At 35.2% G+C, this 183,385-nt stretch carries 172 protein-coding genes, 5 tRNA genes and 2 pseudogenes (1 of these 179 running past the window's edge); 66 read left to right on the top strand and 113 right to left on the bottom strand.

Going from position 1 to position 183,385, the window contains the following annotated elements; all coding sequences use genetic code 11:
- Positions 1–114 precede the first annotated feature (114 nt).
- Complete coding sequence (locus EKL97_RS03830; protein WP_126561643.1) at positions 115–1,155, bottom strand: N-acetylneuraminate synthase family protein; 1,041 nt, start codon at positions 1,153–1,155, stop codon at positions 115–117.
- 236 nt (positions 1,156–1,391) lie between these two features.
- Entirely contained in the window at positions 1,392–2,069 is a 678-nt protein-coding gene (locus tag EKL97_RS03825) for a cytidylyltransferase domain-containing protein (protein WP_126568145.1), read from the bottom strand.
- A gap of 547 nt (positions 2,070–2,616) precedes the next feature.
- Between EKL97_RS03825 and EKL97_RS03820 the strand changes: the two genes are divergently transcribed.
- Positions 2,617–3,000 carry an HU family DNA-binding protein gene (locus EKL97_RS03820; RefSeq protein WP_126554492.1) on the top strand — a complete coding sequence of 128 codons (384 nt, stop codon included), beginning with the start codon at positions 2,617–2,619 and terminating at the stop codon, positions 2,998–3,000.
- Positions 3,001–3,559: 559 nt separating this feature from the next.
- On the opposite strand, the gene EKL97_RS03815 is transcribed toward EKL97_RS03820, so the two are convergent.
- From EKL97_RS03815 to recR, 17 genes are all read right to left on the bottom strand, one after another.
- Positions 3,560–4,477, bottom strand: coding sequence for a glycosyltransferase family 2 protein (locus tag EKL97_RS03815; RefSeq protein WP_126554494.1), 918 nt, complete (start codon positions 4,475–4,477; stop codon positions 3,560–3,562).
- Positions 4,478–4,479: 2 nt separating this feature from the next.
- Positions 4,480–5,724 carry a UDP-glycosyltransferase gene (locus EKL97_RS03810; RefSeq protein WP_233588545.1) on the bottom strand — a complete coding sequence of 415 codons (1,245 nt, stop codon included), beginning with the start codon at positions 5,722–5,724 and terminating at the stop codon, positions 4,480–4,482.
- A 1-nt stretch (position 5,725) separates the two neighbouring features.
- Positions 5,726–6,832 carry a non-hydrolyzing UDP-N-acetylglucosamine 2-epimerase gene (wecB, locus tag EKL97_RS03805; RefSeq protein WP_126568144.1) on the bottom strand — a complete coding sequence of 369 codons (1,107 nt, stop codon included), beginning with the start codon at positions 6,830–6,832 and terminating at the stop codon, positions 5,726–5,728.
- The gene (locus EKL97_RS03800; RefSeq protein ID WP_126568142.1) at positions 6,829–7,761 is read right to left on the bottom strand and encodes a glycosyltransferase family 2 protein; all 933 of its coding nucleotides are present in this window, start codon (positions 7,759–7,761) and stop codon (positions 6,829–6,831) included. The genes wecB and EKL97_RS03800 overlap by 4 nt, the downstream gene beginning before the upstream one ends.
- Positions 7,762–7,766: 5 nt before the next feature.
- Positions 7,767–8,603, bottom strand: coding sequence for a glycosyltransferase (locus tag EKL97_RS03795; RefSeq protein ID WP_126554503.1), 837 nt, complete (start codon positions 8,601–8,603; stop codon positions 7,767–7,769).
- Complete coding sequence (locus tag EKL97_RS03790; protein WP_126568141.1) at positions 8,604–9,749, bottom strand: glycosyltransferase; 1,146 nt, start codon at positions 9,747–9,749, stop codon at positions 8,604–8,606. It abuts the gene before it with no gap.
- A complete protein-coding gene (locus EKL97_RS03785) occupies positions 9,742–10,656 on the bottom strand; it encodes a glycosyltransferase family 2 protein (protein ID WP_126554507.1) in 915 nt (304 codons plus the stop codon). Before EKL97_RS03785 ends, EKL97_RS03790 begins: the two co-directional genes overlap by 8 nt.
- The gene (locus EKL97_RS03780; protein ID WP_126568139.1) at positions 10,657–11,496 is read right to left on the bottom strand and encodes a glycosyltransferase; all 840 of its coding nucleotides are present in this window, start codon (positions 11,494–11,496) and stop codon (positions 10,657–10,659) included.
- Complete coding sequence (locus tag EKL97_RS03775) at positions 11,493–12,287, bottom strand: methyltransferase domain-containing protein (protein ID WP_158614911.1); 795 nt, start codon at positions 12,285–12,287, stop codon at positions 11,493–11,495. The genes EKL97_RS03780 and EKL97_RS03775 overlap by 4 nt, the downstream gene beginning before the upstream one ends.
- A gap of 25 nt (positions 12,288–12,312) precedes the next feature.
- Positions 12,313–13,101 (bottom strand): FkbM family methyltransferase, encoded by a 789-nt coding sequence (locus EKL97_RS03770; protein ID WP_126458955.1) that lies wholly within the window; start codon positions 13,099–13,101, stop codon positions 12,313–12,315.
- Between the two features lie 63 nt (positions 13,102–13,164).
- On the bottom strand, positions 13,165–14,421 hold the full coding sequence (locus EKL97_RS03765) for a polysaccharide ABC transporter ATP-binding protein (protein ID WP_126568138.1): 1,257 nt from the start codon (positions 14,419–14,421) through the stop codon (positions 13,165–13,167).
- Positions 14,422–14,720: 299 nt separating this feature from the next.
- Complete coding sequence (locus EKL97_RS03760; RefSeq protein ID WP_126554515.1) at positions 14,721–15,182, bottom strand: UpxY family transcription antiterminator; 462 nt, start codon at positions 15,180–15,182, stop codon at positions 14,721–14,723.
- Positions 15,183–15,441: 259 nt separating this feature from the next.
- Positions 15,442–16,833, bottom strand: a complete 1,392-nt coding sequence (locus tag EKL97_RS03755) for a nucleotide sugar dehydrogenase (RefSeq protein ID WP_126554517.1) — start codon at positions 16,831–16,833, stop codon at positions 15,442–15,444.
- A 118-nt stretch (positions 16,834–16,951) separates the two neighbouring features.
- Positions 16,952–17,935 (bottom strand): SDR family oxidoreductase, encoded by a 984-nt coding sequence (locus EKL97_RS03750; RefSeq protein ID WP_126554519.1) that lies wholly within the window; start codon positions 17,933–17,935, stop codon positions 16,952–16,954.
- Between the two features lie 228 nt (positions 17,936–18,163).
- Complete coding sequence (locus EKL97_RS03745; RefSeq protein WP_126554521.1) at positions 18,164–20,620, bottom strand: polysaccharide biosynthesis tyrosine autokinase; 2,457 nt, start codon at positions 20,618–20,620, stop codon at positions 18,164–18,166.
- A gap of 15 nt (positions 20,621–20,635) precedes the next feature.
- Positions 20,636–21,427: a polysaccharide biosynthesis/export family protein gene (locus EKL97_RS03740; protein ID WP_126458934.1), complete on the bottom strand. Its 792-nt coding sequence runs from the start codon at positions 21,425–21,427 to the stop codon at positions 20,636–20,638.
- Between the two features lie 72 nt (positions 21,428–21,499).
- Positions 21,500–22,120, bottom strand: a complete 621-nt coding sequence (gene recR, locus EKL97_RS03735) for a recombination mediator RecR (RefSeq protein ID WP_126451855.1) — start codon at positions 22,118–22,120, stop codon at positions 21,500–21,502.
- Positions 22,121–22,548: 428 nt separating this feature from the next.
- On the opposite strand from recR, the gene EKL97_RS03730 reads away from it, so the two are divergent.
- A complete protein-coding gene (locus EKL97_RS03730; protein WP_126458931.1) occupies positions 22,549–24,057 on the top strand; it encodes a sodium:solute symporter in 1,509 nt (502 codons plus the stop codon).
- Positions 24,058–24,156: 99 nt separating this feature from the next.
- On the opposite strand, the gene EKL97_RS03725 is transcribed toward EKL97_RS03730, so the two are convergent.
- Positions 24,157–24,525 (bottom strand): CoA-binding protein, encoded by a 369-nt coding sequence (locus EKL97_RS03725; RefSeq protein ID WP_126458928.1) that lies wholly within the window; start codon positions 24,523–24,525, stop codon positions 24,157–24,159.
- 142 nt (positions 24,526–24,667) lie between these two features.
- Between EKL97_RS03725 and EKL97_RS03720 the strand changes: the two genes are divergently transcribed.
- Positions 24,668–25,297, top strand: coding sequence for a MarC family NAAT transporter (locus EKL97_RS03720; RefSeq protein ID WP_126451852.1), 630 nt, complete (start codon positions 24,668–24,670; stop codon positions 25,295–25,297).
- Positions 25,298–25,342: 45 nt separating this feature from the next.
- Here EKL97_RS03720 and ctlX read toward each other — a convergent pair whose 3' ends face one another.
- From ctlX to rpsL, 37 genes are all read right to left on the bottom strand, one after another.
- Entirely contained in the window at positions 25,343–26,278 is a 936-nt protein-coding gene (gene ctlX / locus EKL97_RS03715) for a citrulline utilization hydrolase CtlX (protein ID WP_126458924.1), read from the bottom strand.
- A gap of 88 nt (positions 26,279–26,366) precedes the next feature.
- Positions 26,367–27,281: a dimethylarginine dimethylaminohydrolase family protein gene (locus tag EKL97_RS03710; protein WP_126568136.1), complete on the bottom strand. Its 915-nt coding sequence runs from the start codon at positions 27,279–27,281 to the stop codon at positions 26,367–26,369.
- Between the two features lie 61 nt (positions 27,282–27,342).
- The gene (locus EKL97_RS03705; RefSeq protein WP_126458918.1) at positions 27,343–28,626 is read right to left on the bottom strand and encodes a citrate synthase; all 1,284 of its coding nucleotides are present in this window, start codon (positions 28,624–28,626) and stop codon (positions 27,343–27,345) included.
- Between the two features lie 154 nt (positions 28,627–28,780).
- Positions 28,781–30,073, bottom strand: a complete 1,293-nt coding sequence (eno, locus tag EKL97_RS03700; RefSeq protein ID WP_126458915.1) for a phosphopyruvate hydratase — start codon at positions 30,071–30,073, stop codon at positions 28,781–28,783.
- Between the two features lie 378 nt (positions 30,074–30,451).
- Positions 30,452–31,552 (bottom strand): glutamine-hydrolyzing carbamoyl-phosphate synthase small subunit, encoded by a 1,101-nt coding sequence (gene carA, locus EKL97_RS03695; protein ID WP_126458912.1) that lies wholly within the window; start codon positions 31,550–31,552, stop codon positions 30,452–30,454.
- A 329-nt stretch (positions 31,553–31,881) separates the two neighbouring features.
- Positions 31,882–32,373 carry a 50S ribosomal protein L17 gene (gene rplQ, locus EKL97_RS03690; RefSeq protein WP_126458909.1) on the bottom strand — a complete coding sequence of 164 codons (492 nt, stop codon included), beginning with the start codon at positions 32,371–32,373 and terminating at the stop codon, positions 31,882–31,884.
- A gap of 63 nt (positions 32,374–32,436) precedes the next feature.
- The gene (locus EKL97_RS03685; RefSeq protein WP_126451845.1) at positions 32,437–33,429 is read right to left on the bottom strand and encodes a DNA-directed RNA polymerase subunit alpha; all 993 of its coding nucleotides are present in this window, start codon (positions 33,427–33,429) and stop codon (positions 32,437–32,439) included.
- Between the two features lie 21 nt (positions 33,430–33,450).
- Positions 33,451–34,056 (bottom strand): 30S ribosomal protein S4, encoded by a 606-nt coding sequence (rpsD, locus tag EKL97_RS03680; RefSeq protein WP_073210389.1) that lies wholly within the window; start codon positions 34,054–34,056, stop codon positions 33,451–33,453.
- 87 nt (positions 34,057–34,143) lie between these two features.
- Positions 34,144–34,527, bottom strand: coding sequence for a 30S ribosomal protein S11 (gene rpsK, locus EKL97_RS03675; protein ID WP_024981527.1), 384 nt, complete (start codon positions 34,525–34,527; stop codon positions 34,144–34,146).
- An 8-nt stretch (positions 34,528–34,535) separates the two neighbouring features.
- Positions 34,536–34,910, bottom strand: a complete 375-nt coding sequence (gene rpsM / locus EKL97_RS03670; RefSeq protein ID WP_091173715.1) for a 30S ribosomal protein S13 — start codon at positions 34,908–34,910, stop codon at positions 34,536–34,538.
- 2 nt (positions 34,911–34,912) lie between these two features.
- Positions 34,913–35,029, bottom strand: a complete 117-nt coding sequence (ykgO, locus tag EKL97_RS03665; protein ID WP_008992256.1) for a type B 50S ribosomal protein L36 — start codon at positions 35,027–35,029, stop codon at positions 34,913–34,915.
- A 12-nt stretch (positions 35,030–35,041) separates the two neighbouring features.
- Positions 35,042–35,257, bottom strand: coding sequence for a translation initiation factor IF-1 (gene infA / locus EKL97_RS03660; RefSeq protein ID WP_007136545.1), 216 nt, complete (start codon positions 35,255–35,257; stop codon positions 35,042–35,044).
- 4 nt (positions 35,258–35,261) lie between these two features.
- The gene (secY, locus tag EKL97_RS03655; protein WP_126451844.1) at positions 35,262–36,608 is read right to left on the bottom strand and encodes a preprotein translocase subunit SecY; all 1,347 of its coding nucleotides are present in this window, start codon (positions 36,606–36,608) and stop codon (positions 35,262–35,264) included.
- Positions 36,609–36,621: 13 nt separating this feature from the next.
- Positions 36,622–37,074 carry a 50S ribosomal protein L15 gene (gene rplO / locus EKL97_RS03650; protein WP_126451843.1) on the bottom strand — a complete coding sequence of 151 codons (453 nt, stop codon included), beginning with the start codon at positions 37,072–37,074 and terminating at the stop codon, positions 36,622–36,624.
- Positions 37,075–37,085: 11 nt separating this feature from the next.
- Complete coding sequence (gene rpmD / locus EKL97_RS03645; protein ID WP_027310825.1) at positions 37,086–37,268, bottom strand: 50S ribosomal protein L30; 183 nt, start codon at positions 37,266–37,268, stop codon at positions 37,086–37,088.
- Positions 37,269–37,280: 12 nt separating this feature from the next.
- Positions 37,281–37,808 carry a 30S ribosomal protein S5 gene (gene rpsE / locus EKL97_RS03640; protein WP_035668102.1) on the bottom strand — a complete coding sequence of 176 codons (528 nt, stop codon included), beginning with the start codon at positions 37,806–37,808 and terminating at the stop codon, positions 37,281–37,283.
- Between the two features lie 6 nt (positions 37,809–37,814).
- Positions 37,815–38,165, bottom strand: a complete 351-nt coding sequence (gene rplR, locus EKL97_RS03635; RefSeq protein WP_113636694.1) for a 50S ribosomal protein L18 — start codon at positions 38,163–38,165, stop codon at positions 37,815–37,817.
- An 11-nt stretch (positions 38,166–38,176) separates the two neighbouring features.
- Positions 38,177–38,719 (bottom strand): 50S ribosomal protein L6, encoded by a 543-nt coding sequence (gene rplF / locus EKL97_RS03630; protein WP_126451841.1) that lies wholly within the window; start codon positions 38,717–38,719, stop codon positions 38,177–38,179.
- Positions 38,720–38,737: 18 nt separating this feature from the next.
- Positions 38,738–39,136, bottom strand: a complete 399-nt coding sequence (rpsH, locus tag EKL97_RS03625; RefSeq protein ID WP_066081018.1) for a 30S ribosomal protein S8 — start codon at positions 39,134–39,136, stop codon at positions 38,738–38,740.
- Between the two features lie 140 nt (positions 39,137–39,276).
- Positions 39,277–39,546, bottom strand: a complete 270-nt coding sequence (gene rpsN, locus EKL97_RS03620; protein WP_007136553.1) for a 30S ribosomal protein S14 — start codon at positions 39,544–39,546, stop codon at positions 39,277–39,279.
- A gap of 3 nt (positions 39,547–39,549) precedes the next feature.
- Positions 39,550–40,101 (bottom strand): 50S ribosomal protein L5, encoded by a 552-nt coding sequence (gene rplE, locus EKL97_RS03615; protein WP_126451840.1) that lies wholly within the window; start codon positions 40,099–40,101, stop codon positions 39,550–39,552.
- 2 nt (positions 40,102–40,103) lie between these two features.
- A complete protein-coding gene (gene rplX / locus EKL97_RS03610; RefSeq protein WP_035668111.1) occupies positions 40,104–40,418 on the bottom strand; it encodes a 50S ribosomal protein L24 in 315 nt (104 codons plus the stop codon).
- A gap of 11 nt (positions 40,419–40,429) precedes the next feature.
- Entirely contained in the window at positions 40,430–40,798 is a 369-nt protein-coding gene (rplN, locus tag EKL97_RS03605) for a 50S ribosomal protein L14 (protein WP_026717863.1), read from the bottom strand.
- A gap of 2 nt (positions 40,799–40,800) precedes the next feature.
- On the bottom strand, positions 40,801–41,061 hold the full coding sequence (gene rpsQ / locus EKL97_RS03600; protein ID WP_066081027.1) for a 30S ribosomal protein S17: 261 nt from the start codon (positions 41,059–41,061) through the stop codon (positions 40,801–40,803).
- A 17-nt stretch (positions 41,062–41,078) separates the two neighbouring features.
- Positions 41,079–41,264 carry a 50S ribosomal protein L29 gene (gene rpmC / locus EKL97_RS03595; protein WP_091203666.1) on the bottom strand — a complete coding sequence of 62 codons (186 nt, stop codon included), beginning with the start codon at positions 41,262–41,264 and terminating at the stop codon, positions 41,079–41,081.
- Positions 41,265–41,277: 13 nt separating this feature from the next.
- Positions 41,278–41,703, bottom strand: coding sequence for a 50S ribosomal protein L16 (rplP, locus tag EKL97_RS03590; RefSeq protein ID WP_007803637.1), 426 nt, complete (start codon positions 41,701–41,703; stop codon positions 41,278–41,280).
- A gap of 19 nt (positions 41,704–41,722) precedes the next feature.
- A complete protein-coding gene (gene rpsC / locus EKL97_RS03585; protein ID WP_126451838.1) occupies positions 41,723–42,481 on the bottom strand; it encodes a 30S ribosomal protein S3 in 759 nt (252 codons plus the stop codon).
- A gap of 5 nt (positions 42,482–42,486) precedes the next feature.
- Positions 42,487–42,897: a 50S ribosomal protein L22 gene (rplV, locus tag EKL97_RS03580; RefSeq protein WP_007136561.1), complete on the bottom strand. Its 411-nt coding sequence runs from the start codon at positions 42,895–42,897 to the stop codon at positions 42,487–42,489.
- Positions 42,898–42,903: 6 nt separating this feature from the next.
- Positions 42,904–43,182 (bottom strand): 30S ribosomal protein S19, encoded by a 279-nt coding sequence (rpsS, locus tag EKL97_RS03575; RefSeq protein WP_007136562.1) that lies wholly within the window; start codon positions 43,180–43,182, stop codon positions 42,904–42,906.
- A gap of 6 nt (positions 43,183–43,188) precedes the next feature.
- On the bottom strand, positions 43,189–44,013 hold the full coding sequence (gene rplB / locus EKL97_RS03570) for a 50S ribosomal protein L2 (protein ID WP_059114053.1): 825 nt from the start codon (positions 44,011–44,013) through the stop codon (positions 43,189–43,191).
- 9 nt (positions 44,014–44,022) lie between these two features.
- A complete protein-coding gene (gene rplW / locus EKL97_RS03565; protein WP_126451837.1) occupies positions 44,023–44,313 on the bottom strand; it encodes a 50S ribosomal protein L23 in 291 nt (96 codons plus the stop codon).
- A 6-nt stretch (positions 44,314–44,319) separates the two neighbouring features.
- On the bottom strand, positions 44,320–44,949 hold the full coding sequence (gene rplD / locus EKL97_RS03560) for a 50S ribosomal protein L4 (protein ID WP_126568135.1): 630 nt from the start codon (positions 44,947–44,949) through the stop codon (positions 44,320–44,322).
- Positions 44,949–45,566 (bottom strand): 50S ribosomal protein L3, encoded by a 618-nt coding sequence (gene rplC / locus EKL97_RS03555; RefSeq protein ID WP_126451836.1) that lies wholly within the window; start codon positions 45,564–45,566, stop codon positions 44,949–44,951. Before rplC ends, rplD begins: the two co-directional genes overlap by 1 nt.
- Before the next feature lie 155 nt (positions 45,567–45,721).
- Positions 45,722–46,027 carry a 30S ribosomal protein S10 gene (rpsJ, locus tag EKL97_RS03550; RefSeq protein ID WP_011963470.1) on the bottom strand — a complete coding sequence of 102 codons (306 nt, stop codon included), beginning with the start codon at positions 46,025–46,027 and terminating at the stop codon, positions 45,722–45,724.
- Positions 46,028–46,038: 11 nt separating this feature from the next.
- A complete protein-coding gene (fusA, locus tag EKL97_RS03545; RefSeq protein WP_126451835.1) occupies positions 46,039–48,195 on the bottom strand; it encodes an elongation factor G in 2,157 nt (718 codons plus the stop codon).
- A 10-nt stretch (positions 48,196–48,205) separates the two neighbouring features.
- Positions 48,206–48,682 (bottom strand): 30S ribosomal protein S7, encoded by a 477-nt coding sequence (rpsG, locus tag EKL97_RS03540; RefSeq protein WP_035668130.1) that lies wholly within the window; start codon positions 48,680–48,682, stop codon positions 48,206–48,208.
- A 73-nt stretch (positions 48,683–48,755) separates the two neighbouring features.
- The gene (gene rpsL / locus EKL97_RS03535) at positions 48,756–49,139 is read right to left on the bottom strand and encodes a 30S ribosomal protein S12 (protein WP_007136570.1); all 384 of its coding nucleotides are present in this window, start codon (positions 49,137–49,139) and stop codon (positions 48,756–48,758) included.
- Positions 49,140–49,411: 272 nt separating this feature from the next.
- Here rpsL and EKL97_RS03530 point away from each other — a divergent pair, with 272 nt between their 5' ends.
- The 4 genes and pseudogenes from EKL97_RS03530 (at position 49,412) to rlmB (EKL97_RS03515) (ending at position 57,004) form a co-directional block, all read left to right on the top strand.
- Positions 49,412–51,028, top strand: coding sequence for a hypothetical protein (locus EKL97_RS03530; RefSeq protein ID WP_233588544.1), 1,617 nt, complete (start codon positions 49,412–49,414; stop codon positions 51,026–51,028).
- Positions 51,029–51,495: 467 nt separating this feature from the next.
- The gene (locus EKL97_RS03525; RefSeq protein ID WP_126568132.1) at positions 51,496–54,753 is read left to right on the top strand and encodes a SusC/RagA family TonB-linked outer membrane protein; all 3,258 of its coding nucleotides are present in this window, start codon (positions 51,496–51,498) and stop codon (positions 54,751–54,753) included.
- Between the two features lie 11 nt (positions 54,754–54,764).
- Complete coding sequence (locus EKL97_RS03520; protein ID WP_126458899.1) at positions 54,765–56,204, top strand: SusD/RagB family nutrient-binding outer membrane lipoprotein; 1,440 nt, start codon at positions 54,765–54,767, stop codon at positions 56,202–56,204.
- 69 nt (positions 56,205–56,273) lie between these two features.
- Positions 56,274–57,004, top strand: a pseudogene (gene rlmB, locus EKL97_RS03515) (23S rRNA (guanosine(2251)-2'-O)-methyltransferase RlmB).
- A gap of 129 nt (positions 57,005–57,133) precedes the next feature.
- On the opposite strand, the gene EKL97_RS03510 reads toward rlmB (EKL97_RS03515), so the two are convergent.
- The gene (locus EKL97_RS03510) at positions 57,134–57,919 is read right to left on the bottom strand and encodes a response regulator (RefSeq protein ID WP_126568130.1); all 786 of its coding nucleotides are present in this window, start codon (positions 57,917–57,919) and stop codon (positions 57,134–57,136) included.
- 307 nt (positions 57,920–58,226) lie between these two features.
- On the opposite strand from EKL97_RS03510, the gene EKL97_RS03505 reads away from it, so the two are divergent.
- The 4 genes from EKL97_RS03505 (at position 58,227) to EKL97_RS03490 (ending at position 66,590) form a co-directional block, all read left to right on the top strand.
- On the top strand, positions 58,227–60,224 hold the full coding sequence (locus tag EKL97_RS03505) for a PAS domain-containing sensor histidine kinase (protein WP_126568128.1): 1,998 nt from the start codon (positions 58,227–58,229) through the stop codon (positions 60,222–60,224).
- Positions 60,211–61,293, top strand: coding sequence for a response regulator (locus EKL97_RS03500; RefSeq protein ID WP_126554533.1), 1,083 nt, complete (start codon positions 60,211–60,213; stop codon positions 61,291–61,293). Before EKL97_RS03505 ends, EKL97_RS03500 begins: the two co-directional genes overlap by 14 nt.
- A gap of 595 nt (positions 61,294–61,888) precedes the next feature.
- On the top strand, positions 61,889–65,008 hold the full coding sequence (locus EKL97_RS03495) for a SusC/RagA family TonB-linked outer membrane protein (protein WP_126458887.1): 3,120 nt from the start codon (positions 61,889–61,891) through the stop codon (positions 65,006–65,008).
- A 10-nt stretch (positions 65,009–65,018) separates the two neighbouring features.
- Positions 65,019–66,590 (top strand): SusD/RagB family nutrient-binding outer membrane lipoprotein, encoded by a 1,572-nt coding sequence (locus EKL97_RS03490; protein ID WP_126568127.1) that lies wholly within the window; start codon positions 65,019–65,021, stop codon positions 66,588–66,590.
- A 335-nt stretch (positions 66,591–66,925) separates the two neighbouring features.
- Here EKL97_RS03490 and EKL97_RS03485 read toward each other — a convergent pair whose 3' ends face one another.
- Both EKL97_RS03485 and rlmN read right to left on the bottom strand, forming a co-directional pair.
- Positions 66,926–67,903 carry a polyprenyl synthetase family protein gene (locus EKL97_RS03485; RefSeq protein WP_126458881.1) on the bottom strand — a complete coding sequence of 326 codons (978 nt, stop codon included), beginning with the start codon at positions 67,901–67,903 and terminating at the stop codon, positions 66,926–66,928.
- A gap of 64 nt (positions 67,904–67,967) precedes the next feature.
- Complete coding sequence (gene rlmN, locus EKL97_RS03480) at positions 67,968–69,011, bottom strand: 23S rRNA (adenine(2503)-C(2))-methyltransferase RlmN (protein ID WP_126554535.1); 1,044 nt, start codon at positions 69,009–69,011, stop codon at positions 67,968–67,970.
- Between the two features lie 80 nt (positions 69,012–69,091).
- Here rlmN and EKL97_RS03475 point away from each other — a divergent pair, with 80 nt between their 5' ends.
- The gene (locus EKL97_RS03475) at positions 69,092–69,733 is read left to right on the top strand and encodes an O-methyltransferase (RefSeq protein WP_126568125.1); all 642 of its coding nucleotides are present in this window, start codon (positions 69,092–69,094) and stop codon (positions 69,731–69,733) included.
- A gap of 128 nt (positions 69,734–69,861) precedes the next feature.
- Here the strand turns inward: EKL97_RS03475 and EKL97_RS03470 are convergent, their stop codons facing one another.
- The 8 genes from EKL97_RS03470 to EKL97_RS03435 all read right to left on the bottom strand — a co-directional run bounded on the left by EKL97_RS03470 (position 69,862) and on the right by EKL97_RS03435 (position 76,720).
- Positions 69,862–70,437, bottom strand: coding sequence for a phosphatase PAP2 family protein (locus tag EKL97_RS03470; protein ID WP_126554537.1), 576 nt, complete (start codon positions 70,435–70,437; stop codon positions 69,862–69,864).
- Positions 70,437–70,838, bottom strand: coding sequence for a twin-arginine translocase TatA/TatE family subunit (locus EKL97_RS03465; protein ID WP_126451902.1), 402 nt, complete (start codon positions 70,836–70,838; stop codon positions 70,437–70,439). Before EKL97_RS03465 ends, EKL97_RS03470 begins: the two co-directional genes overlap by 1 nt.
- Before the next feature lie 108 nt (positions 70,839–70,946).
- Positions 70,947–73,190 (bottom strand): M1 family metallopeptidase, encoded by a 2,244-nt coding sequence (locus tag EKL97_RS03460; protein ID WP_126458869.1) that lies wholly within the window; start codon positions 73,188–73,190, stop codon positions 70,947–70,949.
- Between the two features lie 59 nt (positions 73,191–73,249).
- Positions 73,250–73,756: a DUF6702 family protein gene (locus EKL97_RS03455; RefSeq protein ID WP_126458867.1), complete on the bottom strand. Its 507-nt coding sequence runs from the start codon at positions 73,754–73,756 to the stop codon at positions 73,250–73,252.
- On the bottom strand, positions 73,753–74,508 hold the full coding sequence (locus EKL97_RS03450) for a hypothetical protein (protein WP_233588543.1): 756 nt from the start codon (positions 74,506–74,508) through the stop codon (positions 73,753–73,755). The genes EKL97_RS03455 and EKL97_RS03450 overlap by 4 nt, the downstream gene beginning before the upstream one ends.
- A 17-nt stretch (positions 74,509–74,525) precedes the next feature.
- Complete coding sequence (locus EKL97_RS03445; protein ID WP_126568123.1) at positions 74,526–75,308, bottom strand: hypothetical protein; 783 nt, start codon at positions 75,306–75,308, stop codon at positions 74,526–74,528.
- Positions 75,295–76,023 (bottom strand): carboxypeptidase-like regulatory domain-containing protein, encoded by a 729-nt coding sequence (locus tag EKL97_RS03440; protein WP_233588542.1) that lies wholly within the window; start codon positions 76,021–76,023, stop codon positions 75,295–75,297. Before EKL97_RS03440 ends, EKL97_RS03445 begins: the two co-directional genes overlap by 14 nt.
- A complete protein-coding gene (locus EKL97_RS03435) occupies positions 76,013–76,720 on the bottom strand; it encodes a hypothetical protein (protein ID WP_126568122.1) in 708 nt (235 codons plus the stop codon). The genes EKL97_RS03440 and EKL97_RS03435 overlap by 11 nt, the downstream gene beginning before the upstream one ends.
- A 196-nt stretch (positions 76,721–76,916) precedes the next feature.
- Between EKL97_RS03435 and pepE the strand changes: the two genes are divergently transcribed.
- The gene (gene pepE / locus EKL97_RS03430; protein ID WP_126563347.1) at positions 76,917–77,624 is read left to right on the top strand and encodes a dipeptidase PepE; all 708 of its coding nucleotides are present in this window, start codon (positions 76,917–76,919) and stop codon (positions 77,622–77,624) included.
- A 54-nt stretch (positions 77,625–77,678) separates the two neighbouring features.
- Here the strand turns inward: pepE and EKL97_RS03425 are convergent.
- From EKL97_RS03425 to EKL97_RS03415, 3 genes are all read right to left on the bottom strand, one after another.
- Positions 77,679–77,751, bottom strand: a tRNA-Gly gene (locus EKL97_RS03425).
- Positions 77,752–77,796: 45 nt separating this feature from the next.
- Positions 77,797–77,869 (bottom strand) — tRNA-Gly (locus EKL97_RS03420).
- Positions 77,870–78,626: 757 nt separating this feature from the next.
- Positions 78,627–79,349, bottom strand: a complete 723-nt coding sequence (locus EKL97_RS03415; protein WP_126554545.1) for a murein L,D-transpeptidase catalytic domain family protein — start codon at positions 79,347–79,349, stop codon at positions 78,627–78,629.
- Positions 79,350–79,538: 189 nt separating this feature from the next.
- On the opposite strand from EKL97_RS03415, the gene EKL97_RS03410 reads away from it, so the two are divergent.
- The 18 genes from EKL97_RS03410 (at position 79,539) to rlmB (EKL97_RS03325) (ending at position 105,645) form a co-directional block, all read left to right on the top strand.
- A complete protein-coding gene (locus tag EKL97_RS03410) occupies positions 79,539–81,932 on the top strand; it encodes a DUF5916 domain-containing protein (protein WP_126568120.1) in 2,394 nt (797 codons plus the stop codon).
- Positions 81,933–82,064: 132 nt separating this feature from the next.
- The gene (locus EKL97_RS03405) at positions 82,065–84,470 is read left to right on the top strand and encodes a DUF5916 domain-containing protein (RefSeq protein WP_126568118.1); all 2,406 of its coding nucleotides are present in this window, start codon (positions 82,065–82,067) and stop codon (positions 84,468–84,470) included.
- A 141-nt stretch (positions 84,471–84,611) separates the two neighbouring features.
- The gene (gene gpmI / locus EKL97_RS03400) at positions 84,612–86,129 is read left to right on the top strand and encodes a 2,3-bisphosphoglycerate-independent phosphoglycerate mutase (protein WP_126568117.1); all 1,518 of its coding nucleotides are present in this window, start codon (positions 84,612–84,614) and stop codon (positions 86,127–86,129) included.
- A 344-nt stretch (positions 86,130–86,473) separates the two neighbouring features.
- On the top strand, positions 86,474–87,112 hold the full coding sequence (locus EKL97_RS03395) for a leucine-rich repeat domain-containing protein (RefSeq protein WP_126458839.1): 639 nt from the start codon (positions 86,474–86,476) through the stop codon (positions 87,110–87,112).
- Positions 87,113–87,463: 351 nt separating this feature from the next.
- Positions 87,464–88,135 (top strand): TetR/AcrR family transcriptional regulator, encoded by a 672-nt coding sequence (locus EKL97_RS03390; RefSeq protein ID WP_126458836.1) that lies wholly within the window; start codon positions 87,464–87,466, stop codon positions 88,133–88,135.
- Between the two features lie 26 nt (positions 88,136–88,161).
- Complete coding sequence (locus EKL97_RS03385) at positions 88,162–89,820, top strand: peptidase domain-containing ABC transporter (protein WP_126458833.1); 1,659 nt, start codon at positions 88,162–88,164, stop codon at positions 89,818–89,820.
- 6 nt (positions 89,821–89,826) lie between these two features.
- Complete coding sequence (locus EKL97_RS03380) at positions 89,827–91,173, top strand: HlyD family secretion protein (protein WP_126458830.1); 1,347 nt, start codon at positions 89,827–89,829, stop codon at positions 91,171–91,173.
- Positions 91,173–92,561 (top strand): TolC family protein, encoded by a 1,389-nt coding sequence (locus EKL97_RS03375; protein ID WP_126458827.1) that lies wholly within the window; start codon positions 91,173–91,175, stop codon positions 92,559–92,561. The genes EKL97_RS03380 and EKL97_RS03375 overlap by 1 nt, the downstream gene beginning before the upstream one ends.
- A 43-nt stretch (positions 92,562–92,604) precedes the next feature.
- Positions 92,605–93,423, top strand: a complete 819-nt coding sequence (map, locus tag EKL97_RS03370; protein ID WP_126568115.1) for a type I methionyl aminopeptidase — start codon at positions 92,605–92,607, stop codon at positions 93,421–93,423.
- Positions 93,424–93,500: 77 nt separating this feature from the next.
- Positions 93,501–93,875 carry a GxxExxY protein gene (locus EKL97_RS03365; protein WP_126568113.1) on the top strand — a complete coding sequence of 125 codons (375 nt, stop codon included), beginning with the start codon at positions 93,501–93,503 and terminating at the stop codon, positions 93,873–93,875.
- 84 nt (positions 93,876–93,959) lie between these two features.
- Positions 93,960–94,724: a class I SAM-dependent methyltransferase gene (locus EKL97_RS03360; protein WP_126568112.1), complete on the top strand. Its 765-nt coding sequence runs from the start codon at positions 93,960–93,962 to the stop codon at positions 94,722–94,724.
- A 251-nt stretch (positions 94,725–94,975) separates the two neighbouring features.
- Positions 94,976–96,241 carry a DUF5103 domain-containing protein gene (locus EKL97_RS03355; protein WP_410503676.1) on the top strand — a complete coding sequence of 422 codons (1,266 nt, stop codon included), beginning with the start codon at positions 94,976–94,978 and terminating at the stop codon, positions 96,239–96,241.
- Between the two features lie 81 nt (positions 96,242–96,322).
- Positions 96,323–96,709, top strand: coding sequence for a Co2+/Mg2+ efflux protein ApaG (apaG, locus tag EKL97_RS03350; RefSeq protein WP_126451805.1), 387 nt, complete (start codon positions 96,323–96,325; stop codon positions 96,707–96,709).
- A gap of 164 nt (positions 96,710–96,873) precedes the next feature.
- Positions 96,874–98,502, top strand: coding sequence for an L-glutamate gamma-semialdehyde dehydrogenase (gene pruA, locus EKL97_RS03345; protein ID WP_126568110.1), 1,629 nt, complete (start codon positions 96,874–96,876; stop codon positions 98,500–98,502).
- Positions 98,503–99,036: 534 nt separating this feature from the next.
- On the top strand, positions 99,037–102,243 hold the full coding sequence (locus tag EKL97_RS03340) for a SusC/RagA family TonB-linked outer membrane protein (protein WP_126554566.1): 3,207 nt from the start codon (positions 99,037–99,039) through the stop codon (positions 102,241–102,243).
- Between the two features lie 17 nt (positions 102,244–102,260).
- Positions 102,261–103,913 (top strand): SusD/RagB family nutrient-binding outer membrane lipoprotein, encoded by a 1,653-nt coding sequence (locus EKL97_RS03335; protein WP_126458816.1) that lies wholly within the window; start codon positions 102,261–102,263, stop codon positions 103,911–103,913.
- 60 nt (positions 103,914–103,973) lie between these two features.
- Entirely contained in the window at positions 103,974–104,840 is an 867-nt protein-coding gene (locus tag EKL97_RS03330) for a hypothetical protein (protein ID WP_126458813.1), read from the top strand.
- Between the two features lie 70 nt (positions 104,841–104,910).
- Positions 104,911–105,645, top strand: a complete 735-nt coding sequence (gene rlmB, locus EKL97_RS03325) for a 23S rRNA (guanosine(2251)-2'-O)-methyltransferase RlmB (protein ID WP_126458809.1) — start codon at positions 104,911–104,913, stop codon at positions 105,643–105,645.
- 144 nt (positions 105,646–105,789) lie between these two features.
- Here the strand turns inward: rlmB (EKL97_RS03325) and EKL97_RS03320 are convergent, their stop codons facing one another.
- Positions 105,790–106,497 carry a rhomboid family intramembrane serine protease gene (locus EKL97_RS03320; RefSeq protein WP_126568108.1) on the bottom strand — a complete coding sequence of 236 codons (708 nt, stop codon included), beginning with the start codon at positions 106,495–106,497 and terminating at the stop codon, positions 105,790–105,792.
- A 236-nt stretch (positions 106,498–106,733) separates the two neighbouring features.
- Here EKL97_RS03320 and EKL97_RS03315 point away from each other — a divergent pair, with 236 nt between their 5' ends.
- On the top strand, positions 106,734–108,011 hold the full coding sequence (locus tag EKL97_RS03315) for a replication-associated recombination protein A (protein ID WP_126458803.1): 1,278 nt from the start codon (positions 106,734–106,736) through the stop codon (positions 108,009–108,011).
- A 62-nt stretch (positions 108,012–108,073) separates the two neighbouring features.
- Here the strand turns inward: EKL97_RS03315 and EKL97_RS03310 are convergent, their stop codons facing one another.
- Genes EKL97_RS03310 through EKL97_RS03285 form a run of 6 tightly spaced genes read right to left on the bottom strand, consistent with a single transcriptional unit; the run spans position 108,074 to position 112,793 of the window.
- The gene (locus EKL97_RS03310; protein ID WP_126568107.1) at positions 108,074–108,817 is read right to left on the bottom strand and encodes a hypothetical protein; all 744 of its coding nucleotides are present in this window, start codon (positions 108,815–108,817) and stop codon (positions 108,074–108,076) included.
- Between the two features lie 2 nt (positions 108,818–108,819).
- Positions 108,820–109,509, bottom strand: coding sequence for a YjjG family noncanonical pyrimidine nucleotidase (locus tag EKL97_RS03305; protein WP_126458796.1), 690 nt, complete (start codon positions 109,507–109,509; stop codon positions 108,820–108,822).
- Between the two features lie 9 nt (positions 109,510–109,518).
- On the bottom strand, positions 109,519–110,214 hold the full coding sequence (gene radC / locus EKL97_RS03300; protein WP_126568105.1) for a RadC family protein: 696 nt from the start codon (positions 110,212–110,214) through the stop codon (positions 109,519–109,521).
- Positions 110,215–110,225: 11 nt separating this feature from the next.
- Positions 110,226–110,684, bottom strand: a complete 459-nt coding sequence (locus EKL97_RS03295; RefSeq protein WP_126458793.1) for a GNAT family N-acetyltransferase — start codon at positions 110,682–110,684, stop codon at positions 110,226–110,228.
- A gap of 8 nt (positions 110,685–110,692) precedes the next feature.
- Positions 110,693–112,048: a UDP-N-acetylmuramate--L-alanine ligase gene (locus EKL97_RS03290; protein WP_126568104.1), complete on the bottom strand. Its 1,356-nt coding sequence runs from the start codon at positions 112,046–112,048 to the stop codon at positions 110,693–110,695.
- A 37-nt stretch (positions 112,049–112,085) separates the two neighbouring features.
- Positions 112,086–112,793, bottom strand: coding sequence for a tetratricopeptide repeat protein (locus EKL97_RS03285; RefSeq protein WP_126458787.1), 708 nt, complete (start codon positions 112,791–112,793; stop codon positions 112,086–112,088).
- A 143-nt stretch (positions 112,794–112,936) separates the two neighbouring features.
- On the opposite strand from EKL97_RS03285, the gene EKL97_RS03280 reads away from it, so the two are divergent.
- Both EKL97_RS03280 and EKL97_RS03275 read left to right on the top strand, forming a co-directional pair.
- The gene (locus EKL97_RS03280; RefSeq protein ID WP_126458781.1) at positions 112,937–113,752 is read left to right on the top strand and encodes a UDP-2,3-diacylglucosamine diphosphatase; all 816 of its coding nucleotides are present in this window, start codon (positions 112,937–112,939) and stop codon (positions 113,750–113,752) included.
- Between the two features lie 80 nt (positions 113,753–113,832).
- On the top strand, positions 113,833–114,825 hold the full coding sequence (locus tag EKL97_RS03275; protein ID WP_126458778.1) for a glycosyltransferase family protein: 993 nt from the start codon (positions 113,833–113,835) through the stop codon (positions 114,823–114,825).
- 65 nt (positions 114,826–114,890) lie between these two features.
- Here EKL97_RS03275 and obgE read toward each other — a convergent pair whose 3' ends face one another.
- From obgE to hpt, 4 genes are all read right to left on the bottom strand, one after another.
- Positions 114,891–115,892, bottom strand: a complete 1,002-nt coding sequence (gene obgE / locus EKL97_RS03270; RefSeq protein WP_126451789.1) for a GTPase ObgE — start codon at positions 115,890–115,892, stop codon at positions 114,891–114,893.
- A gap of 82 nt (positions 115,893–115,974) precedes the next feature.
- Positions 115,975–117,249 carry a hemolysin family protein gene (locus EKL97_RS03265; protein ID WP_126568102.1) on the bottom strand — a complete coding sequence of 425 codons (1,275 nt, stop codon included), beginning with the start codon at positions 117,247–117,249 and terminating at the stop codon, positions 115,975–115,977.
- A 214-nt stretch (positions 117,250–117,463) separates the two neighbouring features.
- Positions 117,464–118,036 (bottom strand): adenylate kinase, encoded by a 573-nt coding sequence (locus EKL97_RS03260; RefSeq protein WP_126568101.1) that lies wholly within the window; start codon positions 118,034–118,036, stop codon positions 117,464–117,466.
- Between the two features lie 13 nt (positions 118,037–118,049).
- Positions 118,050–118,580, bottom strand: a complete 531-nt coding sequence (hpt, locus tag EKL97_RS03255; protein WP_126458767.1) for a hypoxanthine phosphoribosyltransferase — start codon at positions 118,578–118,580, stop codon at positions 118,050–118,052.
- A gap of 216 nt (positions 118,581–118,796) precedes the next feature.
- Here hpt and EKL97_RS03250 point away from each other — a divergent pair, with 216 nt between their 5' ends.
- Positions 118,797–119,951 carry a 5-(carboxyamino)imidazole ribonucleotide synthase gene (locus EKL97_RS03250; protein WP_126568099.1) on the top strand — a complete coding sequence of 385 codons (1,155 nt, stop codon included), beginning with the start codon at positions 118,797–118,799 and terminating at the stop codon, positions 119,949–119,951.
- Positions 119,952–120,007: 56 nt separating this feature from the next.
- A complete protein-coding gene (gene purE / locus EKL97_RS03245) occupies positions 120,008–120,490 on the top strand; it encodes a 5-(carboxyamino)imidazole ribonucleotide mutase (RefSeq protein ID WP_126458759.1) in 483 nt (160 codons plus the stop codon).
- A 51-nt stretch (positions 120,491–120,541) separates the two neighbouring features.
- Here the strand turns inward: purE and EKL97_RS03240 are convergent, their stop codons facing one another.
- Complete coding sequence (locus EKL97_RS03240; protein WP_231507387.1) at positions 120,542–121,249, bottom strand: hypothetical protein; 708 nt, start codon at positions 121,247–121,249, stop codon at positions 120,542–120,544.
- A 190-nt stretch (positions 121,250–121,439) separates the two neighbouring features.
- On the opposite strand from EKL97_RS03240, the gene EKL97_RS03235 reads away from it, so the two are divergent.
- The 3 genes from EKL97_RS03235 to EKL97_RS03225 all read left to right on the top strand — a co-directional run bounded on the left by EKL97_RS03235 (position 121,440) and on the right by EKL97_RS03225 (position 124,724).
- On the top strand, positions 121,440–123,467 hold the full coding sequence (locus EKL97_RS03235) for a M3 family metallopeptidase (RefSeq protein WP_126568097.1): 2,028 nt from the start codon (positions 121,440–121,442) through the stop codon (positions 123,465–123,467).
- Between the two features lie 88 nt (positions 123,468–123,555).
- Entirely contained in the window at positions 123,556–124,269 is a 714-nt protein-coding gene (locus tag EKL97_RS03230) for a YqjF family protein (RefSeq protein ID WP_126568096.1), read from the top strand.
- Positions 124,269–124,724 carry an SRPBCC family protein gene (locus EKL97_RS03225; RefSeq protein ID WP_126568094.1) on the top strand — a complete coding sequence of 152 codons (456 nt, stop codon included), beginning with the start codon at positions 124,269–124,271 and terminating at the stop codon, positions 124,722–124,724. The genes EKL97_RS03230 and EKL97_RS03225 overlap by 1 nt, the downstream gene beginning before the upstream one ends.
- A 131-nt stretch (positions 124,725–124,855) precedes the next feature.
- Here EKL97_RS03225 and EKL97_RS03220 read toward each other — a convergent pair whose 3' ends face one another.
- The gene (locus EKL97_RS03220; RefSeq protein ID WP_317125227.1) at positions 124,856–125,575 is read right to left on the bottom strand and encodes a hypothetical protein; all 720 of its coding nucleotides are present in this window, start codon (positions 125,573–125,575) and stop codon (positions 124,856–124,858) included.
- A 240-nt stretch (positions 125,576–125,815) separates the two neighbouring features.
- Here EKL97_RS03220 and gcvP point away from each other — a divergent pair, with 240 nt between their 5' ends.
- From gcvP to EKL97_RS03190, 6 genes are all read left to right on the top strand, one after another.
- Positions 125,816–128,665, top strand: a complete 2,850-nt coding sequence (gcvP, locus tag EKL97_RS03215) for an aminomethyl-transferring glycine dehydrogenase (RefSeq protein ID WP_126568091.1) — start codon at positions 125,816–125,818, stop codon at positions 128,663–128,665.
- A 278-nt stretch (positions 128,666–128,943) separates the two neighbouring features.
- Positions 128,944–130,002, top strand: a complete 1,059-nt coding sequence (locus EKL97_RS03210) for a 3-oxoacyl-ACP synthase III family protein (RefSeq protein WP_126451777.1) — start codon at positions 128,944–128,946, stop codon at positions 130,000–130,002.
- A gap of 235 nt (positions 130,003–130,237) precedes the next feature.
- Entirely contained in the window at positions 130,238–130,762 is a 525-nt protein-coding gene (locus EKL97_RS03205; protein WP_126568089.1) for a methyltransferase, read from the top strand.
- A 90-nt stretch (positions 130,763–130,852) separates the two neighbouring features.
- Positions 130,853–131,701, top strand: a complete 849-nt coding sequence (locus EKL97_RS03200; protein WP_126568088.1) for a glycosyltransferase — start codon at positions 130,853–130,855, stop codon at positions 131,699–131,701.
- A 79-nt stretch (positions 131,702–131,780) separates the two neighbouring features.
- Positions 131,781–132,530, top strand: a complete 750-nt coding sequence (locus EKL97_RS03195; protein ID WP_126451774.1) for an MlaE family ABC transporter permease — start codon at positions 131,781–131,783, stop codon at positions 132,528–132,530.
- Positions 132,527–133,288, top strand: a complete 762-nt coding sequence (locus EKL97_RS03190) for an ABC transporter ATP-binding protein (protein ID WP_126451773.1) — start codon at positions 132,527–132,529, stop codon at positions 133,286–133,288. The genes EKL97_RS03195 and EKL97_RS03190 overlap by 4 nt, the downstream gene beginning before the upstream one ends.
- A gap of 4 nt (positions 133,289–133,292) precedes the next feature.
- On the opposite strand, the gene EKL97_RS03185 is transcribed toward EKL97_RS03190, so the two are convergent.
- Together EKL97_RS03185 and EKL97_RS03180 are read right to left on the bottom strand one after the other, a co-directional pair.
- Entirely contained in the window at positions 133,293–133,895 is a 603-nt protein-coding gene (locus EKL97_RS03185; protein WP_126568086.1) for a SprT-like domain-containing protein, read from the bottom strand.
- A 19-nt stretch (positions 133,896–133,914) separates the two neighbouring features.
- Positions 133,915–134,592: an SDR family NAD(P)-dependent oxidoreductase gene (locus EKL97_RS03180; RefSeq protein WP_126568085.1), complete on the bottom strand. Its 678-nt coding sequence runs from the start codon at positions 134,590–134,592 to the stop codon at positions 133,915–133,917.
- Between the two features lie 131 nt (positions 134,593–134,723).
- On the opposite strand from EKL97_RS03180, the gene EKL97_RS03175 reads away from it, so the two are divergent.
- Entirely contained in the window at positions 134,724–135,302 is a 579-nt protein-coding gene (locus tag EKL97_RS03175) for a GNAT family acetyltransferase (RefSeq protein ID WP_126568083.1), read from the top strand.
- On the opposite strand, the gene EKL97_RS03170 is transcribed toward EKL97_RS03175, so the two are convergent.
- The 10 genes from EKL97_RS03170 to EKL97_RS03125 form a co-directional block, all read right to left on the bottom strand.
- Positions 135,295–136,275 carry a M28 family peptidase gene (locus EKL97_RS03170; protein ID WP_126568081.1) on the bottom strand — a complete coding sequence of 327 codons (981 nt, stop codon included), beginning with the start codon at positions 136,273–136,275 and terminating at the stop codon, positions 135,295–135,297. The genes EKL97_RS03175 and EKL97_RS03170 overlap by 8 nt on opposite strands.
- Before the next feature lie 18 nt (positions 136,276–136,293).
- The gene (locus tag EKL97_RS03165; protein ID WP_126568080.1) at positions 136,294–136,947 is read right to left on the bottom strand and encodes a hypothetical protein; all 654 of its coding nucleotides are present in this window, start codon (positions 136,945–136,947) and stop codon (positions 136,294–136,296) included.
- Between the two features lie 4 nt (positions 136,948–136,951).
- Positions 136,952–138,001: an ATP-grasp domain-containing protein gene (locus EKL97_RS03160; protein ID WP_126458720.1), complete on the bottom strand. Its 1,050-nt coding sequence runs from the start codon at positions 137,999–138,001 to the stop codon at positions 136,952–136,954.
- A gap of 22 nt (positions 138,002–138,023) precedes the next feature.
- Positions 138,024–138,734, bottom strand: coding sequence for an NRDE family protein (locus EKL97_RS03155; protein WP_126568078.1), 711 nt, complete (start codon positions 138,732–138,734; stop codon positions 138,024–138,026).
- Positions 138,722–139,210 carry a DinB family protein gene (locus EKL97_RS03150; RefSeq protein ID WP_126568077.1) on the bottom strand — a complete coding sequence of 163 codons (489 nt, stop codon included), beginning with the start codon at positions 139,208–139,210 and terminating at the stop codon, positions 138,722–138,724. The genes EKL97_RS03155 and EKL97_RS03150 overlap by 13 nt, the downstream gene beginning before the upstream one ends.
- Before the next feature lie 9 nt (positions 139,211–139,219).
- Positions 139,220–139,426, bottom strand: coding sequence for a hypothetical protein (locus tag EKL97_RS15770; RefSeq protein ID WP_231507385.1), 207 nt, complete (start codon positions 139,424–139,426; stop codon positions 139,220–139,222).
- A gap of 186 nt (positions 139,427–139,612) precedes the next feature.
- Positions 139,613–140,071 carry a YHS domain-containing (seleno)protein gene (locus tag EKL97_RS03140; RefSeq protein WP_126568075.1) on the bottom strand — a complete coding sequence of 153 codons (459 nt, stop codon included), beginning with the start codon at positions 140,069–140,071 and terminating at the stop codon, positions 139,613–139,615.
- Positions 140,072–140,073: 2 nt separating this feature from the next.
- Positions 140,074–140,673: a peroxiredoxin-like family protein gene (locus EKL97_RS03135; RefSeq protein ID WP_126563371.1), complete on the bottom strand. Its 600-nt coding sequence runs from the start codon at positions 140,671–140,673 to the stop codon at positions 140,074–140,076.
- An 80-nt stretch (positions 140,674–140,753) separates the two neighbouring features.
- A complete protein-coding gene (locus EKL97_RS03130) occupies positions 140,754–141,431 on the bottom strand; it encodes a Crp/Fnr family transcriptional regulator (RefSeq protein WP_126458705.1) in 678 nt (225 codons plus the stop codon).
- A gap of 99 nt (positions 141,432–141,530) precedes the next feature.
- On the bottom strand, positions 141,531–142,670 hold the full coding sequence (locus tag EKL97_RS03125) for an acyl-CoA dehydrogenase family protein (RefSeq protein WP_126458702.1): 1,140 nt from the start codon (positions 142,668–142,670) through the stop codon (positions 141,531–141,533).
- A gap of 88 nt (positions 142,671–142,758) precedes the next feature.
- Here EKL97_RS03125 and EKL97_RS03120 point away from each other — a divergent pair, with 88 nt between their 5' ends.
- From EKL97_RS03120 to EKL97_RS03110, 3 genes are all read left to right on the top strand, one after another.
- Positions 142,759–143,829: an anhydro-N-acetylmuramic acid kinase gene (locus EKL97_RS03120; protein ID WP_126568073.1), complete on the top strand. Its 1,071-nt coding sequence runs from the start codon at positions 142,759–142,761 to the stop codon at positions 143,827–143,829.
- Between the two features lie 67 nt (positions 143,830–143,896).
- On the top strand, positions 143,897–145,123 hold the full coding sequence (locus EKL97_RS03115; protein WP_126451759.1) for a Glu/Leu/Phe/Val dehydrogenase dimerization domain-containing protein: 1,227 nt from the start codon (positions 143,897–143,899) through the stop codon (positions 145,121–145,123).
- A 406-nt stretch (positions 145,124–145,529) separates the two neighbouring features.
- A complete protein-coding gene (locus EKL97_RS03110; RefSeq protein ID WP_126458693.1) occupies positions 145,530–146,429 on the top strand; it encodes an energy transducer TonB in 900 nt (299 codons plus the stop codon).
- Between the two features lie 216 nt (positions 146,430–146,645).
- Here the strand turns inward: EKL97_RS03110 and EKL97_RS03105 are convergent, their stop codons facing one another.
- Both EKL97_RS03105 and EKL97_RS03100 read right to left on the bottom strand, forming a co-directional pair.
- A complete protein-coding gene (locus EKL97_RS03105) occupies positions 146,646–147,041 on the bottom strand; it encodes an ExbD/TolR family protein (RefSeq protein ID WP_126458690.1) in 396 nt (131 codons plus the stop codon).
- Position 147,042: 1 nt separating this feature from the next.
- Positions 147,043–147,738 (bottom strand): MotA/TolQ/ExbB proton channel family protein, encoded by a 696-nt coding sequence (locus EKL97_RS03100; RefSeq protein ID WP_126568071.1) that lies wholly within the window; start codon positions 147,736–147,738, stop codon positions 147,043–147,045.
- Between the two features lie 129 nt (positions 147,739–147,867).
- On the opposite strand from EKL97_RS03100, the gene EKL97_RS03095 reads away from it, so the two are divergent.
- Both EKL97_RS03095 and EKL97_RS03090 read left to right on the top strand, forming a co-directional pair.
- Positions 147,868–149,088 (top strand): bifunctional folylpolyglutamate synthase/dihydrofolate synthase, encoded by a 1,221-nt coding sequence (locus EKL97_RS03095; RefSeq protein WP_126568069.1) that lies wholly within the window; start codon positions 147,868–147,870, stop codon positions 149,086–149,088.
- An 85-nt stretch (positions 149,089–149,173) separates the two neighbouring features.
- Positions 149,174–149,248, top strand: a tRNA-Val gene (locus EKL97_RS03090).
- A gap of 89 nt (positions 149,249–149,337) precedes the next feature.
- Here the strand turns inward: EKL97_RS03090 and EKL97_RS03085 are convergent.
- The 4 genes from EKL97_RS03085 to EKL97_RS03075 all read right to left on the bottom strand — a co-directional run bounded on the left by EKL97_RS03085 (position 149,338) and on the right by EKL97_RS03075 (position 153,374).
- Complete coding sequence (locus EKL97_RS03085; protein ID WP_126568068.1) at positions 149,338–150,792, bottom strand: FAD-dependent oxidoreductase; 1,455 nt, start codon at positions 150,790–150,792, stop codon at positions 149,338–149,340.
- A gap of 232 nt (positions 150,793–151,024) precedes the next feature.
- Positions 151,025–151,150 carry a hypothetical protein gene (locus EKL97_RS15965; protein ID WP_255416324.1) on the bottom strand — a complete coding sequence of 42 codons (126 nt, stop codon included), beginning with the start codon at positions 151,148–151,150 and terminating at the stop codon, positions 151,025–151,027.
- The gene (galE, locus tag EKL97_RS03080; RefSeq protein WP_126458678.1) at positions 151,147–152,160 is read right to left on the bottom strand and encodes a UDP-glucose 4-epimerase GalE; all 1,014 of its coding nucleotides are present in this window, start codon (positions 152,158–152,160) and stop codon (positions 151,147–151,149) included. The genes EKL97_RS15965 and galE overlap by 4 nt, the downstream gene beginning before the upstream one ends.
- 83 nt (positions 152,161–152,243) lie before the next feature.
- Complete coding sequence (locus EKL97_RS03075) at positions 152,244–153,374, bottom strand: DegT/DnrJ/EryC1/StrS family aminotransferase (RefSeq protein ID WP_126451752.1); 1,131 nt, start codon at positions 153,372–153,374, stop codon at positions 152,244–152,246.
- A 229-nt stretch (positions 153,375–153,603) separates the two neighbouring features.
- Between EKL97_RS03075 and EKL97_RS03070 the strand changes: the two genes are divergently transcribed.
- The 4 genes from EKL97_RS03070 (at position 153,604) to EKL97_RS03055 (ending at position 157,904) form a co-directional block, all read left to right on the top strand.
- Positions 153,604–154,857 carry a 3-deoxy-D-manno-octulosonic acid transferase gene (locus EKL97_RS03070; RefSeq protein WP_126568066.1) on the top strand — a complete coding sequence of 418 codons (1,254 nt, stop codon included), beginning with the start codon at positions 153,604–153,606 and terminating at the stop codon, positions 154,855–154,857.
- Positions 154,850–155,296: a GNAT family N-acetyltransferase gene (locus EKL97_RS03065; RefSeq protein WP_126458669.1), complete on the top strand. Its 447-nt coding sequence runs from the start codon at positions 154,850–154,852 to the stop codon at positions 155,294–155,296. The genes EKL97_RS03070 and EKL97_RS03065 overlap by 8 nt, the downstream gene beginning before the upstream one ends.
- Positions 155,297–155,319: 23 nt before the next feature.
- Positions 155,320–157,488: a S46 family peptidase gene (locus EKL97_RS03060; protein WP_126568064.1), complete on the top strand. Its 2,169-nt coding sequence runs from the start codon at positions 155,320–155,322 to the stop codon at positions 157,486–157,488.
- A gap of 200 nt (positions 157,489–157,688) precedes the next feature.
- A complete protein-coding gene (locus EKL97_RS03055; protein WP_126458662.1) occupies positions 157,689–157,904 on the top strand; it encodes a hypothetical protein in 216 nt (71 codons plus the stop codon).
- A 159-nt stretch (positions 157,905–158,063) separates the two neighbouring features.
- Here EKL97_RS03055 and EKL97_RS03050 read toward each other — a convergent pair whose 3' ends face one another.
- The 4 genes from EKL97_RS03050 to mutS all read right to left on the bottom strand — a co-directional run bounded on the left by EKL97_RS03050 (position 158,064) and on the right by mutS (position 161,498).
- Positions 158,064–158,411, bottom strand: coding sequence for a DUF1508 domain-containing protein (locus tag EKL97_RS03050; RefSeq protein WP_126568062.1), 348 nt, complete (start codon positions 158,409–158,411; stop codon positions 158,064–158,066).
- A gap of 129 nt (positions 158,412–158,540) precedes the next feature.
- Positions 158,541–158,626: transfer RNA gene (locus EKL97_RS03045), tRNA-Leu, on the bottom strand.
- Between the two features lie 14 nt (positions 158,627–158,640).
- Positions 158,641–158,713 (bottom strand) — tRNA-Gly (locus EKL97_RS03040).
- 148 nt (positions 158,714–158,861) lie between these two features.
- The gene (gene mutS, locus EKL97_RS03035; RefSeq protein WP_199741548.1) at positions 158,862–161,498 is read right to left on the bottom strand and encodes a DNA mismatch repair protein MutS; all 2,637 of its coding nucleotides are present in this window, start codon (positions 161,496–161,498) and stop codon (positions 158,862–158,864) included.
- A gap of 158 nt (positions 161,499–161,656) precedes the next feature.
- On the opposite strand from mutS, the gene EKL97_RS03030 reads away from it, so the two are divergent.
- From EKL97_RS03030 to EKL97_RS03020, 3 genes are all read left to right on the top strand, one after another.
- A complete protein-coding gene (locus EKL97_RS03030) occupies positions 161,657–162,100 on the top strand; it encodes a DUF1573 domain-containing protein (protein ID WP_126568061.1) in 444 nt (147 codons plus the stop codon).
- 68 nt (positions 162,101–162,168) lie between these two features.
- Positions 162,169–162,705 (top strand): RNA methyltransferase, encoded by a 537-nt coding sequence (locus EKL97_RS03025; RefSeq protein WP_126451746.1) that lies wholly within the window; start codon positions 162,169–162,171, stop codon positions 162,703–162,705.
- A gap of 20 nt (positions 162,706–162,725) precedes the next feature.
- Positions 162,726–166,445 (top strand): T9SS type B sorting domain-containing protein, encoded by a 3,720-nt coding sequence (locus EKL97_RS03020; protein WP_126568059.1) that lies wholly within the window; start codon positions 162,726–162,728, stop codon positions 166,443–166,445.
- A gap of 10 nt (positions 166,446–166,455) precedes the next feature.
- Here the strand turns inward: EKL97_RS03020 and folK are convergent, their stop codons facing one another.
- Positions 166,456–167,592, bottom strand: coding sequence for a 2-amino-4-hydroxy-6-hydroxymethyldihydropteridine diphosphokinase (folK, locus tag EKL97_RS03015; protein WP_126568057.1), 1,137 nt, complete (start codon positions 167,590–167,592; stop codon positions 166,456–166,458).
- Between the two features lie 136 nt (positions 167,593–167,728).
- Between folK and sppA the strand changes: the two genes are divergently transcribed.
- Complete coding sequence (sppA, locus tag EKL97_RS03010) at positions 167,729–169,489, top strand: signal peptide peptidase SppA (RefSeq protein WP_126554855.1); 1,761 nt, start codon at positions 167,729–167,731, stop codon at positions 169,487–169,489.
- 186 nt (positions 169,490–169,675) lie between these two features.
- Entirely contained in the window at positions 169,676–172,288 is a 2,613-nt protein-coding gene (locus EKL97_RS03005) for an AsmA-like C-terminal region-containing protein (RefSeq protein ID WP_126568056.1), read from the top strand.
- 235 nt (positions 172,289–172,523) lie between these two features.
- Here the strand turns inward: EKL97_RS03005 and EKL97_RS03000 are convergent, their stop codons facing one another.
- Positions 172,524–173,318 (bottom strand): DUF2797 domain-containing protein, encoded by a 795-nt coding sequence (locus EKL97_RS03000; protein WP_126568054.1) that lies wholly within the window; start codon positions 173,316–173,318, stop codon positions 172,524–172,526.
- Positions 173,319–173,413: 95 nt separating this feature from the next.
- Here EKL97_RS03000 and EKL97_RS02995 point away from each other — a divergent pair, with 95 nt between their 5' ends.
- Positions 173,414–174,937: a GH3 auxin-responsive promoter family protein gene (locus EKL97_RS02995; RefSeq protein WP_126568053.1), complete on the top strand. Its 1,524-nt coding sequence runs from the start codon at positions 173,414–173,416 to the stop codon at positions 174,935–174,937.
- Between the two features lie 10 nt (positions 174,938–174,947).
- On the top strand, positions 174,948–175,097 hold the full coding sequence (locus EKL97_RS15535) for a hypothetical protein (RefSeq protein ID WP_158614910.1): 150 nt from the start codon (positions 174,948–174,950) through the stop codon (positions 175,095–175,097).
- Between the two features lie 58 nt (positions 175,098–175,155).
- Here the strand turns inward: EKL97_RS15535 and serB are convergent, their stop codons facing one another.
- The 4 genes from serB to EKL97_RS02975 all read right to left on the bottom strand — a co-directional run bounded on the left by serB (position 175,156) and on the right by EKL97_RS02975 (position 180,281).
- Positions 175,156–176,391: a phosphoserine phosphatase SerB gene (gene serB / locus EKL97_RS02990; protein ID WP_126562749.1), complete on the bottom strand. Its 1,236-nt coding sequence runs from the start codon at positions 176,389–176,391 to the stop codon at positions 175,156–175,158.
- Between the two features lie 162 nt (positions 176,392–176,553).
- Positions 176,554–177,786 (bottom strand): ATP-dependent Clp protease ATP-binding subunit ClpX, encoded by a 1,233-nt coding sequence (gene clpX, locus EKL97_RS02985; RefSeq protein WP_126515929.1) that lies wholly within the window; start codon positions 177,784–177,786, stop codon positions 176,554–176,556.
- A gap of 86 nt (positions 177,787–177,872) precedes the next feature.
- Positions 177,873–178,547: an ATP-dependent Clp endopeptidase proteolytic subunit ClpP gene (clpP, locus tag EKL97_RS02980; RefSeq protein ID WP_073351820.1), complete on the bottom strand. Its 675-nt coding sequence runs from the start codon at positions 178,545–178,547 to the stop codon at positions 177,873–177,875.
- A 408-nt stretch (positions 178,548–178,955) separates the two neighbouring features.
- Positions 178,956–180,281, bottom strand: coding sequence for a trigger factor (locus tag EKL97_RS02975; protein ID WP_126562747.1), 1,326 nt, complete (start codon positions 180,279–180,281; stop codon positions 178,956–178,958).
- Between the two features lie 495 nt (positions 180,282–180,776).
- On the opposite strand from EKL97_RS02975, the gene EKL97_RS02970 reads away from it, so the two are divergent.
- On the top strand, positions 180,777–181,343 hold the full coding sequence (locus tag EKL97_RS02970; RefSeq protein WP_126568051.1) for a hypothetical protein: 567 nt from the start codon (positions 180,777–180,779) through the stop codon (positions 181,341–181,343).
- 262 nt (positions 181,344–181,605) lie between these two features.
- Here EKL97_RS02970 and EKL97_RS02965 read toward each other — a convergent pair.
- Positions 181,606–182,139: pseudogene (locus EKL97_RS02965) on the bottom strand (transposase); the annotation flags it as partial.
- 272 nt (positions 182,140–182,411) lie between these two features.
- On the opposite strand from EKL97_RS02965, the gene EKL97_RS02960 reads away from it, so the two are divergent.
- The 3 genes from EKL97_RS02960 to EKL97_RS02950 all read left to right on the top strand — a co-directional run.
- Positions 182,412–182,642, top strand: a complete 231-nt coding sequence (locus tag EKL97_RS02960; protein WP_126568050.1) for a hypothetical protein — start codon at positions 182,412–182,414, stop codon at positions 182,640–182,642.
- The gene (locus EKL97_RS02955) at positions 182,632–182,979 is read left to right on the top strand and encodes a type II toxin-antitoxin system PemK/MazF family toxin (protein ID WP_126455663.1); all 348 of its coding nucleotides are present in this window, start codon (positions 182,632–182,634) and stop codon (positions 182,977–182,979) included. Before EKL97_RS02960 ends, EKL97_RS02955 begins: the two co-directional genes overlap by 11 nt.
- Before the next feature lie 204 nt (positions 182,980–183,183).
- Positions 183,184–183,385: the 5' end (the start) of a hypothetical protein gene (locus EKL97_RS02950; RefSeq protein ID WP_126455665.1), read on the top strand. The gene runs 737 nt beyond the window's last position; only the first 202 of its 939 coding nucleotides appear in the window; the start codon lies at positions 183,184–183,186; the stop codon falls past the right edge of the window.

Genomic DNA, 183,385 nt, shown 5'->3' with positions numbered 1-183,385 from the left:
TAAAATACTTTCTCCTGTAAATTTTTCCATACTTTAAATATACATAAAAATCATAAGTATTTATCGGAACACCTCAATAATTATTTAACCTTTAGAATTAATTACATAATGCCTTTATTCACAATCGGCACAAGTTAACTGTCTATCATTCCCAATATCTCGAGTAGCGATTTTCCCAATCAAATCATTAAAATGTTCAGCCAATATAGCTCCAGTTCCCGGACGTTTTACCCATATATTATCCGTAGTAAATAACGCTCCTTTTTTTATTGGAGCAATCGTACAAACCGTTGCAAATGCAAAATCAATAGTTATTTGTTCTTCTTTAGTTGGCTCTTTTTTTCCACCACGCATGTGCCACATTTCATGAGAAGAAACGATAAGTTCCCCACATGTCTGCTCATCCATGCTGCACACAATATCTGGACCGGTACGATGTGTATGATCCGTAAAATGACGTTCCAAAATACTGGCTCCTAAAGCTACAGCTCCTAAACACGCATTGTTATTCAAAGTATGATCGGACAAGCCGAAAACTTTATCCGGAAAAGCTTGATGCATTTCCATCATTGCGCCGAAACGCACGAGATGAATTGGAGTTGGATATAAATTTGTAGTATGCAATAGCGCTACGGGTACGTTGTACTTATCAAAAATTGCCACCGCTTTAGTAATGCTTTCAATAGTATTCATTCCGGTACTCAAAATAACGGGCTTACCAAAAGCTGCAATATGCTCCAGCAAAGGATAATTATTACATTCTCCAGATCCTATTTTATAGGCGGACACATTGAATTTCTCCAACCGATCAGCAGCAGCACGAGAAAAAGGGGTAGAAATGAAAATCATTCCTTTGCTTTCTACATAATTTTTTAGTTCTAATTCATCGACTTCGTTCAAAGAACAACGTTCCATAATTTCATAAATCGAAACTGTAGCATTGCCCGGAATTACTTTTTTGGCTGCCCCACTCATCTCGTCTTCCACAATATGCGTTTGATGCTTGACCACCTCAGCACCGGCTCTGTGAGCAGCATCTACCATCTCTTTGGCTATTTGCAAAGAACCTTCATGATTAATACCGATTTCAGCAATAACCAAAGGGGGATAATCAAGACCTATTTTTCTTCCTGCAATTTCAATATATGGGTTCATTTTTTAATGAATGGTTACAAATTAAATTTTATAATAACTCCAAGACTCAATCTCGACCGAGCCTGCGTTGAGCGAGAGTCAATGAAGACAATCTCGACTGCGCTCGATTTGACAATAAAATCCTGAAGTCACTACAACTGTCACGTCGAAAGTTTGTACTGAGCGCAGTCGGAGTAAAGCCGAGACGATTTATTTCAAATTCATAGTACAACTAAATAATCAAATCATTACAACTGTCACTTCGAGCGCAGTCGAGACGCTTTATTGATTAAATACTCCGCATAATCAAAATCATCCAGCGTATCGATATCAACATTGGCAAAAATATGATTTACTTCATAAGGAATACTATTTTCAGAAACTATTTTACCCTCCAGTATCACTTTAGCTTTGGTAATGTACAACAACCCATTTTCAAAATAAAGAGGCTCTAAATCCTGACTGCGTTGCCCTATTGTGTAATTATAAGGTTCAAAACTGTTGTTGATTATTTTTCCCAATTTTTGATGATTCCTGGTTACGGTGACAAGACTGTCAGCATCATTCATGCAAAACCGTACATAAGCTTCCTGAAGCAAATTTTCTGGTCGCAACGGATTAGTGGGTTGTAACAAAACAACCGTGTCAACTGCATGAGTAATAGTCTCTAAAACATGTTGGACACTACTAATCGTTGGTTCCAAGTCTCCTGAAAAGGCATCTGGTCTGTCAATTACTGTAACTCCATACTGCAGCGCAATGTTTTTTATGGCTGCGTTATCGGTCGTTACATAGATTTCATCAATAATAGATGGATTTTTTTGGGCAAATAAAATACTGTGCACCAATAAAGGAATTCCTCCTAAAAGTAATAAATTCTTATTTGGCAACCGTTTAGAGTTTCCACGAGCAGGAATAATAGCAATCGTTTTCATTAGTAAAATTATATCCTTGTAAAAATACTTATTTTTTTGAATTTCAAATGCGCTCTGAGATTTATTACTCTTGTAGATATAAAGTCTTATCAATTTGCTTTTTAGCGTTAAACAATTAAAACAGACCTCAATTTCGAATATACAGGACACTCAAAAGGGCATATAATCCTTTAAATCTTATAAAATAGTGTTTCAAATTCAATTGATAATGGTAAAAAAATAGGCTACAATACTCCTTTCTCAACTAAAATCTAATGACTAAATAACACTATACAATTACTTGTGTATTTCTCTATTTTTTACTTGTAAAAATCCTATATTTTACGGCATTTAACGTTGCTCAAGAAACATAATTTACTGACTATAAGCACATTATTTAATGTAAGAAAAAAGTCTTAATTTTTTTATTTGTTAAAAACCATAACCGATTGTGAATAACTTTGGCTTTTATTACACGGAAGACTACTGTATCTTTGAAATGTCAGTTAGATACAATTAACAAGTATACTAAGACCAATTTTTTTTATTCATTTAATACCAATAAACAATGGCTATTAAATACAAAGTTCTTCCTAGAAAGAACCCTCGGGACCTAATGGCTCCTGAAAAATTTTATGCCGCTGCAGTTGCAGATGGCGATGTAGATTTAGACCGACTCGCTGAGTTGATCTCTTACCAATGTACGGTTACGGCTACGGACTGTTATGCGGTCTTGTTGTCCTTAGAACACAACATCATTGGGGAACTCGGGCAAGGCCGAATTGTAAAACTGGGCCGACTGGGTAATTTCCAGGTGGGTATCAGTTCCGAAGGCAAGGAAATGGCTGCCGATGTGTCCGCTGCCGCGATTAAAAAAAGTCGCATTCTTTTCCGACCCGGAAAAAAATTACGCAGCATGCTGAATGAGTTATCATTTAGAAAAGCCGGCTAGAACCCCGTAATCAGAAGCATCTGATTATTGTAAGACCTCGAGTATTCCAGTACTCGAGGTTTTTTTTGGCCTATAATCAACGAAAATTAGAGCCGTTTCGTCTTGATTGGACTTTTGTTTCGTCAAGATCGGGCAAAAAAAGCGTCCGCACGAGATCAATATTCGGTCTTGCTTGAATTGTACATCCCCAAATTGCCTTAAAAGCTTGACTTTGGGTCACGATTTAAACCTCCAATAAAATAAAATAAGAATTATTTATGCCAAAAGAAGTTTTTTTTTGGTCTAAAAAGTACTTTTCAGTCCCTTTTTGATATAAAAAAAGCTCAAAAATACTGGCTAGAACCCCGTTTTTTTGAGCAAAATGATTAGTGTAAGACCTCGAATAATTCCAGTTATTCGTCGTATTACAGTTCAAAAGTAGTGAAATGTTTCAATATGTGGTGTAATAATTAATAAAAAATTTCCGCACGAATTCAAATTTCAGCCCTATTAGCTACATCTATTTAATTAATTCTAAAAAAATAAGAGCGAACTAGTTGGACCAATTAAAAGCTAAAAACTAATGCGATTCATTTTCAGGCCTCCAATAAAGCTTAGTTTTCTCTAATTTTTGATAGGCAGAATATTCTTTACGAGTCAATCGATTGCTGTTTTTTATAATTTTCGGAATGGCCAATACTAAATCCAACATGGCCCATAAAATCGCTTTTAATGCTTTCCAATCCCCTTTAAAAACTTTTGATTTCAGTTGCATCCAAATTGAATAGGCCATTTTTTTAGGAATGTATTGTAAAGGAAAAAACAAAAAATACAAATACCAACCCGAGCGTAACGATCGTCTTAAACGAAGACTGTAATCTGTATTGTTTCTTCTTGACCTCACATCAACCCTATGATGCACCAGAACTTCCGGTAAATAATGAATCTCTATGTTTTTTTTGAAAAGCTGATACGCGGCAAAATCCTCCTCCCCATAAAAAATAAACCAAGCAGGATAATCAGGAATAGAATTCCAAGCCGACATTCTCCATACATGGCCACAGCCTACAAATCCCTGGACTCGAGCGGAGCTTTCAGAAGTAGTAGTCGAATCAGGCTCTACTAATCCCCAAAAAATGCGTAAAGCCAATACCCCGCAATTGGGGTTGGCAGCAAAGTAGTCTGCAATAACTGACAACGCATTTACTGTAATAAAATGAGCATCATCATCCAATGAAATAGCAAATTCAGTATTCACGAGACCTAACAATCTATTTCGGCTGTAGATAAGTCCTTTACTCTCTTTATTTTTAATCAGTTGGATTTCAGGATATTGCGCTTGAACAAAAACAGCTGTATCATCTGTAGAACCATCATCACAAACAATACGTTCTACCCCGTCACAAGAGAATAAATGCTGGATTTTAGCTAAAGTAACAGCCAAATCGGTTTTACGGTTTTTGGTAGTTAGCAGTATAGTAAAAGTGGCGTGCGTCATCGCTAATTATTTTTTTCCAAATTATCAATAGTCTTTTTTAAATACGAAACCGAAAGATATTCCGCTAAATCACTTCTGTTTAAAAGCAGTTGCTTTGGATTTTGTTTCCACAAGCAATACAATTCTCCCACTAATACAGCTATTCGTGGCACATCATCCACTTCCGCCCAATACGCATAGTCATTGCCTAACAACCGCTTTGTTTCACTGTAATAAGGCGCTAAAGCTAAGATAGGTTTACTAGCTGCAACGCAATGCGGGAATTTAGCGGGTAAAAACGGACTAATTTCCGCTTTTGACTCCAAAATAACATTAACCGATACACTTTGTTGAAGCAAATAAACCGTATCAAAAGGAATCATACCATTATGAATGTAGAGTTCAGGAGTTTTTTTTTGGTGTTTTTCAAATAATTGGGCGTGATCAGAAGCTGGTCCGAGCAACAGCAATCGCGACTCTTTTTCAGCTTCCGGATAGTGTTGTAAAAACAGTTGAAAACCAGCTATCAAACCCTCAGGCGAACGTTGCTTCATCAAATTACCGGCATGGAGTACATTGAATTTTGAAACATCAAAATAGGATGGAAAAGAAGTGTCCTGAACGACGTACTTTGCATTTTGATGCGGAATAACAACTCCTGTTTGGGCAAAATTAGGGAAATAACTCGACATCCATTCGTGCAACAACAAGCTCGGAAAGGCACTATATCTGGCTTTTGTAGAAACTGCCCTAAAAAAGGCTTCTCTGGCTTTATGACTGGATTCTACCCAATTGTATGGTCTTGGATAATAATGCGCAGGATACGGATCATGCACATACGCCATCCATTTGTCATGTAATTCCGGAAATTGAAGAACGGAATAATGAGGCCTAAAACTACCACCCTTACTCAAAGTTATTACTAAATCGGGCTGAAATTTTTGATGCTGCAATGCGGCAGTAATACTGCGGGTATCATTATAAAAAGTAAAAGAAAACCCAAATAATTGTTCTAAAAAAGGAGCTGGATTGACCTTTAAATTCCGACTCAACACCCTTTGTATCCGACTTAAAAAATACAAGGGACTGAATTTTATTTCAGGTATCGCATAACACCTCACACCCGCTAAATGTATGTTTCGCAACGTATAATGATAGACTAAAACGTCAAAACCCGCCTCGGCTAAGTTCTTAATCAAAGCGACATTGGCTTTTGAACCACTACTGTCTTCAATATTGATGGAGTCTACTACAACAAGAATTTTCATTTTAATAGTGTTTTAATAAATATGCTGCTATTTTTTGGCAGGCATCACCGGCTCCATAAGGATTGATGGAATGCCCAAATCCCGTGAATCCGTCTAAAAAAGAACAAATAGTAGTGCTGATTTTTTGTTGATCGGTACCTACTAAAATAGAAAATCCGGCAGTAACCCCTTCAGGTCTTTCTGAAACATCACGAGTAACCAAAACAGGTTTACCTAAGGAAGGGGCTTCTTCCTGAATACCACCGGAATCTGTGACAATCAACAAAGATTGTTGCATCAACCACACAAAAACGGGATAGGAAACCGGTGGTATCAAATAAATATTTTTAGTGTTGGACAATTTCTCATATACAACATCTTTCACTTTGGGATTTAAATGTACAGGATAAACTAACACTACATCGTCTCGTTTCGAAACAGATAAAAGCGCATCACACAGGTTCTCAAAACCTGCTCCAAAATTTTCTCTGCGATGCCCTGTGACCAGAACCATTTTTTTATCGGTAGGAAGCAAACGTTTCAATCGTTCAATTTCAGGATTGATATAATCTTCTGCTCCAATTTTTTCAACGGTCCACAATAGCGCATCAATAACGGTATTTCCAGTTTCGACGATAGCAGTTGGCAGAATGCCTTCATTCAGTAAATTCTGTGTGGCTGCAGCGCTAGGGGTAAAATGAATATCGGCTATTCTGCTGGTCAACTGCCGGTTCACTTCCTCCGGAAAGGGCGCCTTTTTATTATACGTACGTAAACCAGCTTCTATATGTCCTACGGTTATGCCATTATGAAAGGCGGCCAACGCCACCATCGATGAAGTTGTTGTGTCTCCATGGACCAAAACCAAATCTGGTTTTGCATCAGTAAATACGCCATCCATCTTTAACAAAATACTAGCACTTAATCCGTTCAAACTTTGATTGGGTTGCATCAAATCTAAATCATAATCGGGAGCAATAGCAAAAAATTCCAACACTTGATCCAGCATCTCTCGATGTTGTGCCGTGACACAGACTTTTACATCAAAATTATTTTTTTTTAATTCGTGATATAGCGGTGCCATTTTAATCGCTTCAGGTCGAGTGCCAAAACAAAGTAGAATTTTCATGAATTATATTTTCCGGATTTTTTTTTTAATTTATAGACAGACAACCGCAAAGGGAATGTACTATAAAAAAACTGCCATTTTATTTTTTCAAAGATAGACAATTCAAGTAAAGCGATGATTTGAGTAAACAAATTGTACTCCTTAAAGTCGGTTGCCATGGTTACAAAATAACGAAGGAGCGAAGAAGACAGCAACTGTTTCTCCTTTAAATTTTCGAGAACCAACAAAATAGCGTCTTTTTTAGAGGCCCTGCGTATGGGGTTATTGCTATAAAATTCTCCGGTATTGGAGTCCGCATGTTTACGTCCAAAGAACAAACATTTTTCAATAGAAATTCCTTTAATATCAGAAGACAAAATTCTGGAATACAACTCCCATTCTTCTGCATACATCAAATGTTCCACAAATCGATTGCCATCAAAACAGGTTCTATGCCACATCACTGCACAAGAATTAAATGGAAGTTCGTTTATTAATAGTTTCTCAACATCTGATTTAGTTACAAAAAAAGAAGCATAGTCTTTTGAAAATTCAAAATTATAGTCAAAATCATCAAAGAAAACATTTCGAAGATACCTGCAAAAAGAAACATTTTGTTTGCTTAATTCTTTTACACATAATTCCAAATTTTGGGGATGGACAATATCATCATCATCAAAAAAAATAACATAGTCTCCCTGAGCTAAATCCAGACCATAATTCCTACTTCCCGGCAATCCCTTTTGATATTTAGAAGTCCGTATAAAATATTTAAACCGGATATTCTGTTTTAAAATAGGAGCTAAAATTTCCGCTGTATTATCGGTTCCTCCATCATCAATAATAATACACTCCCAATCCTTGAATGTTTGAGCCTGGATTGATTGCAAAGATTCTAGTATATATTCGGCCCTGTTATAGGTCGCCATAATTATACTTACTTTGGGCATACAGCTCATCTTACTATTGAATTAATCCATCGAAAAGGCTTTAAAAGTGCTTTACCAATTTTAAATTCTAACCGCTGTGTATTTTTTATTTTTTCAAATTCTTCTTTTTCTATTTTAAATAATAAATAAGTCACATAATCGTCTAAATATGTCTTATACAATTCCCTATGTTTCTGAAATAGGTGAAGCAATAATTGGTACTTTACAGCATTTGCTCTTTGGGTTGTTGTGTTATTTCTCTTTCTATAATGGTATAAAGGCTCTTCTACAACTTTTGCCAGACCCCCTTTTTGAAGTAACCGAATATAAAACTCCCAATCTTCAAATCCTTGTCGCATATTCTCATCATAACCCCCTGACATTTGCCAATCCTCTTTTTTAAACATGGCACTTCCTAAAGCATTGTTCGAATACAAAAAAGAGGCTACATCTCCTCCATTAGGTTTATAGATAAAAGATTTTTCTTTTTCAAAGATTAGATTGGCATAGCATGTAACTATCTTTGTATTTTGATGTTCTAAAAATACAGCAAATGCTTTTTCAGCAAAAGAGGGTTCAAAAAAATCATCACTATCTAACACTAAAATATATTCTCCGGCAGCTTCTCTAATACCGTTATTTCTTGCCGTACTTTGTCCTTTGTTTTCTTGCGTAATCAATTTTGTGACTTTTGGCCCTATTTTCCTTAATACCGCTTTAGTTTCTATATTAGAACCATCATCTACAATAATTACTTCTATGTTAGTATACGTTTGATTTAATGCAGAAAGTACTGATTGTTCAACATATTGCGAATCATTATAACAGGGGATAACAATCGATATTAAAGTATTATAATGCATTTATTTAAAAAGTAGATTTAATTTACATGCTTTAATTGAGTTACTTAATTTTAAGATATAAAATTGTCTAAACTCGTTTAAGATAGTATTTTTATCAAAAATACTCAAATTTAATAAAGCTAAAGCAGAATCACACAATGATTTGTAATTTTGATTAACCATATTAGGAATTTGCCCAAAACGATCTTGCATTGCTCCAATTTTATACCCCATTACAAAACAACCAGCAGCGGCAGCTTCCAGCGCGGTCATTGGTCCGCCTTCGCTTTTTGAAGTAACTAGAAAAACATCAATATATTGATAAAAAGTATGAGTTTGTAGCGGACTAATAAATTCTTTTTTAAAAGTCACGAAATTGAATAGGTTACATTTTACAACCAATAATTCAAGCTCCTGTAGATATAGTAAATCTCCTTTTCCTTGAATGACTAATTTACATTTTTTTTGATTTTTGTTATTTAAAAAATCGAGTAAAAGTATCATGTCTTCGAGATTTTTTTCTCTTGATATTCTTCCCAAATAGCCAAAAACAAGAACATCCTGTTCATAAGTTCTTTGTGACAAACTAAGAAGATTAGTCTCGTTTAAGATTGCAATATCTAAAGCTACTGTATTTTTTAAAAAATTATTTCGTTCCCAAAACATTTTTTGTTCTTCATTAAAAACTATAATATTAGTAAACTTATTGTAAACAATTTGATGAAGCTTTGATAACAAATTAAAATGCCACATGGTAATCTTGGCAATATATTTTTTGTTTTGAAATTGAAATTGAAATACTGAAAAAAAATAAGTACATCCTGGATAAGTTAATATAAAAAAACTAGTGTATTGTAAAGAAATTAAAAACCAATATGCAGATTCTAATATTGGTTTTTCTAAACCAAACTTCTTAAGTATTTTATTAAGAAAAAGGATAGTCTTGAAATCAAAAAAAGTAGGATAATGTACAAAGCTGATATTTCGTTCTTCAATTATTTCTTTAAAAAAACTGGAACTACTTTTTCTAGGAGAAAAAATCGCAACTCTTTTATATTGATTCGAATCATAAAAATGTATTGCCGTTAATACAGCTTCAATTTCTGTCCCTCCAATATTATCTAAAAACGGGGTACATACAATAATATTCTTACTTTTCTTAATCAATTGATTGTCCTAAAATTATCTTGATAAACTTCTTATTTATCTTCATAAAAAAATTAAAATCTAAAAACAATACACTCTTCAAATACAAATTTAAAAACAGAAACACATTTTGCTTTTTATGTTGGTAGGTATAACTTAAGAACCTCTCAACAATAATTTTTCTTGTATAAACATCAAATAAATAATACTTTATTTTTATTAAATATTCGAAAAATTCAAACCGTGCTAAAAACAAATCATTTTTATGTATCTCAGCTTTACCGGATAAACTTTCAGATGAAATTCTAACAAATACAACAGCGGAATTTGTACTGAAAATATTTTTCACTTTTGTTAAGTCTAAAACTATTTTATCATCACTATAAAAAGCGGATGGATAATTTGTAAATTTATGTTTTAAAAATTCATTTTTGTTAAAAACAAATTCTGACAAAGAGCCTCTTGCTTTACCTTTAATTTTTCTTGAAATGTATTGAATTCCTGTTTCAAATAATAGATTTGTACATAACTTAGACTCTTCACCATTAATCTGATCAATTACCCTAGTAGAATACCTCAGAACATTACAGTTTTCGTGAAATAAATTATAGTTCTCATAAAATTCAAATACAACATTTTTACTCAAATAATCATCGTCCCCCAATATCATAATCCATTCCTCTTTATTAGACAAAGCAATGCAGCGTTCCCATTGAAGAACCAATGATGTTCCTCCAAGATTACGTTCAAATCGATGATAAACAAATTCAAATTTACCTTTGTACTTTTCTAATAAATCACCTGGATTTTCAGTACTGGCATCATCACCAATATAAACTTTGAATCGTTTGTCTGTTTGATCGGCTAAAGACTCAATGGTTGCCTCAAAAAAAGTAATTTTATAATATGGAATGACTATTGCTAGCATTTATTTTAGCATTTGTTTCAAAAATTTAAAATGGTATCCTGTAATAGGCTTTAAAATAATTAATTGTATCCAAAGTAAGAAGGCTTGTTTTTTTAACCTGTAGTAAAGCAAACCTTTTATGAAATTTGTTCCGTTTTTAAACTCAAAATCCTTGCAGACTATTCCTTCTTCAACTTTTAAAGGGAGCAAATTCGAGTATATTTTGTGCATTATTATAGAGGTCAAATACCAATTTTTATCTAACTTTCCCAAAGAAAAATGTTCCACTACTATTGAATTAACCACTATAATACTATAACCCAGCTTGATGTACTCGAATGATATGTTCAAATCATAACAATGAAAACCCTTGGTAGATTCCTGAAAACGAAACTGTTTCTCTCTTCGAGCAATCATAAAAAATCCATCTATTGCAACCACTTTTTCTATATTTTTATTCTTAAAACCTTGGTCCCAATCTTCAACATTGCCATTTCTTAAATGTTGTTTTAAATAAAGAAATTTATCCTCTTCTGGACAATCCCACCAAGCCGATGGCATCTTTGTTTTGGATTTAGCACCGGCAACCCCCAGCAACCCAAATTCTTCATTTTGGTCGAATAAATTCTTCACTAGTAGACCCCAATTTTGAGTATGCAATAAGACATCATCATGCATAAAACACAAATAATCATTCCTACTTTTTTCTATCCCTAAATTATAGGCCTCAAAAATAGAATATTTATTGTTTGAATTATCAATGACAATTAATTCATAATCACAACCAATCGTGTTTTTTATATTCTCAGATAAATTAAAAGAAATGTTTTGGGTTCGAGAACAAATAATTATTGAAATCATCGCTTAATACCTAAAATTATTTGATGATAAGGTTTTACAAAAGTCAAATTAACTACCTTAATATCAAAATACTTATAGACATTTTGCAGTAATTTGAAGTCAAAAACATGATGGTGCAAGCATCTATTTTCGTGATTAGCAAAAGACCTTTTTTTAAATTGTTCTTTAGTTCCGGCAGCTAAATCCATATTCAAATCATGTAACTCTAAAATTTCGGTTAGGTGTGTCAAATCGGTTTCATTAATCCCATTATTTAAATCATTTTCAAAATGACCAAAAGTAGAGATAGGACGATTATGATCAAATGTATATCTTTTATCCGGTAAAATAAGTAAAATAGCACCGCCTTTTTTAATAACTCTCACCCATTCTTTAACTGTTTTTAACGTGTTGGCACAATGTTCTAAACAATGGCTTGCAATAAGGAAATCATATTTGTTATCAGGTATTTCTTTAAGGTTACTCGCTTCACAAATGTATTGGTGTCCTTTTTTACTTCCTAAATAATTAAAATTTTGGCCTTCAACAATAGTACCTTCCCAAATGGTTTGAGAACTGAAATTACATCCGTCTAAACTATCTATAACCTGATAAATTGGAATTTCTTTTGAAAAAATAGCACTAGGCCCTCCTATTTCTATCCCTATTTTTCCATTAAAATATTTTAAAAAAAGATCCATTCTTTTAATAGTCCTCCCTTTGTATGGAAAAAATTTATCTTTAACAAGACACTTTATACCATAATACCCAGTTGTTACATATGTTTTCAGTAATGTTTGAATTTTTGACATTATAATAGTATACATTGAATTGCAATTATTTTGTTTTGTAGCAAAAAATATTTAGTTGTAAATCCATACCATAATTTAAATTTCTTTTGATGAAAGGATATTTAGTCGTGTAAGCTTCTTTAATATGATAACTAAATCCTGCTTTCTGAACTATTTCCAAAATTTTATGCAAATTTTGCTCTCGATCTGGCATGCTGTGGTATTCAATAAAGAGATAATCAATATTTTTCAATTCATCCTCACAGTCTTTTATCACTTCGAATTCCGCTCCTTCTATGTCAATTTTTAAAAAATCAACCTTTCGTCCTGTCAAATATTTTTTTAAACTGGTACAAACTACTTTTTTGTATTTCCCTTTTGAAGTTTCTTCTTCTATTCTTCCTCCTGCTCCTCCTTCAACAATAAATGACAAGGTATCATCGCAATTCCAAACTGCCTTATTGATTAACTCTACATCATTATATCCAAATGATTCAACGTTTTTTTCCAAAAAACCAAAAATATGCTCATCTGCTTCAAAAGCAATTATAGAAGCATTGGGATATAATTGCTTAAAATAAATGATACTCATCCCTAAATTTGCCCCACAATCTATTATACAAGGATTAGGACGACTAGCCTTAAACTTATACATTTCAAGTTGAAATAATTCCTCGTTACACAAATTAAATGATGCGATATCATGGATATATAATTTTTTTCCTAAAAATTCTTTTTCAGTAGGCACAAATCGCGCTATTGCATTTGTACCCTGTTTTTTTCCAATTAAGAAATAATAAGGTGGTTTAAAATATTTTTTTAAAATTTTAATCATTTATCTAATATTACTAAATGTTTATTACAAAAAATACAATTACAATTTATAAAAATTTTTCATCTAAAAAATAGAATCCCATTTCCCTTTTCCAAATACTTGTCCGTAATTGTATAATCCATGAATGCTCAAACTAGATTTTTCATCTAAAATCTCAAACAGACAAACTTCATTTACTTCATCAATTCTTAATTGTTGAGGGACATGTATAAACGCATTTAAAAAATACTCACCTCTTACCAAAAATTCTGCTTCAATAGTTAATCGTATTTTTTCAGATTTAATCAGATTGGTTTCATATGAACATACTCTTTGACCATTCTTGCTGACAATTGTACAAAACATTTTGTAACGATTATTATCTTTTATTTCAAATTTTGAATTCAATTTAAAATCAATTACAATATTTTGATCATAATAAAAACGGCTTTCTAAGTTTCCTCCCTCATTATTGATATTTATTTCATCTATTACAATTTCGCTAAAGTCTTTCGAAATATCTCTTTTATAAAAAGATTCAAAATTTGAAGAAGCATTATGATATAAATCAACACTCTCCTCAATCCCCCCATCAAACACTACCTTCCCATTCTCCAACACAATCCCCCTAGTACACAAGCTCTTCACTGCCGCCATATTATGACTCACAAACAAAACCGTTCTGCCTCCAGTTCTGGAAATATCCTGCATCTTGCCAATCGCTTTCTTTTGGAACTCGGCATCGCCTACGGCCAAAACCTCATCTACAATCAAAATTTCAGGCTCCAGAAATGCGGCTACGGCAAAAGCCAGTCGCACATACATTCCGCTGCTATAGCGTTTTACGGGGGTATCAATGTATCGTTCGCAACCGGAGAAATCAATAATTTCATCAATCTTGGAGGTTATTTCTTTTTTGGTCATCCCTAAAATAGCCCCATTGAGATAAATGTTTTCCCTGCCGGTCATTTCGCCATTAAATCCGGTTCCTACTTCGAGCAAGGAAGCCACACGGCCTCCAAACTTAATGCTTCCTGTTGTAGGTGCTGTAACACGGGATAATATTTTGAGCAAAGTAGACTTTCCTGCGCCATTCTTGCCAATAATCCCAAGAATCTCACCGCGTTCTACTTCAAAATTAATATCCTGCAATGCCCAGACATAATCACTCGTACCTTTGGTACTGCGGTCATTGGTGTCGCCAATTTTGAGATACGGATTTTCTTTGCCACGCACTTGATGCCACCAGCGGTTCAAATCATGCGTCATAGTACCCGTTCCTACCTGACCCAGTCGGTATTGCTTGGAGATGTTTTCGGCTTTTAATATAATGTCTTTCATTTTTTGGAATCTTTTTTTTAAATGGGCCTTTTAATGAGCATTAGGTTGTACTATAAACGAACTTCACTACTCACTAATTGCCGCAATTAATTACTATAAAGATTCGTCAGTTCGAGTGGAGCAGCAATTTGCGATAGAAAATTGCGGCGAAGTATCGAGAACCCTTGTGTTATGAAGGCTTCTCGATACAATTTAGAATAGTAAAGCATTCGCATTACTCTTCTAAATTACTCGAAGTGACGGTTGAAACAGCTTATTCTTTTCTCTATTTTCTTCTCCTCACTTCGCACACTAAAAACTCATCGTTTCATTTTCAACACACATCCTAAAGATTCCAAAACCAGCACATAATGGGTATTGGTCATTTCCTGAACTGTGGCTTTTTGGTCGGCAAAAGGTCCCGATTCTAATTGTATCGTTTCCCCAATTTGATATGAGGCCACAGTGAGATCAACACAATCCGAAGTGTTGAGCCATTTCTTGATGACTTCAATTTCTTCATCACGCACAATTGCTGGTTTTCCTAACCAATACAAATAGCGGACTGCGCCAACGGATTGAAACACCAAATTCCGTTTCAAATCTTCTAATTGTACAAAAACATAGGAATTAAAAAGAGGTACTTCCACTTTTTTCTTGCGGTCAGACCATTGTCGCATTTGGGTTACCAAAGGACAGTAGCATTCCACACCTATCTTTTGTAATTGTTCTGCCACTTTTTTTTCCCATTTGGGTTTTGTATACACTACATACCAATTCATCTTTTATCTTGTATTGCCATAAAATTAATTCTCCCTATCCGAATTCAGAATACACTTTTTGAATTATTTATTTAAAAACGGTTCTCAATACACGACACTTCGAGTGCGAAGCGTAGCGAGACGTTTTGTTCTATTTCATTACTTGAAAACTACTAGCAACCCGCTGAGCACAATCAGCTTTTAAATGTTTAACCGTTTAATCGTTTAACCATCTAACCTTTAATTTTTTAACCCCTTAACCATTTAATCGTTTAACCGCTTACGAACCTATCGCCTGATACACAAAACCAATCGCTTTTAATTCCGGGCCGTTCAGCAAATTTCTACCATCAAAAATAAAAGCGGGTTTTTGCATCGAATCATATATTTTTTGCCAGTCGTAGTGGATAAATTCATCCCACTCTGTCAGTATCGCAATAGCGTGTGCCTGCTGACAGGCTTCGTACGGGTCCAAAAAGGAACGCACACTGTTCGCATTCGCCTCTGCATTTCTGGTTTCCAAATAATTTAAATCCCCCAAGATCTTCTTGTTAGAAACTTTAGGATCATACACCGCAATTTTTGCGTGTTCATTGATCAAATCATCAGCTACATAAATTGCTGCTGATTCTCTGGTATCATTCGTATCTTTCTTGAATGCCCAACCCAAAAAAGTAATTTTCTTATCGGAAACCGTATTGTAAAGCGTTTGAACAATAGAATTGGAGAAACGTCTTTTTTGATGGTCATTCATGATAATAACTTGCTCCCAATAATCTGCAACGGCATTCAAACCATAGGATTTTGCAATGTACACTAAATTTAAAATGTCCTTTTGAAAGCAAGAACCTCCAAAACCAACGGAGGCTTTTAGAAATTTAGATCCAATCCTGCTGTCCATTCCAATCGCTTTAGCGACTTCATTGACATCGGCTCCCGTTTTTTCACACAGTTCTGACATGGCATTGATGGAAGAAATACGTTGTGCCAAAAAAGCATTGGCGGTAAGCTTAGACAATTCAGAAGACCAAACATTAGTGGTCAATATTTTAGCGGCAGGCACCCAATTCGAATAGACATCGACTAAGGCCTGAATCGCTTTTTTACCTTCCTCCGAAGGATCGCCTCCAATAAGAATCCGATCCGGATGCAACAAATCAGCAACAGCTGTTCCCTCTGCTAAAAACTCAGGATTTGACAGGATTTGAAACTGTACTCCATTCCCGGTATTATCAAGTATACTCTTAATTGCTTCTGCAGTTCGCACCGGTAGTGTCGATTTCTCAACTACTATTTTATTATCTTTGGCTACACGTGCAATTTGTCTGGCACAAAGCTCTATGTATTTTAAATCAGCCGCCATACCTTTTCCCTTACCATACGTTTTAGTGGGGGTATTCACGGAGATAAATATAATCTGGGCTTCGTCTATGGCTTTATCAACATTCGTAGAAAAAAACAAATTCCTTCCCCGAGCCTCGGCAACAATAACGTCCAATCCGGGTTCATATATAGGAATATTGGCCGTGTCGGTATCATTCCAAGCCGCAATGCGCTCTTCGTTCAAATCGACTACTGTAACTTGTATCTCCGGACATTTTTGAGCAATAACCGCCATCGTCGGACCACCAACATACCCGGCTCCAATGCAACAAATTTTTGTGATTTTCATCTATATATTTTTTTATTTTTTTTTAATCCCAGTACAGACGCGATTTATCGCATCTCTACATTTCGCAATGTATCAAATCCGCAATGTAGACCCGATTTATCGCATCTCTACGACGGTATTACGATAAATTATCCCAATACCAGTGCACCGCCTCTTTCAATCCTTCTTGCATGCCAAATTTTGGATTGTATCCCAGCAGGGCTTTTGCTTTATCAATACTAGCCAGGGAATGTGGAATATCACCCGCTCTGTTAGGACCATACAATACAGTAACGTTTGCAATTTCAGAATCGTATTTTGTTAAAAAATCTTTCAAATAGCCCACTAAATCATTCAACGTATTCCTATCGCCACACGCCGTGTTATAAACCGTATTGATCGCTTCTGGATTTTGAGTTAACATCGCCAACTCATTCATTTGAATAACATTGTCAATATAAGTAAAATCGCGGGAATAATTCCCGTCACCATTTATTTTTGGGCTTTCGTGTTGCATGAATTGCATCACAAATTTCGGGATAACGGCTGCATAAGCGCCATTGGGATCTTGCTTCCGTCCAAAAACATTGAAATAACGCAGTCCTATGGTCTCTAAACCATAGGTTGTGCTAAAAATTTCGGCATACAATTCATTTACATATTTTGTTATTGCATACGGAGAAAGCGGCTTCCCAATAGTATTTTCTACTTTGGGCAACGCTTCTGAATCGCCGTAGGTAGAGGAACTTGCCGCATACACAAATCGCTTCACTTTTTCGTCTCTTGCTGCCACCAGCATATTCAAAAATCCGGATACATTCACGTCATTCGTGGTCACCGGATCATTGATAGAACGGGGAACAGATCCCAAAGCCGCCTGGTGCAGCACATAATCTGCGCCTTTGACTGCTTTTTGACACTCTTCCGGATTCCGAATATCGCCTTCTATCAAACGAAAATCAGGATGGTTTATGCAGTCTTTCAAATTATGCAGGTGCCCGGTGGCAAAATTATCCAGGCAAACCACCTTATAGCCTTTAGACAAAAAATGGGCACACAGATTAGAGCCTATAAATCCCGCTCCTCCAGTGATTAACACTGTTTTTTTTATATCTTCTTTCATTTGATTTTTCTGTATTAAAAAAAATAAACCACTATAAACTAAAAGTTCATAGTTTTTGTTGGCAGACTTAAAGTCTACACGGTGGTATCCCTTATTTATTTACCACGAATTTCACAAATTATCACGAATTAATTTGTGAAAATTTGTGAAATTCGTGGTAAAAGTTTTTGAATCTAAAAAGTAAATGCCCTAAAATGCATCGTTTTAATTATATCTGTAATCAATAAATTACTTTCTGGGTCTATTAAGTATTTTCTGAGCCACTCTTTCATACATACTTTTGGGTTTGTCTTCTTCGTAATAGTCATTAGTATAGGTACCATATCCGTAGCCATACCCATACCCCGTTCCGTATTTAGCTTTATTCTCCAGACCATTCAAAATTATACTGGCATTATTTAATTCCCCTCGTTTTATACGATTATTCAACAAGGTAATCATGTCTTTTTTAGTGAAATTCTGCCTCACAATATAAAGGGTAACATCACAATATTGTGCTAATTCTAGTGCATCTGACACTAACCCTACCGGAGGTGTATCTAATATTATATAATCGTATTTTTTCTTTAATTCTTCAATCAGCTCTCCCATTCCGTCACTCATGATCATCTCCGATGGATTGGGAGGAACCGGTCCGGAGAGAATCACATCCAGAAAAGGAATGTGGGTGTGATTTATAATTTCGTCAACCGTTTTTTGCTTGATCAGGTAATTTACAATCCCGGCTTCATTAGATAAATTAAATTCAGTAGCCAGTTTTGGTTTTCTTAAATCAAGGCCAATAACAACTGTTTTTTTCTCGCTCAGGGCAAATACGGTAGCGATATTTATGGAACAAAATGTTTTTCCCTCACCACTAACGGAGGAGGTTATCATCAGTGTTTTGGCACCGTCTACATTTTGTTGTTTGTACAAAAACTGGAGCGAGGACCGAATAGCTCTAAAAGATTCCGACAACGATGATTTAGGCCTGTCAAACACTGCTAAATTTGTATTTTCTTTATTGACACCGACTACGCCTATCAAAGGAATTTTTGTCAACTTACTGATGTCCTCCGTATTTTGAATCGAATTATTGACAAAAAAAATGCCAAATACAAAAATCAACGGAACAAGTATTCCCAGAAATAAGGCCAATATATAATTGACGGATGTTTTAGGGCCTATTAATCCGCCGCCAATATCCTTTGCGGGATCTATAAACTGAACATCCGATAGATTCGCTGCTTTGACAATATCCGCTTCACTTCTTTTTTGAAGAAAGGTGCTGTAAATATTATCACTCAAATCATATTTTCTTTTGATTTTAACGAGCTCTTGCTGGTCTTCCGGGAGTTGTTTTATGGTACTTTCGGTTTCATTAATTTTACTGCTCACCATCGCTAAATCATATTGCAGCGAAGCTTTTGCAGTAGCTATATTTTCTAACAGTACATTTTTGACCGCCTCCATTTGATTGTCAAAATCCTTAAATATCTTCTCGCTTTTTACGGCATAGGCCATTTCGGATCTTTGGGTAGACAAGGCGATCAATTTTGAAACATTAACTACAATATTAGGATCTTCTATTCCCGCTACAGATGGCGCTGGAAGTTTTGCATAGTTGGTGCTGTTTTTCAAATAAGTCTTTAACGAATTATAATAGGACAGTTTACGGGTCACTTCATCTTTGGCTACATCAAATTCCAGAATCTTATCCGAGAATTTAGTACCACCCGCTTCAATATCATAAATATTTTTATCTTTCCTAAATATTTTTAGCTCATTCTCGGTTTCTTTGAGTTGGGATTCCATGGCAATCAGTGTACTGTCTATAAAAGCAATCGTATTGATAGCAAACTGGTTTTTACTATCTAACTGTCTTTTGATCAGCATTTCAACAGTCGAATTCAAATATTCGACCATTCTGGCTTTATTAGTACCCTGCATTCCCAGGGTAATTATAGAACCGCCTTTATCATCTGAGCGCAAACTGATCCCTTTATATCCGGCTACTGTTCCGTCAAAATCATTAAAACGCACAAAATATTCATTTCCTTTGTAAAAACCGGGATTGTCTTTTATTTGTAATTTCCAATTCAAAAAGGGTAATGAAACAGACTCTCCTACTTTGTATCTTTTTACAAAATCACCAATTTCGACTGCTGTATTGCCATAGGAATTATTGGAGTACGTGACGACCGAGACGTTTTGATTCCCAAATGAAATTCTGATTTCATATTCATTTTCGCTTAGAAACGTAATTCCAATTAAATTTCCTGCTAACTGCCCTTTCGATTTATCAATATTTACATAGAATGGAACTGCTCCGTAGGCATCTACCATATTGTATTCGCCCTGAACTAAGTAATCAATATAATACTGCAGTTTATCTACCACTAACTCATTGTGTGATCTGGATTGCAGTGTTGTAGAGATGGATTGAACCTGATCAGAGGTACCGCCCCAATTAAAAACCAAACTGGTATTAGAAGTAAAAAGAGGGTTACTTTCCTCCTTTATGGCAATGAGGGTCTCCATGCCATATATTTTTTCTTTACGGATGTTGACCTGATAGGCAATAGTAAAAGTGATTATTAAACTCAGTAAAAACCACTTCCAATAACTTCCGATTTTCATTAAAAATCCCTTAAAATCAAAACTGACTTGATTTTCAAAAATCGAAAAATCTTTTATATCTAACATTTTCTGAATGCTGTTTTAATTTCTTAATAGTAGAAAGGTCGTTGTGGCCAAAGACAGCAACGTAATAATAGTTCCTAAGGATTCAATTCCTGTTTTCCCGGTTCCCCAGGTTTTTTGCTTGAGCGGTTTGATATAAACATAATCATTAGGTTGTAAGTAATAATAAGGCGATTGCATCACATTGATGTCCGTCAAGTCCAGATCATGCATTTGAACTCCTGTTGGTGTTTTTCGCATGATGGTAACTGCTTTTCGGTCTCCTGTTATAGAGATATCTCCGGCATTTGCTATGGCTTCCATTATATTTACCTGCTCTTGAAATAATGTTTTTGTTCCCGTACTGCCAATTTCCCCGTTGATCGTATATCTAAACCCCGATAATTTTACGGTTACAAAAATATTAGCTTCGGCATTAAAATACTCCGCTAACAATTGCTTTTCGATTCTCACTCTGATTTCATCCAGCGTGTAACCAATAACATTTAATTCTCCTAAGACCGGAACCCTTATGTTTCCATGATCGTCTACTGTAAATCCATCAAAATACAATGCGGATTCTGATTTTCCTACCGAACCGACTTCGCTTGTAGGACTAAAAATAGCAACTAATTTAGGATCTATCGCTTTTATAGTAATACTCAACACATCATTTGTTTGCAACCGATAAGGCTTAGATCCTACCACAGCAATAGTAGATTCTTGTGCTGAGGTATCCTTTTTCTGAAGATAAATTAAATCTTTAGTAGGGATGCAGGAAAAAAGCAACACACTTATAACTAACAACAAACAGAGTACCGACTTGCTCATTTACAATATTTTTAAGCGACAAATATAACTTTTCATTTACGATTTAAAAAGCAACATTATTCATTAAACAAATTAATTATTTTTAAAAGTCTTTTCAAAAGGAACTCTTTGCAAAATACTCCTGCCCAGGGTAACTTCATCCGCATATTCCAGCTCATCACCTACTGAAATTCCTCTGGCGATTGTTGATATAATAATCCCGCAATCCCCAATTTGTTTGTAAATATAAAAATTGGTAGTATCTCCCTCCATTGTGGAGCTTAACGCAAATATAATCTCATTGACACTACCGGATTTTACTTTTTCAACTACAGTATTGATGTTCAACTGACTGGGGCCCACGCCGTCAATAGGTGAAATTTTACCGCCCAAAACATGATAAATTCCTCTGAATTGTCCTGTATTCTCGATCGCCATAACATCACGGATATCCTCCACAATACAAACAATTTGATGATTTCTGTTTTTGTTGGCACAAATTTCACACAACGCACTGTCCGATATATTATGGCAACTCGCACAATACTTTATATCCTCCCGCATTGCCACCAAGGCTTGCGCTAGAAATCCTGTTTGCTCTTTGGGCTGTTTTAATAAATGCAACACCAGTCGCAGTGCAGTTCGCTTACCAATTCCTGGCAACTGAGACATTTCATTGACTGCCCGTTCTATTAATTTTGAAGAAAATTCCATAACTGCAAATGTAGCAATTTGTTTATTTGTTTAATCGGTTATTTCTTGAATCGATTGTATACTTTAGTTATTCGCCTGCAGTCCGCCGTTTTTTCTACTATTGGGTGTAATGTCAATAAGACTGCGCTGTTTCTGCCCTAATTTCGAGTACTTTTGAATAGTAATGCGAAAGTGTTACTATTCAAAATTGTGTCGAGAAGCCATTATATAAAAAAGAATCCTTTTTCAACGGAAGTACTTAGGAGGTAAAGCAATACTTTTAGTAGGCGGTATTAAAATAAAATCGGCTATAATGTTGCATACAAACCAATTAAGCAGTAGCTATTCGTGATGTAATAAGGATAGAAGTTCAAGGCCAAAGGGAATCCGGATCCAGAAATGACTCATTAAACAAAAAATCGTATTTTGCTGCCTGTAAACTCAAAAAAATGACACCATTCACCATTCTATCGTTAATTGTAATCTACTTCGGGATTTTATTTTTGATTTCCCATTTTGTAAGTAGAAAAGACAGTGGCAATGAGGCTTTTTTCAAAGCCAATAAAAACTCAAAATGGTATTTAGTGGCTTTCGGGATGATTGGGACTGCGCTTTCCGGGGTAACTTTTATTTCGGTGCCGGGAGAAGTGGGTGCGCCAAACGGAGAACAATTCAAGTATTTTCAGTTTGTTCTGGGAAATGCCATTGGCTTTATAGTTATTGCAAAAGTGCTGTTGCCTCTGTACTACCGGATGAATCTGACTTCGATTTACGGCTATATCGAGCAGCGATTGGGGTTGTATTCCTATAAAACTGCCGCAACAATTTTCCTGATCAGCCGAACAATAGGCTCTGCGTTTCGATTGTATCTTGTGGTGATCGTTTTACAGCGCTATGTTTTTGACTTTTACAACATTCCCTTTGCCTTTACCGTGCTGATTTCGCTGGCTTTAATTTTTGCATATACCTATCGTGGCGGACTCAAAACCATTATCATTACGGATACCTTACAAACTTTTTTCTTAGTGACCTCTGTTTTTATGACTCTTTTCTTTATTTGCAGAAGCTTGAATTTAAATGCTTTTGAAGCTTTTGAAACCGTAAAAAACAGTAACTATTCGAAAGTATTTTTCTTTGAGGATTTCGTGTCGAGTAAGTTCCATTTTATCAAACAAATTCTGGGAGGGATTTTTGTAACCATTGCCATGGTAGGTCTGGATCAGGATTTAATGCAAAAAAACCTGAGTTGTGCCACCATTGGTGAAGCTCAAAAAAACATGTTCACATTTACCGGAATATTTGTACTTATCAATATATTTTTCCTGAGCGTAGGTGCGCTACTGTATGTTTATGCCGCTAAAAACGGGGTTGAAATCCCCACCGATTTAAACACCGGAAAGCCCAGAACCGATTTGCTTTTCCCGGAAATTGCTTTTAATCACCTGGCTCTGATACCTTCAGTTATATTCTTATTGGGATTGACGGCCGCAACTTTTGCTACGACTGACTCTGCATTAACAGCGCTTACGACTTCGTTTTGTGTGGATTTTTTAGGAATGGACAAAGCGGAGAATCTGAACAAACCTAATGTAGTCCGAGACAGACATCTGGTTCATGTTGCGTTTTCCTTTTTGATGTTTCTGGTCATTATTTTCTTTAATTCCATAAATGACAGTTCCGTAGTAGGAATGATTTTCAGGGTGGCCTCCTACACGTATGGACCACTTTTAGGATTGTATTGTTTCGGGCTGTTTGCACAGTCAAAAACGGTCAAAGACAAACTGGTCCCGATAATTTGTTTGTTGTCTCCTGCACTCACATACCTTATCAGCGAACATTCAAAAACATTGTTTTTTGGATACGTCTTTGACAATGAGCTGATCATTGTAAACGGGCTTATTACTTTTCTTGGATTGTGGTTGATTAGCAAAAAAGCGGCTTCAGAAACACGATTTTAGTTTTAGCCCAGATGGCAGCGGCATCCTTTTCTTGTCCCGTTTTAAAAACGGGACAAGAAAAGATATAGCGAACAGCTGGAGGTAGCTCCAAAAAAAATATTAATACTGGTTAGTAGTCAATAATACTAAGGTACAGGCTATTTCTACTTTGATATCATTCAGCTTCAGCAATTGGTACAATTCTGGATTTTCAGTTCCCGGATTAAAAATAACACGTTTAGGTTTAGCCTCGACGATATAATTGTAATAATCGCGCTGACGTGCAGGGTTCAAATAAAGGGTAACGGTATCTATATTTTTTATGGGAATGGCTTTGGTCTGGATTTTCACACCGGCCACTTCACCAGCATTTTGTCCTAAAGCAAGCACCGAATGTCCTTTGTCTACCAACATAGTGATCGCTTTGAAGGCGTATTTCTCTGGTTTAGTAGTTGCTCCCAGAACTAGTGTTTTTTTATTCTTTGTCATTTTCTATAAGTATATGCAGCAAAAGTAATCAAAAAGGTTTGTCCGTTTAGGAATTTTCAAGTTTAGTTATCACTGCAATAAAAACATTTCCCTAACATTAAAAAGTAAAAAAAGAGTATTTTTACACCCTTAAATATAAAATATGGATCTTTTTATTTATCTGTTTGTCGCACTTTTCTCCGTGTTGAACCCTATTGGTACTGTTCCTATTTTTGTAGGACTTACACAACATGACACAAAAAAAGAACGTTCCAGGATTTCATTGTGGACAGCGATAAATGTGTTTATCATCTTAATTGTCTCTTTTTTTATTGGGCAATATATGCTGATTTTTTTTGGCATTAGCATCGATGCGCTTCGAATTGCCGGAGGACTTATCATAGTAAACTCGGGATTTTCATTGCTCTCGGGACAATTTAACAAAAAGAGGGGTATCACCAAAAAAGCAGAAAACGATGCTCAAAAAAGAAATGACATCGCTCTGACTCCACTAGCTATCCCTATGCTAGCCGGACCTGGATCTATTTCGCTGCTGATTGCTTTTTATCAGGAACACAATACAACTAGCGAAATTATCATTTCATCCTTTGCCATTCTTGCTATCGCAGTTGCTATTTTCATCATCTTGAAAAGTGCTCATTATTTAGCAAAAATACTTGGAGAATCCGGAATTGTAGCGATCTCCAGAATCATTGGTTTTATTGTAATTGCTATAGGAATCCAATATATTGTAAGTGCGATTATCAATATTATTAAAGGCAATTTGATCTAAGATTAAATTCAGGCAAAACGCAGTGTATTTGCCTGAATTGTACAATTATTTTCTTGGCAAAAAGATCTCAGCCATCATACATCTGGCACTGCCACCCCCACATGCTTCAATAGTATCCAGGCTCGAACTCAAAATTTCAGCATGTCGTTCCAGTTGTTCTATTTGTTTTGAAGTTAAACTCTGATGTGCAGCAGCACTCATCACTAAATATCGTTTGTCCTTTGCCCCACGAATTTCAAGCATGTTTCCTGCAAAAGTATTCATTTGGGCTTCCGTAATTAAAATGATTTCTTTCCCGTTTTCTTTTAGGCTATCCAGGACCATTTTACGTTCTTTTTTATCATCAATACACTCCGAACAAATCACAGCAAAAGTGTCCCCCAGACACATCATCACATTGGTATGGTAGATCAATTTTCGTTCCGAACCGACGGTTTGAAATGCTTCAAAAATAACTGGAGCATAGTCAAAATCCTCACAGAATTCGATAAACAACTCTTCATCAGCCCTTGGTGACAAAGCGCAATATGCTTTAGCATTAGTTCTATCCAAAAGCAAACTTCCTGTTCCTTCCAAATAGAATCCATCTTCCTCTGCCGATGTATAATCAACAATATTATGAATCACAAACCCTTTGTCTTCCAGAACATCTAAAATATCTTCGCGGCGCTCGTGACGGCGATTTTCAGCAAACATAGGATATAAAGCCACATCTCCATTCTCGTGAAAAGAAATCCAGTTGTTTGGAAAAACACTATCTGGTGTATCTGGATTCAGGGTATCATCAACAACCGTAACATCAACCCCGACTGCTGTTAGTTTTTCTACAAAAGCATCAAATTCTTGTTGTGCTTTAGCGTTTACCGTTGCAGGCAAAAGACCGTCTACTACTTTTTGGTAATAATTATTTACTGCCGTTTGTTCGTTCATTCTAAACGCTACTGGGCGAATCATCAATATCGAATTTGTTGTTTGTTTCATGGGTTTTTGTGTTTTATTTTTGTGGTAGAGACGCACTGCAGTGCGTCTCTATCGTGCGTCTCTACCACAATACGTTTTTAAAATTGAATTAATCTCGAATCAAAGGCAAGGTCGAACAGCGCAATAGCCCTTCTTGTTTTGCAATTTCGGCATAAGGAATTTCTTCTACCAGAAAACCGTTTGCTCGCAACCAATTGTTCAGTCGGGTGAAATTTCTTTCGGAAACCACAACAGTGGTATCGATAGAAAAAATATTAGAATTCATGTGATACATTTCGTCTCTAGTGACGTGAAATAAATTTTCTTTCCCAAAAAGATTAACCAAGAATAAATAATCGGCTTCTTCTCGAAATCCATTTTTGTATATAATCCCTTTATTAATTCCAACAGGCTGAAAACAACAGTCTAAATGCAAGGCATTATCCCTTGCTTCAATTTTAGACTTTACTAGGTCAAATCCCTTTACAATTTTAGTAGGAAACAGGTCTTTGATGTACTGCACACCCTGAAGATTCGTCCGTGCTGTAATATAATCCTGGTAATCACTTCCTTTATATGTACCAACGAAGATATAGTCATTCCACAACATCACATCCCCTCCTTCTATGTGTACTTCTTCTGGGGGGCGCACTACTTTTTGAGGATCAATTTGGTCTATTACGTACTGAATCGCGTCTAATTCCCGCTCGCGATCCGGCAATATATTCGATTTTACAAAAACATCTCCAATTACAAAGCCAATATCTCTGGTAAATATTTGATTGTAATTTTCAATCATTTCAGGACGAAACACCGTTACATCATATTTTTCAAAAACCCGATTGAAGGCTTCCATTTCTCGAACCATATCTATCTCGATCGGATAAGTCCCTGCCAATATATGCTCTAACGATTTTGGATCATAGGCCTCTTCTCGTTTTGGCGTTGGCCCGTTATGTACTGCAGAACCCAAAACAACTGCCCTTAGTCTTGAAGTTTCATTATTTACATTTAATTCTAACATGTATCTTTAACTTTTAGCAAATATAAAAAAAGCTTCACAAATTTGTGAAGCTTTTTATCTTTTATCTTTTATCAGAGGTCTTGAATTCTCGCAAAGGATGTCCTGTGTAAATTTGTCTTGGTCTTCCGATAGGCTCTTTATTTTCTCGCATTTCTTTCCATTGTGCAATCCAACCCGGCAAACGCCCTATGGCAAACATAACCGTAAACATATCGGTAGGAATTCCTAGCGCTCTGTAAATAATTCCAGAGTAGAAGTCTACATTAGGATATAAATTTCTTGATTTGAAATACTCATCTTCCAAAGCCGCTGCTTCTAACTTTTTAGCAATAGCAAGAATTGGGTCTTCAACTCCTAAAGTTGCTAAAACTTCATTTGCTGCTTTTTTGATGATTTTTGCTCTTGGATCAAAGTTTTTATAGACTCTATGTCCAAAACCCATCAATCTAAAAGGATCATTTTTATCTTTGGCTTTAGCCATATATTTATCTGCATCACCGCCATTTCTATGGATTTCTTCCAGCATTTCAAGAACTGCCTGATTGGCACCTCCGTGCAAAGGACCCCAAAGAGCTGAAACTCCGGCAGATATTGATGCAAACAATCCCGCATGTGAGGAACCCACCATTCTAACGGTAGAAGTGGAACAGTTTTGCTCATGATCGCCATGAAGTATAAACAACTTGTCTAATGCATCTACTACCACAGGGTTTGGCGTATACGGCTCTGTAGGCAATTCAAACATCAAATGCATGAAATTCTCCACATACCCTTTAGTGTTATCATAATAATTCAAAGGATAACCCATACTTTTTCTGTAGGTCCAAGTGGCAATAACCAGGAATTTCCCCATGGTTTTACAAACTGCTTCATACATTTCTTTTTCATTCTCTACATTAACCGATTTAGGGTTGAACGCAGTCAATGCACTCGTCAAAGCAGCTAAAACACCCATTGGATGGGCTGTTTTTGGAAAACCATCAATGATGTTTTTCATTTCTTCATTGACCAGCGTGTATTTTCTGATATCCGTTTCAAATTGCGCCAACTGTTTAGTAGTAGGCAATTCTCCAAAAATTAAAAGATAAGACACTTCAAGAAAATCAGCTTTTTCTGCCAAATCTTCAATAGCGTATCCTCTGTAGCGAAGAATTCCTAATTCTCCGTCCAGAAAAGTAATATCACTCTTACAAGAACCTGAATTTTTATAGCCCGGATCAAGAGTAATTATACCGGATAAATCACGTAATTTGTTAATATCGATGGCAACTTCATTTTCGCTACCTACTACTATAGGCAGTTCAATTTTTTTTCCGTCGATTTCTAATGTTGCTGTTTTTGACATAATATATTTGAAAATAAACTTTTAAAATAATAATTTATCAAATCTAGGGAATTAAACACTAATTAAAAAGAGAATAATACAATGAAAATGTTAAATATTACCAAAAAAAAGCCATTCACACGAAGTGAATGGCTAAAAAAGATAGTATTAGAACTTATTTTATTTTAAAAGCGTTTTTTCCCGGAAAATAAGCGGTATCGCCTAATTCTTCTTCAATTCGCAATAATTGATTGTATTTAGCCATACGGTCTGAACGAGAAGCAGAACCGGTCTTGATTTGTCCACAATTTAATGCTACTGCTAGATCTGCAATAGTATTATCCTCCGTCTCTCCGGAACGGTGTGACATTACCGAGGTAAAGCCTGCGTTTTTAGCCATATTGACCGCTGCAATAGTTTCAGTCAAAGTACCTATTTGGTTTACTTTAACCAAAATTGAATTTGCAATTCCTTTTTCGATTCCTGTTGACAATCGTTCCACATTAGTAACAAATAAATCATCCCCTACTAATTGTACTTTATTACCAATTTTATCCGTCAGGTATTTCCAACCATCCCAGTCATTTTCATCCATTCCGTCTTCGATAGAGATAATAGGGTAATTAGCTGCTAATTCAGCTAAATAATCAGCTTGCTCCTCTGAAGTTCTAATTTTACCCGTTTCGCCTTCAAATTTCGTATAATCGTATTTTCCGTTTACAAAAAATTCAGAAGCCGCACAGTCTAAAGCCACCATGATTTCGTCTCCAAAAGTATAACCAGCAGCCTCAACTGCTTTTTTGATCGTGTCCAATGCATCCTCTGTACCACCGGCAAGGTTTGGTGCAAAACCACCTTCATCACCTACAGCGGTACTTAAACCTCTATCATGTAATACTTTTTTAAGGCTATGAAAAATCTCAGTCCCCATTTGCATTGCATGCGTAAAAGAAGTTGCTTTAACTGGTATGATCATGAATTCCTGAAACGAAATTGGCGCATCAGAATGTGAACCTCCATTGATGATATTCATCATAGGAACGGGCAATGTATTCGCAGAAACGCCGCCTACATATCGATACAAAGGCAATCCTAATTCATTTGCTGCCGCTTTGGCAACAGCCAAAGACACACCCAAAATTGCATTTGCTCCCAAGTTTGATTTATTAGGCGTGCCATCTAAATCAATCATCATTTGATCAATAACATTTTGTTCAAAAACGGAAACTCCAAGAAGTTCTTCCGAAATAAGTGTATTCACATTTTTCACCGCATTCAAAACTCCTTTACCAAGAAAAGCTTTTCCTCCGTCACGTAACTCCACTGCTTCATGTTTACCGGTAGAAGCTCCAGATGGAACTGCTGCTCTTCCTAAAACACCATTGTCTGTAATTACATCTACTTCAATTGTAGGATTTCCTCTTGAATCAAAAATTTGTCTTGCGTGAATTTTGATAATTATACTCATATTTTCTAATTTTTATTTAGTAATACAAATATATTCTATCTTTTGTAATGACATTATGAAAATAATGAATGTTATTAACGAAAACGTTATAATTATTTTAGAAATAACACTTTTCTACTTTATTAAAATTTTATTTTGCAGTATCAAATTAATTTTACTTTTTTCATTATATATTCGTGAAATTATATTCACTTTTGAAAGTGCTTTTTTTCTTTAAAATTTACAGTCAAGATGCGTATTGCATCGAGACAGCGCAAAATAGGACTAAAATATCATAGATAGTAGTATAAAAATTATTTTTCGCATAAAAAAAGGCCTGACTTTATGATTAAAGTCAAACCCTTCTGTTTTAAAATTTTGACAATTAAATAACTGTCTTTATCCTTTAATATTTTCAATAAACTGATCAAATAAATACGACGAATCATGGGGCCCAGGACTTGCTTCAGGGTGGTATTGAACAGAAAAACAATTTTTGTTTTTCATGCGCATCCCTGCAACAGTTCCATCATTAAGATGAAGATGCGTAATTTCAAGATTTGGATGATTGTCCAATTCCTCTTTATTAACCGCAAAACCATGATTTTGAGAAGTTATTTCCCCTTTTCCAGTGATGATATTTTTTACAGGATGATTTATTCCTCTGTGCCCATTAAACATTTTATAAGTAGAAATTCCATTAGCAAGACCAATTATTTGGTGTCCAAGACAGATTCCAAATAAAGGTTTATCATTGTCAAGAATTTCTTTAGCCACTTGAATCGCACCCGAAAGAGGCTCAGGATCCCCGGGACCATTAGATAAGAAGTATCCATCTGGATTAAATGCAGCTAAATCCTGATACGAAGAATCAAAAGGAAATACTTTGATATAACAATCTCTTTTAGCCAGATTACGAAGGATATTCATTTTTATTCCTAAATCAAGTGCTGCGATTTTATACGTTGCCTTCTCCTCACCAAAAAAATAAGGTTCCGTAGTAGAAACTTTAGATGCTAATTCTAAACCCTTCATATCAGGGACTTTTGATAAAGCAATTTTTAGTTCTTCTACTGAGGTATCATCTGTACAAATTACAGCATTCATAGCACCGTTCTCCCGAATATAACTAACCAGGGCACGCGTATCTACATCAGATATACAGATCAAGTTTTGTTTAATAAAATAATCTTCTAGGCTCCCTGAAGCATCGGAACGAGAATAATTAAAGCTAAAATTTTTACAAACCAACCCGGCAATTTTGACACTACCTGATTCTATTTCTGAATCGTTTACTCCATAATTTCCAATATGAGCGTTCGTGGCAACCATTAATTGTCCAAAATAAGAAGGGTCAGTGAATATTTCCTGATAACCTGTCATTCCGGTGTTAAAACAAACTTCCCCAAAGGTAGTTCCGCTGATTCCAATAGATTTACCATGGAATATTGTTCCGTCACTCAATAAAAGAATGGCACTTTGTCTTGTTGTATATTTCATTCGTTGCTATCTAATGTTATTTTTAATAGTCTCATGGAACTCGCAAAGCGGGTTTCATATATAGTTAAATATTGTGCAAATTTAATTGTTTAAAGCAATGGATGCAAGTTTTTGAAATTTATTGTATAATAAAAATTCTACCCTAGAGCCCTGATGACCTTGGAGCGTCTGGAGGCATCTTTTTGATTTTTTTTTAAAAGCAAAAGATACAGTGAACAGCAAGACAATTCACTATTAAATAATACGTTTTTTGTTCCGAAAAAATCAAAAAAAAAGGATAAACTATAAATAGCTTATCCTTAATTTTTATTGAATGATTATTTTCATAATTACTCAGCAGCTGTCTCTGCAGTTGGTTCACTTTCAGCAGCTGGAGCTTCAGTAGCCTCATCTGCTTTTTTAGCTTTCCCACCACGACGGCTTTTTGCTTTTTTAACTTCTTTTTTACCACCATTGTAAAGTTCATTGAAATCTACTAACTCGATCATTGCCATATCAGCATTATCTCCTAAACGATTCCCAACTTTAATGATACGTGTGTATCCACCTGGACGGTCTCCTACTTTAGCAGCTACGTCTCTGAACAAGTCAGTTACCGCATATTTGCTACGTAGGTAAGCAAAAACGATACGACGATTGTGAGTCGTATCTTGTTTTGATTTTGTTATTAAAGGCTCAACGAATTGTTTAAGCGCTTTTGCTTTAGCAACAGTAGTGTTAATACGTTTGTGCTCTATAAGAGAACAAGCCATATTAGCTAACATAGATTTTCTATGTGCAGTCTGTCTGCTTAAGTGATTGAATTTTTTTCCGTGTCTCATGACGTGTTTTTTTATACTTTCATCTTGATGCTATCCATTTTGGAGATCAAAATATGAAGTAATTTATTCTTTATCTAGTTTGTATTTTGCTAAATCCATACCAAAGTTCAAATTTTTAACTGCAACAAGTTCATCAAGTTCAGTTAAAGATTTTTTACCAAAATTACGGAATTTCATTAGGTCATTTTTGTTGAACGATACTAAATCACCAAGTGTATCAACTTCAGCCGCTTTCAAACAATTTAATGCTCTTACAGAAAGATCCATATCAACAAGCTTAGTTTTAAGCAATTGTCTCATGTGTAATGATTCTTCATCATACGATTCTGTTTGTGCAATTTCGTCAGCCTCGAGTGTAATTCTTTCGTCAGAGAACAACATGAAATGGTGAATCAAAACTTTAGCAGCTTCAGTAAGGGCATCTTTTGGATTGATAGAACCATCAGTTTTAATTTCAAAAACTAATTTTTCATAATCTGTTTTTTGCTCTACACGGAAGTTTTCAATTGCATACTTTACATTTTTTACCGGAGTAAAAATTGAATCTGTAAAAATAGTTCCAATTGCAGCATTCTGTTTTTTGTTCTCTTCAGCAGGAACATATCCTCTACCTTTTTCGATCGTTAAATCGAAATTAAGTTTAATTTTAGGATCTAAATTACAGATAACTAGTTCTGGATTCAAAACTTGGAAACCTGAAATAAATTTTTGAAAATCACCAGCTGTTAATTGATCTTTACCGGAAACAGAAATAGTAACTGATTCATTATCAATATCTTCAATTTGTCGTTTGAAACGTACTTGTTTAAGATTAAGGATAATTTCGGTAACGTCCTCAACAACTCCTGAAATAGTAGAAAACTCATGATCTACACCTTCAATACGAACAGATGTAATAGCATAACCTTCTAATGCTGAAAGCAAAACTCTTCTAAGTGCATTACCAACGGTCAATCCGTAACCCGGTTCTAAAGGTCTAAATTCAAATTTACCTTCAAAATCGGTTGAATCGATCATGATAACTTTATCGGGCTTCTGAAAATTAAATATTGCCATAAATTTCGACTAAGTCAATTATTATTTGTTGTACAACTCTACGATTAATTGTTCTTTAATGTTTTCTGGGATTTGAAGTCTAGCTGGTACAGAAACGAAAGTACCTTCTTTGATATCATTATTCCAAGTAATCCATTCATAAACATGACTTGAATTAGACAAAGAACGTTCGATTGCTTCTAAAGATTTAGATTTTTCACGAACTGCAACTTTATCACCAGGTTTAAGGTGGTAAGAAGCTATATTTACAACGTCACCATTAACAGTGACATGTCTATGAGAAACAAGTTGTCTAGCTCCTCTTCTTGAAGGGGCAATACCCATTCTAAAAACAACGTTATCTAATCGTGCTTCACATAATTGTAAAAGAACTTCACCAGTAACACCTTTAGTTGCTGATGCTTTTTTGAATAAACCTCTGAATTGTTTTTCTAAAATTCCGTAAGAATATTTAGCTTTTTGTTTTTCCATTAACTGGATAGCAAATTCAGATTTTTTCCCTCTTTTTTTAGCCATCCCGTGTTGTCCGGGTGGATAATTTCTTTTTTCGAACGCTTTATCGTCTCCGAAAATTGCTTCGCCGAATTTACGGGCGATTCTTGTACTTGGACCAGTATATCTTGCCATTTTAAATTGTTTAAGATAGAGATTATGAATTCAGGTCTTATCCTTCGATAATCGGTATTCTATCTAGGTTATACTAAAAAAATATTATTAAACTCTACGTCTTTTTGGAGGACGACATCCGTTGTGAGGCATTGGAGTAACATCGATAATCTCAGTCACTTCAATTCCACCGTTATGCAAAGAACGGATCGCAGACTCACGTCCGTTTCCTGGTCCTTTAACATACACCTTAACTTTTTTAAGTCCTGCTTCAAGAGCTACTTTACTACAATCTTCTGCTGCCATTTGGGCTGCGTATGGAGTATTTTTTTTAGAACCTCTAAAACCCATTTTACCAGCTGAAGACCAAGAAATAACTTCACCTTTTTTGTTTGTCAAAGAAATGATGATATTATTGAAGGTAGCAGAAATATGAGCTTCTCCCGTTGATTCAACGATAACTTTACGTTTTTTTGCAGTTGCTTTAGCCATATTACTTATTATTTAGTTGCTTTTTTCTTGTTGGCAACAGTTTTTCTTTTACCTTTTCTTGTTCTGGAGTTATTCTTAGTTCTTTGTCCTCTTAATGGAAGACCAGTTCTGTGACGAATACCTCTGTAACACCCAATATCCATTAGACGTTTGATGTTTAAAGAAACTTCTGAACGCAATTCTCCTTCAATTTTGAAAGTGGACACTGCTTCACGAATCGCTCCGATCTCATCATCATTCCAGTCTTGAACCTTTTTATCTTGGCTTACTTGAGCTTTTTCTAAAATCTCAATAGCTCTACTATTTCCTAATCCGAAGATGTAGGTAAGTGCTATAACACCTCTCTTATTTTTTGGGATATCTACCCCTGCTATTCTTGCCATAATTATCCTTGTCTTTGTTTAAATCTAGGATTCTTTTTGTTTATTACGTACAATCTCCCTTTTCTTCGCACAATTTTGCACTCGGGACTTCTCTTTTTTACTGAAGCTCTAACTTTCATTTTGAATATCCTTTAATATCTATAAGTAATTCTTGCTTTTGACAAATCGTAAGGGCTCATTTCTAGTTTCACTTTATCACCAGGTAATAATTTGATATAATGCATACGCATTTTTCCAGATATATGTGCGATTACTATATGTCCATTCTCTAACTCTACACGAAACATTGCATTTGATAATGCTTCAATGATCGATCCGTCTTGTTCTATTGCTGATTGTTTTGCCATAAAGTTAAGCTACTGCTTTTCTATTTTTACCACTTTTCATTAAACCATCATAATGCTTATTTAGCAAATATGAATTGATTTGCTGCATTGTGTCAATGGCAACACCTACCATAATTATCAATGAAGTACCTCCGAAAAACATTGCCCAGGATTGTTGAACATCCATAACACTTACAATTATCGCCGGGAACACGGCAATCAAAGCAAGAAATAAAGATCCTGGAAAAGTTATTAAAGACATCACCTTATCAAGATAATCAGAAGTTTCAACTCCTGGTCTGATACCCGGTATAAAACCACCGCTTCTCTTTAAATCATCAGACATCTTGTTAGTAGGAACTGTGATTGCAGTATAAAAGAAAGTAAATACAATTATTAACGTTGCAAAAACTAAATTATACCAGAAACCAAACATATTACTAAAAGCGCCAACGATTGACTGCGAAGCATCTGATTTAGACAGCCCTGCCAAAGCAGCTGGAATGAACATAATTGCTTGAGCAAAAATAATTGGCATCACCCCAGAAGCATTAAGCTTTAAAGGGATCCACTGTCTATTTCCACCTAACATGTCTTGTTCAAAATCCCCTGAAGTAGTACGTCTGGCATATTGAACAGGAATTCTCCTAATCGCCATAACCAACAATACACAACAAACAATAACCAATAACCAAATGATAATTTCGATAACTAACAACATCGGACCACCGTTATTATTAGTCACTCTCGTGGTAAATTCTTGGATGAATGCCTGAGGCAATCTTGCCAAAATACCCACCATAATCAACAAAGATATACCATTTCCTATTCCCTTATCTGTAATTTTTTCTCCTAACCACATCGCAAAAATTGTACCTGTGACTAAAATAATTACTGACGAAAACAAGAATTCAAATGAATTGAATCCCAATAAAAATGCATTACTAGGTAACGTTCTATATAAATTGTAGATGTAAGTAGGACCTTGAACCAAGGTGATACCAATAGTCAACCAACGTGTAATTTGATTAATTTTTTTTCTACCGCTTTCTCCATCGCTTTGAAGTTTTTGCAAGTATGGAACCGCAATTCCCATCAACTGAACAACAATTGAAGCAGAAATGTAAGGCATTATTCCTAAGGCAAAAACAGAAGCCTGTGAAAAAGCTCCTCCAGTAAACATATCAAGAATTGAACCAATTCCTTCTTTAGTTTGCCCGGCTAAATTACCCAACTGTGTAGCATCAATACCTGGTAAGGTTACTTGAGCCCCAAAACGATACACTAAAAGCAAACCCAATGTAATTAGGATTCTATTTTTCAGTTCTTCGATTTTCCAAACATTACTAATTGACTCAATAAATTTCTTCATATTAATTGAAAAATTACATTGTTACAGCTTCTCCACCAGCAGCTTCAATAGCAGCTTTTGCAGTAGCAGTAAATTTGTGAGCGGTTACTTTTAATTTTGCTGTCAATTCACCTCTACCTAAAATCTTAACGATTTCATTTTTAGTAGCTAAACGATTAGCAACATAAACTGTCATATCAACAGTATCTTTAATAACACCATTATCAACTAATAGTTGAAGTGTATCAAGATTTACACCTTCGTAATCTTTACGATTGATGTTTGTAAAACCAAACTTAGGTACACGTCTTTGAAGCGGCATTTGTCCCCCTTCAAAACCAATCTTTTTAGAATAACCAGAACGAGATTTGGCTCCTTTGTGACCTCTTGCAGAAGTACCACCTTTTCCAGAACCTTCTCCTCTACCTAACCTTTTATTTTGATTGTGTGTAGCACCTTCAGCAGGTTGTAAGTTACTTAAATTCATAACAGTATTTGTTATTTAGCTTCTTCAACAGAAACTAAGTGTTTAACTTTATTTATCATCCCAAGGATTGTAGGGTTTGAATCATGCTCTACAACTTGTCCCATTTTACGTAGACCTAAAGCTTCCAAACCTCTCTTTTGAGTAAGAGGACAGTTGATTTTGCTTCTAACTTGTTTTACTAATAATTTAGCCATAATTTCCTTGAATTAACCTTTAAAAACTTTTTCTAAAGAAACGCCTCTTTGTTTTGCAACAGTATAAGCACTTCTCATTTGTAATAAAGCATCAAAAGTTGCTTTTACCACGTTGTGAGGATTTGAAGATCCTTGAGATTTAGATAATACATCATGAATTCCTACTGATTCAAGAACTGAACGAACAGCTCCACCAGCAATAACTCCTGTACCATGAGAGGCAGGAATTAAGAATACACGTGCACCACCAAATTTACCTTTTTGTTCGTGAGGAACTGACTGACCATTCAAAGGAATTTTTACTAAATTTTTCTTAGCATCTTCTACTGCTTTCGCAATTGCTTCAGAAACATCTTTAGATTTTCCTAATCCGTGTCCAACCACTCCGTTTTCATCACCTACAACTACAATAGCAGAAAAACCAAAAGCTCTACCACCCTTTGTAACCTTAGTAACACGATTTACACTTACCAAACGATCTTTTAATTCAAGACCACTTGGTTTTACTAACTCTACATTCTTGTATTTACTATTAGACATACTATATTAGAATTTAAGTCCAGCCGCTCTTGCGCCTTCCGCTAATGATTTAATACGTCCGTGATATAAATAACCTCCTCTATCGAAAGTTACTACGTCTATCCCAGCTTTTAAAGCTTTTTCAGCAACTAGTTTTCCAACTGCTGTAGCAACTTCAATGTTCGTACCGTTACCTATTTCTTTTTCTCTTGAAGAAGCCGCCAATATAGTAACTCCGTTTACGTCATCAATAAGTTGCGCGTAAATTTCTTTGTTACTTCTAAATACAGATAGTCTTGGATTAGTAGCAGTACCACTAATTGTTTTTCTAATTCTGAATCTAATTCGTTGTCTTCTTTCAGGTTTTGTTAATGACATAATCTTATTTTTTAAGCTGATTTACCTGCTTTTCTTCTTAATACTTCCCCTACAAACTTAACACCTTTTCCTTTATACGGCTCAGGCTTACGGAAACCTCTGATTTTCGCAGCTACTTGCCCTAAAAGTTGTTTGTCAAATGATGTTAATTTCACGATAGGGTTTTTACCTTTTTCAGATATTGTTTCTAAAGTCACTTCTGGAGCAATTTCTAAAACAATATTGTGAGAATAACCAAGTGCTAAATCTAATTTTTGTCCTTGATTTGAAGCTCTGTAACCAACTCCTACCAATTCTAATGACTTAGTAAAACCATCTGTTACACCGATAATCATGTTATTGATCAAAGATCTATACAAACCGTGTTTTGCTCTTTGGTCTTTGTGATCAGAAGATCTTTCTACTTGAACTAGATCCCCTTCAACTGTAACAGTAACGTCCGAAAACTCCTGAGTTAGTTGACCATTTTTTCCTTTTACTGTAATAATACCATTTGCAACTTCAACAGTTACACCAGCAGGGATTACAACCGGACTTTTACCTATTCTTGACATCTTATTATAGTCTTTAAATTAGTATACGTAACAAATTACTTCACCACCTACATTCAATTGCTTCGCTTTTTTTCCTGTCATCAACCCTTTAGAAGTAGATACAATAGCGATGCCTAATCCATTAAGGATTCTAGGAATGGTAGAAGAACTTGAATATTTACGTAAACCTGGTTTACTAATTCTTTGGATATCTTTAATTACGGACTCTTTAGTATCTTTATCATACTTCAAAGCAATTTTGATTGAACCCTGAACAGCGTTGTCTTCAAATTTGTAACTCAAGATATAACCTTGATCAAATAAGATCTTAGTTATTTCTTTTTTTAGATTAGATGCAGGAATCTCAACGACTTTGTGGTTTGCAGCCACAGCGTTTCTAACTCTCGTCAAATAATCTGCAATAGGATCTGTATACATGTGTATTGATTTGCGGCAACGGTTTTCGACAAAGTATTTGTCGAACCTGAAACCAATTTATAAATTTCTATAATCACAAATTTCAAATTATGAATTACTTTTTAAAAGGTAATTCATAATTTGAAATTCATAATTGAATTTTACCAAGATGCTTTTTTAACACCTGGTATCAATCCGTTATTTGCCATTTCACGAAATGTAACACGTGAAAGACCGAATTGACGCATATACCCTCTTGGTCTACCTGTTAATTTACAACGATTGTGCAAACGAACTGGTGAAGCATTTTTTGGCAACTTTTGCAAACCTACGAAATCTCCAGCTTCTAACAAAGCTTTTCTTTTCTCAGCATACTTAGCAACTGTTTTTTCTCTCTTAACCTCGCGGGCTTTCATTGATTCTTTAGCCATGTCTTAATTCTTTTTAAAAGGTAAACCTAGTTCAGCCAATAATGATTTTGCTTCCTTGTCTGTTTTTGCAGTAGTTACAAAAGAAATATCCATACCTGAAATTTTGTTAACTTTATCAATATCAATTTCCGGGAAAATGATTTGCTCCAAAACTCCAAGGTTATAATTTCCTCTTCCATCAAAACCAGTAGCTTTAATACCACTGAAATCCCTTACACGTGGTAAAGCTGAAGTAATAAGTCTATCTAAAAACTCATACATTCTTTCTCCACGCAAAGTAACTTTTGCTCCAATAGGCATCCCTTTTCTCAATTTGAATGACGCAACGTCTTTCTTTGAAATAGTAGATATTGCTTTCTGTCCAGTAATCTTTGTCAACTCATCAACCGCGTAGTCGATTAGTTTTTTATCAGATACAGCTGCACCAACTCCTTTACTTAAAACGATTTTTTCCAATTTTGGAACTTGCATTACGTTTACGTATCCGAATTCCTCTTTAAGAGCAGCAATTACTCTGCTCTTATATTCTTCTTTTAGTCTAGGTATATACTCCATTACTATAGTACTTGATTAGATTTTTTTGAAAATCTTACTTTCTTATCTCCTTCTACTCTAATACCAACTCTTGTTGTTTCCTTAGTTTTAGGATCAATTAAAGAAATATTAGATATTTGTATAGAAGCTTCCTTCTTTACGATACCACCTTGAGGGCTTTTTGCACTTGGTTTCGTATGTTTCGATACCATGTTAACACCTTCAACAATCGCTTTGTTTTTCTCACGGTAAACACGTAATACTTTACCTTCAGCACCTTTATGGTCTCCAGCAATTACTCTTACTATATCACCTGATTTTATTTTTAGCTTTATCATCTTAAAACGAATTAAAGCACTTCTGGTGCTAATGATACAATTTTCATGAATTGTTTTTCACGAAGTTCTCTTGCTACCGGACCAAAAACACGAGTTCCTCTCATTTCACCAGCAGCATTCAATAACACACATGCGTTGTCATCAAACCTAATGTATGAACCATCGGCTCTTCTTACTTCTTTTTTGGTACGTACAACAACTGCAGTTGAAACAGCTCCTTTTTTAACGCTTCCGTTGGGAGCAGTATCTTTGATAGAAACTACAATCTTGTCACCAACAGAGGCATACCTTCTTTTGGTACCTCCTAAAACACGGATAGTTAAAACTTCCTTTGCTCCAGTATTATCTGCTACTTTTAGTCTTGATTCTTGTTGTACCATAATTATTTAGCTCTTTCTAAGATTTCAACTAACCTCCAACATTTGGTTTTACTTAAAGGACGCGTTTCGCTAATCCTTACCGTATCTCCAATGTTACAGTCGTTCATTTCGTCGTGTGCGTGATACTTTTTAGTTTTCAACACGAACTTACCGTATAATGGGTGTTTTACTTTACGCACTTCTGCAACAACAATAGATTTATCCATTTTGTCCGAAGTTACAACACCAACTCTTTCTTTTCTTAAATTTCTTTTTTCTTCCATCTTTCAGCAGACTACAGTTATTGTCTTTTAGTAAGTTCAGTAGCTAATCTTGCAACTGTTCTTCTTACACTTCTAATTTGAAGTGGGTTCTCAATTGGTGAAATAGCGTGAGCCATTTTTAGATCAGCGTATGTTTTCTTAGTTTGGCTAAGCTTTTCTTGCAACTCTGCTGCAGAAAGATCTTTTATTTCTGATTGTTTCATAATATAATATAGATTATGCTTCGAAATCTCTAGCAACGACGAATTTAGTTTTTACTGGAAGCTTTTGAGCTGCAAGACGTAACGCCTCTTTAGCAACTGACAAAGGAACTCCTCCAACTTCAAACATAATCCTTCCGGGTTTAACAACGGCAGCCCAATACTCAACTGCTCCTTTACCTTTACCCATACGTACCTCAAGAGGCTTCTTAGTAATTGGTTTGTCTGGAAATATTTTGATCCATAACTGCCCTTCTCTTTTCATAAAACGAGTTGCAGCGATACGTGCAGCTTCTATTTGACGAGAAGTTAAGAACATTCCATCTTCATGTACAGATTTAATACCAAACATTCCATTAGAAAGTTCATGTCCTCTTTGAGAATTCCCTTTCATTTTACCTTTTTGTACCTTACGGTATTTTGTTCTTTTAGGCTGTAACATTTTTCTTTAATTTAAAAATTTACTTTCGTTTACGAGCGTCTGGTTTACCACCTTTATTAAAAGGCTTTCTGTCTCCTCTAGGAGAATCGCCACCTTTACCACCGGCACCAGATTGTTTTTTGTCCATTCCGGCAAGTGGAGAAAGATCTCTCTTTCCATAAACTTCACCTTTCATGATCCACACTTTGATCCCCATTCTACCATAAGTAGTATGAGCTTCTGCCAAAGCATAATCAATATCAGCTCTGAAAGTTGATAGAGGAATTCTACCTTCTTTGAAACCTTCTGAACGAGCCATCTCAGCACCATTCAAACGACCAGAAATCAAAACTTTGATACCTTCTGCGTTCATACGCATAGAGGCGGCAATTGCCATTTTGATTGCACGTCTGTAAGAAATTCTGCTTTCGATTTGACGACAGATGCTGGTAGCAACTAGATACGCGTCAAGCTCAGGTCTTTTGATTTCAAAGATGTTGATTTGAACCTCTTTGTCAGTAACTTTCTTAAGTTCTTCTTTCAACTTGTCTACCTCTTGCCCACCTTTCCCGATAATAATACCCGGTCTGGCTGTAGTGATAGTAACGGTTACAAGTTTCAAAGTTCTCTCGATGATTACTTTTGATACACTAGCTTTTGATAAACGAGCATGGATGTACTTTCTGATTTTATAATCTTCGGCAAGTTTATCACCGTAATCATTTCCACCATACCAGTTTGAGTCCCATCCTCTGATGATACCAAGTCTATTTCCAATTGGATTTGTCTTTTGTCCCATCTTTATTAAATTGCTTGTGTGTTATTAATAGATCCAAGCACGATTGTAACGTGATTAGAACGTTTTCTTATTCTGTGTGCACGACCTTGTGGAGCTGGACGAAGTCTTTTCAACATCATTCCACCATCTACTGTAATCGTTTTTACAAATAAACCTGCTTCTTCCATATTAGCGTCAGGGTTTTTTGCTTGCCAGTTGGCAATTACAGACAAAACCAATTTTTCTAATTTTCTTGAAGCTTCTTTAGAACTAAATCTTAAGATGTTCAATGCTCTTTCTACCTTCTGACCTCTTACCAAGTCCGCTACTAAGCGCATTTTTCTAGGTGAAGTGGGGCAGTTATTCAATTTTGCGAAAGCAATAGACTTATTAGCCTCTTTTCTCGCATCTGCTGTTTCTCTTTTACGAACTCCCATTGCTTCTTATTTTTTACCTTTATTTTTTGCTCCAGCATGACCTCTAAAAGATCTAGTTGGTGAAAATTCTCCTAATTTGTGACCTACCATGTTTTCTGTTACGTAAACTGGTACAAATTGACGACCGTTATGAACTGCGATAGTTTGCCCAACAAAGTCCGGAGTAATCATAGAAGCTCTAGACCATGTCTTAACAACTCCTTTGTTTCCACCTGCAATGTTTTCTTGAACTTTCTTGTCTAACTTATAATGAACGAAAGGTCCTTTTTTTAATGAACGTGCCATATCTTATTATTTCTTTCTACGTTCTACGATATACTTGTTACTCGGGTTTTTCTTAGAACGAGTTCTATAACCTTTTGCTGGTATTCCATTTCTTGAACGTGGATGTCCACCAGAAGAACGACCTTCACCACCACCCATTGGGTGATCGACAGGGTTCATCGCTACAGGTCTTGTTCTAGGTCTTCTACCTAACCATCTTGTTCTACCAGCTTTTCCTGATACAACTAATTGATGGTCTGAATTAGAAACCGCTCCAATTGTAGCCGAACAAGTCAACAAGATCAATCTTGTCTCACCAGAAGGCATTTTGATTGTTGCGTATTTTCCATCTCTTGCCATTAATTGAGCAAATGTTCCAGCAGAACGAGCTATTACAGCTCCTTGACCTGGTCTCAATTCGATACAAGAAATAACAGTTCCTAAAGGAATTCTGCTCAACGGTAATGTATTCCCAATTTCGGGTTGAGATTCAGGACCAGAAACTAATTTCTGACCAACTTTCAATCCGTTTTGAGCAATAACATACGTTTTCTCTCCATCAGCATACGCTAACAAAGCGATAAATGCAGTACGATTCGGATCATACTCAATTGATTTTACCGTAGCAGGAATTCCTTCTTTAGTACGTTTAAAATCAATGATACGATATCTCTGCTTGTGACCACCACCCGTATAACGCATGGTCATCTTTCCTTGACTATTTCTACCACCAGAGTTTTTTATCGGCGCTATCAAAGAGCGTTCCGGCTTATCAGTTGTAATGGCGTCATAACCATTCACAACTCTAAATCGCTGACCTGGGGTAATAGGTTTTAATTTTCTTACTGACATTTTTCTATCTTAGATATTGTTGTAAAAATCAATTGTTTCTCCTTTTTGTACTTGAACAATTGCTTTTTTAGTTGCATTCGTCTTTCCACTTATTAAACCACTTTTAGTGTATTTAGTAGTTCTATCTGGCCTAACATTCATCGTATTGACACTTAAAACAGTTACTCCATAAGCAGCCTCAACAGCTTTCTTAATTTGCACTTTGTTTGCTTTTTTATCAACAACGAATCCGAAGCGGTTTAAAACTTCACTTTCTTTGGTTACTTTTTCCGTTACTATAGGCTTAATTATGATGCTCATATCCTATTATTTACTTAAATTTTCTTCAATTATCTCCAAAGAACTCTCTAAAAGCACTAAATTATTAGCATTTAATATAGCATAAGTACTTAATTCTAAGCTACTTACTACGCTAGAGCCTTTTAAATTGCGTGACGACAAATATACATTTTTATTTACATCACCCAACACAAACAGGGATTTTTTATTTTCTAACTCTAAAGCTTTCAAAACGTTGATGAAATTTTTAGTGTTTGGTGTTTCAAAACTAAAGTCTTCAAGAACGATAATATTCGATTCTTTAGCTTTAATAGAGAAAGCAGATTTTCTAGCCAAACGTTTCAAGCTTTTATTCAATTTAAATGAATAGCTTCTTGGTCTTGGTCCAAAAACTGTTCCACCACCTTTAAACAATGGATTCTTTGCACTACCCGCACGAGCAGTACCAGTTCCTTTTTGTTTTTTAATCTTACGCGTACTTCCCGCTACTTCAGCTCTTTCTTTAGCTTTGTGCGTTCCCTGTCTTTGATTAGCAAGATATTGCTTAACATCAAGGTATACTGCGTGATTGTTTGGTTCTATACCAAATACTGAATCAGAAAGTTGCACTTTTCTTCCAGTATCTTTTCCGTTGAAATCTAATACTTTTGCTTCCATTACTTCTGAATGATTACATAAGAGTTGTTACATCCAGGAATACATCCTTTAATAACAAGTAGGTTCTTTTCAGCCACTACTTTTAAAACTCTAAGGTTTTGAACTTTTACATTGTCTCCTCCCATACGTCCAGCCATACGCATTCCTTTGAATACTCTGGATGGATAAGAAGACGCTCCTACAGAACCCGGCGCTCTTAAACGGTTGTGTTGACCGTGAGTTGCTTGACCAACACCACCAAAACCGTGACGTTTAACAACCCCTTGAAAACCTTTACCTTTAGATACACCCTGCACATCTACAAATTCTCCTTCAGCAAAAATAGAAACATCAATAAGATCTCCTAATTTTTGTTCTGTTGCGAAATCTTGGAATTCAACGACTTTTTTCTTAGCTACAGTTCCCGCTTTTGCAAAGTGACCTAAAGCCGCTTTTGTGGAATGTTTCTCGTTTTTGTCATCGAAACCAAGTTGCAACGCTTCATACCCGTCAACACCTTTGGTTCTGACTTGGGTAACAACACATGGTCCAGCTTCGATTACTGTACAAGGAATATTCTTCCCGTTTTCGTCGAAAATGCTAGTCATGCCGATTTTTCTACCAATTAACCCAGACATAATTATTAATTATTAATTATTAAATATAAATATAGAACGCAGCTTTTAACCAAATCCTATTTTTTAAGTGGGTGCAAATGTATAACTTATTTACACACAAACCAAAAAAATAATTTTCGATTAAAAACAGCGTCCTTTTCTTACTAGTAAGCTACTTAAACTTTGATCTCTACTTCAACACCGCTAGGCAATTCCAGTTTCATCAAGGCATCAATAGTTTTTGATGAAGAGGAATAAATATCAATCAATCTCTTGTATGACATTACTTCAAATTGCTCTCTTGCTTTTTTGTTAACGTGTGGAGAACGTAATACTGTGAAAAGTTTTTTGTGAGTTGGTAATGGTATTGGACCTGTAACAACTGCTCCTGTACTTTTAACTGTTTTTACAATCTTTTCAGCAGACTTGTCTACTAACATGTGATCGTAAGATTTTAGTTTTATTCTGATTTTTTGACTCATTTTCTTAAAGATTAAGCGTTTCCTTTTGCTTTTTTGATAACTGCTTCCGAAATATTCGAAGGAGTTTCAGCGTAATGTGAAAATTCCATTGTTGATGTTGCACGACCTGAAGATAAAGTTCTTAAAGTAGTAACATAACCAAACATTTCTGATAATGGCACATCGGCTTTAATGGTTTTAGCACCCGCTCTATCACCCATATCATTTACCTGACCTCTACGACGGTTGATATCACCTACGATATCTCCCATGTTTTCTTCAGGTGTAATCACTTCCATTTTCATGATTGGCTCTAATATAACAGCACCAGCTGCTTTAGCTACCTCTCTATACCCCATTCTTGCTGCAAGCTCAAAAGAAAGTGCATCAGAATCCACAGGGTGGAAAGACCCATCCAATAAAGTTACTTTCAAACTATCTACTTGATATCCTGCTAAAGGACCAGTTTTCATAGCTTCTCTAAAACCTTTTTCTACAGATGGTATATATTCTTTAGGAACGTTACCACCTTTGACAGCATTAACGAACTGCAATCCAACAGGAGCTTTACCATCAACTTCATCAGCTGGCTCTAATCTAAATACGATATCACCGAATTTACCACGACCACCAGATTGTTTTTTGTACGTTTCTCTGTGTTGAGCAGACTTTGTAAATGCTTCTTTGTATTCAACTTGAGGCTCACCTTGGTTTACTTCAACTTTGAATTCACGTCTCATTCTATCAACTAAGATGTCCAAGTGAAGCTCACCCATACCTGAGATAATAGTTTGCCCAGAAGCTTCATCTGTTCTAACCGTAAATGTAGGATCCTCTTCAGCTAATTTAGCCAAAGCCATACCCATTTTATCTACGTCAGCCTTAGTTTTAGGTTCAATTGCAATACCAATAACCGGTGCTGGAAATTTCATAGACTCAAGAATAATTGGGTGTTTTTCATCACACAACGTATCTCCAGTTTTGATATCTTTAAATCCAACTGCCGCTCCAATATCACCCGCTTCGATATAATCGATTGGGTTTTGTTTGTTTGCATGCATTTGGTAAATACGAGAAATTCTTTCTTTATTTCCTGAACGTGTGTTCAAAACGTAAGAACCCGCATCTAAACGTCCTGAGTAAGCACGGAAGAAAGCTAAACGACCTACGAATGGGTCAGTAGCAATTTTGAAAGCTAAAGCAGCAAATGGCTCTTTAACATCGGGCTTACGCAATATTTTAGTTTGATCTTCTTCTAACAATTCAGCATCATCAGGATGAATTCCTTCAATACCATCTTTATCCATTGGAGATGGCAAATATTTACATACTGCATCTAACATGAATTGAACTCCTTTATTTTTAAAAGAAGAACCAGCAATCATAGGAATGATAGCCATATCCATTACAGCAGCTCTCAATGCAATATTGATTTCTTCCTCTGTAATAGAGTTTTCATCTTCCATGAATTTTTCAAGTAAAGTCTCATCATAATCAGCTACTGCCTCAATAAGAATCGATCTGTACTCCTTCACTTCTTCAAGCATATCCTCTGGAATAGGCACAATATCATACGTTGCTCCTAAACCTTCTTCATGCCATACTATAGCTTGATTTTTAACTAAATCCACAACACCTCTGAAATCATTTTCTTCACCAATAGGCAAAGTGATTGCAACTGCGTTTGATTTCAACATATCTCTTACTTGTTGACAAACCATCAAAAAGTTAGATCCTTGTCTATCCATTTTATTAACGAATCCAATACGTGGAACTCTGTATTGATCTGCCAATCTCCAGTTCGTTTCTGATTGTGGCTCAACACCATCAACAGCACTAAATAAGAAAACCAAACCATCAAGAACACGCAAAGAACGGTTTACTTCAACTGTAAAGTCAACGTGTCCCGGTGTATCGATAATATTGAAGTGATAAGGAGCTGTTTCAGATAAAACTTTACCTTGTTCAGTTGGAAAATTCCATTCACAAGTTGTAGCTGCAGAAGTAATTGTAATACCTCTTTCTTGCTCTTGTGCCATCCAGTCCATTGTTGCAGCACCATCGTGCACTTCACCAATTTTGTGTGATTTTCCAGTGTAGAATAATATACGCTCTGTTGTTGTTGTTTTACCAGCATCAATGTGAGCAGCAATTCCTATGTTTCTTGTATATTTTAGATCTCTAGCCATTTCTTAAGAATTAAAATCTAAAGTGAGAGAATGCTTTATTAGCTTCTGCCATTTTGTGAGTATCCATTCTTTTCTTAACAGCAGCTCCTTCTTCTTTAGCCGCAGCTAAACATTCTGAAGCTAACCTCTGAGCCATCGATTTTTCGTTTCTTCTTCTAGAATAAAGAATTAACCATTTCATCGCCATAGAAATTTTTCTGTCTGGACGAATTTGCATCGGAATTTGGAATGTAGCTCCACCTACTCTACGACTACGTACTTCTACGTGAGGCATAACATTGGTTAAGGCATCTTTCCAAATTTCTAATGATGGTTTCTCCGCATCTTGTTTTTTAGACTCAATGATGTCAATTGCATCATAAAATACTTTAAACGCTGTCGATTTTTTTCCATCCCACATTAAGTTGTTCACAAAACGTGTTACCAGTTGGTCATTAAACCTAGGATCTGGTAAAAGTGGTCTCTTCTTTGCCGCTCTTTTTCTCATGTCTTTTTTTTAATAAAACGTCATACTAATATAGTCGCGACGAATCGCGGCTTTACAAGAATAACTTTTTAAATTACTTTTTTGCTTCTTTTGGGCGTTTTGCTCCGTACTTAGATCTTCTTTGCGTCCTTCCTGCTACTCCTGACGTATCAAGGGCACCACGAACGATGTGATATCTAACTCCTGGCAAATCTTTTACCCTTCCACCCCTAACTAATACTATCGAGTGCTCTTGTAGATTGTGTCCTTCACCAGGGATGTAGGCATTTACTTCATTACCATTTGTCAAACGTACACGCGCTACTTTACGCATTGCAGAGTTTGGTTTTTTTGGTGTTGTAGTGTAAACACGCGTACAAACCCCTCTTCTTTGAGGACAAGAATCTAAAGCAACCGATTTACTCTTCTTAGTTATCTGAGTTCTTCCTGTTCTTACTAATTGTTGAATTGTTGGCATAATTAATACTAAAAATTTCTTATTATATTAAATTCCCGCTTTTTACGGGGTTGCAAATGTAGAAAATATTTTTTATTCTACAAACGTTAATCCACTAATTTTCAATAAGATTATTTTATCATTCGATTTTAATCGCAAAAAGCAGATATTTACATTCTATTTAATAAAACAAAATTCACTTGAAGCACTTCCTTATTTATATTCTCCTTTTTAATTTGGGCTTACACTGCTCTGCTCAAAGCTTTCGGGTACTCATTACAGGAAAATCAATATTGGAAACAAAGACAATCGACTCTTTAAAATATAACCCAAAACACACTAACACAAAATCAATTGAAATTGAATTAAACAGGCTGTCCGAAGATCTTTCAAGAATTGGATACATTGACAACATTACCGGACCACCAATCCAAATAAATGACTCCAGTTATCTTGCTAAAATACATTTAGGAGAAAAAATAAAAGCGATACATATATATATAGGTAGCAACAAAAAACCAAACCTTCCTATACTTTTAAAAGAAGAAGAAGATACTATTATACTACCTTACCCAGAAATAGATTTTTACTTGCGTAAAAAAATACAAGAACTAGAACAAAATGGGTTTGCATTAGCTAAACTAAAGCTGACAAACATCAAAAGAATAAATGCCGTTTTGTATGCCAATTTAAAAATAGAAACTGACAAAAAAAGAATCTTAAATGCGATAACCATAAATTATGAAGACACAAATTCAACTACAAAATTCCCATCCGGACATTTTGCTCAACTAAACAGAAAATACAAAACAAGCATTTTTAACCAAAAAGTACTCGATCAGATTTACACTGATTTTGAAAATTTTGGATTCATCAGTCAAATAAAATATCCGGAAATTTTATTTACAAAAGATACCACAAAAGTATACGTATATCTTCAAAAAAGAAAATCAAACACATTTGACGGTTTCATTGGATTTACTAACAATGAAAATCAAAAAATCACATTGAATGGATATTTAGATGTACAACTCCAAAATATTTTAGGTACCGGCGAACAACTTTCAGTATATTGGAAAAGCGATGGCAATGACCAAAAAACATTTAAAGCAAGTGTAGAATTGCCCTATTTACTAAAAACTCCAATAGGCCTAAAAGCACAGATTCAGCTATTCCGACAAGACACAACCTTTCAAAACACTAAAACCGCAATAGACCTGAGCTACTTCATTAATTACAACACCCGGTTTTATTTAGGATACCAAAAAACAGAATCCAGCGCTATCCAAAATTTAAACAATAATCCAATTAGCGATTTCAATAATTCGTTCCTAACGTCAAGTTTTAATTATATCAAATTAAACACAGCCAATTCTGTTTTTTCAATAAAATCAAGTCTCACACTACAATCCGGAATAGGAAGCAGAGTTCTTTATACCCTATCCGAAAATACAACAAAAAGCAACCAGTTTTTTATAAACATTCAAGGTGTACACAACTTTAACCTGAATAAAAAAAATTCCATCTATGTAAATAGTCTAAATTATTATCTACAAAGCAATAATTATGTCACAAACGAATTATATCGTTTTGGGGGATTCAACAGCGTAAGAGGTTTTGCTGAAAATAGCCTGCAAGCCTACCTCATGACTTCACTACTCACGGAGTATCGCTATATTGTATCTCCCAATCTTTACGTTCATTCAATTTTAGATTACAGTATTTACAAAGATAAATCCGCAATAGACCAACAAGACAAAAAAGAAAACTTAATAGGCATTGGAATGGGATTGGGATTACTAACAAAAAATGGATTATTCAAATTAGCACTTGCCAGTGGGAGCACCACAAATCAACCAATAGAAATCAACAATACAATTGTACACATCAGCTATAATGTCACTTTTTAAAACATTAGAAACCGATTACACGACTTTTGTTCTATTAAAAATAGTCAAAATTTAAATATCAAAAAACATTGCGAACAGCATCTTAAATTAATTTCTAATTTACTTCAAAACTTAAATAAAAGAATTAGAAAACATTTTTTGACATGGCAAACAGTTTTCGTCTCTATTTCTTTGCATCCAGTAAGGCACAATATCCAGCCCATACTTTTTTTAACAGAACATTTACACTACAGACAAACATAGCAGTAAAAAAAATCTAGATATCCGCAAACAATTATCATCCTATTTAAACAATATTATGTTTTCATGAGATATCTCCTGATTTTTGTTTAAAAAAAACAAAAATATTGACTAATTAATAGTATTTATTGAAAATATTAAATTATTGTTAAATTTTAACGATAAATAATTAGGAATATTAACAAATTATTAAGAGATTTGCTAAACTAATTCAAAATATTTATAAAATGAAACTAAAGTTCAATGGATTCTTTGTACTACTTGTAGTACTTATGGCGCAGCTTACTTTTGCGCAAGAAAGATCTGTTTCAGGTGTTGTTTCTGATAATGCAGGATTGCCAATACCAGGCGTGAGTGTATTAGTGAAAGGAACAAATACTGGAACACAAACTGATTTTGATGGGAAATATTCCATCAGAGCAACACCAAGCCAAGTCTTGGTATTTAGCTACATTGGGATGAAAACCAAAGAAGTAGCAGCTAGTTCGTCGATTGTAAGTGTCAAATTAGCAGGTGACGCATTAGAACTTGAAGGTGTTGTTGTAACAGCTTTAGGGATTAAAAGAGAGAAAAAATCTCTAGGTTATGCTACTCAGGAAGTTAAAGGTGACGCTGTAGCCCTAGTAAAAAGTTCAAACTTTGTAAACTCGCTATCTGGTAAAGTTGCAGGTTTAGAAATTAAAACTTCAGGAAACTTAGGTGGGTCCACACAAGTAGTTATCAGAGGAAATAACTCAATACAAGGAAATAATCAAGCATTATTTGTAGTTGATGGTGTTCCAATAGATAACAGCAACTCAAACACAAGGGATCAACAAGCTGGTAGAGGTGGATATGACTACGGTAATGCTGCATCCGATATCAACCCTGATGATATTGAATCTATTAATGTTTTAAAAGGAGCTGCTGCAACTGCACTTTATGGTTCTCGTGCCTCTAATGGTGTTGTAATGATCACTACTAAAAAAGGGAAGAGTCAAAACGGTATTGGAATCACTATTAGTTCGAGTTTAACTTTAGGGAGAGCAGACAAAGAAACTTTGCCTAGATATCAAAATAAATACGGAGCTGGATATGGTCCTTATTATGACTCCGCTGATGGATATTTTGGATTGGCTGACGTTAACGGAGACGGTGTTGATGATTTAACAACTCCTTTTACTGAAGATGCTTCTTATGGAGCAGCATTTAACCCATCGTTATTAATTTACCAATGGAATTCTATTTATCCTCAATTAACTGAAACTTTCGGAAAAGCGACTCCTTGGGTTGCTGGTAAAGCAACTCCAAATTCTGTATGGGGTACTGGAAGTACTGCTGTAAACTCTGTTTCATTAGATGGCGGGGATGATAAAAGTTCTTTTAGATTAGGTTTTACCAACTTATTACAAGAAGGCAACTTACCAAACAGTGGTATTAAAAGAAATACAATCTCTTTCTCAGGAACTCATAATTTAACTGAAAAATTAAAAGCTTCTGCAAGTTTTAATTTTATCAAAACTGATGGAAAAGGGAGAAATGGTACAGGTTATTCTTCTACAAACGTAATGCAACAGTTTAGACAATGGAATCAAATGAACGTTGATTTCGACGAACAAAAAGCTGCTTATTTACTTACAAGAGAGAACATCACTTGGAATCCAAACTCTTCTACTAATTTAAAACCCATTTATTCAGATAATCCATATTGGACATTCTATGAAAATTATCAAACAGATACAAGATCAAGATACTTTGGTAATATAGCATTAGATGATAAATTAACTAATTGGTTGAGCATAATGGGTAGATTCTCTTTTGACACCTACAGTGAATTACAAGAGGAAAGAACAAATGTTGGAAGTGCAGACGTATCTAAATATTCAAGAAACAATAATAATGTATCAGAATACAACTACGATTTAATGTTAAACTTCAATAAAGATTTAACTGAAAAATTAAATTTAGAAGGCAACATAGGTTATAATGTTAGAAACAACATTAGAAACAGTATTTTTGCAACTACTAACGGAGGTTTAAACAAATCGCGTCTTTATTCACTTTCAAACAGTGTTAGTCCAATTCTTGCACCGCAAGAATATGAAGCAAGTAGTATGGTTGACGGTGCTTACATAAGAGCTAGTTTAGGTTATGATAATTTTGCTTACTTAGAAGGAAGTTACAGAAGTGACCGTTCATCAAATTTACCAAAACAAGATAACAGATACGGCTATTACTCCGTTTCTGGAAGTTTAGTTTTCTCTAAATATATTAATGTAGACTGGTTATCCTTTGGTAAATTAAGAGCTAATTACGCTGAAGTAGGTAACGACACGACACCATACAGTGTGTTCAACACATTCGATATTGGAACTCCATTTAACGGAACTGGTATTGCTTCAAATCCTGGTGCTCAAAATAATTTGGACCTTTTACCAGAGAGACAAAAAAGTTATGAATTTGGTTTAGAAATGACTTTCTTTAAAAGACGTCTTGGATTTGATGTGTCTTATTACAATGACTTAAATATCAATCAAATTACAAGTATTCCATTATCAACGGCTACAGGATATAATTCAGCAGTTTTAAATGCTGGAACAATCGAAAACAAAGGACTTGAGGTCCAGATTAATGGAACACCACTAAAAACAAATGATTTCAGATGGGATTTAAATTTGAACTGGTCTCAAAATAAGAGTTTAGTTGTTGAATTATTGAACGGTATTGAAAATTTACAATTAGCTTCATTACAAGGTGGCGTTTCTATTAATGCTACCCCTGGACAACCTTACGGAACCATCAGAGGTAGTGATTTTATTTATGCTGATAATGGCCAACCAATCGTTAACCAGACAGGAAGCGGATCTAGAATTGGTACGTATCAAAGAACAGGTGCAAATAACATAGTTATTGGAGATATCAATGCTGATTGGAAAGCAGGCCTTAACAACAGTTTCACATACAAAAATTTCAATTTAAGCTTCTTAATTGACATGCAAAAAGGTGGAGATGTTTTCTCCCTTGACACATGGTATGGTTATGCGACAGGAATGTATGATTTCTCAGCTGCCAATAATGAATTAGGTAACCCTGTTAGAGATCCAATTGTTGGAACACCAGGAAACTATGGAGCTAATAGTGGTGGATTTATTTTACCAGGTGTGGCTCCTGATGGAACACCAAATGCAGTTAGAGCTAATGGAAGTGTATATACAACAGCTTGGGGCTACGCTAGAGCCCCTAATAAACTTCATGTTTATGATGCGGGTTACGTGAAGTTACGTGAGGCAAGTTTAAGTTATAACTTTAGTACTAAAACATTAAAAAATTCTCCTTTCACTAATATTGTTGTATCGTTAATTGGAAGAAATCTATGGATTATTGATAAAAATACTCCATATTCAGATCCTGAAGCTGGTCTAAGTTCTGGAAATGTTCAAGGATACCAATCGGGAGCTTATCCATCAATAAGAGAAGTCGGAGCAAGTCTTAAACTACAGTTTTAAAAAATTAAATTATGAAAAAAATAATATTAACAACATTAACTATTATTACTTTAATGGTATCATGTCAATCTGACGACCAATATGAAGATAAAAATAGAGATCCAAAGAACCCTACTCAGGTTAGTTCAGATTTTTTATTCAATGCTGCGACCAAGAGTTTGTTCGATCAGATGACCAGCACCAATGTAAATACAAATATCTTTAGGATGTTAGGTCAACATTGGACTGAGACAACTTACGTAGATGAAGCCAATTATGATTTCAATACTCGTAATATCCCACAAAACCACTGGTCTGAAATGTACCGAGATGTTTTATTGGATTTAGCAACTGCAAAAACAAATAATGATGCAGATACTGCAATATCAGAGGCTACCAGAAAAACAAGAAATGCTCAAATTGAGATTTTGGCAATTTATACTTGGGCGCAAATGGTTGAAACTTTTGGAAACATTCCATATACTCAAGCGTTGAATGCAGGTAAATACGTATTACCCAAATATGATGACGCAGCGACAATTTACAGCGATTTGCTTACTCGTTTAACTGCTACAATTCCAAACTTATCTAACACCGGTTTTGGAGCAGCAGATAATATTTACGGAGGAAATACAGCTAAATGGAAAAAATTCGGTAATTCATTGTTATTAAGAATGGGAGTAAGAGTTGCGGATGTTTCGGCAATGACTGCTCAATCAACTGCTGCAATTAAATCGGCTGTTAGTGGTGGAGTATTCACATCAAACGCCGATAATGCTGCTTTAGCTTATTCCAGTGCTACTCCCAATACTAATCCAGTTTGGGTTGATTTAGTACAATCAGGAAGATCGGATTTTGTTATTGCTAATACATTAGTGGATAAAATGAATGATCTTAATGACCCTAGAAGACCTTTTTACTTCGATCAAAATAAAGGGGCAGGTGTTTACGAAGGCGGACCTTATGGTGATAATAATGCTTTTTCATCTTACACTCATGTAAGCGCAAGAGTAATAGACCCAACTAATCCAGCATCGTTAATAGATTATTCAGAAGTTTGCTTTTACTTAGCGGACGCAGCGGAGCGCTCTATATCAGGAACACCTGCTACAGCTGCTGATTTTTACAATAAAGGTATTACTGCATCATTTGACTATTGGGGAGCTCCAAATGCAGCTAATTATTTATTAAGTACTAAAGTAAATTATGCCACAGCACAAGGAACTTGGAGAGTAAAAATTGGTACCCAACTTTGGTTAGCTATGTATAACAGAGGTTACGAAGCATGGACTGCTTGGAGAAGTTATGATTTCCCTGGCTTTAACTTACCAGCAGTATCTGAAGATCCAGTTCCAACGAGATACACCTACCCTATTAATGAACAAAATTTAAATAACGCCAACTATACTGCTGCATCTGCCGCAATTGGAGGTGATAAACAAACAACAAAACTTTTCTGGGATAAATTCTAGTTATCACTTAATTCAATTATTAAAACCACCCCATTTTTTGGGGTGGTTTTTTTTTATATCTTTTGCATGATAGAAAAAGAACATAAAATATTTGAGATTAGAGCGATAATTGAAGCTATATAAGCGGGTGCAACAGTAGACAAAGTTTATATTCAAAAGGAAGCAAGAAGCAAACTAATGTAAAACTTAATGAAAGTGATGAAGCGCAGAAACATCAACTTTTCGTATGTTCAAGTTGAAAAACTAAACAGATTGACTCCTAACAATCATCAAGGTGCGGTGGCAACTATCCCGACAATTTCCTTTTTTGATTTAGAATCTTTGATTGAATCCGTAATAGAGAATGGAAAGAAACTTTTGTTATTAATTTTGGTAAATATCGGATGCCCATAATTTTGGTGCTATCAAAAGAACGGCCGAATGTACAGGAGTAAATGAAATCATCGTTCAAAAAGCAGGTTCAGCACCAATAAACGATGATAAGGTAAAACATCTGCAGGCGCCGTTTTTAATATTCTTATTTGTACCGTAGGACGCATCAAAGACACTATTTTTTTGTTGCAGGCTACTGGTATAAAGAACGTTGTGGCCATTGAGAAAACAGATCAATATATATGACATTTTACTTAATGAACCCGTAGCGATTATTATAGGATCTGAAGATCGTGGTGTAAATCCTTCGTTTCTTGAAATTGTTGATAAAAAAGCAAAACTTCCAATGGTTTGGAAGCATTAGATCATTAAACATTTCGGTAGCCTGTGGTGCTTTCTTATGTGAAGCGACAAGACAACGATCTTAGAATTTTTATTGTAACACCCTCTTCTAAAATGAGTTATGACTTCGGTAAATTCATTTTTTTTACTTGTAAAAAGTCCAGACCTTTATTAATAAATTAAAAAAACACAACAATTAATTATTCCTTATTTTCTTAGTTATTCTCCAGCAATTTACTGTCATTATGGATGGATTTTATATAATCTCTGGGCGTCAGATTACTATATAACTTAAAACTAGTGGTAAAATATGAAAATGAATTAAATCCTGTTTCATGAACCAAGAACTGTATGTTTCTTTCTCCAAGATGGATCAGCTTAATGGCGTAATCCAATCGAAACTCTCTCATATATTGGCTGATGTTCTTATTTGTCAGTTTTCTGATTCTTTTATCTAAAGTTGATTTACAAATAAAAAGCTGTTTGGACAATTCATCTATATCAACATTCAATTTCAAATTATTCAACAAATGTTCATTTACACTCGTAAGAAAATCTTTTTCAGATAATTTTATAGTAACTTTTGAAAACGGATCTGGTTTGAATTTTTTTTCTATATTATTTTTGAATTCAAGTAAATTATTGACTTTAAAAATTAACTCTCTAACCTTAAAAGGCTTTACTATAAAATCATTGACTCCGTTTTCAAGTAGCTTATACTGAACGCTATCGTCTATATTAGCAGTGATTATTACAAATGGAACTGCGTTTAGTTTACCATTTTTTTTTATATTAAAATACAAATCTTCTCCATTCATATTAGGCATCATCAAGTCACTAATAATAATATCGGGTATGTGTTTGTTTAAGTATAACAGTGCATCAATACCGTCTTTGAACCAGTTCACATTAAAACCACTCAGGCTCAATAACTCCGAGATTGAGTTGCCAAGCGCTACATCATCTTCAATCAATACTATTCCGCTTTTTTGATTTATCATGCACCTAAATTAACTATTTTTATTTTAAATTATTGTTATTATTTTTTAAATCATTAGGACTAGTATTCATATAAATTAAAATTAAAATATCTTTATTTATGATTAAAGAACTACACCTCGCAAATGAAGCAATTACACCTAAAAAATCTAACAAAAGAGACCGATTGAATTACAATTATTTTTTTATCTGATAAAATAATTTTGCGCATACAACAGAAAGGCGTATGCTTTATTAGAAATAAATTAGTCTTAATAAAATTGATTTATTATATTGAAAAAATCAAATAAATAAAACCGTCCTAGATTGATGAAAAATCTCTTAATAAACATTTCTAAAGTCACTAATACTGTATTAAAAAAACACTCCATAAATGACGCCTTAGACTTATACTTAAGCGACATTGCCAAAGAACAACAAATCGACAGCTATACTATTTATAAGAACAAAACAAAAAACGGCATAATAACCTTTCATTCTGTCAATAAAAGACCAGATAATGAAATTAACAATCCTAATCAAAACGACCATAATTACGATAATTTTTCAGAACTTTATGAAATATTATCAAAAAACAAGTCTTTGCATGGTCTTGTCAGAGACAATAAAAATGTGATTTCTAAAAAATATATGGAAACAAAAGGAATAAAATCCTATTTATTTACCCCTATATTTTCGGAAACTACATTCTGGGGCTGGATCAGCTACACCATATGCAAAGAGGAAAGAAAATGGCAAGAGGAACAAATTAAAACCTTACACACAGTTACTAAAAATATTGGAGACAGGCTTTACAAAGATAAAATTAATATAAAATTAAAAAAAACTTTGGAAAGATTTGATTTTTACATGGCCGGTTCAAATCAAGCAATGTGGGAATGGAATATTAAAACTAAGAAAACAACCTACTCTCATAATTGGGAAGGAATGTTAGGATATACTGAAGAAGAAATCATACAAGATAAAGAATTATGGCAAAAAAGCATTCACTCAGAGGACATGATTCAAATTGCAATCGATTTAGAATATTTTGTTACGCAAAAATTAAATCGGTATGAAGGAACTTCAAGAATGATTCATAAAGACGGACATATAATATGGATAAAATATTCCGGAATACTTAAAAAAAATAAAAAAGGAAAGCCGACAAAAGTCATTGGAACACATACTGATATTAGTGAGATTAAAGAAAAAGAAAACCAATTAGAGTTGTCCGAAGCTAAATTTAGATTCATTGCAGAAAATACAACCGATATAATTTGTCAACAAAAAATGGACGGAAGTTATTACTATATTTCAAATTCTTCAAAAGAAATAATAGGATATACACCTGATGAATTAATAAACAAAAAAATATTTGATTACATCCATCCTGACGATCATACAGACATGTTGAATTATTATAAAGCGTTTCTTAATTGCAGTAAAAACAAAACGGTAACGTATCGTTTTAGAAAAAAAGACAATGCCTATATATGGCTGGAAACCACTTTAAAAACAATATTAAATCATGAAAACATAATCATTGGTATGCAAACTTCCAGCAGAGATGTCAGCGATAGAATTAAAGCCACCGAAGAAATCAAGATAGCATTTGAAAAAGAGAAAGAACTTAACGAAATGAAATCTAGGTTTATTACAATGGCGTCTCATCAATTTAGAACCCCTTTGACGGTTATTTATTCCAGTGCGGAACTCATTGAGCTTAAATTAGATCATTTTGACAAACACACACACCAATCCTTAGAAAAAATAACGTTACGAATAAAAAATGAAGTAGATCGAATGATCGAGTTAATGAACAACATATTAATTTTTGGAAAATACGAATCGGAAAAAATTCAAAAAACAATAAAAGTTCTAGATTTTAATACATTCATTAACTCCTTATTAAATCTTTATTTTAATAATCAACATCACAAACGCAAAATTCAAGTTAAAATAAAAGGTGAAAAACATTTTTTTATTACTGATGAAATCTTAATGACTCACATTCTAACGAATCTAATTAATAATGCCTTTAAATATTCCAAAGGAAAACCAGACCCTTTACTCCTTATAACCTATTTAGAAAAAGAACTAGAAATAGAGGTGATTGATTTTGGAATTGGAATTCCCGAAAATGATATTCAATATGTATTTACATCCTTTTTTAGAGCTTCAAATACAACAGCAATAACTGGTTCCGGATTAGGATTAGCAGTTGTAAAACAATTTACAGATTTTTTAAACGGTAAAATAGAACTAAAAACTCAAGAAAACATTGGAACTCGAATAAAATTAATTTTCCCTTATGAAAAAAAATAATATCCTTTTAGTTGATGATGACCCAAATATTAGAGAGACCATTGCTGAACTTCTAAGGTATGAAAATTACGAGGTAAAAGTTGCCTCTAATGGCCAAAACGCTTTAGATCTACTAGAATACTGGATTCCTGACTTAATTATATGCGATATAATGATGCCCGTAATGGACGGACATGTATTCCATAAAACAATCTCAGAAAACCAATCTTTGAGCCCCATTCCTTTTATTTTTCTGACAGCAAAAAAAGAAAATAATTTGATGAGAAAATGCCTGTTAGAAGGCGTTGATGATTTTTTATCAAAACCATTTAAAATCAAAGAGTTAATAAAAACAATAGATGTAAAAATAGAACGATTTGAAAAAATAAAGAATGCCAATAATAATTTATATATTGGCAAAAAAAATCATTTTGCACATGAAATAAACACCCCTCTTTCCGGGATTTTAGGTTCAATAGAATTGCTCATGGATGCTACAGAAAACTATAAAAAAAATGAAATCGCTACATTTTATGATTCAATAAGGGTCTCTGGAGAACGATTAAACAGAACAATGCAAAACTTAATACTCTATCAAAATCTTAAAAACAATACAATCGAGTTTGATCACCAGTCAAAAACTGAAATAGCGACGACATTTGTAAATACTACAAGCAAAATTTTTGAGATTTATGATAAAAAAAACAATACAATTAATTTCAAAATAGATGAAGCTACTATAAAAATTAGTCAAAGACACTTAAAATTCATCCTATTTGAATTAATTGATAATGCATTGAAATTTTCTAAAAAGGATCCTACAATTATTGTTTCCGGCCAAAAATATAATGAGGAATACTATGAACTGGTTATTAAAGATTTTGGCATAGGGTTTAGTTCTGCTGAATTAAATAAAATTGGTGCTGCGCAACAATTCAAAAGAGAAGAGAGAGAACAACAGGGATTAGGCATGGGCCTTTATCTAAGCAAAACAATTATAAAAAAAATAAATGGTGTTTTCAGTATTGTTTCAAAAGAGAATGAAGGCACTACCATTAAAATATTCCTTCCATTAGACTCTAATTGCTGATACACATAACAAGCATCCTGCAGTTTCTCAACTAATAAAAGACCATTAGTGTCCGCTAAATCTGTTTAAACTACCTAACCTCTTTCGTATTTTTGTTTGATTTAATACTGTATTTTTTTAGGATAAATAAAACAAGACAAAGACATCTTTAGTACTTAAAACTTCGATATTATTAAAAAAAAAGCGCAATAAGTATCGTTACTTGCAATCTCCAAGGCAGTATAAAAATAAAGCCCTAATTATTAATTCATTAGGTATCTTCATACAAATCAGTTTTTCAATCCTAGCAATATAACTGTGCCGAATACCGTTCTTTTTCGAAGCAAAAAAACTAATAATATTTAACTACTCCTTCCATTTCCACATATAATATCTAGATTAAGCATCCGCAAAAAATTATCATAATATTGAGATCAATAGGTGCTTTTTTATGATAAAAAACACAATTATACTTAATTTATTTTGAATAAAAAAATTGAATAATTAATAGTATTTGTTCAATATATTGAATTATCGTTAATATTTAATAGGTTTTAATTAGGAATGTTAAGAATTTATTAAGAATTTTGAAGATCTAATTCAAAAATATTTTAATATGAAATTAATGTTTAATAGCTTTTTGGTGCTGGCAATAGCACTGATTTCGCAAGTTACATTTGCTCAGGAAAGAATGGTTTCCGGGTTGGTTTCCGACGAAAGCGGATTACCAATTCCAGGAGTTAACATTCTGGTTAAAGGAACCACAAACGGAATTCAGACTGATTTTGACGGTAAATTTCAAATCATGGTAGCACCAGAACAAATGCTGGTTTTTTCCTACATTGGAATGATCGGTAAAGAAGTCTTAGCTTCATCAACTAATTTGACAATCAAACTGAAAGATGATGCTGTACAATTAGAAGGCGTTGTAGTAACAGCCCTTGGAATCAAAAGAGAAAAAAAATCACTAGGATATGCAACTCAGGAAGTAGGCGGTGATTTACTATCTCAAGGTGGTCAAAACAATGCAGTATCAGCTCTTTCTGGAAATGTGGCAGGGGTTCAAGTAGTTGCACCATCAACAATGGGAGGCTCTTCACGAATTATCATGAGAGGTATTGGATCCGTAACCGGAGAAAACAAACCTTTGATTGTGATAGATGGTATTCCTTTAGACAATGGTAATTATAACGACTCCAATACCGAAAGAGGAGCCGGAGGTAGGGATTATGGAGACGCTTCTGCGGATATTAATCCAGACGATATCGAATCCGTTACGGTATTAAAAGGAGGTCCTGCTGCCGCACTTTACGGGAATAGAGCCGGTAACGGTGCCATTTTGTACACTACAAAATCAGCTAAAAAAGGAAAAGGTGTAATCGAATTCAACAGTGGAATCACTCTCGAATCGATCAACATCATGCCAAACCTTCAAAACTCTTATGGTGGTGGTAATTCAACTACTTTTGGAACAGCTAACATAAACGGAACCACATACAACGTTCCTGATTATGGAACAGATGAAAGCTGGGGACCTAAATACGATCCCAATTTAAAATACCTTCCCTGGAATGCTTTTGATCCTGAATTTTCTAATGATTTTCTAAAAGAAAGGTCATGGGTTGCACCTGCTAACGATGTTCGTTCTTTTTTTAGAACTGGTGTAACACGCAACAACTCGATCTCTTTCATGAAAGCAACCGAAGATTCTAATATCAGAGTTGCCTATGCGAACCAAAGTACAGACGGAATCGTTCCAAATAGCAGACTGTCCAAAAACACCTTCTCTTTTAATGCGAGTACTAAAATATCGGATAAATTAAAAGTAGAAGCTATGGCTACCTATACTTTGACCAAAGGTTTTAACAGACCCGAACAAGGATATGGAGACAATAGTTTAGGACAAAAATTCTTTCAATGGGGACAAAGACAATTGGACTACAATGAATTAAAGGATTACAAACTGGCCAATGGCGACCAAAGAACTTGGAATAGAAAAGGTTTTGACGATGCTACACCTAATTATTCTGACAACGCCTATTGGACCATCAATGAAAATACATCCGAAGACAAAAGAAACCGTCTTTTTGGAAACGCTAAATTGACATATAACATCACTGATGAATTATATGTAGTAGGAAATGTGTATGCTGACACTTATACTTTTAGAGTAAGTGAAAGAGTCGCTATAGGCTCACAGGCTCAATCGAGTTATACGGATCAAACCAGAACTTTAAGTGATTTCAATTATGAAGGAAGAGTCCATTTTGACAAAAAAATAGGAAAATTTAGTGTTAATTCGTTTTTAGGTGCAAACAGAAGAAATTATTCCTTCAACTCCATTCGCGGAGAGTCTGTAGGAGGATTAGTATTGCCAGGATTGTATAACTTATCCAACAGTTCTGAACAAGCTCTAGCTACTAATGAGCAACAATTCATGACCACTAATAGTCTTTATGGTTTTGCTTCGGTGGGATATGACAACATGTTATTTCTTGAAGTTACGGATAGAAATGACTGGTTTAGTACCACTAGCAAATCCGTAAACTACGCCTCGGTAACGGGTAGTTTTATTTTTTCTGAACTGACTGATATTGATTGGTTGGATTTTGGTAAACTAAGAGCAGGTTGGGCACAAGCCGGAAACAGCACATCACCTTACCGTCTTCAAAATTATATTGACGTTTATTCTCCTTTTCAAGGTGATCCACGATATAGTACGGCTTTAAGCTCTAATAACGCTGATCTTGTACCTGAATTGAAAACTACTAAAGAAATTGGTCTGGAATTCAGTTTATTCAAAAAAAGAGTAAATTTAGACGTATCCTATTATGACGTAATTACAACTGATTTAATTACACCGATACAATTAGAAACGAGCACAGGATTTAGCTCTAAACTGATTAACGCAGGTAAATTACAAAACAGAGGTATCGAAACTACCTTGAACATTAACCCGATACGAACTGAAGATTTCAACTGGGACATCACTTGGAACTTTGCTAAAAATGACAACAAATTAGTCGAATTATTCGAAGATGTAACGAGTTTACAATTAGCACAAGGGCCTTTTAGAGCACGTTTATTAGCTGTTGTAGGTCAAAAATACGGTCAACTCTACGGAACTGACTTTGTATATGACAACAATGGGAACAAGCTAGTGGGAGCAGATGGAAATTACGTAGCCTCTGAACAAAAATCACTCGGATCTATTATACCGGATTACAACATGGGAATAAGAAATGCTTTCCGGTATAAAAACTTTAGCTTGAGTGCTTTAATTGACATTCAAAAAGGTGGTAGTTATTTCTCTACTACTCACATGTGGGGAACTTATTCTGGAATGCTTGAAAATTCTGCAGCAAACGGAATAAGAGAAAATGGAATTGTTGTAGATGGTGTTTTGGCTGACGGAACACAAAATACACAAAATATTCCTGCAAGAACATGGGCACAAGCACATTACAACACTGTAGATGCTCAAAATGTTTTTGATGCTGATTACATCAAATTAAGAGAAGTATCTTTTGGATACAACTTGCCAATCAAAAAAGAAAGTCCTTTTAGCAGTATTAAACTATCTGTTTATGGAAGAAACTTATTTGCTTGGGGATTGGCCTGGAAAGGAATGGATCCAGAAATGGCTTCATACGGAAGTGGCAATACACAAGGTATCGAAGGAGGTTCATTGCCTTCTACCAGAACCTACGGAATGAACCTGGAATTTAAATTCTAATAAAAAAATCATGAAAAAAAGAATCATATCTGCCTTAGCATTTATTGCTATACTTGTAACCACAAGCTGCACCGCTGATTTAGAAGAAATCAACAATGACCCAAACAGACCGGTATCCGTACCTAGCTATGGAGTATTCAACTTTGCCAATAAAGCCATTATGGACGGAACCAGAGGCCCATTCTCTTCTGCTAGAATGACTTTACCATGGGTTCAATATTCGGCACAGACAAATTACACAGAAGAGGATCGCTTCCAATTCAGACAGGAAACCAATACTGCTTTATACAACTCCTATTATTTAGCTGCCAATAATTATAAGTTAGTCATAGATTTGAATGTAGATCCTGCAACAAGAGCTGAAATGTCATCTTATGGAAATAATGACAATCAAATAGCTGCGGCAAGAATAATGCTGGCGTATACTTTTTCTCAATTAGTAGACACCTATGGTGATGTCCCTTATTACTCTTACGGAAATAGTGATGCCGATTTTCAAGCTTTACAATTAGAAAAAGGCATTCTGAAACCCAAATATGCCAGTCAGCAAAAAATATATGCTGATATTCTAAAAGAATTACAGGAAGCCTCTGAAATGATTGTAGCTACTGAAGTAGTTTTTACCCGAGGGGATCAACTTTTTCAGGGAAATGCTCAAAAACTAAAAAGATTCTCTAACTCCCTGCGCTTACGAATAGCAAACAGAGTAAAAGGAGTTGTTTCTGGTGCCGAAGGTCACATTACTGATGCAATCGCTTCGGGCGTTATGCTTTCAAATTCAGATAATGTTGGCTTGACTTATCAAAATGATGCCATCAATCCTAGCCCACTCTATATTGCTTTTTTTATAAACAACAGAGATGATTTTACGATTTCTAATACTTTTGTAGACTTATTAAAAGGAACTTTAGGAAACAATGGTGCGGATCCAAGGTTGCAAAAATATGCAGCTCCAATAACTGCATCCTTAGAAGATGTGGGTAACAACTTGTATACAGAAACTGATGATTTAGCCCAATATATCGGAATGCCATATGGAATTCCTAGTGCATCAGCACCATCACAGTTACCTAATACATCGCGATTTAGTTCTAATATTCTTAAAACTAATTATACTGAATACTTTATGGAATATGCGGAAGTTGAATTTTTATTAGCCGAAAATAACAATTGGAACAATACAAATTACACCAATGGCGTAAGAGCTTCCATGGAACGTTGGGGAGTCACAGCAGCTAAAATTAGTACCTACTTAACGAACCTGGCACCACCATCAAAAGAAAATGTGTTGACTCAAAAATACATAGCGCTTTACATGCAGCCTACAGAGGCCTGGTCAGAACACAGACGAACTGGATTCCCTAATACAATCTTGAAACCAGGCGGTACTTATGCCTTGAATAATCCTTTTGAAGGTGCAACAACCTATACCTTTAAAGCTTTAAACAATTTGACAGAAATGCCAAGTCGCCTTAATTATCCCGTGAACTCCCCTCAGTTAAACGGCGAAAATTATCAACAAGCATCCTCTAATATAGGTGGTGATTTACTAACCACTAAATTGATTTGGGACAAAAATTAATTCTCATTTAATTTTTTTTAAATAAAAAAATAATTTTTAAACAGTAGTAAACAAATGTTTGCTACTGTTTTTTTTAAGTTCCTTTGACACAGATTAAGCTTTCTATTTGAATTACGCTCCGTACTATCAAATTCGGCTCATGCCGTGCTTATGTCCTCCAATCCACTGCGTAAGTTATAAAAAAAAGACAAAGTAAGACTGTCATTTAAAAACTAAACCCTTTGCAAGTTTGAAACGCAGCAAGAGTTCTTAAAAAGAAAAACACTGCCAAAATTTTAGGTTTAAAAAAATTAATAAAATGGATAGTTAACGAGAGAAAATAATTTTAAAAAAAGTTATTTTTTTCTTTCAATGACATAATTTACCATTAAAATAAGTGCCTCTTTAAATTCAGAATTGGGATAGTTATCCAAAATCAAAAGGGCTTCTTGCTGAAATTCGACCATTTTTTGTTCCGCATAAAGCAATCCGTTATTGTTTTTCACAAAAGCAATCACTTCTTTGACGCGTTTTTTATCTTTATTATGGTTTTTTATGGAGTTGATCAACCACGTTTTTTCTTTTGAAGTACACGTATTCAGAACATGAATAAGTGGCAATGTCATCTTTTGTTCTTTGATGTCAATTCCGGTTGGTTTACCAATAGCTTCCTCCGTATAATCAAATAAATCATCTTTTATTTGAAAAGCCATGCCTATGAGTTCTCCAAACTTGCGCATGTTTTCAACCTGAACTTCCTCTTCAATTACTGATCTTGCTCCCAGAGCACAACAGGCAGCAATAAGTGTAGCTGTCTTTTTCCGAATGATTTCATAATAGATATCTTCTGTAATGTCAAGTCTTCGGGCTTTTTCAATTTGGAGTAATTCCCCTTCACTCATTTCACGTACTGCTACGGAAATAATTCGGAGTAAATCGAAATCACCATTGTCTATAGAAAGCAACAATCCTTTGGACAACAAATAATCACCAACAAGTACGGCAATTTTATTTTTCCAAAGCGCATTTAGCGAGAAAAAACCTCTTCTGCGGTTGCTGTCATCTACTACATCATCATGAACTAATGTAGCGGTATGAATAAGTTCAATAACACAAGCGCCGCGATATGTACGCTCGTTTACAACTCCTGCCGAAACCATTTTGGCCGTCAAAAAAACAAACATGGGACGCATTTGTTTTCCTTTTCTATTGACAATATAATACGTGATTCTATTCAACAAAGCCACTTGAGACGTCATCGATTCGTAGAACTTTTTTTCAAAAAGTTCCATTTCATCAAAAATGGGCTGTTTAATTTTAGAGGTCACATTCATTAGAATTCAAAGGTACATTATTAACCTGCCATTATTTTGATATTTCCATAAAAACCGAATCCTTTTACGCTTCCTTGTTTGCTAATTGTCCGCAGGCAGCATCTATATCTTTACCGCGACTTCTTCGCACTTTTACAACAATTCCGGCAGCCTCAAGCGCTTTTATGTACGCCTCTATTGATTCATCAGAGGCTTGTTGAAACTCCCCATCATCAATGGGATTATATTCAATAAGATTCACTTTGCAAGGAACATATTTACAAAACTTTACTAAGGCCTCTATCGAAGCTTTATTGTCATTTATATCTTTCCAAACAACATATTCGTAGGAAATTTTGCTTTTTGTTTTTCGGTACCAATACTCTAATGATTCCCGCAACTCTGCCAATGGAAAGTTTGCGCTAAACGGCATGATTCTGGAACGAATTTCATCGATTGCTGAATGTAGCGAAACGGCCAACTTAAACTTCACCTCATCATCCGCTAATTTCTTAATCATTTTAGGCACTCCTGAAGTAGAAACCATAATGCGTTTAGGCGACATTCCTAACCCTTCTGGAGAAACAATCATTTCAATAGCTTTCAAGACATTGTTATAGTTCATAAGAGGTTCTCCCATTCCCATGAAAACGATATTTGATAACGGATGATTGTAATACAAACGGCTTTCTTTATCAATGGCTATTACCTGATCATAAATTTCCGCTGGCTCCAGATTTCGCATTCTTTTTAATCGCGCTGTAGCGCAAAAATTACAATCCAAACTACACCCCACCTGACTGGAAACACAAGCTGTAGTCCTGGTATTAGTAGGAATCAAGACTGATTCCACCACCAACCCATCATGCAAACGTACAGCATTTTTTACCGTTCCGTCTTCACTGCGTTGCATTGTATCTACTTTGATATGGTTGATCACGAAGTGTGTTTCAAGCATAGCACGCGTTTCTTTAGACACATTAGTCATATCCTCAAAACTATGCGCACCTTTGCTCCACAACCATTCGTAGACCTGATTTCCGCGAAAGGCTTTGTCTCCGTTAGTGATAAAAAATTCGCGTAATTGTTCTTTGGATACCGCTCGTATGTCTTTTTTCTCGATTTGCATGGTGCAAAGTTAATAACAATTTGTTGATTTGTTGATTTGATAATTTGATAACTTTGTCACAAATTGAAAAAACTCAACTAATGCATTTCATTTCCCAAGAATTAGAAGATTATATCGAGCAACATTCCGAAAAAGAGCCTGCTTTATTAGCGGCACTAAATAAAGAAACCTACCAGAAAATTTTATTGCCACGCATGTTAAGTGGTCATTTTCAAGGTCGGGTTTTGAGTATGCTATCAAAATTGATTCGACCTATGAACATTCTGGAAATTGGGACTTATACCGGGTATTCCGCTTTATGTTTGTGCGAAGGCATGCGGAAAAATGGTCAATTGCATACGATTGACATCAAAGAAGAATTAGTTGATTTCCAGCGCAAACATTTTGACAAGTCATCTTGGGGAAAGCAAATTGTACAACATTTAGGTGAAGCAACAGCCATAATCCCAACTTTAGAACTGCAATTTGATTTGGTCTTCATCGATGCTGATAAAGAAAATTATCTGAATTATTTTGAAATGATTGTTCCTAAAATGAATAAAGGCGGCGTTATCCTATCCGATAATGTTTTGTGGAGCGGAAAAGTTCTGGAACCCTTACAAACCAATGATGTGAGTACAAAAGTATTACAAGCCTACAATCAATTATTAAAAAATGACCCCCGTATAGAAACTGTTTTATTGCCTATTCGTGATGGATTGACAGTGAGCAGAGTGCTTTAGTTAGCAATCTTTTTTTGAAACCAAATACCTTAGCCCCGGCAGGAACGACATCTCCCGATGTAGAAAAACAAGATCTTTAATCGTAGTTTTATATCGGAAATACAGTCTAGAGCAGGAAACGACTCCTGCTACTTGATAGGATTAACTGGGAAATATTTTTTCTGTGCTATTGTATATCCTTTAAACATAAGTGTTCCAAAAATAACGCCACATAAATAGCCGGATAAAATATCCAATGGATAATGCAATCCTAAATAGATTCTACTGTAGGCAAAAACTAAAGGCCATAAGAACAGAAAGGCCATATATTTAGTCGTTTTTTTGAGAACAAAGTATAAAAAAACGCAAACAGCCATTGTGTTTGAGGAGTGACCCGAGAAAAAACTAAAGGAATTGCGGACTTGCACAATACGAATAAAGGAATTGATTTCCGGATTATTACAGGGACGCAATCGTTGAAATCCGTTCTTGAATAAGTTCGTTGTCTGATCTGTAATTGTCACTAAAAGAGCTGCAAACAACAATACATATAAGGTTTGCTGTAGGCCTAATTTTTTATAAATGAAATACAACAAAAGCAAAAAAAGCGGAATCCAATTGAATTGACTGGTGATAAACAGCCAAAACCCATCATAAGTGGTCGAACCTAAACCATTCAAATAAACAAATAACTGGGTATCAAGGGATACTATTTTTTCTATCATTATACCTGACGTTTTATGGGACCTGCGGCATCTTCAATAATTTCTTTTGTTGTGTTGATCTGCGAAGTTGTTTCTTCCCGTAAACTCTCAGTAGTTTTATTAATTTCGGTCGATACGCCTTCTGTAATGTTTTTAAATTGCGAGGTATCCCCCATCAAATTGTCCTTTGCCTTATTGATTTCAGTCGTAATATTACCTCGAAAATCGCTCAAAGATTTGGTGTCAAACCCATTCGCCTCTGCTCCTTTTTGAATTTCGCTTTTTATATCGTTAGTTGCATTTTTCAATTGCGCCATTGCTTTACCCATCGTACGTGCCATTTCAGGTACTTTATCTGACCCAAAAAGCATGAGCACTATAAACATAATAAATATTAATTCTCCTCCGCCTATGCCAAACATATTTTTTGTTTTAGTTGCTACAAAGATACCTAATTTTGAAACTTTGCGTTTTAATTTTTTCATAAAAAAAGACTCTTTTTAGAGTCTTTTTTTAGCAGTACCGTTTATTTAATCAAATTTAGACTTCACTTCTTCTTTTGGCCACGTGTTATTGGTTACATCAATATCAGCTGTTTCTAATTTTGGATCTATCTGGATTTTTTTGATTGCTTTTTCAGTTGCATACACTTTCTTAGCCGTATCATTGTTTTTTCTCCAGATTTGCGCAGGATATTTGAAGGTTTCTTTTGTATCATCTTCATAGGTTAGCTCAACAATGATTGGCATTAACATACCGCCTGGCTTGTTGAAATCTACTTCATAGAAATACTTTGGCGATTTAAGTTTAGCTTTTTCATCTGCAGTAAAATTTTGATTTACATACTCCGAAAGTAAATTTACATCTGCAATTGCCAATGCTTTTTTATCTTTAGCGGACAATTCTTCACTTGTTTCTGGGACTAAATAAAGGAAGGGTCCTTTTTCTTGTCCAAAACGACCTCTTCGTACTGTGGCGTCTTTTAAATCTTTCGTGGGAGTCAGTGAAACATAATATTGTTTAACTTCCTTGATACCTATATCTACAAAATCCGTGGAGTAGAACCAACCTCTGAAAAACCAATCTAAATCTACTGCAGAAGCGTCTTCCATAGTTCTAAAAAAATCTTCTGGTGTTGGGTGCTTGAATTTCCATCGGTTTGCATATACTTTAAAAGCATGATCAAACAACTCTCTTCCCATGATAGTTTCTCTAAGGATATTTAAGCCTGTTGCTGGCTTTCCGTAGGCGTTTGCCCCAAATTGAACTATTGTCTCCGAATTAGACATAATAGGCTCCAAGAATTTTTGATCCCCGCTCATGTACGGAACGATCTTACTTGCTGGACCACGACTGGAAGGAAAATTAGTTCCCATTTCTTGCTCTGCCATATACTGCATAAAGGTATTCAATCCTTCATCCATCCAGGACCACTGACGTTCATCAGAATTTACAATCATAGGAAAGAAATTGTGTCCTACTTCATGAATTGTTACACCTATCATTCCATTTTTTATGCGATCACTAGTAACACCTTTTTCATCTGGACGTCCGTAATTCCAACAAATCATTGGATACTCCATTCCTTGATCTTCAGCAGATACTGAAACTGCTTTAGGATAAGGATAGTCAAAAGTATGCGCTGAATAACTCTTCAGCGTGTGTGCTACGGTTCTTGTTGCCGTTTCTCCCCAAAGTGGATTGGATTCTTTTGGATAAACTGAAATTGCCATTACCGTTTTATCATTCAATTTAACGGCCATTGCATCGTATATAAACTTTCTAGAAGTAGCAATACCAAAATCTCTCACGTTTTTAGCGCTAAATTTCCATGTTTTTTTCTTATCTGAAAATCCTTTTTCGCTAGCTTCCGCCTCTGCTTGCGTAACAACAACTACAGGTTTGTCGTACGTTTTTTGTGCTAACTCATATCTTTTTAGTTGCGCCGCCGTAAACACTTCACTCCTATTCATAAGATCACCCGTAGCTTCCATAATATGATCTGCAGGTACCGTGATGTTCACATCAAAATCACCAAAAGGCAACGTAAACTCTCCCGTTCCCCAAAATTGCATATTTTGCCATCCTTCAACATCATTGTATACTGCCATTCTAGGATAAAACTGCGCAATTACATATAATTTATTTCCTGATTTTTCAAATAATTCATACCCTGATCGGCCGCCTTCAGCTCTGTAATTATTGATATTATACCACCAATTGATTGCAAAAGAGAATTTCTCTCCTGGTTTCATAGGTGTCTCTAAATTAATACGCATCATGGTTTGGTTGATCGTAAAAGATAACGGATTTCCTTTCGCGTCTTTTACAAAGTCAATATTAAAACCACGCTCTAATTCTTGTTTTAAAAACTTATTTGTGAAGTTTCCCGCCGGAAAAACCTGTTCCATTCTTTGGCTTTCTGCTAAAGGGGTTTGCGAATTTTTAGCGGATTGATTTTGGTCTAGTTGTACCCACAAATATTCTAAGGTATCAGGTGAATTATTATAATACGTAATAGTTTCAGAGCCTGTTAGCTTAGAATTTTTGTCGTCTAAATCAATATTGATTTTATAATCAGCTTGTTGCTGGTAATAAGCAGGACCCGGAGCTCCTGAAGCCGTACGAAATAGGTTAGGCGTAGCTAACAAATCATACATTTGACTAAACTTATTGGTATCGTACTTTCCGGTTTGTTTTGGCGATACCGTAGTCGATTTTTCTTGCGCAACTAACAACGCAGGAAGAAATAAAAATAAAAATATTTTTTTCATAGTAAATTTATGGTTCTTTAATTGTGTGAAATTAGCATTTTAAATAGCCGTTTCAAAATTTATTCATACTTTAAAACTCCAGTTGATACAGAATCTGTAAACAGCATCGTGTTTTTAATCCCAAAAACCTTAAAATGCATGATGTTTTGCTGCTCGTTATTTCCTTCAATAAGGACTGTATTATACACTTCGAGAGTCGTTATTTTTGGAATATCTTTTATGCTCAAATAACAAATAAGCACATCGCCTTCCATTTCTTTACTCAAAAGATACATCGTGGTGGGATGTCCATTTATTTTTATGGAAAACTTTTCGGTGAAATACTTTTTCAATAAAACCAAATCCGCAGCGGTTTCTTTCTCAGAACCCAAGTTGATTTTTTTACTGTACTTTTTTCCGATAGCACTATTCAAATCATCTACAAAAATACGCGAGGTGATTTGGAGCATTTTCTTTTCGGGAGCGTAATTCACCTGATACAATGCCACGTAAAACTTGTGCATACTGAACGAAGTTAACGTCAAAAATAGCAGTCCAAAAAAGGAAATTAAAATTATTTTTTTCATTTTTCAAAAGTAGTAATTCTTTTAAACTCTTCGTTCTTGGTAATTAAGAAATCAATCAGTAAAAATTCATCTTCTTGTTTCAAAAGGGTTTTTGCTTTTGGATCACCCTCACAATAATCCAGAAAAAGACCTATCTCATCCTTTTTCAACCTCAATGTATTGGTAAAAAAATAAGCATCCATTCCTTTCGAGACTACATCCGAAAAATCTACATTTGGATTTAAACCTGCTTTATCTTCGGAATCTTTCTTAAATAATTTCGAAACCATTTTGAACACTCTGACAAAATCCATTCCGTTTTCTATAGTTCCGTCTGACGGCATTGTTCTATTAATAGGAGATGATTTTTCGTCATCTACAAATTGCATATCTACAATGCGCTGCGAACCTCCTACTATGGGTTTAATTTCGGCTTTTCGTTTCACAATAACTTCATTGAGCAGCGTAGTTTGCGTCTCTAAATTAATTACAAACAACGATTTTTCAAAATCTTTTTCCGCAACAACTATCTTTTTAGACTTGAATAAACTACTTGAAACAAGCAACGTATCTTTCGCTTTCGCCAAAATATCAAAAAAGCCCTGATTACTTATAAAAGTTCTGGTTTTTGAATTTAAATTAAAAACATACCCGTGATCCACTAAAGCAGATTCGTTAATAAACTGACCATGTAAAGACTTCCTGCTTTCATTTTGACCAAAAGAAAATTGGCAAAAGAAAATTAAACAAATGATTTTTATTCTTGTTTTCATTGTAATTTTTTTTAGTATTATTTTTTTAAAGACTGTTGTCTATTTTCTTTGGCAAGTATAGCTTTATATTCTTCGGCCAAAGCTACCATAAAAAAAATAGTCTTTTGTTTGTTTTTGGAGGCTAAAACTTCCAAAAAAATTTCATTTTCTACTATAAAATATTTAAAACCAGTAACGTAATCACTTGTAATCCCCAATTGAACCGTAAAATATTCTGGATTGTACAATTCAGAAATTAATTTGATATCGTTTTCTTTTTTCTCCAAAACAACTAATTTCTTAAGCAGTTTCGTTCTCCCATTGATCTTGTTTAGCAGCGGATCCAGTGGCATCGACCCACCTAAAAGATTCAATAATTGTATCGGTTTGAAATCACCTGCGGTTCTTAACCTTCGTGCTGCCGGACTATATCTCATCGGATCTTTAGTTACAATACCCAATGACAGCGCATTAAATTGATTTTTATTGACAATTACCTCTTTCAGTTCTGTAGTTGTAGGCTGCATCTCGATTGACAGCATTCCAAGTTCAAAATCATTAAAACTAATTGTTTTCCTATACGTTTTAAGATTTACCGCAGTGAAGACCAATACATCATTGGTTTTTGCCACAATAAAAAATGCTCCGGAACTATTTGTTTGCGTTGTTATTCCCCCTGATAAATTTAAGATATTTATCCCACTTACTAAAACCGAATCTACTCTTGTTTTCCCATGAAGCACTCTTTCATCGCTCGTCTGTCCAAAAGCAAGCTGACTGCCCAAAAAGAAAACTACCCATAAAATGCTATTGATTTTCATCGATTATAATTTGATTATAATTTGCAGCAAGGCTTACAATTAAATACATAACCAATGTTTTATTTTTAGCACGCAACGCATTTGCAAAAGCTATATTATCCACACAATAATATTGAAATCCTTTGATATAATCCGAGGGTATTTTTAATGTTTGCGTATAGTACTTATCCTCAAAAAGCCCATCAATTCTCGCTAACAACTGTTCTTTCTTCTCAATTATAATTTCTTTTTTCAACATGGCTTTTCGTCCAGAAATAGTATTGAGCAATCCATCAATTCCTCCACCGGAAGTTGCGGTGTATAATTTCCTCTCAGCAGGCGTATATTTTTTTTGACCGTAGAGAATAATCCCTAAACTCTCTGCTGAAATAGAAGATTCACCGACTACAACCTCATTCAGAACAATGCTTTTTGGGATCATTATCACTGAAAAAACCGTTTCTAATACATCTTGTTTATTAATTTTTCGGCGTAATGTTTCCAGATTAACGGCAGTAAAGACTAAAACGTCGCCTTCTTTTGCAGGTATAACAAAAAAGCCATTACCCTGTGACACGGTTGCTTTTCCTGTTGATATATTTACAATATTAATGCGGTCAACAGCAACAGAATCCGAAGTGATTTTTCCTCGAATTTCCTTTACCATTTCTACCTGTCCAAAAGTGGCTTGAACTACGAGAAAGAATAACAACTGTAAGGTATTTTTAATTTTCACTGGCAATTATTTCTTTATATTTTATTGCTAATTCCCCCATCAAAAAAGTGGTCATCGTCACATTTTTAGATTTCAGAACAGCCACAAATCGTTCGTTTTCAAGGCTGTAATATTCAAATCCTTTGACATACTCAACCGGTATTTTTAACTTACTCACAAAATAGTCAACGGCAAACAGGTTCTCTAATTGCCTCAAATAGGATTCTTTCTGCTCCACTTCAAGTTCTTTTTTCAGCATTTTTGTTCTTCCTGAAATCCAGTTCAATAACGGATCTGCTGACACGGACCCTCCCATCATGCTACCCACATTAGCACTGGCATTAAGATTGCTGGCAGTATATAGTTTGCGTTCTGCAGGGGTGTAAATTTTTTGCTCTCTAGGAATTATCCCCATTGATACTGCATTGATCCCATTTCGAACAATAACTTCCCGCAATTGATTCGCAATAGGTGTCATTTTTTCAAAAAGAATCCCTTGATCAAAATGGACTTGGGTCAAAAGTATTTTGGTATCTTTGAACTGCACTGCTGAAAACAACAACGTATCACCAACGGCAGCCATAATAGAAAAGTTACCATCCTGACCCGTAATAGAAGTCTTCTCTGTTTTTTTATTTATGACATAAACCCCTTCCGGAACAGAAACATCAGCTGTCACTTTTCCGTTCAGTTGTATTCGGCTTCCTTCTTGTGACATCGCCGCTGTTGTTGCAAAAGCCAAAACAAATACATAATTCTAATCATCGTTCTTGAAGTCCTTATTGACTTATCGTAAAAGTATCTTAATGCACTCCAAATTAATTACTAATGCCTTGGTAAAAAAATGTTAATTAAAAATTTGAAATAAAAAAGCCTGATTTAATACCTTTAGCGCAAATTATGTGTCAAAAAAAATGAAAAACATCCTAATTGCAAGCACATCTACTCTTGCAAACGAGAACTATCTGGACTATTTATTACCAGAATTACAAGTGCATTTTCAAAACTGTAATACAATTCTCTTTATTCCTTACGCCAGACCTGGTGGGATCTCTCATAAAGAGTATACTGCAATGGTACGCTTGGCTTTCGCCAAAATAAATAAAGAAATAATTGGAATTCATGAGTTTGAAAACACCACATTAGCTGTAAAAAAAGCAGAAGGAATTTTCACAGGAGGTGGAAATACATTTGTTTTAGTATCACAATTATACAAAAACAACCTTATGGAAACCCTCACTGATGTGGTAAAAAACGGAACTCCGTATTTTGGAACAAGCGCAGGAAGTAACATTTGCGGATTAACGATGCAAACAACAAATGACATGCCAATAGTTTATCCCCCAAGTTTTCAAACGCTGGGATTGGTTCCTTTCAATTTGAATCCGCATTATTTAGATCCGGATACTACTTCAACACACATGGGCGAAACTCGCGAAACCCGAATTAAAGAATACCATGCATTTAATACTGTTCCGGTTTTAGGATTGAGAGAAGGAAGCTGGCTGGATATAAAAGGAGATTCAATCACCCTGAAAGGCAATCTGACCGCACGATTGTTTCGACAAAATCAAAGTCCTGAAGAACTAGAAAGCGGAACTGATTTGAGTTTTGTAAAGTAATCCTAAAATAAATGACAAAAAAAAAGCCAAAACAATTATGTTTTGGCTTGAAAGAGCGAAAGACGAGGCTCGAACTCGCGACAACCAGCTTGGAAGGCTGGAGCTCTACCAACTGAGCTACTTTCGCATGATAACAGTAAAATAAAATTTCAAACTAAAATTTGAAATTCAGAGCGAAAGACGAGGCTCGAACTCGCGACAACCAGCTTGGAAGGCTGGAGCTCTACCAACTGAGCTACTTTCGCATTAATAACGGTGCAAATATAATTAATAAGTTTGCTTCAATGCAAGTTTTTTTCTTAAAAAGTCTCAAACTTACTCCGACAGTCTTTTTTTAAAAGAGGATTCAAATCATAAAGAATTTAATATGAAAATATTATATCCTTATACTACTCAAAAAATACTTAAAAAAAACAAAGCAAAACATCAAAAAAAGGGCTGTTTAAAGACTTTTTCAGTACAATATCTTAAATTTAGGGATGAGAACTCGCTAGAAAACGGTCGTTTTGACGAAGATACTTGAGCAACAACTTGCCGTTTTGAATAGTATGCTGCTATAATCTCTTAAAAATAGCCCTCGTATTCAAGGCTAAAAATGATTTATTTACCAAAATAAGCAATTTCAAATATGGGTAATGACCATTCTAAAACAGGTTCAAACAAACTGGTTTAGGCAAAAAACGAATTGTTACCGGAGAAAAACGGCATCTCAAACAGAAACCAAATGTAATTTAGTTCAACGACCCAAAAGAAGTCCTTGGCTTTTACAAAAAAACAGAATATTTTACAAAGGAGTTAATAGTAACGGAATATTTACTGAACGACGGAGTCAATTGGAATCTGGAATAAATCAAAGAAACGTTACAGAACAAAAGAACAAAATTTGTCAAAATCAAAAAAAAAGTCGCCTTTCATCTCTTATATTGGACTGCTTGGAGCGAGAACAATAAATTGATTTTTAAAGATGATAGCGATACTTTTGATGCTGCTTTATACGGCAAATTACAAAACTGATTTGGATCCAAATTTTGACACTCTTGAAGGATGATAAATAAAGAAACAGGATTTATCTTTGATAACACTGATAATTGCTTTAGACAAGGTTACAGGAACAGCAGGACAACCCAAACTTCTTCCTAATCTTTGATTGTTTTTTATAAATGAATTAGAAACATACTCTGCTGCATGCATCACCACGCCTCTTGCTCTGGCATTATCATTTACTCCTTTTTCCAGACCATCTAATCGAAGTGACATCCCATGTTTACCAACGTAAATTTCGCCTGTTGAATAAAAGCCTAAACTACTCTTAAAGGATTCCGCAGTATTTGAAAAATTCGAAGCAAATTCATCGCCCGTATTTCTACCATGTGCAACCAAAGAATTAAATAAGACCTCACCGGTACCCAGATTGATCACCCAGAGTCTTTTAATATTAGAAGACAAACTAAAATCAATTAAGGTCAAAATTTCCTTCTTGACTAATCCTTTTTCTTTCAACAAATAGTATCCTTTTAGCGCTTCGGAGAAACTTTCTAATTTAGGCAGTGCAAATTTATTGGAATGCAAATTATTATATGCCACTGTAATATTATCGTCTAAACTCGGTTTCACAGCTTCAGCGTAAATCACTGGCGTGTGTGTCTTTGGTTCAGGAAAGTTGTTTTTGATTGGCACAAACGAAACTAGCAGCAAAAAAATAGTAAGAAATATGTTATAAATCATTGATTGTCTTTAAGTTATGGACTAATTGAGGATTGCAAACGTACGTTAAAAATCAAGCCAGAAACCACTTTTTAACAAAGTTTATTCTAACTCTAACGAAAAAAGTGACAAAATATTGAGTAATAAACTTAAAAAAAATACCGTTTATATGTTAATTTTACTATTTTTGTTCAATTATCCTTCAGATTTATGTTCAAATTACTACCTATCACTTTATTATATTTCATATTCTCTAGTTTGAATGCACAAAGTCAAAAAAAAACGCTTCAGGCAAAACCCACCACAGAAAACATTATAATTGACGGAAGATTTAATGAGGAAATATGGAAAACCGCCGCAGTAGCTTCGGATTTTATCATGTTTGAGCCTGATAATGGCAAACCAATCAGTGCGGATAAAAAAACAGAGGTAAAAATATTGTATGACAATAATGCCATTTACATCTCAGCACTGCTATATGATGACGAACCTGATAAAATTCAGAAAGAAATTACGAATAGAGATATTTTTGGTGTTTCCGATCATTTTTCCGTCTATATCAACGGATTCAATGATGGCCAGCAAGATTTTCGTTTTTTTGTAAGTGCGGCAGGCGTACAAATGGACTGTATAGCAACGGAAGATTTTGAAGATTTTAGTTGGGATGCCATTTGGGACAGCCAAGTAACGCTCACTGAATTTGGCTGGACTGTAGAAATGAAGATTCCCTACGCCGCTTTACGATTTTCCAAAGCGGACAAACAAATCTGGGGGTTAAACTTTATGCGGGAAATCAAGCGCGACGTACAAAAATATACCTGGAATAGGATTGATACTAAAATTGGAGCCGTAATTCCGCAAGCGGGAATCCTGCAGGGAATTGAAAATATAAAGACACCGACACGACTTTTTTTGATTCCGTATTCATCGGCGTATTACCAACAAAGTGCGATAGGCTCAGGCATTACTTTAAAAGCGGGCTTGGATATCAAATACGGCATCAATGATTCCTTTACATTAGATGCTATTTTGGTACCTGACTTTGGTCAGACAAAATTTGATAATGCTATATTATATTTAGAGCCATTTGAGCAACAATTAGAAGAAAACCGGCCTTTTTTTACAGAGGGAACCGATCTTTTTAACAAAGGTGGTTTGTTTTATTCCAGACGAATTGGCGGAGGATCCACTACAGAATTACTGCTTGAAAATCAAGAAGAAATAACAAATTATCCCAGCACCGTAAACTTACTGAATGCCGTAAAAATATCCGGCCGAACCGAGAAAGGATTGGGAATTGGATTCCTGAATGCCGTTACGGAAAAGACTAAAGCTACTATTTTAAACAACGACACCGGCCAAATTAGAAAAGAAGTAATTGAACCTTTGACTAATTATAATCTATTTGTAGTGGATCAACGTTTTAACCAAAACTCATCTGTTACTTTTATAAATGCAAACACCACCAGAAATGGCGATTTCAGAGATGCAAATACCTCTGCATTGTTATTTGATTTGAATACAAAAGCCAATACCTATAGTTTGTATGGCGATTTCAAATACAGTTCCATCAAAACGACTGAAGATTACGACGGATTTAAAACAGAAATAGGTTTTGCCAAAACGAGTGGGAAATATCGGTATGGATTTTCTGGAAAATACGTCTCCGAAAACTATGACATCAATGATTTAGGAATCAATTTTTATTCTAATTACCACAATGCCTATGCAAATGGAAGCTACAGAATTGTAAATCCGACAAAACTATTTAATACCTTCAGAATCAATCAATATGTCAATTTTGAAATGGACAACACCTCCGGTAAGTTACAGACTGGTGCTTTTGGAACAGAAACTAAGGCCACAACATTAAATAACGACGCTTTAGAATTTGTAGTAGAGTTTTCTCCATTGAAAACCTATGATTTTTATGAACCACGAGAATATGGCAAATATGTATTTCTCCCGGAAAAAGTTTTTGCAGCAGTAAATTTCACGTCTAACGACAACAATCCTTTTACATTAGTACTCCAGCCTTCCTTCACAAAATACAATGAAAAGAACCGAAACGTTTATGGGTTGTATATAAGTCCAAAATACCGATTTAACGACAGACTTTCAATTACTTACATATTGGATTATTTTAACAAAACCAATGATCGTGGCTGGGTAGATTCGGATCCTACGGTGATAATTTTTGCAGAACGCAGCAGAGAAACTGCCCAAAATGATTTTACCGGAAAATATGCGATCAACAATAGAATGACTGTAAATCTAACCGCACGCTATTATTGGTCTTATTCAAAAAATCATAAATTCCTTACCTTACAAAATTCCGGTTATTTGACTCCAAACAATACCTACGCACAAAATAAAGACAGAAATTTTAATTCTTGGAACTTCGATTTATCCTATTCCTGGTGGTTTGCTCCAGGAAGTGAAATCTCTGTTTTGTACCGAAATTTTGGTTTAGAAAGAACAGATATGGTGGAAAAAGATTTGTCTGCAAATCTTAAAAACATTTTCAACAGTGACCTGACCAATGTGCTTTCTATTAGCATCCGCTATTTTATAGACTACAATGTGATCAAAAATAAATTTTAATTTTTTTGAATCAAACTGTAACATTCCATTGAAAAGAAAGTCTAGTAGAATAAACTATTGTGTGAATTGGTGCATTTTCACTTTGAAACTATTTTAGTTTTTCTAATTTTGTTGCAACAATTGAACTATTTCATGAAGAATTCTTTCTTATTTTGTTTTTTAGCACTCTCTTTTATTGGCTACAGCCAAAAAAAAGTATTACACACTAAATTTATTTCGGATAAAATTACTATCGATGGAAACCTAAATGAAGCGACATGGCAATCCGCAGTAATAGCGACTGATTTTATCATGTTTGAACCTGATAACGGCAAAAAAATTCCTGACAATAAAAGAACAGAGGTTCGCATAGTGTACGATAATGATGCCCTATATATTGGCGCAACTATGTATGATGAAAATCCTGATAAAATCCTGAGAGAAATTACCCAAAGAGATAATTTTGGCACTACTGATCTTTTTGGCGTTTTTATAAATGGTTTTAATGATGGGCAACAAGATTTTCAATTTTTTGTCAATGCAGCAGACGGTCAGGCTGATTGCATCACTACAGATACCAATGGCGAAGATTATTCCTGGGATGCCGTATGGAATAGCAAAGCAGTAATTACGAAAAAAGGCTGGATTGTAGAAATGCGAATTCCCTATGCAGCCTTGCGTTTTTCGGGAGAAAAGAAACAAACTTGGGGACTTAATTTCTTTAGGGAAATACGACGAGACCGTCATAAATACACTTGGAATTTCATCGATTCTAAATTAGGCACCTTTACCCAGCAAACCGGAATTCTGGAAGGAATTGAAAATATAAAACCACCTACCCGACTCTTTCTTTTGCCGTATTCTTCCTTTTATGTAAATGCAAACAGCCAAGAAAAAACTATCGGGACACTCAAAGGCGGATTGGATTTGAAGTACGGAATAAATGATGCTTTTACTCTGGACATGATCCTTGTGCCTGATTTTGGACAAACAAAATTTGATGATAAAATTCTAAATCTCGGTCCTTTTGAACAGCAATTCAACGAAAACAGACCTTTTTTTACAGAGGGAACGGATTTGTTCAGCAAAGGCAATCTACTATATTCCAGACGGATTGGGGGAACGCCCTCCTACAAACTAAATAAAAATGAATCGTTTGCGGAAGCCCCAAATATTAGTCTTATTAATGCCTTTAAAATTTCGGGACGAACTAAAGACGGATTAGGAATAGGAATTTTGAACGCTGTTACTAAAAATACCCCAACGACTATTTTCAACAATGAAAGCAGGGCATTAAGAACTGAACTTGAACCTCTGGCTAACTATAGTGTATTGGTTTTAGACCAGCGCTTTCGCAAAAACTCCTCAGTTGCATTTGTAAACACCAATGTAACTCGGAACGGACATTTTCGTGATGGGAATGTTACGGCACTAGTTTGGGATTTGAATACAAAAAAGAACACCTACAACATTTCGGGAGATTTTAAGTACAGTTACATAAATGATACCGAAGAGAAAACAGGGATTAACTCCCAATTGAATTTCTCTGAAACCAGCGGAAAATTTCGTTACGGGCTGGGCGCTGATATCACAACTAAAAATTTCGATAACAATGATTTAGGAATCAATTTCGAGACTAATTATTATAGCATTTATGGCAATTCCAGTTATCGAATATTGAATCCAACGAAGTATTTCAACACTTTTAATGCTCGAATAAATATGTATTCCCAATTTCAAAAAGAAACTGGCAAAGTGCAGTCCAGCAACATCAGCTTTCAGATTAACTCAAATAACAAAAAAAATCATTATTTTGGAATGGGAATTGATGCCAATCCATTAGAAACATTTGATTATTATGAACCCAGATCGGCAGATCGATTTGTAATAAAACCAACCAAAATTGGTGGCTTTGTTTATCTTTCTTCAAATTATAATAATCCATTTGCAATTAATTTTAACCCTTCATTTGCAATTTTTGATGAAACCGGAAGAAACTCTTATGGGTTTTCTTTAGGTCCGAGATACCGATTTAGCGATAAAATATCTTTGAATTACAATTTCAACTTTTTGAGACAAAACAATAACAAAGGGTATGTAGACAGTGTGAATGACGACATGAATGCAACCACACCAAACACAATTGTTTTTGCCAATAGAAATGTAATTACGTATTCTAATACTCTTTCAGGGAAATATTCATTAAACAGTCAGATGACTTTTAATCTCTCAATACGTCAATACTGGTCGTATGCTGAAAACAAAAACGCATTGTCATTGCAACAAAACGGCAGATTGGCTAATTTCATGGCCTACACTAGCAATAAAAATTCCAGTTTTTACTCCTGGAATACGGATTTATCCTATTCCTGGTGGTTTGCCCCCGGTAGCCAAGTGTCCGTTCTCTATCGAAATAATGCAGCTGCATTTGAAAGAAATATTAATAAAGAATTTAGTGAGAATGTCACTAATTTATTGAACAACGAAGCACTAAGCCATGTTTTTTCGATAAGCATTCGCTATTTTATCGATTACAATGAGGTTAAGAACAAATTCTAAAATACGTTTATTTCAAAAAAGTCCCTTTTCTATAGCAAAATAATCATTATTTGCAGGTGATCCCCTTAGAATGAATAATAGTGTTTTTTATTCATTCGAACCTTTTTAGAAATGTTTTATCTTTGTTTAAAATAAATTTCCATGAACAAAAAAGTAATTCTTATGATTCTGGATGGTTGGGGAAAATCTCCTGACCCAAAAGTTTCTGCAATCGACAATGCCAATATCCCTTTTATTAATAGCCTATATAAAAATTACCCCAGTGCTCAACTACGAACTGACGGTTTAAATGTTGGACTTCCTGAAGGCCAAATGGGAAACAGTGAAGTAGGACACATGAATCTTGGAGCAGGTAGAATTATATATCAGGATTTAGCTAAGATTAACCTTGCTGTTGCAAATGAAACTTTAGCAAAGGAGCCCGTTTTAGTTGATGCTTTTACGTATGCCAGAACACACAATAAAAAAGTACATTTTTTAGGCCTAGTTTCTGATGGTGGTGTACACTCACACACCTCTCATTTGCGCGGTTTGATTGATGCTACACAACAACACGGATTACAAAAAGTTTTCGTTCATGCTTTCACGGACGGTCGCGATGTGGATCCAAAATCCGGTACACATTACATTCAGGATTTACAGAATTATATGGCGAATACTACTGTAAAACTGGCTTCGGTTGTGGGACGCTATTATGCAATGGATCGGGACAAACGCTGGGAAAGAGTAAAACTAGCTTACGATTTATTGGTAAACGGAATTGGAACATCTACTACAAATGCAGTAGCTTCTATCCAAGAAAGCTATGAAGTCAATGTAACGGATGAATTTATTCACCCAACAGTTATGGTGGATGAACTAGGCAAACCTGTAGCAACCATAGAAGATGATGATGTGGTTATTTTCTTTAATTTCAGAACGGATAGAGGAAGAGAACTAACCGAAGTATTGACACAAATAGATTGTCATGAGCAAAACATGCACAAACTCAATTTGTATTATGTGACGCTAACCAATTATGATGAAACTTACAAAAACATAAAAGTCGTATATAACAAAGATAATATCACGGAAACCCTTGGGGAAGTTTTAGAAAAAGCCCATAAAAAGCAAATTCGTATTGCCGAAACGGAGAAATATCCACACGTGACTTTCTTCTTTTCTGGCGGGAGAGAACAGCCTTTTCTTGGCGAAAGCCGCATCCTGAAAAACTCTCCAAAGGTAGCCACGTATGATTTACAACCGGAAATGAGTGCCTTTGAATTAACAGAATCTTTAGTTTGTGAACTAGAGAAAGAAGAGGTAGATTTTGTTTGCCTAAATTTTGCCAATGGGGATATGGTAGGACACACCGGAATTATGAGTGCTGCCATACAAGCCTGTGAAGCCGTTGATAAATGCGTAGCAAAAGTAATCACAACTGCATTAGCGCATAATTACACTACCATTGTCATTGCAGATCACGGGAACTGTGAAACGATGATCAATCCTGATGGAAGTCCAAACACCGCACATACAACTAATCCCGTTCCCATTATTTTAGTAGACAACGACTTGAAAACCATTCATGATGGAGTTCTTGGCGACATTGCTCCAACAATCTTGGAATTAATGGGTGTGGAAAAACCTGCTGTTATGACCTGTCATTCCTTACTTTAAGGATACTAAGTAAGTCGAAAGTTTAAAAGTCGTAAAGTCAAAAGAATTAACTTTAAGCAAAACAGCTTTAAATCAGATTGTTACATAATTTTATCCTGATTTTAAAATACGCCATTATACCATGGTTATTACTTACATAAAAATGTCCCAATAAAAAACTACTTGATTCAAGTAGTTTTTTTTTACAAAAAAAAGTTAAATACTTTTATGTTTGATAGCGTTACTATTATATTTGCAAACAAGAAACAATCACTAACAAGAAAGCATGAATTCTACTGTACTTGTGTTCAATAGCAAATAAAAGACGGGTAATAACCCTACGAATCAAACTAAATTCAAACACAATGAAAATATTTTACACAATCACCCTTTTTTTAATGACCCAAATAAGTATTGGGCAAATCGTTGATTCGATTCAAATCAAAAAAGAGTTCACTAATATAGAACAGGCTTTAAAGGAGCCCGAGAAAGTGTTCCGCCTAAATTTGAGTAATCAAACCTTAAAATTGGACAGCCTTAACTGGTCAAAATTCATAAATCTTGAGTACTTAAGTTTGAAAAATGATCATTTAACGGTAATTCCAAAAGAAATAACACTACTAAAAAAACTTAAAGTACTAGAATTAAGCGGAAATGATTTTTCAGTATTGCCAGAAGATTTTTGGAAGTTAAAAAGCTTAGAAGAACTTTTTTTAAACGATGAAACAAATTTAAATTTAGAGGCGAATATAGAAATAATGAGCAAAATGAAATCTTTACGAATATTACATTTAGAAAATGACAATTTAAACAATATGCCATCATCCATCAGTAGTTTAAAAAATTTAGAATTTTTATATTTGAACAACAATCAATTTAAAGAAATTCCAAAAGAAATCAAACAATTAAAACACTTACAATTGCTAGAAATAAAAGATAATAAAATCATGGTTCCAGAGCGGTCTACAGAAAATTTAAATTTTGGTTTTAGAGTAAATCTATAAGACAGGCACAAAAAGATAGAGTAGCAACCATTCACTGACTGGACGTTTTAGCATGGTGGCCGTATTAAAACGAGTAGTTGCTACATTTTTATTTGTTTTTAACAAAAGTAAAGAACTTGGGCAGTACAAAAAACGACTAGATCTATTGCAATTTATTCAGTTCGTCTGAATGATCCTGCTAATTATGGTGCGCTAAGCATCCGCTTTAACCAAATATAGGATCTGAAATTAAAGAAATTATCCCTAGAAATTAGAGAATAAATGTATCTAAATTCAATGCTTACAATATATTTAGTAAAACACTTTTTTATAGCTGGTAATGCTACTATATTTATATAAAATTTCAATAAAATGAATACGGTTCTCTCCAATTTAAAAATACAAATCAACGAAAAAATCTATGTAAAGGATCCTGAGACATCAGCTTTAGGAAAAAAAATCATAGAGCAAAGTATCCTTTTAATCCATGAGATTGGCTTTGATAATTTTACTTTCAAGAAATTAGGAGAGAAAATCAAATCTAATGAAAGTTCCATCTATCGGTATTTTGAGAACAAACATAAATTACTGGTTTATTTATCGTCCTGGCATTGGAGTTGGATGGAATACAAGCTAGTTTTTGCAACCACAAATGTTTTGGATCCCAAAGAAAAACTCAGAAAAGCCATTACAATTGTTACTGAAAAAATAACGAATGACAATAGTGCCTTATACATTAACGAGGCCGTTCTAAATAAAATTATCATTTCAGAATTTACTAAAACGTTACATACCAAAGAAATCGATCAGGAAAACAAGGAAGGTTTTTTCTTGATTTACAAAAGAGTAATCAATAGAATTGTGGCTATTGTAAAAGAAGTAAATCCGGAATACCCCTTTTCAAAATCCCTAATTTCAACAATTGTTGAAGGAAGTTTGCACCAACATTTTTTAATGGATCATTTAAAAACCATCACAGATTGTACTGATTCTGAGAGCACCACTGATTTTTATCAAAATCTTGCAGAAAAAGTTTTAAGTTAAAAAAAAAAAAAAAAAACACTCCCATTATGACTCCCTTAAAACGATTTTACAATCTACTTGAATTAGATAAAAAAGACGTCTATCAAATATTTTTTTACGCCATTTTTGCCGGACTACTCAGTTTGTCCCTTCCACTGGGAATACAGGCAATTACAAATTTTATCCAATCCGGAAGAGTTAGCGCATCATGGATTGTGCTAATCATTTTAGTCATTTTTGGTGTGGCATTAGTGGGTATTTTATCCATCATGCAATTGCGGATTACGGAAAACTTACAACAAAAAATATTTGTACGTTCCTCTTTTGAGTTTGCTGCACGACTGCCTAAAATAAAATCAAAAGAATTATACTACAGCTATCCGCCGGAGCTAGCCAATCGTTTCTTTGACACAATGATAATTCAAAAAGGGACTTCAAAGTTACTAACTGATTTCTCTGCAGCATTGTTACAAATTGTTTTCGGGATAATATTATTGTCCTTATACCATCCTTACTTTATCATATTTGGTGTTTTACTGCTTGCATTGCTGTATTTTATTTTTAAATTTTCTTTTAAATCCGGACTGGAAACGAGCTTAAAAGAATCTAAATTCAAATACAAGGTAGCGAGTTGGCTACAAGAAATAGCTCGCAATAATTTTAGTTTTAGAAACGAGCTAAATTATGATTTTGCTTTAAAAAAAACCAACATGATTGTAACCGATTACCTGGTGTATCGAGATAAACATTTTAATGTGATCAAAAAACAATTTACGCATTTGATTATTTTCAAAGTCATCATTACCGGAAGTTTACTATCCATCGGTGGATTCTTAGTTTTATCTCAACAAATGAATATTGGCCAATTTGTAGCTGCTGAAATTATTATTTTATTAGTTATCAATTCCGTCGAAAAAATAATTATTGGATTGGAAACTTTTTATGACGTACTCACATCTATTGAAAAAATTGGAGAGGTAACGGACTTAGAATTAGAAAATTCTTCCATTGTTAACAGTGACATCTGTTACAATAAAATCTCAATGGAAATAGAAAACCTTACATTCAAATTTCCAGATTCAGAAAAAGAAATTTTAAACTCTATTTCATTAAAAATAGAACAAGGAGACCGAATTGTAATAAATGGAGAAAATGGCTCTGGAAAAACAACTTTAATTAGGATATTATCCGGCTTATTGCAGCCTACCAGCGGTTCCTTTTATGTAAATGACGATACTTTTCGTAAAATAAACATAAAACAATACCTCTCGCAAATAGGAAGTGTCATTTATGGAGAGAAACCTTTTGAGGGAACCTTGCAAGAAAATATTACTTTTAACGATCCTTCCGTCAGTTCCGAAGATATAAAATGGGCGGTAGACGGAGTACAACTCACCTCTTTTATCAAATTGTTCCCTAAAGGATTAGACACCCGAATTTACCCAGAAGGACGACAATTATCCTCGTCTAACGCGCAAAAAGTACTATTAGCCAGAAGCATCATTCACAAACCCAAAATACTTTTTTACGAAGACCCAACTGACACCATGGATGAAAAAGTAGCTAATGAAATTATAGATTTTATTACATCCGATAAAAATAAATGGACGATTATCGTATCCTCAAAAAACCCGTATTGGGAAACCAAATGCAATCGAAAAATCACGATGAAAAATGGGCATATTCAACTTGATTTAAAAAAATAATTAGTCATGCTAAACATTTCAGACAACAAAATAAAACTGCAACAGCTAGACCAATACGAAGCGGTCAAAAATCTAACAAACAGGCCGCATTATAAAATTTTAAATAAAATTATAGCGGGTGTTTCCATAATTGGTATAATTGCACTTTTCTTGCCATGGACTCAAAATATTTCTGGTACTGGAGCTGTTACCACCTTAAAACCAAGTCAAAGACCACAATCTATCCAAAGTATAATCTCCGGTCGAATTGAAAAATGGTACGTTCAGGAAGGCGATTTTGTCAAGAAAGGCGACACCATACTCTTTATCTCAGAGATCAAAGAAGATTATATGGATCCAAATTTAGTGCAAAATACCAAAAGTCAGATCGATGCCAAAAAACAATCTTTGCAATCTTATGGGTCTAAAGTAAGCACGCTTTTAGAACAAATTCAAGCCATTGAAAGGGAGAAAGTCTTAAAACTAGAACAAGCACAAAACAAAATAAAACAATCTGTTTTAAAAATAGAAAGTGACAGTATGGATCTTGTTGCGGTAAAAACCCAACTAAAAATTGCAACTACACAATACAATCGATCCGTACAATTGAACAAAGAAGGCTTGAAACCGCTAACTGATATTGAAGAAAAAAGATTAAAACTGCAGGAAGTTGAAGCTAAAATCATCACTCAAGAAAACAAGTACTTAATCAGTAAAAACGAGTTGATCAATGCAAAAGTAGAAATAAACCGAATAAGTGCGGAATATACCGAAAAAGTTTCTAAAGCAAATAGTGAGAAATTCACAGCGCTCAGCAGCCAGTTTGAAACAGATGTTCAAGTCTCTAAACTGGAGAATCTATACGCAAACTACAGCATCCGTAATGGAATGTATTACATCAAAGCATCCCAAAACGGCTATATCAACAGGGCCTTGCAATCCGGCCTTGGGGAAACAGTGAAAGAAGGCACTCCAATAGCCACTATCATGCCCTCAGATTATGATATCGCTGTGGAAACATTTGTAAATCCAATCGATTTGCCATTATTAGCGAAAGGTGAAAAAGTACGCGTTTGGTTTGATGGATGGCCTACTATTGTTTTTTCAGGATGGCCTAATATGTCTTACGGAACTTTTGGAGGTGAAATTGTAGCTATTGAAAATTTCATTAGCGTCAATGGAAAATACCGAGTTTTGATTGCTCCAGATAAAAACGAAGACAAATGGCCTGTTCAATTAAGTATTGGTGCTGGTGCGCAAACAATCGCTTTATTGGACAATGTCCCTGTATGGTTCGAGCTGTGGAGAACCTTGAACGGATTTCCGCCTAATTATTACAAACCTTCGCCTACAATAACAACAGAAAAAAAATAATGAAACAGATATTTTTAGCATTTTTATTCTTCGGGCTTTCTGCGGGTGCTCAAGAAAAAATATCCAACGAACTGACCTTTACTGAATTTCTGGGGTATGTAAAAAAGTACCATCCCTTGGTGAAAAATGCCAATTTAGAAATCAGTAAATCCCAAGCTAATTTGATGATGGCCCGTGGTGGTTTTGACCCAAAAATTGAAGTTGATTTCAGTGAAAAACAATTCAAAGGCAGCGAATATTATTCCATTTTAAACAGCAGTTTCAAAATACCCACATGGTATGGCATCGAGATTAAAGCGGGCTTCGATAATAGTGAAGGCGTGTATTTGAATCCCCAAAACACGCTTCCCAATCAAGGATTAACTTCGCTAGGAGTGACCATTCCGCTTGGGCAAGGTTTGTTTATAAATCAAAGGATGGCTGATGTTCGAAAAGCCAAAATGCAAATGCAACTGAGTCTGGCAGAACGAAAACTGCAGGCCATTGTGGTTTTATATGATGCTTCATTGGCGTATTTCAATTGGAAAAAAAACTTCAACGAAGTTGCCTTGTACCAGGAATACAACCAGAATGCACAAATTCGTTTCAAAGGAATTCAATCGTTAATCATTCAAGGGGACAAACCCTCCATTGATAGTGTTGAAGCAGGAATTATTGTAAAAAACAGAAAGCTGAGCCTGGAAGATTCGAACCTAAAATTGGCTAAAGCCAAGTTAGAACTGGCAACTTTTCTTTGGCTAGAAAACAACATTCCGCTAGAATTATCCGATGCCTTAATTCCTGAAATACAATTAGAATTTACCATTCAGGAAAGTTTAAAAACCAATGCCTTATTGAATTCAGATTTCTCCATCACCAATCACCCCAAAATAAATGCATTGCAAAGCAAAATTGATATGCTGAATGTGGAACGAAAACTAAAAGCCAACATGCTTTTGCCTAAAATTGATGTGGGGTACTCTTATATTTCAGAACCCAGTTATATTGACAACTATCAATTTGAGGATTATAAAATTGGATTGGATTTCTATTTTCCTTTATTTCTTAGAAAAGAACGCGGTAGTTTGAAACTGGCAAAATACAAAGTACAGGAATCTGAATTTGTATTGGATTTGGAAAAAGTGCAGTTGACTAATAAAATCAATGCCCAAAAACTAGAAATCAAATCACTCTTAAAACAACAGGAGTTAATCAAAGATTTAGTGCAAGACAATCTCATCATGCTAAATTCAGAGGAACGTTTGTTCTCTTTTGGTGAAAGCTCGTTGTTTTTAATCAATATCCGGGAAAATAATTTAGTTACGGCACAACTTTCGAAAATAGCATTAGAAAACCGTTTTTACATCTCTAATTCGGACCTTTTTAAAATCATGGCCAATCCGGATTAAATACTTATAAAATTGTATTTTTGCAACTTGAAAAAATGAAATTATGATTATTATAAAATCCCGTGAAGAAATAGAATTAATGCGCGAAAGTGCGCTGATCGTATCAAAAACATTAGGAATGATTGCTTCTGAAATCAAAGAAGGAGTTACCACATTATACCTGGATAAATTAGCCGAAACCTTCATTCGCGACCATGGAGCTGAACCAAGTTTTCTTGGCTTATATGGTTTTCCAAACTCCCTTTGCATGAGTCCAAACGCACAAGTAGTCCATGGAATTCCAAATAACAAACCATTAGAAAGCGGGGATGTAATCTCGGTAGATTGTGGAGCTTACAAAAATGGATACCATGGCGATCATGCGTACTCTTTTGAAATTGGCGAAGTGGCTCCGGAAACTAAAAAACTATTACAGATAACCAAAGAATCCTTATATATCGGAATCCGAGAATTTAAAATAGGAAACCGCGTGGAAGATGTGGGCAATGCCATTCAAAAATATACCGAATCATATGGATACGGTGTCGTACGGGAATTAGTGGGTCATGGCGTAGGACAAAAAATGCATGAAGATCCTGAGATGCCTAATTATGGCAAAAAAGGAAGAGGCAAACTTTTTGTAGAAGGGATGGTTGTTGCCATTGAGCCGATGATTAACATGGGAACTAGAAACATCAAGCAACACAAAGACGGCTGGACAATCACGACAGCTGACGGAAAACCAAGTGCCCATTTTGAACACGACGTAGCCATTATCGATGGAAAACCAGAAATTTTATCCACTTTTGCTTATGTTTATAAATCGTTAGGAATTGTAAGTACAGAAGAAAATGAGTTTAGACGAGAGCCTTTAATATTGTAACTATTTAAATGGCAAACACGAATTTCACGGATTTACACTAATTCATATCATACTAAAGATTACTATCGTTATAAAAAATGGAAGAAATTTACCTAAAAGAAGAATCCTATAAAATCATTGGTCGCTGTATGGAAGTACATAAAATTTCAGGTAAAGGCCACAGTGAGAAAGTATACGGAGATGCTTTAGAGTATGAATTCAAGAAAAATGAAGTCCTTTTTAAACGAGAATCAAAGTATAATATAGAATACAAAGACATCATCTTACCTAGTTACTATTTTGCTGATTTTGTCATTTACGACAAAATTATTTTAGAAATAAAAGCCATACAAAGTCTTTCTAGTGGAGAAATAAAACAAACATTAAACTATTTAGCAGCTTCACAAAATAAACTTGGACTACTTGTTAATTTTGGTGAAGACAGTCTTAAATATAGAAGAATAATTCTTTAACAACCTACGATTCATAAAATTCATTTTACATCATCTTAAGTTCGTGTAAATTTGTGAAATTTGTGTTTTAATTTATTCCAAATTGTGAAAAAACTTTTCAAACTCGTACTAAATACAATTCCCCGTCCATTACTTATTCGTTTAAGCTATGTTGCTAGGCCAGTTTTGGCATTGGCTTTGAAAGGGAATTCCTTTACAGATCCAATTGACGGAAGAAGCTTTAAAACTTTTTTACCTTACGGTTACGGAACACAAAGAAATAATGTGCTTTCACCAAGTACCCTTTCATTAGAGAGACACCGTTTATTATGGTTGTACTTAAATGAAAAAACTGATTTTTTTACGTCTCCAAAAAAAGTTTTACATTTTGCACCGGAACAAGCTTTTTATAAACTGTTTCGAAACCAGAAAAATCTAGATTACACGACAACCGATTTGTTTTCACCGTTAGCAGATGTGAAAGCAGACATTTGTAATTTACCTTTTGAGGACAATCAATACGATGTTATTCTGTGCAATCATGTTTTAGAACACATTCCGGATGATACCAAAGCAATGCAGGAACTGTATCGGGTTTTGAAACCGGGCGGAATGGCAATTTTACAAATTCCACAGGATTTATCCAGAGCCACCACTTTTGCAGATGATTCTATTACGGATCAAAAAGAACGTGCTAAAATATTTGGTCAATACGATCATGTCCGTATTTATGGCCGCGATTATTTTGATAAATTACGAAGTATCGGCTTCAAAGTAATCGAAGAAGAGTATACTAATAAAATTGCACCTGAATTAGTAGAAAAATATTGTTTGGCCAAAGGGGAAATTATCCCGGTTTGTTTCAAATAATTGAAAGTATAAATTTACACCATAAAAAAACCTGCTAAAGTTACTTTTTAGCAGGTTTTTAGTTTAGTAGTGCGTCAGTTGATTTTTCTTATAAGCCGTTTATTTGTAATACAAATAATCAGTTAGTCTTTAAGACTGGAACGAATTAAAACGATTTGACAGCTATTACTTTCGAAATAATTAATGTAAAAACTAGATGAACCAAAGACAAAAGGTAATTGCTATATTTACACAATCTTACGTTTTATAAAATGGAAAACCCTTTGCTCAAAATAGCTGCTTTTATGCTTACTGCATTTTATTCCTGCGTTTCTTTGGCGCAAATAGAAAAAGAAGTTGCTCCGCCATACCACATTAAAACCATTTCATTTGTTCAAAATGACCAAACTATAATTCCAATTTTAAAACTAGGCGAAGGATTTCAATTGCAATTTGATGATCTTTTTGGCAATGAAGCCAATTATTATTATGAAATAATTCATTGCGATTACAACTGGAACCCAACGGCAATACCTAAAAACGAATATTTAGAGGGTTTTGACAACCAGAGAATTCAGGAGTACACCAACTCTTTTAATACTTTACAAATCTATTCGCATTACAAATTAGCCATTCCAAATCAGTTTACGCTTCAATTAAAAATCAGCGGAAATTACATGATAAAGGTTTTGGATGAAAACAGAGAAATCGTGTTTTCGAGAAAATTTATTTTATACGAAGACCTGGTTACGGTTCCTATTCAAGTCAAACGAGCACGAACAATAAACACAATTGAATTGAAACACAATTTAGATTTTGCGATTAAATCTAATTCCATTGTTTTCCAAACTCCGTTGCGGAATGTCAGAGTGCTATTACTTCAAAACGGACAACTAAATAGCGGTATAAAAAATATAATTCCGCAATATACGATAGGAAATGATTTGATCTACAAATATGATACTGAAACGCAGTTTTGGGCGGGAAATGAGTTTTTGTTTTTCGAAAATAAAGACATCAGAGCCGCAAACAACAACATTGGTCGGGTAGACTTTAGCACCCCTATTTATGGTTCTTTTTTATACACTAATGCTGCTAGAGCCAATTTTCCGTATTCCTTTACCCAAGATGTTAATGGAGCTTTTGTAGTCAAGAATATAAGCGCTGCTGACAGCGAATTCGAAGCGGATTATGCCTGGGTCTATTTCAGTCTTTCGGCCCCCACTTTCAGAATGAATAAAAATATTTATGTTGCCGGTATGTTCAATAACTACGCATTAATCCCTGAATATAAGATGGACTATAATCCTAAAAAAGGGCTTTATGAAAAGGCTATTTTAATAAAACAAGGGTTCACAAACTTTCAATACCTTGTTGCAGATGACAAAGGAGTTCTTGATCCGGAAAATGCGATAGATGGCAATTTTTATCAAACAGAAAATGAATATACCATAGTAGTCTATTACAGAGAAAACATAGGTCGTTATGACAGGGCTGTGGGCAAAGGAATGGCAAATTCAATAAACACCATCAATTAAAAAAACTTTCATAAAATTCAACAAAACGACACCCTTTTTTTGTAAATTTGTTAGTACTAAACTCCTACACACCCATTTAATATGGTTTCTCAAATAACAAGAGGTATAAAAATTTCAGTATTGACTAGTTTTGAAGGTACGTACGTTAAGAACTACAAGCTTCATTTTGCATTTAGTTATGAAATTACTATTGAAAACCACAGTAAAGATTCCGTTCAATTAATCTCGCGTCATTGGGAAATTTATGATTCCTTAAATGATATCGAAATTGTTGATGGCGAAGGGGTAATTGGGAAAAAGCCTGTTTTAAAACCTGGCGAATTTCACACCTATAGTTCCGGTTGTCTATTATCATCCCCTTATGGTGCGATGAAAGGGTATTTTAACATGATTAATTTCACCTCAACAAAAAACTTCAAAGTCATTGTACCTACCTTCCGATTGTGTGCTCCATTTGCTTTAAATTAATTTTTTTACTTAAAATATTCCTTTTTCTTATTCCTGTTTTATCAAATTTTAAAATTATCCTTTGTACTTTTGCACTACAATAATTTTTTGATAAAATAACGAGTAATTTATTTTTTAATTTTCTAATCTTAATCTCTTCAAACAGATTATCAAATTACATTATCATGCTAAAAGGATTTTTTCATGCGCCAAAAGCAGTAAACGAACCAGTAAAAGGGTATGCACCAAATTCACCTGAAAAAGCCGCCGTACAAGCCGCTTATACTAGAATGTGGAATTCTAAAATTGACGTACCATTATATATAGGAAGCGAAGAAATTAGAACAGGGAATACCAAAACAATGTCAGCGCCTCATGACCACAAACATAGTGTAGGAACGTATCATCTTGCCGAAAAATCACATATCGAGAAAGCTATTGCAAATGCATTAGAGTCAAGAACAGCTTGGGCTAACATGGCTTGGGAACAGCGCGCAGCCATTTTCCTTAAAGCCGCTGAATTAATTGCTGGCCCTTACAGAGCCAGAATTAATGCCGCAACCATGATTGCTCAGTCTAAAAATGTTCATCAGGCCGAGATTGATGCGTCATGTGAGCTAATTGACTTTTTGCGTTTCAACGTAGAATTCATGACTCAAATATATGGAGACCAGCCGGCATCCACCTCAGATATGTGGAACCGTCTAGAGTACAGACCTCTTGAAGGATTTGTATACGCAATCACACCCTTTAACTTTACTGCAATTGCCGCAAATCTTCCAGCAAGCGCCGCAATGATGGGGAACGTTGTAATCTGGAAACCAAGTGATAGTCAAGTTTTTTCCGCGCAAATTATAATCGAAGTGTTCAAAGAAGCTGGTGTTCCTGATGGAGTTATCAATGTAGTTTTTGGAGACCCTTTAATGATTACCGATACCATTCTGGCAAGTCGGGATTTTGCTGGAATTCACTTTACAGGTTCCACTCACGTATTCAAAGATATCTGGGCAAAAATTGGAACTAACATTCACCATTACAAAACGTACCCAAGAATCGTGGGGGAAACAGGCGGAAAAGATTTCATCATAGCGCATTCAAGCGCAAACCCTAAACAAGTTTCTACGGGAATTGTTCGAGGCGCATTTGAATTCCAAGGGCAAAAATGCTCTGCAGCCTCTAGATCTTATGTCCCACAAAGCTTATGGCCCGCTGTAAAAGAGCAAATTATTGCGGATGTAAAATCAATGAAAATGGGATCTCCAGAAGATTTTAGTAATTTTATTACTGCCGTTATTCATGAAGGCTCCTTTGATAAATTGGTCAGTTTTATAGACCAAGCCAAAAAAGATACTGATGCGGAGATTATCGTTGGCGGGAACTATGACAAATCAGTTGGATACTTTATTGAGCCAACGGTAATTGTAACGACTAATCCTCATTATACCACCATGGCAACTGAACTATTTGGTCCAGTTATGACTATTTTTGTATATGAAGATGCAAAATGGGAAGAAACACTAGAATTGGTAGATACAACGTCTGAATACGCATTAACAGGAGCCGTTTTCAGTCAGGACCGTTACGCAATTGAAGTGGCGACAGGGAAATTACAAAATGCTGCCGGTAACTTCTATATTAATGACAAACCAACGGGTGCCGTTGTAGGGCAACAACCTTTTGGCGGAGCAAGAGCTTCAGGAACCAATGACAAAGCAGGTTCTCCATTGAACTTATTGCGCTGGGCTTCTCCAAGAACAATCAAAGAAACTTTCGTTACTCCGGTAGATTACAGATACCCTTTCTTAGGAGAATAGCTAAAATGAGGAATTCACCTCACCAAATAAAGTATTTCTTAAAAAATCCCAAGATTCAAAGCAATTGAATCTTGGGATTTTTTTTAGGTCTAGACGTTAACACCAAAAAAACGCTGTTATCCAATAAATACTTTTCCAAACTGATTGCCCCTTTGAAAACTATTTATAAACCACCCCAATTACATCCTTTGGATTGTTTTTGTTACTTTATTAAAAAAGCGCAATGAAACTTTAGCGATTTTTGACTTCCCTTTTATTTTTCAGACAAATCGAATTCTATCTTTTCAAGAAAACAGACTGGCCTTTATCGAAAATAATTTCAATTAATTGATTCGTCTTTGGAAAGAATTAATTAGCCCAATAAAATAAAAAACAATACTAAAATTATAATTAGTTCAATTTTTTGGCTTTAAAAAGAAACAAAAAACATTTTTTAAGGTTAATTACTATTATATAAAATAAAAAATTAAGATAAGATTAGGATTTTTAACTTAAAATTTAGATTTTTGAAGAATATAACCAAAAATCATAACTATGAAACTAAAGTTTAATGGATTCTTAGTACTACTACTAGTACTTGTGACGCAATTGACCTTTGCACAAGAACGATCTGTTTCAGGGATCGTTTCTGATAATGCAGGAATGCCTATCACGGGAGTCAGTGTATTAGTAAAAGGGACTAAATCAGGGACACAAACTGATTTTGACGGAAAATTTTCAATCAAAGCTACATCAAGCCAAATCTTGATTTTTAGCTATATTGGAATGAAAACTCAGGAAAGAGTAGCAAATTTCGAGAACTTGAAGGTTAAACTTATGGAAGACTCACAAGCTCTAGAAGAAGTCGTAATTACATCTCAAGGTATAAAAAGAGAGAAACAAGCAATTGGTTACGCAGTTAGCCAAGTTAAAGCAAAAGATCTAGAACAAAGGTCAGAAGGTGATATAGCTAGGGTTTTAAGCGGAAAGGCTTCAGGAGTGCAAATCATTAATGGTAGTGGTATTTCTGGTTCCGCAACAAACATCAACATTAGAGGTAACTACTCTGTTAGTGGATCATCTCAACCATTATTCATCGTTGATGGAGTTCCTTTTAGCTCAGACACGAATGCTAATGGTTCATTCATTAATGGTAACTCTGGTTCAAGTAGATTCTTGGATTTAGATCCGAACAACATTGAAAACGTAAGTATCCTAAAAGGATTTGCAGCTGCAACACTTTACGGAACTGAAGGTAGAAATGGTGTAATTTTAATTACTACAAAAAGTGGAAGTTTAAAAAAAGGACCTAAAAAAACAGAGATTTCTGTAAGTCAATCCCTTTTTGCTAACGAAATAGCATCTTTACCAGATTACCAAAATAAATTTGGTAACGGATTTGACCAAGCTTTTGGTAACTTCTACAGTAACTGGGGTCCTGGATTTTATCCAAATGGTATTGGTGGTTACACAAATCCAAATTCTGGAATTGCTGCTGATGGCACAATCAAACACCCATACGACAGAGCAAACTTAAATTCTGCTTTTCCAGAATATATTGGTAAAAGAGTACCTTATTCTGCAAAACCAAACAACGTTAAAGATTTTTTTAGAACAGGTATAGTTGCTAGTACTTCTGTTAATATTGCTGGAGCTTCAGCTGACGGAAAAACTAGTTTCAACTTTAACTTTGGTCATTTAGAAGATGAAGGATTTACACCTGGTAACAAATTAGGTAGAAATTCAATCTCTATTGGTGGTAAGTCTGCTTTAAGCAATAAATTTACAATTAGCGGAACTTTAAACTATTCAAATACTAATTTTAAAAGCCCACCAGTTGCTTTAAGTACAGGCTCAGGAGCTTCAGGAACAGGTTTGTCTGTGTTTTCAGATGTGTTTTACACACCTCGTAACGTAGACCTGATGGGATTACCTTTCCAAGATCCTATTACAGGAGGAAGTGTTTATTACAGAAATGATGGTGGAATTGTAAATCCAAATTGGACAGTAAACAATGCTTTCACATCACAATTAACAAATAGAGTTTTTGGTAATTCAGCTTTGAAATACGACATTAACGACAATTTGAACATAACGTATAGAGTAGGTATTGATAATTATACTGAAAGAAACGTTTCAGGAACTAATAAAGGTTCTGGAGGAGCATCTACCTCTGGACCGGTTTTAGGAGACTACAGAACATTTGATAACCTTAATACAATATGGGATCATAACATATTAGTAACCGGTCAGTACACGCTTACTGATAATTTAGGACTGAATTTCAGTGTAGGGGCAACTTCCAGATCTACTAAATATGACCGTCAGGGAGTTAATAGTGTAGAGCAATTAGGATTTGGAGTATTTAGACACTTCAACTTCAAAACACAAACGCCAATTCAGTACTCAGAAAGCCGAAATATTGCAGGTATCTATGGTCAAGTTGAACTTGATTATAATAAATGGGCTTATTTGACACTTTCTGAAAGAAAGGACTGGGTATCTAATACAAATATTAATACTTTGGATTACCCAAGTGCGAGTTTAGCGCTTATTCCAACAAAAATATTCTCTGAAATAGCATCAGATAAGGGTTTAAATTATTTGAAATTAAGAATGGGTTATGGTACCTCTGCTGGATTTGCAACAGGATATCCAGTTTCAAACAACGTAACATTAGCTCCAAGAGGAAACATAAACGATGCAGGAACTACATTTCCTATTGTATCAGCTTCAAATAACTTAGGAAATCCTAATTTGAGACCCGAACTATTGACTGAGATTGAACTTGGTTTTGATTCCAAATTTCTGAGTAATAGAGTAAGTTTAGATTTTTCTTATTTCAAAAGAAAAACAAAAGATTTAATTACCGACAGACCATTACCTCCAAGTTCTGGATTTGGATCAACAAAAACAAATATCGGTCAAATTGACGGAGAAGGTTTTGAAGTTGATTTAGGTGTAAGCGTTATAAATCACGCAAACAATGGATTTAACTGGGATGTTAGTGCTAACGTAACTAAATCTAAATCTATCGTTACTTCTTTAGGCCCTGACACAGAACAAATTGTTTATGATGGATATTCTAACTTAGGTAACGCTGCAATTCCTGGGCAACAATTTGGTATAATTGTAGGTAGTAGAATTCAAAGAGATGCTAATGGAAATAAAGTTGTAGAAAGTACTGGTTTGTATAAAATCGAACAAGGTATCTTTAACATTGGTAATCCAAACCCTGATTATATATTAAACGTTTCTAATAGTTTTTCATACAAAAATTTTAATTTTGGATTTTTAATTAATTATACAGCAGGTGGAGATATGTTTTCACAAACAATCGCAACTTTGTTAGGTAGAGGTCTTACAACTGATACAGTAGATAGATTAAATACATATATTCTTCCTGGTGTAAAAGCTGATGGATCTGTAAATGATATTCAAATCAACAATTCAGATAATTATTTCAGTAATATTATAGCTGGTGCTGACGAAATGAAAATTTATGACGCAACTGTAATTAGACTTTCTGAAATATCTTTTGGATATAACATACCACGTAAATTATTAGATAAAACCCCATTTGGAGCTCTATCTATATCTGTATCAGGTAACAACTTGTATTACAATGCTATAAATACTCCTAAAGGAATCAATTTCGACCCTAACGTAGCTGGTCTTGGAGTAGGTAATGGTAAAGGATTTGACCACTTGAATGGCCCAACGGCTAAAAGATATGGTTTTAGTATTAAAGCAAGTTTCTAAATTTAAAAATAACAATTATGAACAATACGAAAAAAATAGCAAGTGTAATAATTTTGTTCTTAGGGGCATTATTATACTCTTCTTGCGAGACAATAGACATGGATATGAAAGAGGATCCAAATGCATTATCTGTTGACAAGGCAGATGTGGATTTCTATTTAAATGGTGTTCAACGTTCTTTTGCACTTAACATGCAAGCTTATGGTAGAACAAGTATGGAAGTAACAAGGATGACTAATATGTTTGGTAGAAGTTATGAAAATGCTTATAGCCCTGCTACATTAGACTCAAAATGGGCAGTTTCTTATCAAACAGTTTTAAAGAACATCCAATTAATGAATGTTAAAGCTGCAGAAAAAGGATTGAAACGCCATATTGGTATGGGACAGGTATTAGAAGCATACACTATTGTTAACTTAGTTGACTTTTTTGGTGATGTCCCCTATACTGAAGCTTTATTAGGAGCTACTAATCTAAATGCAAAGGCAGATACTGGAGCTTCAATTTACAATGCTGCTTTAGTTTTACTAGATAAAGCAATTGTAAATTTTTCAGAAACTAGTCCAACAACAACTACTTTCAATGATTTTTATTACAATAAAGATTGGACTAAGTGGATTAAGTTAGCTAATTCTATTAAGATGAAAATCTACATTCAAAGAAGATTAGTTGACCCTTCAGCTATCGCTAGTTTTAATACTATTGTAGCAACAGGAAACTTTATGCAAACTGCTTCAGATGATTTCCAATTTGACTGGAATTCAAATGTTAACAACCCTGATGGAAGAAGTCCTTTATACAGAGACAACTATTTAACTACAGGTACTTCTGAATACCAATCAAACTGGTTTATGGATTTAATGCTAAGTGACAAGTCTATAGCTGACCCTAGAATGAAATTCTACTTCTACAGACAGTTAAACGGACAATCACCAATTGACCCTACTACATTAAAATGTTCTATTGAACCAGCTCCAGCTCACTACGTAGCCGGAGGTTATACTTACTGTACTGTAGCTAATGGATACTGGGGCAGAGATCATGGAGACAATTTTGGTATTCCACCAGATGCTGACAAGAAAACTGCTTATGGAGTTTATCCTGCAGGAGGTCGTTTTGATGATAACACATTTAAAACTGTAAATAACTTAAGTGGAGCTAAAGGAGATGGAATTACACCAATATTACTAAGTTCTACTATGGATTTCTACAGAGCTGAAGCTGCGTTATACGGAGGTATAGGAAGTGCAAAAGCATTTATTTTATCTGGAGTTCAAAAATCATTCACTAAAGTGAGAGCTTTTATATCTAGAGATGCTGGTGCTATAGTATCAACTGTACCTGCTACAACAAGGGATGTAACTTATATGAACGAAGTTGGAAATAAATTTGATGCTGCTACTTTAACAGGTCAAAGAGAAATTCTTGCGAAAGAATTGTTCATCTCGGTTTTCGGAAACGGAACAGATGCATACAACTTTTATAGAAGAACTGGATTCCCTCAAAGAATTCAACCAAATCTAGAACCAAATCCTGGGCAATTTATAAGATCATTTTTATATCCAGCAAATGAATCTTCTTCTAATTCAAATATGAAGCAAAAAACTAGCGTTTCAGCAAGAGTATTCTGGGATAACAATGCTACAACTGGATTTCCAATTGGTAACTAATAAATATTAAACATGAAAAAATATATAAAAAACTTAACGTATTGCTTACTTGCAATGGGCATGGTACTATTACAATCTTGTAGTAGTGATGAAAGTACTGCAGACAATGTACTTGCCAACACTACAAGAGGCGCAATTTTAAGAACTTTAAAAGTAAACCAATCTACTTTTAATTTCTTTGATACAACTTCTAAATGGTCAGTAAATATTGAAGAACAAGATAGTAAAAATGGAGATCTTCTATCAGAAGTTAGATTGTATGTAAAACACACTAAAAATGGAGTAACAAGTGCCGAAAAATTAGTGAAATCATATTCCGCAACAGCCTTTCCAAAAGGATCTAATAATTTACCTACAGGTGAAGTAAGTGCTACACTTGCTGAGACTCTGGCTAAATTAGGGCTTACAACCGGAGGTTACACTACATCCGATAAATTTACAATGAGATTAGAATTAGTGTTAACGGATGGTAGAACATTTACTAATACTAACTCTTCTAGTACAGTTGTAGGTGGAGTTTACTTCTCATCAGGATTTGTATATTCAGTTCAATTCTTTTGTCCATTAGCTAGTGCAGCTGCTTTCAATGGTAACTACAAAGTAACCGCTGATGCTTGGGCTGACTACGCAGTTGGAGATATAGTGCCTGTTCAATACGTATCCACTGATGGATTGTATACATTTAGAATTAGAAATACAAACAATCCATACTTAAACAATCCTTCGACATCCTATATGATAGTAACAATCAACCCTTCAAATGCAGTGGCAACTGTTACTGCTAATGAGCAGTTCGACTACACAGGCTGGATGAAGGTAACAGTGACTGGATCAGGATCTGTAGGTTCTTGTACTGGGGACATTAACTTAAGATTAAACTTCAGTGGATCGTCACAAAATCAAACTTTTACCTTAGTTAAAATTTAGATTAAATAAATTTCCATATATCTAAAACCACCATCATTACGATGGTGGTTTTTTTTTATATATTTACACCATGGAAAAAGAACATCAAATATTTGGGATTAGAGCTATAATCGAAGCCATACAAGCAGGCGCAACAGTAGACAAAGTCTACATTCAGAAGGAAGCGAGCAGCGAACTGATGAAAGACTTAATGAAAGTGATGAAGCGCGGTAATATTAACTTTTCTTATGTTCCGGTTGAAAAACTAAATAGACTAACGCCCAATAACCATCAAGGTGCAGTGGCAACCATATCCCCTATCTCCTTTTTTGATTTAGAAACATTGATTGAGTCTGTAATTGAAAACGGGAAAAAACCATTGTTCTTAATATTAGATCAAATCTCTGATGCGCGTAATTTTGGCGCTATCATCAGAACTGCTGAATGCACCGGCGTAAACGGTATTATTGTCCAAAAAGCAGGCTCAGCTCCTGTGAATGGCGATACGGTAAAAACCTCTGCAGGAGCTGTATTCAATATTCCAATTTGCAAAGTAGAACACATCAAAGATGCTATTTTCTTATTGCAAGCAAGCGGTATCAAAACAGTTGCTGCAACTGAAAAAACAGATCAAAACATCTATGATATCTCTTTGAACGAGCCTGTTGCCATAATTATGGGATCTGAGGATCGTGGTGTAAACCCATCTGTATTGAAGATTGTTGACGAAAAAGCTAAACTACCTATGTTTGGAACTATTGGTTCGTTGAATGTATCCGTAGCTTGTGGTGCTTTTTTATACGAAGCGGTAAGACAGAGAAGTTAATTTCCAAACCCTTCCCAAAGAATAGGGAACCAAAACAAATACACTAAAAATGAATCAAGACTCCCGTTTTGATTCATTTTTTTTGTTTGTAACAATGTGATACCCTACATGGAAATTGGAAGTATAATACGTTGATAATTGCTGTTATACTTCATTTTCCTCATTTTCTTCATTTTTTGGAAGATTTACAAAATTACCGTTGGCATCAAAACGCTGCATGAATTTATCCGCCAAGGGATCATAATCCGGATGTTCCCAATCATACTTATGGACTTTTTTATATTCTGGAGTTTTATATACTAACGTAAGAAGGAATCCGGAGAGCAACCCTCCCAGGTGACCTTCCCAAGAAATAGACTTATTACCTGGAATCTCAGGACTTGGAAAAACATACCAAACTAAACCTCCATAAACAACAATCACGGCAAGAGACAAGGCTATTAATCGATTGTACTTTGTTTGAATTCCCTTAAAAAAAATAAAACTAAACAACACATAAATCAAACCACTGGCTCCAATATGGTAATTCTCCCGACCAATAATCCACGTGATAAATCCAGACAATAGAATTCCATACCCAACAACCGCCAACGATTGTTTCGCATAGAAAAATTGTAAAGCGACCAATAATACCAATACAGGTATCGAGTTGTTGTACAAATGCTCTATATCACTATGAATAAAAGGACTGAACAAGATTCCTTGCAGACCTGAAAATGTTCGAGGGTAAATACCGTTTTGGACAAAGTCAAAATCAAATCGAATTTCGAGCCAAAAGACAAACCACAATACTACCACAAAAAAAAGAGGCAGTCCAATAACTAAATTCGTGAATTTAAAATGTTTGTCCATGAATCCTACTTGTTTATACTATCATCTTAATTCAAAAACTTCTCCAAAAGCAATTTAATGCAATTTTGTCATAGTACAACCCAAGAGTAAAATTAAACACAAGAATTCCTAGCCCAGATGGAAACGGCATCCCACGCTTTTTTGCGTGGATATAGTGTACAGCTGGAAATAGCTCCGAAAAATAAATTTGACAATCATAAATGGGCTTAGATTAAAAAAAATATTAATTTTACACTATGGAAGCACCACTTGCAGAACGCATACGACCACAAAAATTAGAGGACTACATCAGTCAATCCCATTTGGTTGGACCAAATGGTTCCTTGACACAACAAATTACAAAAGGAATTATCCCTTCCTTAATTTTTTGGGGACCACCGGGCACTGGTAAAACTACTTTAGCGCAAATTATTGCACAGGAATCAAAACGACCCTTTTATATTTTGAGTGCCATCAATTCCGGTGTGAAAGACATTCGCGAGGTGATTGAAAAAGCAAAGCAAAGTGGGGGTTTGTTTACGGCTAAAAACCCTATATTATTCATTGATGAGATTCATCGTTTTAGCAAATCCCAACAAGATTCGTTATTGGCTGCGGTAGAAAAAGGGTGGATCACCCTAATTGGTGCCACAACAGAAAACCCTAGTTTTGAAGTTATTCCAGCACTATTGTCCCGATGTCAGGTGTATGTTTTGAACGCTTTTAGCAAAAAAGACTTAGAAACACTTCTGGAACGCGCCATAAAAACAGACGCTTATTTGCAGACCAAAAACATTAAACTAAGAGAAACAGAAGCCTTATTGCGCCTTTCCGGTGGCGATGGACGTAAGCTGTTGAATATTTTTGAACTTGTTGTACATGCATCCGAAGAAGACGATGTTATAATCACTAACGAACGTGTTTTTGCTTTAGTACAACAAAATACCGTTTTGTATGACAAAACTGGCGAACAACATTATGACATTGTTTCAGCTTTTATAAAATCCATTCGGGGAAGTGATCCAAATGGTGCTGTGTATTGGCTTGCCCGCATGATTGAAGGCGGTGAAGATGTTAAATTTATCGCTCGTCGAATGCTTATCCTGAGTAGTGAAGATATAGGAAATGCCAATCCAACTGCTTTTATTATGGCCAATAATACCTTTCAGGCGGTTGCCACAATTGGATATCCGGAAAGCAGGATTATATTAAGCCAATGTGCCGTTTATTTAGCCACTTCCCCTAAAAGTAACGCTTCGTATCTGGCCATTGGAACTGCGCAACAACTTGTAAAACAAACTGGCGATTTACCGGTACCAATTCACTTGCGCAACGCGCCCACTAAATTAATGAAAGAATTAGGGTATGGCGAAGAATATAAATATGCACACGATTACACAAATAATTTTGCAGAACAAGAATTCCTTCCTAATGAACTGTCCAACAATCCCATCTATATTCCCGGAAATAACTCCCGAGAAAACATCACAAGAGAATTCTTAAAAAACCGCTGGAAAAATAAATATGGCTATTAAAACACAAAAAGGGATACACCGCAGTACATCCCTTTTAGAAAAATAATTAATTTATAATTGCACTAAAACTTTACCGCTATTTTTTCAGAATATAATTTGTTGTTTTCATAATACTCAAAAAACCATTGGTTGTTCTTAGCAATTAAAACACCTTTAATATCTCCTTTGAAAGCGATAAAAGATTCGGCACTAGAGGTTTTAAAAACTTTCATAACAACTTTTGGAGAACTATCAATCAACTGGAAACCGGTTGCCGTAGGCTGAGCATAAAGCAAATCCATTTCTTTTTCATCAGATACTGAGTCGCTGACTACTTTTTGAGCCAACACCACCGGAGCGGCCAAGGGCTTGGTAACTTCTGGCTCCATAGTTGTATTTATAGTACCGTTATATTTATATTGCAACTCATTAACGGATTCAAAAGCTTTGTTAAGCGCTTCGCCATACGCAGTTTCATATTGTTTCTCCTTGCTTTTCCCCACTGCAGATTGGAAAATTATTTTCCCGTAACAATCCTTAAGTGTCACAAATAACTTAGTCATCAAAAAAGCATTTTCTTTAACAACATCCATATACAACAAACTGCAACGGTCACTGTAGTCACTTGGAATGGCTTCTTTGCTGTAAAAAGCTTCAAAACCGGCTTTGTTTAGATAGAATTTAGACATTGTTGTCAGTCGATACTGATTCTCTGTTTTGAGGAAATCGTACTTAACGGGAATAATCACAGCTTTATAATCGTTTACCGATTGAGAATAGGAATAACTAACAACTAATATCAGCAGGAATACTAATGATTTTTTCATCTTTATAAATATTTTTTAAGTTCTAATAAATGGTTAATTTGTATGATGTGCTGTTCTACCTGAACTTTACTTTCATTAAAAAAAATAGCTTGCAGTCCAGCATCCAGTGCTCCTTGAACATCCGCTTCTAGACTATCACCAATCATGATACTTTTTTCTTTTTTGGCTTTGGCCAAATCTAAAGCGTAATCAAAGATAATGGGATTTGGTTTTTTTACCCCAGCCATTTCTGAATTAGTTATGGTCTGAAAATAGCTTCCAATTTTTGAATTGTTCAATTTTTTAAATTGCACTTCCGCAAAACCATTGGTTATAATATGCAAATTGTATTTAGGTTTTAAATACTCCAAAAGTTCCACTGTCCCATCAAAAAGATGATTGTTGTCCGGCAAAAACCGAATATAATCATCCGCAATAGTCTCTATTTCTTCATCTGAAATAGTATAACTCAACGCATCAAACGAGTGTTTCAATCGATTGTACCGCAATTCCTGATGGGTAATCTTATCGTATTGATAAAGTGCCCAACACGCTTGGTTAATTGGAACATATTTTTCAATAAACTCCTTGGTTGCTATCGTTGGATGATTTCTGTTAAAAATAGTCTCAAAAGTGAGCTCTGAATTTTTATCAAAATCCCAAAGGGTATGATCTAAATCAAAAAAAACGTCCTTTATATGTGTTTGTTTCATTTTGTAATTTTAAAATATCCCTTCATCTGCAAAGCTGAAATAACTGGTTTCAGTTATAATAAGATGATCTAATACTTTTATTTCTAAACTATCACCTGCCAATTTCAATTTTCTTGTAATTTGTTTGTCAGCATCACTAGGAATCAAGGTTCCGGAAGGATGATTGTGACACAAGATCAATGCTGTAGCTCCGATTTCGAGTGCCGTTTTGAAAACGATTCGCACATCGACCAATGTTCCGGTGATTCCGCCTTTACTCAATTGGGATTTCGACAGTACCTTATTGGAGTTATTCATATAAATAATCCAAAATTCTTCGTGTGGTAATTCCCCAATAATAGGCTGCATGATTTCGAAAATGATTTTGCTGGAAGTAATTTTTGTCAATTCCACAACCTCTTCGCCTCTTCTGCGTCTTCCTAATTCTAAAGCAGCAATAATAGAAATGGCCTTTGCCTCTCCTATTCCTTTAAATTGCATGAGCTGAGACAGTGATAATTTTCCTAAGGCATTCAAATTAGTATCTACGCTTGCCAAAATCCGTTTACTCAAATCCACCGCTGACTCATTCCTGCTGCCGGAACCTATCAAAATAGCTATCAGTTCCGCATCACTCAAAACACTTTTACCTTTCAGCATTAGTTTTTCACGTGGTTTATCGTCTTCGGACCAATTGGTAATAGAAAAAAAGGAATTTTCAGCCATTCGCTTGTTGTTTAAATTTGTTTGCGCATGCAAATACTATTTTCTAAACCCACATAAGGCTCATAATTATCAACAATAACATATCCCGCTTTTTGATACAAAGCAATAGCTTCCTTTTGCTTGTATAATGTTTCCAAAACAGAAAATGATGATCCAGAATCCTGCGCCCAAAGTTCCAATTCTCGTAAAATAGTTTGAGCCAATCCCATTCCTCGCACCTCAGGAGAAACAAACATACGTTTTATTTCAATTGTATTTTTATCATATTTTTTAAAACAACCGCAAGCAACAGCTTCGTTTTTTAGATATACAACAATAACATTTGGGTTTAATTCCAAAATATTATTACCCCAATAGTCGGTTTTTAATTCGGGATAACGCTCCCATAAACTTTTATCTAAAGCGCTAATAAGAGCCATAAAATCAGGATTTTCGCTTGTAGTCTTAGCAATTCTTATAGAATCTTTCATAGCATTATTTACTTTACCAATTCCTTTACTTCATCAAAATTCAATCCGCCGTAATTACCGGAACTCATCAACAACAAAGCCGAATTTTCAAGGTTTAAATTAAACAAATAATCCGCAAAATCTTTTGGATTGGTATAAATAATTAAATCTTTTTTGTTAAAAGCAGTAGCAATTTGCTCGTGTGTTACTTCCTCCAATTGTTTGATTTTTACGGCATCGGGCGAATAGAAAACTACTGCTGTATCAGCATATTCAAGTGCGCCTTCGTATTCTTTCAAGAATTCCGCATTCAAGCTACTATAAGTGTGAAGTTCTAAACAGGCCACTAAGGTACGATTTGGATATTGTTCTTTTACCGCCTTAGTCGTTGCCGCCACTTTACTTGGGGAATGTGCAAAATCTTTATAGGCCACTTTTGTTTTACTCTCCGCAATTTTTTCTAATCGCTTTGATGCACCTTTGAAACTGGCAATGGCTTCATAAAAATCAGCTTCATCAACACCCATATTCTGGCAAATCCATTTGGCACCAGCCAAATTATTAAGATTATGTGCTCCAAAAACTTCAATTGGCATGTCGCCTTCCGGAGTTTCCAGCAGTGTCACACCCTCATTAACAGTATATTTTGGGGTATGATAGGCTAATTTTCGGATTGGATTTGTAGCCCCTTCTGCAACACGTTTTACTTCAGTATCATCTTCATTATACACGAGAATCCCGCCATTGGTAATTTTGCCAATAAAAATTTCGAACTGCTCCACGTAATTTTCGTAAGTTGGAAAAACATTGATATGGTCCCAAGCAATCCCTGAAATTAGAGCAATATTCGGTTGGTATAAATGGAACTTTGGTCTTCTGTCTATCGGCGAGGACAAATATTCATCTCCTTCTAAAACGACAAAGTCATTCTCTTCCGTAAGATGCACCATTGTATCAAATCCTTCCAGTTGAGCGCCAACCATGTAATCTACAGCAATGTCATGGTAGTGCATTACATGCAAAATCATCGAAGTTATAGTTGTTTTTCCATGAGAACCACCAATAACCACACGTGTTTTATTTTTAGATTGTTCGTATAAAAACTCCGGATACGAATATATTTTGAGTCCTAATTCCTGGGCTTTCAATAATTCAGGATTATCTGCTTTGGCATGCATACCAAGAATTACAGCTTCAATAGCTGATGTTATTTTTTCAGGAAACCAGCCTAATGCTGGCGGTAAAATCCCTTTTTTGTCTAATCTAGATTTTGACGGTTCAAAAATGGCGTCGTCACTTCCCGTAACTTGATATCCTTTGTTGTGTAATGCTAAAGCCAGATTGTGCATGGCGCTACCTCCGACAGCTATAAAATGTGTACGCATTAATTGTTTTAATTTAGAGTTTTACAGTTCAAGTGAATTAAAAACTACTTTGAACCTTTTTGTTATTATAGGATTCTAAAAGAGATTTTGCCTTTTCAGTTTCATTCATTTTATCATTATATAAGCTAACCAGCTTTTGGTAACTTATTTTTGAACCACCAGCCAGAATTGCTTTTTTATACTGCTGTTCCGCACCTTTATATCGTTCGAAATATTCCTCAATATGTCCTCTGGACAAATAACCATCAACAGGCGACAACCGCAATAATTCATCGGAATATTTCATAGCCTTAGTTTCACTCCCGCCAACAATTCCCGGTAACTGAATGTATATTTCAATCAAAGCCCAACGCGCCTCTATATGTTTTGGATTCAGATTGATGGCTTTTTCAAAGGAGGCTTTAACTTCAGCAATCATCCCAAGCGCCTTAAATTTACTGCTCTCTTTAGCTCTCATTCCCATCGCACCACCATATTTATAATAATAATTGGCTTCTGATGGTTTTACTGTTTTTAGCTTTTTATAATAGGTAATTGCTTTTTCCCATGAATTATAATAACCGGCAATATCGCCTAAATACTCTATCGTCTTCAAATCTGAAGGATTCGTTTTTAGTATTGATTCAAATATTGTTTGTGCCTGCTCATACTTTTCCTCTTTGAAGAGTTTTTGCGCTTTTTCAAAATTGGATTGTGACCAAATCATAATAGGAAACAATAAAAAAACTAGTATACTATGTTTCATGCTTCAAAAATAAGGAAAATTTAAAGTATTAAACAGCTTTTTTAATCTTAAAAAAGTTAACAAATCAATATGTGTAGCGTGTAATAATAATATATACGAAACATTATCATAACACAGAGTAATTAATTTCGTCAAAACAAATTATGAAAAGAAAGAGAAAAATTCCTTTAGTCGTATTGAGCGATGTACACTTAGGAACATATGGTTGTCAGGCCAATGAATTACTACAATATTTAAAATCGATTCAGCCAAAAATGTTGGTTTTAAATGGAGACATTATTGATATGTGGAGTTTTAGCAAAAGATATTTTCCTGCCTCACACATGAATGTATTGCGACAAATCATAAAAATGTCGAATCAAGGAACTCGAGTTATTTATATTACGGGAAATCATGATGAAGCTTTAAGGAAATATTCCGATTTTATTTTAGGGAATTTTGAATTGGCAGATAAATTGATCCTGGACTTAGATGGAAAAAAAACCTGGATTTTTCACGGGGATGTTTTCGATTCTTCTACGAAAGGTTATGCTAAAATTTTAGCTAAACTTGGCGGAAAAGGCTATGATTTATTGATTTTGATAAATAGTTTTATCAATTGGGTTTTAGTGCTTTTGGGAAAAGAAAAAAGAAGCTATTCTAAAATGATTAAGGACAGTGTAAAAAAAGCCGTCTCTTTTGTGTCAAATTTTGAAACTACAGCCGCCGAAATTGCTATTCAAAAAAAATACAGTTATGTAGTTTGCGGACACATTCACAAACCCCAAATGAGGGAAGTACAAAATGAACATGGAAAGGTTATGTATTTAAACAGCGGTGATTGGGTCGAAAACCTTACCGCATTGGAATACAAAAAAGAAAAATGGAGTATTTACCAGTATAAAAAAACGGACTATATAGACCATGAGAACAAAGAAGATGCAATTATAAATGACATTGTAACCAAAATTTTATCTTAATAACCCTGAGGAAAAATCATCTTATCCTAATAAATCCATATTTAAAAGAAATCAGTTATAATCCAATCTAAATAACAAACATGAAAATATTTTATGCTATTCAAGCCACTGGCAACGGTCATATCAGTAGAGCCATGCAACTTTATCCTTATTTACAAAAATTTGGCACTGTAGACTTCTTCATGAGTGGAAATAATGCTAGCCTAAAAATTGATTTACCAGTAAAATACAAAAGCGACGGTTGCAGCTTACACTACAGTAAATGTGGTGGCTTGAACTACTGGAATATTGCAAAAAACATTAGGCCAATACAGATGTTCAAAGATGCAAGCTCTCTACCTTTAAAAAATTATGATGTTGTAATAAATGATTTTGATTCAATTACTTCTCTTGCTTGTAAATTACAGAAAGTACATTCGGTACAATTTGGACATCAAGCTAGTTTTGCGTCAAAATTGACACCAAGACCAGAAAAAAAAAGCCTTATGGGAGAAATAATTCTAAAACATTATGCTCCTTCTCCACAGTATATTGGACTGCATTTTGAGAAATACGATTCTTTCATTCTCCCTCCAATTATTAAAGATGAAATCATACAAGCCGAACCAAAAGACTTAAAACACATAACGGTTTATTTACCGTCTTTCCAAAAAGATTGTTTAGAAAAAGCGTTTAATAAACGCTCCGAAATTAATTTTCACTGGTTTTTGAATGATGTAAAACTCAAACATACCATTGGCAACATCACGTATTATCCTGTAAATCAAAAACAGTTCAATCAAAGCTTAATCAACTGTCATGGTGTCATAACCGGTGGTGGATTTGAAACACCCGCAGAAGCATTGTATCTTAGAAAAAAAATACTCAGCATTCCTATACGAAATCATTATGAGCAGGAGTGTAATGCTGCAGCACTAAAAAAAATGGGGGTTCCAGTAGTTTATGAAGTAGGTGATAATTTTGATTTAATCATAGAAAACTGGCTTAATAAGGATACTCCTACGCCTAATATACTAGCTAATACAGTCCCTGACACATTACAGTTCTTATTTGACACCTACAACAGTAACTAATTCTTAAATTATGGCAACAAAAAAGGTGTTCTAAAAGAACACCTTTTTTGTGAAATTTATGAAAATTAGTCGTTCAACATTTTCCACAACTTGTCTTTTAATTCTGTCAAACCTTGTTGAGCCACAGAAGAAATAAACATATAAGGAACATCTTTGAAAGCAACGTCTAACTCTACTTTTAGCTCTGCCTTTAACTCATCATCAAGCATATCGCATTTAGAAATCACCAGCAAACGCTCTTTGTCAAGCATTTCGGGATTGTATTTTGTCAATTCATTTACCAAAATATCATATTCCGCTTTGATATCCGGAGTATCCACTGGAACTAAGAACAATAAAGTTGAATTCCGTTCAATATGGCGCAAGAAATAATGTCCAAGACCTTTTCCTTCGGCTGCTCCTTCAATAATTCCGGGAATATCTGCAATTACAAAAGATTGAAAATCTCTGTAGGCTACAATACCAAGATTTGGTTTCAAGGTAGTAAACGGATAATCGGCAATTTTTGGTTTTGCAGAAGTCAAAACTGACAATAATGTTGATTTTCCTGCATTAGGAAAACCTACCAAACCTACATCAGCCAGCACTTTTAATTCTAAAATAACATCCATCTCTGCTCCAGGCAATCCCGGTTGAGAATATCTGGGGGTTTGATTTGTCGAGCTTCTAAAATGCCAGTTACCTAAACCACCTTTCCCACCGCGAGAAAGAATTTGTTTTTCACCCTCATCAGTAATTTCAAATAATATTTCTCCCGTTTCTTTATCCTTTACAACAGTACCCAGCGGCACTTCGATAAATTTATCGTCACCATCTGCACCGGTACTCCTGTCTCCACTTCCATCTCCACCATTACCGGCTTTGATATGTCTGGCAAACTTTAGGTGAAACAATGTCCAAAGTGCTTTATTTCCTACCAAATATACATGGCCACCACGACCACCATCACCACCGTCAGGGCCTCCTTTTTCAATAAATTTTTCTCTGTGCAAGTGCGTAGATCCTTTTCCTCCTTTTCCGGATGAAACATATATTTTAACATAATCTACAAAATTCCCTTCAGTCATTTTTTTTTGTTTAAAAGTTTATAGTTTAAAGATTAAAGATTAGCGGCACACTAACTTTACACATTAAACTTTAAACCAAATTTTAACCCTTTAAGGCTTTCACCATCACTTTATCAATCTTGACGCCATCCATATCGATAACTTCTAACTCAAATTTTTGCCAAATTAATTTCTCTCCTTGTTTGGGTATGTGAGATAGTTCCGTCATTATTAATCCACTCACCGTAGTAACTTCATAATCATTGATTAGCTCATCTAACTCAAAGTACGTCAAGAAATCGTGCAACGAATAATGTCCGTCAACCAGCCATGTTCCATCTTCTCTTTCAATTAACTGAAAATCATCTTTATAAAAATCCGAAGCATCACCAACCAGCGCTTCCAGAATATCATTCAGTGTAATAACACCCTGAAAAACACCATATTCATCAGATACAAATGCGTAATGTATTCCGGTTTTTTTAAAATTCTCTAACGCTACATACGCCGTGGTTTGCTCCATCATAAAGGGAGCTTCTGTCATAATATCAGCCAAATTGAAATTTTCGTTCTCAAAATGGGCAAAAATATTTTTTAGGTTAACAACCCCTACAATATCATCATAATTCTCACCGTAAACAGGATAAATAGAATGCAACTCTTTAAGCATAAACTCTCTAACCTGTTCTTTATCTGCATGAAAAGGTAGAAAAACTACTGATTTTCTATGTGTCATCAAAGAATTTATTTTCCGATCACCAATATGAAAAACGCGTTCCACAATATCTTGCTCTATTTCCTGAACTTCGCCTCCTTCAGTTCCTTCTTTGATAATCGCTCTAATTTCTTCTTCTGTAACTTTGCCGTCAGCTGTTGGTTTTATTTGTAAAATACTCAACAAAAATTCCGTTGAATGCGTCAACATCCAAATGAATGGAGCCATAATTACCGAAATAATTTTCATGGGTAATGCCACTGTTTTTGCAATGCTTTCCGGATGATTTAAACCAATTCTTTTTGGCAGTAATTCCCCTAAAACCATAGAAAAAAAAGTTAAAACCACTACAACAATCCCAACAGAAACAGAATGGGCATACGGTTTGAGTATCTCAAAATTATTGATGTAAGTTTCGACGTCAAATGTGATTTTATCCCCACTATAAATACCGGTTAGAATCCCTATCAAGGTAATTCCTATTTGTACGGTTGATAAAAATTTGTTTGGAGAATTGGCTAATTCCAATGCAATTTGAGCATTTTTATTCCCTTTTTTTGCAGAAGTTTCTAATCTATTTTTACGTGCCGAAATCAATGCGATTTCTGACATGGAAAAAATTCCATTAAGCAGTATTAGAAAAAATATTATTAGTATTTCCAATTTCTTAGTTGATTCGTTTGTGTATTAAAATGTGATTCCTCCATTTTTTGTTTTGAAATCGGTTGTTTGTAACCTCAATTTTATGGCCCAGATAACAGTGAAAAGCCCGCAAAAAAAACTTTTTCTTGTCAAAAAAGAGCGACCTAAGGAAGCTCCTTTTTAGGACTTAGAAAAAAAAATTTCGAGGACTTACAACGTACCACTGGAACTGCTCCTATAAATGATCAATAACGTTACTTACTCTTTGGGTAATTTCTGCAATGGTACCAATTCCGTTTACTGCATGAAATTTCCCTTGTCCCTGATAATAATCCATTAATGGCGCTGTTTTTTCGTTGTATTCCTGGTAGCGATTTCTGATCTTTTCTTCGTCTTGATCGTCAATTCTGCCACTTGTTTTTCCTCTTTCTAACAATCGTTGTACCAGGATTTCGTCATCAGCTTCGAGTGCAATTGTTGCGGCAACAGTCGAACTAATTGAAACAAGAAATTCATCTAAATCTTTGGCTTGTGATAGTGTTCTTGGATATCCGTCAAATAAAATTCCGTTTGTGTCTGGATGTTTATTTACCTCATCAATCAACATTTTTGTCGTCAATTCATCCGGTACTAAATCCCCTGCATCCATATAAACTCTTGCTTGTTTGCCTAATTCTGTGTCGTTTTTTAAATTAAAACGAAATACGTCGCCCGTGGAAATATGCGTTAATTTGTACTTGTCTTTCAAAAATTCTGCTTGAGTTCCTTTTCCTGCTCCTGGTTTTCCAAATAAAACAATGTTAGTCATAATGTGTTGGTAATTATTCTTTTAGTTTATATACTTCGGATAAATTTCTTCCTAAACCATCATAATCCAAACCAAAACCTACAATAAATTTATTTGGGATTCGAATCCCAATATAATCTATTTTGATATCTTTTGTGTATGCCTCTGGTTTGAAGAAAAGTGTCGCTATTTTGAAATGCTTTACATTTTGTTTTTTGAATAATTCTTTGAGTTCCACTAAAGTATTTCCGGTATCTACAATATCCTCTAGTATGATAACGCTACGTCCAGTCAAATCCTGATTTAATCCGATTAATTGTTTTACCTCATTTGTGGTAGAAGTTCCTTCATAAGAAGCCATTTTTATAAAAGATACTTCACATGGTTTTTTATACTGTTTCATAAAATCAGAAACGACCATAAAAGCTCCGTTTAATACACCTACAAAAACTGGTATTTCATCAGCGAAATCATCTTCTATTTGCGCCACCATTTTAGCAATGGCAAAATCAATTTCTTTAGCAGAAATAAACGGAACAAATTGTTTGTCGTGAAGTTGTATCATTATTTTCGTTTTTAAAATAATGTGCAAAGATACAGAATTCGGATTTGTGAATTGATAAATGAGAATTAATTTGTAATTTTAAGTAAATTTCACATAAAAGGGCCTCAAAATGTATTGAAAGCAACAAAAGTTATAATAAAAATTCCGAAGAAAATAAAATTGTGTTTTCGGATTCCATCATTATAAAGTATCTTTGCTTAAACATACAACTACACAATGAATTATTTTTCTTCTGATTTTAAATTGGGAATTCTCGGTGGCGGACAACTGGGCAAAATGCTATTGTTTGACACCCGAAAGTTCGACATACAAACCTATGTTTTGGATCCAAGTGATGAAGCACCTTGCAAAATAGCTTGTGACCAATTCTTCAAAGGGGATTTAATGGATTTTGAAACCGTGTATAACTTTGGTAAAAAAGTAGATATTTTGACTTTTGAAATCGAATTAGTCAATCTGGAAGCTTTGGTAAAACTGGAAGAAGAAGGGTTAAAGGTATTTCCTTCGCCAAAAACGTTGAAACTCATTCAAAACAAAGGAATTCAGAAAGATTTTTACATTCAACATGCCATCCCAACCGCAAATTACAAACGATTTGACAATTTAAAAAGTCTTATTGTTGACATTCTAGATTCGAAAACAAAACTACCGTTTGTGTGGAAATGTACGGAATTTGGCTACGATGGAAATGGCGTAAAAGTGATTCGACACATTTCGGATTTGGATAATTTAGCCAATGTAGAATGCATTGCCGAAGAAATGATTCCGTTCAAAAAAGAATTGGCTGTTATCGTTTGTCGCAATCCTTCCGGTGAAATAAAAACCTATCCTGTAGTAGAAATGGAATTTCATCCAGAAGCCAACCAAGTAGAATATGTGATTTGCCCAGCTCGAATTGATGATACAGTAGCCGAAAAAGCAAGAGCTATCGCATTGAATGTTTCCAAAAAATTCAATCATGTGGGATTATTAGCCGTAGAAATGTTTCAAACCGAAGACGATGAAATCCTTGTGAACGAAGTGGCTCCACGCCCGCACAATTCAGGTCACTACTCGATTGAAGCCAGTTATACCTCGCAATTTGAAAATCATTTGCGTGCCATTCTAGATTTGCCTTTAGGGAATACAGACAGTAAAGTAGCCGGGATCATGGTAAATCTAGTGGGCGAAGAAGGTTTTTCAGGAGATGTAGTCTACGAAAACATCGAAAAAATACTGGGATGGAATGGTGTTACGCCACATATTTACGGAAAAAAACAAACGCGTCCCTTTAGAAAAATGGGACACGTAACCATCGTAAATGAAGACATCAACGAAGCCCGAAGAATTGCTGAGGATGTAAAGAATACGATTAGAGTGATCAGTATATAGCAATCAGTGTTCAGTGGCATTTTGCGACTTTAAATCTTAAACTTTAAACAAAAAAAATGAAAGTAGCCGTAATAATGGGAAGCATCTCAGATATGCCGATCATGCAAGAAGCCATAGATATCCTAAAAGCATTTGAAATCGAAATTGAAGTCGATATCGTTTCGGCACACCGAACGCCTGAAAAATTATTTGATTTTAGCATGAACGCACATACTCGCGGTATTTCTGTGGTTATTGCCGGTGCTGGCGGCGCGGCACATTTACCCGGAATGGTCGCTTCAATGTCGCCACTTCCCGTAATTGGCGTTCCTATAAAATCCAGTAATTCAATCGATGGCTGGGACAGCGTTTTATCCATTCTGCAAATGCCAGGTGGCGTTCCCGTAGCAACCGTAGCCTTAAATGGCGCCAAGAACGCAGGTATTCTTGCCGCTCAAATCATAGGAAGTCACAACAAAAGTGTCCTAGAGAAAGTAATTAAGTACAAAACCGGATTGAAAGAAGCCGTCAATATCGCTTCCCAAAGCCTCCAAAAATAAAAAAAAGCTCCATTACGGAGCTTTTTTTATGAATTCAAATAGTGAAATAATTTATTCTGCATCAACAACAATTTCAAGAACTCCTTCAAATTCTGATGCAATAATGTCCTCTCTGCTTAACCAGTATTCAGAAGTTGTAATCGTATAATTCACATTATCCGTGGTCTTAACATCCCATAAAATATCTTCCGCTTCCGAAAAAGGGACGTTTTCAGTCATTGGCAGATCGAACAATCTTTTGATCAAATTACTGCCCGATAAACCGTTGTTTAATAATTTCAGAATATTTTCTTTAGTCAATTCGCTTTCATTTTCACCTTCGACCGGGACCAAACTGCATTCAACAATCGTCGCTTTTGCATTAGGAAAAGTACCGTTGTAAGCTTTGAAAAGCAATTGATTGATATGAAACAATGTTGAATGCAATCCAATTTCGGGATATTCTTCACATACTTTATCTAAAAGCATATCGTTTGAAATTTGCTGAATTTGACCTTCATTCAAATCTTCTGATAATTTGTATTCCAATAGTATTGCAGCGGCATCTTTTGGTTCGAAATCACTTATTGCCATAAACAATAATTCCCTTAAACTGGCAGCATCCCCATCAGCAGCATCCGGATAATCAAACTTTCCCAAGAGTTTTATATAATCCTCATTTGTCCAATATTCTTCAACCTCATCAACAGTATTCGCTCTATTTATTGTAATTTGATAATTCATCTTTTCTTTTAGTTTATTATATTTTTTTCGATTCATTTTTTACAAAACCAATCATTTTTTACAATTTAAGGCTTTATTACTGCCAAATGAAATAAATAACATTTAAATAACACTTTTGAATCCGCTATTTTGGCCCAAATCAATTCCTTGGACAAACACATTTTTTTTATTAAATCCGTACCTTTGATTTCTTTAAACATCAAATTATTTTTATTACAAAATACAAATGAGCATCCTAACACACCCTTTCAATACAAAGTACAATACTGCACCTTTTTCGAAAATTAAAAATGAAGATTTCCTTCCTGCTTTTCAAAAAGGAATCGAATTGGCAAAAGCCGAAATCGATGCGATTGTACAAAATCCGATAAAACCCACTTTCGAAAACACGATTGAAGCATTAGCGTTCAGCGGCGATGTTTTGGACCGAATCTCAAGCATCTTTTTCAACTTGAATTCAGCCGAAACCAATGACGAAATTCAAAAAATCGCTCAGGAAGTTTCGCCTCTGCTCTCTGAGTTTGGCAACGATGTGCGTCTTAATCCGGATTTATTCGCACGAGTAAAAACAGTGTATGAGCAACGAGAAAAACTGAATCTCAATCCGGAGCAAACCACGCTTTTAGACAAAAAATACAAAAGCTTTTCCAGAAATGGAGCGAATTTACCGGAAGATAAAAAGAATCAATTGCGAGAAATTGATAAAGAATTATCGAAATTGAGTTTGCAGTTTGGCGAAAATATTTTGGCCGAAACACAGGCCTATCAACTGCATATTACTAACAAAACAGATTTAGCCGGTTTGCCAGACGGAACTATCGAAGCTGCTCGTTCATTGGCTAAAAGCCAAGAAAAAGAAGGATGGATTTTCACATTGGACTATCCTAGTTATGTTCCGTTTGTAACCTATGTCAACAATCGGGAATTACGCATGGAAATGGCAATCGCTTTCGGTGCCAAAGGTTTTCAAAACAACGAATTTGACAATCAGGAAATTGTGCTTAAGATTGCCAAATTGCGTTTTGACAGAGCTCAAGTTTTAGGTTATGCTACTCATGCTCATTTTGTATTGGAAGAGCGCATGGCCGAAAGTCCGGAGAAAGTAAAAACCTTCTCGAATGATTTATTAGAAAAAGCCAAACCGGCAGCCTTGAAAGAATTTGCACAATTGACCGCTTTTGCAAAAGAGTTACACGGAATTGAACAACTCCAGAAATGGGATGGTGCGTATTATTCGGAGAAATTGAAGCAACAATTATTCAATTTGGATGATGAAATTTTAAAACCGTATTTTCAATTAGAAAAAGTTTTAGACGGTGCTTTTGCAGTAGCGCAAAAATTATACGGAATTACTTTTGAAGAAGTTTACGAAGTAGATAAATACCATGAAGAAGTAAAAACATACACAGTAAAAGATGAAAACGGTCAATTAGTTGCGGTGTTTTATGCTGATTTCTTTCCAAGAAAAGGCAAACGAAACGGAGCTTGGATGACTTCTTTTAAATCGCAATATGTTAAAAAAGAAATTAACGAAAGACCTCATATTTCTATTGTTTGTAATTTCACGAAACCTACCGAAACAAAACCATCCTTATTAACTTTTAACGAGGTAACAACTTTATTTCATGAATTTGGTCACGCCTTGCACGGAATGTTGGCCAACACGACATATCCAAGTTTGTCCGGTACTTCAGTATATTGGGATTTCGTGGAATTACCAAGTCAGATTCTGGAAAACTGGTGTTACGAACCGGAGGCCTTGGCGTTGTTTGCCTATCATTATGAAACCGGCGAAATGATTCCGATGGAATTAGTCCATAAAATTAAGGAAAGTGCCAGTTTCCAGGAAGGAAAGGCAACAATGCGTCAATTGAGTTTTGGGTTATTAGATATGGGCTGGCATGCACAAGATCCTTCTACTATTAAGGATATCAAAGCTTTTGAAACCGAGCAATTTGCAGCTACACAATTATATCCTGATACAAAAGAAAACGCGATGAGTACTTCATTCTCTCATATTTTTCAAGGTGGCTATTCGTCTGGTTATTACAGTTATAAATGGGCCGAAGTTTTGGATGCTGATGCTTTTGAATATTTTCAAGAAAAAGGTATTTTTAATAAAGAAGTGGCAACTAAATTCAAGGAAAACGTCCTTTCTAAAGGAGGAACAGAACACCCTATGATTTTATACAAACGCTTTAGAGGACAGGAACCAAAACCGGAAGCTTTGTTACGAAGAGCAGGATTGGTTTAGAAAAAACTTATTGAAAACCTGAAGTAACAGGCTTCGGGTTTTTTCAATAGCATTTCACACACCTAAAAAAATTAAAACCAACAAAAAAATGAGTTTCTTAAAAGCCGAGTGGAATAATTTAGCCCTGATTAATTATGTGGTCAATCCGGAAATTCTAGAGAAATATGTCCCAAAAGGAACAGAAATCGATTTATGGAACGGCAAATGTTATGTTAGTTTTATTGGATTCTTGTTTGAAAACGTGCGCGTTTTAGGAATAAAAATCCCATTTCATTCTGATTTTGAAGAGGTCAATCTTCGTTTTTACGTAAAGCGTTTTGAAAATAATGTATGGAAAAGAGGTGCTGTTTTTATCAGCGAAATTGTCCCTAAACTTGCCATTTCATTTGTAGCTAATACGTTTTACAATGAGCATTACCGGACGTTACCCATGAAACATACCTTGAAAGTAAATGAAAACTCCAGAGAATTTATTTACCAATGGAAAGTAAAAAACAAATGGAATACGATTCAGGTAACAACCCAAAAAAATCCCATTGCAATTGCACCGGATTCCGAAGCTGAGTTTATTACGGAGCATTATTTTGGGTATACCAAAATCAACGAAAATCAAACTTTTGAATACCAAGTCACGCATCCCCGATGGCAACAATTTGAAGTAACGAAAAACGAGTCAGTAATTGATTTTGAAGGTGTTTACGGAAAAGAATTTGCTTTTATCAAGGATTTAAAACCTACATCTGTATTTCTAGCCATTGGCTCAAAAATCACTATTGAAGACAAACGAAAAATACAAATGTAATGACCAAAATAAAAATTAGGACCAAAATAAAATCTCCCATACAAACTGTTTTTGACATTTCCAGAGACATCGACTTTCACCAAGAATCTGCCAGTACCACAAATGAAACGGCCATTGACGGAGTAACTTCTGGATTAATAAATTACAACGAAACGGTAACTTGGCGTGGCAAACATTTTGGTTTTTATCTAACGCATAAAAGCCGAATCACAGCAATGAATCAGTATGATTATTTTGTGGATGAAATGGAAGAAGGAAAATTCAAATCATTCCGACATGAACATATTTTTTACGAAAAAAACGGGCTTACGGTAATGAAAGATAAAGTATTTTACGAAGTACCATATGGTATCTTTGGGGAATTGTTTGATTTTTTGTTTCTAAAAAATCACATGATTAATTTTATTCTCGAAAGAAACAAAGTTGTGAAAGCTTTTTCTGAAAGTAAGCAGTAAAACGGAAATACTTCAAGAATAAAATCCATAATTATTTCAAAAATTCCCTGAAGTTTTCTTTACTTGTTAAAACATAATATTCACCAAATTAACACTATTATTAGTGAACGTACTCACCAATTAAGTGCTTTTTAAAATAATAAAAGTAACAACCACCAAACTATCGGAATGCTTTCAACACAAAAAGAAGTATAATATTTTGATCGTTTTTCATTGGCAAAAATCAAAAATAATGAAATCATCAGTACTAAAATGAAGTTTACAATCAATTGATCTTTATCTAAATTACTTTTAAAAAATTCCAATAAATAAAATGGAATCAAAAGTAACAGTCCCAATATTTTGGTACGGTTTGCTCCTATTTGTTGGGGTACGGTTTTAAGATGCGGATCGTCATGTGCCATATCAATGATTTCAAAAACAAGCACCAATACAAAAATCAAGATAAAGCGTTGTATGCATTTTAGATAGAAATCTATGGTTATTGGGATGCCCGCATCTAAAATTGGGAGTCCTAGCGTGACACCCACCCAACACAATGCTACGATATAAATTTTGACACCAGCCCAATTTCTTGCATTTTTTTTATTTGGAAAAAAAGGAAGCGTATACAACAAGGTAACACTCAAAAAAACAATAGCGGTAATTTGCGTCACTCGTTCCAGCATAAAGAAATAATAGCCTCCAAATAGAAGGGAGCAAAAACTAAACAAAGCAATCCCTTTTAGTTCCTTGCGCATTTTTATCTTTTTGGATCGAGCCAAAGCATCGTATTTCACAAAATTATACCCCACAATAGTTCCAAAAAAAACAAAATTAGCAACTGGTTCACCTACTGGAATGTGGAACATATAGTGCGTCATTCGGACCAAAGCATAACACGATAAACCCACGTGAATACTACTATTAATATAAAAATCGAATATTTGTTTAAAAAACCTCATTAGACAAAATTAATCAAAGTGTTAATAAGAACGGCTTTTAGTTGAAAAATTCACAGAAAATCCGATTAAAAAAGGCCATTAATAGCATATTAATATTTAATTTTACAGCCTTTTAAAACAAGAAACACACAACCTATTTTATATACAATGAAAACAGACGCTTTTGCATTAAGACACATTGGCCCTAGAGAAAATGATTTAGAACACATGTTAAAGACAATTGGGGCAGCAACGCTGGAACAATTGATTCAGGAAACGATTCCAAGTGACATTCGTTTAAAATCTGATTTAGATTTAGAACCTGCAATGACCGAATATGAGTTTGCAAATCACATTCAGAAATTAGGAAATAAAAATAAAGTTTTTCAATCCTACATTGGTTTAGGATACAATGCCGCAATTATTCCTGCAGTGATACAAAGAAATGTATTTGAAAATCCAGGATGGTATACTGCCTATACGCCGTATCAAGCCGAAATTGCGCAAGGCCGTTTAGAAGCCATTTTGAATTTCCAAACGATGGTTATCGAATTAACCGGAATGGAAATTGCGAATGCCTCTTTATTAGATGAAGGAACTGCAGCCGCAGAAGCAATGGCACTGCTTTTTGACGTTCGTTCTCGGGATCAAAAGAAAAATAACACCAATAAATTCTTCGTTTCTGAAGAAATATTACCCCAAACTTTATCCGTTTTACAAACACGTTCCACGCCAATTGGTGTCGAATTAGTACTAGGAAACCATGAAACATTCGATTTTTCATCGGACTATTTTGGAGCAATCCTTCAATATCCGGGAAAATTTGGGCAAGTACATGATTATACTGCCTTTATCGCTAAAGCAGGTGCAAACGAAATAAAAGTAGCTGTTGCCGCTGATATTTTGAGTTTGGCTAAATTGACACCACCCGGAGAAATAGGCGCTGCTGTTGTTCTTGGAACAACACAACGTTTTGGAATCCCGCTAGGATACGGTGGTCCGCACGCCGCTTATTTTGCAACAAAAGACGAATATAAAAGAAGCATGCCGGGAAGAATCATCGGCGTGACAGTTGATACGGATGGAAACCGCGCCTTGCGTATGGCGTTGCAAACCCGTGAGCAACACATCAAACGGGATAAAGCGACTTCTAACATTTGTACCGCTCAAGTATTATTATCCGTTATGGCCGGAATGTATACCGTGTATCACGGACCAAAAGGATTGCAATATATTGCAAATAAAGTACATGCTTCAGCAGCGACATTGGCTAATGCATTAGAAAAATCTGGTTTCCAGCAAATGAACACTGCTTTCTTTGACACCATTGTCATCAAGGCTGACGCTAAAAAAGTAAAAACAATTGCAGAAGAAAACGAAATTAATTTCTATTACATTGATGATAATACGATTTCAATTTCCTTAAACGAGACGACAAGCATTGCTGATTTGAATAAAATTATTGCTGTTTTCGCTTCTGCAAATGGGACTCCGCTTACACTGATTGAAACGTTATCAAAAACCAATCATTTTCCTGAAAACGTAAACAGAACATCAACGTTTTTACAACACGATGTTTTCAATAAACATCACTCAGAAACAGCTTTGATGCGTTACATCAAAATGTTAGAACGAAAAGATTTAGCGTTGAATCACTCGATGATTTCATTAGGGTCTTGTACCATGAAACTGAATGCCGCTTCAGAGATGTTGCCGTTAAGCATGCCACAATGGAACAATATTCACCCGTTTGCACCACTTGATCAAGCGCAAGGATATCAGGAGATGTTGGCTAAATTAGAAAACCAATTAAATGTCATTACTGGTTTTGCAGGAACAACATTACAACCTAATTCAGGTGCTCAAGGCGAATATGCCGGATTAATGGTGATTCGTGCGTACCACCAGTCAAGAGGAGATCACCACAGAAACATTGCTTTAATTCCATCATCCGCGCACGGAACAAATCCTGCATCAGCAGCGATGGCAGGAATGAAAGTAGTGGTAACTAAAACATTGGAAAACGGAAATATTGACGTAGAAGATTTACGCGAAAAAGCAGTTTTACACAAAGACAATCTTGCCTGTCTGATGGTAACCTATCCATCGACTCATGGAGTTTTTGAAAGTGCCATTAGAGAAATCACACAGTTAATACACAATAACGGAGGCCAAGTATACATGGATGGTGCGAATATGAATGCGCAAGTTGGATTGACAAATCCTGCAACTATTGGCGCTGATGTATGTCACTTGAACCTACATAAAACATTCGCGATTCCTCACGGCGGCGGCGGACCAGGAGTAGGACCTATATGCGTTGCGCCACAATTAGTGCCGTTTTTACCTACTAATCCTGTAATTCCAACTGGTGGAGAAAACGCGATAACAGCAATTTCTGCCGCACCTTGGGGGTCCGCATTAGTGTGTTTGATCTCTTACGGCTATATCTGTATGCTAGGAGCCGAAGGGTTGAAACAATCTACTCAATATGCCATTTTAAACGCCAACTATATTAAAGAGAAACTAAACGGTCATTATGATACGTTGTATTCTGGAGAAATGGGTCGTGCCGCACACGAGATGATTTTAGAATGCCGCCCTTTCAAACAAAAAGGAATTGAAGTTACTGATATTGCAAAACGCTTGATGGATTACGGTTTCCATGCACCTACGGTTTCTTTCCCAGTGGCAGGAACATTAATGATTGAACCTACAGAAAGTGAAAACCTGGAAGAGTTAGATCGTTTTTGTGATGCCATGATTGCAATCCGTAAAGAAATTGAAAACGCAACATTAGAAGACAAAAACAATGTTTTGAAAAATTCGCCCCACACATTAGCCATGCTAACTACTGATATCTGGAATTTTCCTTACACTCGGGAACAAGCCGCTTTCCCATTAGATTATATTGCCGAGAATAAATTCTGGCCAACCGTACGAAGAGCAGATGATGCCTATGGAGACCGAAACTTAGTTTGTTCCTGCGCACCAATTGAAGCCTATATGGAAAGTTAAACCACTACAAAATGTCTCGAGAAATCGAGACATTTTTTTTGCGCAAAAAAATTATCTGACCAGAAGCAATCTTTTGATAAAAAAAATAAAAAAGCAGTTTTTTTAACTTAAAAGAAGTAAGAAATAAAAATCGCATCAAAACATTCCTTTTACAATAAAAAAATTAATATTTTAGCCAATAAATTATTATTTCACAATTATATGCATGCATAGTAAATATTGTGACTGTACTAATTTTTTAATGATTAATTTAGCATAAATTTTGGAAAATTAACGCAATGAAAATAAAAATAGCTGGAATAGGAAGTTATATTCCTGAGAAAAAAATAAGCAATACAGATTTTGGCGAACATGTTTTTTTAAACGAGGATGGAACCGCTTTTGGTTATCCAAACGAAGTAGTCATTAATAAATTTAAGGGAATTACCGGAATTGAACACCGGCGCTATGCAGAGGATCATTTAAACTCCTCCGATCTCGCTTTTTTTGCCGCTCAAAAAGCAATAAAAAATGCTGGAATTGATCCTGAAACAATAGATTACATCATCTTTGCTCATAACTTTGGCGATGTAAAATACGGCACAAGCCAGTCCGATATGCTTCCAAGTTTAGCCACACGTGTCAAACACAAGCTACAAATAAAAAACCCAAAATGTGTTGCATACGACATCCTTTTTGGCTGTCCCGGATGGATCGAAGGCGTACTTCAAGCCAATGCTTACATCAAATCCGGCATGGCAAAACGTTGCTTGGTTATAGGTTCAGAAACGCTTTCCAGAGTAGTCGATGCGCATGACAGGGATTCCATGATCTACTCAGATGGTGCCGGCGCTTCTATCATTGAAGCTTCAGATGATGACACCGGTTTGTTAGCGTATGAAAGTGCCACCTATGCAAATGACGAAGCCAACTATTTATTCTTTGGGAAATCCTACAATCCTGATTTAGATCCGGACATTCGCTACATAAAAATGTACGGACGTAAAATCTATGAATTTGCATTAAATCATGTCCCTGCAGCCATGAAAAGTTGTTTAGACAAAAGTGGACTAGGTATTGATGATGTCAAAAAAATTCTTATCCATCAGGCTAACGAAAAAATGGACGAAGCAATCATACAGCGTTTTTACAAATTATACGACAGAACAGTTCCTAAAGACATCATGCCCATGAGTATCCATGAACTGGGAAACAGCAGTGTTGCTACCGTTCCAACTCTTTTTGACCTGCTCATCCGAGGCAAAATAGAAAATCAGGAAATACACAAAGGAGATGTTATGATTTTTGCCTCTGTTGGAGCAGGAATGAACATCAACGCCTTTATTTACCGATATTAATTCTTTTTAGGAAATTGTAATCAGGAGCTAATCCGGCTGTCCATTACAATTCCTCACTACAAAACTTGTTTTTCTAAGGTGCAATAAAGCTTCTTTTAGTCGCTTTTTGCACCTTGAAAAACTACATTTTGAAGCTCCGGGATTTTCATTACCATCCGGGCTAAAAAACAATCTTCAAAAACACATTTATTACTATATTTGTGCCTTCGTTCCCCAGCGGACAAATCAAAAAAACATGTACGAAAAAACGTTTCCCAATAAAAGATTCAAACATACTTTAGAATTTCTAAAAAAACATGTCTCCTCCTCAGAGACCATCTTAGACTTAGGCGTTGAAAACCCTTTCTCTAAAATCATGAAATCCGAAGGATTTACAGTTACAAACACAGCCGGAGAAGACTTAGACAAAGACCAATCCGTATTTTTAAGAGAACAAAAAGAGGTTGTAACCGCTTTCGAAATTTTTGAACATTTACTAAATCCTTTCACTATTTTAAACGAAATAAAATCGGATAAACTTTTTATTTCTATACCATTGCGACTGTGGTTTTCTCCAGCTTATCGCAGTAAAACAGACCTCTGGGATAGGCATTACCACGAATTTGAAGACTGGCAACTCGATTGGCTATTAGAAAAAACAGGCTGGAAGATAATAGATCGGCAAAAATGGACCAATCCCGTTAAAAAATTTGGAATTCGTCCCTTATTAAGAAAGTTTACCAACCGATATTATATTGTTTACGCTGAAAAAATCAAATAGATTAACGATTTCTGATTTCTGATTTCTGATTAACGACTTGCAACAAATCGTTAATCTGAAATTTAAAATCTAAAATCTAAAAATTTTTAAATGAATTATTACATTGTTATTCCGGCCCATAACGAGGAAGCATTTATTGCTTTAACGCTAAATTCTTTGATTTCGCAAACCATTTTGCCCAAAAAAGTAGTCGTAGTCAATGACAATTCTACTGATAAAACGGCCGAAATCGTTATGGCTTTCGCCAAAGAAAATCCGTTTATCACATTGGTCACAAAAACCTCCCAAGCAATTCATTTGCCGGGAAGTAAAGTTATTCAGGCCTTTCACAAAGGTTATGAAACATTAGATGAAAATTATGACGTAATCGTGAAACTGGATGCCGATTTAATTCTGCCCAACAACTATTTTGAAACTATTTTAAACATTTTCGAAAAAGATGCAACAATAGGAATGGCAGGCGGATTTGCTTATATCGAAAAAAATGGTACATGGATTCTGGAAAATCTTACTGACAAAGACCATATTCGTGGCGCATTCAAAGCCTATAGAAAAGCATGCTTCGAGCAAATAGGTAATTTAAAACCGGCAATGGGTTGGGACACCGTAGATGAATTACTATGTAAATTTTACGGATGGAAAGTCATTACGGACACTTCATTACTGGTAAAACACCTAAAACCAACTGGCGCCAATTACAATAAAACTGCACGTTACAAACAAGGCGAAGCATTTTATACTTTAGGCTACGGCTTTTTAATCACTTCCATCGCTTCGGCAAAGCTGGCAATAATGAAGAAAAAACCGCTACTATTTGTAGATTACATCAGCGGTTATTGGAAAGCTAAAGCAGCTAAAACTCCATTATTAGTTACAGAAGAACAAGCAAAATTCATTAGAAAATATCGTTTAAAAAAAATGCAGGAAAAGCTTTTTTAGCTTCCAAAATCAAAAACTGCTAAATTGAAAGATATAACTCCTTACAATTTTTGTAATTTAGCCCATATTCACAAAACTTATGATGCTTATTCGATATATAACACAGATAGGAAGATACTTCCTAATGCTGAGAGAAATTTTTAATAAACAGACCAAATGGTCTGTGATGAGAAATTTAATTTTCAAGGAAATTGATGACCTAATCATTGACTCTCTTGGTATTGTTGCCTTTATCTCTTTTTTTGTTGGAGGTGTAGTTGCTATACAAACTGCTTTAAATCTAACTAACCCATTAATTCCAAAATATCTTATCGGTTTTGCGACACGACAATCCGTAATATTAGAATTCGCCCCCACTTTTATCTCCGTGATTATGGCCGGGAAAATGGGTTCGTTTATTACCTCCAGTATAGGAACCATGAGGGTTACCGAACAAATTGATGCCTTAGAGGTGATGGGTGTAAACTCCTTAAATTACTTGGTTTTTCCTAAAATAATCGCCTTATTATTATACCCATTCTTAATAGGAATTGCTATGTTTCTGGGAGTTTTGGGAGGCTGGATGGCAGGCGTTTATGGTGGTTTTATCTCTAGTACTGAGTTTATAAATGGCACACAGATGGATTTCATCCCGTACCACATTGTTTATGCATTCATAAAGACACTGATATTTGCCATGTTACTGGCCACAATCCCCTCTTTTCATGGCTATTATATGAAGGGTGGTGCGCTTGAAGTAGGTAAAGCCAGTACCGTTTCTTTTGTTTGGACATCAGTTTCCATAATACTATTCAATTATATACTAACACAGTTGTTACTAGGATCATGATAGAAGTACAAAACATAGAAAAATCATTTGGTGGAAATAAAATTCTTAAAGGTATTTCTACGGTTTTTGAAACCGGAAAAACCAATTTAATTATTGGACAAAGTGGATCCGGAAAAACAGTTTTGCTCAAAAGTCTTTTAGGCATTCATACTCCGGAATCTGGAACAATTTCATTTGATGGCCGAATTTACTCGGAATTAACGTCTGACGAAAAACGAGAACTCCGCACTGAAATTGGAATGGTTTTTCAAGGAAGTGCTTTATTTGATTCGATGACTGTCGCTGAAAATGTTGGCTTCCCATTAAAAATGTTCACTAGGGACAATAAAGCAAAAATTCAGCAGCGCGTAGATTTTGTATTAAAAAGAGTCGATCTTACTGATGCCCATAAAAAACTCCCTTCACAAATTTCAGGAGGAATGCAAAAACGCGTTGCTATTGCCCGCGCCATTGTAAACAACCCCAAATACTTATTTTGTGATGAACCTAACTCTGGTTTAGATCCAAATACCGCTATATTAATTGATAATTTGATTAAAGAAATTACAGAAGAATATAACATCACAACGGTTATCAATACACATGATATGAACTCCGTGATGGAAATTGGAGAGAAAATTCTATTCTTAAAAGATGGCTTAAAAGCGTGGGAAGGAAACAAAGAAGAAATTTTCAGAACCGATAATGAGGCTGTCGTTGCCTTTGTTTATTCTTCCAATTTATTCAAAAAAGTACGGGAAGCGTATTTGAAAGAGTAAAAAGCTAGCTTGACCTCAACAACTCGACCTCAGCATTTGGATTAAATAAATACGTTCTTCCAGAACTCATTTCTAAACATTCGAAACGCTTGGTTCTGATCGCAATTTTCTTGAATATCTTTCCGTTTTGGATTCTAAAAACACTACCGTACGGAATTTCAAACACATAATTTTTATCATTTTGCTGATCAAATTGTTTCAAGGCTAATGCCAAAGCAGCATCAGTATCGCTGCTGGCTGTAGGATTTTTGAAATGTCTCGCCAACAAAGGCAACAATTGATTTGGGAAAATTTCTGGTCGAATATAAGGAATCATCAGCCTTTGAAAAGAATATTTCCACTCGTTTCCATGCGGTTTAATATTTCTACCGAATTTTTCAAACGCAACCAAATGTGAAATTTCATGAATCAACGTAATCAAAAACTTGTATTTATTGAGATTTGAATTTACCGTGATCTCATGCTTTCCGTTTAAGCCTTTTCGATAATCACCATGACGTGTCTGACGCTCGTTGACAATCTTAAGATGCACTTGATTAGCAACAATAAGTTCAAAAACGGGTTTTACCGCATGCTCTGGAATAAATCTGGCTAAGGTTTCGCTCAAAATAGACGTGAGTTATAAATTAAGGATTCGTAGAAGAAACTTGCAACACTTTACCATTGAAATATTTATTTCCAGTCAAAGTAAAATCATAAATATAATTCGCCATTTCGCCCGCTGATATTGGCGCTTGATATCCCGGAAAAGCTTCTGCCAACATTTCTGTTTGCACGGAACCCAAAGCCAAAACATTGAAAGAAACCCCGCGGTCTTTATATTCTTCAGCTAATAACTCTGATAACGTAATCACGGCTCCTTTACTTGAACTATACGCCGCTAATCCGGCAAACTTTAAACTTCCCTGAATCCCACCCATAGAACTTATGGTTACTACATGGCTTCCTTTTTGCAGATAAGGCAGGCAAATTCGAGTCAAATTAGCCACTCCAAAAACATTGACCTTATAGATGTTTTCAAAATCTTCCTGAGTCGTTTCTGAGAAAGGTTTCAACAATAAACTTCCGGCGTTATGAATGACTGCATCTATTTGTTTCCAAGACTTAGAAAGGAAATCACTTACTTTCACTAATTCCGATTCATTGGACAAATCAACTGAAAGACAGGTAATATTTTTGTTGCCCAATAAAGCTTGAGGAATCTTTCTGGATATGGCTAAGACTTGGTGTCCCGCATTGGCAAATTGCAATGCTAATTCAAATCCTATTCCTCTACTCGTTCCTGTGATGATGATATTTTTCATGTAGCAAAAATAAACAAAAACGACAAAAAAATAAGGCTTTATGCAAAGGATTGTTAGTACAATAAAAATTAAAAATTTCAGGAATTTTACTTATTTTTGACAAACAAAATTAACATCAGATTTTAAGAAAAATGACCAAAAGCATACAATTCGAAACTGCAAAAATGAGTGACATTGATGATGTATTGGTATTACAAGAATTGTATCTTGTAGTAAATTTATCCGAAGAAGAAAAAATTTCTGGATTTGTTACTACGCCATTTTCAATACTACAATTAACCGAAGTTATTCAAAAATCTGAATTATTTATTGCCAAGAAAAATAACAAAATCATTGCTTACATTTTTGCAGGAAGTTGGGAGTTTTTCCAACAATGGCCCATTTTCAATTACATGAGCTCCTTGTTTCCTGAATTACACTTTTTAGATTTTAAAATCACCACAACAAATAGTTTTCAATACGGACCCATTTGCATTCACAAGGAATACCGTGGCAGGGGATTGATCAAACCATTGTTTGAATTCATGAGAATACACATGGCACAAAAATATGCGTTGGGTTTGACATTTATCAATAAAATAAATATCCCGTCTATGAAAGCGCATACCGAAAAACTGAAATGGACCATTATTGGGGATTTTCAGTTCAATAATAATGACTATTCTATATTAGCGTATAATATGAATCAGCCGGTTTCTAAAACTATTTAAGCAATACGATTTCTTGTGTTGGCGTATTTGCCATTTGCGTTACAGCGGGTAATAATTCTTGAATAAAAGAAGTCATGTGAGGAATATCCATCGCTTTGAAATCATCCGAAACATGATGATAAAAGTCAAAATTTTCAAAATCGAATGTACTCACTGATTGGCAAGGCACCTTAAAAATATCATAAAAAGAGAAGTTATCGGATCTGTAAAATAATTTATATTCGGCTTCTTTTGGAAGAAAACCAATCGTATTTTTTCCAGTATATTCATTGATTTTACCTGCCATATTGGATTTATCAAAACCAGTAATATAAGCTAGATACGCTCTTTTCATTGGCACACCAATCATTTCAATATTGAATTGAGCATACAATTTAAAATCTTGCGCTTTCAGTTTTTTGGCTAAATGCTTAGAACCTAATAACCCTTTTTCTTCTCCTGCAAAAAATACAAAAAGAATACTTCGCTTATTGTTTTTGGCTATGCTAAAATATTTTGCCATTTCAGCAACTGCAGTTGTTCCTGAAGCGTCATCATTGGCACCATTGTTTATAAAATCTCCCTTCACTCCTTTTTTATCCAAGCCAATATGATCGTAATGTGCGCTTAGCATTATAAATTCATTTTTAAGAACCGGATCGTTCCCTTCAACAAAACCGACGATATTAAAAGCGGTTCCCTTAAAAGTGGATAATGTATCGCGATACGATTTGAAATAAGGTTTTACATTGTTGTCTTTAAAAAACTGCTCTAAATAATCCGCCGCTTTTACCATTCCTTCTTTTCCGGTTTCCCTTCCTTCCAGTTCATCCGAAGCTAAATATTTTAATGTTTTAGCAACGTCATTTTCTGATACTTTATAGTCAATATCAACTGGGTTTTTTTGCGTCTTACTAGCTGTTTGGGCAATAATAACTTGAGTTGACAGACAACCTAAGAAAATTAAAAAAAGAGATAGGAATGCTTTTTTCATGATATTGAGATTTCTATTTTATAAAAGGGTTTTATTTCGATAATATTTCTTGTAGACTTTACCCATTTGAACAAGAGCCAAAACCACAAAAAATGACGGAATTACTACTGGCATTACATATTGATAAAAACTGGTTGTGTTTTTAGATAAGGTATTTAATATCAAAACTAAACTTAACATCCCAAAAAATGTGCCTACCAAAGTTCCTGCAATATAATACAGTTTGAGCTTATTTACAATGGAAATATAATCCCCATTTATCAAATAGAGATTCCAGCCGGTCCAAAACGGCACTTGAAGAAAATTGATACAATTCAACAATACACCAATAAGGAAAGGAGAACACATAGCATAACTCTCTAAAATCCCTTGTTCTTCCATTATTTGACTGGAATTAGCATAAAAAGAATACCCTAAAATCAACAGAAAGAGAACGGCAAAAAAATCAATAATTTTCATTAATTTTTTATTGTTTACTAATTGCTTTGCGAAAATTAAAGTGAGATAAATTACAACCATCTCTACGAAAATCACTCCTAATAAAAAGAAACCCAAGCTATTCATTCCTAGCTTTGAATAGATTTCGAAACCTACAACATTCAAATAACCCAAGGGTATCGAGCCGATAAAACTCACTAAAAAACCAACAAAAATGTTCTTTAATGCCTTCATTATTTTAGAAATTTACAATTTTATAGCTTTGTTTCAGATGCATTCTGTATTCTTTCATCCCCTCTTTATGCCCTAAATATGGAGTGCCATTTTTATGGTTTGCCACACTTATTTCGTACATGTAGGTAATGTGACGCGCAAGTTCTTTCCAGGCAAAAAACAAAGAATTTTTTGGATCATAAATGTGGGTGGGCTCACTTGCAGCTCCATTCAGCTCCACAACTGAAAAGTTCAATCCTTGTTCTAATTCTTCAATAGTATTGTACATCACATCCATTCTCCCAAAGTAGAAACCAGGAATTTGCAAACACATTTCGTTAATAGTCTGTGTCAATTTTGGTGTGACCCAATGGCTTCCATCAATGAATTTTGCGCCTCGTGCATGATTCCCATACGGCACCAGATTCAATTTTTCTCCTTTTGGAAGAATCTCGAGTAGTTTTTTTCCGTATTCTTGTTTCAAAACCTTTAATTGCAGTTCGTATCGCGGATTTTCTTTGATTAATTCTTCTACGGTAGAGAATCCGGTTCCGGTAATAATCAGAAATTCTTTAGAAACAATTCCAGTAATTCTACCGGTTTTTTCATGAGGATAACGCACATAAAAAATCCCGACTTCATTGTCAAACGGAATTAAATCCTGCACTACATAATCAAAATTTGCTTTTTCAGCATATTCTTTTAAATCTTGAACATTGTTAATTTTTTTGACTCCGGAGCCTCGCAGTCCAATATCTGGTTTTGCAATCAAAGGATATTTTATTTTTGATACTTGAATCGTCTTTAAAATTTCTTCAAGAGTAGTTCCTTCTTTTATTAATTCCGTTTTTGGGTAATAGTGTTGTGGAATCAAATTGTAGATTTGTTTTTTGGACTCCATCATAAAACCGCCATTTTTTATGGTTGGATTAGACGCATTAAAGAAAAAAATAGATTTTGCCTTGATGGAATAATAGGACCAAAGAAAATAAATTGGAATATACACAATCTGGAAAGGCCAGTATTCCCAATGCGTAACTTTATAAAAAAATAGTTTGATTCGCCTGTTCGTCATAACTCGGGTCAATGTGTACGTATTAAACGGTGATAAATGAGGTCGAAAAATCCTGTTGCGCAATCAAATCGTAATGCAATATAGCAACTTTATTTTTTTCAATAACTGCTTGTGTAATGCTCAACGTTTTCATTTCGTCATTTCTATTGATAACCAAACCATTTTCATCATTTCCTTCTTCGGTGTAGCGATGAAAATCGTGCATTTTTAATTCGGAAATTTCAGGATTCTCATTCATAAAAGTGTAAAACCACTGCAAACGCTGTTCACGCATGGCTAATGAATATAACGTTGATGAAGACCAAATATGATTTTTACGTATGTCTAAAGATATTGTTTCTTTCTTTTTTCCGTTCCAGCGCAATTGAAAAAGAGCGTTGTTTTGAAATAAAACTAATGTAAAAGGTTCAATGTTTTCCAAATCAATTTCGCTCCAGAAATCCTTTGGCGATAAGCTACTGATCATCTCTAAAACAATCAAGCCACGGCTTTTTCGATATGGGAGCTGTACTTCATGCTTTTCATCCGCACCGTTTAAAAGTACCAAAATTACTCCGTCAGCATTAGCCACAAACCACGTTCCTCCTGCTTTTGGATCCTTTGGGAAAATAATATTTTTCCCGTTTACGGTATAACTTTTTGGAGGTATTGCACTGGGTCTTACTGTTTTTTCATCCCGATTGGAGGTAATGATAATTGTATCATTCGTTGCTACAAAACTTACTGTGCACATTGATTTCTATATTCGATGGTAGATCGGGCAACTCCAAAATTAGGGTCAATGATTACTGTTTCACATTGTAAAATAGCTACTTTTATAAGTGCTTGATGGTGAATACAATGTTCTAGATTATACAGTAATTCTCTGAAATAATTACTCTCAATTCGGATTTCCTCGCCATCAATAACTTGCAACAACTCGATATTTTTGTTTTTCTTGTTTAAATTTTGTTGAATCAAGACGATGTTTTCAATAGCAAAAGTCGTATCCGTTTGAATACGGGAATTTCGTTCTCTTTTGTCATAATTCACAATGCCTGAATCATATTGATTTTCTAAGCACTGAAACATTTCAAGAATATGTCTGGTATGCTCCCCAATACTTGCATTACTTAATTCCGCACAAGAATTTGAATATTCTTTTTGCGACAATTGATTCAGCAAATCAATCAGTTCGTTTAAACTATTATTAATAGAAGGTAGTAGCATATTTACGTTTTAATTCAACAAATTCATCACTTTAGTTCTGTCATTAATAATTAAAGTAGCGCAACAAAGAAAGGCAATTAGAGCCAAAATAAAAAGTGTCCCACCATCATTTTTAACTTCAAGCCTAAGCACAAACAGATGGGCAAAAACCGCACCAACCATAATTCCGCAACCCAATACAGCGTCAAACAAGAAAGTTCTTGGTATTAAGATCAAAATTACCACAATCAACTCGGCAATTCCAGTGCCAATTCGTCCATAAGGTTCTACCCCATAGTAGAAAAAACAGAAACCGATTCTTCACTCCCCGTAAATTTGAAGTTCAGCGTTTGGACTAAAATTACTGCTGTCGTAAATCTCAGCAATCAGAAAAACAGAGATAGTTTCATGATTTCTATTTTTTTAATTCACTATTTTATTCCAATTTACATCGGCCTTCATCATCAATCCAGATTCATTCTGGTTCCAGCTTTTCAATGTATTATTAAAAAAAGCATTGTAAAACAAATACAACTTCCCATTCTTTATTTTGAAAGTCTCCGGATTTATAGACACTTTTTCATTAGAATCTCCCATCGCAAAAGCACACCAACCTCCGTACTGCGGTTCAAATTTTGAAGGATTCTTTAAGAAATAGTCTTTATTTACTGGCATCGAAAAATAATAAACCACGCCTTCATGCAATGCTGTTATTTCTTTTTTGCCTTTCACTGCTTTTCCTTGTTTGAAATAAGCCACAGGATCATGTCCTTGAATAGCCACATTTTTTTCAAGATTAAAATGATCCATTCGTTTGCTGTCGTTTTGTGCAAAGCCAGAAAAAGCAAACAAAACGGTTAGAACAAACAGTACCTTTTTCATGACTATTTACTTAACGATTTTGCAACGGCTATCAACAAATCATTTGAAATTCTGTTTTTGAAATTTGGAGTGATGTACTCAAATTCAATTTCCGCATTTACATTTAAAATAAACACCGCCGGAACAGGCAAAAAAGAGCTATTTACTCCTTCAGAATCTTTATTGAGAATGGCTTTATAATTTTCTGGTGCTTGAAAAGCAATCCCAACCGCCTTCGACAATTCACCTGCACTGTCTGACAATAACAAATAATTTAACTTTTCTTTATCATCTGTACCTTTCAAGCTTTTTGGAGCATCGGGACTTATTGCGATAATTTGATATCCTAAATCCAACAATTCTTTTTCGGCTTCGGCCAAAGCGGCTAAATGAGCATTACAATACGGGCACCAACCACCACGGTAAAAAACTAAAACCGTTCTTTTCTTACTGATTAATTCCGTTACATTAACATCCTTATTTTCTACAGATTTCAAAGTAAAAGTAGGAATTTTTTCTCCAATAAGCAATGGAGCGATTTCTGTGGCTAATTTTGGTAAATTATTTTGAGCGTAAGCGGATAATCCAATTGCAAATAAGGCCAGACAAATTATTTTTTTCATAGTGTTACATTTTTAAGTTGTAAAACTACTGTACTATTTCGAACTGATTTGTCGGCTATGTTACAGTTCCACTAAATTAATTATAATGCACTGATGTCCGTTATAATAATTTCTCTCCTGCTGTAAACAATAGTACCATTCGTTTCCATTTCATTCAGTAATTGTGTAGTTGTTTGCCTCGAAGTGCATATAATTTGGGCAATATCATTTTGGGTCAGGTAATTTTCAATAACTACTTTATCACCTATTTTTTTTCCTTCTTTCTCTGCCCAATCTTTCAGGAACTGAAACAATCTGGTTCTGGCGTCTTTAGAAATCAAATTAGAATAACTGTTCTTAATGCGTTTCATCTTTAATCCTACAAACTTGGTGTAAGACAACGCCAAACTTGGATTTTGCAATAATAAATTTTCAAAATCCGACATTAGAAAACTACAGATAGCCACATCATCCGAAAGTACTTTTGCATATTCATTAGAGTGGCTGTCGGCTTCCAAAGCCAGTTCTCCAAATAAATCTCCTTTTTGAATAATATCTTTAATTGTTTCATTGCCGTCTTCATCAACTGCCACAATTTTTATATTCCCTTTTTTTAGCAGAAAAATTCTTGGCAAATCCGAAGAAGAAAAATAAATAATTTCGCCTTTCTGTGCTTTTTTAAAACCGGTGATGATACACAATTCCCTGATTTGTCCAAAACTCAACGTCCGGAATAATTTATGATCGCGCAAATACCAATATTTTAAATCTTCGTACATAAAAAAAAATTTCCGTAAATGTATTGAAAAAATGATTTGAAAAATAAAACCCTTTCAAATCATAACTTGAAAGGGTTTGTAAAATAGTATGCAATATAATTATGAAACTAATGTTCTTGAAATTACAATTCGTTGTATTTCAGAAGTTCCTTCGTAAATTTGAGTAATTTTAGCATCCCGCATCATTCGCTCCACATGATATTCAGCTACATATCCATTTCCGCCGTGAATTTGAATAGCTTCAATTGTAGTATCCATTGCCGTTTGAGAAGCAAATAACTTAGCCATAGCACCAGATTGCGTAATATCTTTCCCTTCGTCTTTTTCAGAAGCTGCTTTTAGAACTAGCATTTTTGCCGCCATAATTTGAGTAGCCATATCCGCTAATTTGAAAGCGATCGCTTGATGTTTGAAAATTTCCTTTCCAAAAGATTTTCTCACTTGAGAATATTTCAATGCTAATTCGTACGCTCCGGTTGCAATCCCTAATGCTTGGGAAGCAATCCCTATTCGTCCTCCGTTTAAAACTGCCATAGCAAAATTAAACCCAAAACCATCTTCTCCAATTCGGTTTTCTTTCGGAACTTTCACATCAGAGAACATCAAAGAATGCGTATCTGAACCACGAATTCCCATTTTCTTTTCTTTAGGTCCAATATCAAAACCCGCCCAACCTTTCTCTACGATAAAAGCATTGATTCCTTTATGTCCTTTTTCAATATCTGTTTGAGCAATTACAATATAGGTTGACGCTGAAGAACCATTGGTTATCCAGTTTTTAGTCCCATTCAACAAATAATGATCCCCTTTATCAAGAGCTGTTGTTTTTTGAGATGTGGCATCTGAACCCGCTTCTGGTTCTGACAAACAAAATGCTCCAATTACTTCCCCTTTTGCAAGCGGAACCAAATATTTCATTTTTTGTTCTTCATTGCAATATTTTTCAAGACCAGCACAAACTAATGAATTATTCACAGACATAATTACTGCCGCAGAAGCGTCAACTTTTGAAATTTCGGTCATAGCCAAAACATACGAAATACTATCTAAACCGGATCCACCATATTTAGGATCCACCATCATTCCCATGAAACCCAAATCAGCCATCATTTTCACCTGTTCAGTAGGAAACTTTGAATGTTCGTCTCTTTCTATAACTCCGGCTAACAGTTCTGCATTTGCAAAATCGCGTGCCGCTTGCTGAATCATTAAATGCTCTTCGGTTAGATTAAAATCCATATTTTTATTGTAAATTAAATGTTCTTAAATTTGTCGTCAAAAGTAATTATTAAATATTAGATTTCAAACGATTTCGTAAATTTAGCCAATGTTTAAAGAAAAGTATACAATTATAGGAGTCATGTCCGGAACTTCACTGGATGGTGTAGATTTGGCATATATTGTCTTTACTGTCAAAAACAATGAATGGGACTTTCAAATCCTGGAATCCGAAACGGTTCCGTATAGCATTGATTGGTTAAACAAATTGAAAATAGCTGTCGGTTTTTCTGAAACTGCTCTCGAAAAATTAAACCAAGATTACACGCAACTTCTGGCTGCTATCATTTCTGATTTCATCGAAAAACATGAAATAAAAAATCTCGATGCCGTTTGTTCCCACGGCCATACTATTTTGCATCAACCCCAAAACGGATTCACACTTCAAATTGGAAATTTGCCGGAAATTGCCCCTTTAATTAGCCAAACGGTTGTTTGTGATTTCAGAATTCAGGATGTGCAATTGGGAGGTCAAGGTGCCCCTTTGGTTCCTATTGGCGACCGCATTTTATTTTCTGAATACGAGTATTGCATGAATTTAGGCGGTTTTTCGAATGTGTCGTTTGAACAAAACAACAAAAGAATTGCCTTTGATATTTCACCGGTAAACACTGTTTTGAATTTTTATGCCAATAAACTGGGATTAGATTATGATGACAAAGGCAGTATTTCGAAAACAGGAATTTGCAACAAAGATTTAGTACAGGAATTAAATGCGTTGGATTTTTACCAAAAGAAACATCCTAAATCGTTGGGTTTTGAATTTGTAAAAGAAACCGTTTTACCTATTATAGAAAGCTATTCCATTTCCATAAAAGACAAATTACACACGTTCACGGAACACGTGGCGCTGCAAATTGCGGTGGCTTTACCCAATAAAAAAGGAAGCCTTTTCATAACTGGCGGTGGCGCTTACAATGATTTTCTGATGGAGCGCATTCAATGTCATTTACCGGAAATGAAAATTATTATTCCATCAACTAAAATTCTGGAATTTAAAGAAGCGTTGATTTTTGCATTACTCGGCGTTTTAAAATTACGAGGCGAAATAAATGTATTGAGCAGCGTTACAGGTGCAAAATCAGATCACAGTTCGGGAATTATTTATTCTCCAAAATAAAACTAAAAATACAGATTTCACATTATTCTATTTTTTATATTTGCCAAAATTAAATATATCGCAACAAATGAAAGATTTATTAAAGAAATTCGAAAATAAAGAACCTGAAATAGTTTTCCATTGGAAAGATGCTGAAACTGAAGCTGAAGGATGGACAGTCATCAATTCGCTACGTGGTGGCGCTGCCGGTGGCGGTACTCGTATGAGAAAAGGGCTGGATATGAATGAAGTGTTATCTCTGGCAAAAACCATGGAAGTGAAATTTTCGGTTTCCGGGCCAGCTATTGGCGGCGCTAAATCTGGAATTAATTTTGACCCGAATGATCCAAGAAAAAAAGGCGTTTTACAACGCTGGTATAAAGCCGTTTCTCCATTATTGAAAAGCTATTACGGAACCGGTGGCGATTTGAATGTGGATGAAATTCATGAAGTAATTCCCATGACGGAAGAATGTGGCGTTTGGCATCCTCAAGAAGGCGTTTTCAACGGTCACTTCAAACCGACAGAAGCAGATAAAATCAACAGAATTGGACAATTGCGTCAGGGTGTGGTGAAAGTGATTGAAAATCCAAAATTCTCACCAGATGTTTCCAGAAAATATACTATTGCTGATATGATTACAGGTTATGGCGTTGCCGAAGCCGTTCGTAATTATTACACGATTTATGGTGGCGATGTAAAAGGAAAGAAAGCTATCGTACAAGGTTTTGGAAATGTCGGTTCAGCTGCCGCATTTTACTTAGCCGAAATGGGTGCTAAAGTAATTGGTATTATCGACAGAGATGGTGGATTAATAAAGGAAGAAGGATTCACTTTTGAAGAAATTAGAGCTTTATTTTTGGCCAAAGACGGAAACAAACTGGTTGCTGAAAACATGATTCCTTTTGAAGAAATCAATCAAAAAATATGGACAATTGGTGCTGAAATATTCACTCCATGTGCCGCCTCCCGATTAGTCACTCAATCACAAATTGACAGCTTAATTGCAAATGGGCTTGAAGTAATTTCTTGTGGTGCAAATGTTCCCTTTGCTGACACAGCAATATTTTTCGGTCCAATTATGGAAGATGTAGATCATAAAGTGAGTTTGATTCCTGATTTTATTTCTAATTGTGGTATGGCTCGTGTTTTTGCTTATTTCATGGAAAAGAAAGTACAAATGACGGATGAAGCTATTTTTCAAGACACTTCAGAAATTATTAAAAAAGCGATTGAAAAAGCGCATAATTTGAATCCCAGTAGAACAAATATTAGCGCCACCGCTTTTGAAATCGCATTAAAGCAGCTTACTTAAAATACAATCGTATTCTTTAACCCGTTGGGTGTAATTCAATTTGTTTAATTTTTTAACCACATAGAAACATAGATTTTTACTTTATGGAAGGCGTTTCACTTTTTAGTAAAAACCATGGCTAGGTGAACTCAAGAATTGGGCTATATGACTCTTTTTTTCTATGTTTCTATGTGGTTCGATTTTTTTAAAATTAATTTGAATTTTTATTAATATTACCCAACTCATTATTCTTTAATCTCGGAACTGATATTAAGAAGATTTTATAATATATTTAATCCCTTTTCTTATTTTTAGTTTTAAGCGAAAGCGATCTTATTTATATTCTGGCAGTCGCTTTTTACTCTTAACAATTTTTAGTACTTTTCAACGTTTTTTAGTAATACACTTTTTTAAATTTAAAACACAAATGAGTTTCACCATTTTATCAGATCAAAAGAAATCGTTAGCACTATCCATTCTTTTGTATGCGACAATGTTGTTAATTTTATTTTTTATCCGTTTCTGGCCTCCTGCAAACATGGATGAACTTGCTGGTGGCGGTGGTGGCGGTGGCGTTACAGTAAATTTTGGCGACAGCGATTTAGGTTCGGGTGCGAATTATAAAAGCGAAGTTTTGGAGGTAAAAAACCAAACCAGACAAACGCCTGCTAAATCAACTCCAGAGGAAGCTATTTTATCTCAGGAAAACAGCACTGAAGAAAGTGTTGTGATTCCGACAAAAGAAAAAACTAAAAAACCAACAGTAGTTATAAAAGAAGCAGCAAAACCAGTAGTTGTAAAACCTAAAGTTTCTAACAATACCAATAATGCTTTATCCAGTTTCATGAAAGGCTCCAATAAAGGCGGAGATGGCGATGACAAAGTAGCCGGAAACAAAGGAAAAGCAAACGGAAGCCTGAGTTCAAACGGTTATTATGGAACGGGTGGTTCTGGAGGAGGAACAGGCGGCGGAAACGGTACTGGAAGCGGAATAGGAACTGGCAGTGGCTATGGTTCCGGAAGCGGGGGTGGAACCGGAAGTGGCTCTGGCGGCGGAGTGGGATATTCGTTAGGAAACAGAAAAGCTGTTTCTAAACCCGCACCAAAATATACGTGTAATGAACAAGGCAAAGTTGTAGTTGAAGTATCTGTAGACAGATCCGGACGGACAGTAAATGCCGTTGCTGGTGTTAGAGGAACCACGAATACCGCAAAATGTTTATTAGACCAAGCCCGAATTGCAGCAATGAGCACGAGATGGGATGCCAGCAGCGATGCCCCGGAAAAACAAGTCGGTAAAATTGTTTACAATTTCAATTTGAATTAGAGCAATTAGGAAGCGTATCTTTTTATCATTGCGAGGAATAAAGTAATGACAACTGCGTAACATCAGATACAACTTTGCGTAAGGGATAGAAGCAAGTACCGAAGTACTGCGAATAGCCCGACCGCAATAGAAAAAGGGGCTAATCAACACTATGCTGATTAGCCCCTTTTTCTATTACGGTCACGCCCAAATAATCCTGTAAATAAAATGACAGTATTACTTTGGACTGGTAGCAATCACAAACTTCAAATTGTTTTTGACTCCTATTTGCAGTACATCAACTAAGTCTTGCACTTGCAAATTGAATGGAATACGAACAATAACCGTTTGATCCTTCTCTAAATTCATCTTAGACATCAAGGTTGTTTCGAGTTCTTCAAAGGAAACCGCCTGCTTGTCTATGTAGAATTTTTTATCCTCAGTGACAGATAAACTAATGTATTGCTTATTTGTTTTCTCGTTCGCCTGAGCTTTTGGCAAGGTCATCTTGATCACGTTAGGATTTGCCAAGGTTGATATAATCAAGAAAAACAACAACAGGAAAAACATAATATCACTTAATGACGATGTGGCTACCTCAGCATGAAATCTTCTTTTTCGTTTTATAGACATGTTACGATCTTTGAATAATATTTACAAACTCCAGGATTTGTTTTTGAATTTTTAAAGCGAAATTATCAATCTTGCCGTTTAATATATGATATCCGCTGTAGGCAATGATACCAACGATTAAGCCCGCACCACTACTGATCATTTTTTCATACAATCCCCCGGAAATATTACCGATACTAATATTTTCAGTAACTGAAATACTATAAAATATTTTAATTACTCCAGAAATAGTTCCAACAAACCCTAACGTAGGTGCGATTCCGGCTATAAGACCTAAGTGACCTAACTGCTTTTCCATTTCTCCTATTTCGATATCTGCAGCACGATCCATATTAGATTCAATTTCAATAATTGGTCGCCCAATAACCAGAATTCCTTCTTTTATGATATTTCCTGAAGCCGTATTATTTCGTTCTGCAATAGATCGAGCTAAATCAAGATTCCCTAAATTAAGATTATCACGTACATCGCGCATCAAAAGAGTATCAATTTTTGATGCTTTATTGATATACAAATAGCGTTCTATAATAAGATAAAAAGTGTAAAATAATAGAATCCCGATTGGGATAAGCCACACGCCCCCTTTTAAAAGGAATCCTAAAGTGGATATTTCGGCATTTGAAGCAATTTTTTCAATAACTACGTTTGAAGCAGCGTTGGTAATCGTGTCGGCCTGTAATTGTATAAAACTAAACATATAATATTATTGTATTTTAATCATTAATTCTAAAAATTATTTCAATTTTGCACTAAAGATACTTTTCGATGTACTATTAAACTAAAAAAAACGAAAAATATTTCAAACAATTACTATTTTATTACAAAAATGAACTACCAGGAAACCACCAATTGGATGTTTAACCAGCTCCCGATGTACCAACTTCAGGGCGCTTCGGCGTACAAGAAAGATTTAACCAATGCGCATTTACTCACAGCACATCTTGACAATCCTCAAGAAAAAATAAAATGCATTCATGTTGCGGGAACTAATGGAAAAGGCTCTACTTCGCACATGTTGGCATCCATACTTCAAGAAGCTGGGTATAAAGTTGGCTTGTACACTTCCCCACATTTAAAGGATTTTAGGGAACGTATAAAAATTAGTGGAAAGGATATTTCCGAGGAATTTGTTACTAATTTCATCCATGAACACAAACATTTTTTTGAATCCAATGACATGAGTTTTTTTGAAATGACCGTTGGTTTAGCCTTCGATTATTTTGCCAAAGAAAAAGTAGACATCGCCGTTATAGAAGTGGGAATGGGCGGACGATTAGACGCTACCAATATTATCACTCCATTAGTTTCGGTGATTACCAATATAGGATTGGACCACACGCAATTTTTGGGCAACACACTTGAATCAATCGCTTTTGAAAAAGCGGGAATTATCAAACCCAACCTTCCCGTGATAATAGGAGAATACACTCCTGAAACCCGATCTGTTTTTTTGGCTAAAGCCAAAGAATGCAATTCGGAAATCTATTTTGCTGCTGATTTAATTTCAGAAACCTATCCTTCTGATTTAATTGGCGATTATCAAAGGCACAATAAAAAAACAGTATTAGAAACCATCACCGTTTTAAACAATCAGAACGAATTTAAAATCACTTCTGAAAATGTAAAATCCGGCTTATTGAATGTGGTGAAAAATACCGGACTGCAGGGAAGATGGCAACAATTAAGAGAATTCCCCAAAGTTATTTGCGATACTGCACATAACAAAAATGGACTGGAAATTGTGTTGAATCAAATCCAAAAACAAACTTTTGAAGCATTACATATTGTTTTGGGAGTTGTAAATGACAAAGATTTGAACGAAATCCTGCCTTTATTTCCTAAAAAAGCAATTTATTATTTCTGCAAACCCAATATTCCTCGTGGGCTGGATGTTCTAATTCTAAAACAAAAATCGGCTAGCTTTGACCTAAAAGGGGAAATATACAATTCTGTTTCAGAAGCTTATCATGCCGCACTGAAAAATTCCGGAGCAACTGATTTTATATACATTGGTGGAAGCACCTTTGTAGTAGCAGAAATTTTATAATTTTTTTAGTTTTTACTTGCAAATCTAGAAAAGTGGCGTATATTTGCACACGCAATAACGGAAACGAAAGTAACCAAATTGTTTAGGGCGATTAGCTCAGCTGGTTCAGAGCACCTCGTTTACACCGAGGGGGTCGGGGGTTCGAACCCCTCATCGCCCACAAAAACTCCATTATTTCTAATGGAGTTTTTTTATGTTTAATACTTAACGGAACACTTCGTTTATGATCAATATTAAAATTGTTGCGGATCAAATATCTTCTTTCTTTAGACTCCGTCCTCTGGGCGCATTACCCTCTTGAAGCACGATATCAGAATGTAAGAACTCTGCAGCTGTAGCTGAATCGTGCACTTTGATCCCACTGCGTTCTAACATTTCCGCTTCAAACTTCGTTAACACACTTTCCCTTATTCCAACTTTTCTCCATTGAGATAAAGGACCACATCCCTTTGAGATTCCGCGAGCCAGCGAAAGTGCATCTAGCAAGGCTTGATTTGCCCCTTGTCCTTTGAAGGGGCTCATCGGGTGAGCCGCATCACCAATCAAAGTCACTGCCCCCCATTTCTCCATCATTTCTGACTGGAGCAATTCTCGATCATACACAGGATATCCAGAAATCTGTGCTTTCAGGGTCGCCGCTAAAATCTGAGGAATGGGATCGTGCCACTGCGTTCTACGACACGCTTCTTCCTTGAGTGCTTGAGGTCCTTGAGCGCTTAATGTCTTAGCCTCTTGTTCTGGCATTGGGAAGCTAAGTTGCCACATCACTGAGTCTGACGTATAAGGCATGATGTAGATCCGCTCATTGCCATTGGCGGTTTGAAATACAGTTGCAGAGTCTAGTAAATGGCTTGTACGATCTTCGAGAGCACTTAAAGGACAAATTCCCAATATCACAATACAACCTAGGTATCGTAATGGAGTAATATCCTCCCCAATCAGTAGCGTCCGTACCGAACTACGAATGCCATCGGCTCCAACCACAAGATCTGCTTTGTAGTTCTTTATTTTCCCGTCTATTTGAAAGCTTAAATCAACACCATCCTTACATGCCACAAACGCTACCAACTGATGCCCCCATTGTACTGCATCCTGTCCGCCGAGTTGCTCTAGTAAGGCTAAACGCATCGATTGTCGTGCAATATGTACATTGGAACGCTTGGGAGATGTTTTCGTATCTGACTGTATCCATTTTCTGACTCCCCATTCCCCAATCACTTTTCCTTCTGCAGTATGAACCAGATGTCTTGTTGAAATCACTCCTTCTTTTAAAGAAAAAATACCTAATCCCTCGATCGCTTTACTCCCTTGTTGCAAAGTAAGTCCGTAGCCCTGAGAGCGAGCATCGAAGTTGCTGTCGCGTTCAAATAGCGTAAAAGGAATCCCGCGGTGCAAACAAGCCACCGCTAGAGCCACTCCTCCTATACCACCACCGATAATAGCAACGTGTGGGAAGTTTTTTTTATCCGCAACCGGGTGACTATCCGAATGAACCAAACCGGATCCGTAACAGTTCAAACAGGAGTATAAGTGACCCTTGGGATACACTGGAGCCACTCCTTCGTCTTTTGTTTTTTCAAATAGATCAAATGCTAGTTGATAGCGGAGTCGCGCTTTCTTGCTGATCCCACGACTTTTTTTGCCACGTCCCTGACATTCCGGACAAATAGTCCAGCATGCTACTTCACCTTCCTCTTTTTTCACTTCTTTTTTATTTCACTTGATGTTGACTCTTCGCTACACGAACACGAAGCTAATACTATTGCTGTTGGGCTTTTAAATACAGTCCAGATCCTGACTTTCATATAATTTAACATGAGAAATTTATATTTTTAGTTCTTACCGCTTGTGGCAGTTTTGCAACTTTAATACAAAAAGATAGCAATACAAAACTACTTTTTCCAAATTAAACCAGAAAGGATTCCTCAGAGTCATTTTATTCAAATCCTAGATGAAATGATTCGCAAACAGTTCCGCAAGAACCCCAAAAATCAAAACCTTCAAGATCAAATGATTTTGAAGGTTTTTGATTTTTGGCATGAAGCGGGTGTGATTTTTTCACCTCCTAATCTTCTGTTCCCATTTCCAGGCACTTGCCATAGCTTGTTCCAGCGTGGATTGTGCTTTCCATCCCAAAATAGTATTGGCTTTATCTGTATTGGCGTAAGCTGAGGTAATGTCTCCTTCTCTGCGACCTACAATTTTATAAGGCAATTTTTTACCACTTACTTTTTCAAAAGTATGAATAACCTCTAATACTGAGCTGCCGGTTCCGGTTCCCAGATTAAAGGTTTCTACTTTAGCCGTATTTTTTTTGTTCAATAAGCGCTGTAGAGCAATTACGTGGGCTTTCGCCAAATCAACTACGTGAATGTAATCGCGTACTGCCGTTCCATCTGGAGTAGGGTAATCATCACCATAAACCGAAAGTTCTTTTCGCAATCCAAAACCGGTTTGCGTAATAAACGGCACTAAATTCTGAGGAACTCCAATAGGCAATTCTCCAATTTCAGTAGAAGGATGCGCCCCAATTGGATTAAAATAGCGTAATAATATAGCATTGATATTAGTAACTTTGGCAGTATCAGTAATGATTTCTTCTCCTATTTGTTTCGTGTTCCCATAAGGAGACATGGCGGTTTGAATAGATGCATTTTCCGTAATTGGCATGGTTTCGGCCTGACCATAAACCGTACAAGAAGAACTAAAAATGAAATTTGCTTCCGGTTTTAGCTGTAATTCCTGCAAAACATATACCAGTGTATTGATGTTATTTTCATAATACAACAACGGATTCTCAACACTTTCGCCCACTGCTTTTGAAGCTGCAAAATGAATGACCCCTGAAATATCAGGGTGCCTTTTAAAAAAATTCTGCACTTTTTCTTTTTCGCGCAAATCTAATTTTTCAAAAGCCGGAACTTTTCCCGTAATATTCTGAATTCCGTCCAAAACACTCAAGGAAGTATTCGATAAATTATCTACAACGACAACTTCAAACCCTTCGTTTTGCAATTCCACTACGGTGTGAGACCCTATGAACCCTAACCCACCTGTGACTACTATTTTCATGATTTCTAATTTTGTACAGACGCAATAAACTGCATCTAATCGTTTATAAAAAAGATGCGATGAATCGCGTCTCTACAACAATATTATTTTAAATATTGTAAAACCGAATCCGTGATGAATTTAATTTGCTCGTCATCTAATTCAGTATGCATTGGCAACGAAAGCACTTCCCTGACTAGCTGATTGGTTACCGGAAAATCTTCTTCATTGTAACGGGAATCAGCGTAGGCTTTTTGTAAATGCAACGGAATTGGGTAATAAATAGCACAAGGAATTCCTTTTTCCAATAAGTGCTGCATCAAGCCATTTCTGTCAGCATCAATGATTCGTAACGTGTACTGATGAAAAACGTGACAGTCACAAATTGAACAAATAGTTGGTGCAACGATATTTTTATGCCCTTCAAAAGCCGCAGAATATTTCCTGGCTGCATCTTGTCTGGCTCTTCCATACTCATCTAACAAAGGCAACTTTGCGTTCAAAACGGCCGCCTGAATACTGTCTAATCGGGAATTTACGCCTACTACATCATGGTGGTATCGCTCATACATTCCGTGATTTACAATTCCGCGAAGTTTGTGCGCCAAAGCATCATCATTGGTAAAAACAGCTCCGCCGTCTCCGTAACACCCAAGATTTTTTGAAGGAAAAAACGAAGTTGCTCCTACGTGTCCAATCGTTCCCGCTTTCTTTTTAGTGCCATCCGAAAATTTACAATTGGCACCAATCGCTTGCGCATTATCTTCGATAACGTATAAGTTATATTCTTTTGCAATCGCCATAATCGCTTCCATATTGGCGGCACGACCAAACAAATGTACCGGTACAATCGCTTTTGTTTTTGGCGTAATCGCTTTTTTGATTCCTTCGATAGAAATATTCATATTATATAGATCCACATCGACTAAAACCGGTATCAATTGCAACAAAGCAATTACTTCCACTGTGGCTGCAAAGGTAAAATCGGCAGTGATTACCTCATCGCCTGGTTTTAAATCCAGTCCCATCATGGCAATTTGCAACGCATCAGTTCCATTTGCACACGGAATTACGTGTTTTACATCCAGATATTCTTCTAATGATTTTTGAAATTGATGAACTTGAGGTCCATTAATATAAGTATTAGTATCTAAAACTTCCTGAATAGAAATGTTAACGGTATCTTTTATTTTTTCATATTGACTTTTTAAGTCAACCATTTGGATTTTTTTCATTACAATTTTTGTTTAATGTTCGAAAGAATACCATTTCTTAATACAGTAAATACTTTCTTAAAACGAAGAACAAAAATAGCTATTTATGAGTTGAAACCAATACAACCTACATTAAAAAAAGATATTATTCAAATGAACTAAAAATGACATTCCTAACAACCAAAATTTAAATATTGCTGTGGAAGAAATTAAAATAAAGAAACCGTATTTTAGCCCAAAAATTTTAATCATGCTTTTTCTCTATACTTTAGTGGTTCAATTTGCTGGTTTTTTATTAACAATCACAGCACTTTTCAGTCCAAAAATGAAACTTTTCATGGATGGCAGGAAAGTAGTTTTCCCTATTTTGGAACAAAAAATAAAACCTACTGACAAAACAATTTGGTTTCATGCCGCTTCTTTGGGTGAATACGAGCAAGGTTTACCCGTGCTCGAAAAGATAAAAAAGCAGTTTCCTTCGCACAAAATCGTGCTTACTTTTTTCTCTCCTTCGGGTTATGAAGTCCGTAAAAACAATACAGTTGCTGATGTTACAGTTTATTTGCCTTTGGATACCAAGAAAAATGCACAACAATTTTTGAATCTCGTTCATCCGGATTTAGTGTTTTTCATCAAATACGAATATTGGCCCAATTATTTATTTGAACTCAAAAAATCAAATACTAAAACCTACCTGATTTCTGGAATTCTTAGAAAAAATCAACTGTTTTTCAAGTGGTACGGCGGCTTTTACAGAGAAGCGCTGGATGCCTTTACCTACTTTTTTGTTCAAAATGAAACTTCCAAAAAATTACTGCAGCAGTTAGGCAAAACAGACGTTGCTGTTTCTGGCGACACCCGATTTGATCGAGTGGCTACAATTTTAGAAAAAGACAATTCGTTGGATTTTATCTCTGATTTTAAAAACAACACACTCACTATTGTCGTGGGAAGTTCGTGGCCAAAAGATGAAGATTTAATAGTGAATTTTATAAATTCGAATACTTTCAATGTCAAATTTATTATTGCGCCACATAATATAAAGGAGGAACAAATTCAGAATTTAAAAAACAGCATTACCAAAAAAACTATTTTATTCTCTGAAATGGAGACTGTAGGGACAAGTCGCGACTTGTCCCTACAGGATTTCGATGTTTTTATCATTGACACCATTGGTCTTTTGACAAAAATATACAGTTATGCGGATATTGCCTATGTGGGTGGCGGTTTTGGGAATCCCGGCGTTCATAATGTCTTAGAACCGGCAACTTTTGGTGTTCCAATCCTTATTGGCCCCAACTATTCGCATTTTGCAGAAGCAATTGCTTTGGTCAATATGGAGGCCTGTGTTGCCGTCAACAACCAAAAAGAATTGGACGAAGCCCTTGAAAACCTGATTCATAATGATGATATCCGACAGGAAAAAGGTCATATATCCAGCACTTTTGTACAAATGAATAAAGGCGCCACCACCATTATTTTAAACCATATTTTGAATGATTGAATTTAAACCTCTGGTTGCTACTGATATTGAAACCATTGTCTCGCTGATGCAGGAATTTTATGCCATAGATAATTATCCCATTTCTGTTGATGTGTCCAAAACTTTATTTCAAGAATTTATTTCCAATGAAAATTTAGGAAAAGCATGGCTCATTATATCCGTCAACGAAATTGTGGGCTATCTTATTCTAACCTTTGTTTTTAGTTTTGAACACCAAGGAAGAATTGCTTTTTTAGACGAATTGTATGTCACCGAAAAAGCACGTGGAAAAGGGATTGGTAACGAAGCCATTGCATTTATTACAACTGAAAGTCGTAAACTATCGTTACAGTTGCTTTATCTGGAAGTGGAACCGCACAATGAAAAAGCACAAAAAATGTATCTCGCCAGCGGTTTTGAATCGCACAACAGACAATTAATGAAGTACAAAATCATATAAAATTACACTCTAAATTTAATACTATGAAATTTTTAAAATTATTCTTAGTCCTATTTGTCATTCAGATGCAAGCCCAGCAAGGCGGCATGTGGATTCCTTCGTTGCTAAAAGGAATGAATGAAACTGAAATGAAAAATCTTGGCATGAAAATGTCCGTCAAAGACATTTATGATGTGAATCAATCCAGCATCAAGGATGCTGTACCTCATTTTAACGGTGGCTGTACCGCTGAAGTTATTTCTCCAAAAGGACTAATCCTGACCAATCATCATTGTGGATTTTCTCAAATTCAATCGCATTCTACCGTTGACCATGATTATCTGACAGATGGTTTTTGGGCATACAAAATGGAAGATGAATTACCAAATGAAGGTTTGACAGTTACTTTTATGGTAAAAATTGAGGATGTAACCACATCGATTCTGGAAGGCACTGCTTCCCTTAGTAGTGAAGCCGAAAAACAAAAGAAAATTCAAGAGAACATTACGGCATTGTCTAATTTGTTGCCAAAGGAAAATTGGCAGGAAAATAAAATTCGTACGTTTTACGAAGGCAATCAATACATGCTTTTTGTCACGGAAACCTTTACGGATGTGCGCTTGGTTGGCGCTCCACCTACTGCCATCGGAAAATTTGGTTCTGACACTGACAACTGGGTTTGGCCACGTCACACTGGCGATTTTTCTTTGTTTAGAATTTATGCCGATAAAAACAATCGTCCGGCTGCATATTCAAAAGACAACGTGCCTTACACCCCCAAACACTTCTTGCCTATTTCACTGGATGGCGTAGCCGAGGATGATTTTACATTGGTTTTTGGATACCCGGGCAAAACAAACGAATATTTACCCGCTGTTGCAATTGAGCAAATTATAACCGAACTGAATCCTGCAAAAATCGAAATCAGAGACAAAGCCCTGAAAATAGCTGATAGTTTTATGCGAAAAGACAACGCCATCAAAATTCAGTACGCCTCAAAATATGCAAGTACTGCTAATTATTGGAAAAAATGGATTGGCGAGACACAAGGATTAAAAAAATCAAATGCAGTTACTGTAAAAAGAGAATCTGAGAAAACGTTTCAACAAAAAATAACAAAAGCAGGCAAAGAAAAAGAATATGAAACAGTATTGGCTGATTTTGACAAAAACTACACAGAAATAGCTCCTTATGCGCTAGCAAGAGACTATTTTACGGAAGTAGTTCTGCGCAATACGGAATTGCTCAGTACTGGATACAAGTTATACCAATTAGAACAAGTGTATAAAGCCAAAGGAGAACAATCTTTTACAGACCGAAAAAATAATTTAATACCCGGATTGGCTAATTTTTATAAAAACTTCAATTCAACTGTAGATGAAAAAGTTTTTGAACAATTGATCGAATTGTATGCGACAAAATCTCCAAAACAATTTTTACCGCAAAGTTTGGTCAACGTTAATGCAGGGAATTTGGCCTCGGAAATATATACTAAATCCAAACTTCAAAATTATGCCGGCCTAATAGAATTGCTGTCAGGTGACGCCGGAACTGTTTTAACAAATTTAAATAACGACCCCGGATTCCTGTTAGTTAAAGAAATAGCCGATAAATACGGTAAAGAAGTAGCTCCAAAATATGACGAAATCAACGTGAAGATTACAGCACTGCAACGTACTTACATGAAAGCGCTGTTAGAATTAAACACGGATAGCAGGATTTTTCCAGATGCCAACAGTACTTTGAGAATAACCTATGGAAAAGTAAAAGGATATGAGCCTAAAGATGCTACTGTATACACTCCAATAACCTATTTAGATGGTGTTATGGAAAAATACATTCCGGGAGATTATGAATTTGATGTTCCTGAAAAACTAGTGAACCTCTACAACACAAAAGATTATGGCCCGTACAGCGAAAATGGTAAAATGCCAGTTTGCTTTATTGGCACCAATCATACTACCGGGGGCAATTCAGGAAGCCCTGCGATTGATGCTTCCGGAAACTTAGTAGGACTTAATTTTGACCGGGTCTGGGAAGGAACAATGAGCGACCTCTATTACGACCCCAGTATCTGCAGAAATATCATGGTAGACATCCGCTATGTTTTGTTCATTATCGATAAATACGCAGGTGCAAAAAATTTAATCACCGAATTAAAATTAGTTCACCCCAAGAAAACCAACTCCTTGAAAAAGAAAAACTTAAAATAAAAATAGCAAAAAAAACGAGAGTATAGCACCAATATTAAACGTTTCTTAAATATTTACTTTGACTGGCACACTATTTGCTTTTTATCCTAGCGTGCATAAAAAATAATATTTTTTAAAAAAAAAATAAAAAAATATTTTACATATTAAAAAATTTATATCTTTGCCAAGAATTAATAATTAACCTTTTATATTAAATTAAGATGAAAAAAGTATTTTTAAGTTTAGCTGCTGTTGCTGTTTTGACTGTTGTATCATGTAAAAAAGCTGACGCTCCTGCTGAAGACGCTGCTGCTGTTGTTGATTCTGCTGCTATGGTAGTTGATTCTGCTGCTGTTGTTGTTGACTCTGCTGCTGTTGTTGTTGATTCTGCTGCAACTGCTACTGAAGCTGCTGCTACTGAAGCTGCAAAAAAATAATTAGAACTCAAATTCTAAAAATTTTAAAGCCATCCGCTATGCGAGATGGCTTTTTTAATTTGCAAAACCTCCTCTTTCGAGAAACAGATTTTCAAAAGCAAAAAAGAGAGTCTCAGCAACTAGCCGAGATTCTCTTTTTTTATGTCTTTATTTAAAGATTCATTCGATAAAAACAAAATCATTTGCTGAAAAGTCTAGTATTTCCGAAATTGAGCCATACCGAATAATTTCGTCAATTCCTTTTTGCAAACGCAACGATGTGGTATATTTTCTACTTGTTGCGAAATGATTACCACTTACTATCAATTTGAAATAGAACTTCCCACCGGAAGACTTAAATTTTAAAAAGTCAGCAGTTTCAATTGCTGCTTTAAATTTTTCAATATCTTCTTCACACTCAAATTTCAGTTCATAACTCAAACTTGTAAAAACTATTTTCCCCTTTCTGGAAGTAAAAACAAATTTATATTCGTCATTATATCGTTTACTTATTACGAAAGCTCCCATAGTTTATTAAAATAACAAAAATTCAAATTATGAATCACGAAAAAGCAAGGAGTTGATATTGGCTCCAACAGATTTAGTTTTATTAAAAACCATAAAACAAAAAAAACCGCTTCAGTTGAAGCGGTTTAGTACTCAGAGCGGGACTTGAACCCGCACGAACATTGCTGTTCACTGGATTTTAAGTCCAGCGTGTCTACCAATTTCACCATCCGAGCATTATGTGGTGTCGAGCGAAAAACGGGGCTCGAACCCGCGACCTCGACCTTGGCAAGGTCGCGCTCTACCAACTGAGCTATTTTCGCATTTTCAATTCTTAGAAAGAACCGCGATACTTGTTCTGTATTGCGGATGCAAATTTAAGACATTTATTGAATTACACAAGCCTTTTTTATGAAAAATTCACAGATTAAAGTTAACGTTCTGATAACCTAAACTTTAAAACAAATAAAATCATTTTCTAGTCAGCATTCTTTTAATTTCATTGAGTTTCATCAGCGCTTCCATAGGCGTAATGGTATTGATATCGAGATTTAGGATCTCTTCTTTAATTTCTTCCAATAAAGGATCATCCAGATTAAAGAAACTCATTTGCATTTGCTCCGCCTGTTCGCCTTTCAGGCTCGAGCCATCTTTTGCTGCCTTAATCCCGTTCAGCGCATCGCTGGAATGATTCTTTTCTAATTTTTTTAAAAGCTTCTGTGCTTTCAAAATAACGATTTGAGGCATTCCGGCCATTTTTGCCACATGTATTCCAAAACTATGGGCACTTCCTCCTTTTACCAATTTTCGAATAAAAAGCACGGTATCTTTCAATTCTTTGACAGCAACATTATAATTCTGAATTCTTGGCAGTGATTCACTCATTTCATTCAACTCGTGATAATGCGTTGCAAATAATGTTTTGGGTTTTGAAGGATGTTCGTGTAAGAACTCCGCAATTGCCCATGCGATTGAAATACCGTCATACGTACTCGTTCCTCTCCCAATTTCGTCCAAAAGGACTAAACTCCTATCCGAAATGTTATTCAAAATGGAAGCTGTTTCATTCATTTCGACCATAAAAGTAGATTCTCCCATCGAAATATTATCACTTGCTCCTACTCTAGTGAATATCTTATCGACAATTCCCATTCTCACGCTGTCTGCAGGGACAAAACTCCCCATTTGACATAAGAGTACAATCAAAGCGGTTTGACGTAAAATGGCTGACTTTCCAGACATATTTGGACCCGTAATCATAATCAGTTGCTGCGTTTCTCTATCCAAGAAAACATCATTAGCAATATAAGGCATGCCAAGTGGTAATTGTTTTTCGATAACAGGATGTCTTCCGTTTTTGATTTCCAGTTCGAATGTTTCGTCCAGTTCCGGACAAATATATTTATTTTCGATGGCCAATTGGGTAAAAGAACACAAACAATCCAGTTGCGCTACTAAATTAGCATTCATTTGAACGGGTTTTATATACGTGGCAATCCAACTCACCAATTGTTCAAATAACTCTACTTCTATCTTATGGATTTTCTCTTCGGCACCGAGTATTTTAGTTTCGTATTCTTTTAATTCTTCCGTAATATAACGCTCTGCATTAACCAAAGTTTGTTTCCGAATCCATTCCGCAGGAACTTTATCCTTATGCAGGTTTCGTACTTCAATATAATAACCAAAAACGTTGTTAAAAGATATTTTCAACGAGGAAATTCCTGTCAACTGCGATTCTCGTTTTTCGATTCCGTCCAAAAATTCCTTTCCGGAAGTTGATATTGCCCGCAAATCATCTAACTCTGCATTGACCCCTTTGGCAATCGCATTCCCTTTGGCAATAGCCACAGGAGCATCTTGATTGAGAATCGTTTTTATCTTTTCACGCAACAATTCACAGTTGTGCAAACTATCACCAATTACTTTTACAGCTTCCTGCGGGCTTTCCAGCGCCAAGGTTTTTATTGGAATAATCGCATCTAATGATTCTTTTAGATACACAACCTCGCGAGGCGAGACTTTTCCGGCGGCAATTTTCGAAATCAAACGTTCCAAATCAGAAATTTGCTTGATTTGATTTTGGATGTTTTTCAGGACGTCCTGATTGTCTTTTAGATACGAAACTACTTCATGTCTACTTTTTATTTTAGCACTGTCTTTCAGTGGCAATGCCAACCAACGTTTCAACAAACGTCCCCCCATTGGTGAAAGCGTTTTATCAATAACATCTAGCAATGTCACCGCATTGGGATTGTAACTATGGTATAATTCCAGATTGCGAATCGTAAAACGATCCATCCAGACATAAGCATCTTCGGCAATGCGTTGAATCGAGGTGATATGCTGCACCCGATTGTGCTGCGTCTCGGATAAATAATATAAAATCGCTCCTGAAGCAATAATTCCTTCTTTCAGGTCTTCGATTCCAAATCCTTTCAAAGACACCGTTTGAAAATGCTTGGTTAAGGTCTCGAATGCATAGTCTTCTTTGTAAATCCAATCCTCCAGATAAAAACTATGATAGTCGTCTCCGAAAATCTCCCGAAAATCATTTTTATTATTTTTTGGAATCAGAACCTCACTGGGATTAAAATTCTGTAAGAGTTTGTCAATATATTCCGCATTGCCTTGTGCCGTCAAAAATTCACCGGTAGACACATCCAGAAATGAAATCCCTATGGATTTATTGGCAAAAAAAACAGCTGCTAAAAAATTATTCGTTTTAGACTGTAAAACCTCATCATTCATGGAAACACCGGGAGTTACAAGTTCAGTCACGCCGCGTTTCACGATGGTTTTAGTCAGTTTTGGATCTTCGAGCTGATCACATATCGCTACACGAAGTCCTGCTTTTACTAATTTTGGCAAATAGGTATTCAAGGAATGGTGCGGAAAACCGGCAAGAGCCGTCTCGGTTTCAGAGCCCGCTCCACGCTTGGTCAATACAATTCCTAATATTTTAGAGGCACGAACAGCATCCTCCCCAAATGTCTCATAAAAATCCCCAACACGAAACAACAAGCACGCATCCGGATACTTCCTTTTGATCTCGTTGTACTGTTTCATTAACGGAGTTTCTTTAACTTCTTTATCTTTAGATGCCAATTGTATTTGTGTTTAAAAATGAAAAAATATCAGCGAATTTATAGATTTTAAAGCACATAAATAACCTCCTTAAAAAATTAACCTTTTTTTTAAGAAATATTTAAGGCCTAATTTATTTATTTTTTTTAGATTTGTGACTCTATTAAATTGAAACACACATGAAAAAAATAATTGCCTTCGCATTACTAGTGGTTTTAGGAATAACGACTTCTAATGCACAAGAAACATCAAAAAAGATAAAAGCGACTAGCGCCACACTTGCCAAAGTAAATGGAGCAGGAATGGTTTTTGTAACTGAAACCATTGATTATGGTACTATAGCACACAACGCTGAGGGCCGCCGTGAATTTGTATTCACTAACAACGGCAACAAACCCTTAATCATAACTAATGCTCAAGGTTCTTGTGGTTGCACCGTGCCAACGTATCCAAAAGAGCCAATCGCCCCGGGTGCAAAAGGAGTTATTGGAGTAAAATATGATACTTCAAGAGCAGGTCAGGCATTTACAAAAACCGTTACGTTGACAACAAATGCTACTGTTCCTAATAAAACATTGACGATAAAAGGAAACGTTTTAGCAGCACAACCTGCAAAAAGCTAAAATTTTAACGAATACATAAAAAAGCTTCCATTCATTTCGGAAGCTTTTTTTTTGAATACTTTACACACATGAGAAAACTCGAAAATAGTGAACTGGATCGAAAATCCGTTGAGGGTTTTAAACAATCTGAAAAAACACCCCTTATTTTGGTATTAGATGACATTCGAAGCCTGCATAATATTGGCTCTGTTTTTAGAACTGCCGATGCCTTTTTAGTCGAGAAAATATTTTTATGTGGCATCACCGCCACACCGCCACACAAGGAAATCCATAAAACAGCCCTTGGTGCTACTGAAACAGTAACTTGGCAACATCAGGATAATGTTCTTGAAGTTATCGAAAAATTAAAAACAGAAGGCGTTATCACGCTAGCTATAGAACAAGTACAAAGTGCCGTTTTTCTTCAAAATTTTAAAGTTAAAAAAGGAGTGAAATATGCTTTGGTTTTTGGGAACGAAGTCTACGGAGTTTCACAGGAAGCGGTTGCATTATGCGATGGCTCCATCGAAATCCCACAACTAGGCACCAAACATTCTTTGAATATTTCCGTAAGTGCCGGCATTGTGGTTTGGGATTTATTTCAAAAAATGAATTGGCCAAAATAGAAAATTAGTACTTTTATAGAATGAAAACAACTGTTTTTTTTAAAATAATTCTAGCACTTTCACTTTTCATAACAAAGACAGCTTATGCAATTGATCCCCCTGTAATTAAAGCAACAGGAAATCAAATTTATTGTCCAGGAACCTCATTAAATATTGTAAAAACAATAAATATTAGTTTTGACCCCGATGAACCAACTACTGATGCTGTTACAATTCAAATTTCTTCTGGGTATACTGCTGGAGATTTATTAACGCTAACAGGTTCTCACCCATCTGTTTCATACAATTGGATTGTATCAGAAGGAATGCTGAAATTGTCAAGCACAACTGGAGGCAAAATTCCTTATGCTGATTTTGAAGCTGCAATCAAAGATATTAAATTCTACAATAACAATACTTCTCCATCAGGAAATAGGACTTTTTCAATCAGCTTAGGAACAGGACAACTTAGTTACTTGCCCAGCAATGGTCATTATTATGAATATGTTGCTTCTTCTGGCATTAATTGGACAAGAGCCCGAAATGAAGCCGCAGTCAAAAGATATTATGGCCTACAAGGTTATTTAGCCACTTTAACAGTCGCTGATGAAGCACAATTAGCCGGAGCTCAAGCACCAGGAACAGGATGGATTGGCGGAAGTGATGCCGAAACTGAAGGAACATGGAAATGGGTTACTGGACCAGAAGCAGGAACTACTTTCTGGATGGGAAAAAATAACGGAACAACAACAGCTCCTTTTTATTATGCCAATTGGAACTCACCTAACGAACCAAATGACTCCAGAAATAATGAAGATTACGCTCACATAACTTCTTCGGCAGTAGGAAACCCAGGGACTTGGAACGATCTTCCGGAACAAGGAGATCCACCAGGGAACTACTACCCTAATGGTTACATAGTTGAATACGGCGGTATGCCCGAAGATCCTGTACTTCAAATTTCAACAAGTACTACAATTACAATCGCAAAAATTACAACGACAACACCAAGCCCTATTTGTGCTTCAGCGACATGTACACTTCAAGCAAGTTCTACAACTGGAACAATAAACTGGTATGATGCTGAAACAAATGGAGTTTCTCTTGGGACTGGTAATAGTTTTACAACTCCTCCACTTTATACCACCACAACCTATTATATTGATAACGGCTGTACTCCGAGAACTCCAATTATAGTAACTGTAAATCCATTGCCGATTGCAAATCCGGTAATAATTCCTAGACAATGTGATGACAATCAAGATGGAATAATCACTTTTAATACTGCTGTTCTTGAGACAACTTTATTAGGAAATCAAACAAACATAACCGTCACTTATTTTGACCAAAATAATAATCCGCTAAAAGATTCAAACGGAAATTTGGTAACTAGTCCCTTTCCTGCTAGTTTCACAACAACATCACAAACCATAAAAGCTGTTTTGACAAACAATTATTCTTTACACTGTTCTAAAGAAACAACTATTAAATTTATCGCAGACGATTTACCCGAAGCTTTTGCCGTTCCTGCATCCTTAACCACAACTTGTGATGACGAACCAAATCCATTAAATCAAGATGGTAAATTTGCTTTTGACACTGCTACATTTGAAGCTTTCATTCTAAAAGGACAAACCGGAATGATGGTTAACTATTTTGATAAAAATGGATATCCATTATCAAGTCCACTCCCAAATCCATTTGTAACTGCAACTCAAAATATTTTAGTAACAGTAACAAATACAGCAAACACAAACTGCACCGCAACTACAACTTTGAATTTTGTTGTTAATCCTTTGCCAATTGTCAACGATGTTACAATTATTCAATGCGATACTGACTTGATTTCTGACGGAAAGACTCTTTTTAATTTGACAGTAAATAACAAACTAATTTCCGCAAATTATACCAATGAACTTTTTACTTATTATACTTCACAATCAGGAGCTAGTAGTGGTTTTTCAACCGATTTAATTTCAAATGATTTGGCTTTCGAAAACACAACAGCATCGACAATGAATGTTTGGGCGAGAGTTGCCAATAAAATTAGCGGTTGTTATAGCGTTGCCAAATTAACATTAAAAGTCCCAGCTACCAATCTTCTTTCTTCCTATAAAATCACAGTTCCTCCTGTTTGTGATGATTTTTTAGACGTTATTAACAATAATAGAGACGGAATTGCAACTTTTGATTTCTCTTGGACAAAAGCCACTATACAAACTCAACTCCCCATAAATCAAGTTTACACTATAAACTATTTTAGAAACCAAGCTGATGCCTTAGCCGAACTCAATGTGATTGCGGATATTTCAAATTACAGAAATATTGGTTATCGCGATTCTCAAGATATTTGGGTCCGGGTTGAAAGTAGTCTAGATAACGCTTGCGTTGGTTTAGGGCCTTATATTACTCTAAAAGTCGAGGCTTTACCTATTGCTAATTCTGTTGCAATTCCAAGACAATGTGATGATAACAACGATGGAATATTTTTATTCAACACTTCCTCACTTGAATCTGATTTATTAAAAGGCCAAAACAACGTAACGGTTACTTATTTCGATCAAACCAATAATCCTTTGAAAGATGCCAACGGTGATTTGATCATGAGTCCATTTCCGGTAAATTTTCTTTCCACTTCGCAATCCATTAAAGCTGTGATAACTAATAACACGCCGCAACAATGTTTTGAGAAAACTATAATAAATTTTGTCGTAGATGTTTCTCCAAAAGCATTTTCTATTTCTCCGTCTTTGATAACAGCTTGCGATGATGAAGCGAACCCAATAAATCAAGATGGGAAGTTTGCCTTTGACTCCTCAACATTCGAATCCACCATTTTAGGCAGACAAACAGGAATGATTATCAAATATTATGACCAAAATAATGTCCTTTTACCAAGTCCATTGCCTAATCCTTTTATAACCGCTACTCAAAATATTACTACAATTGTTGAAAATCCATTAAATACAACTTGCACTGCATCGACGATATTAAAATTTGTTGTTAATCCAATACCGAAAATTAACTTGAATGCCAATGGTAGTGAAAATGAATTGGTTTGTTCTAATCTTCCCAGTTTTTTTGTAACTCTGGATGCTGGGATTCAGGATGGGTCTCCCACAAGCAATTACACCTACATTTGGTCAAAAGACGAAACTATCTTGATTGGTGAAATAGCCCCAATTCTTTCAGTAAACGCCGAAGGAAATTATGCTGCCCAAGTAACAAATAGGTCAGGTTGCAGTAGAATTCGAGCCATAAAAGTTACCGCTTCTGATTTGGCACATATCAAAAGTATTGATATTGTAGATTTAACCGATATAAATACAGTAACCATAGAAGTAACAGGCAAAGGAAGTTATGAATACAGCATTGATGAACCCAATGGATTTTGGCAAGACTCCAACTTCTTTACCAATGTTCCAGCTGGAGTTCATATTGTTTATATTAATGACAAGAATGGATGCGGTCCTGTTTTTCAAGAAATTGTAATTGTAGGTGTGCCGAATTTTTTTACACCAAACGGTGATAGCTATAATGATTATTGGAATATAAAAGGAGTGAATGAAACTTTTAATTCAAAATCCATTATCTACATTTATGACAGATACGGAAAACTTATAAAACAATGGATTCCTTCAGTAAATCTGGGTTGGGATGGCACCTTTAACGGAATCCCTTTACCTGCAGATGATTATTGGTTCACCTTAAAACTGGAAGATGGCAGAGAAAAAAAAGGTCACTTTTCGCTAAAAAGATAATTTTCAAATTTTAAACCTTAATTTTCTTTTGGATTTCTTCTAAAATATACAAATAATCTGCTTGATTTTTTACGAAATCCCGATCAGAAACATCAATAATCAGCACATTCAAATCGGTTTGGGATTTAATGTAATCCAGATAACCACTGTTGATTTTATCCAAATATTCAGCCGGGATTTTTTGTTCGTAGCTTCTGCCACGTTTCTTAATATTTTGTAGCAGTCTTTCGGAATTTTGATACAAATAAATATACAAGTCCGGTTTTGGCATTTCTCTGTAAATGATATCAAAAAGATTGCGATACAAGCGATATTCATCTTCGGCCAATGTTATTTTGGCAAAAATCAACGATTTAAAGATATGATAATCGGCAACCAGAAAGTCTTTAAACAAATCAAATTGTGCTAAATCATCTGATAATTGCTGGTATCTATCTGCAAGAAATGACATTTCAAGTGGAAACGCATACCGATTTTGATCTTTGTAAAATTTAGGTAAGAAAGGATTATCTGCAAAACGTTCCAATACTGTTTTTGCATTAAAATCCTCAGAAATTTTAGTAGCCAAAGTTGTTTTTCCTGCTCCGATATTCCCTTCAAAAGCAACATAATTAAATTGCTCCAACGGAACATTCTGCAAAGGATTCACTAAATTCTGAACGACTGTACAAACACTTTCATCTGGAGACAAAGCCAATAATTCCGAAATATTTTTTTGAAGAATGGGATGCTTCCAATCTAAATTTAAGTCCTGCACGGGTAACAAAACAAAATTCCTGTTCTGCATTAAGGGATGTGGAATTTGGAGTTTTTCAGTAGTAATAACTTCCGAGTCGAAAGCAATCATATCTACATCAATTGTTCGTGATTGATACCCCTGCGCCTTTGTTCGCAAACGTCCCAATCGTTTTTCCACTTTTAAAATCTGTGTTAGCACTTTATGAGCCGAATTAAAAGTATGCAAAACCAATGCACAATTATAAAAAGCGTCACTTTCAAAACCCCAAGCAGGAGTTTCATATAATTTAGAAACTTTGATTACCGTCCCTATTTCCTGATGTATTACTTGTAAACAATGTTCGATATTTTCCAATCGATTCCCCTGATTACTTCCTATCGATAAAATGACCTGATGCTGTGATTTCATAATTAGATGCAAATTAACTAAAGAATTTTAGAATTAGCAATATATTTGTATCCGGTGTTGCTAATCAAACTTGGGATTTTCCCCCACGGCTTGTAACATTTCAATGTTTTGTACGACTTATAAAAAAAATATAATTATGAAATTTTTAGGAAATGTATTAGCGACTATTATAGGTATTTTTGTTTTCTTCATGTTATTCTTTTTTGGAATAATCCTTGTTGGAGCCATTTTTGGCGGTGAATCTGAAGGCGTTACGATAAAAGACAATTCTGTTATTGAACTGAATTTAGAAGACATACAGAATGATTATGCCGGGAAATACAAAGATCCGTGGATGACTATTTTTTCAGAAAACAAAAAAGTAGGTTTATCTGATATTATCAATGCCGTTGAAGCGGCTGAAACGGATGATGATATCAAAGGAATTTCTATATTGAACAATGTTTCATCGCTAGGAATGGCTCAGAGTAAGGCCTTGAGAGATGCTTTGGAACACTTTAAAAAATCAGGAAAATTCGTCATGGCTTACGCCAACTCCTATTCGCAAAAAGAATATTACTTAAATTCTGTGGCCAGTCCCATTTATATAAATCCTGTGGGAGATATGGATTTCAAAGGACTTTCTGCTGAACTTATGTTTTTTAAAGACTTTCAGGAAAAATCAGGGCTAAAAATGGAAGTAATCCGCCATGGAAAATACAAAAGTGCTGTGGAGCCGTTTTTAGAAAATAAAATGAGTGATGCCAATAGAGAACAAACGACAGCTTTACTGAATTCTGTTTGGAACTCCATCACCACTGACATTGCTAAAAGCAGAAATATCTCTGTGGCTAAATTAAATGAAATTGCCAACGGACTTCTTGCAAGAACTCCGGAAATGGCAAAAAACCAAAAATTAGTAGATATCATTGCTTATGAAGATGTGTACCATAATGCCATACGAAAAGTGCTTAATGTAACTACAGATAAGGAATACAACAAAGTATCTGTAATTGATTATGCACAGAAAATCGCTACCACTTCCCAAAGTTCTGACAGCACGGATGAAATTGCCATTATTTATGCCCAAGGAGAAATTATGGGTGGCGAAGGAGATGTCAATGTGATTGGTGAAGGTTCAATGCGTCGCTCGTTACAAGAAGCTCGAAAAAACAAAAATGTAAAGGCAATTGTACTTCGCATTGACAGTCCGGGCGGAAGTGCTTTGACCTCAGATTTAATCTGGAGAGAGATTGAACTGACTAAAAAAGTAAAACCCGTAGTCGTTTCTATGGGTAATTATGCGGCTTCAGGCGGGTATTATATTGCGTGTAATGCAAACACTATATTTGCTGAAGCGAACACAATCACTGGTTCCATTGGTGTTTTTGGAATATTGCCAAACTTTACGCCATTAGCAACTAAAATAGGAATATATACGGAACAGGTTAAAACACATGAAAATTCCGCCAATTACAGTCCTTTTGTTCCCATTGATGAAAACTTCAAAGCAGTTACGCTGGAAGGTGTGGAACACATTTACAAAACTTTTGTAACCCATGTGGCTGAAGGACGCAAGATGACATTTGCACAAGTAGATGCTATTGCGCAAGGTAGAGTTTGGACAGGTTCAGAAGCCTTGAAAATTGGACTCGTAGATAAAATTGGAGGATTAGACGATGCTATTGCGAAAGCGGCTTCCTTGGGGAAAACAAAAAATTACAGCACTCAAAATTATCCAGAATACGAGAAAAACTTTGATGATCTTTTAGCAAATCTTCCTTTTGCAAAATCGAAAGCAGATTTTATAAAAGAAGAAATAGGGGAAGAAAATTATCGTATTATGCAAGAAATTAAAAAAATACAAATGCAAAAAGGTGTTCAAGCCTTAATGCCGTTTGAAATTAACATGCATTAAAGAAAAAGATAAAGCTGCTATTAAATCCGTTTTTGCATTTGCTTAAACGGATTTTTTCATACATTATAGTTAAAGTATTGTTTATAAAAACACCATAAAAGTTACACTGTCCTAAAAATACTATTTTTGTAAAGGAATACAAGGCACCATTTTTGCCAAAGATATAAATCTAAAGACATTCAAATCATGCTAAAGAAAGTTTTAAAAATCATCGGAATACTAGTTATCCTGCTCGTCTTGACTTTATTTGCAGCTCCTTTTCTGTTTAAAGACCAAATAAAAGCCAAAATTTCTCAAGTCATCAATGAAAAGGTAGATGCCAAAGTCACTTTTGCAGAAGCGGATTTAAGCTTATTCAAAAATTTTCCTAATGCAAATGTAACACTGGAAAAACTAGTCATCATAAACAAAGCTCCTTTTGAAGGCGACACATTGCTATCACTGGGCGAATTGAATTTAAAAATGTCTATTAAGGAACTTTTTAAAGGCAAAAATGAAGCGATAGTTATTGACGGAATCACTTCGAAAAACGGATTAATCAATATCATTTTCAATAAAGACGGACTAGGGAATTATGACATTGCATTGAAAGAGAAAAAAACGGCAGCCGATGGAACAAGCAGTCCGTTATCCTTAAAAATCCAAGAGTATAAAATCGAAAATTTCAAATTTCGTTATATTGACGAAAGTTCAAAAATAAAAATGGTTGTCGACAGTTTGAACCACGAAGGAACTGGAGATTTTGCAGCCCAAAAATTAGATTTGGTAACCAAATCTACTGCAAAAATATCGCTGGATATGGAACAAGTCAATTACATGAAAAATGTTGCTTTGACTCTGGACGCCGTTTTGGGAATCGATTTAGAAAAAAGTAAATACACCTTCAAAGAAAATAAAGCGTTAATCAACCAATTGCCGCTGGAATTTGATGGATTTATTCAAATGGTGGAAGCCGGTCAACAGTATGATTTAAAATTTAAAACGCCTACTTCCTCCTTCAAAAATTTCTTGGGAATAATTCCTGCAGCCTATGCCTCACGCTTAGACAACGTAAAAACAACCGGTGATTTTACTGTGGCAGGTTTTGCAAAAGGTTTGTATTCTGACACAACAGTGCCAAAATTTAATATAGAAATCGCTTCCCATAATGCTTCCTTTAAATACCCTGACTTACCAAAAACGGTTCAAAACATCATTATTGACACAAAAATCACCAATGAAACCGGAATTTTAAATGACACGTATGTCAATATTGACCAACTTTCTTTCAAGATAGATCAAGATGTTTTTAATGCCAAAGCCAACATCAAAAACATTACTCAAAACGCACTAGTTGATGCCATGTTAAAAGGAACTATCAATTTGTCCAATCTTTCTAAAGCGTATCCTATAAAACTCGATAAGCCATTATCCGGGATTTTAAAGGCTGATGTGACTACAAAATTTGATATGCAATCAGTAGAGAAAAGTCAATATGAAAACATTAAAAATGCGGGAACCATGAGTGTATCGGGTTTTAATTATGCGGATGAAAACGGCAAAACCATGAACATCAGCAATGCCTTGATCCAATTTAATCCTAGTCAAGTCAATTTGAAAGAACTGAATGCGACTACCGGAAAAAGCGACATTAGTGTAACAGGGATTTTAGAAAATTTTTATGGATTTATATTTAGAAATCAAGAATTGAAAGGAAACTTTTATATGAATTCTAAACAATTGGCCATTGACGATTTTATGACAACTGGTGAAACGACTAAAACTAAAACTAAAAAGGCAGATGCCATGAAGATTCCTGCTTTCTTAAATTGTACGCTTACCGCAAAAGCGACTACGGTGCTATATGATAATCTGACTCTGAAAGATGTTTCGGGAAAACTGATTGTGAAAGATGAAAAAGTGACTTTAGAAAATGTAAAAACATCTATTTTTGGGGGAACTATTGCGGTGAATGGAGCTGTTTCCACAAAAGGAAAAACACCGGTTTTTAATATGGATTTAAGATTAAATCAAGTTGATATTGCGCAATCCTTCAACCAACTGGATCTGTTGAAAAAAATTGCTCCAATTTCCGGAATCATCAACGGGAAATTAAATTCAAGCATCAAATTGAACGGGAATCTTGATGCAACAGCACTGACTCCTGACTTGAAAACCCTTACTGGAGATTTACTAGGACAACTGCTTTCCACGACTGTAAACTCAACTAATTCGACTTTGCTGACCGCTTTAGGTGCTAACTTGAAATTCATTGACGTCAGTAAAATCAATTTAAATGATTTGAAAGCGGCAGTTACGTTCAAAGATGGAAAAGTAAATGTAAAACCTTTTGATATCAAGTACAAAGACATCAAGGCAACCATTGGAGGAACGCACGGTTTTGACCAAAGCATGAATTATAATTTAAAATTTGATGTTCCCGCTAAATATTTAGGTTCAGAGGCCAATGCTTTAATAGCAAAATTATCTGCTGCAGATGCGGCAAAATTAGAAAGCTTTCCGATAAATGCTGTTTTGGTGGGTAATTTTACAAATCCAAAAATCACAACGGACATCAACAATGCGGTAGCTAAATTGACCACTCAACTCATAAACCAACAAAAAGACAGACTGGTAAAACAAGGAACGTCCGCTTTGACGGATTACATCAATAAAAACAAAAAGCCAAGAGACACGACAAAAACGGCCACTCCTAAAATTCCGGTAACTAAGGAAGAAGTAAAATCTAAGGCCGCAGCATTATTAAACGGATTTTTTAATAAGAAAAGTAAAGCAGCAGATACGACAAAAGTAAACTAAAGTAACTTTACAAAATATAATAAAGAGGATTTTAGGTGATGACATTCCTCTTTTTTTGGCTAGCAATATTGGGTTTGTGATTTGTCTGCATGGTGTTTTCGTGTAGCTGTACGTGCGTAAAGGATGGTAGCGGCATCCTTTTATGAAGCGCAGCGGAATAAAAGATACAGCGGACAGCCTGACCTTTTTTTAAAATTTTTATTTTAAAAAAAGGATACGCCCAAAATTATATTACTTAAACCGCAATTGTAACCATATACCCTTCGGAACCACGGACATTAAAAACGGTTCCGTCTTCAAAAAGTAAATATTGCCCTTTTATTCCGGTAAGCTTCCCCTGAAACTGTGGTGTTTTATCTAAGCTCAAACTGTTTACCTTATTTGGATACTGCAAAACGGGGAAGTGCATCTCATACAAATCGTTTTTTTGCGCATAAAAATATTCCTGAACTTCGGTTGGAATAAGATTCTCAACCTTCAATCGTTCTGCGATTAAGTCAATTTGCTCCACATTGTTAGTCAGCATTTTTCTCCAATTGGTTTTATCGGCATAATAATTTTTCAATGCTACCTCGGTAATTCCTGCTAAGTATCTATTAGGGACTTCTACAATAGAAATGGCTTGGGTTGCGCCCTGATCAATCCATCGGGTTGGCACTTGCGACTTGCGGGTAACACCTACTTTGACTTCGCTGGACAAAGCCAGATACACAATATGCGGTTGCAATTGTACTTTTTCTTCATACGCTAAATCCCGATCCTGAATTCCAAGATGGGCAGTGCTTAATTCCGGTTTCATAATCCAATCCCCAACAGCTGCACTGGAATAGAAACAATCATAACAAAATCCCTGACGGAATATTTTTTTCTTCTTGCCACAATTCAAACATTGATATCCCACAAAATTGATTTCCAGTTCTTTATTCAGCAACTGATTCACGTTTAAAAAACTATTCTCAAAAACCAAGTAATATTGAATTGGATTTCCAAATTCAGTTTGCATTTTTGTAAGTACACCTTCGTATGTCATTGTGATTAAAGTTTCCCGTTTAACACATCTAGTTAAACAAATTTTGTTATTTTTGGTAAAGTTATAACTCATAATTCATAATTCATAATTTAAAAATGCCACTAACCATAATCAATTCGTTTGCCTCTTGGGTTCTCAAACAAAGAATCCATCAGATCGAACTTTTCTTGAAATATCCAAACGAGGTTCAGGAAGAATTGCTCATGAATTTAATTCAGTCATCTAAAAATACTGTTTTAGGCAAACAATATGATTATGCTTCGATTCATTCCTATGCCACTTTTGCCGATAGAATTCCGATCTCTACTTACGAAGAATTACAACCATTGATTGAAAGAACCCGTAAATGTGAGCAGAATGTTTTTTGGGAAACTCCCATAAAATGGTTTGCCAAATCCAGTGGAACCACAAATGCCAAAAGCAAATTCATACCCGTAAGCAACGAAGCCCTGGAAGGATGTCATTATAAAGGCACTAAGGATTTGTTGTGCTTGTATTTGAATAATAATGAAGATTCAGAACTGTTTCTTGGAAAAAGCCTGCGTCTTGGCGGAAGCTCTCAAATCTATGAAGACAACAATACGTTCTTTGGAGATTTATCTGCGATATTAATCGAAAACATGCCTATTTGGGCTGAATATAGCAGTACCCCGAGCAACAAAATTTCCTTGATGAGCGAATGGGAAACTAAAATTGCTGCTATTATAAACGAAACAAAAAACGAAAATGTAACCAGTTTTGCCGGAGTTCCTTCCTGGATGCTGGTTTTAATGAATAAAATGCTCGAAGAAACCGGAAAAGGAAATCTATTTGAAATTTGGCCAAATTTGGAAGTTTACTTTCACGGCGGCGTAAATTTTGAGCCGTACCGGGAACAGTACCAAAAAATATTCCCAAAAAAAGAGTTTAAATATTACGAAATATACAATGCTTCCGAAGGTTTTTTTGCCATTCAGGATTTAAATAATTCCAGTGATTTATTATTGATGTTGGATTACGGAATTTTCTATGAATTCATCCCAATGGATACTTTTGGCACACCAGATCAAAAAGTTATTCGATTAGCAGATGTGGAATTGTTCAAAAATTATGCTTTGGTCATTACCACCAATTCTGGTTTGTGGCGCTATTTGATTGGTGATACTGTTCGTTTCACCTCATTGAATCCATACCGAATTCGGGTGACGGGAAGAACCAAGCATCACATTAATGTTTTTGGTGAAGAATTGATGGTTGAAAATACCGATCAGGCTATTGCCAAAGCATGCAAACTAACCCAAACGGAAGTAGTTGATTACACCGTTGCGCCTATATTTATGGAAGGCAAAGAAAAAGGTGCTCACGAATGGATGATTGAATTTAAAAACCCTCCAGCTGATGTATCACAATTCCAGAAAGCATTAGACGAATCCATACAATCTTTAAACTCCGATTACGAAGCCAAACGCTATAACAATATGACTTTGAATCCGCTTGTGATCAATGTAGCACGAAAAAATTTATTTTACGACTGGCTAAAAGATCGTGACAAACTAGGCGGGCAACATAAAATTCCGAGATTATCAAACCAAAGGGATTATTTGGAACAACTGAAAAGTATGCAGTTTCAAAGCGTATAAAAATGATGAGATGAAAAAAATTCTTTATATCCTGTTGACAGGAATTTTCTTGAGTTCCTGCGGACCACATAGAATGCGTTGTGGCGCCAGAGGAATTTGTAAATCTCCCGAAAAACAAACAACAGAAAAACCTGAAAAAGTGTTTGCCGTTAAAGCATAAAAAAAGCTATCCAAAAATCACTTTATAGATAGCCTTTTTTTATAATTACTGCAGTATTTTACTCCTCCATCATATCAATATGCCTGTCGTGATAGCCTAACAGGTACAAAACACCGTCGAGACCCAAGCTGGAAATAGAACTTTCTGCTTTTTCTTTTACCGTAGGTTTAGCATGAAAAGCAATTCCTAAACCTGCCAAATTCAACATAGGCAAATCATTGGCACCATCACCAACTGCAATAGTTTGGTTGATATGAATGCCTTCCTTATCAGCAATCGCCTGAAGGTATTCCGCTTTCTTTTTACCATCCACAATTTCACCTAAATAGTTACCTGTCAATTTTCCGTCTTTAATTTCCAATTCATTCGCATGAACATAATCAATACCTAATTCTTTTTGCAGGTACTTCCCAAAAAACGTAAAACCTCCGGACAATATAGCGGTTTTATAACCGTAATATTTCAAGGCCTTCATCAAGCGATGTGCTCCTTTAGTAATAGGCAGATTCTCAGCAACTGTTTGCAGTACCTCTTCACTCAAGCCTTCAAGCAAGGCCATGCGTTGCTTGAAGCTTTCGCTAAAATCGATTTCACCATTCATGGCTGCTTCTGTGATTGCTCTAACTTGCTCTCCCACACCCGCTAACTCTGCCAGTTCATCAATTACTTCGGTTTGAATTAGCGTCGAATCCATATCAAAACACACCAAACGGCGGTTTCTTCGGTACATATTATCTTCTTGAAAAGAAATATCCACATCTAACGTTCTGGAAATTTCCATAAAACTGGCGGTCATAAACGTTTTGTCGACAATCGTTCCTGTAACCGACAATTGTATGCACGAACGAGGGAATTCTTCTTTATCAATAATAGATACCCTGCCGGTTAATCTTTTAATTGCATCAATATTCAAATTTTGGTTGGATAGTATTTTGGTTACTGCCGCCAATTGTACAGCCGTTAAGGTTTCTCCTAAAACATTGATGGTGTAGCGTTGTTTGCGCTGCGCTTTGACCCAAATTTCGTAATCTGCAATGGATATAGGAATAAACTTGACTTTGACACCCAATTCGTATGCTTTAAATAACAAGTCTTTTAAAACTGGACCAGAAGAAGAACCTGCTTTTATTTCAAATAAAATACCTAAAGAAAGCGTATCATGAATATCCGCTTGTCCAATATCTAAAATAATAGCATCATAAGTAGCCAAGATGGATGTTAAACCAGCAGTGACTCCCGGTTTATCTTGTCCAGAAACTTTTAATAAAATTACCTCTATCTCGTCTTTTTGCATCTTATATATAATTGATTTAGAATGTACAAAAATCGACAATCTGACGTTGATAAAAAATAATAATGTTCCTTTTTTTGAACAATAACAAATAGTGTAATTTCCCCATAAAAAAACCTGTTCAAATGAATGAACAGGTTTATATTTTTAAGAAAAATGCATTTTTTACGATGCAATCTCCAAACGCTTCAATAAATTTTTATTCAACGTTTCTTTAGCATAAGTTACGTCAATTTCTAATACTTTATCATCAGAACTAGGCAATTCATACATCGCATCGGTCAAGATAGCTTCACATAACGAACGCAATCCACGAGCGCCTAATTTATATTCTAATGCTTTATCAACAATAAAATCCAGTGCTTCATTGGTAATCGTGAATTCAACATCATCCATCAAAAACAACTTCTCGTATTGTTTGATTAACGCATTTTTAGGTTGTGTCAAAATTGCACGCAAGGTTTCTCTATCTAAAGGATCCATGTGTGTCAAAACTGGCAAACGACCAATAATCTCTGGAATCAAACCAAAATCTTTGATATCCTTTGGAATAATGTATTGCAACAAATTGTCTTTGTCAATATTGTCCACATTTTTTGAAGTAGAATAACCCACCGCTTGACGGTTCAATCGTTTCGAAATTATTCTTTCGATTCCATCAAAAGCACCACCGGCAATAAACAAAATGTTTTGTGTATTTACCTCCACAAATTTTTGGTCCGGGTGCTTACGTCCTCCTTTTGGTGGTACATTCACAACCGTTCCTTCCAACAATTTCAATAATGCTTGTTGCACCCCTTCACCGGAAACATCTCGCGTAATAGAAGGATTGTCACTTTTACGTGCAATTTTATCTATTTCGTCAATGAATACAATGCCGCGTTCTGCTTTGGCCACATCATAATCAGCAGCTTGCAAAAGACGTGTCAAGATACTTTCAACATCTTCCCCAACATAACCTGCTTCAGTAAGAACTGTCGCATCAACAATCGCTAAAGGCACATCCAACATTTTTGCAATGGTTTTAGCCACCAATGTTTTTCCTGTTCCTGTTTGTCCCACCATGATGATGTTACTTTTTTCAATCTCAACCTCATCGTCTAATTGCTGTTGCATCAAACGTTTGTAGTGATTGTAAACCGCAACCGACATCACCTTTTTAGTTTGATCTTGTCCAATCACATATTGATCCAAGAACGCTCTGATTTCTTTTGGTTTCTTTAAAATCAAATCTCCAACCAGCTTTGAACTTCCACTAGATTTTATTTCTTCAAGAACAATCCCGTGCGCTTGTTCAATACATTTATCACAGATATGTGCATTGATCCCAGCAATCAATAATTGGGTTTCTGGCTTCTTTCTTCCACAAAACGAACACTCTAATACTACTTTTGCCATTCTTTTAAGTCTAAAGTCAAAAGTCGTAAAGTCGAAAGTTCCTAGCATTGCTTTAGACTTTCGACCTTAGACTTTCGACTATATTTTTATCCTCTTATTAAAACTTCATCAATCATTCCGTATGCTTTTGCTTCTTCGGCGATCATCCAATAATCACGTTCGCTATCCGTATGAACCTTATCGAAAGTTTGTCCGGAGTGGTGAGAGATAATTTTATACAACTCATCTTTAAGTTTCAACATTTCACGTAAGTTGATTTCCATATCCGTTGCTACTCCTTGCGCTCCACCTGATGGTTGGTGAATCATTACTCTTGAATGTGGCAATGCCGAACGTTTTCCTGCTGCACCGGCGCATAAAAGCACTGCTCCCATGGAAGCTGCCATTCCGGTACATATGGTTGCTACATCTGGTTTAATGTATTGCATCGTGTCATAAATTCCTAATCCTGCGTAAACGCTTCCTCCTGGAGAGTTCAAATAAATTTGAATATCTTTAGAAGCATCGGCACTTTCAAGGAATAACAATTGTGCTTGAACGATGTTTGCAATTTGGTCGTCTATTCCTGTTCCAAGGAATATAATTCTGTCCATCATCAATCTGGAGAAAACGTCTAATTGTGAAATATTCAACTGACGTTCTTCAATGATATAGGGAGTCATGTTTTTAGGAGTCATTGCGCCTACAATTTTATCGTAATACATAGAGTTTACGCCGTGGTCCTTTGTAGCAAATTTTTTAAATTCTTTACCGTAGTTCATATTTTTTTGTTCTAAGTTTTACGTTATATCTTGTCTATTTCTTTTAATGCAAAGGTCATACCTATTTACAAATGATGTCAATATGTCTTATTTGTAGCCCAGATGGGAGTAAAAAGCTTTTTGAATTCCGTTTTTAAGTTTTTTTATTCTTGCAAAGCGACTGAAAGAAGCTCTTGCAGGAATTTAAAAAACTAAAACGGAAGAAAAAACTTGTAACGTACAGCTGGATTGGCTCCCGCAACTAATTGAAACAAAAGAGCGTCAAAAAATATTTTTTCTGACGCTCAAATATAACTATTTTTTATTGTTTTATATTTGTAATAGAATCTTGAAATTTGAAACAACTAACGAAATTGTTTCCGTCTTTTCAACTTTTGACTTTATGACATTTGACTTTACGACTAAAATTTATTCTCCGTAAGACGCTGCAATAAATTCGTCATACGTTACTTCTTTAGTGGTAGGATTTGCTTTTTCTTTGAATAATTCCAATAATTTATCAGCAACAACTTGGTCCGAAAGTCTTTTCACTTCGTCTTGGTTTGACAAAACTCTTGCTACAATTCCTTGAACTTCTTCGTCAGTAGGATTTGTTTGTCCGAATTGTGCCATTTGCTGACGGATGTTTTTTGTAGTGAATGTTTTCAAGTCTTCAAAAGTGATTTTGATGTCAGATTGAGCCATAGCTCTACCTTCGATCAATTGAAAACGCAATCCTTTTTCAGAACGTGCATATTCAACTTCAGCCTCCTCAGGAGATAATTTTTTCTCCCCTACAGTTTGCAACCATTTTTTAAGGAATTCAGAAGGTAAATCAAATTTGGTGCTTTCGATCAAAAACTCCGTAACATCCCCTAATAATTTTTGATCCGCTTGTTGTGCAAATTGAGTTTCGGCATCTTCTTTGATTTTCGCTTTCAATTCTTCAAGTGAAGAAACAGTTCCAGCACCAAACAATTTGTCGAACAATTCTTGGTTCAATTCTGCTAATTCAGCCGTGTTGATCGCTTCGATTGTGAAGTTCACTTCAACCTCTAATCCGTGAACGTCATCATGACTTACTTTCATCACGTCCATCAATTGGTGGTCGTCTTCAAATAAACCTTTAGTATTTACAGTCACAACATCTCCTGCTTTTTTACCGATGAATAAATCAAAAGTCGCTTTGTCTTTAAAAAGATCAGCAGCAATAGTGGTCGCGTTATTAATTCCTTTTTCTTCGTTAGTGAATGTTCCAGTTACATCTGAATCTGCAGCAACAACTTCTTGAGGAATTGCAGTTCCAAATTGTTTTTGGATTCTTTCCAACTGGCCTTCAATCATTTTATCATCCGCTGAAACCACATATTTAACGATGTCATTTTTAGCTTCAAGATCCAATTCGAAATTAGGAACCAATCCTATTTCATATTCAAAAACCAATTCTTCAGCACTCCAGTCAAAGTCTTCGTTTACTTTAGCAAGTGGCGTTCCAAGAAGGTTTAATCTTTCTGATTGTACGAAACGCTCCAAAGCTAAATCTACCACTTTCTGAACTTCTTCTTGTTTGATTGCTTTACCGTATTGTTTTTCAACAAGATCTTTAGGCACAGCTCCTTTTCTAAATCCTTTAACCGTTGCCAAAGGCATTTTTTCGTTTATTCTTTTTGCAACTTGTCCTTTGTAATCCATGTGAACAACAGTCATTACAATTGTTTCCGTCACAGCGTCTATTGCTACTCTTTTGATATCCATCTTCTTCTTTAATTTACATAATAAAATTGGACTGCAAAATTATAAAATTTTTGCAACCCAAACAAGTTTTTAGTCCCGAACCTTCGGGATTGAATTTTAGGCAGTTATTTGACAAAATCACAGGTTGGAAAAGGAAACTAATTTGGGCGTGTCCCTCCAGATTGCTTCGTCGTCCCTCCTCGCAACTACGGGTCAGGCTGTACGTTCCCGCTTTTTATCGCCTGCCAAAAAAAGGCAGCCCATAAAAGAGCTCCACTGCCATCCTTCACGCGGGTCGTAGGATTCAAAATTATGACGTGGGTTTGATAGTTTGTAAGAAAAAATTTTAATATATTTGAAAACAGATAAAACGAAATAAAATAGCGTAAAGCCAACCCAAATTGAATGTATAAGCGCTACTTTGTATCGGGTATATACAAGTTGGGCAATATTTACTCACAGAAAATCAGATTAACCATTTAAATTAATACAAGAAGAATCAACTAATATCTAAAAATGAAAATAAATAAAAGGAATCTATCAATCTTAATTATTACAAATATATTATTTAGTTGTTCGACACCGTCAGCTTCAATGAAAAGTGAAATGAATACTTTCTCCAAAGAAGGTATGATTACAGGAAGTTTTTCTCTTGAAAACAGAAAAACTATTTCACCAGTTTATAAAATAAACTATGTGCAAATAGAAAGCGAAACATCAACTAATATGTTTGCAGATAAATTGAATGAAAAAAAAACAAACTTTCTTTACAATCCTGGTCAAATTACTTTTGGAAGTACAAATGGCGATTTTACAGAAGATGATAAAAATGTTTACCTTTTCAACATTGTTAAAACTGCAGGAAAATATAGAATCTATGAAATCGAAGCTTTTTTAAATACTGGTTATATGCAATCAACAAAAAAAATACCTGTTGATATTAAATTTGAGATTATGGCAGGAAAAATAAAATATTTAGGAGAAATAAACTATAACGTAAAAGAGAATATCATTAAAATAATAGACAATATTGAAAGAGATCGACTAAAATTTCAGGAAATAAATCCTAATATTAAATTTTAAAACATCGCCCAACAGCTAGGGTTCGTTGCGTGCGCAGCACAAACAATGAATTATAATCACCGAATACCAACAAAAATAAATTCAATGAGGTAAACCCGGGTTGAACGGAACCGATTCCACGTCCGTCAACCTATGCACTTATCGTAAAGATTTTAGAGAGAATTACAAGAGGCAAGCGAGCCTCTTTTTTTTTGGAGTGTTTTCTGCTTGGTTTTTTTCGTGTGTTCCTTCACTTGTGAACATAAGTTCCCTTACCCGTAATTTAGTTTTTACAAGGAATGGTGTTTTGGCTACCGCCAAGATACCAAGCCGGTGGACCACGCTGGTCAAAGACTGCTATTCGGTGTAAATTCCCTGTTTTACAACACGGACACTTAGGCATAAAGGGCTTCTTTTCTACTTTTTCTAAAACTTTTACCTTAAGTTTTTCCTGTAAAAGTTTCAGCTTTTGTCGCTTCCAAGTGCTGCTCAAAAAACCGTAATGCCGGATCTTAACACCCGAGCCCAAAGGGCGAACTGACGAAGTAAAACGTTTGGGCAAAATATGCAACGCAAAACGCCTGATAAATTCATGATGCGTGAGTGTCATTTGTTTTTTCACACCCGCTACTCGGTAATCCTTATAAGTAAAAGTCACGTTTTCATTGTCAATGTTCTTGATTCGATGGTTGCTAATGGCAATTTTATGGGTGTATCTGCCCAAATATTCCACCACAGACTTTGGACTTCCAAAAGGCTTCTTAGCAAATACAACCCAAGGCTTGCGCCACAATTCTTTCCGGATTTGTTCGTATTCTGTGCAAATGGATTTATATTTTGGGATACTAAGAGCAATATTTAACCCTTTTTACGGACTGTTTTATTTTAATAATCATAAAGCGAGTTTTGCCAGAACGAGTTTTAATTGTAGTTTAAATAACATATATTTACTCACTGTTTAACCAAATACAGTTCGTTTAGAGGGTTTTAGACGAACTGACGTTGTGCGACATGCGAAAAAAAAAAAAATCGTACTAAACAACTTCATATCTAAAAAAGATATACCTTTGTGATATCAAATTAAAACATATGAAAACAGTATCACTTAAAATAGATGATTCAATTTTCGGAGAAACCGAAAAAATTCTTTCAAGAATCAGTATTCCTAGAAATAGATATATCAACGAAGCAATTGAATATTATAATAAAGTACAGAAAAGACAAATTTTAGAAAAAAGACTTAAAGCCGAATCCGAATTAGTCAAAAAAAATTCAATGAACATTTTAAAAGAATTTGAAAAAATTGACTATGCAGATTAATCAATACGAAATTTGGATTGCTGACTTGAATCCACAAATAGGAACTGAGGCAGGTAAATCTAGGCCTGTTCTAATTGTTCAAACAAATTTGCTGAATAAAGTATCGCATCCCTCAACAATCGTTTGTCCAATAACTACAAACGTTGAAGATGATTCTGATATTTTAAGAGTTCATATTAAAAAGGGAATGGCAAATTTACATGAAGATTGCGACATAATGATTGATCAAATTCGAGCAATCGACAACAAAAGATTATTTAAAAAAGTTGGAAAATTGCCAACCGATTTAATTGAAAAAATAAAAGAAAATATTGCGATTATCATGGACCTAGAATAAGCACGATCGCACAACAGCCATTTGGCAAGATTGCGAATTTTGTGGTAAATTCACTTATAAGTTTCGCAAGAAATTTTATCTTTAATGGAAAATAAACGGTTACGAAGCTCGCAACTGACGAGAAGCGGCGGAACTTTATATGATAGCTTAATCTCCTAAAAGAGAAGCTATAGTAGAAGCGAGAAAAACTTTGAAAAATATTCTATGAATAAAACAACTAATACACTGTTACTACTATTTTTAGCAGTCTTTATTTTATCCTGCCAGAATAACAAAAAAGTTCATACAGAGGTAAAACAAGTAAATCAAGATAGTTTAAAACTTCGTGAAATCATTGCTCAGAAGAAAAAATTTTTCCTTCAATATTGGGGAGGAATGACTACTAGTGAATTTCGTGAAGTAAATA

Source organism: Flavobacterium sp. LS1P28, from assembly GCF_003970335.1.
GTDB lineage: Bacteria > Bacteroidota > Bacteroidia > Flavobacteriales > Flavobacteriaceae > Flavobacterium.
Note: the sequence above shows the minus strand (reverse complement) of the source record. Positions and strands in the feature narration are given on the sequence as shown.

Bases quoted from the DNA above. Each gene is read 5' to 3' on its own strand.
- EKL97_RS03800 (WP_126568142.1), bottom strand. From the start codon at position 7,761: ATGCCCAAAGTAAGTATAATTATGGCGACCTATAACAGGGCCGAATAT.
- EKL97_RS03445 (WP_126568123.1), bottom strand. From the start codon at position 75,308: ATGAAAATCAATAGCATTTTATGGGTAGTTTTCTTTTTGGGCAGTCAG.
- EKL97_RS03305 (WP_126458796.1), bottom strand. From the start codon at position 109,509: ATGAAACAAACACATATAAAGGACGTTTTTTTTGATTTAGATCATACC.
- rpsN (WP_007136553.1), bottom strand. From the start codon at position 39,546: ATGGCTAAAGAATCAATGAAAGCCCGCGAGGTTAAGAGAGAAAAAACA.
- EKL97_RS03190 (WP_126451773.1), top strand. From the start codon at position 132,527: ATGATAGAAGTACAAAACATAGAAAAATCATTTGGTGGAAATAAAATT.
- EKL97_RS03160 (WP_126458720.1), bottom strand. From the start codon at position 138,001: ATGACGAACAGGCGAATCAAACTATTTTTTTATAAAGTTACGCATTGG.
- carA (WP_126458912.1), bottom strand. From the start codon at position 31,552: ATGAAATATACAACAAGACAAAGTGCCATTCTTTTATTGAGTGACGGA.
- secY (WP_126451844.1), bottom strand. From the start codon at position 36,608: ATGAAGAAATTTATTGAGTCAATTAGTAATGTTTGGAAAATCGAAGAA.
- rpsK (WP_024981527.1), bottom strand. From the start codon at position 34,527: ATGGCTAAAGCAACTGCAAAAAAACGTAAAGTTATCGTTGAATCAACG.
- EKL97_RS03725 (WP_126458928.1), bottom strand. From the start codon at position 24,525: ATGACAAAGAATAAAAAAACACTAGTTCTGGGAGCAACTACTAAACCA.
- fusA (WP_126451835.1), bottom strand. From the start codon at position 48,195: ATGGCTAGAGATCTAAAATATACAAGAAACATAGGAATTGCTGCTCAC.
- EKL97_RS03025 (WP_126451746.1), top strand. From the start codon at position 162,169: ATGAGAAAACTCGAAAATAGTGAACTGGATCGAAAATCCGTTGAGGGT.
- rpsD (WP_073210389.1), bottom strand. From the start codon at position 34,056: ATGGCAAGATATACTGGTCCAAGTACAAGAATCGCCCGTAAATTCGGC.
- EKL97_RS03200 (WP_126568088.1), top strand. From the start codon at position 130,853: ATGAATTATTACATTGTTATTCCGGCCCATAACGAGGAAGCATTTATT.
- EKL97_RS03100 (WP_126568071.1), bottom strand. From the start codon at position 147,738: ATGTTTAGTTTTATACAATTACAGGCCGACACGATTACCAACGCTGCT.
- ykgO (WP_008992256.1), bottom strand. From the start codon at position 35,029: ATGAAAGTTAGAGCTTCAGTAAAAAAGAGAAGTCCCGAGTGCAAAATT.
- EKL97_RS03485 (WP_126458881.1), bottom strand. From the start codon at position 67,903: ATGAATGTGACCTCTAAAATTAAACAGCCCATTTTTGATGAAATGGAA.
- EKL97_RS03770 (WP_126458955.1), bottom strand. From the start codon at position 13,101: ATGATTAAAATTTTAAAAAAATATTTTAAACCACCTTATTATTTCTTA.
- serB (WP_126562749.1), bottom strand. From the start codon at position 176,391: ATGCAAAAAGACGAGATAGAGGTAATTTTATTAAAAGTTTCTGGACAA.
- EKL97_RS03455 (WP_126458867.1), bottom strand. From the start codon at position 73,756: ATGAAAAAAATAATTTTAATTTCCTTTTTTGGACTGCTATTTTTGACG.
- EKL97_RS03410 (WP_126568120.1), top strand. From the start codon at position 79,539: ATGTTCAAATTACTACCTATCACTTTATTATATTTCATATTCTCTAGT.
- EKL97_RS03125 (WP_126458702.1), bottom strand. From the start codon at position 142,670: ATGGATTTTAATCTAACCGAAGAGCATTTAATGATTCAGCAAGCGGCA.
- radC (WP_126568105.1), bottom strand. From the start codon at position 110,214: ATGGCTGAAAATTCCTTTTTTTCTATTACCAATTGGTCCGAAGACGAT.
- recR (WP_126451855.1), bottom strand. From the start codon at position 22,120: ATGGAATTTTCTTCAAAATTAATAGAACGGGCAGTCAATGAAATGTCT.
- galE (WP_126458678.1), bottom strand. From the start codon at position 152,160: ATGAAAATAGTAGTCACAGGTGGGTTAGGGTTCATAGGGTCTCACACC.
- EKL97_RS03810 (WP_233588545.1), bottom strand. From the start codon at position 5,724: ATGAAAATTCTTGTTGTAGTAGACTCCATCAATATTGAAGACAGTAGT.
- folK (WP_126568057.1), bottom strand. From the start codon at position 167,592: ATGAAATCACAGCATCAGGTCATTTTATCGATAGGAAGTAATCAGGGG.
- rpsS (WP_007136562.1), bottom strand. From the start codon at position 43,182: ATGGCACGTTCATTAAAAAAAGGACCTTTCGTTCATTATAAGTTAGAC.
- EKL97_RS03765 (WP_126568138.1), bottom strand. From the start codon at position 14,421: ATGAAAGACATTATATTAAAAGCCGAAAACATCTCCAAGCAATACCGA.
- pepE (WP_126563347.1), top strand. From the start codon at position 76,917: ATGAAAAACATCCTAATTGCAAGCACATCTACTCTTGCAAACGAGAAC.
- EKL97_RS03260 (WP_126568101.1), bottom strand. From the start codon at position 118,036: ATGACTAACATTGTTTTATTTGGAAAACCAGGAGCAGGAAAAGGAACT.
- EKL97_RS03815 (WP_126554494.1), bottom strand. From the start codon at position 4,477: ATGACGCACGCCACTTTTACTATACTGCTAACTACCAAAAACCGTAAA.
- EKL97_RS03105 (WP_126458690.1), bottom strand. From the start codon at position 147,041: ATGTCTATAAAACGAAAAAGAAGATTTCATGCTGAGGTAGCCACATCG.
- EKL97_RS03285 (WP_126458787.1), bottom strand. From the start codon at position 112,793: ATGAAACATAGTATACTAGTTTTTTTATTGTTTCCTATTATGATTTGG.
- rplN (WP_026717863.1), bottom strand. From the start codon at position 40,798: ATGGTACAACAAGAATCAAGACTAAAAGTAGCAGATAATACTGGAGCA.
- EKL97_RS03240 (WP_231507387.1), bottom strand. From the start codon at position 121,249: ATGAATCGAAAAAAATATAATAAACTAAAAGAAAAGATGAATTATCAA.
- EKL97_RS03335 (WP_126458816.1), top strand. From the start codon at position 102,261: ATGAACAATACGAAAAAAATAGCAAGTGTAATAATTTTGTTCTTAGGG.
- wecB (WP_126568144.1), bottom strand. From the start codon at position 6,832: ATGAAAATTCTACTTTGTTTTGGCACTCGACCTGAAGCGATTAAAATG.
- EKL97_RS03825 (WP_126568145.1), bottom strand. From the start codon at position 2,069: ATGAAAACGATTGCTATTATTCCTGCTCGTGGAAACTCTAAACGGTTG.
- rplV (WP_007136561.1), bottom strand. From the start codon at position 42,897: ATGGGAGTTCGTAAAAGAGAAACAGCAGATGCGAGAAAAGAGGCTAAT.
- EKL97_RS03290 (WP_126568104.1), bottom strand. From the start codon at position 112,048: ATGCGTACACATTTTATAGCTGTCGGAGGTAGCGCCATGCACAATCTG.
- EKL97_RS03730 (WP_126458931.1), top strand. From the start codon at position 22,549: ATGACACCATTCACCATTCTATCGTTAATTGTAATCTACTTCGGGATT.
- EKL97_RS03495 (WP_126458887.1), top strand. From the start codon at position 61,889: ATGAAATTAATGTTTAATAGCTTTTTGGTGCTGGCAATAGCACTGATT.
- rpsC (WP_126451838.1), bottom strand. From the start codon at position 42,481: ATGGGACAAAAGACAAATCCAATTGGAAATAGACTTGGTATCATCAGA.
- EKL97_RS03395 (WP_126458839.1), top strand. From the start codon at position 86,474: ATGAAAATATTTTACACAATCACCCTTTTTTTAATGACCCAAATAAGT.
- EKL97_RS03830 (WP_126561643.1), bottom strand. From the start codon at position 1,155: ATGAACCCATATATTGAAATTGCAGGAAGAAAAATAGGTCTTGATTAT.
- EKL97_RS03210 (WP_126451777.1), top strand. From the start codon at position 128,944: ATGAAAATAAAAATAGCTGGAATAGGAAGTTATATTCCTGAGAAAAAA.
- rplQ (WP_126458909.1), bottom strand. From the start codon at position 32,373: ATGAGACACGGAAAAAAATTCAATCACTTAAGCAGACAGACTGCACAT.
- EKL97_RS03375 (WP_126458827.1), top strand. From the start codon at position 91,173: ATGAAACAGATATTTTTAGCATTTTTATTCTTCGGGCTTTCTGCGGGT.
- EKL97_RS03460 (WP_126458869.1), bottom strand. From the start codon at position 73,190: ATGAAAAAAATATTTTTATTTTTATTTCTTCCTGCGTTGTTAGTTGCG.
- infA (WP_007136545.1), bottom strand. From the start codon at position 35,257: ATGGCAAAACAATCAGCAATAGAACAAGACGGATCGATCATTGAAGCA.
- EKL97_RS03490 (WP_126568127.1), top strand. From the start codon at position 65,019: ATGAAAAAAAGAATCATATCTGCCTTAGCATTTATTGCTATACTTGTA.
- EKL97_RS03720 (WP_126451852.1), top strand. From the start codon at position 24,668: ATGGATCTTTTTATTTATCTGTTTGTCGCACTTTTCTCCGTGTTGAAC.
- EKL97_RS03225 (WP_126568094.1), top strand. From the start codon at position 124,269: ATGACCAAAATAAAAATTAGGACCAAAATAAAATCTCCCATACAAACT.
- EKL97_RS03250 (WP_126568099.1), top strand. From the start codon at position 118,797: ATGAATTATTTTTCTTCTGATTTTAAATTGGGAATTCTCGGTGGCGGA.
- EKL97_RS03710 (WP_126568136.1), bottom strand. From the start codon at position 27,281: ATGTTAGAATTAAATGTAAATAATGAAACTTCAAGACTAAGGGCAGTT.
- EKL97_RS03475 (WP_126568125.1), top strand. From the start codon at position 69,092: ATGCATTTCATTTCCCAAGAATTAGAAGATTATATCGAGCAACATTCC.
- EKL97_RS03050 (WP_126568062.1), bottom strand. From the start codon at position 158,411: ATGGGAGCTTTCGTAATAAGTAAACGATATAATGACGAATATAAATTT.
- rpmC (WP_091203666.1), bottom strand. From the start codon at position 41,264: ATGAAACAATCAGAAATAAAAGATCTTTCTGCAGCAGAGTTGCAAGAA.
- EKL97_RS03120 (WP_126568073.1), top strand. From the start codon at position 142,759: ATGTTTAAAGAAAAGTATACAATTATAGGAGTCATGTCCGGAACTTCA.
- EKL97_RS03315 (WP_126458803.1), top strand. From the start codon at position 106,734: ATGGAAGCACCACTTGCAGAACGCATACGACCACAAAAATTAGAGGAC.
- EKL97_RS03470 (WP_126554537.1), bottom strand. From the start codon at position 70,437: ATGATAGAAAAAATAGTATCCCTTGATACCCAGTTATTTGTTTATTTG.
- EKL97_RS03310 (WP_126568107.1), bottom strand. From the start codon at position 108,817: ATGAAAAAATCATTAGTATTCCTGCTGATATTAGTTGTTAGTTATTCC.
- EKL97_RS03785 (WP_126554507.1), bottom strand. From the start codon at position 10,656: ATGCTAGCAATAGTCATTCCATATTATAAAATTACTTTTTTTGAGGCA.
- EKL97_RS03130 (WP_126458705.1), bottom strand. From the start codon at position 141,431: ATGTACGAAGATTTAAAATATTGGTATTTGCGCGATCATAAATTATTC.
- EKL97_RS03060 (WP_126568064.1), top strand. From the start codon at position 155,320: ATGAAATTTTTAAAATTATTCTTAGTCCTATTTGTCATTCAGATGCAA.
- rplP (WP_007803637.1), bottom strand. From the start codon at position 41,703: ATGTTACAGCCTAAAAGAACAAAATACCGTAAGGTACAAAAAGGTAAA.
- EKL97_RS02970 (WP_126568051.1), top strand. From the start codon at position 180,777: ATGAAAATAAATAAAAGGAATCTATCAATCTTAATTATTACAAATATA.
- gcvP (WP_126568091.1), top strand. From the start codon at position 125,816: ATGAAAACAGACGCTTTTGCATTAAGACACATTGGCCCTAGAGAAAAT.
- EKL97_RS15535 (WP_158614910.1), top strand. From the start codon at position 174,948: ATGAAAAAAATTCTTTATATCCTGTTGACAGGAATTTTCTTGAGTTCC.
- EKL97_RS03020 (WP_126568059.1), top strand. From the start codon at position 162,726: ATGAAAACAACTGTTTTTTTTAAAATAATTCTAGCACTTTCACTTTTC.
- EKL97_RS03110 (WP_126458693.1), top strand. From the start codon at position 145,530: ATGAGTTTCACCATTTTATCAGATCAAAAGAAATCGTTAGCACTATCC.
- EKL97_RS03070 (WP_126568066.1), top strand. From the start codon at position 153,604: ATGCTTTTTCTCTATACTTTAGTGGTTCAATTTGCTGGTTTTTTATTA.
- EKL97_RS03295 (WP_126458793.1), bottom strand. From the start codon at position 110,684: ATGAAAGATTCTATAAGAATTGCTAAGACTACAAGCGAAAATCCTGAT.
- EKL97_RS03095 (WP_126568069.1), top strand. From the start codon at position 147,868: ATGAACTACCAGGAAACCACCAATTGGATGTTTAACCAGCTCCCGATG.
- EKL97_RS03780 (WP_126568139.1), bottom strand. From the start codon at position 11,496: ATGATTTCAATAATTATTTGTTCTCGAACCCAAAACATTTCTTTTAAT.
- rpsQ (WP_066081027.1), bottom strand. From the start codon at position 41,061: ATGGAAGAAAAAAGAAATTTAAGAAAAGAAAGAGTTGGTGTTGTAACT.
- EKL97_RS03405 (WP_126568118.1), top strand. From the start codon at position 82,065: ATGAAGAATTCTTTCTTATTTTGTTTTTTAGCACTCTCTTTTATTGGC.
- EKL97_RS03180 (WP_126568085.1), bottom strand. From the start codon at position 134,592: ATGAAAAATATCATCATCACAGGAACGAGTAGAGGAATAGGATTTGAA.
- EKL97_RS03520 (WP_126458899.1), top strand. From the start codon at position 54,765: ATGAAAAAAATAATATTAACAACATTAACTATTATTACTTTAATGGTA.
- EKL97_RS03760 (WP_126554515.1), bottom strand. From the start codon at position 15,182: ATGAATTGGTATGTAGTGTATACAAAACCCAAATGGGAAAAAAAAGTG.
- EKL97_RS03005 (WP_126568056.1), top strand. From the start codon at position 169,676: ATGCTAAAGAAAGTTTTAAAAATCATCGGAATACTAGTTATCCTGCTC.
- pruA (WP_126568110.1), top strand. From the start codon at position 96,874: ATGCTAAAAGGATTTTTTCATGCGCCAAAAGCAGTAAACGAACCAGTA.
- rplE (WP_126451840.1), bottom strand. From the start codon at position 40,101: ATGGAGTATATACCTAGACTAAAAGAAGAATATAAGAGCAGAGTAATT.
- EKL97_RS03000 (WP_126568054.1), bottom strand. From the start codon at position 173,318: ATGACATACGAAGGTGTACTTACAAAAATGCAAACTGAATTTGGAAAT.
- EKL97_RS03115 (WP_126451759.1), top strand. From the start codon at position 143,897: ATGAAAGATTTATTAAAGAAATTCGAAAATAAAGAACCTGAAATAGTT.
- EKL97_RS03705 (WP_126458918.1), bottom strand. From the start codon at position 28,626: ATGTCAAAAACAGCAACATTAGAAATCGACGGAAAAAAAATTGAACTG.
- ctlX (WP_126458924.1), bottom strand. From the start codon at position 26,278: ATGAAACAAACAACAAATTCGATATTGATGATTCGCCCAGTAGCGTTT.
- rplO (WP_126451843.1), bottom strand. From the start codon at position 37,074: ATGAATTTAAGTAACTTACAACCTGCTGAAGGTGCTACACACAATCAA.
- EKL97_RS03230 (WP_126568096.1), top strand. From the start codon at position 123,556: ATGAGTTTCTTAAAAGCCGAGTGGAATAATTTAGCCCTGATTAATTAT.
- rpsH (WP_066081018.1), bottom strand. From the start codon at position 39,136: ATGTATACAGATCCTATTGCAGATTATTTGACGAGAGTTAGAAACGCT.
- EKL97_RS03355 (WP_410503676.1), top strand. From the start codon at position 94,976: ATGGAAAACCCTTTGCTCAAAATAGCTGCTTTTATGCTTACTGCATTT.
- apaG (WP_126451805.1), top strand. From the start codon at position 96,323: ATGGTTTCTCAAATAACAAGAGGTATAAAAATTTCAGTATTGACTAGT.
- EKL97_RS03745 (WP_126554521.1), bottom strand. From the start codon at position 20,620: ATGTTAGATATAAAAGATTTTTCGATTTTTGAAAATCAAGTCAGTTTT.
- hpt (WP_126458767.1), bottom strand. From the start codon at position 118,580: ATGATACAACTTCACGACAAACAATTTGTTCCGTTTATTTCTGCTAAA.
- EKL97_RS02960 (WP_126568050.1), top strand. From the start codon at position 182,412: ATGAAAACAGTATCACTTAAAATAGATGATTCAATTTTCGGAGAAACC.
- EKL97_RS03155 (WP_126568078.1), bottom strand. From the start codon at position 138,734: ATGTGCACAGTAAGTTTTGTAGCAACGAATGATACAATTATCATTACC.
- rplW (WP_126451837.1), bottom strand. From the start codon at position 44,313: ATGAGCATCATAATTAAGCCTATAGTAACGGAAAAAGTAACCAAAGAA.
- EKL97_RS03525 (WP_126568132.1), top strand. From the start codon at position 51,496: ATGAAACTAAAGTTCAATGGATTCTTTGTACTACTTGTAGTACTTATG.
- EKL97_RS03330 (WP_126458813.1), top strand. From the start codon at position 103,974: ATGGTACTATTACAATCTTGTAGTAGTGATGAAAGTACTGCAGACAAT.
- EKL97_RS03820 (WP_126554492.1), top strand. From the start codon at position 2,617: ATGGCTATTAAATACAAAGTTCTTCCTAGAAAGAACCCTCGGGACCTA.
- gpmI (WP_126568117.1), top strand. From the start codon at position 84,612: ATGAACAAAAAAGTAATTCTTATGATTCTGGATGGTTGGGGAAAATCT.
- EKL97_RS03175 (WP_126568083.1), top strand. From the start codon at position 134,724: ATGACCAAAAGCATACAATTCGAAACTGCAAAAATGAGTGACATTGAT.
- EKL97_RS03150 (WP_126568077.1), bottom strand. From the start codon at position 139,210: ATGCTACTACCTTCTATTAATAATAGTTTAAACGAACTGATTGATTTG.
- EKL97_RS03755 (WP_126554517.1), bottom strand. From the start codon at position 16,833: ATGAAAATCACAAAAATTTGTTGCATTGGAGCCGGGTATGTTGGTGGT.
- rplX (WP_035668111.1), bottom strand. From the start codon at position 40,418: ATGATAAAGCTAAAAATAAAATCAGGTGATATAGTAAGAGTAATTGCT.
- EKL97_RS03320 (WP_126568108.1), bottom strand. From the start codon at position 106,497: ATGGACAAACATTTTAAATTCACGAATTTAGTTATTGGACTGCCTCTT.
- EKL97_RS03135 (WP_126563371.1), bottom strand. From the start codon at position 140,673: ATGAAAAAAATAATTTGTCTGGCCTTATTTGCAATTGGATTATCCGCT.
- rplB (WP_059114053.1), bottom strand. From the start codon at position 44,013: ATGTCAGTAAGAAAATTAAAACCTATTACCCCAGGTCAGCGATTTAGA.
- EKL97_RS03365 (WP_126568113.1), top strand. From the start codon at position 93,501: ATGGAAGAAATTTACCTAAAAGAAGAATCCTATAAAATCATTGGTCGC.
- EKL97_RS03390 (WP_126458836.1), top strand. From the start codon at position 87,464: ATGAATACGGTTCTCTCCAATTTAAAAATACAAATCAACGAAAAAATC.
- EKL97_RS03220 (WP_317125227.1), bottom strand. From the start codon at position 125,575: ATGTTCCACATTCCAGTAGGTGAACCAGTTGCTAATTTTGTTTTTTTT.
- EKL97_RS03280 (WP_126458781.1), top strand. From the start codon at position 112,937: ATGAAAAGAAAGAGAAAAATTCCTTTAGTCGTATTGAGCGATGTACAC.
- EKL97_RS03170 (WP_126568081.1), bottom strand. From the start codon at position 136,275: ATGAAAAAAGCATTCCTATCTCTTTTTTTAATTTTCTTAGGTTGTCTG.
- EKL97_RS03140 (WP_126568075.1), bottom strand. From the start codon at position 140,071: ATGAAAAAGGTACTGTTTGTTCTAACCGTTTTGTTTGCTTTTTCTGGC.
- EKL97_RS03415 (WP_126554545.1), bottom strand. From the start codon at position 79,349: ATGATTTATAACATATTTCTTACTATTTTTTTGCTGCTAGTTTCGTTT.
- rlmB (WP_126458809.1), top strand. From the start codon at position 104,911: ATGGAAAAAGAACATCAAATATTTGGGATTAGAGCTATAATCGAAGCC.
- EKL97_RS03450 (WP_233588543.1), bottom strand. From the start codon at position 74,508: ATGAAAACAAGAATAAAAATCATTTGTTTAATTTTCTTTTGCCAATTT.
- rplR (WP_113636694.1), bottom strand. From the start codon at position 38,165: ATGTCATTAACAAAACCTGAAAGAAGACAACGAATTAGATTCAGAATT.
- EKL97_RS03380 (WP_126458830.1), top strand. From the start codon at position 89,827: ATGCTAAACATTTCAGACAACAAAATAAAACTGCAACAGCTAGACCAA.
- purE (WP_126458759.1), top strand. From the start codon at position 120,008: ATGAAAGTAGCCGTAATAATGGGAAGCATCTCAGATATGCCGATCATG.
- EKL97_RS03385 (WP_126458833.1), top strand. From the start codon at position 88,162: ATGACTCCCTTAAAACGATTTTACAATCTACTTGAATTAGATAAAAAA.
- EKL97_RS03075 (WP_126451752.1), bottom strand. From the start codon at position 153,374: ATGAAAAAAATCCAAATGGTTGACTTAAAAAGTCAATATGAAAAAATA.
- EKL97_RS03275 (WP_126458778.1), top strand. From the start codon at position 113,833: ATGAAAATATTTTATGCTATTCAAGCCACTGGCAACGGTCATATCAGT.
- EKL97_RS03195 (WP_126451774.1), top strand. From the start codon at position 131,781: ATGATGCTTATTCGATATATAACACAGATAGGAAGATACTTCCTAATG.
- rpsG (WP_035668130.1), bottom strand. From the start codon at position 48,682: ATGAGAAAAAGAGCGGCAAAGAAGAGACCACTTTTACCAGATCCTAGG.
- rpsL (WP_007136570.1), bottom strand. From the start codon at position 49,139: ATGCCAACAATTCAACAATTAGTAAGAACAGGAAGAACTCAGATAACT.
- EKL97_RS03435 (WP_126568122.1), bottom strand. From the start codon at position 76,720: ATGTCACAAGAAGGAAGCCGAATACAACTGAACGGAAAAGTGACAGCT.
- rpsM (WP_091173715.1), bottom strand. From the start codon at position 34,910: ATGGCAAGAATAGCAGGGGTAGATATCCCAAAAAATAAGAGAGGTGTT.
- rpsE (WP_035668102.1), bottom strand. From the start codon at position 37,808: ATGTCTAATAGTAAATACAAGAATGTAGAGTTAGTAAAACCAAGTGGT.
- clpX (WP_126515929.1), bottom strand. From the start codon at position 177,786: ATGGCAAAAGTAGTATTAGAGTGTTCGTTTTGTGGAAGAAAGAAGCCA.
- EKL97_RS03235 (WP_126568097.1), top strand. From the start codon at position 121,440: ATGAGCATCCTAACACACCCTTTCAATACAAAGTACAATACTGCACCT.
- EKL97_RS03505 (WP_126568128.1), top strand. From the start codon at position 58,227: ATGAAAAATCTCTTAATAAACATTTCTAAAGTCACTAATACTGTATTA.
- rplC (WP_126451836.1), bottom strand. From the start codon at position 45,566: ATGTCTGGGTTAATTGGTAGAAAAATCGGCATGACTAGCATTTTCGAC.
- EKL97_RS03030 (WP_126568061.1), top strand. From the start codon at position 161,657: ATGAAAAAAATAATTGCCTTCGCATTACTAGTGGTTTTAGGAATAACG.
- EKL97_RS03775 (WP_158614911.1), bottom strand. From the start codon at position 12,287: ATGTCAAAAATTCAAACATTACTGAAAACATATGTAACAACTGGGTAT.
- rpsJ (WP_011963470.1), bottom strand. From the start codon at position 46,027: ATGAGTCAAAAAATCAGAATAAAACTAAAATCTTACGATCACATGTTA.
- rpmD (WP_027310825.1), bottom strand. From the start codon at position 37,268: ATGGCTAAATTATTAGTAAAACAAGTTAGAAGCAAAATCAACTGTCCT.
- EKL97_RS03510 (WP_126568130.1), bottom strand. From the start codon at position 57,919: ATGATAAATCAAAAAAGCGGAATAGTATTGATTGAAGATGATGTAGCG.
- rplF (WP_126451841.1), bottom strand. From the start codon at position 38,719: ATGTCAAGAATAGGTAAAAGTCCGGTTGTAATCCCTGCTGGTGTAACT.
- rlmN (WP_126554535.1), bottom strand. From the start codon at position 69,011: ATGCAAATCGAGAAAAAAGACATACGAGCGGTATCCAAAGAACAATTA.
- obgE (WP_126451789.1), bottom strand. From the start codon at position 115,892: ATGACTGAAGGGAATTTTGTAGATTATGTTAAAATATATGTTTCATCC.
- EKL97_RS03795 (WP_126554503.1), bottom strand. From the start codon at position 8,603: ATGCATTATAATACTTTAATATCGATTGTTATCCCCTGTTATAATGAT.
- EKL97_RS03750 (WP_126554519.1), bottom strand. From the start codon at position 17,935: ATGAAAGAAGATATAAAAAAAACAGTGTTAATCACTGGAGGAGCGGGA.
- clpP (WP_073351820.1), bottom strand. From the start codon at position 178,547: ATGAACTACGGTAAAGAATTTAAAAAATTTGCTACAAAGGACCACGGC.
- EKL97_RS03340 (WP_126554566.1), top strand. From the start codon at position 99,037: ATGAAACTAAAGTTTAATGGATTCTTAGTACTACTACTAGTACTTGTG.
- map (WP_126568115.1), top strand. From the start codon at position 92,605: ATGATTATTATAAAATCCCGTGAAGAAATAGAATTAATGCGCGAAAGT.
- EKL97_RS03165 (WP_126568080.1), bottom strand. From the start codon at position 136,947: ATGAAGGCATTAAAGAACATTTTTGTTGGTTTTTTAGTGAGTTTTATC.
- EKL97_RS02955 (WP_126455663.1), top strand. From the start codon at position 182,632: ATGCAGATTAATCAATACGAAATTTGGATTGCTGACTTGAATCCACAA.
- EKL97_RS03065 (WP_126458669.1), top strand. From the start codon at position 154,850: ATGATTGAATTTAAACCTCTGGTTGCTACTGATATTGAAACCATTGTC.
- rplD (WP_126568135.1), bottom strand. From the start codon at position 44,949: ATGGAAGCAAAAGTATTAGATTTCAACGGAAAAGATACTGGAAGAAAA.
- EKL97_RS03740 (WP_126458934.1), bottom strand. From the start codon at position 21,427: ATGAGCAAGTCGGTACTCTGTTTGTTGTTAGTTATAAGTGTGTTGCTT.
- eno (WP_126458915.1), bottom strand. From the start codon at position 30,073: ATGAGTATAATTATCAAAATTCACGCAAGACAAATTTTTGATTCAAGA.
- EKL97_RS03500 (WP_126554533.1), top strand. From the start codon at position 60,211: ATGAAAAAAAATAATATCCTTTTAGTTGATGATGACCCAAATATTAGA.
- EKL97_RS03685 (WP_126451845.1), bottom strand. From the start codon at position 33,429: ATGGCAATATTTAATTTTCAGAAGCCCGATAAAGTTATCATGATCGAT.
- EKL97_RS03055 (WP_126458662.1), top strand. From the start codon at position 157,689: ATGAAAAAAGTATTTTTAAGTTTAGCTGCTGTTGCTGTTTTGACTGTT.
- EKL97_RS02975 (WP_126562747.1), bottom strand. From the start codon at position 180,281: ATGGATATCAAAAGAGTAGCAATAGACGCTGTGACGGAAACAATTGTA.
- EKL97_RS02995 (WP_126568053.1), top strand. From the start codon at position 173,414: ATGCCACTAACCATAATCAATTCGTTTGCCTCTTGGGTTCTCAAACAA.
- EKL97_RS03205 (WP_126568089.1), top strand. From the start codon at position 130,238: ATGTACGAAAAAACGTTTCCCAATAAAAGATTCAAACATACTTTAGAA.
- EKL97_RS03465 (WP_126451902.1), bottom strand. From the start codon at position 70,838: ATGTTTGGCATAGGCGGAGGAGAATTAATATTTATTATGTTTATAGTG.
- sppA (WP_126554855.1), top strand. From the start codon at position 167,729: ATGAAATTTTTAGGAAATGTATTAGCGACTATTATAGGTATTTTTGTT.